Here is a 226,720-nt window from a genome sequence, read left to right on the forward strand (position 1 = left end):
GGCGTCAGCCGTGGTGAGTCGTGCCCGGGGATCCGGGCGTCAGCCGTGGTGAGTCGTGCCCGGGGATCCGGGCGTCAGCCGTGGTGAGTCGTGCCCGGGGATCCGGGCGTCAGCCGTGGTGAGTCGTGCCCAGGGATCCGGGCGTCACCCGTGGCGAGCCGTGTCCGGGGATCCGGGCGTCAGCCATGGTGAGCGGGCCCTTGCCCCCCGGCGCCCGCCCGCCCGAAGGCCCCCGGCGTCAGCCGCCCCCCAGCGTCACGCGAACGCGTTCACGCCCGTCAGCTCCGCCGACAGCGTCCACAGGCGCTCCGCCTGCTCCGGGTCGGTCGCCCACGCCCGGACGCCGCCGCTCTGGTCACCGTCGAGGGCGGGCTCGGCGATGTCGCAGTCCTCCAGGTAGACGCCGCCCATGCCGGCCAACTGGGGCGAGGTCGCCGCCCACACCTGCGTGGCCGCGCCCTGCTCGGGGCTCTTGAAGCCCGAGGGGTTGAGCACGTTGCCCCGTTCGTCGATCCAGCCGCGCTCCACCATCTCCGCCTTGGGGAGGTGGCGCTGCAACGGGGTGATGATGCCGCCCGGGTGGAGCGAGAAGGCCCGCACCCCGTGGTCGGCGCCGAGCTTGTCGAGGTGGACGGCGAACAGGACGTTCGCCGTCTTGGCCTGGCCGTAGGCCTGCCACTTGTCGTACCCGGTCCTCCAGTGGACGTCGTCCCAGCGCATGCCGGAGAAGTGGTGGGCGCGCGAGGACACCGAGACCACGCGGGCGCCGCCGGGCTCGATGGCCGGCCACAGCCGGTTGACCAGCGCGAAGTGACCGAGGTGGTTGGTCGCGAACTGCGCCTCCCAGCCCGGCCCGACCCGGGTCTCCGGGCAGGCCATGATCCCGGCGCTGTCGATGACGAAGTCGACCGTGCGGCCGGAGTCGAGGAAACGCTCGGCGAAGGCGCGCACGCTGTCCAGGTCACCGAGGTCGAGCTCGTCCAGCTCCACGCCCTCCAGGCCCGCCAGGGCCTTCCAGGCGGTGTCGGGACGCCGGGCCGGGACGACGACCCGGGCGCCCGCCTTCGTGAGGGCCCGGGTGGTCTCCAGGCCGAGCCCCGAGTAGCCGCCGGTGACGATCGCGAGCTTGCCGGACAGGTCGACGCCCGTGAGGACGTCGTCGGCCGTGCTGTGGGCGCCGAACCCCGAACCGATCTTGTGCTGTGCAGTGCTCATGACGGGAACGCTACGAATTGGAGTGCTCTCGAAGTCAAGCCCGGACCACCCGGTCGTCGCCGGGTCCGCACAAGAGGAAGCCCCGACCGGACGGGGGAATCACGGTCGGGGCGGTCAAAGGGTGGGTATGGATGGCGGTCGCCTCTCGGCGAAAGGCTCCACAGGGCTTCAGCCGAACGATCGTCCCTGTGGGCAAAAGGTGAGGCCCGGGGACACTGTCCCATCCATACCCACGGTCTGTTCAACGGGCAACGACCCTGTGGTGTTCCACCGTTCGGGGCGTTCTCGGGTGAGCTGCGTCACCCGTGCCGACCGGTCGGAACGGTCTCGCTCCACAGGTTCTCGGCCTGCAGCAGCAGGGTCCCCAGCACGGTCGTGCCCTCGGCGCCCTGTCCGGCGTGCTCCCGCAGTCCGTCCTGGAGCTGCCCGCGCAGCTCCCGCATCGCCGACTCGGCGTGGTCGTCCGGACGTGCCCCGCCCTTGGCCGCCGCCAGCCGGTCGGCCTCGGCGTGGCAGGCGTCGCCGATCAGCTGCAGGAGGTCGGCGTACGTGTCCAGTACCGGTCCGGGCGGCGGGGCGGGTGCCCGGTCGTCGTCGGCGGCCACGGTCAGGGTCCGGGTCAGCGCACGGATGTGCCCGGTGACACGGCTCCAGCGCTCGTCGTCCTGTTCCGGAGGGAGTGACGCGGGAGGCCGTCGTACGGCACGCAGTGGGGCGGCGGTCAGCCGCAGGCTCTCCCGGCTCCAGCCACGGGCGGACCGCAGCGCCGCCAGCCGGCGTTCCAGCCGGGCCGAGGCATGCGACCAGCCGTGGGTGTCCCACTCGCCGGCCCGCAGGTCACCGGCCACGGTGTGCAGGGTGTCGCCCGCCTCCCGGGCCAGCGCCGCGAGGTTCTCCCGTACGTCCCGCAGATGGATCGGCGGGAACACGGAGGCGTTGACGGCGAGACCGATGACCGCGCCGAGCGCGGCCTGGCCCACCCGGTGGCCGACGGCGGACGCCCCGGCGGCGCTGGTGCACAGGGTGAACAACGCGGTGGTGGGGCCGTAGATCCCCTGGTCACCGAAGCGTGGCCAGTTGGCGAGGAGCACCAGCAGCGGCATGGAGAGTGCCACGGCGCCCAGCGTGCTCCCGGTGACGGCCAGTGCTACAGAGGCCAGCACGGTCCCGCAGCAGATCGCCGCCAGCTGCCGCGCGGCCTGCACGAGTGAGCTGTACACCGTGGCCTGCATCAGGACCACCGCCACCCAGGGCGCCATCAGGGCCAACGGATCGCCCATCCACACTCCCGCCACGAGCCAGGCGAGGATCGCGGCGGCCGAGGCCTTGAGCGACTGCACGAGCAGGTCGCGCTCCCGCCCCGGTCCACGGCAGGCTGCGCGGGCGGCCTGGCCGACGGCACCGGCCTCCTGCCGCAGGGCATGCGTCGGACGGGGCTGTCGGAACAGAGCTTGTGTCACACCAGTCATCCGCTGTGGGTTCCGTGCGGTCGGGCAGGTCATGCCAGGGGACTGTCCGCAAGGGAGGCCAGCAGGTGGGCCGGATCGTCGTAGATGGCCTGCGCGCCCGCCTTCTCCAGGTCGGCGCGGGGGATGCCGCCGCACAGGACACCCACGCAGTGCACGCCCGCCCGGCTGCCTGCCTGCATGTCCCACACGGTGTCGCCGACGAAGAACGCCCGCTCGGCGGGCACCCCGGCCAGCTCCAGCGCGTGCTCGACGGGCTCGGGGGCGGGCTTGCCCTCCTCGACGTCGTCGGCGCTCGCGGTGGCCATGATCACGTCGTCCGCGTCGATCGCGCGGCGCAGCGCGGACAGCTCCGCGCCACCCGCGGAGGTGGCGAGCACGACCCGCCAGCCCTCGTGGTCGAGACGCCGCAGCAACCGGCCCGCGTCCTGGAGGGCGGGCAGCCGGTCGAAGTACTGCCCGTACAGGGCCTTGTGGGCGGCGCTGAGTTCGGCGTCCTGGTCCTTGTCACGGTCCTCGCCGAGCAGATGGGCGACGAGGTCGTCGGAGCCGAGCCCGATGGCCCGGTGGACGGCGTGCATCGGCACCCGGTGGCCCGCCTGTCGCAGCGCCTCCCACCAGGTCGTCACATGTAGGTGGTTGGTGTCGACCAGAGTGCCGTCGACATCGAACACTGCCGCCCGTTCCATGAACCGCTCCTTTCCTGTCGGATCGCACGAGTACCACGTCAGGCGCCCGCCACTCGGGCCGGTACCCGGCCTTCCCGGGACCAGGCCAGCAGTTCCTCCAGACGCCACGTGGTCACGATCCGTTCGGGCGGCACCCCGCACTCCTGCGCCCGCCCACACCCGAGGATCTGCCAGTCGAGCTGGCCGGGGGCGTGCGCGTCGGTGTCGACGGAGAACAGCACGCCCGCGTCGACCGCCTTGCGCAGCAGCCGACGCGGCGGGTCGAGGCGCTCGGGGCGGCTGTTGATCTCCACCGCCGTGCCCGACTCGGCGCACGCGGCGAACACCTCGTCGGCGTCGAACTCCGACTCGGGCCGCCCGCGCCCGGTCACCAGCCGTCCGGTGCAGTGCCCGAGGACGTTCGCGTGCGGATTCCGTACGGCGGCCACCATGCGCCGGGTCATCGAGCGGGCGTCCATGCGCAGCTTGGAGTGCACGGACACGACCACCACGTCCAGGCGGTCCAGGAGTTCGGGTTCCTGGTCCAGGGAGCCGTCGTCGAGGATGTCGCACTCGATGCCGGTGAGCAGCCGGAAGGGCGCCCAGGTCTCGTTCAGCGCCGCCACCACGTCCAACTGCTCCCGCAGCCGCTCCGGGGACAGACCCCGGGCCACGGTCAGCCGCGGCGAGTGGTCGGTCAGCACCGCCCACTCGTGACCGAGCGCCGCCGCGGTCCGCCCCATCTCCTCGATCGGGCTGCCGCCGTCCGACCAGTCGGAGTGCAGATGGCAGTCGCCGCGCAGGAGCGCCCGCAGGTTCTCGCCGGCCCCGTCCCGGGGCGCGGTGGACTCCGCCTCCAGCTTCTCCAGGTAACCGGGCACGCCTCCGCCGAGCGCCTCGCGCACCACCTGGGCCGTCTTCGGGCCGATGCCCTTGAGCGACTCCAGCGACCCGGACTGCGCGCGCTCGCGCACCTCGTCCGCCGGCAGTTCGGTCAGCACCCGGGCCGCCGTACGGAAGGCACGGACGCGGTACGTCGGTGCCAGGGACCGCTCCAGCAGGAAGGCGATCCGTTCCAGGGCCTCGACGGGATCCATGGCCACCTCCACCTCCAGAGTTCCCCAGGCGCCCGGGGGCCGCACGACGGGCGAGCGGTTGGCCGAGTCCGCCGCCGGGTACCGCGATGCCTCGTCGGACGTACCGCGGACGTACCGCGGACGCCGGGCGCGGTCGAGTCGGTGGTCCTCGCCCCGCTCGGCGGACGGCGCCCGCCTCTCCCTCCCGCGGGATGCGTTCTACGCTCGTTCCATGACCGAAATCGGGAGCCCGTACATCGCTCAGCCGCGGATCATCGTGCTCGGGGTCCAGCCGACCACACCGCCGTTCCGGATCGTGGAGATCGACGGGGAGGTGGTCGGCGAGGCGAGGGCCGTCACCGACGTCCTGGAGGCGGCCGCCGCCTTCGGCATCACGATCCATGACCTGGACGACCCCGACGTGGTCCGCTGGGTGGGCGGCGACAAGTTCACCTGGACCCGTCACTGACCGACCGGCTCAGCCGACCGTCCACTTCTGGTTGGCACCGCCCGTGCAGGTCCACAGCTGCAGCCGGGTGCCGTTGGCCGAGTTGTTGCCCGTCACGTCGAGGCACTTGTCCGCCTGCGGGTTGACGATGTCGCGCGCGCCGCTGACGGTCCACCGCTGGGCCCCGGAGCCGTTGCAGTCGTAGAGCTGGACCGCCGTCCCGTCCGCGGTGCCGCCGCCCGTCGCGTCCAGGCACTTGCCGAGCGCGCGGATCGTGCCGTCCGAGCCGACGGTCCACTGCTGGGCGGCGGTGCCGTTGCAGTCGTAGAGCTGTACGGCGGTTCCGTTCGCGGGGTTCGCCCCGGCCACGTCCACGCACTTGCCTGCCAGCCCCCGGATCGCCGCCCCGGCGGCCGTGTCGCCGGTGGTGACCGACACATGGTCCACCACGAGCTGCTGCGGGAAGGCGGTGGAGCCGTCCGGGTCACCGGGCCAGTAGCCGCCGACCGCGAGGTTCAGGATGAGGAAGAACGGCTTGTCGAACACCCAGGTGCGGCCGCCCAGGTCTGCGGGGGTGCGCCGCTGGTAGACGGTCCCGTCCACGGACCAGGTGATCGAGTCGGGCGCCCAGTCGACGGCGAAGGTGTGGAAGGCGTCCGCGAAGGCCTGGCCGTTCGGCAGGGAGTAGCCGGCGCCGATGCCGCCCGAGCCGGAGTAGCCGGGGCCGTGGATCGTGCCGTGCACCGTGGAGGGCTCGAAACCGACGTTCTCCATGACGTCGATCTCCCCCGAGTCCGGCCAGTTGACCGGCGTGCCGAGCATCCAGAACGCCGGCCACATGCCCTGCCCGCGCGGGATCTTCATCCGCGCCTCGACATGCCCGTACCGCGCGGTGAACTTCCCGGACGTGTTCAGCCGGGCCGAGGTGTACTGGCAGGTGCCGTACCAGCACTGGTAGTTCGCCGGGTTCTCCTTCCGTGCGGTGATCACCAGGTGGCCCTGGCCGTCGAGCGCGGCGTTCTTGTTGCCCGACGTGTAGTACTGCCGCTCGTGGTTGTTGACGTTGTCGCCGGTCTCGATCTGCCACTTCGAGGAGTCGGCCGCGGCTCCGGCGGGCCCGTCGAAGGTGTCGGAGAACGTCACCGCGGCGGCGGAGACGGCGACGGCGGCGGCGGCGGGCGGATCCGCGTGCGCGGTGCCGGAGGCGAGGAGAACGGACGACAGGGCGGCGAGGAGACATCCGCGCAGCAGGCGTGAGGCGGCCACGGCTCATCCTTCGAGGTGGGGGGTGAAGGTGTCGCCTCTTGATTTAAGGAGTGAGTTAAGGGCTCGTCAATACTTTGGTACAGACCAGAAGTCGACGGAAGGCCGGCCTTCTCAGGCCTTCTTCGCCGGCTTGTGGACGGCCCGGCTCAGCCGCCGCCCCAGCAGCAGATAGCCGATCAGGGCACCGGACGTGTTGAGGATGACGTCGTCGATGTCGAAGGCCCGTCCCTCCACCAGCGCACCCTGCGCGAACTCCACCAGCAGCATCACCACGGCCGTCAGCAGCAGGATCCGCAGCAGCCCACGGGTCTTCGGGGCGATGATCGGAACCAGGATGCCGAACGGGATGCCCAGCAGGATGTTCCCGCCGATCTGCTTGAAGGCGTCCCGCATCTCGGGCTGGTCCAGATAGGCCTTGAGGGAGTCGCCCGGGTGCAGGTTGGTGTGGGTCAGATCGACCGACGCGGGCGAGGGTTCGAGGGTCAGCCGGGCCAGGACGACGGCGAACGCCACCATGAACACGAACGCGAACACCATCGCCACGAAACGGACGACGAGGGAGAGGGGATCTCGCCGGGGGCGGGCGGGTTTCGCCGCCCGCTCGTTCTTGGGGGTGCCGGTTTCTGACCCCGCTCGCGAACGTGAGGGCGCCCAGGCCATTGGTCCTCCATTCTTGAACTTCCCTGTGTCGTAGGGCGCTTACCCCTGAACCTCCCGACGATGCCGCCGCACCCCGACCGCCCTCCGGTTTCCCTTCGTACGGTCGGGGCACTCCGGGCTGAGTACCACGCGCGTCGCCCCCGCACGCCCTCGGGCCGGTGTTTGGATGGCGCGCGACGGACCTTTCCCAGGCCGCGGTTGGCAGGAGGTGGCGCATGGACGGACGTTCGGCACGCCTCGCCACGGCCGAACTCCTCGGCTGGTGGGCCGCGCTCGCCGTGCTCTGGCTCGTCTTCATCAGCACCGTGGACACCCTGGAACTCGCGGTCGGCGCGGGTGCCGCCTTCCTCGGCGCACTCGCCGCCCGGGCCGCCCGACGGGCGGTGACCGGGCGGTGAACGGCTGGATCCTCGCGGCGGCCGTCACGCTCGGCGGGGGAGTGGGCGCCACCGTGTGGGGCGTCGCCACCGGGCCGCTCAGGCGCCGGGTCGTGGCCCAGAACCTGTGCACCGCGTTCGCCTGCCCCGCCCTCCTGCTGCTCTCGCAGGGCTACGACCGTCCCTCCTACGTCGATCTCGCCCTCGTCCTCGCCCTGCTGGGCCCCGTCGGCACCCTCGTCTTCGCCCGGCTGCTCGCCGACGACCTGGCCGACGACCCGCCGAGCGCCTGGGGCCTGACCTACGCGGCCGCCGCGGTCGGCGTGGTGGTCGTATCGGCGCTCTGCGTGGCCACCGGACCGAGCCGGGCGATGGCGAAGCTCCTGGTCGTCGGAGCCCTGCTGATCGGCGGGAACCTCCTCGCCTCACGCGCCCTGTCCGGCGCCTTCCCGGAGGTCCGCCGTGGCTGACGCGGTGATCGTTGTCGCACTGCTCCTGGTCGCCCTCTCCGCGACCGCGGCGGTGGCCGTCCGTGACCCCGTCCGCCAGGCCCTGGTCCTGTCCGTGCTCGGCGTGGTGCTCGCGGTCCTGTTCACCGTGCTCCAGGCCCCCGACGTGGCCCTGTCGCAGCTGGCCGTGGGCTCCGCCCTCACCCCACTGTTGCTGCTGCTCGCGGTCCACAAGGTCAGGCGGCGCGGGAAGAAGGAGCACCGCCGGTGAGCCGGCGCGCCCGGCTGTGGCTCGTGGCGGTGGGCGGCGCGGGGCTGGCCGCGCTCTTCGTGGCCGCCGCCCTCGACCTGCCCGCCTTCGGCGGCGACCGCCACCCCTACGGCGACCGGGCCGTCCACGCCTCGCTGGCCCGGCGCACCGCCAACGTCATCGCCTCCGTCAACTTCGACCAGCGCGCCTTCGACACCCTCGGCGAGATGACCATCCTCTTCGCGGCCGTCATCGGCTGCGTGATCCTGCTGCGCCAGACCCGCGACGAGCACCGCGACCGCCCCACCCCGGAGAAGGTCGCCCGCCCGGTCCGCCGCTACGCCCTCCTCGTGCTCCCCGTCGCCCTGCTCACCGGCCTCTACGTGATCGCCCACGGCCAGCTCAGCCCCGGCGGCGGGTTCCAGGGCGGGGTCGTCGCCGCGACCTCCCTGCACCTGCTCTACCTGGGCGCCGACTACCGCGCCCTGGAACGCGTCCGGCCCGTCGCCCTGTACGAGACCGGCGACGCGATCGCGACCTCCGCCTACGTCGTCACCGGCCTCGCCGGACTGATCGGCGGCTCGGCCTTCCTCGCCAACACCGTGCTGCCGTACGGCACCTTCAACACGCTGTCCTCCGGCGGCACCGTGCCCCTGCTGAACGCGGCCGTCGGCATGGAGGTGGCCTGCGCGGTCGTCGTCCTGCTCGCCCGCTTCCTGGACCAGACCGTCGAGATCGAGGAGGGGAACGGGAAGTGATGGACGTCTTTCCCTATCTGGTCGCCGGATGGGTCTTCCTGACCGGCTGCTACGGCCTGGCCACCAGCCGCAACCTGATCCACGCCGTCGGCTGCCTGTCCGTGTGCCAGGCCGGCACCTATGTCCTGCTGCTGGCCGTCGGCTACCGCGACGGCGCCACCGCCCCTGTCTTCTCCGACCTGAAACCCGGCTCGCGCCCGGTAGTCGACCCGGTCGTGCAGGCCCTCACGCTGACCGACGTCGTCGTCGGCGCCACCGTCACCGCCCTGCTGCTCGCCCTCGTCGTGCAGATCTCCAAACGGCACGGCACCGTCGACCCCGACGAACTCTCCGAGCTGCGCGGCTGATGGACGACCTGCTGCCGCTGCTGGTGGCCGTACCGCTGCTCGGCGCCGCCCTGCTCGTCGCCGGCGGCCGCCTGGTGCCCCGGGCCGTCGCCGAGACCGTCGGCTGCGCGGTCTCCGCGGGCACGGCCGCCCTCGCCCTCGTCCTCCTGCTGAACTCCTCCCCGCCCTTCCTGGAGTGGGCCGGCGGCTGGACCCCCGTGGAGGGACACGGCGTCGGCATCGTCCTGATCGGCGACGGCCCCGGCCTCGGCATGGCCGCGCTGGCCTCCCTGCTCACCCTGGCGTCACTGGCGTACTCCTGGCACTACTTCGACGAACCGCCCAGCGGCCACGCCGGGTCGTTCCCCGCGCTCCTGCTGCTGTTCCAGGGCGGCATGTGCGGGTTCGCGATCGCGGGCGACCTGTTCAACGCGTTCGTGTGGTTCGAGCTGATGAGCGTCGTGGCCTACGCCCTCACCGGCCACCGGGTCGAGGAGGCCAGGGCCGTCCAGGGCGCGCTGACCTTCGCGGTCGTCACCTCGCTCGGCGCCTACGCCATGCTCATGGGCATCGGCCTGCTGTACGCCCGCACCGGCGAGCTGGGGATGCACGCGATCGGCAGGGGACTGGACACGCACGGCCGCCCCGACGCCCTGGTCCTCGCCGCGTTCGTCCTGGTCATGACCGCACTGCTGGTCAAGGGGGCCGCCGTCCCCTTCCATTTCTGGCTGCCCGACGCGCACGCCGTCGCCCCGACGCCGGTGTGCATGCTGCTGTCGGGTGTCATGGTCGAACTCGGCACCTTCGGCGTCTGGCGCGTGTACGGCACGGTCTTCGCCGGACCCGGCGGTGTCCCGGCCCCGGAGTTCGAGCGGGCCCTTGTGGTGCTGGGCGCGCTGACGGCGGTGATCGGAGCGGTGATGTGCTGGTACCAGCGGCACATCAAACGGCTGCTGGCCTACTCGACGGTCGCCCACACCGGCCTCTTCCTCATCGGAATCGGCGTCCTGAAACCCGAGGCCGACGACGGGATCGCCCTGTACATCCTCGGCCACGCCGGAGTGAAGGCGGCCCTGTTCGCGTGCACCGGCATCCTCCTCGACCGCTACGGCAGCGTCGACGAGCACGCCCTGCACGGCAGGGCCCGCCAACTGAAGGGCGTCGCGGTGCTGTTCGTCCTCGGCGCCCTCGGCCTCGCGGGCCTGCCGCCCTTCGGCACGGCACTGGGCAAGTCCGTCACCGAGGAGGCGGTGGGCGGCCCGCTCACCGTGCTCTACGTGGCGGCGAGCGCGGTGACCGCCGCGGCGGTCCTGCGGGTCGCCGCCCGGGTGTTCTGGGGCCTGGGACCCAGGCCCGAGGCCGGTTCCGGGTACGAGACGACCGGCTCCGGCGAGCGGCCCGAGACCCGGCACCGGCTCAGCCGGATCCCGGACACCATGACCGCGGTGCCCGCCGTGCTGCTCGCCGGGGCCCTCACCGTCGGCGTGGCCCCCGGTTTCGCCGAGGCGGTCGCGCACTCCGTGAACGAGACCGGATCCGCCGGTGTGGTCACCTCTGTGCACTGGACCCCGGCCGGTGTCGTGCTGGGCCTGGTCTCGACCCTGCTGGCCGGGGTCCTCGCCTTCCTTGCCGTCGCCCGCCCGAAGGCGTTCGCCGCACCGGTCCGGACGCTGTGGCTGCGGCGCCTGCAGTCCGGACACGTCGGCGACTACGTGGCGTGGGTGCTGGTCGGCACCACCGTGCTCGGCGCCCTCACCCTGCCGGGCATGCTCGGCGGCTGATCAGCTGCCGTAGGTGACCTCGACCTTCTTGAAGCCGAGGGAGTTCAGCAAACCCTTGAGCATGTTGGTGGTGTTGGTCTCGGCCCGCTTGGTCAGCTCGCTCTCCTTCGCCGCCTCGGTGATGTGCTTCACCGCGAGTTTCTGCACGGCCTGTTCGCTGTTGGGGTTGTCGGAGAAGAAGTCGCCGAGCCGGTCGAGCAGACCGCGCTGCTTGGAGACCGCGTAGGAGCGGTCGGCGTCCAGCGTGGCCTTGCCGAGCTGGGCGTGCGGGAGGTGCAGGGTTGCGGCCGTGCGGTCCTCGTTGACCGTCACGTCGTTCTTGGCGACCTTGCCGAGGTCGACGTAGGCGTCGACGGCGCCCGCCCCCACGTACAGGGTGCGGGAGCCGCGGATCGCGTCGGGCAGGAACTTCGTGTCCTTCTCCAGATCCACGACGACCTGGAAATTGCCGGAGGCGGCGTCGTAACGGCTGATGTCCTGGATGGACTCCAGAAGTGCGGGACCCGTACGGTCGTGGGTCTCCGTGCCGAACAGGTCCTTGAGGCCAGGGAGCACACTGAACCGGATCCCGGCGAAGAACACCACGAGTACCACCACGACGGCGGTCAGTATCTTCGCCCAGCCGGGCATGCGCCTGGACACGCGCCTGATGGGAGTCGTCATGCGACGGCCCTCCTTCCTTCTTGCACGGATGCCCACGGATGACCCCCAAAAGCCCTGCGCGACCTTCTTGTTGGCTGATTGGGACACTGCCGGGACACAGCGGGGCGCACTAGCGTGGAGAACTCCGCGTACCGGCGTGTCTGGAGACCTGGATGAGCACGGACAGCACGTCCCGGACCCTTCGTCCCATGCACCGCATCCCCCTGCCCGAGAACGGGCCGCCCCGGCTCACCACCCTGGCCACCGGCACCCCGGTGTGGCTCGTCACCCGCTACCCCGACGTGCGCCAGGTGCTCATGGACCCCCGCTTCGACAGGAAGTCGCTCCGGGACGCGGACGCCCCGCCGCTGCTCCTGGTGCCGAACCTGCTGGACTCCCCGGACGGCCTCCTCAACCAGGACGGCCCGCCCCACCAACTGCTGCGGGGCACCGTGCAGCGGGCCTTCACCCCGCGCGCGATCGCCCGCTGGCGGCCCTGGACGGCCTCCGTCGTGGAGTCCCTCCTCGACGACCTGGCCCGGCAGCCGCGGCCCGCCGACATCGTCGAGGGGTTCACCCGTCGGCTGCCGGTCTCGGTGATCTCCCGGCTGATGGGGCTGGAGGACGCCGACTGGGAGCGCATCCGCCACTGGGCGGACCACGCCCTGTCCGGTGGCGCGCACACCGCCGAGGAGGTCGGCGCGGCCATGCGGGAGTTCGGCCACTTCTGCGCGGAACTGGTCGCCGAGCGGCGCAAGGACCCGGGTGACGACCTGGTGAGTGCCTTGGTCGTCGCCGGCGACGGCCTCGGGATCGAGGAGCCGCGCCTGGTGATCCTGGTCCTGGGCCTGGTCGTCGCCGGACACGAGACGACGATGACGGCCCTCGGCAACATCGTCGTCCACCTCCTCACCGACGGGCGGGAGGCCTGGCCGGGGCTCGCCGAGAGCCAGGAGGCGGCCGAGACCGCCGTCGAGCAGCTGCTGCGCACGATCCCGCTGAGCGAGGGCAGGGTGCTGCCCGGGCTGATCCGCCGGGCGGTCGAGGAGGTCGTGGTCGGCGGGGTGACGATTCCGGCCGGGGCGGTGGTCGCCGTCCAGACCAACGCGGCGAACAGGGACCCGGACGTCTTTCCGCAGCCCGACGAGACCGACCTCTTCGCGCCCCTCACCACCCCCAGCGTGGTCTTCGGCGCCGGACCCCACCACTGCCTGGGCGCGTGGCTGGCCCGCCTGGAGCTGGGGCTGGCGCTGCACCGGCTGGCGGTCCGGTTCCCGGGCCTGCGGGCCGAGTTCACGCCGGGGACGATCGAGTGGCGCACGGGGCAGCTGACACGGGGGCCGCGGCGGCTGCCGGTGTCCTGGTGAGCACTCCTAGCGGTGCTTGAGTTCACGGTCGCCCGAGGGCCTGGACCACCACACCCCCTCACCGTGGGTGAGCCCTGGCAGGCGCAGTTCCACCTCGCGTACCCGCCGGGCCGGGAGCTCACCGGTGATCACCCACACCGTGTCCCCGCCCGACGTACCCGTGAACTCCGCTCCTGACGAGGCGAGTTGAGCTGTGAAGGGAGCCAGCGCGTCCAGCGGCACCTCCGCCTCGAACGCGTGGTACGGCTCGAACAGCCGGGTCCCCGCCCGCTCCAGGGCCCGGCGCAGCACGATCTGCGTGAGCCCGCGGAAGTCGGCGGCGGTACTGAGGGGTCCGACGAATCCGGAGCGGACGAGAGTGACCTGGTAGTCGGTCACGGTCGCGCCGGTCAGTCCACAACGCATGCCGGCGTGGACCGTCTCCTCAATGGCCTGATGGAAAGCCCGGGGGAGCGCGCCGAGTTCGGTCTCGTAGGCGAACACCCCGCCGGAGCCGAGCTCGCCCGGCTCGACGCGCAGTCCGATCGTCGCCCAGTACCGGGTCCCGAGATGCCAGGGGTTCTCCTCGCCCGCTTCCCCGGTGCCGCGCGGACGCTCCAGGTACCGGACCCGGGCGGGCTGGAAGTCCGCCTCGACACCGAAGTCCTGGGCGAGGGCCGCGCCGAGCACCTCCATCTGGACCTCGCCGTAGAGGAGGAGGGTGGTGGCGCCTCCGGTCGTCGGACGTGCGTGGATCAGTGGGTCCTGGTCGGCGAGGGCGAGCAGCGCCGAGCGCAGCCGGGCCGCCTGTCCGGGGTGGCGGGCGGTGACCAGGGTCTCTAGGGTCGGGGGAGCGAACTGCGGCGCACGGTCGGTCAGTTCGCCGAGCCGGTCACCCACGCGCAGGCCGGAGGAGAACGTCACCGCGGCGATGTTCCCCGCGGTGAGGGGCTCGCTGAGGTGCGTGACCCGGCCGGACACCCGGGTGGTCGCGCCGTCGGCCTCGCGCCTGAGGAACGTCAGGCGCTGCCGCTCCACCACCTCACCGTCGTGGAGCCGTAGATACGCGGTGCGCTCGCCGCGGGCTGCGGACCGTACCGCGAAGACGGTGCCGCGCGGGTCACCCGCCGGTGTCGTCACGGCAGGGCGGGGGATCAGCCGGAGCAGCCCCCTGACCAGGTCCGGGACGCCCTGGCCGCCGAGGGCGGAGCCGAAGAACACCGGGTGGAAGGAGCCGTCCGCGGTGTGGGCGGCGAGTGCCCTGTGGAGGTCGTCCGGGGTGGGCTCGGGGCCGTCCACGACCGCGCTGAGGATGTCCGGGTCGACATCGGCGAGGGCCTCGGCCAGTCGCCGGTCGCCCTCCGCGAGGGCGGCCACCTCGGCGCCGGGCGTGCCGATGCCACTCACCTGCGCGAGCGGGGCGGCGTACGGCGTGAGCCGGCGCCGGACGTCGGCGAGCAGGCCCTCGTCGCGGGCGCCCGCCCGGTCGATCTTGTTGACGAAGACCAGTGTGGGCAGCCGCAGCCTGCGCAGGGTCCGCATCAGCACCCGGCTCTGTGCCTGTACGCCCTCCACGGCGGACAGCAGCAGTACCGCGCCGTCGAGGACCTCCAGGGCGCGCTCGACCTCGGCGATGAAGTCCGAGTGCCCGGGGGTGTCGATGAGGTTGATCCGGGTGTCGCCGACCGTGAACGAGGCGACCGCGGAGCGGATGGTGATGCCGCGCTGCCGTTCGATCGCGCCGTCGTCCGTGCGGGTGTCACCGGTGTCGACGCTGCCGAGCCGGTCGATCACGCCGTGGTCGAACAGCAGCCGCTCGGTGAGGCTGGTCTTACCGGCGTCGACGTGGGCCAGAATTCCGATGTTCAGGGTGTGCATACGGGGTCGAGTCCTCGAGAACCGTGGGCCGAAGGGGGCACTGGGTCGATTCGAGGAGTCGGCGCATGCGAGGGATCCTGACGTGAGGGAACTCGGACGTGGCCATGATGGCGTGCGCCGACCAGGGCACCGCAACCGAATTTGCGGCGGCCGGGCGGCCGACCCTCGGGCCAGTAGCATGAGCCGGGCAACCGAGATGATCATCCGAGGAGCAGGTCCGTGCGAGACATCGCCGTGTTCAGCGGTAGCGCCCACCCCGAGCTGGCGGCGGAGGTCTGCGCGCATCTGGGGGTGCCGCTCAGCCCTACCCGGGTCAGCCGGTTCGCCAACGACTGTCTGGAGGTACAGCTCCAGGCGAACTGCCGGGAACGGGACGTCTTCCTCGTCCAGCCGCTGGTCAAGCCGGTCCAGGAGCATCTGGTGGAGCTGCTGCTGATGTGCGACGCGGCCCGGGGTGCCTCCGCGCGCCGGATCACGGTCGTCATGCCGCACTACTCCTACGCCCGCTCCGACAAGAAGGACGCGCCCCGCATATCCCTCGGCGGACGCCTGGTCGCCGACCTGATGGTGTCGGCCGGCGCGAGCCGTGTCCTCGCCATGACCCTGCACTCCCCACAGGTGCACGGCTTCTTCTCGGTCCCCGTCGACCATCTGCACGCGCTGCGTGAGCTGGCCGCGCACTTCCGGCAGTACGACCTCTCCCGCACCACCGTGGTCTCCCCGGACCTGGGCAACGCCAAGGAGGCGGCCGCCTTCGCCCGGCTGATCGGCGCCCAGGTGGCCGCGGGCGCCAAGCAGCGTTTCGCCGACGACAGGGTCAGCATCAGCGACGTGATCGGCGAGGTCGCCGGGCGGGACGTCATCGTGCTGGACGACGAGATCGCCAAGGGCAGCACGGTCCTGGAACTGCTGGACCGGCTGAGGGAGTTGGGCCCGCGCTCCATCCGGGTCGCGTGCACGCACGGGCTGTTCGCCGACGGCGCCCTCAAGAGGATCGGGGAGCAGCCCGACGTGCTGGAGATCGTGTGCACCAACACCGTGCCGGTCCCCGCCGAGGAGCGCACCGAGAAGCTGCGGATCCTGTCCATCGCCCCCGCGCTCGCCGAGGCCGTACGGCGCATTCACAACGGTGAGTCCGTCAGCGCCCTGTTCGACGCACCCCACGGCGACGGGTCATGACGTCTCGCGACGGGTCATAACGTCTCGGACGTGGTCTCGGGCTGGCCCAGGGCCGCGTCCAGCGACGGCTGCGGAGGCAGCAGCCGGGCCAGGCCGGTCACCCGGATGATCCGCAGGGTGAGCGGGTGGGTGCAGACCAGGAGCAGCGTGCCGTTGTTTTCGAGCACGCGCGAGCGGGCCCGGTACAGCAGCCGCAGCCCGGAGCAGTCGAAGAACTCCACGGCACGGAGGTCGATCACCAGCCGTGCGTCCGGCTGCCCGGTGAACCGGTCCAGCTGGGGGAGGAGCTCGACGGTCGCGGCGATGTCGATCTCCCCGCGGAACTCCAGCACGGTGTGACCGCGGTCCTCGTGGACGCGCAGATGCCGGGACGGCGGCGCGGGTTCCTGCTGCACGACGACATCGCCTCCAACCGGCTCCTTGGGGGCATGGGGTGCGTCCAAATCACCGCCCCGCCCTGCAAGTTACCCTCGATGGAGTGAATTTGAGCATGTTCGATTGACATATGTCTTCGAATTGCGACCGTCGGTTCGCGCCGGGTTCACGCGGGGCTCGCGCCCCGCTCACGACAGGGCGTGCCAGGCCGTGGTCAGCGCTTGACGCAGCTGCTCGGTCTGGTGCGCGGTGAGGTCCCGCACCATCCGCTCCTCCAGCTCCCGCACCGGCCCCTCGTGCTGCGCGAGCAGCGCGCGCCCCTCCTCGGTGAGCAGGATCAGCAGCTCGCGGCGGTTCTTCGGATTGCGCTCCCGGCGTACCAGTCCGCGGGTCTCCAGGGAGCGCACGAGGTCGGCGATCGACTGGGCGGTGACGAAGGAGTCCCGGGCCAGCTGCGCGGCGGACAGTCCGTCGTGCCGCTCGAGGACCGTGAGGGCCGTGTACTGCAGGGCGGTGATCCCGGACGGCCTGACCAGCTCGTCCAGGTGGGAACGGACGACGAGCTCCACCTGTTTCACCATGTAGAGGAGTGACGGGGGCGCCTTGGTCACCTGTGTGTCGAGCATGGGTTCAGGCTAGAGCATTGACAGGAAACCTGTCTGTAAAGAGACTGCGAACCAACAGGAATCCTGTTTGTTGAAATCTTGGCGACGAAGCTGAGGAGCGGCGATGTCCTCCATCGAGATCGAACCCGGACGGCTGTTTGTGGGCGGCCAGTGGCGCGAGGCCGCCGACGGCGCGCGCACCGAGGTTCTCGACCCGTCCCGGGGCGCGGTCCTCACCACGGTCGCCGAGGCCGGCGCCACCGATGTGGACGACGCCGTCCGCGCCGCCCGGGAGGCCTTCGACAACGGCGCCTGGTCCGGCCTCAGCGGTCGCGAGCGGGGCCGGATCCTGCACCGGGTCGCCGAGCTGATCCGCGAGAACGCCGACGAACTGGCCCAGTTGGAGAGCCTGGACGTCGGCAAGCCGATCTCCCTCTGTCACGCCGTGGACGTGACCAACGCGGCCAACGACTACGAGCACTTCGCCGCCCTCGCCCACTCCCTGGACGGCTCGGTCCGCAACACGCCCATGAACGCCCTCGCGTACACCAAGCGCGAGCCGCTCGGCGTGGTCGCCGCGATCACCCCCTTCAACTTCCCGCTGATCCTCGCCGGTTCCAAGATCGGCCCCGCGCTCGCCGCCGGCAACACGGTCGTACACAAGCCGGCCGACGAGACCCCGCTCAGCGCCCTCTACATGGCCGGACTGCTCCAGCGGGCCGGCGTCCCGGACGGGGTCCTGAACGTGGTCACCGGCACCGGGCCGGTGGCCGGCGAGGCCCTGCTGCGCCACCGCGGGGTGAACAAGGTCGCCTTCACCGGCTCCACCGCGATCGGCCGGCACGTGGCGGCCACCGCGGGTGAGGCCCTCAAGCCCGTCACCATGGAACTCGGCGGCAACGCGGCCAACATCGTCTTCGAGGACGCCGACCTGGAGAAGGCGGTCGGCGCGATCATCAAGGCGTTCGTCTTCAACACCGGCCAGTTCTGCATGGGCGGCCCGCGCCTGCTCGTGGCCCGCTCGGTCCACAGCACCCTGCTCGGGATCCTCGCCGACGCCGTGCCCGGCGTCCCGGTCGGTGACCCGCGCGACCCCGGGACCGTCGTCGGCCCGATGGCGGGGGAGAAGCACCTGAAGAAGGTCGAGGAGTACATCGACCTGGCCCGCAAGGAGGGCGGCCGGATCGTCTGCGGCGGTGAGCGCCTCGACCTCGACGGCGGCTTCTACTACAAGCCCACCGTGATCGCCGACCTCTCCAACGACTCCCGGGTCGTGCAGGAGGAGATCTTCGGTCCGGTCCTGACCGTGCAGCCCTTCGACACCGAGGACGAGGCCGTCGCGCTCGCCAACTCCACGCCGTACGGCCTGGCTTCGGGCGTCCAGACGACCAACCTCGCCCGTGCGCACCGGGTCGCCGACCGCCTCCAGGCGGGCATCGTCTGGGTCAACGACTGGGCGATGCTCGACCCCGCGGTTCCCTTTGGCGGGGTCAAGGACTCCGGCTACGGCCGGGAGTACGGCCCCGAGGCGCTCGACGCCTACACCAAGGTCAAGTCCGTCGTCGTCTCGCTCGACTGAGCGTCTTCCAAGGAGTTCCCGCGATGTCCCTCACCACCCGTGCCGCGGTCGTCGAGTCCGGCGGCGCACCCTTCACGCTGTCCGACGTCACCCTCGACGAGCCCGGACCCCGCGAGGCGGTCGTCCGTATGGTCGCGACCGGCCTGTGCCACACCGACCTCGGCGTGGCGAGCGGCGGACTGCCCTTCCCGCTGCCCGGAGTCCTCGGGCACGAGGGCGCCGGAGTCGTCGAGGCCGTAGGGTCCGCCGTCACCGGCGTTGCTCCCGGCGACCACGTCGTACTGTCCTTCACCTCCTGCGGTGACTGCCGCAACTGCGACGGCGGTCACCCCGCCTACTGCGCCACCTGGCTGCCGCTGAACCTCATCGGCGGCCGGCGGGCCGACGGCACCAGCACCATCAGCCGGGACGGTGAGCCGCTCGGCGGCCACTTCTTCGGCCAGTCCTCCTTCGCCGAGCGCGCCCTGGTCGACGAGCGCAGCCTCGTCAAGGTCGATCCGGACGTGCCGCTGGAGTCCATCGCCCCGCTGGGCTGCGGTGTGCAGACCGGCGTCGGCGCCGTGTGGAACGTACTGAAGCCGGTCACCGGTGCCACGATCGTCGTCCTCGGCGCCGGAGCCGTCGGCCTGTCCGCGGTCATGGCCGCCGCCCTCACCCCGGCCACGACGATCGTCGCCGTCGACCGCGTGGGCGAACGCCTCGCACTGGCGAAGGAGTTGGGCGCCACCCACACCGTCGACGCCGGCGAGGAGGACCTCGGCGAGGCGCTCGCCGTGATCACCGGCGGGCAGGGCGCGGACGGCATCGTGGAGACCACGGGCAATGTGAGCGTCCTGCGCCAGGGCGTCGATGCGCTCGCCGCGCGCGGCACGCTGGTCGTCGTCGGCGCCCCGCCGTTCGGCACCGAGGTCTCCCTCGACGTCAACGGCCTCCTCGGCGGCAAGCGGGTCGTAGGCCTCACCCTCGGTGACGCCGAGACGCAGAGCTTCATCCCCGCCCTGGTCCGTCTGGTGAAGGACGGGCGGCTGCCGCTGCACCGCCTGATCAGCACCTATCCGTTCGCGGACATCGACCAGGCGGTACGGGACATGGGCGCGGGCAAGGCGATCAAGCCCGTGCTGACGTTCTGAGCGGTCAGTCGACCACCAGGACCAGCTTGCCTGCCGTGCGGCCGGTGTCGCCGAGCCTGTGAGCCTCGGCGGCATCGGCCAGCGGGAACGTCCCCGCGATCGTGGGCCGCAGCTCACCCTTCTCCACGAGGTCCGCGATCGCGTTCATCCCGGCGCGGTCCGCGTCCACGAGCATCCGCAGGGCCCTGACGCCGAGCCGCTCGGCCTCCTTGTCGAACTCGTCCGAGCCGACCGGCAGGATCGACACCACGATCCCGCCCGGCCGCAGCACCCGCAGCGACTTCACGGACGTCTCGCCGCCGAGCGTGTCCAGGACCACGTCGACGTCCTTCACCGCCTCGGTGAAGTCGGTCTCCCGGTAGTCGATCACCTCGTCCGCGCCCAGCTCGCGCAGGAAGTCGTGCTTGCCCGCGCTCGCGGTGCCGATCACGTACGCGCCCCGCGCCTTGGCGATCTGCACGGCCACATGACCCACCCCGCCGGCCGCCGCGTGGATCAACACCCGCTGTCCCGGCCGCAGTTCGGCGTTCTCGACCAGCGCCTGCCAGGCGGTCAGCGACACCAGGGGCAGCGCGCCCGCCTGGACGTGGTCGATCGACGCCGGCTTGTGCGTGAGAGCCCGCACCGGCGCGATGACGTACTCGGCGTGCGCACCGTGACCGTAGGGGTACGGCAGCATGCCGAACACCTCGTCACCGGGCTTGAAGGTGGCGACGCCGATACCGACCGCCTCGACCACGCCGGAGACGTCCCAGCCGAGGACGAACGGCGGCTCGCCGAGGAAGCCCCCGGTGGCGCGGTGCTTCCAGTCGGTCGGGTTCAGGCCGGCCGCCCGCACCCGGACCAGCACCTGGTTCGGTCGCGGCGCGGGACGCTCGACCTCGATCTCCTTGAGGACCTCGGGACCGCCGAGGGTGTCCTGGCTGATGGCTCGCATGGTGTTCACAGTGCTCATGGTCGTCCAGCCTGCCCGGCCCCGCCCCTCCGGGAAATGGCATGATTGCCAAGCTTCGATAGGATCGTGCCATGCGAGACGCGGATGAGACCGGGCGGGCCGAGCGGGTCGTGGTGCTGGCCCTGGACGGCGTGTACCCCTTCGAGCTGGGCATCCCCAGCCGGATCCTCGGCGCCGCCGACGGCCGGTACGAGGTACTGACCTGCAGCGTGGACGGGCGGCCGGTGAGCAGCAACGCCGACTTCACCATCGGTGTCGAGCACGGGCCCGAGATCCTCGCCACGGCCGACACCGTGGTGATCGCGCCCGTCTCGGCGGAGCGGATGACCCTCCAGCTCCCGGAGGAGGTGCGCACGGCACTCACGTTCATCCGCCCGGACGCCCGGATCGTCTCCATCTGCACCGGCGCCTTCGTCCTCGCCGCCGCCGGTCTCCTGGAAGGCGGCAGGGCGACCACCCACTGGCAGCTCGCGGACCTGTTCCGGATCACGTACCCGCACGTCGACCTCGACCCGGATGTGCTCTTCGTCGACGACGGCCGCATCCTCACCTCCGCCGGAGCCGCCTCCGGCGTGGACATCTGCCTGCACCTCGTCCGCAAGGACCACGGCAGCGAACTCGCCAACTCCGTCGCCCGCCGCTGTGTGGTCCCGCCGTTCCGGGACGGCGGCCAGGCCCAGTACATCGAGCAGCCGATCCCCGAACAGGGCGCCGCGAGCACGGCAGGGACCCGCGCCTGGGCGCTGGAACGCCTCGACGAGCCGCTGACCCTGGGCGACCTGGCCGCCCACGCCCGGATGAGCCTGCGCACCTTCGCCCGCCGCTTCAACGACGAGGTCGGCATGAGCCCCGGCCGCTGGCTGATCCAGCAGCGCGTGGCGCGGGCCCGGCACCTCCTGGAGTCCAGCGACCTGTCGGTCGACCAGATCGCGGGCCGGGTCGGCTTCGCCACGGGCGCGTCCCTGCGACAGCACCTGCACGCGGCGATCGGGGTGTCACCGCAGGTGTACCGGCGCACGTTCCAGACGGCGGCGCGCTGAACGTTCCCGGCCTGCGAGGCGTCGAAGGACCATGAGGGCGGACGGTGCACAGGGGGCGGGAATGCGCAGAGCGCTGTGGGCGGTGCTCGCGGCCGTGGCCATGACGGTCGTGGGGTGCGAGTCCGGGGAGGGCGTGGTCGTCGAGGGCACCGCACCGGCCACGGCCTACGACGGTCCGATGGACGTCCCCACGAAGGAGCTGGACGAGCACTCACCGCGGGCGCTGCGGCTCGTCTCGGGCGCTGCCGGCCGGGCCCTGGAGTGCGCCGGGGAGATCTCCAACGGCAACGGCCCCGACGGCTGGAGCGAGGACGACGGCGGGGACAGCCCGGAGGAGGGACTGGCGCTGTACTTCGACCTGTTCGACCCGGGCGACCCCCGCTCCGGCTACCGGGTGGAGCGCCGGGAGGCGGACCGCGTGCTGTACTCCTACGACGTCGACGGCCGGACCAAGGTGGCCGTCGTGGTCGCCAAGGACCAGAAGGGCAGGCCCGGTTGGGGCCCGGAGACCAGCGCGTCCTGCGACCCGTCCGAACTCCCGGCCCAGTGGACCGCCTCCCACGGCTACGAGATCTGGACCGACCGGGCGGGCGAGCGGGTCCCGACCACCGAGGTGAGCAGCGGCGCGGGGGACGACCACTGCGGCTGGGGCGAGGTGCGCTTCCTCGACCTCGGCGGGCGTACGTACGCCCGTGACCCGGAGGGCCTGCTCGAACCCGGCATGCTCACCACCGCGTACGACGGCTCGGTCGCCCTGCCGGCGACGGCGAACGACACCGGATACCGGTACGGGGACCAGGAGTTGTGGCTGACGGACGGCCGGCGCTCGGCGTACGTGCGCACCCGTGACGGCGTGGAGGCCTGGCCCCTGCTCAAGGGCCACATGGCCTGCACATGAGTGCGGTTCACCGGCTGGCGTGCAGGGCGACCAGCAACTGCCAGACCTGGTCGGCGATTTCGGCTGCGGTGGCGTCGAGGAGGCCGTGCAGCCAGTCGGCGAGGACACCGGCGAAGGTGGCGGCGACCGCGGAGGCGACCAGGGGGGCGTCGGCCGCACCCGCGAGCTCCCGCTCCCGCAGGCTGTAGGCCCGCAGATCCCGGTGCAGCACCCTGCCCAACGGCCCGCCGCCGCCCGGGCCGAGCAGGGACCGGTACAGGGCGGCGTGCGGGGTGAGCGAGGCGAAGAACTCCGCGAGCGCCGGCGGCGCGTGCACCGGGTCGGGCCGCCCGCGCCAGGCGTGCAGCGCCTCCACGGCGTCCCGTACGACGTCCGCGCAGGCGTCGACGGCGAGCGCCTCCAGGCCGTCGTAGTGCACGTAGAAGGTGGCGCGGCCGACCCCGGCCCGCCGCACCAGCGCGGCCACGCCGACGTCCTCCAGGGGCCGCTCGGCGCACTCCGCGAGCAGTGCCTCCCGCAGCCGCGCCCGGGTGCGCGCCGCCCGCGGGTCCTCGGGTGCGGGGCGGGTCACTGCGCCACGAGGACGGCGGCCAGGGCGAGCGCGCCGGGCAAGGCCTGCGCGGCGAGGATCCGGATGTTGGCGGTGACCGCGCCGTAGACACCGGCGACGATCACGCACACCAGGAAGAACACCTGCGCCCGGAACCCGGTCGGATCCCCCGCGACGAGCCCCCACACCAGCCCCGCCGCGAGGAACCCGTTGTACAGCCCCTGGTTCGCGGCCATCGGCGCGGTGGCCCGGGCCATCTCCCGGTCGAACCCGTGGAAGGACATCCCCGGCTTCTTCTGCCACAGGAACATCTCCATCACCAGGATGTACACATGTAGCGCCGCCACCAGGCCGACCAGCACGTTCGCCAGGATCTCCATCAGCTTCCCCACTTCTTGGACGTGTGTCCACTATAGCTGGACACACGTCCAGGAAGTCCACTGTCAGGCCGCCTGAGTACGGGGAACCACGGCCGCGGGACCGTGAAGTCGGCCGCGCTGGAGTTTTGGCCCAGGCCGAAAGGCCGACGTGGAAACGGGTCCGAACGGCCAGACTGATCCCGTCAGTCGATGATCCAGCAGGAGGACGCACGCCGATGGCCCCGCAGCCGCCCCGCACCGCCGAGCAGCGCACGCAGGACACCCTGCACCGACTGGAGCACGACGAGGACGTCTGGGTCGCCACGGCCCCGGACGACGGCTCGGGGGTGCCCTATCTCGTCCCGCTCTCGTTCCTCTGGGACGGCTCCACGATCCTCCTCGCCACCCCGGCCACCAGCCCCACCGGCCGGAACCTGAGGTCGACCGGCAGAGTCCGCCTCGGCCTCGGGCCCACCCGGGACGTCGTGATGATCGAGGGGAGCGTGGAGACCGTCACCCAGGCCGAGTTGAGTCAGGAGGAGGGCGACCGGTTCGCCTCCGTCACCGGCTTCGACCCTCGCGGACTCACCACGCCCTACCTGTACTTCCGCGTCAACCCGCAGCGCGTGCAGGCCTGGCGGGAGGAGAACGAACTCACGGGACGTGAGCTGATGCGGGACGGACGGTGGCTGGTCGCCGACTGAATCGGCCGTGCGGGGATATCCGCAAGGTACCGGGCCGCTGGGCGCCGACGCCCCCTGGCCGAACCCTTCGGAGGAGACATGGCACTGGTGAAAGCGGGGGTTGTGGTGCTCGACTGTGCCGAGCCCGAGAAACTCGCCGTGTTCTACAAGGAGTTGCTGGCGGCCGAGGAGACCGACGCGACCGCGAACCGCGTGGAGATCAGGGGAGCGGACGGCTTCCGGCTGGCGTTCCGCCGTGACGTGAACGCCACACCGCCGAGCTGGCCCCGTCCCGAGAACTCCCTCCAGGCCCACATCGACTTCGTGGTGGCGGACCTGGACGAGGTCGAGCGCAAGGTGGTGGAGCTCGGCGGGCGCCCACTGGAGACGAAGGACGCGGCGGGGCCGTTCGAGGAACGCGGGTACTCCGACCCCGCCGGACACTCCTTCACCCTTCGTCTGGTCACCCCGACCGCGCCCAAGCAGGGCTGAGTCAGTCGCGGCCGCCCTTCTCGTCGGACGGCCAGACTCCAGTGGAGCGTTCGATGGCTGTGGCGCCCGCGCGGTCCACCGCGCTGCGCACCACGGCGAAAATGGCGCCCTGGACCGCCGCGGCCAGCAGGATCTCTCCCCAGCCGCGGTCACGGTCCAGGGCGTCGGGCGCGTTGTCCTCGTGCCGGATCGCCTTCCAGGTCTTCTGGAAGGCCAGTCCCGCCACCGTTCCGCTCGTCCACCCCAGTACGAAGCCGAGGGGCTTGTAGGCGAGGGGCAGCTTCTTCTTCTTTGCCACGTCAGTCTCCTTGGTCAGTGGTGGGTCGGTGGTGCGCCGGGACCGCCTCGGCCGTCGGCACCGGCCCCGGCGGGGTCCCGTCGCCGAACGGACGGCCGCCGAGCTCCTCACGGTGATGCGGCGTCAGCCAGCCCGCCAGGTCGGGCCCGAGCGGCACGATGCCGGTCGGGTTGATGCCGGCGTGCACCTGGTAGTAGTGCCGCTTGATGTGGTCGAAGTCGACGGTGTCACCGAAGCCCGGCGTCTGATGGAGGTCGCGGGCGTACGCCCACAGCACCTCGTTCTCCGCCAGCTTCCAGCGGTTGCACTTGAAGTGACCGTGATAGACGGCGTCGAAACGCACCAGTGTGGTGAACAGCCGGATGTCCGCCTCGGTGAGGGTGTCCCCGACGAGATACCGCTGCCGGGCCAGCCGCGGGGTCAGCAGATCGAGTCGGCGGAACACACCCGCGCACGCCTCCTCGTACTCCTCCTGGCTCGCGGCGAAACCCGCCCGGTACACACCGTTGTTGACGTCCTCGTAGATGTCCGCCATCACGGTGTCGATCTCGTCGCGCAGCGCCCGCGGATACAGATCGGGCGCCCCGTCCCGGTGCAGAGCCGTCCACTCGGTGGCGAGGTCGAGGGTGAGCTGCTGGTAGTCGTTGGTGACGAGCTTCCCGCTCGGAACGTCCACGAGCGCGGGCACGCTCACCCCGCCCGGATAGTCGCGCTCCCGCTTGTCGTAGGCCTCGCTGAGGTAGCGGATGCCGAGCACCGGGTCGCGGCCGTCCGGGTCCAGGGTGAAGCGCCAGCTTCGGTCGTCCTGGATCGGGTCCGTGATCGCCATGGAGAGCGCGTCCTCCAGGCCGAGCAGCCGTCGCGAGATCACCGCCCGGCTCGCCCAGGGACACGCGCGGCTGACCACCAGGCGGTAGCGGCCGGCCTCCACCGGCCAGCCGTCCCGGCCGTCGGCGGTCACCCGGTCCGCGAAATGGCTCTTGGACCGCTTGAACGCCTTGTGGCCGAGCGCGCTGTTGCCGTCGTCGGCGCTGCCCATGGTTCCTCCTGTCTGACGACTGTCCTGGTGGACGCGTTCCCCGTTTTCGGGAATCGGCACGGTGTGAGTGCCCCGGAGACGGGCAGTCGGCGTGGGTGAGCGGGACATCGACGAACGACCAAGCGGACCGGAAAACACGCGTCACCGTACTGGTGGCACTAGCGGCGAACCTCGTGATCGCGGTCGCCAAGGCCGTCGGCGGCCTCCTCGCGGGCTCGCCCGCGCTGCTGTCGGAAGCGGCGCACTCCGTCGCGGACAGCCTCAACGAGGTCTTCCTGCTGGCCGCGCTGCGCCGCAGCCGCCGCCCTGCCGACCGGCGCCATCCTTTCGGCTACGGCAAGGAGCGGTTCTTCTGGTCGCTGATCGCGGCCGTCGGGATCTTCGTGATGGGCGGCTGCTTCTCCGTCTTCCAGGGGGTCGAGGCGCTCCGCAACGGCGCAGAGGAGGAGCTCAGCGGTTATGTGGCCGGCCTGATCGTGCTGGGCGTGGCCTTCCTCGCTGAGGGGATCTCGCTGCTGCGGGCGCTGCACCAGGTGCACAAGCAGGGCGGGGCGGCCCAGGGCATGCGCGACCCGGCCCTGCGCACGGTCGTCGCCGAGGACGGCACGGCGGTGCTCGGCGTGACCCTGGCCATGGTCGGCATGGCTCTGCACATGGTCACCGGGCAGGTGGTGTGGGAGGCGTCCGCCTCCCTGGCCATCGGTGTGCTGCTGGTCTACGTGGCCTACCGGCTGGGACGCGAGGCCAAGGGGCAGCTGATCGGCGAGGCCGCCGACCCGGAGTCCGACGCCAAGATCCGGGCAGTGCTGGACGCGCAGCCCGAGATCGACAGCGTGGAGGCGCTGTTCACCATGAAGATGGGGCTGGACTCGGTCCTGGTGGCCGCCCGGGTGGACCTGGTACCCGGCCTGGACAGCGAGCGGGTCGAGGAGGTCGCCGTACGCATCAAGCGGTCCGTCTCCCGGACCGTGGCCGAGGCGGACCAGATCTTCCTCGATGTGACCGACCGGCCGGCCGAGGAGGCACGAGAAAGCCCCGCCGCGACGGGGGAACGCGGCGGGGCCTGAGGCTCGGATGCCCGGCCGAAGTCGGTTCATGCGTCTTCGGCCGGGAGTTTTTTCCGAGGGTGTTCAGTCCCCGTCGACGGGCTCCAGGACGAAGACCGGGATCACTCGGTCGGTCTTCTTCTGGTAGTCGGCGTACGGCGGGTAGGCCGCGACAGCACGCTCCCACCACTCGTCCTTCTCCGCGCCGGTGATCTCGCGGGCGGTGAAGTCCCGCTTGACCGAGCCGTCCTGGAGCTCGACATGGGGGTCGGCCTTGACGTTGTGGTACCAGACCGGGTGCTTGGGGGCACCGCCCAGTGAGGCGACCACCGCGTAACGCCCGTCGTGCTCGACCCGCATCAACGGTGTCTTGCGGATGCTGCCGCTCTTCGCGCCACGGGTCGTCAGCACGATGACCGGCATCCCCGTGTCCATGAGCGTGTTCCCCTTGGTGCCGCCGGAGCTCTCGTACAACTCCACCTGCTCACGCACCCACTGGGTCGGGCTGGGCTCGTACTCGCCCTCAAGAGGCATGGTTTCCGTCTCCTCGCTGTCTGCTACCGGGCTCCCGCACGGACGTCAACACTGTCCTGAACGGGAATCATCCCGTCCGAGTTCCCCGGGCGGCACCCCGCAGACCGCCGCGGCCGAGGGACGGCGCCACCGCTCCAGGTTCGCCCTCCACCTGACCGTCGGGGACGGACGGATGACCCGTCACCGCGTGTAGGAGGACGGTTTCTCGGTATCCGCGCGTTCAGGCCGCCACCACCCCCGCACGGCCGACGCCGTGATCGTCGCGAGGCAGGCCTGCCTCCGGCCTCACGGCGACGGCTGAACCGCCCGATCACGGCCACCGGGGCGTACCCCGTCCGAGCGCGGCATGGCGGGATACCGAGGTGGGCCGACGGACCGCCGCAGCCGAGCTACCGAGGTACGGCCGCCCCGCCGCGAAGGGACGCCCTCCGCTTTCCCTCCCCACGGCGACGATCTCCGGCCAGATTGTCCCCGCCACCGATCTGGCCGAACTTCTCGTCGCCCTATAGATGCCCTGAGCATCTAATGAAGATCTGCACGACGCACCCTTCGTCTGCGAGGTCTTCCATGACGGAAACGGAACCCGTCGCCTTCCCCCAGGACCGGACCTGCCCCTACCACCCGCCCACCGGCTACGACCCCCTGCGCGCCGACCGCCCGCTGTCCAGGATCAGCCTCTTCGACGGTCGTCCGGCCTGGCTGGTCACCGGACACGGCACCGCTCGCGCCCTGCTCGCCGACCCCAGGCTGTCCACCGACCGCACCCGGGACGGCTTCCCCGCGCCCACGGCACGCTTCGCGGCAATCAAGAAGCGGAGGACGGCACTGCTGGGCGTCGACGACCCCGAACACCGTGTCCAGCGGCGCATGATGGTCCCCAGCTTCACACTCCGCCGGGCCGCCGAACTCCGCCCCCGCATCCAGGAGATCGTCGACGAACGCCTCGACGCGATGATCGCCCAGGGTCCGCCCGCCGAGCTGGTGAGCGCGTTCGCCCTGCCGGTCCCCTCGACCGTGATCTGCGTCCTGCTCGGCGTGCCCTACACCGACCACGACTTCTTCGAAGGACAGTCCCGGCGACTGCTGCGCGGCCCCACGGCCGACGACGTCGTGGACGCCCGCGACCAGCTCGAGGAGTACTTCGACGAACTGATCGACCGCAAAGAGAAGCAGCCGGAGCCCGGTGAGGGCGTACTCGACGAACTCGTCCACCGGCAGCTCCGGCACGGGGAGCTGGACCGTACGGAGCTCATCGCCCTGGCGATCATCCTGCTGGTCGCCGGCCACGAGACCACCGCCAACATGATCTCCCTCGGTACCTTCACCCTCCTCCGGCACCCCGACCGACTGGCCGAGTTGCGCACCGACCCCGCGCTGATCCCGGACGCGGTCGAGGAACTCATGCGCATGCTGTCCATCGCCGACGGACTGCTGCGGATGGCCCTGGAGGACATCGAGGTGGCCGGGACGACGATCCGTGCGGGCGAGGGGGTCGTCTTCTCGACCTCGGTCGTCAACCGCGACGAGGACGTCTACGCCGACCCGGACACCCTCGACTGGCACCGGCCCGCCCGGCACCACATCGCGTTCGGCTTCGGCATCCACCAGTGCCTGGGCCAGAACCTCGCCCGCGCCGAACTGGAGATCGCCCTGCGCACCCTCTTCGACCGGTTGCCCACCCTGCGCCTCGCCGCCCCCGCCGAGGAGATCCCCTTCAAACCCGGCGACACGATCCGGGGGATGCTGGAACTCCCCGTGACCTGGTAAGAGGCTCCGACGATGCACATGGACATCGACATCGACAAGGACGTCTGCATCGGGGCGGGACAGTGCGTCCTGGCCGCCCCGAGTGTCTTCACCCAGGACGACGACGGCTTCAGCACCCTCCTGCCCGGCAGGGAGGACGGCGGCGACCCCATGGTCCGGGAGGCCGCCCGGGCCTGTCCCGTCGCCGCCATCACCGTGTCGGAAACGGCGAGCTGACCCGGCGAGGCGACCCGAGCACCCGCCGCGACGGTTCCCGCTCGGCGACCGCGGTGTACGAAGTGATCCGATCCGTCCGCCCTCGACCCAGACGGTGAGCGCGAGCCCCGCCCGGGGCGACGGCGAGGCCGATGTCCCGGGGCGGCGAGGGCGACGACCGCGAAACTGGGCGCCTCGACCAAGACGGTGAGCGCGACCCCCGCCGGGGTCGACGGCGAGGCCGATGTCCCCGGCGGCCGGGGCGACGAGCGCGAACCGGGACCGTCCGCGCAGTGCCACGGTCGGTCCCCTCGGCCCCGGCCCGGGAGCCCCCGCAGCTCCACCGGCCCCGGGTGGCAGCACGGCCGGGTCGGTCCGCCGCGCGCGCCACCTCCGGCGCCAGTACGTCCAGCCCTCTGCTGCCCGGATCACCGCCCCGCCCCGCGGCCAGAAAGGCAGCCACCACCTGCCGATGCCGGGCTGCCGAGCTCACCCCGGCGGGTCTGGAGGAGACGGAGGGGGACTCGCGAAGGCCCGTGGCGAAGTCGTGCCGGTCGCCGCCGGCTCACCTCAGCGGGAGTCCAGCAGGAGCCGGGCCGCCTCGCGCGCCTCGGCGGCAGGGCGGGTGCTCCGCGTGATCCCCGCCGTCACCATGGCCCCCTCGGCGAGCAGGAAGAGCGAGCCGGCCAGCGCCGCGGGCCGCCCCGCCGCGGCCACGAGGGCGGCGAGGTAGTCCCCGAACGCCCTCTTGTGCGCCCGTACCTGGGCCGCCACCCGGTCCGAGGTCGCGCCCAGTTCGCCGTAGGAGTTGATCCACGCGCATCCGCGGAAGCCCTCCTCGCCGAACCATTCCCCCAGCCAGTCGAAGACCGCGAGGATCCGATCCTCGGGAGCCGACCGGAGTTCCACGAACTCGGCCAGCCGGCCCCGCCATCGCCCGTCCCGCCGCTCCAGGTATGCCTCCACCAGCTGCTCCTTGGCCGGGAACAGCTGGTAGAGCCGCTTGAGCGAGACCCCGGACGCGCCCCGTATCTCGTCCATGCCGACGGACTGGATGCCCCGCCCGTAGAACAGCTCCTCGGCGGCGTCCAGCACCCGGTCACGGGCCACTGCGCTGTCCATGGACGACCACTCCTTGACGTGAGAACGGGCGTTCTCCTACGTTAGCAGTCCCGCGGAGAACGCACGTTCTCCCGCCGCCGCCCCTGGAGGAAGCCATGACCGACCGCCCGCCCCTGCCGCCCTTCACCCGCGAGAGCGCCGCCCAGAAGGTGCAGGCCGCCGAGGACGCCTGGAACACCCGCGATCCGCAGCGCGTGGCCCTCGCCTACTCGGAGGACTCCGTGTGGCGCAACCGCGGCACCTTCGTCACCGGCCGCGCCGAGATCGTCGAGTTCCTCGCCGCGAAGTGGGCGCGCGAGCGGGAGTACGCGCTGCGCAAGGACCTGTGGGCGTTCGACGGCAACCGCATCGCGGTGCGTTTCCAGTACGAGTGCCAGGACGCCCAGGGGCAGTGGTGGCGCTCGTACGGCAACGAGCTGTGGGAGTTCGACGAGCACGGACTGATGACCCGGCGCGAGGCGAGCATCAACGACGTGCCCATCGAGGAGCAGAAGCGCCGGATCCACGGACCGCGGCCCGAGAGCGAACGGGGTCAGTCCTTCCCGCTTCAGTAGGGTTCCGGCGTGACCGAACAGGACGAGATACCGCCCTTCTTGTACGTCGTCGTCTGCGCCGCGGGCATCGCGGCGGGCGTCGGCAAGCTGATCACCGCCGCCCAGGAGCGGGAGTGGCACGTGGGCGTCATCGCCTCGCCGACCGCCATGAACGGCTTCTTCGACACGGCCGCCGTGGAGGCGCAGACCGGCTACCCGATCCGCTCCGCGTGGCGCCGCCCGGGAGACCCGCGGCCCCTCCCGGACCCGGACGCGGTCGTCGTCGCCCCGGCCACCTTCAACACGATCAACAAGTGGGCGGCCGGCATGGCCGACACCCTCGCCGTGGGCACGCTGTGCGAGGTGGTCGGCCGGGGCGTCCCGGTCGGTGTCCTGCCCTGTGTCTCCGACGACCTCGCCGCTCATCCCGCGTACCAGGACAGCCTGATCCGGCTGCGGGGGATGGGAGTGCGGTTCGGACACCCCTACGAGGGTGCCGAGGACGAGGAGTTCGGGTGGGAGCGGAGCGGGCGTTGGATCTGGTCGAGGCGAAGAGACTGTGAACGCGGGTCTCCGACTCGGGGACACCGGACGCACCTGAATCGTAGGCTCCCCTTCGGACCCCTCTCGAAGGCAGGAGCAGCAACGATGCAGTACGTGAAGCTCGGTTCGACGGGCCTGGACGTCTCGCGGATCTGTCTGGGCTGCATGTCCTACGGCCTGCCGGACCGCGGCGTGCACGAGTGGACCCTCGACGAGGAGGCGTCGCGGCCCCTGATACGGCAGGCGCTGGACGCCGGGATCAACTTCTTCGACACCGCGAACGTCTACTCCGACGGCACCAGTGAGGAGATCGTCGGCAAGGCCCTCGCGGACTTCGCGAACCGCGACGAGATCGTGCTCGCGACCAAGGTGCACGGCCGGATGCGCTCCGGGCAGAACGCCGCCGGGCTGTCCCGCAAGGCGATCATGACGGAGATCGACCACAGCCTCAGGCGCCTGGGCACCGACTACGTCGACCTGTACCAGATCCACCGCTTCGACCCGCACACCCCGGTCGAGGAGACGATGGAGGCGCTGCACGACCTGGTGAAGGCGGGCAAGGTGCGCTATCTCGGGGCCAGTTCGATGTACGCCTGGCAGTTCTCCAAGATGCAGTACACGGCCGAGCGGCACGGCTGGACCACGTTCGTGTCCATGCAGAACCACTACAACCTCCTCTACCGCGAGGAGGAGCGCGAGATGCTGCCGCTCTGCGCCGACCAGGGCGTCAGCGCCCTGCCGTGGAGCCCGCTGGCCCGCGGCCGCCTGACCCGGGACTGGGGCACGGTCACCGACCGCAGCTCCGCCGACGACTTCGGCAGCCGTCTGTACCAGGAGGGCGACCGCACCATCGTCGAGACCGTCACCCGCATCGCCGTCGAGCGGGGTGTTCCCCGCGCCCAGGTGGCCCTGGCCTGGCTGCTGGCGCAGGACACGGTGGCGGCCCCGATCGTGGGCGCGGGCAAGCCGCACCACATCGAGGACGCGGTGGCGGCGGTCGAACTGGAGCTCAGCGACAAGGAGATCGAGGAGCTGGAGGGGCCGTACACGGCCCGCCCCGTCGTCGGTCACAGCTGAGTTCGGTCACTGCCGGAACCGGGCCGACTAGTGCGGTCCGTGCGGTGCGAACTCCGTACCGCACGGACCCGCCCCCTCGCTCTCCGGCAACGGCACCCGCGCACCGCTCATCGACAGTGTCCGGTAGTAGTGCCCGATCCGCTCCGTGGAAGCCCCCACGTAGTGCCCGATGAACGACCGCCGGAACCGGTCGGCCGTACGGTTGGGCTGCGACCCGTGCACCAGGCTGCCGTTGAAGAACAGGACATCCCCCGGCGCCATGTCGACGGGAGTCGCGGCGAGCCCGGGCGGCGGTGCCACGTACTCCCGCGCGAACGACACCTCGGAGTCCGCGAGTTCGGGGCAGAACAGGTCCATCCGGTGCGTGCCGGGGACGACCTCGAGACCGCCGTTGTCCCGGTCGATCTCGTCGCAGGCCACCCAGGCCGCGACACAGGTGCCCGGCTCGACGCGCAGATAGAAGTTGTCCTGGTGCAGCGCCTGCCCCCGCGCCCCCGGCGGCTTGAAGTAGAACATGCTCTGCGCGGCCAGGACCTCCTCTCCGAGCAGGGTCTCCAGCACCTCCCGCAGTCGGGCGTCCAGCAGGAACCGCAGCGCGAGCTCGTTGATCTCGTGCGGCTGCATCACACGCGGATACCTGCGCAGCGGGTCCGTCGACTCGCTCGGCGCACCCGGTTCGAAGTGCCCCGGTACCGGCCCGCCCGCGTGCAGCGCCGTGAACTGCCCGCACAACGAGTCGATCTCGTCGCGTGCGAACAGTCCGCGGACGACCATGAAGCCGTCCTCCTGGAACTGCCGGACCCCTGTCTCGATACCCGTGACGGTCATACGGCCCCTCCCTGGTCGTCCCTGTTCCCATGTGTTCCACTCGTCACGCTAGGCCGCAGCCCGTGCGAGGAGGATGCCCGTGACCGCCGACGGATTGCCCGAGACCGCTGCGTCCGGTGACCCCGGACCGCCGCCGGGCCTCGTGGTCGTCGGCCGCTACGACGAACTCCCGGGCTACGCCGTCCATCGGCCGCGCGGCGCCGACAGCTGGCTGTTCACCTGGACCGTGGGCGGCCGGGGCAGCCTGAGCCAGGGACGGACCGAGACCGCCGCGAGCGCCGGGGACCTGGTGGTGCTCGCCCCCGGCGCCCCGCACCGCTACGGCGTCGAACGGGGCGCCGCGCGCTGGGAGTTCTGGTGGGCGCACTGCGGAGCCAGATCGTCCTGGGCCACCTGGCTGGGGCCGCACGGCAGGGGAGACGGCATGTACGTCGTCCCCGCGGACCCCGCAGGGGGCGGACCGCACGCCCGCGTCGAGGCGGCCTTTCGCCGGATGCTCGCCGACGCCCGCCGGCCCCGCACCGGCACCCCTCCCGAGGCTCCGCAGGACGACCGGGTCGCCGTCGCCGTGGCCCACGGCACCACCGCCCGTGAACTCGCCCTGTGCGCACTGGAGGAGGTCGTCCTGCTCACCGCCGGCACCGTACGCCGGGGCCGGGCCGGGACCGACGTGGACCCGCGAGTGCGGCGTGCCCGGGAGCTGATCGCGGCCGATCCCGGCGCCCCGCACACGGTCCGGTCGCTCGCCGCCGAGGTCTCGCTGTCACCGTCCCGGTTCGCCCACCTCTTCACCCAGCAGCTGGGCCACCCACCCATGAGGGCGCTGCGCGAGGCCCGGCTGCGGCACGCCGCCCGGCTCCTGGAGAGCACCGACCTGTCCGTGGAACGCGTCGCCGCCGCCTCCGGCTTCGCCAGCCCCTTCCACTTCAACCGTGTCTTCCGTGACCGCTACGGCACACCGCCCGGCGCCTACCGGGCCGCGGGCCCAATGGTTGGGACATGACATCATGGTGCCGCCCGGACGCGCTGTGTAGTGGAGGTTCAATGGTTTCCTGGATCCCTTCGCGGAGTTAACTGGATCCTGTTTCCAATTACGGAATGAGGAGAGCGGCATTCCCCGGAGTGTCGGTGTTGACGAATCGTCTATCTATACTGGGCGAACGGGATGCGGAAAACCGGGAGATCACTTGTTGGACGTCCCTGACCTGTGCAAAAGTGTGTCTTGTCGGCACACAGACAATGCACATTTCCCCTGTGTGCTCTTGACCCGCTCCGTACGCCCTTCATGCTTCAAAAGAGCTGTCCCAGGCGGACGCACCCATTGGTATGGACTTTAAGCAATGCAGCATGCCCTCGGGAGGAAATGCCGCCGTGAAAGACGCAGGCCTGTCGAATTCCCCGTCTCCCGTTCGCCCGTACGACGTCACGGACGAGCAGCTGAGCGCCGAGCTCAAGAAGTGGAGCGGCACGACGCCGGCCCTGCAGCCCGTCGGTGAACTCCTCGACCGGCACTGGGAAGCCGCCTTCGCCTACGCGCGGCTGTGCACCGACGGCCCCCGCCCCGCGGGCATGCTCACCACGGCCGCGTTCACCCGTCTCTTCGGCGAATCCCTGCGGCACACCGGGCCGACCTCCGCATGGCGGCCCCATCTGCTCGTCACCGTCCGCCGGATCGCGGCCGAGTGGGACGCCGACGGCCGCCGGGAGATGCTGCACCCCGCGCTGAGAAGCGAGGCGGGCGGCGACCGAGCCGCGGCCCGCCTGCTGCCCCCCGCCGAGCGGCGTCTGCTGTCCGGTGCCTTCCAGCGCCTGCAGCAGTCCGCCCGCTGCCTGCTGTGGCACACCGAGGTCGAGGCCGAGCCGATCGGCGTCCCCGCGGCCCTGCTCGGCCTGGACGAGGAGGACGCCCGCGTCGAACTCCGCCGGGCCCGCGAGCGGTTGCGCGAGGAGTGCCTCCAGGTCCACCGCGAACTCGCCCCCGAGCAGGAGTGCCGGCACTATCTGCGACTGCTCGACGTGACCTACCGGCGCGGCGGTGTCGAACTCGACCCCGATCTGCGCGAGCACCTGGAGCGGTGCCGGCACTGCATGCACACCGCCGACCAACTGCACCAGTTCAACGGCCAGCTCGGCCTGGCACTCGCCGAGGCCGTGCTCGGCTGGGGTGCCGCCGCCTATGTGCAGTCACGGCTGAGCGTCGACGACCCGGAAGCGGCACGCGAGGCCCAACAGCACGCGCCGGAACGGCCGTTCGTGGGTGAGGCATTCGGTGCTCCGATGCCCTTCACCGCCCCGGGCCAGGGCGCGCCCGCCGCTTCTGGACCCGCCGGCGCGGCGCCCGCGGCTCCCGGCTCCCGCGCCCGTACGCGCTCCGCCTCCCGCCGCTCGGCCCACAAAGCCGCCCGCCGCACCTCCCGCCGCAACCTCACCGCGGCTGTCCTGACCGTGAGCGGACTTGTTGTGCTTCCCCTGGTCATGTGGTCCTCGTTCCGCTCGGACGACAACGGCCCCGCCGGGGCCGCCCCCTCCGAGGCGCCCGGCACCGACACGGCCTCCTCGACCAGCGACCCGTCGTACTCCGGGTCGAACGAGGCGCGCCAGGGCGACCTGCGCGGTCGCCTGCACAACGTCGAGTCCGGACTGTGCGTCGGTGTCGTCGGCAAGAAGATCGCTGAGGGAGCCGAGACCGAACTCGCCAAGTGCTCCGGGGCCGAGGGCCAGCAGTGGACCTACGAGACCGACGGACTGCTGCGCAGCGCCGCCGACCCCGACCTGTGCCTGGACTCCCACCTCGGCTTCTCGGTGCGCCTGGCGACCTGCACGGGCGCCGCCGCGCCCGACGCCAAGAACGTCCGCTACGACTTCACCCTTCAGGGCACGCTCGTACCGCGCTGGAACCAGGACCTGGCTCTGACTCCCGCGGCCACCGACGGATCCGGCGCCCTGGTCCTGAAGAACCGCGACGACGGCCCCGCCCAGCGCTGGGTCTTCGACACCTCGAAGACCGACCCCCAGATGGAGGCGGTCAACTGGGACGCGGACAGCAGCCCCAAGCCGACCCCGAAGTCCGCCCCCGCGCCCTCCAGGACACCCGCACCGACCCCGAAGGCGTCCGCCACACCGATGCCCACGCCCACACCGCCGAGCAGCCCGTCTCCCGGCGACAACTGCTCCACCAACCCGTACTACTGCTCCTGGGGCGGCCAGAACGGCGGCGGATCCGGCGCCGGGTACGGCGGTGGCTACGGCGGCGGCTACGGGTACGGCGGTGGTTACGGCTACGGCGGCGGCTACGGAGGCGGTGGCTACGGCGGCGGGCGCTGACCCCGCTCAGGCCCCGACGAGCTGAAGCGAACCCCACAGGGCCACCACCGCGGCGGCGAGCGCGGCCGGTACGGTCAGCAGGCCGAGCCGGGTGAACTCCCCGAGCCCGACCTCGTGGTCGTGCCGGTGCAGGATGCGCCGCCACAGCAGCGTGGCCAGCGACCCGGCGTAAGTGAGGTTCGGGCCGATGTTCACCCCGAGCAGCACCGCGAGGACCGCGCCGGGCCCGGCCGCGGCGGTGAGCGGCAGCAGGACCAGGACCGCGGGCAGGTTGTTGATCAGGTTCGCCAGTACGGCGGCCAGCGCGGCGATCCCCAGCAGGGCGACGATCCCCGTCCCGCCGGGCAGGACGTGCCGCAGGGCGTCGGCGAGCCCGTTGTCGACGACCGCGCGCACCACGATGCCGAGGGCGAGCACGAACGCCAGGAAGGCCGGCGCCGCCGAGCGCACCACCGAGGCGGGGGTGGCCTTCTTCCGGACGAGCGCGCGGCCCGCCAGCACCAGCGCCCCCGCGCACGCGACCCAGGCCGGGTCGACGCCGAACGCGGAGGCCACCACGAACCCGGCCAGTGTGCAGCCGACGGTGACCAGTGCGAACAGCGGCAGCGCGGGCTCCTCAGCATGCTCCGGGGAGTGGTCGACGAGGGTGAGGTCGGCCTCGAAGAAGCGCCGGAACACCACGTACTCGACGGCGATCGCCGCCAGCCAGGGCAGCGTCATCAGCAGCGCGAACCTGGTGAAGCTCACCCCGCTCGCCTCGAAGGCCAGCAGGTTGGTGAGGTTCGACACCGGCAGCAGCAGCGAGGCCGTGTTCGACAGATGCGCGCACGCGTAGACGTGCGGCTTCGCACGGGCCCCCATCCGGGACGCGGTGACCAGCACCACCGGCGTCAGCAGCACCACGGTGGCGTCCAGACTGAGCACCGCCGTGATCACCGAGGCCAGCCCGAACACGCCGGTCAGCAGCCGCCCCGGGGAGCCGGCCGACCGCCGCGCCAGCCAGGCGCCGCAGGCCTGGAACAGCCCCTCGACGTCACAGAAGTGGGCGAGCACCAGCACCGCGGCCAGGAATCCGACCACCGGCCCCAGCCGCTCGGCCTCCGCCCACGCGTGTTCCGGGGAGATAGCCCCGGTCACGACCGCGAGCGCGGCAGCCGGGACCGCGACCACGGCCTCCGGCCAGCCGAAGGGGCGCAGGACCGCCCACACGAGAACGGCGACGAGCAGAGAGACGGACAGGGCTTCGGCGAGCGGGGTGTTCAGGGCGAATCCTTCGGGACGTGAGCAGGTCGTGCCCGGTCATGAAACCAGGCGGAAGTAAGAAACCTGCCTATACCCCGACCGCGACCGCTCAGGCCCCGGTGCCGGGGCTGAAGGGGATGAGCCGCACCGACGACTCGTTGCCGGACACCGGGACCTTTCCGGATTTCCACGCCACCTTCAGCGGGTCCTTCTCATCCGGCGGGGTCACCACAAGGGCGGCAGGAGTGGCCGTGGCCGCCCCGCTGACCTCGGGGTTCGCGAAGGACATCCCGGCCCACGCGCTCCGGCCGGGCGCCAGCTTCACGGTCTCGGGCCCGGTGGCGGAGCGCTGGGGGTCCGGGCCCAGCTGCTTGCCGGAGGCGTCCACGAAGGCGATGCCCGGATAGCCGTACAGGGTGCAGGTGCGGCTCGACCGGTTCGTCAGCACGACCGGGAAGTTCTCCTGCCCGGCGCCCGGGTCGTTACGGCCGACGGAGGCGCTCAGCTCGGAGGTGTGGCAGCGGGTGCCGCCGACCGGGGAGGGCGGGGCACTCGGGGTGAGGGAGTTGCTCACCGCGTCGGTCGGCACCCCACCGGCCGTGCCGGAGTCGGACGGTGTCGTGGTGACGGTCGTGGGAGCCGTCGTGCCGGACTCCGAGGGCGGGGCGCTCGCCGTGCCCTCGGAGCCGCCGTCGCCGCAGCCCGCCAGCAGGCCGAGCATCGCGACCGAACTCGCGAGCAGTACCGCCCGCCGCACACCCAGGAACCTGTTCGTCATGTCTCCACACTCCCGGAGATTCCACGCACGCGCGCGTACCGCGCATGCCCCGTCACAAAGCTCCGATGCGGAACGGCCCGGAAAGGTTCGCTCACTTCAAGCCGGTGCGAGGCTCTACTCCAGGTCGAGGAGCCCGATCTCCGCCCAGATCGTCTTGCCGTCGGCCGTGTGCCGGCTGCCCCAGCGCTGGGTGAGCTGCGCGACCAGGAGCAGCCCCCGGCCGCCCTCGTCCCAGGTCTTGGCGCGCCGCAGATGCGGGGCGGTGTGGCTGGTGTCGGAGACCTCGCAGATCAGCGTGGTCGCGTCATGGATGAGACGCAGCCGGATGGGGCGGGCGCCGTACCGGATGGCGTTGGTCACCAGCTCGCTCGTCACCAGCTCGGCCGTGAACGACGCCTCGCTCAGGTCCCAGCGGGCGAGCTGCTCCACGACCTGCTTGCGGATGGGCGCCACCAGCGCCGGGTCGGCGGGGATGTCCCAGGTCGCCACCTGGGAGGCGGGCAGCCCCAGGGTGCGGGCCAGCAGCAGGGCCACGTCGTCCGTGGAACCGCCGGGCGGGAGCAGCGCGTGCAGCACTCGGTCGCAGCTCTCCTCCAGGGAGTCGGCGGGCCCGGCCAGGGCCTCGCACAGCAGCGCGTGGCTGGTGTCCACGTCCCGCTCCCGGGACTCGATCAGTCCGTCCGTGAACAGGGACAGCACGGTCCCCTCGGGCAGCGCCAGCTCGGCGGACTCGAACGGCAGCCCGCCCAGGCCCAGCGGCGGCCCCGCGGGCAGGTCCACCTGGCGTGCCTCCCCGCGCGGCGTCAGCATCACGGGCGCCGGATGCCCCGCCCGGGCCAGCGTGCAGCGCCGCGACACCGGGTCGTACACCGCGTACAGACAGGTGGCCCCGACCTCACCGGGACTGCCCTCACCGCCGGCCTCCGCTGACAGCCGTACGACGAGGTCGTCGAGGTGGGTGAGCAGTTCGTCCGGGGCCAGGTCGATGTCGGCGAGGGTGCGGACGGCGGTGCGCAGCCGGCCCATCGTCGCCGAGGCCTGGATGCCGTGCCCGACCACGTCCCCGACGACCATCGCGACCCGCATCCCCGACAGCGGGATCACGTCGAACCAGTCGCCGCCCACCCCGGCCCGCGCGGCCGGGAGATAGCGGGAGGCCGCCTCCACGGCGGCCGTGCGCGGCAGGGAGCGGGGCAGCAGACTGCGCTGGAGGGCGAGGGCGGTCTCGCGCTCGCGGGAGAAGCGGCGGGCGTTGTCGATGCAGATCCCGGCGCGCGCGGTGATCTCCTCGGCCAGCAGCATGTCGTCCGGGGTGAAGGGGTCCGGCCGGCGGTACCGGGTGAGGACCGCGACCCCGAGGGTCTGGCCGCGGGCCTGGATGGGCACGGACATCGTGGAGTGGACGCCGTACTCCTTGACCCGCTCGGCGCGTGTCCTGTTCCAGTTGAGCCACTGGTCCAGGTGTCCGGAGGCGACCGTGGCGACGATGGTGCGGGCCGCCGTCAGCGAGTCGGCCTGCGGTGAGGTGGCGGGATACACCTCCGAGTGCCCCGGCTTGACCACCGCCAGCGGATTGCCCGGCTCCACCGACTGGTGGGCGGCGCGGCGCAGCTCGACCGGTGCGGCGATCCTCGCCGGTGGCTCGCCGTTCTCCTGCGGGTCCAGCAGGTCGATGCTGACGAAGTCGGCGAGTGCCGGAATGCACACGTCGGCCAGTTCCTGCGCCGTGCGCGTCACGTCGAGGGTGCTGCCGATGCGCACGCTCGCCTCGTTGACCAGCTGAAGCCGCTCCCGGGCGAGGAAGTGGTCGGTGAAGTCGTGGGCGGCCAGGCACACGCCGCGCACCCGGCCCGCCGGGTCGGTGACCGGTGCCATCCGGGCCAGCCAGGCGTGCGCGCTGTCCTCGCCGCCGGTCCGCATGTAGGTCTGCACGTCCTTGGCGTGGCCGGTGGTGAGCACGTGCAGCAGGTGCTCCTCCAACTCCTCGCTCTGCCGCTTGCCGCCGATCTCGGACAGTCTCAGCCCCTGGATGCGCTTCTCGGGCAGTCCGATCACCTCGGCCATGGCGTCGTTGATCCGGCGCAGCCGCAGCTGTTCGTCGTAGACGGCGACAGCGCAGGGCGACTGGGTCAGGGCGGCCGTGCTCAGCGGGTCGTCGGGGGAGTGGGGGCCGTCGGGGTCGAGGGGGGTCACCACGAGCCAGTGCCCCGGGCCACCGTCCGCCGAGTGCTGGTGGTGGGCGAGCAGCCAGGCCGAAACGGCCGTGCCGTCGCGGTGGCACAAGGTGAGGGTGCCGTCCCAGCGGGCGCTCACCGGCCCGTCGGGTACCTCCTCGCCCTCGCTGACGAGGAGGTTCATCGCCGGTCTGCCCACGACCTCGGCGGGCGCCCAGCCGAGCAGCCGCTGCGCACCGGCGTTCCACGCGACCAGCGTGCCGTCCTCACCGACGACAGCCCGAGCCGTCGCCGCGTCGTCGAACGGGTACACGAGGGTCATCGTCGCCACTCCATTGCGCGCACTCTCAGTGAACAAACAGGTCACTTGGGTTCCAAGCCTAGTGCGTCGCGCTCGCACGCGAACGGCGAACCCCGGTGCACGCCCTGCCCGTGACCGGTCCGCTGTCAAGAGGCAAATCCGGCCGCGGCGTCGCCCGGGTCACAAGCGGCTCACCGCACCCTTGACGACCACAAGTGGCTCACCGTCAGATTGTGGTTGTTCACGATCAGTTGTGAGTACCTCTGGGCCCGGATGAGGGAGAGCCGCCATGACGGTCACACGCAGATCGGTTTTGCTCGCTTCCACGGCCGCACCGGCCGCGGGCATGCTCCTGGCCACGCCCGCGGCGGGTGCGGCCGAGTCTGCTGGGAGCGCTCCCGGCCGCCGCACCGTCGCGCTGCGCGACGGCTGGCGTTTCGCGCTGGTCAACCCGGGCGGGATCACCGACCCCACGGGGGAGTACACGGACGCCGCCGCCCCTGGTTACGACGACTCCGGGTGGCGTGAGATCGCTGCCCCGCACGATTGGAGCATCGAACTCGCCCCGACGACACAGAACGGCACCACCAGCGGCACCGGCTTCTTCCCCGGCGGCCTGGGCTGGTACCGCCTCGCCTTCACCCTGCCGGCCGCTCTCGCCGGCCGGCGGATCTCGGTGGAGTTCGACGGCGTCTACATGGACTCGTACGTCTACTGCAACGGCACCGAGGTCGGCCGCCACCCCTACGGTTACACCGGCTTCGCCCTCGACCTGACCGACCTGCTCCACACCGACGGCACCACCGAGAACGTCATCGCGGTCAGGGTGCAGAACCAGCTCCCCAGCAGCCGCTGGTACTCCGGCAGCGGCATCTACCGCGAGGCACGCCTGGTCGTCACCGATCCGGTGCACGTGGAACGCCGGGGCACCCGCGTCACGACGCCGGAGGTCACCGGGAAGCGGGGCCTGGTCCGGGTGGCGACGTCCGTGGTGAACGCCTCCGGTACCGGTACCGACGTCGAGATCGTCACCCGGATCGTCGATCCCCGCGGCCGTTCGGTCGCCCGTACGTCCTCCACGGCCGCCGTCACCGACCGGACCACCGAGACCCATGAACTGACGGTGCCCGAGCCGAAGTTGTGGGACTTCGGGACACCGCACCACCGCTACACCGTGCGGACCGAACTGCGGGTCGGCCGCACCACGACGGACACGTACAGCACCTCCTTCGGCTTCCGCACCTTCCGCTTCGACCCCGACGAGGGCTTCCACCTCAACGGCACGTATCACAAGATCAAGGGCGTCGACCTCCACCACGATCTGGGCGCTCTGGGCGCGGCCGTCAGCGTCGACGCGATCCGCAGACAGATGACCATCATGAAGTCGATGGGCGTCAACGCCTTCCGCACCTCCCACAACCCACCCTCCCCGGAGATGATCCAGGTCTGCGAGGAACTGGGCATCGTGATGCTGGTGGAGGCCTTCGACTGCTGGAAGAGCCCCAAGACCCGCTACGACTACGGCCGTTTCTTCGACGAGTGGTGCGAGCGGGACGCGACCGAGATGGTCCTCGCGGCCCGCAACTCGCCCGCGGTGCTGATGTGGTCGATCGGCAACGAGATACCCGACTCCACATCCACCGCCGGACTCGCCATGGCCGACCGCATCATCACCGCGATCAAGGCCGTGGACGACACGCGCCCGCTGATCATCGGCTCCGACAAGTACCGCCGCCTGCCCGCCAAGGGGTCGGCGGCCGACCTGATGCTGGCCAAGCTGGACGGCCTCGGCCTGAACTACAACACGGCCAAGTCGGTGGACCAACTGCACGCCGCCTACCCGCACCTGTTCCTCTTCGAGTCCGAGTCCTCCTCGGAGACCTCGACGCGCGGCGCCTACCAGGAGCCCGAGCACCTCAACACCGGCGAGAACCACACCCCCGGCAGGCGGGAGACCTCGTCGTACGACAACAACCTCGCCTCCTGGACGATGAGTACGGCCACAAGAAGGACCGGGACCGCAAGTGGTTCACCGGGCAGTTCCTCTGGTCGGGCATCGACTACATCGGGGAGCCCACGCCGTACGACGTCTTCCCGGTGAAGGCGTCCTTCTTCGGCGCGGTCGACACGGCCGGCTTCCCGAAGGACATGTACCACCTCTTCCGCAGCCAGTGGGCCGACGAACCGATGGTCCATCTCGTTCCCATGACCTGGAACCACGAGAAGGGCGACACGGTCGAGGTGTGGGCTTACTCCAACGTCCCCGAGGTCGAGCTGTTCCTCAACGGCGAGTCCCTCGGCGTCCGGACCTTCGACACCAAGAGGACCACCGACGGCCGAACCTACCTGGAGACCACGGAAGCCACCGGCGACGACAAGACCTTCACCGACGGCCCCTACCCCGGCAGCTACACCAGCCCGAACGGCAGCGCGGGCAAGCTCCATCTGACGTGGAAAGTGCCGTACACGCCGGGCACGTTGAAGGCGGTGGCGAGGAGGAACGGCAAGAGCGTGGCCACCGACGTCCTGCGTACGGCCGGCCGCCCCCACGCGGTACGCCTCACCGCCGACCGCGCGTCGCTCGCCGCGGACGGCCGTTCACTGCTCTTCGTCACCGCGGACGTCGTCGACGCCCATGGGGTGATCGTGCCCGATGCCGAGCACCTGATCTCCTTCGCGGTCACCGGTGGCTCACTCGCAGGGCTCGACAACGGCCGCCAGGAGAGCGCCGAGCGCTACCAGGCCGGCACCCGGACCGCCTTCCACGGCAAGGCCCTCGCGATCGTGCGGGCCGGTACCGAGCCGGGAGTCCTGAAGGTGACGGCGAGCGCGGAGGGGGTGCGCGCGGGGACCGCGAAGGTGCGCACCATCCCGTCCCGCTCGGCCGCCCTCACCGAGCCGGCCGCCTTCACCTCCGATCACCCGGCCCCGCCGAACTACCCCGTGGCGGACGCCAGTTACTCCGGCCGCCCGGACACCCTCCCGGCCGCGATGCTCGACGGCGACCCCGCCACCGGCTGGTCCAACGCCTTCAGCAAGGCCGCCACCGCCCTGCTGCCCGCATTCAGCGGCGCGCGGGTCGAGGACTGGGTCTCGGTGGACTACGGACGGACCAGGACCTTCGACCGGGCGGAGATCTCCTTCACCCTGAGCGCGACCCACAGCCTGCCCGCCTCCGTCGAGGCCGCGGTATGGGACGGGACGCGGTACGTGCCGGTCGAGGGCGCCTCCGTCGCCTGGGCCGGCGCCTCCGACGAGCCGACGGTGATCACCTTCGACGCCGTTCGCGGCTCCCGGCTCCGGCTCACGCTGACCAGCGCGTATCCGGGCGAGACCCGGGGTGCGGTGCGCATCGGCAGGCTGGAGGTGCCGGGGAGCTGATCCGGTCACCGGCGGTCCGGACGGGAAATCAGTCCCGTCCGGACCGTTGACGGGGTGTCATGCCTGCAACAAGCATGGCCTGCGACCGTCGACTGGGAGCGCTCCCATGGTGGGCGCCCGTACCTCTCCCCGAGGAGCTCGGACGTGAACAGACGCAGAACCGCCCTGTTGACCCTGACCGCCCTGCTGGGAGCGGCACTTGTGGCCTCGCCGGCCTCCCCGGCCACGGCCGACGAGGTCGAGCAGCTCAAGAACGGCACCTTCGACACCACCACCGAGCCCTGGTGGACGACCAGCAACGTCACCGCGGGCCTGTCCGACGGACAGCTCTGCGCGGACGTGCCGGGCGGCACCGCCAACCGCTGGGACGCCGCCGTCGGCCAGAACGACGTCACCCTGGTGAAGGGCCAGTCGTACAAGTTCTCCTTCACCGCGAAGGGTTCGCCCGAAGGGCACGTCGTGCGGGCGATCGTGGGGCTGCAAGTGGCGCCCTACGACACCTACTTCGAGGTGAGCCCGCAGCTGAACGTCTCCGGCGACTCCTACTCCTACACCTTCACCTCGCCCGTCGACACCGCACAGGGCCAGGTCGGCTTCCAGCTCGGCGGCAGCGCCGACCCGTTCCACTTCTGCATGGACAACGCCTCCCTGCTGGGCGGGGTCCCGCCCGAGGTGTACGAGCCCGACACCGGACCGCGCGTGCGGGTCAACCAAGTCGCCTATCTGCCCGCCGGGCCGAAGAACGCCACCTTGGTCACCGACGCCGTCACGAAACTGCCCTGGCAGCTGAAGAGCGCCTCCGGTGCCGTCGTCGCCCACGGCTGGACCCTGCCGCGCGGCACCGACGCCTCCTCCGGGCAGAACGTCCACTCCATCGACTTCGGCGCCTACAAGAAGCGCGGCACGGGCCTCACCCTGGTCGCCGACGGCGAGACCAGCCGCCCCTTCGACATCGGCACGAGCGCCTACGAACAGCTCCGCCTCGACGCGGCGAAGTACTACTACACGCAGCGCAGCGGCATCGCGATCCGCGAGGACCTGCGCCCGGGCTACGGCCGCGCCGCCGGACACGTCGACGTGGCCCCCAACCAGGGCGACAAGAGAGTGCCCTGCCAGCCCGGCGTGTGCGACTACACCCTCGACGTCTCCGGCGGCTGGTACGACGCCGGCGACCACGGCAAGTACGTCGTCAACGGCGGCATCTCCACCTGGGAGGTGCTGAGCACCTACGAACGCGAACTGCTGGCCCGCACCGGACAGCCCGCCAAGCTCGGCGACGGCACCCTCGCCATCCCCGAGAGCGGCAACAAGGTGCCCGACATCCTTGACGAGGCCCGCTGGGAGCTGGAGTTCCTGCTGAAGATGCAGGTGCCGGACGGGCAGCCGCTGGCCGGGATGGCCCACCACAAGATCCACGACGAGCAGTGGACCGGTCTGCCGCTCCTGCCGAGCGACGACCCGCAGAAGCGTGAACTGCACCCGCCGTCCACCGCGGCGACCCTGAACCTAGCCGCTACCGCCGCACAGGCCGCCCGCCTGTACAAGCCGTACGACAGGGCGTTCGCGGCGACGGCCCTGGCGGCCGCCCGCAAGGCCTGGGCCGCGGCACTCGCCCATCCCGACCTGTACGCCTCGGAGAGCGACGGCACCGGAGGCGGCACCTACGCCGACAACAACGTCACCGACGAGTTCTACTGGGCGGCGGCCGAGCTCTACCTCACCACGGGGGAGAAGGCCTTCCAGGACCACGTGCTCGCCTCACCCGTGCACACCGCCGACATCTTCACCCCCGTCGGCTACGACTGGGCCCGCACGGCCGCGGCGGCCCGGCTGGACCTGGCGACCGTGCCGAGCAAGCTCCCCGGCCGTGACAAGGTGCGGCAGTCCGTCGTCAAGGGCGCCGACCGCTACCTGGCCACACTGAACGCCCACCCGTACGGCATGCCGTACGCCCCGGAAGGCAACCTCTACGACTGGGGCTCCAACCATCAGATCCTGCACAACGGGATCGTCATCGCCACCGCCTACGACATCACGGGCGCATCGAAGTACCGTGACGGCGCCCTCCAGGGCATCGACTACATCTTCGGGCGCAACGCGCTGAACATCTCGTACGTGACCGGCTACGGCGAGGTCAACTCCCACAACCAGCACGCCCGTTGGTACGCCCACCAGCTCGACCCGAACATGCCCAACCCGCCGAAGGGCACCCTGGCGGGCGGGGCGAACTCGGGCATCCAGGACCCCTACGCACAGAGCAAACTCCAAGGCTGCGTCGGCCAGTTCTGCTACATCGACGACATCCAGTCCTGGTCGACCAACGAGCACACGATCAACTGGAACTCCGCTCTGACCCGGATGGCGTCCTTCGTGGCGGATCAAGGCTGACCTGAGCATGCTCCACCAGCTCACCGGGCCGTTCGTGCGCGGTGAGCGTGTGGAGCCGGGCCTGATCGAGCGGCTGGTGCACCTCGACGTACTCACCGTGCGGCAGCCGCTTGATCACACCGGTCTCCCGGCCGTGCAACACCAGTTCGCGGTCCCGGAGTTGAAGGCCCAGGCAGATCCGCCGGGTGACGACGAAGACGAGCGCCGGGACCGCGAACATCCCGATCCGCACGGCCCAGGTCACCGTGTTGATCGACAGATGGAGCCGGGTCGCCACGATGTCGTTGCCGCCGCCCGCCAGCAGGATCAGGTACAGGCTGATCCAGGACGCGCCGATCGCCGTACGGAGGGGACGGTTGCGCGGGCGGTCCAGGAGGTGGTGCTCGCTCCTGTCCTTGGTGAACCGGGCTTCCAGGAACGGATAGACCCCGATGAAGACCAGGAGGAGCGGGAAGATCACGACCGGGATCAGGACCCCCAGGATCAGTGTGTGTCCCCACAGGTTCACCTCCCAGCCAGGCATCACCCGCACCAGGCCTTCCGCGAATCCCAGGTACCAGTCCGGCTGGGCGCCCGTGGAGACCTGATCGGCGCGGTAAGGGCCGTACGACCAGACCGGGTTGATGCTCGCCACGGCCGCGATGAGTGTGAGCGCCCCGAACACCAGGAAGAAGAAGCCGCCCGCCTTCGCCAGGTACACCGGGAAGAACGGTGTCCCGACCACGTTGCGTTCGGTCTTTCCGGGGCCCGCGAACTGGGTGTGCTTGTGGTACACGACCAGGATCAGGTGGGCCACCACGAGGGCGGCCATGATGCCGGGGATCACCAGGATGTGCAGCGAGTAGAAGCGGGCCACGATGTCGTGCCCCGGGAACTCGCCGCCGAACAGGAAGAGCGCGAGATACGTCCCCACGACGGGCACCGACAAGGTGGCGCCGTAGACGAACCTCAGGCCGGTGCCGGACAGCAGGTCGTCCGGCAGCGAGTAGCCGAACAGACCCTCGAAGAGGCCCAGGAACAACAGGGCCCAGCCGAACAGCCAGTTGACCTCGCGCGGCTTGCGGAACGAGCCCGTGAAGAAGTGCCGCATCATGTGCGTGAGCATGGCGGCGACGAAGATCAGCGCCGACCAGTGGTGCAGTTGCCGGATCAGCAGTCCGCCGCGCACGTCGAAGCTGATGTCCAGTGTCGAGGCGTACGCCTCCGACATGCGCACGCCGTTTAGCGGCGTGTAACTGCCGTGGTACGTCACCTCGTTCATCGACGGATGGAAGAACAGGGTGAGCCACACCCCGGTCAGGATCAGCACGACGAAGCTGTACAGGCAGATCTCGCCGAGCAGGAAGGACCAGTGGTCCGGGAAGACCTTGCGCAGGTACTTCGCGCCCAGTGTGCGGGTGCCGAGCCGTCCGTCGAGCCAGCCGGACAGCCGCTCGCCCTTCCCCGGCCGCGCCGGGCGTTCCGTGGCGGTCACGCCTCCTCCTTCTGCACATGCGTGAGCTTGTCGGGATTGGAGACGACGAACAGGGCCGAGACCCGGTCGCCCTCCGGGGTGAGGTCCAGGACGATCACCGCGTACGGCGCGTCGTCCTGGAACAGCACGGCCGCGTCGTCGCCGTTGACCCGGCGGTAGCGCAGCTCCAGACCGGGCGCCTGCGCCCCGCCCTGCCGCGCGCCCCGCCGCGCGTAACCGGTGAGCAGCCGTACGGCCTTGTCGCGGCCGTGCACCGGGCGCAGTGCCGAGGGTTTGCGGTTGCCGCCGCCGTCCGTCCACACCGTCACGTCCGGTGCGAGGATCTCCATCAGCTCGGCGATGTCCCCGCCGAGGGCGGCCCGCACGAAACGTTCCGTCGCCTCCCGGCGGACCCGGGGATGCGCCTCGTACAGCGGACGCCGGGCGTGCACATGGGCCCGTGCGCGGTGCGCCACCTGCCGTACGGCAGCGGGAGTGCGGTCCAGGATCTCCGCGATCTCGGTGTGGGCGTACCCGAACACCTCGTGCAGCACGAACACCGCGCGTTCCAGCGGGGACAGCGACTCCAGGACCACCAGCATCGCGAGCGACACGGACTCGGTGCGCAGCGCGGGATCGTCGGCGCCGTCCTCGTCGGCGACCAGGGGCTCGGGCAGCCACGGGCCGACGTACGTCTCGCGGCGGCGATTGACCACGGCCCGTCTCTGGAGCGCGTGGTTGACGGCGATCCGGACCAGATAGGCACGGGGGTTGTCGATCCCGGCGGCGCCCCGGCGGGACCATGACAGCCAGGTGTCCTGGAGCACGTCCTCGGTGTCGGCGACGCTGCCCAGCATGTTGTAGACGACGCCGAACAACAGCTCCCGGTGCTCGACGAAGACACCGGTCGCCGCCTCGGCGTCGGGAACGGGGATCTCGGACATCTCGCGTGGCCTCCCAGTAGCGCGCTCACTACTGCGAGGTCCCGCGGCTCCGGAATGTGACATCCAGCGTGGGAATGTGACCCACGCCTCATCTAGGACGCGTCGTGGAAGACGATCCCCAGCGCGTGCCGCCGGCCGGAGCGCACGACGCTCACCCCGTGCCGCATCGCCCCGGCGGACCACCCGCGCTTCGTGCGCACCGGCCGTTCGCGGGTCGTGAAGACCACACCGCGGCCCCGGGGGAGGACGGTCGCCGTACCCCGGGACTGGGCGCGGGGCCGCTGCTCGACCATCAGGAACTCGCCGCCGGTGTAGTCGGCGCCGTACTCGTCGAGGCCGACCACCACCTGGAGCGGGAAGACGAGGTCGCCGAACACGTCCCGGTGCAGCGCGTTCCAGTCGCCCTCGCCGTAGCGCAGCAGGATCTGCGCCGAGCGGTCCTGGCCGGCCGCGTGGCAGCGCTCCAGCCACTCCTCCAGGGAGTCCGGCCAGGGGGCCGGGCGACCGAGACGGGCCGCCCAGTCGCGGGCGACGGGCAGCAGGCGGGGATAGAGCGCGGCGCGCAGGGCGGCGACCGGGGCGGGCAGGTCGTGGGTGAAGTAGCCGTACTCGCCCGATCCGAAGCGGTGGCGTGCCATGTTCACGGTGGTCCGGAACAGCTCCGGCTTGTCCCACAGCCGCGTCAGGTCCCGGCACTCGGCCGGCGTCAGCAGGGGTGCCGTCGGCGCGCAGCCGTACAGGTCCAACTCGGCGCCGAGGGCGGCCCAGTCGGTTTCGGCGACCCGGGCGGCGGCCAGGCCGGGGGTGACTGCCATGTCGTTTCCTCCTCACCTTCGAGTGTGGGACGGCGGCCACCGCCCGTCCGGCGGGAATCGGACACCGTGCTCGTACCTGTCCGGTACCGCTTGGCAACCAGTTTGACCTGGGCTTATTTACGGTTGAGTACCCGCGCGGTACCGTGAGGGCATGCCAGCTCTCAACGTGGAGTTCAGCGATCGCGAGCTAGAGGACCTGCGGCAGATCGCCAAAGAGCGCGGTACGTCGATGAAGGCCCTCGTGCGGGAGGCCGCAGCGGCCGACATCGCCCGGCACCGGGCCCTGCAGGAAGGCGCGGAAGCGTTCCGGCGGTTCTTCTCCGCCCACGCGGACGAGTTCGCCGCCGCCTTTCCCGAGGACGAACCGGCCGCCAAGGGTGCGGGGCGGGTCGGCTGACCGATGGCTTCCGTGGTCCACATCGACGTGCCCTGGCTGCTCCAGCGGCACGAAGAGGTCCTGCCCGACCAGCCCACGATCAACGACTTCTCGGCCCTCGTCGCCGCCGTCGCCCGGCACCGCGTCGACCCGCCCCGCCTCGGCGTCGACTCCGACCCGGCCTGGCGCGCCGCCGCCCTGCTGCACACCCTGGCCCTGCTCAAGCCCTTACCCTCGGCCAACGCCCGCTTCGCCTGCGCCACCGCCGTGGCCTACATGTTCGTCAGCGGCGTCGGCATCGACCCGCCGTACGGCGCCCTCGTCGACCTCGCCCGCGACCTGATCTCAGGCAAGACCGACGTGTACGGCGCGGCGGACCGGCTGCGCTCCTGGCAGATCTGAGGCCGCACGGTCAGCCGAGCCGCGGCCGGACCCGGGTGCTCGGGCCGGACGCCGACCACCTCGGGCCGGACGCCGACCACCTCGCCCCCGGGGCCGCCGACCGAGGGCGGGAGGAACGGGGTCGGCGGCCGGGGTTTCGCGCGGGAGAGCCGCCATCCCGCGCGGGGCCTCCGAGAAGGGCCGTATCCAGTGGACTCCCGGTGACCCGTGCGGGGGGAGCGTGCGCGGCGCTCCGGCGCGTGCGCGGGTTTCACACGGGGCGCACGGAATGTCGAAAACTGGTGCGAGAGCACGCAGTTGCGAACCGCTCTGACTATCTTTCAATTGACGCAGATGTTGCCCAGGCGCCTTGTTGGCCGTGAGTGACTTGTGCAAGGGTGAACCACCTGTGTGGGGGGCAAGGGCCGGGTTGCATTCGTCCCGTGGGGAACCGGGGCGGAGGGGCGTCGGCGAATTCGTGCTTCCCACGCCCGCGCCCAAAGGGATGCCCCTTCGGCACTCCTTTTCGGCGGGAGAACTTCTGTGAGTCCCATGTCCGTGGGAAGGAAACCCGCTCAGTGCCAACCCCCCACCCACCGCTCCCTCCCTACCCGCCACCCGGCGGTGCCTCCGGAGAATCCGACGAGGATCTCGCCGCCCGGCTCAGGGGCCGTCCTGACAGCGAGGCCGCCCAGGCGATCGCGCTGCTCATGGCGCGTCACTGGAAGCCGGCGCACGATTACGCCGTCATCTGCCTCGCCTCCCCGTCCGAGACCGCGTCCATGGTGGCCGCGGCCGCTTTTCACCAGGTCCTGGACCGGCTCGCACTCGGCGAACCGGCCCTCGCGTTGCGCCCCAGAACCCTCGTGGCCGTGCGGGACACGGTCAAGGAATGGACGGCCGAGGACCGGACGACCGGTGTTCTGCCGGATCTGGTGAAACCGAACGGCGGCCGAGGTATGCGGGCCGCGAAGTCCATGACCCCCGAAAATCGCAAGCTCGCCGAACGGTCATTCCAGTCCCTTCCCGGACTCGCCCGCTGCCTGCTGTGGCACACCGAGGTGGAGGCGGAGTCGATAGCCGTGCCCGCCGCACTCCTCGGGATGGCTACCGACACGGCGTCGGCCGCCCTCGAACAGGCGCGTGAAAAATTCCGCGAGGGATGTGTACATGCCCATCGGGAACTCGCGCCGACGAAGGATTGCCGCTTCTACAACCGTCTCCTCGACGTTCCCATTCGCCGGGGCGGAGCCCTGCTGCCGGATGTCCAGCAGCATGTCGCGGAGTGCCGCTACTGCCGTTCCGCCGCGGAACAACTGAGCCATTTCGAGGGCGGCTTGGGCATACTGATCGCCGAGTCGGTGTTGGGCTGGGGGGCCGGCCGCTACCTCGAACTGCGCGCCGGGCGTACGCCCCGGACCGCGCCCCGCAGCCGGGGTGCCGGCCGGCACGGCGCGGCACGCCGCCGGATCCTCGCGCGCATCCCGGCTCCCGGCCGCCGCGCTCCCGGCGAGGGCGGCGGCCTGCGGTCCTCACGGACCCTGCTCACCGGAGTCGGCCTCACCTCAGCCGGCCTCCTCGCGGCCATGCTCGCCGCCGGCCTATGGTCGCACGACGGCGGCGCCGACCCGGCCGCCTCCACCAGCGCCACCGGCGCCGGCACGGCCCCGGGCGCCGGCACCCGGACGCCGGGCACCGCCCAACTGCCCACCGCACCCGCGGTGACCCGGCTGCGCAACGCCGCCGCCGACCTCTGCCTCGACATCCGGGGCACGGTCAAGGCGGGCGCGGGCACCGAACTCACGGCCTGCTCGACCGAGCGGACCCAGCAGTGGTCGTACGAGGAGGACGGCCTGCTGCGCAGCGAGGCGGACCCCGAGCTGTGCCTGGACTCGCACGTGGACGCGGGCGTGGTCATCCTCGGCACCTGCGCCGGCGAGAGGGCGAAGCGGGCCGAGGACGTGCGCTACGACCTCACCGTGCAGGGGGAGTTACTGCCCCGCTGGGACGAACAGCTCGCCCTCGCCCCCACCAGCGAGGACCCGGGCGCCGATGTCGTCGTCAAGGTCCGCGACCGCACGGACCAGCAGCGGTGGCTGACCGACGCGGCCGCCGGCGCCAGTGCCGGCTCGCTGTCGGTCACCGGGAGCGAGGCGCCGCAGGCCCGGCCCGCCGATCTCGCGGACCGGGTCTAGGAGTCCCTGGAGCGGACCCTCGCGGGGTCCGTCGACGGCAGGGGAGGCCCTCCCTTCGCGGAGGCCTCCCCTCAGGTACGGTCCTCCACGAGATCGTCGGGGCCGACCGTGGCCGGGCTCGCATGTCCCGAGAGGGCGAGCGTGAGGTCCAACTCCGCGAGCAGACAGCGGATCACGTGCTCGACGCCCGCCTGCCCGTCCAGGCCCAGGCCGTACACGTACGGCCGTCCGAGGAGCACCGCGCGGGCACCGAGCGCGAGGGCCTTGAACACGTCGTCGCCGGTGCGGACACCGCTGTCGAAGAGCACGGTCAGCCGGTCCCCGACCGCCTCCACCACCCGCGGCAGCGCGTCGGCCGCCGCGACGGCCCCGGCCACCTGACGGCCACCGTGGTTGGAGACCACGACACCGTCCATCCCGGCATCGGCGGCCAGGCGGGCGTCGTCCGGGTGCATGACGCCCTTGAGGACGATCGGCCCGTCCCAGTTCGCCCGCAGCAGAGCGAGGTCGGGCCAGGTCTTGGCGGGGTCCGCGAACATGCCGACGAAATGCAGCACGGCCGCGTTCGGGTCCTCGTGCACCGGCTTGGCCAGGCCTGCCTGGAAGGCCGGGTCGGAGAAGTAGTTGGCGGTGCCCACGCCGTGCAGGAACGGCAGAAACGCCTGGTCGAGATCGCGGGGCCGCCAGGACAGCAGCGGGGTGTCCAGGGTGACGACCAGGGCCGTGAACCCGGCGGCCTTGGCCCGGTTCAGGAAACTCAGGGCCACCTGCGGGTCCTTGGGCCAGTACAGCTGGAACCAGCGCTCGGCGTCCCCCATCGCCTCGGCGACCTGCTCCATCGGCGTGCTGGAGGCGGACGACAGGATGTACGGCACGCCCTGTGCCGCCGCTGCCCGGGCCGCCGCCGGTTCCGCGTCCGGGTGCATGATCGACAGGACGCCGACCGGTGCGAGGGCCAGCGGGGCGGGCAGGGAACGCCCCAACACCTCTACGGACAGGTCGCGTTGGTGGACGTCCCGCAGCATGCGCGGGACGATCCGGCGCCGCTTCAGTGCCGCCCGGTTCGCCCGCGCCGTACTGCCGTCGCCCGCACTGCCCGCCACATAGCCCACCGGGCCCGGACCGAGGCGCTGCTCGGTGAGCTCCTCCAGCCGGGTCAGGTCGGTGGGCAGCCGGGGCACCGTGCCCGACATCCCGCTCAGATAGATCTCGTACTGGAAGTCCGCCCAGTGCTTGGCCATCCGTCGCAGCCGCCTCTCGTCGTCGGGTGCGCCGACGATATCCGGGGGCTGGCTCCGGTCAGGAGGTGGCGCCCACCTCGGCGAGGACGCGGGCCAGTTCGACCGGCTGGGAGAACATCGGCCAGTGGCCGGTGTCCATCTCGACCAGCTCCCAGCACTCGCTCTTCAGCAACTCGGCCACGACGGGCATGGGCTCCTCGTCGTCGAGGAGGCACTTGATGTAGGTCGCCGGGAGCTCGCCCAGGGGACGGGTGAGGACGGCGGGTTCGGTGAGCGTCGCGCCCGGGTGGGGGGACGAGCGGTCGATGATCCGCGTTGTCTGCTCGTCCGTCAGCCCCTGATCGGCGTAGTGGTCGGCGCCCACCGGCGGCCAGAAGCCGTCGTTCTCCGCGATCTCCTTGCGGACATGGTCGCTCGGCCAGCCCGACAGGAACGACTCCCCGTCGACGGGCACGCTGGAGTCCACGAACACCACCCGCGCGAGCCGGTCACCGATCCGCTCGGCCGCCTGCCCCACGGGGATACCCGCGTAGCTGTGCCCGACCAGCACCACCTCGCCCAGGTCCAGGCGCTCGACCTCGTCGACGATGTCCCGTACATGGGTCTGCTGTCCCGCCGGGACGCCACGCCTCTCCGCGAGCCCGGACAGTGTCAGCGGATGGGGCTGGTGCCCGGCTGCGCGGAGTTCGGCCGCGACCTCGTCCCACGCCGACGCCCCGAGCCGCGCTCCTGCCACCAGTACGAAGTGAGTCATGCCCGCAACGTAGCCGACGTCAGTGACAGCACCTCGGGCCCGGTGATCGTTTCATCCGTCCTCCGGGTCCCCGCTGGAGGAGTCGGCCGTCTCCTCGGAGTCCGGCCCCCGCTCCCGTACCCGCTGGACGTGCTCCAGGGACTCCCGCAGCTCGGCGAGCCAGTCGTCGGTGTGCCGCTGGACCAGCCGGACGCACCAGGCGAGCGCGTCGCTGCGGCTGCGAGCGACCCCGCCGGCGATCAGGGTGTCCAGGACCTGGCGCTCGGGCTGACGCAGCCGGGTCATGACGGGAGCGGCCACGTGTGTGAACAGGGCACGTTCGCCGTCGCACTCCACGCCCCAGGACACCTTGCGGCGGAACTTGTGCTCGGCCTCGCGGGCGACCTCGACGCGATCCTCCCGGGTGCGCTCCCGGAACTCCTGGATGCGGCCCTGCACGGCCGCCTCCCGCTCCGCTGCCGAGACGTCCTCGGTGAGCCGGGGACCGGGGATGCGGCCGATCACGGTGATCTCCTCGCGGTCGACGACCACGTCGACCAGGGCCTCGAAGAGGTCGTCGGGCAAGCGGCCGGTGAACCAGCCCCGAAGCTTCTCTCGCTGTTCGTCGGTAATCATGTAATGACGATTACTCCATCGCTTCATGAACGCAAGGGGTCCGGACGAGGTGCGCCGACAGCTGAAGCGGAATGTTTCAGGCCTATTGCCGAGGCGGGGTAATCAGGCCATCCGGCCGGATCGGGCGATCAAGAACCGCGCGGTTGAGGGGCTCGACTGTTCGGATGATGTGACTTCGAGCCACTGATTCAACACGCAAGGTTACTGAAACCTGTGGGGTCGATGTGAAGTTCGGGCCAGGACTCGGCAGACTCGCGCTCGCCGCTCCGGCACCGACCGAGCCGGAGGGCACACCCTCGAACCAGCGGAAGGATGCACACAATGCGGAACACCGCGCGCTGGGCAGCGACCCTCGGCCTCACGGCCACCGCCGTCTGCGGACCCCTCACCGGGGCCGCCCTCGCCGAACCGGCCGCCGTCTCGGGCCTCTACGCCCCGTCGGCCCTCGTGCTCACCGTCGGCCACGGCGAGAGCGCCGACGCCGTCACCCCGGAACGTGCCGTGACCCTCACCTGTGCCCCGACCTCCTCGGGCACCCATCCGGCCGCGGCCCAGGCCTGTGCCGAACTGCGCGCCACCCAAGGGGACTTCGACGCGCTGGGGGCCGGATCCGACGTCCAGTGCACCAGGGAGTACCACCCCGTGGTGGTCACGATCGACGGAGTCTGGCGGGGCAAGCGGGTCTCCTACGAGCGCACCTTCGCCAACGAGTGCGTGAAGAGCTCCTACGGGTCGAGCGTCTTCGCGTTCTGAGAGACCGGGGTCGCGTGGTGCCCGTGACCTGCCCGAGGGGCCCGCAGTTGGGGAGTGCCGCCCCTCTCACGGAACCCCGTGATCCCGCACCGAGGGCCGGCGGACGGAGTGGGGCCGTCCGCCGGACCTTCGGGTCACCGCTTGTCCGGGAACACCGGTCTATGAACGGGTCCGCTCCCGGTGGCTGGTGTCGCACCACGGATAGCGACGGCTGCGCCGACAGGTGCACAGGGCCACCCGGAAGCGGTCGGAAGTGACCGTGGTGCCGTCCTCCAGCTCCACTTCCACGGGCCCCTCCACGAGCAGGGGGCCGCGGTGCTGGACCTGGATGCGGCACGGCCGGCCGGAGTCAGAGGGGGAGTTCGGCACGGACGACCACCAGCTCTTCCTTCTCGTCGCCTGCGGAGAGCAGACCGCGCTGACGCAGCCAGTGCTTCCGGGTATGCAGCACCGGTCCGAACGCGATGCGGTGACGGCGGGTCACGGCGGCTTTGAGACCGGCCTCGCGCAGATGCCCGACCGTGCGTCCGGAGTCGCTCAGTTCGGAGTGCACGATCAGCAGTACGCCGCCGGGGCGCAGCAGTGCGGGTGCCTCCCGACAGACGCGGTCCAGCACGAAGCGCCCGTCGTGGCCCGCGTCCCAGGCCCGTGCCCTGCCCCGCGGCGGCGGAGCGGCCGTCGGCGCCGGCACATAGGGCGGATTGGTCAGGATGAGGTCGAACGACTGGTCCCGCACGGGTTGGAAGAGGTTTCCGCGCCGGACCCGGACCGACGTGCCGGTCAGCCAGGCGTTCGCCCGGACCGTGCACACCGCCCGCCACGACACGTCGACAGCGGTCACCCGGCTGCCCCGGCGCGCTGCCTGGAGCGCGAGGGCGCCGGTCCCGGTCCCCACGTCCAGGACGTCCGCGCCCGGCGGCAGCGGTTCTTCGGACAGGGCTCCGGCCAGCAGTGCGGTGTCCTCCTGGGGTCTGTAGACACCGGGGAGGGCCAGTGGGGGAATCAGTGATCTCACCGTGCTCAAGTACCCCGACATTCAGGAAATATGGTGGATTTCGGAAAGCAGGGGTGCGCGCAGGGACGAGCGTCCGGCCGCCCAGTCGCGCAACAGGCGCTCGGCGAGCCGGTCCTCGACATGTCCGGTGACGTCGAGACCGAAGGCGACATCCGCGGCGAGGTGCGGTTCCTCGGCCAGCAGACCACCGATCACCTCATGGCGTACGACCTGTTCGTGTACGGCGTCCGCCTCGACGTGCTCGTCGTAGAAGTGCTCGGCGGCCGGTCCCGCGCCGGTGCGGCGCATCGCCTCGGCGAGTCGCCGGGAGCCGGGGGAGGAGGTGATCTCGACCGCCGCGAAGTGGCCCACGAGAGCTCCGCGCAGGCTTCGGTGCAGGCCCAGCAGGGACATGAGGTTCACCGTCGCGAGCATCTCCGCGCAGGCCGCGTCCAGGTAGTGCCCGTAGGTCGTGTCCAGACCCAGGTCGCTCATCAGGTTCGCGAAGAGGAGGGCGTGGACCCGGTCGGCGCGGCCGCCGCCGAACTCGTCGAACTCCACCGCCGCCATGCCCGCCTTGGCCCTGCCCCACAGCCGCGGCAGCACCCACGCGTGCGGGTCGGCCTCCTTGAGGTGGTAGAGCGAGCGCTGGGCCGCGTACTCACGCACCTGCCACAGTTCGCCCTCCTTGCTCAGGAAATGGCTGACTCCGGTGCCGTCGACCGGCTCCACGAGGAGCCCGGCGAGTGCGTCCTCGACACTGTCGTGGACCGGGGTGTCCGTGCGCAGGGCGGACAGGAAGCGATGCTCCAGCGCCGCCCTGGTGCGCAGCAGGTCCGGGTCCCACTCGTGGTCCGAGGAGACGCCCGCGAAACCGCGGTAGTGCAGTTCGTAACAGATGTAGAGAGCCAGCTGGAGGTCGTCGCCGTACACGTCCGCCCTCGCGACGGCCTCGTGGGACGGCAGTGGTCCGGCGCCGAGCAGATACTCCTGCACTGCGGCGGAGACCGGGCCCCGGGCCGGCGGCAGCTGTGGTTCGAGTGGGTCCTGAGCCATGGCCCCTGGGTACCCAGGCGGCGGCGGGTCACCCCCGCCCGCCTCCTGGGTACGCTCATCGGGGCTGGTCGCGTCCCCGGCCTCACCCCGCCCGCTGCTCGTTCAGGTGGTGGCCGCGATACGCAGGGGCACCGGCTCAGGGGGGACGGTGTGCTCCTCGTCGCGGCGGGACATCTCGGCCCACCAGGAGGGGCCGTCCTCGATGTGCCGCAGCAGGATCCCCTCGCGGATCGCCCAGGGGCAGATGGTGACGGTTCTGATCCCGGTGAGTTTCATGGCCGTGTGCCCCACCACCGCACCGGCCAGGCTCTGCGCGGCGCGCGGAGCGGAGATGCCGGGCAGCTCGGACCGCCGCGCGGCCGGGAGAGCGGCCAGACAGTCGATGGCCTCCCGCAGGTCGGCGCGGTGCATCCGGCGCTCCACGAACGGTCCGCGCCGCCCGGGCGGGGTCCCGCACAGCCGCCCCAGCTGCTCGAAGGTGCGCGAGGTGGCCACCGCGGTGCGCGGTCCCTCCCAGCGAATCCGTGAGGCCACGTCCCGCAGTTGGTGGCGGACCTTACGGCGCAGCGCCCGCACCGCCTCCGGGGGTGGCGCGTCCGGCCCCTCGAAGAACTCGTGGGTCAGCCGGCCCGCACCCAGTGGCAGCGAGGCCACATAGTCCGGCAGCCGGCCGCGCCCGAAGGCGACTTCCAGGGAGCCGCCGCCGATGTCGAACAGCGCGAGCGGCCCCGCGCGCCAGCCCATCCAGCGCCGCGCCCCGAGGAAGCTGAGCTCCGCCTCCACCTCGCCCGGCAGGGTGCACAGCCCGATGCCGGTCCGGGCGCGGACGGTGCGCAGCACCTCCTGGCGGTTCGGGGCGGAGCGTACGACGGCGGTGGCGAAGGCCAGCGGTCCGGCCGCGCCCCACCTGGCGGCGGTCCGGCCGGCCCCCTCCACCGCCTCCACCAGGCGTTCCACGGCCTCTTCGGGGACCGGGCCGCCGGGCCGCACATGATCGGCGAGTCTCAGCCGCCACTTGGCCGTGTGCACCGGCAGTGGCACCCCGTCCTCGGCATCCGCCACCACCAGCCGCACCGTGTTCGACCCCACATCCACCACGCTTGTCCGCATGGCCCTGTGGGTACCCAGGAAAAGTCCCTTTCAACGTTCGGCGTGCCGACAGGGCGTCGCTCTCGGCCACCGTCCGGGCACCGTCCGTCGACAGTGGTGGCGACGGGCAGCAAGCAGGGCCGCCGTCTCCCTGCTGACGGCGGCCCTGAGCAACAGCGGCTCCTGCTGCGGCGGTTACATGTGTACGACGGGTGCGGCGTCCGCGTCCTGCTCCGGCACCCCGCGCCGGAAGAGGAGGAAGGCGATCAGCGCGCCGACGGCGAAGAGGCCCGCCGACCACCAGAAGGCGGTGGTGTAGCTCTCGATCGTCGCCCGGGCCTGGACCAGCTTGTTCGTCGGGTCCTTGCCGGCCAGGTAGTCGGTGGCGGCGCTCGCGGCCAGCGTGTTCAGCAGCGCCGTACCGATCGAACCGCCCACCTGCTGCATGGCGTTGACGGTGGCGGAGGCGACTCCCGCGTCCTCGGCGGCGACCCCGCCGGTGGCCAGCTGCATGGCCGGCGGCATGACCAGGCCGAGGCCGAAGCCGGTCACGATCAGCTGCGGCAGTACGTGGGACATGTAGCTGGACCCGACGCCGATCCCGGTCAGCCAGGCCATGCCGACCGCGGCGACCGCGAAGCCGGCCGGGATGACCACCTTCGGCCCGATCCTCGGGACCAGCATCGTGGTGCTGAGCTGGGCCCCGACCATCAGTGCGGCGACCATCGGCAGGAACGCCAGACCCGTCTTGGTCGGGCTGAAGCCCAGGTTGAGCTGGAGGTAGTAGGTGAGGAAGAGGAAGACCCCGAACATGCCGCCGCCGGAGATCAGCACGGCCAGGAAGGAGGCCGCGCGGTTGCGGTCCAGCAGGATGCGCAGCGGCAGCAGCGGGTGTGCAGCGCGGGTCTGCCACCAGGCGAACGCGGCCAGCAGCAGGCCGCCCGCGATCAGGAAGCCCCAGGTCGCGGGGGAGTCCCAGTCGTGCGTCTCGGCGTTGGAGAAGCCGTACACCAGGGAGAAGAGACCGGCGGCGACCAGTACCGTGCCGGGCACGTCCAGCTTGGAGTTCGCGGCGTCACGGTGGTTGTGCAGCAGCAGCCAGCCGCCCGCGAAGGCGACGACGGCGATGGCGACGTTGACGTACAGCGTCCAGCGCCAGTCGAGCGCGTCGGTCAGGACACCGCCGAGCAGCAGGCCCACCGCGCCACCGGCGCCGGCTATCGCGCCGTACACGCTGAAGGCCCTGGCCCGCTCGCGGGCGTCGGTGAACGTCGTGTTGAGCAGGGAGAGCGCGGCGGGTGCGAGGAGCGCGCCGAAGGCGCCCTGCAGGGCACGGGCGGTGACCAGCATCTCGAAGTTGGTGGCGGCGCCGCCGAGCGCGGAGACGGCCGCGAAGCCGACGACCCCGACGAGGAAGGCCGTCTTGCGCCCGAAGAGGTCGGCGATCCGGCCGCCGAGCAGCAGCAGGGAGGCGAACGCGAGCGCGTAGGCCGTGACGATCCACTGCCGGTTGCCGTCGGAGAAGCCGAGGTCGGCCTGGGCCGAGGGGAGGGCGATGTTCACGATGGTGGCGTCGAGGACCACCATCAGCTGGGCGAGCGCGACGACGGCGAGAATCCACCACCGCTTGGCCGAGGCGTCGGCCGGTGCCTCGACGGCACTCTCCCGCCCGCTCTCGGTCAGAGTCTTCTGGGACATGGGAACAACTCCAGGGAAAGTCGGCCGGACGCAGCCGGTTCATAAACGAAACGGTTTCGTACACGTCGAGGCTAGCCCATGCCGAGCGAAACGGCAACGTTTCGCTAGTGGGCGACGTCAGCTCCTCTATTCCTTGACTGGCATATAACTGTCACGGCATATTGGACCCATGTCCGACGCCCTGCTCTGGACCGCCCTCGCCGACCCGCACCGGCGGGCCATCGTCGCGCTGCTCCTGGAGCGGCCCCGGCCCGTCGGGGAGATCGTGGAGGCGTGCGGACTGAGTCAGCCCGGCACGTCGAAGCATCTGAAGGTGCTCAGGGAAGCGGGCCTGGTCCGGGTACGGCAGGACGCGCAGCGGCGTGTCTACACCCTGGACCCGGGCCCGATCGCCGAGCTGGACGCCTGGCTGGCCCCCTACCGCAAGCTCTGGAACACGAGCCTGGACGCCCTCGGTGACCGCCTGGACGAGACGGCGCCGGACACCCCCGAGGAACCCGCCCCGAAGGACTGATCCACATGGCCGCAGACCTCACCGGCACGTACCTGACCCTGGACGACGGACGCCCCGCCGTCCGCTTCAGCCGCACCTACGACCACCCCGTCGCCCGCGTCTGGCAGCTCGTGACCGACGTCGACGAACTCGCCCACTGGTTCCCGTCCCGCGCCGAGATCGAGCTGCGACCCGGCGGGACCATCAAGTTCAGCGGTGATCCTCACATGGAGGACTCCACGGGCCGCGTCATCGCCGTGGACGAGCCCCGGCATCTGTCCTTCGAGTGGGGTGGCGACGAGCTGCGCTTCGACCTGGAGCCCCTCGACGAGAAGCGGACCCGCTTCACGCTGACCAACGTGCTGAGCGCCGCCGACACCGCGGCCCGCAACGGCGCCGGGTGGGAGGTGTGCCTGACCGGCCTCGACGCACGCGCCCGCGGCGAGCGCCGGGACGGGCGGCAGTGGCAGGAGCTCTACCAGGCGTACGTCGACGCGGGGGTGCCCTCGGGGGCGCCGGTCCCCGGCATGGACTGACCCCTCACGCCATCTGCCGCCGCACCAGCTCGTGCAGCCGCCCGCCCGTGTCCGCGAGGAGCTGCGCGGGCGGCCCCTGCTGGGCGACCTTGCCGTTCTCCATCACGATCACGCGGTCGGCGTCCAGCACCGTGGACAGCCGGTGGGCGATGACGATCCGGGTGGCGTTGAGGGCCTTGGTGGACTCGATGACCGTGCGCTGGGTGTCGTTGTCCAGGGCGCTGGTCGCCTCGTCGAAGAAGAGGATCCGCGGCCGCCGGATCAACGCCTGGGCGATCATCAGCCGTTGACGCTGGCCGCCGGAGATCGCCCCGCTGCCGGAGACGATGGTGTGCAGCCCCATCGGCATCCGCTGGATGTCCTCCGCGAGCCCGGCCATCGTGGCCGCCGCCATCGCCTCCTCGGGCGTGTAGGGCTCGGTGCCGCAGATGACGTCAAGGATGGAGCCGGTGAACGGCTGCGCGTGCTGGAGGACGACACCGCACTGCCGACGCACCGCCGACTGGTCGAGAGCGGCCAGGTCCTGGCCGTCGTACAGCACACTCCCGGAGACCGGGCGGTCGAAGCCGATCAGCAGCCTGAGCAGGGTCGACTTGCCGCAGCCGCTCGGGCCGACGATCGCCACGAACTCGCCCGGCCGGATCTCGAAGGACACGTCGTCCAGGATCAGCGGACCGTCGTCGGAGTAGCGGAAGGAGAGCCTGCGGGCCTCCATCGCGCCGGTGAGCGGCCCCGGCCGGGTGCTCGCGGTGCGCACCTCCGGCTGCGCCTCCAGGACCGGCTTGATCTCCTCGAACAGCGGGAGCGCGGCCACCGCCGAGACGAAGGCGCCGGTGAGTGAGGTGACCGCGGTCAGCAGCATCGTCACCGAGGTGTTGAAGGTGAGGAACTCCGCCGCCGACATCGAGCCGCGTGCCGGGCCCGCGAGCAGCATGAACATCAGCAGGGTGCACAGCGGGAGATAGACCGATCCCATCACGGAGGTGAGGTTCTTGATCCGGCCCACCTTCTGCTGGAGCTCGCGGCTGCGGGCGAACTCCGAGGCCCAGGCCGCGTAGGCGTAGTTCTCCGCCGCCGCCACCCGCAGCTTGGGCAGACCGCGCAGGGTCTGGAAGGCCTGGTTGTTCAGCTTGTTGCTGAGCACCACCAGCCGTCGCTGCCAGCGCACCTGCCACAGCCCGAGTCCCAGGAACCCGGCGGCGATGACGACGAGCATGCCGATCGCCGCCATGGCCATCGGGACGCTGTACCAGAACAGCAGGCCCAGGTTCATCGCGCCGACGGTCACCGACTGGGCGACCGTCGGGCCGATGCCCGCCATCATCCGGCGGATCGAGCTGATGCCCATCGCCTGGCTGGCGAGTTCGCCGGTCGAGCGCTCAGTGAAGAACTTCGTCGGCAGCCTCAGCAGCCGGTCCCACACCGCGGGTTGCAGGGTCGCCTCGATACGGCCCTCCAGGCGCAGCATGGTGAGGTTCTGCAGCAGCATGAACGCCGCCGTCACCACACCGCTGACCATCACGGCCAGACACACCTGCACGATCAGAGCGGTCTGCGCCTTGGGCACGAACTCGCCGAGCACCTTGCCGGTCGCAATCGGGACCAGCGCGCCGATCGCCACCGTGACCAGACCGCTGAGCAGCAGGTTCGTCACATCGCCGCCGGTGCCGCGCATGCTGAACCGCAACAGGCCGACGGGGCTCAGCTTCCGGTCGGGCAGCGGACGGTAGAACATCACCGCGCGCGGTTCGAACTCCTCCGCGTTGTCCTTCTCTATCGGTGTCTCGCGGCCCGTCGCCGGATGGACCGCCACATAGCCGCCGCGCCGCCACAGCAGCGCGACCGGCGCGCCCGACAGCGCCCGGTGGCCCACCAACGGGCCGATGTTGTCGCGCCACCAGCGACCGTCCAGGCGTACGGACCTGATGCGGACGCGGGACGCCAGGGCGATGCGCTCGACGGGGTCGAGGCGGTCGCTCTCGGTGCCGCTGTGCGCGTTCTCGGCGAGCGGGATGCCCGCCGCGTCGGCGACCAGCTTGCACGCCGCGTAGCTGGCGTCCGCGTCGGCGGCCGTCGCCCGCTGCTTCGACTTGCCGATGGACGCGAGCAGCGTCCGGTCGGCCTGGGCGCGCACCGCCTCACCGGCCTTGATGCCGGCGGCCGTCCGGGTCTCGTGGGTGCGCTCCAACTGCTCGATCCAGCGGTCCAGCGTGGTGAGCAGCCGGTACTGCTGGTCGACCATGGACTGCCAGACCGCAGGGTCCATCAGCAGGTCGGCGGCGGCCTCGGCGCCGTAGAGCGAGCCGTACTGCACGCTGCCCGGCGGCACCTGCATCCAGAACACGTCGTCGTCGGTCGGGGCGGCGGCCCGCTCGTCGGCCATCGGCGCCTGGAAGAGGATCGACAGGCTCCGGCCCACCCCGAGCGCCAGGGCGTACTCCAGCGGGCTCGTCGTCGGCGGCACGTACTGGGGGTTGCCGTACTCGTCGTACGACCACGTCTGGGTGTTCGCGGGCTCGTACAGTTCGCGCAGGCCGATGCGGTGGACGACGCAGTCCCGCAAGGGCCGTGCCACCAAGGTGTGTTGAGGGCCGGGTACCGGGCCGAGCAGCAGCGCGCCGGGCTCCAGGCGGCCCAGGTGGTGCCAGTGGCCCTGCTGTTCGGCGTCCACCGCGAACAGGTCCACCGCGCCCGACACGACCAGCCACAGCACCTGCGGGCCTTCGAGATCGATGCGGCTGAACCCGGCGCAGTCGATGCGCGTGCCCATCTGACCGAGGGCGGTGAGGACCACGTCCCCTTCGTGTGCGGTAGTCATCTCACCGTTCCTTGACCAGCGCCGCGTACGCGCCGCCGCGCGCGACCAGTTCCTCGTGCCGCCCGCGTTCCACGATCGTGCCGTGTTCGAGTACGACGATCTCGTCGCTGTCGCGCACGGTGCTGAGCCGGTGTGCGATCACCACACAGGCACAGCCGCGCTTGCGCAGGTTGTCCATGACGACCTGCTCGGTCTCCGCGTCCAGCGCGCTGGTCACCTCGTCGAGGACCAGGATGCTGGGGCGGCGCACCAACGCCCGAGCGATCTCCAGGCGTTGACGCTGGCCCCCGGAGAAGTTGCGGCCGTCCTGCTCGACCCTGCTGTGGATGCCGCCGGGCCGCCGCATCACCACGTCGTACAGGGCCGCGTCCCGCAGCGCGTCCACCACGGCGTCGTCCGGGATCGACGGGTCCCACAACGCCACGTTGTCGCGGACCGAGCCCTCGAAGAGGAAGACGTCCTGGTCCACGAAGGACACCGAGGAGGCGAGCGCGCCGCGCGGAATGTCGTCCAGGCGCTGTCCGTCGATGCGGATCACACCCTCCCAGGGCGCGTACAGCCCCGAGATCAGCCGGGAGACGGTCGACTTGCCGCTGCCGGAGCCGCCGACCAGCGCCACCTGGCGGCCCGGGCCCACGGTCAGGTCGAAGCCGGTGAGCAGCGGCTTGTCGAGCGGGTTGTAGCCGAAGGTGATGTTCTGCAGCTCGACATGGCCGTGCAGCCGGCGGGTCGAATCACCGGCGCCGGGACGGCCGTAGAGCGGATCGGCCTTGAAGTTCTCGACGTCCTTCAGCCGGGCCACGTCGGCCGCGAAGTCCTGGATGCGGCCCGCCACGCCGTTGAGACGGGTGATCGGCGCGGTGAAGCGGGTGACCAGGGCCTGGAAGGCGACCAGCAGACCGACCGAGATACCGCCCTCGATCGCGCGCATGCCGCCGATCCACAGGATGAGCGCGCTGTTGAAGGTCGCCAGCATCGGCGCGACCACACCCAGCCAGGCGCTCGGCACCCCGAGCCGCTGCTGCTCCTCCAACGTGGTGGCGTGCTGGCCCGCCCACTTGCGGAAGTAGCCGTCCTCACCGCCGGTCGCCTTCATCGTCTCGATCAACTGAAGACCGGTGTAAGCCGTGTTGGTGAGCCGGGCGCTGTCGGCACGCAGCTTCGCGGTACGGGTGGAGCGCAACCGGATCACTACCCGCATGGCCACCACGTTGAGCAGGGCCACACCGATGCCGACGTAGGTGAGCTGAGGGTCGTAGGTGTAGAGCAGGATCGCGTACAGGACGACGACCACCGCGTCGACGCCCGCCGCCGCGAGGTCGCGGGCCAGGGTCTCGGCGACCTGGTCGTTGGACTGGAGGCGCTGGACGAGGTCGGCCGGGCTGCGCTGGGAGAAGAACGTCACCGGCAGGCGGAGCAGATGGCGCAGGAAGCGGGCGCTGGAGAGGGTCGAGGAGATGATGCGGCCGTGCAGCAGGTTCGCCTGCTGGAGCCAGGTCAGGGCGAGGGTGAGGGCCACGCAGGCCCCCATCGACGTGAACAGCACGCCGAGCAGCGAGGTCTGGCCGCCGATCAGGAACATGTCGATGTAGGTGCGGCTCAGCGCGGGGGTGGCCGCGCCGACCAGCACCAGCAGCAGGCTCGCGAGGACCGCCGCCGGCATGGTGCCCGCGGTGCCGCGCAGCCGGGCCGGCATCGCACCGAGGACACCCGGCTTGCGGCCGCCCCGGGTGAAGCCCTCGCCGGGCTCCATCACCAGGACGACACCGGTGAAGCTGCCGTCGAAGTCCTCCATGGGGACGAAACGGCGGCCCTTGCCGGGGTCGTTGATGTAGACCCCGCGGCGGCCGAAGCGGCGGCCCATGCCGTCGTAGACGACGTAGTGGTTGAACTCCCAGAACAGCACGGCCGGCGTCTTCACCTCGGCGAGCGCGGCCGTGTCCATCTGCATGCCCTTGGCCGTCAGGCCGTAACTGCGGGCCGCCTTCAGAAGGTTGCTGGCGCGCGAGCCGTCGCGGGAGACACCGCAGGCGATCCGCAGCTCCTCCAGCGGGACGTGCTTGCCGTAGTGGCCGAGCACCATCGCGAGGGAGGCCGCGCCGCACTCCACGGCCTCCATCTGGAGGACGGTGGGCGTGCGGACCGTCTTCGCCTTCCCCGTGGGGACCGGGCGCTTGGGCGGGGCGGAGCGGCGTCTGCTCCGGGTGTCCTGTGCGGTGCTCACGGCAGTAGCCAATCGACGGGACGCTGATCGGCCAGCCGGATCGAACCCGAGGCCACGGTCATGGAGGTGAGGGTGAACGGCGGGCCCTCGGCCGAGGACCACTTGTAGCCGCTCTTGGTGCTCTTGGACCTGTCCAGCTTCACGAGTACGGCGACCGGCCGGCCGTCCTTGGTGAACTGCTCGCCGAGCTGGCTGTCCCCGAGGAACGCGGCGATCTGCTGCGCCGACTGGGCCGAGCGGTCCACCGACTTCACATGACCGCGCAGCACGCCGTACTCCTGGGTGGGCACCGAGGAGACGGTCAGGTCCACGGCGGCGTTCTCCGGAATGGCGGCCGCGTTCTCGGCGGGCACGTACACCGTGGCGTACATCGGATCGGAGGCGTGGGCGACCTTCTCCACGGCGGCGACGTTCGCGCCGGTCGAGATGATCTGCCCGATGGTGGCCGCCAGCGCGGTGAGCCGCCCCGCGGCGACCGTGCGGACGACGGTGTCGCCGTCGGACGTACGGACCTTCAGTACGGGGGAGTTCGCGGGCAGCTGGGTGCCCTCCTTGGCGATCACCTGGGTGACCTGGCCCGCGACCGGGCTCTGCAGGATGTAACTGCCCTGCCCGTGGGTGAGGATGGCGGGCGCGCTCACGGTGGAGGCCACCGAGCCTGTCACCGCCCACACGGACGCGGCGGCCATCACGACCACCGTCACGGACATCACCAGCCAGCCCTGGGGGCGGGCGAAGCGCACCGGAAGGTCGAGCTCCTCCGGTGACTGGAGCTTGGCGAGGGCCTGTTGGCGGAACTGCACGGGTCTTCCCTCACCTGCGAAAGCGTGCGAATTGCTACGCATGCTGCCAATGACAAAGGACCGACTCACCCGAGCCGGCCGGATTTACGGCACCCAAGAGTCCCGGAACCGCCGGTTTGCGGCTCCGGGACGGGTCGACCACAAAAGAGTGATCAGATCACAAAGTGTGATCAGAGGCCGGCGACCAGGCCGGTGACCGGGGCGGTGTTCAGGCCGGTCACACCCTCGACGGTGCCGACGGCCGTGTTGACCAGGCCGGAAACCGGGGCGACGCCGTCCACCAGGCTGGTGACGGTGCCAAGGGCGTTCAGCTGCAGGCCGCCGGAGACGTTGTCGAGGTCGGCGTCCGAGATCTCAACGGTCTCAACCTGGGGGGTGGAGTTCATGATGGAACTTCCCTTCGTATGGGTATTTCACAAGGGGGGAGCGGCCCCCTCTGGGGCAGATGACGGCCGCAATCGCATGGCGCCGGATCCCGTTTCCGGGAAACCCAACGGCCCTGCGGTGCGATGGATCAAAGCACGCTGCGGCTCCGCCCTTCCAATTAACCACCGGCCTCACCAGGGAACTTGAGGCACAGAAGCCTCGATCCGTGCAGGCTTGCGCACGCCTTGGTGCCGACTTCTTCACATGTGCGGGCGCCGCGGCGTGAAGTGGCCCTTGCCGTCGCCGTGGCGAAAGCGACACACCTCGCCAATGACACGGGCGCCGGTCCGCGCTTGTGCAGAACTCCCGCTCGCGGTGACTTGGTTGCGCATTCGATGTGCAGATTCGCTGGAGGGAGGATTCGGGGCGGTGTCCACAACGGACCGTTGCCGAGCGCTTGCTGAGCGTGTCAGCCCAGAAGTGCGTAGACGGTGCTCGCCCGGGCCGCGAGGTCACCCGTCGCGGAGTCGGTCATCGTGATGTCGGCGAAGGCCATGCGGCGGCCCAGTTTGGTGACGACCGCCTTGATCAGGACATCCGAACCGGACACCGCCCGCTGAAAGCTGGTGGACTGCTGCACCGTCGTCATCGGACCGTAGGCGCCCCGGATCGCAGAGACGGCGATCACGGTCGCGGTGTCGGCGGCGGCCATCAGAGCCTGGCCCGACAGCGCGCCACCCTCCCGGGCCAGCCGCTGTGACCAGGGAAGACGCAGGACCGCGTGGTCGTCGCCGAGTGTCTCGACCGTCAGGCCGAGGTCGAGGACCCAAGGGGCGAAGTTGTCGGCGAGGATCTTGTCGGCTTCGGCGGGCGTCATCGTCATATGGGGGATTGTTCCCGCCCGCGGGCCGCCCGGCACGGCCCGTGGCCGAATCGGCGTGGCAATCGGCGCGTAAAGAAACGGCATTGAACGCCCCGTGCGCACCGTGCGTACCCATGGCCATCCAGGCGCCCCGAACAACCGACTGCCGTACGGCGGTTACAGACTCCGGTCCCCCAGGAGGTCGAGAAGTTTGAGTCACAAGCGAATTCCGAAGCGCAAGGCCGCATTCGCGGCAGGCACCGTAGTGGCGCTCGGAGCCGCCGCGATTCTGCTGCCCCACGCCAACGCGTCCCAGGACGGCTCGTCGAACGACGCGGCAGCCATCGCGCCGAAGACTCTGAAGGCGACGGACGCCTCGGACCTCGCCTCGCAGCTCGAGAAGTTGCTGGGCGACGCCTTCGCCGGGTCCTACTACGACTCCGACAGCAAACAGCTCGTCGTGAACGTCATATCCGGCGACAACAACGTCGTCGTGCAGGCGAAGAAGGCCGGCGCGCAGGTCCGCCAGGTCGACAACAGCCTCACCGAACTTGCGGCCGGCGCGAAGACGTTGAAGGAGGAGGCGACCATCCCGGGCACCGCCTGGGCGGTCGACCCGCGCACCAACAAGATCCTCGTGACCGCCGACAGCACGGTCACCGGCGACAAGTGGAACACCCTCGAGTCGACCGTGAAGAGCCTCGGCTCCGACATGGCGACCGTGAAGAAGTCGGCGGGCACCTTCAAGACCTTCGTGTCCGGCGGTGACGCCATCTTCGGCGGCGGCGCCCGCTGCTCGCTCGGCTTCAACGTCACCGCGGGCGACGGCAGCCCCGCCTTCCTGACCGCCGGTCACTGCGGGGTGGCGGCCGAGCAGTGGTCGGACACCCAGGACGGCCAGCCGATCGCCACCGTCGACCAGGCCACCTTCCCCGGCGACGGCGACTTCGCCCTGGTCAAGTACGACGACCCGGCGACCCAGGCACCGAGTGAGGTCAACGTCGGCGGCGGCCAGACCGTCGCGATCAGCCAGGCCGCGGACGCCGAGGTCGGCCTCCAGGTCTTCCGGATGGGCAGCACCACGGGCCTCGCCGACGGCCAGGTCCTCGGACTCGACGCCACCGTGAACTACCCCGAGGGCACCGTCACCGGTCTTATCCAGACCGACGTCTGCGCCGAACCCGGCGACAGCGGCGGCTCGCTGTTCACCCAGGACGGATCGGCGATCGGTCTGACCTCCGGCGGCAGCGGCGACTGCACCGTCGGCGGCGAGACCTTCTTCCAGCCGGTGACCACGGCCCTTCAGGCGGTCGGTGCCACGCTCGGCGCGGGTGACGCGGCCGGCGGCGCGGGCGGCGACCAGGCCGGTGGCGACGCGGGTGCGGGTGCCGGTGACGAGGCGGGCGCCGGTGGTGACGCCGGCGCGGGCCAGGAGGCCGGTGCCGGTGGCGACGCCAGTGCGAGCCCCGGTGACGAGGCCGGTGCCGGTCAGGAAGTCGGCGGTGGTCAGGAAGTCGGTGGCGAGCAGCAGGCCGGCGGTGACGTGATCGGCGGCGAGGAGGCCGGCAACGGCCAGGAGACCGGCAACGGCCAGGAGACCGGCAACGGCACCGGCGATGCCGCGGGCCAGTCGCACAACTGACCGCTGCGGTCCGGCAGCACCACACCTTGAACCGGCCGCGTCGGCAGCGGTCCCCCCCACACCCTCCGCTGCCGACGCAGGCCCTATGACCACCTCCCGGCCACCCTGCGTTCCGGCCCGGGAGGTGCAACGGTCCGGCCCTCCGGCGGGAGGGCCGGACCGGCGTGAGTTCGCACCCGGCCGGACGTCGGCTCTCCGCCGTGTCAGCCGCTCGCCCGCAGCAACAGCAGTGCCACGTCGTCGATCCGCTCCCGCGCTGCCGCGCTGCGGCTGACGAGTTCGTCGGCCAGTTCGTCGAGCGGACGGTCACCGGCCTCGGCGAGTTGCCCTCCCAGCTCGGCGAGCGCGTCCTCGATGTCGACGCCGGGTGACTCCACCAGGCCGTCGGTGTACAGGGCGAGGATGGCACCGGGCGCGAGATCCACCTCCGTCGTCGGATAGACCGCCGAGCCGTCGATACCCAGCAGCGGGCCTCCGGCCAGGTCCAGTACCCGCACCCGGCCGTCCGGCCGCCGCAGCAGCGGCGGCGGATGCCCCGCCCGGGCCATGACCGCCCGCCCCCGCTCCGGGTCGAGCCGCAGATACAGGCAGCTCGCGAACAGGTCGGCTCCGAGGTCGATCAGCAGCCGGTTGGTCGAGCGCATGACCTCCTCCGGCCGCTGGCCGACGGTCGTGTACGCCCGTACCGCCGTCCGGATCTGCCCCATCAGCCCGGCCGCCGTCACGTTGTGTCCCTGCACGTCCCCGATCACGGCGGCCGCCAGCCCGTCCACCGGCACCAGGTCGTAGAAGTCGCCGCCGATGTCCATGCCCTGCGTGGCCGGCAGATAGCGGGCAGCCGCGTCGATGCCGGGCAGCGAGGGCAGGGTGTGCGGCAGCAGAGCCGCCTGCAGACCGTGCGCCAACTGGTGCTTGGCGTCGTACAGGACGGCCCGCTCCAGGGCCTGTGCGATCAGGCCGCCCAGACTCGTCAGCACCGCCCGTTCGTCCGCGGGGAAAGGGTGCCGCTCGGCGTAGGCCAGCACACAGGTGCCCACCGGGCGCCCGGAGGCGATCAGCGGCAGATAGGCCCAGGCCGCGAACCCGTCGGGGGTGGCGAGGCGCCTCGGGTACAGGCGCTCCAACTGTTCGCGGGACTCGAAGAACGCGGGCACCCCGGTGGTCAGGGCATGGGTGCCTGGCGTCGGTTCGGTCAGCGGCAGCCCGTCGAACCGCTCCACGACCCGCGCGTCGGGATAGCCGCGGTGCCCGAGCACATGCAGCCGTCCCGCCTGTGAACCGAGCACGGCCAGGGCCTGGCTCCCCACCGCCGGGGCGATCTCGTCCGCCACCAGCTGCACCACGTCCTGCACGCCGACCGCCTCGGTCAGGGCCCCGGCCAGGCTCAGCACCTGCGAGATCGTGACCAGCCGGGACGGTGAGTCGCCCGGCTGCGGACCGGCCCGGGTCAGCTCCGCCACCGCCCGGGCCCGGCTGATCCGGACGCTCAGCCCGGTCGTGCTCGGGTACAGCCGGAACGACAGCCAGTCCCCGGGCGGCCGCAGCGCCACGAAGGACGTGCTCTGCTGGCTGAGCAGCGCCGCCCGGTAACGGTCCTCGTAGACCGGGTCGTTGAGCCAGGGCACCGCGGCCCACAGCTGCGAGCCCAGCAACCGCGAGACCGGGGCGCCGATCAGCTCGGCCGCCGCGGCGTTGGCGAAGGAGATCCGGCCGTGCAGATCGAGCGAGCACAGCCCGTACGGCAGCCTCGCCACCATCCGCGCCGCCTCCACCGTGCCCAGCGTCCCGGCCGCGCTGGCGACGTGGGGCGCGGCCAGCAGATCCGGTTCGGCGTGCGGTGCCAGGCTGTCCTCCACCGCCCGCTCCAGCCGTACCGCGAGCCGTCCGCAGGCCGCGGTCAGATGGTCCCTCTCCCGGTCGGACAGGTCCGGCGGATGCGAACCGGGCCAGGTCACGAAGACCGCCCCGTACACCTTGGACGAGGTCGCCACCGGCACCGCGGCCAGCGCGAAAGGGTACGGCAGCACCACGGCGATCCGCGGAAAGCGGCGCGCCATCTCCTGCTCGCCGCCCACCCACACCAGCTGCCGCTCCCGCACCGCCTCCGCCACCGGGATCGGCGCGCTCAGCCCCACCCGCTCCCAGGGCGCCGCGAACGCCCGCGGCAGGCCCGCCATCACCGCCATCTCCAGTACGGGTTCGTCGGCGGCTCTGAGATACACCGCGCCGGAGTGGGCGTGCACCTCGTCCATCATCGACGCCAGAGCGAGGGAGAGGAGCGGCCGTCCCACCCGGGTCCGGGCACCCGTCGGCGACGGGGCGGACCTATGCCCGTCGGACACGCCGACCACCTCCTCGCACGGGCGCGTCCCGGAAGGAGCGCGGGCCGCTGTCGCGTGCCGCGCCCCAGGGATCAAATCTCCCCCCTCACGGCGCGTCCCGCACGGCGAACGTGGCCGTGTGCGGGCACACGGGTGCCCACGCGACGGCGAGGGCGGTCCAGTACCCCCTCGGCCCCGGACCATGCCCCCACAGTCGAAGCGCGCCACGGCACACGGGCGCCGTTCGTGCGCCCCCGCGCACCCTGATGGCCGATTCTTCGCGCCCGAGGGCGGTCCGGGACCCGAACAATGGGGCACGCGTTCATGCCACGGAAACAAGTAGGGCGAATCGAGGGGGACGAGCAGTGATCCGGGTGCTTCTGGTGCACGACGCGTGTCTGGTGAGATCGGCCCTGGCGGAGTGGCTCCGCCGGGAACCCGATTTCGGGGTGTTCGACACCCCGTGGCAGACCGCGCCCGGCCGTCTGCGCTCCGTACGTCCCGATGTCTGCGCGGCCGACCTCGAATGCTCGGACACGTACGGCATTCCGCCCCTGGGGGAGTTATCCCTGCGCGAGCCGGACCGGAGTCCGCCGCGCCTTCTCGTGATCGCCAGCGCCAACCGGCCGGGGCTGCTGAAGCGGGCCGTCGAGGCGGGAGCGCTCGGCTATGTCGACAAGGAGGGGGCGGCGCCGGAGCGGCTCGTGCGCGGGATCCGGCGGGTCGCCGAGGGGAAACGTTTCGTCGATGACTCGCTGGGCTTCGGCTTCCTCCAGGCCGCCGAGATGCCGCTGACCAGACGGGAGCTGAGCGTGTTATCCCTCGCGGCCGAGGGTGCCTCCATCGCGGAGATCGCGGGCAGCCTGTGCCTGTCCCACGGGACCGTGCGCAACTACATGGCCGCGATCACCCGCAAGACCGGGGCCCGCAACCGCATCGACGCGATCCGGATCTCGCAGGGCCAGGGCTGGCTCTGACCGCTCGGCGGCCGTGGCCGTCCAACCACCCACGAGTTCGCGGTACGCGGGTGAGTCGCGCACCAGCTCGTCGTGCGTGCCGTACGCCGTGCGCGGGCCGTCCATCAGCAGCACGCGGCCGGCGCGGCGGGCCGAGCTGATCCGGTGGGCGACGACCACCAACGTGGTGCCGGGCCGGTTCGCGAAGGCCCGCTCGGCACGTTCCTCGGCCCTGGGGTCCAGATGGCAGGTCGCCTCGTCGAGCAGGACGAGGGGGGCGTACGACAGATAGGCCCGGGTCAGCGCGACCAACTGCCGCTCACCGGCGGAGAGGGCGGCCGGATCCACGGCCGCCCGTGGCCCGCCGAGCGCTTCGAGGAGCGGGGTGAGCCCGACGGCCTCGGCCGCCGCGAGCAGCTCCGGCTCGGGCACCGGGTCCGGCCTTAGGTGCCCGAGGTTCTCGGCGAGCGTGCCGGTGTGGACGTACGCCTCCTGCGGAATGAGCACACGCAGCGCGGCCGCGTCGGGGGAGGGTACGGGGTGCCCGCACAGCCGGATGCCGCCACCGGTGGGCTGGAGGAGCCCCGCGATCAGGGCCGTGAGCGTGGACTTCCCGATCCCGCTGGGGCCTACGACGGCCAGGTGGGCGCCGGCCGGAAGGACGAGGTCGAGGTGGTCGACGACAGGTGTGGCGGCGGGGCCGTAGGCGAAGGAGACGGCAGTGAGGGAGAGGGCGGGGGCCGTGGGGTGCGTGGTGCCGGCCGGGATCGGGGTGTCGGGGCGGGTGTCGGGTTGCTCGGGAGCGGATGAGGCTGTGGCGACGCCGACGGGCTCGGGGTCGGGGCCGTCGCCGCCCGGACCGGGGGTGGCGATGCGGCTGGGCAGAGGAGGGCTGCCCTGTGCTCGGGTCCGTACGACCGACTCCCCTGCGGCTGCAGCAGGCGTGGGCTCGCGTACCAGTCGCCGTAGCACCACCACCAGTCGCGAGCCGCTCGTGCCCAGGCCGTGGACCAGATTGCGCAGGGCGGGGAGCAGGGACTGGGTGACATAAGCGAGGGCGCCGACCAGGGCGCCCGTGGTGACGCCTCGGGCCAGGAGCCACGGCGCGCAGGCGAGGAGGAGGACGATCGGGAACTGGCCGCCGAGGGCGAGGGAGGCCACGCGCAGGACGGACCAGCGGGCGAGGGAGTACGCGGCCCGCTGCTCGGTGTCGACAAGTCGGCCGGTACCGGCGGCGACCCGGTTCTCCGCACCGGACGCCGTGATGTCCCGCAGCCCCGGACAGATCCTGCCGAGGCCGTCTGCCAGCGCCTCGTCGGCGACCAGGAACTCCTCCTGGCGGCGGGCCAACGGCCGCAGAGTGACCGCGAACAGCCCCAGCCCTGCGGCCAGCGGCGGCCCCACGACCAGGAGCAGCAGCGGGTCGAGCGAGGCCAGTCCGACTGCGGCGCCCACGGCGGTGAACACGAACGACCGCGACACCATCACCAGCCCGGCGAACGTGTCCCGCGCGATCTCGACCTGCTGCGTCAGCCCGGACAGCGCCCCCGCGTCCGCCTCCCGCACCCCGCGCTCCACCACTCGCGCGACCAGGGCGTCCCGCAGCGGCTCGACCAGCGCGGCGACGGCGGCGTACACCCGCACCGTCCCCCACGCGCCGACGAGCACCCCGATCCCGGCCACCCCGAGCCACCCGAGTCCGACGCCGGGCCGCCCGGCCAGGAACCCCTCGTCCAGGGCACGGGCGGGCGCGTACCCGGTGAGGAAGGTCTGCCCGGTCTCCAGTACGGACCACCCGCCGAGCCGGACGAGAACCCGCCACCTGGCCCGCAGGAACCGCAGACCGCGCCCGTGGATCCCGTGCCGCCACGCCGAGCCGCCGCTCATGACAGCCCCCCGTCCGAGGCGTCGGCGCCCTCCGCCCCGCCCCCGAACACCGCCCGGTACTCCGCCGACCGCCACAGCTCCTCGTGCGGCCCCACCGCCCGTACTCGCCCCCCGTCCAGCCAGGCCACCGCGTCCGCGCGGGCCGCCGTGGCGGTGCGGTGGGCGACCAGCAGGCGGGTGCCTGCCGCCCCGCCGCTCACCAGGGCCTCGGCGATGCGCGACTCCGTGACCGTGTCGAGGCTGGAGAGGGCGTCGTCGAGGATGAGCAGACGGCCACCGTGGGCGAACGCCCGGGCGAGACCGAGCCGTTGGGACTCCCCGCCGGAGCGTGGGGCGTCGGCGACGAGCGTGTCGTAACCGTCGGGCAGCCGGCGCACGAAGTCGTCCGCGTGGGCCGTGCGGGCGGCTTCGCGGACGCGGGCGGGGGAGGGGGACGGGAGAGCGAGGCCGATCTCCTCCTCGACGGTGCCGCCGAGCAGGGCGGGGCGTTCGAAGGCGTAGCCGACCGAACGGCGCAGTTCGTCGTGGGTGAGCTCGCGCAGCGGTACGCCGTCGAGCAGGACCTCCCCGGCGTCCGGTTCGGCGAGTCGCCCGGCGACCGCGGCGAGCAGTGACTTGCCCGCCCCCGAGCGGCCCACCACCGCGAGCGTCGTCCCGCCCGGTACGACGAGGTCGACCCCGTCGAGCACAGCACGTGCGCCGCGCAGGGCGGTGACGCCCCGCAGTTCCAGGCGCCCCGGCCCCGGCGGCAGACTGCGCTCGCCGTGGACGACGGGCGGTTCCGCGAGGACCTCGTCCAGACGTCCGGTCGCCGCCCGGGCCCGGGCCAAACCGCCGAGCTGGCCCACCAGGACCCCGACGCCGGTCGCGAGGACCGCGTAGCGGGAGGCGGCGAGGACCTCGCCCACCGTGACGCGGTGCCGGGCGAGCAGGATCCCTGCCACGGCGACGACCCCCAACTGGAGCAGCGGGGCCACGGCGACGGACTGTCCCGAGGCCCGGCCCTGCACCTGCCACATGCGGTGACCGGCCTCGGACAGTTCGGCCAGCGGGCGCAGGATGCGGGCCGTCTCCCGGTCCTCCGTGCCCGCGGCCCGGATGGTGCGGTGTCCGCCGACGGCCTCCGCGAGGGCCTGCGCCATCCGGCCCTGCACCTCCTGGTAGCGCGTCACGCATTCCCGGGTGTCCCGGGCGAAGGCGCGCAACAGCAGGGCGAGCACCGGCGCTCCGGCGAGGAACACGGCCGCGAGCCAGGGGGAGATGAGGCCGAGGGCCACCACGGCGCCGACCGGTCCGGCGAGCGCGGCCAGCAGGGCGGCGCGGGCGGTCGGCGCGGTGCCGGCCTGTGCGGCGTTGCCGACGAGGCGGGCGACGAGGTCTCCGGGCCCGAAGCGGGCGGTGGCGCGCGGGCCGAGGGCCAGGACGTGCCGGGTGAGGCGGCGGCGCAGCCAGGCGGTGGTGCGGGCGTCGAGGGTGGCGCCGAGGACGGTCTCCGCCGCGTCGAGCAGGGCGATGAGGAGGACCAGTGCGCCGCAGCAGAGGACCCAGCGGGTCGCGGGTGCCTGCGCCAGCAGCAGATCGAGGGTGCGGCCGAGGGCCGCGGGCAGCAGCAGTCCGGCGCCGGTGGCCGCCGTGCTCACCAGGCACAGGGCCAGACAGCGGGCGGGAGCCGGACCCAGGAGGCCGTGCGTGGCCGGCGGCGAGGTACGAGTCGTCATACGGCGGCCTTCCCGAGGTGTGCAGAACCCCGGGCGGTCCCTCCCTCGCGGGAGTGGACCGCCCGGAGTCAAGGGCGCACGGTGCCTGTCAGAGACAGAGCGTGACGCTCGCGGCGCTGACGCAGGACAGCAGGCTCAGGGTGCTGTTGCCGCCGCCGCCGGTGTGCTCGTCGGACTCCATCGTCTGCAGGTCGAGAAGTGCCATCTCGGTTTCCTTTCCTCGGTGTCGTCCACCCGTGGGGACGGGGTTGGGTCACGGCTCCGTCAAGTCGCGGAACCGCGTATGGGGGGCCGCCCGAGGGGCGGCAGGAACGGCAGGTGCGCGGTGGTCGGGGCGCCGGGGGCCGCCTGGGCCGCGCCGAGCGCGAGCAGGCACCCTGCCGTTCCGGTGCCCAGGTCCATCGACAGCCGCATCATCTGGTGCCCTGGAAAGGCCAGTTGGCCCTGGTAGTCCATGGAGAACCAGCCGAGCCCGTCGATCTGTTCGGCGAGCCGCTCGCGGGTCGCACCGGGAGTGTCGGTGCGTGCGAGGTGCAGGATCATTCCGGCACGGCCCTGGAAGAGACCGGGCTGCACGTAGAAGCGGCTGGTGGCGGCGGTCAGCACACCGGCGCGCGCCCGTTCGAACTCGCCCTCGGTGTCGGCGCCCTGGGCGAGGTAGTCGTCCAGGACCATCCCGATGCCGGCGCTTCCCTCGCCGAGGTAGGGCAGCGTCCGCCAGCCCTCGTCCACCTCCATCGAGCCGCTCGGGTGCGTCACACAGCACTCCAGGTCCCTGCGCAACGCCACCTCGGCCGCCCTCAACAGCAGCGGCTCATGGGTGTGTTCGTACTGTCGCAGCAGGAACAGCGCGGGCCCGGTCCACCCCTTCAGCAGCCCGGCCCGGCGCCGCTTGGTGTCCGCGGGGGGCTGCGCGAGTCGCCGTACGAGGACGTCGGCGGCCTCGGCGGCGCGGTCCCGCAGCTCCGACTCGCCGGTGGTGCGGGCCAGTTCGCCGAGGACCAGACCGAGTCCGGCCAGGCCGCCGTGCAGGTCGGAGGAGAGGTTCTGCCAGCGTTCCGCGAGCACCCGCCCGACCAGGTCGAGGGCGCGCTGCCGGTGGCCGAGCCGGTCCAGGACGTGGGCGACGCCCGCGAGACCGTCGTAGAGACCGAGCGGTGTGCCTGTCGGCGGGGGCGCGGTGCGGGCCAGGAGCCAGCGCTCGCCCTCCTCGTACCGCTCGGCGGCGACCGCGTCCAGCGCGTACAGCACCCCGGCCGCGCCGTGCGCGAGTCCGAGACCCCCGCCGTCGTTGAACTGGGTGATGTCACCGGGGAAGAGCCGGTCCTCGCGCTCCGGGGTGGCCGACGCGAGGAGCGCCTTGACCATGGAGTCGCGGCTGTTGGGCCAGTCGCCGGGTTCGACGAAGGACGGCACCGCCTTCAGGGCCGTACGCGCGCCGCCGGTGTCCGTGGCGATGTCCCGGGTGATCTCCGCGACCGCCTCGTGGAGGAACTCCTTCGGCACGTCCGGGAACTGACGCAGAATCACCTCAGCCAGATGGGCCGCCTTCCCCCGGTCGACCACGAACAGCGTGGTGACGGGCAGGAACAGGGCGATCCGCAGACAGGCCAGGGCGTAGCGGTCGACGTCGATGCCCTTGCGGTCCGGTGGGGCGAAGAAGCCGGGGTGGGCGACCACCTGGCGGCCGTTCTCCTCGACCGGCGCCGCCGCCTCGAAGTCGAGCAGGGAGACCGACTCCTCGTCGGGGCCGACCATGATGTTGAAGACGTGCAGGTCGTTGAAGACGATCCCGCGTGCATGCACCGCCTCCACGGCCCGTTCCACCGCCCCGTGGATGCGCACCGCCCACGCCGTGTAGTCGGCGACGGCCCGCGGATCGGGGTCCGGAGTGAGCAGCGGGTGCCGCTCGGCGAAGAACGAGTTCAGCGGGCGCCCCTCCAGGAAGTCCATGACGAGGAACCGGTGGTCGCCGAGGGTGAACCAGTCCCGCACCTCGGGCACCACGCCCGTCCCCGCCACCTGCTCCAGGGCGTCCTTCTCCCGCTCCAGACGGGCGATCGCGTCCGCCCCGTCGGCGGCCAGGCCCGCGTGCGGCCGGCCCTCCTTCAGGACGACCTTGCGTCCGTCGCGGGTGTCGGTGCCCGTGTAGACCCCGCCGCCGTTGGAGAAGTGCAGCGCCTTCTCGATCCTGTACGGCAGCTCGCCGACCGTCGTGGTGTTGCGCGCCTCCAGATGCGGCTCCAGGAAGTCCGGCAGCGTCACCCAGTCGGGCACCTGGAAGGACGGCTCCCGCCGGTCCGGCACCAGCTTGCCCTCGCCGTCCCGCACCGCCGGCACCAGTGAGCCCCGGTCGTCGACGACGAAGGTGCGCGCGAACGCGCCGTAGCGGACGTAGAGCGGGCCCTCGTACCAGCGCAGATCGGTGAGGATGTACGGCCCCTCGAAGCCCTCCAGGAGCTTGCCCAGCTCCCGGAGCACCTCGTGCAGCTGCTCCTCGTCGGCCGGGTAGATCGTGACGAACTTGCCGCTGGTGTCGCGGGCCGCGTACTTGGTGTTGCGCAGGTGCAGCAGATGCGGGCCCGGCACGAACTTGAACGAGATGCGCCGGGGCACGCAGTAGTCCCACACGATCGCGGCGATCCGCTCCGCGTTCTCCCGGGTGGCCGAGGCGTGGATCTTCCAGCCCTGCGACGGACCCGGCGCCGGCTTCCCGTCCGCGCCGAGCGGCGTCAGTGTCAGCCAGTCACCGATGCGTGCCGCGTCCCACCCGTCCGGCACCGCGCGGCGCGCCGTCTCATAGACGGGCGCCTCGCCGGCAGAGATCCGGTCGGGCGTCTCGTAGAAGTGTCTGTCGGCGAGCGCGTACACCTCGTAGCGCTTGTCCATGCGTCCCCTCCTTGGCCCACCACAGAGCCTTCCAGCGGGGCGGTGGCCACGGACAGTCACGGCTGTCACGAGATCCCCGTGCGAAACGCATGCGTCAAGATTTGTTCGAGGGGTTTCGAGCGCGGCGGCCGCGGGCGCTCCACCGAAGGTTCACAGGGGCTGCGCACCTGCCGTATTAGCGCTGTAATGGCGAACGTGGTGAGTGAGGGCGCTGCGCGACGCAGAGGGGGAACGCTGCGTGCCGAAAATGCGCTGACCTCGCTCACGGAAAGTCCCCGATCGCCGGAACGGCTGCGCCGCGTCCTCGAACAGGCGCTCGTCTTCACCGGGGCGACCCTCGCCGCCGTGTACACGCCCGGTGAGGACGGGGACGTGCTGGGTCTCGTCGAGTCGGTGGGCGTCCCCCGGACGGTGTACGGGCTGCGCGACAGCTATCCCGGCTCCGGTGGCTCCCCGCCCGCCGAGGCGCACCGCTCGGGCCGGCCGGTCTTCCTCGGCCCGGAGGAGCTGGCCGCCTGCGCCGAGTCCCGCAGGGTGGCCCGGCGGGACTTCCACCTGGCCGTGCTGCCCGCGCACGGCGACGACGGCCGGGCCTGTCTCGTCGCCGTCGGTGAGGACCCGCACGGATTCGACGACGAGGACCGCAAGTGCCTCGAACTGATCGCCGACGCGATCGTCTGCCCCGTCCCCGTGGTCGCCCCCGAGGGCGCGGAACTGGGCTCCAACGCGTTCAGCCTCGCCATGGACACCGGCCGGGTCGAGGTCGGCGACGGGATCCTGGAACTGTTCGGCATGAGCCGGGCCGCCTTCGACGGAAAGATCGAGACCCTGCTCGGCATGACCGTCCCCGAGGACCTGCCCTCGCTGATGTCCCTGTTCGAGGCCGGTCACATGTCCATCGGCGACCGGGAACTGGAGTTCCGCATCCTCCAGCCCTCGGGGCCGCCCAAATGGCTCAGGCTGCGCGGCCGCATGCTGGCCGGCGGCGAGGGCAGTCCGGCCCGGCTCGTGGGCACCGTCGCCGACGCCTCCACCCTGCGCTCCGACGTCACCGACGTGGCCCGGGTCCAGCGCCTGGCCGCCGCCCTCTCCATGGCGGGCACCGTCCGCGACGTCAGCCAGGCCGTCGTCTCGGCCCTCCGTGCCCCGCTCAGGGCCGACCGCATCGCCCTCGCCGAGCTGGAGAACGACCGGCTCGTCGTCACCGTCCTCGACCCGCCCGAACCGGAATCATGGCCCGAGCTGTGGCGCCTGGAGTGGCGCAGCGAGTGGCCCGAGGCACCCGTACGGGCCATGCCCACCCTGGCCAGTGCCCTGCGGGAGGGCCGCGCCCAGATCTGGCCCGCCGGCACCGTCCTCGAACCCGCTCTCGCCGACGTCGGCCCCGGCGGCCTCGCCGTCCTGCCGTTGCCCGCGGCGGGCCGCATGGCCGGCGCCTGCGTCATCGGCTGGGACGCCCCCCACCACTTCGACCCCGACGAGCGCGCCCTGCTCACCGCCTCCGCCGGGCTCGCCGGGCAGGCCCTGATGCGCGCCCACGCCCTCGACGCCGAGCACGAACTCGTCGGCATGCTCCAGCGCCAGCTGCTGCCCCGCCGCCTGCCCACACTGCCCGGCGCGGTCGCCGTGGCCCGCTATCTGCCCAGCACCGCGGGCCTGGAACTCGGCGGCGACTGGTACGACGTGATCCCGCTGCCCGACAACCATGTGGCCCTGGTCATCGGCGACGTCCAGGGCCACAGCGCCGCCGCCGCGACCCTCATGGGCCAGATGCGTACCGCCCTGCGCGCCTACGCCGTCGAGGGCCACCCCCCGGACGTCGTGGTCGCCCACGCCAACCGGCTCCTCATGGACCTGGAGACCGACCTCTTCGCCACCTGCACCTATGTGGACCTCGACATGGAGGAGGGCACCGCCTGGTGTGTGCGCGCCGGACATCTGCCCCCGGTGCTGCGCCACCCCGACGGCACCACGGAGATCGCCGAGAGCGACGGCGGGCCCCCGCTCGGCGTGGTGGCCCAGGCCGACTTCCCGATGACCCCGCTCAGGCTGGGGCCCGGCACCGTGGTCGCCCTGACCACCGACGGGCTCGTCGAGTCCACCGAGGCCGACATCGACGAGGGCATGGACCGCTTCGCCCACGGGCTGGCCCTCGCCGACCCGGCCCACCTCGGTCTCGTCGCGGACGTCCTGCTCGGCGGCGCCCGCCGCAGCGACGACGTCGCCCTGCTCCTGCTGCGCTACGACGGCATGGCCACCCAGCCGCTCCGGGAGAGCTGGACCGTCTGGCGGGTCCCCGAGGCGGCCCGGCACGCCCGCCGCTTCACCCGGCGCACCCTGCGCGTCTGGGGCGTCCCCGAGGACGCCATGGACACCGCCCTGCTCGTCGTCTCCGAGCTCGTCACCAACGCCCTCGTGCACACCGCCGGCCAGGTCCGGCTCGACCTCACCCTCATCGGCACGCGGCTGCGGGTCTCCGTCGCCGACGCCTCACCCCGCACCCCGGTCAAGCCCACCAACATCGGCTGGGAGGCCACCGGAGGACGCGGCATCCTCCTCGTCGAGGCCGTGTCGGCGGCCTGGGGCAGCGTCCCGGTCAGCGGCGGCAAACAGGTGTGGAGCGAGATCACACTGGACGCCTGAGGAGGGGTACCCGGAGCGGACCATCCCAGCGGACAGAGAGGTACGTCATGACTCAGCACGTCAGCGACATCATGACCAGCGCGCCGGTCACCGTGGAACCGCAGACCTCTGTGACGGAGGTCGCCAGGATCATGCGCGACCAGGACCTCGGCGCCGTCCTGGTCACCGACGGCGACGACCTGCGCGGTCTGGTCACCGACCGCGACCTCGTCGTGCGCTCCCTCGCCGAGGGCGGCGACCCGGCACAGATCACCGTGGCCGGCGCATGCAGCGACGACCTGGTGACCGTCACGCCCGAGGACGACCTGGACCACGCGATCGAGCTCATGCGTGAGCACGCCGTGCGCCGGATCCCGGTCGTCGACCACGGCCACGCCGTCGGCATCGTCTCCCTCGGTGACACGGCCATGGAACGCGATCCCGGATCGGCCCTGGGCGACATCAGCGTGGCACGGCCCAACACCTGAGCGGGGCGGGCCGGTTCGGCCGTCCGTCAAGTTCCGGGGTCCCGAATGCTCGGCGAATGTGTGTGCGGGGGTGACGGGCTGACGGGCCGTGCGGTCCGTTTGGCCCGTGCCCTCCGGGGGACCCGGAGGCCACATGGAAGGACGGTGAACCGCCGTGACCCCGCAGACCGCCCAGAAACCCGTCGCACGCCGCCCCGAGACGGGCTGGTCCAGGGCCCGCCGCCTGCACGGCCAGGGAGACCTGCGGACCTGCCTGCCCGCGGTCGAGGACCGGATCGGACCCACCACGGCGCACACGGGAGAAGGCAACATCTTCCGCGGCGAGGACTGAGCACTCCGCGCGACCCTCCAGTCACCCTCTGCACAGCCCGGTTCCTCCGGATCCGGGCTATGGTGACGCAAATGAAGGCTCTCGTGCTGTCCGGCGGGGCCGGTACCCGGTCGCGGCCGAGCACGCACACCTCGGTCGGAAAACCGGTGCCCGTCGCCCTCAAGGCCGTCCTGTTCCACGGCCAGAAATCCACCGCCCAGGTCTGTCGGATCGTCGTCGGCACCGCCGCCAAGCTCCACGAGGCCATCGGTGACGGCCCCGCGCACGGCCTGGAGAGCACCTTCGCCCACGAGTTCCGCTGCAGCCCTCCCGGCGCCCGGGTGATCGGCCCGGGGGAGCAGCCCGCACGGCCCGGGAGAGGCCTCGCCCTCGTCGGCGTGGTCACCGGCCCTACGCGCGACCTGTCCGCGCCGGTGATCCATGACGCCGTACGCGCCCTCGAGCAGTGCCGCAGGGGCGAGTCGGAGACCACCCACGCCCCGCACCACCAGTGCGTGCCCCGCGTCGAGCCCGCGCACGTCGGCCGCCATGTCGAGGTGACCCCCGCTCCGGGTGTGTCCCGAGCCCACCGTCTCGTCCGCGGAGACCGCAGCAAGGTGCGGATCCATGTGCCCCGGGAACGGCCCGGGCACGGACCCGGCCGGGCGATGTTCCGGTACCTCGGCCGACCCGGTCAGGGTCGGCCCCACCCGCAGCGTGGCCTTCAAGGGGCCCGCACCACGCCCCGCCCACAGCGCCACAGGGCGCGACCGGTGGACGGAGGTCGCGCCGGCCTCGAACCGGGACCGGCGGTCCACCTGCACGAAGCACTGCCACACATCCGCAAGGAGATTTCCCAGTGAAACGTCACGAGTTCCTGCGGGGGCTCCACCAAGCCAGCGCGAACCGCAACTACCTGGAGATCGGCGTCAACGACGGCCGCAGCCTGACGTTCTCCCGGGTACCGAGCATCGCGATCGACCCGGCGTTCAAGGTGGTCTCGGAGATCCGCTGCGACGTCCATCTGGCGAAGGCCACCAGCGACGACTTCTTCGCGCGCGACAACCCCCTGCAGCACCTCAAGGGTGGCCGTCACCCACTGCGCAACATCGTCCGCAACCGCAGCCCGTTCGGCTACTGGAAGGACGTCACGCTCGACCTGGCGTTCATCGACGGCATGCACCTGTTCGAGTACGCGCTGCGCGACTTCATCAACGTCGAGAAGTACTCGGACTGGGCCAGCGTGATCGTCTTCGACGACATGCTCCCGCGCAACGTGGACGAGGCCGCCCGCGACCGGCACACCGACGCCTGGACCGGTGACGTCTACAAGATGATCGAGGTCCTGAACCGCCACCGTCCCGACCTGGTGGCGGTCCTGGTCGACACCGAGCCCACCGGGCAGCTCGTGGTCTTCGGCGCGGACCCGACCAACACGGTGCTCACGGACAAGTACGACGAGATCATCGCGGAGTACGTGGTCCCCGACCCGCAGAAGGTGCCCGAGACGGTCCTGGAGCGGACCGTGGCGATCAAGCCGGAGGCGCTGATCGACGCCGCCTTCTGGAAGCCGCTGGTGAACGCCCGCAACCGCGGCAGCAAGCGGGACCGCAGCTGGGAGCACCTGCGAACCAGCCTGAAGCAGCTCACCGACGCCGGTTGAGCGACGCGCAGTGAGCCGGGGAGGACGCGTTCCGCGTCCTCCCCGGCTCGGTTTACTACCTGCGGCTCTGTTTCTGTCTGCCGAGTGCCCTGAGCCGGCGGACCAGCCTCCCGACCAGCCGCCGCGCCCTGCGGACCAGTGGTTGTCCGGCCGCGGGCCGGGGGGCGCGCACGGTCACGACCTCGACCCGGCCCCCCTTCACCCGCAGTGCGAACGGCAGCGGATGCAAGCGCGGCTTCCCCGCCTCGGGTGCCGGGCTCAGCGTGACCCGCCAGTCCGCTCCGGCCAGGTCGTCGAGCGGCAGCACCGCCTCCAGGAGGGCCGCGGAGCCCTGGGGACGCAGCGTGCCGGGCACCTTCACGGGCGCGGCACCGGAACCACGGCTGAGTTCGAGGAGTACCGGCGTGTCACCGGGCACGTGGAACGGCACCGGCACCTCGATGCGGTCACCGGTCGCCGTGACCTCCCCGGGCGTGACCCGCCCGAGGCCCAGGCGCTCACTCGCCGTGTCGACGTCCAGGGCCAGGGTGCCCTGCTTCCCGGTCCAGTACGGCAGCACGACCCGGCCGCCCGCGACACCCGCGTCCGCGGCCCTGCACCCCTTGAGGGGAACCGGTCCCAGCCGGGACTCCTTGGTCCAACCGCCGAGCTTGACGCGGACGAACACGTCCCACAGCCCGGCGTCGAGCGGACCGCCGTCGGCCGCGGTGGCCGGATCCAGGACTACTGTGCCCCGCAGCACCAGCCGCACCCGGCCGTCCTGACCCGGCACGGTCTCCCGGGTGAACTCCACGGGCTGGAAGTACTGGGCGGAGCTGGCGCGCTTCCGCAGCAGCAGATCGACCGTGGCACGCTCGAAGCCGGCCACGGCGTGAGCGCCGACCCAGTCCACGGCTTCCTCGACGGAGGCCGGCGGCTTGGTGAGCGGGGTGGCGCCGCCCTCGGCGGGGAACGTCATCGGCATACCGCTGGACACGAGTTCGGCGGACAGGCCGACCCGCAACACACCCTCCTGCCACTCGACGCCGCCCGGCTCGGCCCTGGAGGTGACGGGGGCCTCCCACTCGGCGAACGCGACCAGGTCGTCGAGCCGGCCGTCGGCGATCAGCGCGGCGACGACCTGCTGGGTGGGCGGGAGGCCGGCCGCGACACCGGGCCCGAAGCGCTCGACGACCACTCCCCGGATCTCGGTGAAGAGCTCCTTGCGGTAGTCCTCGGGCGCGGCGAGCAGCCGTTTCCCGCGCATCCGCTCGACCATCTCGTTGCGCAGCCAGCGACGGAACAGCCGGTCGCGGCTCGGCCCCGGGTCGGTGTACTTCTCGACGACGTCGAGCGCCTCGCGCAGGTTCTGGAAGTAGCCCACCGGGTCGAAGCGCTGGAAGCCCGCGTTGGAGGCGTCGTCGCGCTTGAGGTGGTAGTAGCAGACGTAGTCGCTGAGCACGGAGACGTTGTCCGCGCGCAGGTACGCCTCCGTGACGAAGACGTGGTCCTCCAGCCGGCGCCTGCCCTCGGGGAAGCGCAGGCCGATCTGGTCGAGGAAGGCCCGCCGGAACATCTTGTGCGGGGTCAGGCTGTCGATCAGCGGGGCGCTGTCGACGGTGGCACGGGGGTGGTTGCGGCGGAACAGCTCCACCGGCACGCCCCGGCCCTTGCCTGCCATCTTGCCCACGACCACGTCGGCGCCGTTGGCGACCGCGTAGTCGTACATGCGCTCCAGCGCCTCGTCGCCGAGGTAGTCGTCGTTGTCGACGAACATGACGAACTCGCCCTGGGAGGCGGCGATCCCGACGTTGCGTGGCTTGCCGGACCAGCCCGAGGCCTCCTGGTGGATGACCGTGACGTTCGCGACCTCGGTGGCCAGCGCGTCGAGCCGGGCCGGTGTGCCGTCGGTCGAACCGTCGTCGACGAAGATCGCCTCGAACTCGTCCGGGGGCAGGGACTGCCTGCGCAGCGAGGCGATGCAGTCCTCGATGTAGGTCCCCGGGTTGTAGACGGGGATGACGACGCTGACCTTGACCGTCATCGGTGTCCGGTCTCCTTGGGTGGCTTGTGGCTTGCGTCACATATGACGCATTGTGCGCTGATGTTAACGACGTGTGACGAGAGTCCTGTCGCGGAGCCGCGGTGGTGAGGGGCTCCGGGCTCCGGGTCCTCCAGGCGGGTCCGATGCGGATGGCGGTGGCGTCGGGGGGGTGCTGGGGACACCGACGTTCCCGATTTGCCGAGCTCCGGCCGGGCACCGCCGGGACGAGGCGGCGTGCGGGGGTCGAAGCGCGTCCGTACCGTCCGCAGGCGGGCGACGCGGCCGACGGCCGCGACTTCGAGGCGCAAAAATCACCCGGACGGGAGCGTCAGGAAGTTGACGGGCGTGTGGAGGACGTCGAGAAACGGTCCTGCTGAAGAGTGCGTGCACAGGGGGCAGGGCGCGGTCGGGGACGGACGACGGCGAGGGGAGCGGTTGCCGGTGCACCCGACGGGCGGGACGGCGGCGGTCAACACCTCGGCGACCCACCCGGCGCGCGGCTCCTACGGCCTCGCCGGCGGCTCCATCCACAACGAACGATCCCGACGGACACGCGGGAGCCACACCCCCGCACCTACGCCGATGTCGCTCCCCGGCACGCCGTCCATGTGCTGCGGGGCCGGCCGCGGCCCCTCTAGGGTGATTCCGTGCGCCTGCTGCTGATGTCCGACACCCACCTTCCCAAGCGGGCCAAGCAGCTCCCCGCCCCGCTGCTCGCCGAACTCCCGCATGCCGACGTCGTGTTCCATGCCGGTGACTGGGTGGACACCGCCACCCTCGACCTGCTGGAGAGCCGCAGCGCACGGCTCGTCGCGGTCCACGGCAACAACGACGGACCCGAGCTGCGCGCGCGGTTGCCCGAGGTGGCGTACGCCGACCTCGGCGGCCTGCGCTTCGCCGTGGTCCACGAGACCGGTACGGCCCAGGGGCGCGAGGCCCGCTGTGCCGTCCGCTACCCCGACGCCGACGTCCTGGTCTTCGGCCACAGCCACATTCCCTGGGACACCACCGCCCCCGGCGGACTGCGGCTCCTCAACCCCGGCTCGCCGACCGACCGCCGCCGCCAGCCCCACTGCACCTACATGACGGCGACGGTGGCCGACGGCCGCCTCACGGACGTGACGCTGCACCGCCTGCCGCCGCGGTCAGTTTCGCCCTAGGGACCGCTCGGCCGTGCTCGCGGGCCTCACCGTCGTCCCTGTGTTCGCCCCGCTCGCGGGCATGGCTCCCGTCGGTGGTCGCGTCACCAGCAGGTTCGGCCCCGGCTGCCCGCGGTCGCGGGGCTGGTCGCCACGGGAGGGCTCGCGCTGCCGGCCCGTGCCGGGAACCAGTCGGGGCACGCCGACCTGCTGCCGGCGTTCCTGCTGTGGGGGATCGGCTGCGGGCTGCTGACCCACGCGGTCGTCGCGGCGGCCGTCGCCACGGTCCCCGCCGATCCCTCGGGCCTCGCCGCCGCGGTCGGCAACACCGCACGGCAGACAGGCGGCGCCATCGGCATCGCGGTGACCGGCGCCGTCGCGGGACAGCCCGAGGACCCTACGCGATTCCTGCGGGGCTTCCATGCCGTGGCGCTCGGCTCGGCCTGCGTCTACGCGGTTGCCGCGGCGCCGACTCTGCTGCCGGGCGTGGTGGGATCGAAGCGCCGGCACCCATAGATCCGGGCCGCTCCGAGTGCAGGGGAGACGGCCCGGACGCTGCGAGTGTGCGTTCTCACGGACCTCCTTCCCGATCGGAGGTGGGGTAGGGCTCGGACACCCTTTCCCGTAGTTCGCACCTTACTCCTTCGAGCGCGGTTCACACCTTCCGATTCCGCCCTCTTCCCGACCGACCGGCCGGTCACCGTGGGCGGTACGGGCAGGCCTCACGAGGGCGGGTGGATGGCCCCCGCCGTCGCCGTGAGCGGGGCACCGCTACCGCTCCAGCGCAGCGCGACGATCTCGGCGGCCACCGACACCGCGACCTCCTCCGGGGTACGGGCCCCGAGGTCGAGGCCGATCGGCGAGCGCAGCCGGGCCGACTCGGCCTCGGTCAGCCCCGATTCGGCGAGCCGCTTCATCCGGTCGTCGTGCGTACGGCGGCTGCCCATCGCCCCGATGTACGCCGCGGGCCGGCGCAGCGCCTCCTCCAGCAGGGGCACGTCGAACTTCGGGTCGTGGGTCAGGACGCAGATCACGGTGCGCTCGTCGGTGTCGGTGCCGCCGAGGTAGCGGTGCGGCCAGTCGACGACGACCTCCACGCCCTCGGGGAAGCGCTTCGGCGTCGCGAAGACCGGGCGGGCGTCGCAGACCGTGACCCGGTAGCCGAGGAAGGCGCCGATCCGGGCGACCGCGGCCGCGTAGTCGATCGCGCCGAAGACCAGCATGCGGGGCGGCGGAGCGAAGGAGTGCAGGAAGACGCCGACCGCGTCCTCGCGGCGCTCACCGTGCGGCCCGTAGTGCCGCAATCCCGTCGCGCCCAGGGCGAGTTCGCCGCGGGCGTCGGCGGTGACCGCCACGTCCAGGCCGGTGGTGCCCAGGGTGCCCGAGACGCGGTCCGGCCACACGGCGAGCGTGGCACCGCGGGGTGCGGGGCCGTCGGTCACCGTCGCCACGGTCACCGGGCGGCCCGCACCGACCGACTCCGCGATCTCACCGAACGCGGGATCGCCGGCGGCCGTCACGGGACGTACGAGAAGGGTGATCTCGCCGCCGCAGGTGAGACCCACCGCGAACGCGTGCTCGTCGCTGTACCCGAAGGTCTCCAGACGGGCCTCACCGCTCGCCACGACCTCCTGGGCCAGTTCGAAGACGGCGCCCTCGACACAGCCGCCGGACACACTGCCGACGACCTCGTCGTCCGGGCCCACGGCCATGGCCGCACCCGATTCGCGGGGTGCGCTGCGGCTCGTCGAGACGACCGTGGCCAGCCCGAACGGCACTCCGGCCGTGTACCAGCCGTGCAGCACCGGGAGGATGTCACGCATCGTCGGCTCCTTTCACCAGCGCCGCCGGGCATTTCGGTACGGCTCGGCCCGGATCACCCGGTGCGCCGGCCGGTGCAAGCCTCGCATCCGGGCCGCGAACGGCTCCGGACCGCCACACTCCCAGCCGTCCGGCAGGACCACCACGAACGCCCCGCGCGCCGCGGCCCGGCGGCTCGGGAGCTCCCGCAGCAGCTCACCGGGCCGGGTACCCCCGCCACCGAGCCTCTGACGTCCACGCGCAGGACGACCCGGCGGGGCCGCTCGCCCCGCTCGCGACGAGCATTAATCCGTTGCCGTCGAGCGCGCGCACCTGCTCCACTTCTCATGTCCTTGCCGTCGCACGATCCAGGAGCCGTCATGCGCACTGCGTCCATGTCCCACCCGGAAGGAATCTCCCTCTCTCCAAAGGACATGACGCTTCGTGCACCTGCTCAACCTCGGGATCCTGGCCCACGTCGACGCCGGTAAGACCAGCCTGACCGAGCGGCTGCTGCACTCGGTCGGAGTCATCGACGAGATCGGCAGTGTCGACGCCGGCAGCACACAGACCGACACCCTCGCGCTGGAGCGCCGGCGCGGCATCACCATCAAGTCCGCCGTCGTCTCCTTCGCGGTCGACGACGTCACCGTCAACCTCATCGACACCCCGGGCCACCCGGACTTCATCGCCGAGGTGGAGCGGGTCCTCGGTGTGCTCGACGGCGCCGTGCTCGTCGTCTCGGCCGTCGAGGGCGTCCAGGCGCAGACCCGCGTCCTGATGCGGACCCTCCAGCGGCTGCGCATCCCGACCCTGGTCTTCGTCAACAAGATCGACCGGCGGGGAGCCCGGCCCGACCAGGTCCTGCGAGCCGTCGCCGAGCGGCTCACCCCGGCGATCGTGCCCATGGGCACCGTGGACGCACCCGGCACGCGCGAGGCCCGCTTCCTCCCTGGGATCGGTGCCTACGACGTCCTCGCGGACCAGGACGACGACCTGCTGTCGGCCTATGTCGAGGAACGGGTCGGTGCGGATCTGCTGCGCGGGGCACTGGTCGCGCAGACCCGGCAGGCCCTGGTGCACCCGGTGTACTCCGGGTCCGCTGTCACAGGCGCGGGCGTGCCCGAACTGATCGCCGGAATCAAGGAGTTGCTGCCCGCCGCCGACGGCGACCCCGAAGGGCCCGTCTCGGGCACGGTGTTCAAGGTCGAGCGGGGCCCGGCGGGGGAGAAGATCGCGTACGCGCGCCTGTTCTCCGGCACGCTCGGCGTCCGCGACCGGGTGCCGTTCGGTGAGGCGCGCGTCGAGGGCCGTATCACCGCGATCAGCGTCTTCGACGGCGGCACCGAGACCCGCCGGGAAGCGGTCCCGGCCGGACGGATCGCCAAGCTCTGGGGCCTCAATGACATCCGCATCGGCGACGCACTCGGTGAACCCCGAAAGGCCCACGGTCACTTCTTCGCCCCGCCCTCCCTCGAAACGGTCGTCGTGCCGGGCCCGGACACGGACGCCCGGTCCCTCCACCTCGCCCTGACCCAGCTCGCCGAGCAGGACCCGCTGATCGACCTGCGCCACGACGAGGTCCGTCAGGAGACCTCCGTCTCGCTCTACGGCGAGGTCCAGAAGGAGGTCGTCCAGGCCACGCTCGCCGAGGAGTTCGGCCTCGACGTCACCTTCCGGGAGACCACGCCCCTGTGCATCGAGCGCCCGGCCGGGACCGGCGCGGCCGCCGAGTTCGTCAAGAAGGACGCCAACCCCTTCCTGGCCACCGTCGGCCTGCGCGTCGACCCGGCACCGGTCGGCTCCGGCGTGACCTTCCGGCTGGAGGTGGAGCTCGGCGCGATGCCGTACGCCTTCTTCAAGGCCGTCGAGGACAGCGTGCGCGAAACCCTCGGCCAGGGACTCGACGGCTGGCAGGTCACCGACTGCACGGTCACCATGACCCACAGCGGCTACTGCCCTCGGCAGAGCCACGCCCACCAGGGCTTCGACAAGAGCATGTCCAGCACCGGAGCCGATTTCCGGGGCCTGACCCCGCTCGTCCTCGTCGAGGCGCTGCGCCGGGCGGGCACCCAGGTGTACGAGCCGATGCACCGGTTCCGCATCGAGGCCCCGGCCGACACCCTCGGCGCCCTGCTGCCGGTGCTGGCCGCGCTGCGGGCCGTACCGCAGACGACGCGGACCCGGGGCGACCGGTGTGTCCTGGAGGGTGCGGTGCCGGCCGCCCGGGTGCACGGACTCGAGCAGCGGCTGCCCGGACTGACGCGCGGCGAGGGGGAGTTGGAGAGCGGCTTCGACCACTACGCGCCGGTCTCGCACGGAACCGTTCCGCGACGCCCACGCAGTGATCACAACCCCCTCAACCGCAAGGAGTATCTGTTGAACGTGACACGTCGAGTCGGCGGGTGAGGCGGCAGATGCGACGAAAGTGAAACTTACTCATCAGTCAGATGGTGTTGACGTTGTACCGAAATGGTCGGACTGTAATGGACATGCCGAATAAACGCGCACGTCTGCTCGTTGTTCTGGTTGTCCTCTGTGGATTCCTGACGTTCGCGGGCGCCCGGCCCGTCCCCGCCGACGCCCTCGCCAACTCCCTCTCCTTCGACGACACCCCCCTCACCGTCCAGAACGGACGGTTCGTCGACGGCAACGGCCGAGAGGTCGTGCTGCGTGGCTACAACGTCTCCGGCGAGACCAAGCTCGCCGAGAACAAGGGCCTGCCCTTCGCCTCCGTCGCCGACGCCAGGAAGTCGGCCACCGCGCTCAGAACCCTCGGCGGAGGCAACTCCGTGCGCTTCCTGCTCTCCTGGGCCTACGCGGAACCCGTGAAGGGGCAGGTCGACACCACGTACCTGGCGAACGCCACCGCGCAGATGCGGGCGTTCCTCGACGCGGGCATCCGGGTCTACCCGGACTTCCACCAGGACCTGTACTCCCGCTGGCTGTTCAACTCGGGCAGTTGGTACACCGGCGACGGCGCTCCCGCGTGGGCGGTCGCGCTCGGCAACTACTCCGCCGAGTCCTGCGGCATCTGTCTGGTGTGGGGTCAGAACATCACCCAGAACGGCGCGGTGAAGGCCGCCCAGTACGACTTCTGGCACAACAGGTACGGCCTCCAGGACTCCTTCCTGGCCACCGCCCAGAAGACCATGGCGTACCTCAAGGCGAACCTGGCCGCCGAGGAGTTCGCCGGAGTCGTCGGCTTCGACCCGTACAACGAGCCCTACGCCGGCACCTACGACTCCGGGCAGAACAGCCGCACCTGGGAACGCGACCTGCTGTGGCCCTTCTACGTGAAGTTCCGGGCCCGGATGGACGCGGCGGGCTGGACGGACAAGCCCGCGATGGTCGAGCCGAACCTCTTCTGGAACGGCAACGTCAGCAACGAGGAGGGCGGCCTACTCGACGTCGGCACGCTCGGCTCCCGGTATGTCTTCAACACCCACTTCTACGACCAGAAGGCCATCTCCGGCATCCTGATGTGGGGCAACGCGTCCGACGGCCAGTACGTCGGCGACTTCGGCACGGTCCGCGACCGTGCGGCGGCGGCCGGGACGACGGCCGTGGTCAGTGAGTTCGGGCACCCGCTGAACGGCTCGACCGCGGGCAAGACGCCCACCGTCCTCAAGGCCATGTACCAGGCCCTCGACTCCCGGGTGAAGGGCGCCAACTGGTGGTCCACGCCCGCCGGTTCGGGGCCGGTCCTCTCCGGCACGCAGTGGCAGTGGGACATCTACAACGGCCGCCACCACGAACTGATGAACGACAATCCGGACAAGGTCATGACCTCGGGCGACGCCTGGAACGACGAGGACCTGTCGGCCGTGAAGCTCGACGACTCGGGGACGGCGGTGCTCCGCCAGGACGCCCGCCTCCTCGACCGGGTCTACCCGAGCGCCACCTCCGGCACCTCGGTCGCCTTCACCTACGAGGACCGCTCACGGGACGGCTCCACCACCCTGACCTGGAACCCGGTGCCGAGCAGCCTGCCCAACGTGTCCTCACTGGTCGGGTCCGGCCAGTACTCGGTGCTGGTGTGGCGCTCGGGAAGCGGCTCGGCGCCCACGGAACTCCACCTGCCCGCCACTTTCCCGACCGCGACCACCACCGTCGTCTCCGACCTGGGCACGGTGTACGGCCCGCCCGCGTACAGCTCGTCCACCCCGGTCGGCGCGGCGCCGGAACCGGGCGGCACGGGCAGCCGCCGCCTGCTGCTCACCGACTCGGACTCCGGCGTCCTGCACTACGCGCTGGTGACCAACGGGCCCACCTCGCCCTCCGCGTCCGCGCTGAGCGCGGCCAAGGCCGAACTCGCCACGTGGGTCAGCCAGAAGCTGGGGTGATCACCACGGTGTGTGACAGCCGGGCCGGGTGTGTCTCCATGACGGGGCGTACCCGGCCCGACTCCGTCTCCATCGCAGCGGCTGCAGGCACCGCCGCTGACGACGCCCCGGCCCACGAGGCGACCAAGCCGTCGGTCTGGTGCCGGGGCGGTGTCGGCTCCGTCCGGAGTCGCAGGGTTCCTCCGGTTCGGGCTGGCGGGACAGGGTCGGTAGGGCATCCGGGGGGCGTGTCGGCTTCGCCCGGAGCCGAAGGTTCCCCGGTTCGCCCCGCCGGTAAGGGTCGCGCGGGCACCCCGGCGGTGGGGCTGCACGCCGGGGTGCCCGCGGTCTTCGGGCCGGTGACGGCGGACGTGTCCTACGAGGACGGGCTCGTCCAGTTCGCGGCCACGTGGCCCAGCCGCACCCGCTGCGGATGGTCGCCCACCGGCACGGACACCGTCTTCTGTCCGGTCGCGAAGTCGATCGCGGTGACCTGGTCGGCGCCGCTCTCGGACACGACACAGCTCTTGCCGTCGCCGCTGACGGTCGCCCAGTAGGGCTTCGAGGCGGGGACGAGCGGGCCCTCCTGGAGGGTGGTGCGGTTCACGACGGTCGCGTAGTCGTCCATGGTGCCCGCGACGCACAGCTTGCTGCCGTCCGGGCTCATCGAAAGACCGTGGTGGCGGGAGTCGTTGACCATGGTGGTGCGGTCGTCGCTGGTCGCCGGGTTCTTCGGCAGGGTCTTCGTGCGGGTGATCTTGTCGGTGGCGACGTCGTACTCGAAGAAGCCGTTGAAGAACGACACCTGGAAGTACAGCTTGGACTCGTCCGGCGAGAACACCGCGGGGCGGACGGCGTCGGAGTAGTCCGTGAGGCCGATCGCGTCCAGCTTGTCCCGCATGTCGATGGTCTTGACCTGCTTGTAGGTGGTCGCGTCCACCACCGTGATGTGCCGGTCGCCCTTCGTCCAGTCCAGCCAGGGCGCGTCGGAGTCGGTGTTCACGTCACCGATCGCCATGTTCCAGATGTACTTGCCGTCCCTGGTGAAGATGTTCTCGTGCGGCTTGTCCCCGGTGGCGAACGAGCCGAGCTGGTCACCGGTGTTGATGTTCAGCACGTGCACGGTGTTCGCGGTGGAGGCGGACACCGCGACCCGGGTGCCGTCGGGGGAGACCGCCATGTGGTCCGCCCGGTAACCCGAGACCTTGAAGCGCCAGTTGATCTTCCCGGTGGCCAGGTCGATCGACACCACGTCCGCGAAGCTCGGCCGTGAGACCACCACCGACCTGCCGTCCGGCGTGGAGTACATGTCGTCGACGAACTGGTCGTGCCCCTCGCCGACGCTGTTGCGGATCGCCATGAAGTAGATCCACTTGATCGGATCGGCGTTGATCTCCGCCATCCGCGCGTCCTTGTCGGGGACGACGTTGATCCGGCCGATCTTCGCCAGGTCGCCGGAGGACTTGATGACGTCGGCGGTGCCGTCCCAGTTGTTGCCCACGAACAGCACCTCGCGCAGGGCGGCGGTGTCCGCGGCGGAGGCGGCGGTGGCGGTGGCGGGGACGGTGGCGGTCAGGACGACGGCGGCGGCCATGGCACACAGGTGTCTGGGCTTGAGAACAGGCATGACGGGTCTCCCTCTGGGCGGCTCATGACGGGGGCATGCCAAGACGGCAAAACTGAAGACGCGTGCTTTCAGAGTTAACTTACTGCAAAGTAAGGAAGGGGGGCCCTTCTCCACAAGACTGCGTACACGACAAACTTGGCGCTCATACGGGAGGCCGGACACTCCGGCCCGGACAGGAGGTGCCGTGACGGGCAGGCTCAGGGCCCCGACCGGTCGCTACGGCGGCAAGACGGCCGCGGAGCGGCAGGCCGAGCGGCGCCGCCGTTTCCTGGACGCGGCACTCCAGCTCTTCGGGGACGCTCCCGGCTACCGCGCCACGACCGTCGCGGCCCTCAGCGAGGCCGCAGCCCTTTCCACACGCCAGTTCTACGAGGAGTTCCGCACCCTCGAGGACGTCCTGGCCGCGCTTCACCTCGAGGTCAACGACTGGGCGACGGCGGCCGTGGTGACCGCGGTGACCGACGCGGACCACCTGCCGCTCGCCGAGCGCGCGGCCGCGATCTTCCGCGCGTACGCGGCGAACGTCACGTCCGATCCCCGCCGGGTGCGGATCACGTTCGTGGAGATCATCGGCGTCAGCGCACGGCTGGAGGAGCAGCGGCTGGCCCGTCGGGCGCACTGGGTCGACCTGGTCTGCGCCGAGGCGAACCGGGCCGTCGCGCGGGGGGAGGCGGCCCAGCGGGACTACCGGCTCGCGGCGACCGGGTTCATCGGCAGCGTGAACGGGCTGCTGCACGACTGGAGCGCCGGGTGGGTGGACGCGACGCTGGACGAGGTCGTGGAGGAACTCGTGCGACAGCTGTTGGGGATCCTTCAGCCGACGGGGTGGCAGCCGGCCCGGGGATGAGCGCGGCGGCGGTCGCGTGCGGTGCCGCCGTTGCCGACCGTGCGGCTCGCAACGTTCGTGGGAGACCAGGGTGACCTCGGGCCGGCCCGAGCCGGGGCGTCCCCGACCTGCCCGCACGCCGGACCGTATGGCGCCGCAGGCGGCCGTCCCGCGCGAAAGGCCGTTGTTCTCAGGCCAGTTCACCCGTGTCGCATCCGTTGACTTCACCCTCCCGTGGCTCTAGCTTCAGCGCGCACGATGTTCGAATCACCGGTCCAGGTTCGATATATCGACCGGGCATTGGTGTTCCCCCCGCTGAAGGAGCCGCATGTACCCCCCGCCGCGAACGACCCGCAGAGGTCTCGCAGAACGCTTCCGAGCCGCGGCCGTCCGCGCTCTCGTCCTCGCCCTGACCGCCGCCGCCGCGCTGCTCTTCGCCCAGCCGGCCCCCGCGCAGGCGGCGACCGCTCGGCAGATACCGGTGCCCTCCGCGCCCATGGGCTGGGCCTCCTGGAACAGCTTCGCCGCGAAGATCGACTACGGCGTGATCAAGGCGCAGGTCGACGCGTTCGTCGCGTCCGGGCTCCCGGCGGCCGGGTACAAGTACATCAACATCGACGAGGGCTGGTGGCAGGGCACCCGCGACAGCGCCGGGAACATCACCGTCGACGAGTCCGAGTGGCCCGGCGGCATGAAGGCCATCGCCGACTACATCCACGGCAAGGGCCTCAAGGCCGGCATCTACACCGACGCGGGCAAGGACGGCTGCGGCTACTACTACCCGACGGGCCGCCCCGCCGCCCCCGGCTCCGGCAGCGAGGGCCACTACGACCAGGACATGCTCCAGTTCTCCCGGTGGGGCTTCGACTTCGTGAAGGTCGACTGGTGCGGCGGTGACGCGGAGGGACTCGACGCGAAGACGACGTACCAGTCGATCAGCGACGCGATCGCCAGGGCCACCGCGACCACGGGCCGCCCGATGACCCTGTCGCTGTGCAACTGGGGCCGGCAGAACCCGTGGAACTGGGCGCCTGGGCAGGGCGCGATGTGGCGGACCAACGACGACATCATCCTCTACGGCAACAAGCCGTCGATGACGAACCTGCTGACCAACTACGACCGCAACCTCCACCCGACCGCCCAGCACACCGGCTACTACAACGACCCGGACATGCTGATGGTCGGCATGGACGGCTTCACCGCCGCCCAGAACCGCACCCATATGAACCTGTGGGCCGTCTCCGGAGCCCCGCTCCTGGCCGGCAACAACCTGGCCACCATGACCACCGAGACCGCGAACATCCTCAAGAACCCCGAGGTCATCGGCGTCGACCAGGACCCGCGCGGCCTCCAGGGCGTCAAGGTCGCCGAGGACACCACCGGGCTCCAGGTCTACGGCAAGGTCCTGTCCGGCACCGGCAACCGCGCCGTCGTCCTCCTCAACCGCACCTCCGCCGCCCAGAACATCACCGTCCGCTGGTCCGACCTGGGCCTGACCAACGCCAACGCGACCGTCCGTGACCTGTGGGCGCGGGCCGACGTCGGCTCGTACGGCACGGGTTACACCACCAGCGTCCCGGCGGGCGGCTCGGTGATGCTCACGGTCACCGGCGGCACCGAGGCCGCGAGCAGCACCTACACCGGCACGTCGAGCTTCTCCGGTGTGGTCGCCGGGAACACCGGGATCAAGACTGTGGACATCGCCTACACCAACACCGCCTCCACGGCCCGCACCGCGACCCTCAAGGTCAACGGCCAGGGCGCGACCACCGTGTCCTTCCCGCCCACCGGCTCCTCCCAGGCCACCGTCTCGGTCCAGGTCGCCCTGTCCAAGGGCTCCTCGAACACGCTGACCTTCACGGGCGCCCCGACGCTCGCCGACATCACGGTCCGCCCGCTGCCCGGCACCAACAGCACCCTCGCCGTCGGCACCCAGTCCGGTCGCTGCCTGGACCTGTACGACAACACCATCGGCAACGGCACCCAGGCCGAGCTGTGGGACTGCAACGGCGGCCAGAACCAGCAGTGGACGTACACCTCCCGCAAGGAACTCGTGGTGTACGGCAACAAGTGCCTGGACGCCTACAACCTCGGCACGACCAACGGCACCAAGGTCGTGATCTGGGACTGCAACGGCCAGAACAACCAGAAGTGGAACGTCAACAGCGACGGCACGATCACCAACGTCAACGCCGGTCTCTGCCTGGACGCCTACGGTGCGGGCACGACCAACGGGACCCAGATGGTCCTGTGGTCGTGCGGCGGCCAGGCCAACCAGAAGTGGACGCTGAACTGATCTAGCCCTGCCGGGCGGCGGACACCGCCGCGTCGACGGTCTGCTCCAGCAGCGTGGCTATGGTCATCGGACCGACCCCGCCCGGCACCGGCGTGATCAGCGAGGCCCGCTCCACCGCGGAGTCGAAGTCGACGTCACCGACGTTCCCCGCGTTGTACCCGGCGTCGACGACGACCGCGCCGGGCTTGATGTCCTGGCCCCGGATCAACCGGGGCCGGCCCACCGCGGCGACCACGATGTCCGCCTCCCGTACGGCCGCCGACAGGTCCGCCGTACGGGAGTGGCAGTAGGTCACCGTGGCGTCCCGGGCGAGCAGCAGCATGCCGGCCGGCTTGCCGAGGATCGCGCTGCGGCCCACGACCACGGCCCGCTTGCCGGCCGGGTCGACGTCGTACTCGTCGAGCAGTCGCATGATGCCGCCGGGTGTGCACGACACGAAGCCCGGCAGTCCGAAACTCATCGTCGCGAAGGACGCGAAGGTGACGCCGTCGACGTCCTTCTCCGGAGCGATCGCCTCGAACGCCGCCCGCTCGTCGATGTGCGGGCCCATCGGGTGCTGGAGCAGGATGCCGTGTACGGTGGGGTCGGCCGACAACTCCCGCAGCGTGCCGACGAGTTCCTCGGTGGTCGTGGCCGCGGGCAGCTCCACGTGCCGCGACTCGATACCCGCCTTGCGGCAGCGGTTGCGCTTCATACGGACGTAGGTGACGGAGGCGGGGTCCTCACCGACCAGCACCGTCGCGAGACAGGGCGCCCGTCCGGTGCGCTCGGTGAGGTCGGCCGCCCGCTTGGCGGTCTCCTCGAGGATGCGCCCGGCGAGTGCGGTGCCGTCGATGAGCCGTGCCTGAGACATGATCCACTCCTGAGCCGATCAAAGAAATCGCCCAGGCGCACGGCATCGAGTGTGCGGACCGCTCCCCGGTGGTGCTCCACCTCAGCGCCAGTCACGGTCCGTACCTCAGACTAGCCGACGCGCTCCGGCGGTCATGCCCCGCTCTCCTGCGGCGGAGCCGTCGGATCGGCCCCCGCGAGGAAGTCGGCCGCCTGGGCGTGGACGTGGTCGGCGCCGATCGCCCCGGCCCAGCGGGCGATCTCCCGTGCCAGCGCGGTCGCCCCTGCCTCGTCACCCGTGTCGCGGGCGAGGACCGCGAGGAGCATCTGCTGAGTGAGCACACCTGGGACCATCCCGGCCCGAGCGCCCAGGGCGGTGGCCCGCCGCCAGCGCTCCAGGGCGCCGTCGTGATCGCCGGCGTCGTGGTCGTGGTCGCCGAGATGCCGCAGTGCCTCCCGGACCAGCAGATCGTCGCCGCCCGACTCACCGGCGCCCAGGGCGGCCTCGTAGTGGGCGGGGGCGGCCGTACGCTCGGCGAAGAGGTTGTCGGCGATCAGCCCCAGGTACATCGAGGCCCAACCGCGCCGCACCTCGTCCGGGGCCTCCTCGCGCAGGTCGTGCGCGTCGCGCCGGAGGCCGGCGAGTGCCTCGGGATCCTTGCCCTCGGGGCCGGGCCGGAAGATGCCCTCGCTGCGCAGCAGCCGGAAGTAGGCGTGCCGCAGCCGGACGAAGGCGAGATCCCAGTCGGCGCCCGTCGACTCCTTCTCCGCGTGCTCGGCACGGCCGGCGGTGAGGTCCGTACCGCCGAACCAGTCGCTCTGAAGGGCGACCTCGGCCGCCGCGAGAGCGAGCCGGGCGCGGTCCCCGGCGGTGTCACAGGTCGTTGCGTCCAAGAGGCGCAGTGCCCGGTCCCACCGTCCCGCCAGCGACAACTCGCGTGCGGAGGCGAGGAGTTCGTTGAACTCGACGGTTGTGCCCGTGGTGTTCGTCATGACAGGGGAAGGTAGTCAGACGAAAAACCATCCACAAGAAAACCATTGCAGGGGGCGGGTAATGCGGGACTCGGTCGACCGGCACGTCGAGGTGTGGGCGAAGGAACTCGACTGGATGGACCCCGTCAAGGAGGCGATCTTCGCGCGGCTGGCCATCCTGGCCCGGTACGCGTCCCAGGCCCGCCGCGACACCCTCGACTCCGACGGACTGCGCAACTGGCAGTACAAGGTGCTGCTGACCCTGCGCCGGCTCGGCCCGCCGTACACCGGGAGCCCCTCGCTCCTCGCCGACCACCTCGGACTGACCCGGGGAGCCCTGTCGGCCCGGCTGGCGCCGCTGGAGGACGCCGGGCTGATCGTCCGGACGCACGAGGACGACGACCGGCGACGGGTGCGGGTCCGGCTCACCGAGGCCGGGCATGCCGCGTTCGAACAGCAGGTCACCTCTGAGGAAGCGGGTGAGCTCGCGCTGCTCTCCGCACTCACCCCGGCAGAGCGGCGAACACTCGCGGACCTGCTGCGGAAACTGGTCGTGGCCGCCGAGTCAGCCCCGGACGACCCGAGAAGGCCCAGGTCAGCAGCGATGTGACGGGGCCCTCCCGGCTCTGACTGCTACTCGTCCCATGCCTCGATGATGATCTGCTCGGAGATCTTGCCGTCGCGCAGGGTGACCATCGACTCCGACAGAACGCGCATGCCGTCCGAGTACTGGCAGGACTCGCTGTAGGCCGCGCGATCGCCCTGGACCACGCACCCCTCCAGCTTGTGGGTCATGTCGCGGCTGTAGACGTCGCTCAGCATCTCGCCGATCTCGTCACGGCCGTGCAGGACCTTGGGGTTGCTGGGTGTGGCGTTCCGGTTGACGAGGCGTATTTGCGCGTCGTCCGCGTACAGAGACAGAAGCGTCTCCGGGGTGTGCCCTTCGATGCCTTGGCGCAGGATGTCGGTGTCGAAGCCGGGTCGTGCCGCGGTGCCCATGATGACCTCCTTCGAAGGCCCCGGCCGACAAGGAGCGGGCCGTAGGGCCTCTTTCTTCGAGACTCCTCCGCCCCGGCGGCCACGGCAAGCGCAGACCGGGCACTCCGCCCGACGGGTGAGGGGCATCGCCCGGCCGTGTCCGGGCGAGGCCCGCCCGCGTTGCTGGGAGCATGATCTCAACTCGACGTATCGTTGCCGCCGTCGGTCTCGCCGTCGGCGTCACCGGCCTCACCGCCCCCCTCGCGAACGCGGCCGACGCGGCCACCCCGGACGGCGGGCAGCTCAACCCGATCGCCGTGATCGACTCGCTCGCGACGAGCCGCATCCCCGCGGAGCGCAAGGACGAGATCCCGCCGGTCTCCGAGCAGCTGGCCGGTCTCAACCGGCTCGACGACCTGAACCAGCTGGGCCAGGTCACCGGCCTCGTCGCCCCCGTCATGGGGCTGGTGCCGGGCGTCCGCTGAGCCTCCCGCCCGCGGAGCGAGGGCCGCCCGGATCACCGGGCGGCCCTCGCCGCATGTCCACACTCGCGCCCGGGAGGTGGAACCCGGGCGGGGTGCGTCAGGAAGTCGTCCGCGAGACGTCTCGACCAGCGGTCGCCAGGAACTGCGTGGCGGCCAGCTCCGCGTACAACGGATCTCCCGCGACCAGTTCCCCGTGCGTCCCCACCGCGCGCACCCGCCCCGCGTCCATGACCACGATCCGGTCGGCCATCGTCACCGTGGACAACCGGTGCGCGACGACCAGCACCGTGGTCGTACGCGCCACGTCAGCCACCGTGTCCCGCAGGGCCGCCTCGTTCACGGCGTCCAGCTGGGACGTGGCCTCGTCCAGCAGCAACAGCCGGGGCCGCCGCAGCAACGCACGGGCGATCGCCACCCGCTGGCGCTCCCCACCCGACAGCTTGGTCCCCCGATGCCCGACGAGCGTCTCCAGCCCAGCGGGCAGCTTGGCCACCAGACCGTCGAGCCGGGTCGTCTTCAGCACGCGGGCCACCGCGTCCTCGTCCGCGTCCGGATTCCCGAGCAGCAGGTTCTCCCGCAGCGACCCCGACAGGACGGGCGCGTCCTGCTCGACGTACCCGATCGCGGACCGGAGCAAGGGCAGGTCCCACTCCGCGAGGTCCCGCCCGTCCAGCGTCACGACCCCGGCCTCGGGGTCGTAGAACCGCTCGATCAACGAGAACACCGTCGTCTTCCCCGCCCCCGACGGCCCGACGAACGCCGTCATCCCCCGCGCGGGCACATCGAACGTCACCCCGTGATGGACGTACGGCAGATCGTCGGCATACCGGAACCGGACGTCCGTGAAGGCGACCGAAGCCGGCGCGGCCCCGTCGGCCGGCAACGGGGCGGGCAGAGCGGCCGGTTCGGCGGGCAGCCGTAGCGCCTCCTGGATGCGGGCGAGGGCCGCGGCTCCCGTCTGGTACTGCGTGATCGCCCCGACGACCTGCTGGATCGGCGACATCAGGTAGAAGACGTACAGCAGGAACGCGACCAGCGTGCCGACGTCGATGGCGCCCGTGGCGACCCGCGCGCCGCCCACCGCGAGCACCGTGATGAACGCGATCTGCATCGCGAGCCCCGCCGTGTTGCCCGCCGCCGCCGACCACTTGGCGGCCCGCACACTCTGCCGCCACGACTCCTCGGCCGCCGCGTGCAGCGTCCGCTCCTCCCGGTGTTCGGCGCCGGACGCCTTGACCGTGCGCAGCGCGCCGAGGATGCGCTCCAGTGAGGCGCCCATCACACCGACCGCGTCCTGCGCCTGCCGGCTCGCCCGGTTGATGCGCGGCACGATCACCCCGAGGACCGTGCCCGCGACCAGGATCACCGCCAGAGTGACGCCCAGCAGCACCGGATCGACCAGACCCATCATCACCACGGTCGCCACCAGCGTCAGCCCGCCGGTCCCGAGGCCCACCAGCGAGTCGGTGGTGACCTCGCGCAACAGGGTGGTGTCCGAGGTGATCCGGGCCATCAGATCGCCGGGTTCGGTGCGGTCCACGGCCGTGATGCGCAGGCGCAGCAGATACGACGACAGGGCGCGCCGCGCACCGAGCACCACCGACTCAGCGGTGCGCCGCAGCACGTATGAACCGAGCGCGCCCAGCGCCGCGTTGGCGATCACCAGCCCGGACATGACGAACAACGCGCCGGTGATCGTGCGGTCGTGGGACAGGTCGTCGATCAACTCCCGGGCCACCAGCGGCAACAGCAGACCGGTGACCCCCGTCAGGAGCGAGAGCACGGCGCCCGCGAGCAGGGTCCACCGGTGCGGCCGTACGTATCCGAGGAGCAGCCGCCAGGTCGGCGGCGCGGTCTCGGTCTCGGTACTGCTCACGGCGCTCCTCGGGTCCCGACGGCGTGCGGAGCCTTCAGGCTACGTCGGCGCTCCCGCGCGCGGCTTGCCGGTTCCGGGCGCCGTCGGGGTCAGCGGTGGGCGAGCGCGGCCAGGGTCGTGTCGAGATCGGCGGCCCGCGGCCGGTTGTGCGGCAGCTTGCCCAACAGAACGGCCATGCCGCAGGTGTTGGTCAGCGCGGAGAAGACCAGTCCGCCCGCGATGGCCGCGGAGAGCAACTGCCAGGCGGGGTGCAGCAGTCCGAGCCCGAGCCCGACGAGGACCACGGTGCCCGCGGTGAAGCGGACCTGGCGTTCCATGGCCCAGACGGTACGGTCCCTCGTCGCCGGCCGGTCGAGCCGCTGCCCGGATGCCGCCCAGCCCTGTGTACCGCCGGTCAGGGTGAGGGCCCGTATGCCGTGCTCGGCGAGAAGCCCGCACGCGTTCAGTGAGCGCGCGCCGGAGGCGCAGACGACGAGCAGTTCGCCACGAACGTCCCGCAGTGCGGGCAGGGCACGACGGAGCTGGTCCAGGGGGATGTTGAGCGCGCCGGGCAGATGTCCGCAGGCGTACTCGCCGGGGGTCCGGACGTCGACGACCGTCAGTTCGTCGAGGCGGGCGTCTGCCTGCGAGGCGTCGAGAGCGGTGGGGGTCATGTCGTACGCGATCCTTCCTGAGAGGCTGGTGACAGCCGGTGGTGACCCCGAGGAGGTAAAATACCCCCAAGGGTATGTAGAGGAGTGATGGTGGAGCTTCAGTTCGAGGGCGATGAGCTCAAGTCCGTGCTGAACCGGCTGCGCCGGGCGCAGGGGCAGATCTCCGGAGTGATCAAGATGATCGAGGAGGGCCGGGACTGCGAGGACGTGGTCACCCAGCTCGCCGCGGCCTCCCGCGCCCTCGACCGGGCCGGTTTCGCGATCATCGCGACGGGGCTTCAGCAGTGTCTGACGGATCCCGAGGGGAACCGGGTCGACGGCGAGACGACGGAGCAGATGAAAGCCCGGCTGGAGAAGCTGTTCCTGTCCCTGGCGTGACCGTCACAGGACGGCGTCCGCGAGCATGAACGCGGCCACGGCCAGGAGTGCCACGGCGAACGTCCGCTGGAGTGCGCCTGCCGACACCTTGCCGGCCAGGCGCCGGCCGTCCCAGGCGCCGAGCACCGCGGTCCCCGCGAACGGGGCGACGACGGCCCAGTCGATGTCCACGGTCGTGCCCGCGCGGGTCGCCAGTGCGGCCAGGGAGTTGACGGTGATGACCAGGAGACTGGTTCCGACAGCGGCCCGCATGCGCAGTCCGACGACGTTCACCAGGGCCGGTACGGCGAGAAACCCGCCGCCCACCCCCAGCACACCGGTCACCGCGCCGAGCCCCGCCCCGGTCCGGGCGACATGACTCGTACGCACCGGCACGTCGTCCGGCCGTACGGATGCCGAGGGCCGGAGCATACGGGCGGCGGCGAGGGCGGCGACCACGGCGAACGCTCCCGTGAGCACTCCGGAGGGCAGCCACCCGGACACCGCCCCGCCGATCGCCGCGGGCAGGAGTCCCGCCGCCGCGAACAGGGCACCCTCACGCCAGCGCACCGCGCCCTCACGGGCGTGGCTGACCAGCGCCGTCACGGAGGTGAGGGTGACCACCACGAGTCCGGCGGTGGTGGCCGCGGCCGGGCTGAATCCGAGCAGATAGATCAACGCGGGTACGGCGAGCATGCTGCCGCCACCGCCGAGCGCGCCGAGCGCAAGACCGGTGAGACCCCCGGCGAGCAGGGCGAGAACGAGGGCGCTCACGTGCGGTGAGCGGCGGTGTCGATCGCCGCTTCGGCGACCGGGCTGCCGTGTGCCGCGGGGTCCGGCGTGGGGGAGGCGCAGTCGGCGGCCGAGGAGGCGTTGGCCGCAGTGCGGGCGTCGGACCTGCCCGGCGAACCGTCGTCCGCCGCGTCGAGCGCGCCGGAGGCACCGTCGGCGGCAGACGAACCGCCCACCGCGATCTCCCCGCGCGACGAACCCCCCACCACCGCGAGCCCCGCCGCCTCCCAGGCCCCCATCCCGCCCAGGACGTCCACCGCGTCAGCTCCCCGCGCCGTCAGCAGCTCGGCCGCCTGCCGGGACCGCTTGCCCGAGCGGCAGATCGTGACCACCGGGCGGCTCTCCGCAGCCTCGGGAAGCCGACCGCCCGCCAACAGCTCGGACAGCGGGGCGTGCACAGCCCCGGGCGCATGCCCCGCGGCCCACTCCTCCTGCTCACGGACGTCCAGGAGTACGGCCGCCGTCTCGGCCCCCGTCCGCTCGTGAGCCTCCTGCGCCGTGATCCTCGCCATCGGGAGCCCGGCCGCGGCCGCCGAGGCGAACCCGTCGTCGACGGCGACCACGTCACGCCCCGCGGCGTCGAGGATCGAAGCGCCCACGCCCGCGCGCATTCCGCCCGCGCAGTGCACCCACACCGTGCCGTCCGGTATCTCCGACAGCCGGTCCCGCAGCCGGTGCAACGGGATGTGCACCGAGCCCCTGATGTGACCGCCGGCCCGCTCCGAGTCCCTCCGCACGTCCAGCACCACGACTCGGTGGGAGTCCTGGGCGGCCAGGTCGGCGAACGTGGCACGCGGGAAAGAGCGCGGCGTGTCCCCCTCCCGTATCCACTCGGCCGGAGAACCGGTCGCCGCCGCGGCGGGCCGGTCGATGCCGACGCGGACCAGTTCGCGCTGGGCTTCGGCGAGTTGGGCGGCCGTGGCGGCCAGCAGCGTGACCGGCTTGCCCCAGGGCATCAGCCAGGCCAGGTAAGTAGCGAGCTGCCCCTCGGCCTCGAAGTTGAACGACCCGGCCACATGTCCCTCGGCGAACGCGCGCCGGTTCCGCAGATCCACCACCCACTCGCCGGCCGCCAGCCGCGCCGCGATCTCCTCGCCGTCCGCACGGCGGGGCGGGGTCAGATCCACCGGCCCGGGGTCCTGCGCGTTCACCGGTCCCATGTGCGCGTAGTACGCGGGCACGTCGTCCAGCCCGGCGAGCAGTTCGGCGACGAATGTGTCGACATCCTTCACCAGCGCCTCGTTCGAGCCGCGCTCGTGCCCGATGGTCGTCGTCGCCCCGCCCTGCGCCTGCCCGGCGGAGCAGAAACTGCCGAAGCCGTGTGTGGGCAGCACCTCGGTCTCGTCGGGCAGCTCCGCGGCCAGCCGGTGCGCCGAGTCGTACTGCTCCCGCGCCAGCCGCCCGGTCAGCCCCGGTTCCACGAGATCGGGCCGCCCGACCGTGCCGATCAGCAGCGAGCCGCCGGTGAAGACGGCCGCCGCCCGCCCGGCCTCCTCCAGGACGTACGAGGTGTGATGCGGGGTGTGGCCCGGTGTGGCCAGCGCCCGCAGAGTCAGGTCGTCCTCGATCCGGGCCACGTCCCCGTCGGCGACCGGTGTCCGCTCGAACGCGACCCGCGCCCCGGCCGGCACCAGATAAGCGGCCCCCGTGATCCGGGCCAGCTGCAGGCCGCCGGTCACGTAGTCGTTGTGGACGTGCGTCTCGACGACGTGGGTGATCCGCACCCCGCGCCGGGCCGCGACCGCGATCACCCGGTCCACGTCCCGCGGCGGATCCACCACCACGGCGCTGCGGGCACCGCCCACCAGGTAGCCGCGGTTGCCCAGCCCCGGCACCTCGATGGTGTCGACGAAGTACACGACAGCACTCCTCTCCTCACGATAACCCGGGGTGGAGTACCCCCTGGGGTATGCGTTCCACGGTAGCAGAGGTACCCCGGGGGGTATTTTTTCGCCCGGATCCGGTGCCGTTACTGATCAGTCACGCGTAGGGTCGGAGGGACGTGCACCGGGCGACAGAAGGGGTCAGGACCATGGCGCAGGAGGTACGCGGAGTGATCGCACCCGGCAAGGACGAGCCGGTGCGGGTGGAGACGATCGTGGTGCCGGATCCAGGACCGGGGGAGGCGGTCGTCCAGGTGCAGGCCTGCGGGGTCTGCCACACCGATCTGCACTACAAGCAGGGCGGGATCAACGACGAGTTCCCGTTCCTCCTCGGCCACGAGGCCGCCGGTGTCGTGGAGTCGGTCGGCGAGGGGGTGACCGAAGTCGCGCCCGGCGACTTCGTGATCCTCAACTGGCGTGCCGTGTGCGGCAATTGCCGGGCCTGTCTGCGCGGTCGGCCCTGGTACTGCTTCAACACCCACAACGCGAAGCAGAAGATGACCCTGACCGACGGCACCGAGCTCTCGCCCGCCCTGGGCATCGGCGCCTTCGCCGAGAAGACGCTGGTCGCCGCGGGACAGTGCACCAAGGTCGACCCCTCGGTCTCGGCCGCGGTGGCGGGGCTCCTGGGCTGTGGCGTGATGGCCGGCATCGGCGCCGCGATCAATACGGGCAACGTCGGCCGGGGTGACACCGTCGCCGTCATCGGCTGCGGTGGCGTCGGTGACGCGGCGATCGCGGGCTCGAACCTCGCGGGCGCGGCGAAGATCATCGCCGTGGACATCGACGACCGGAAGCTGGAGAAGGCCCGCACGATGGGCGCGACCCACACCGTGAACTCGAAGGACGCCGACCCGGTCGAGGCGATCCGCGAACTGACCGGCGGCTTCGGCGCCGACGTCGTCATCGAGGCGGTCGGCCGCCCGGAGACGTACAAGCAGGCGTTCTACGCCCGCGACCTCGCCGGCACGGTCGTCCTGGTCGGCGTGCCCACCCCCGAGATGAAGTTGGAGCTGCCGCTCCTCGACGTCTTCGGGCGCGGCGGGTCGCTCAAGTCGTCCTGGTACGGCGACTGTCTGCCCTCCCGTGACTTCCCCATGCTGATCGACCTGCATCTGCAAGGCCGCCTGGACCTGGAGGCGTTCGTGACCGAGACCATTCAGCTCGACGAGGTGGAGAAGGCGTTCGAGCGCATGCACCACGGCGACGTCCTGCGCTCGGTGGTGGTGTTCTGATGGCCGTCCGCATCGAACGCCTCGTCACCTCCGGGCAGTTCAGCCTCGACGGCGGCACCTGGGACGTCGACAACAACGTCTGGATCGTCGGCGACGACCACGAGGTCATCGTCATCGACGCCGCCCACGACGCCGACGCCATCCTCGAGGCCGTCGGCGACCGCAGGCTGACCGCGATCGTCTGCACCCACGCCCACAACGACCACATCGACGCCGCGCCCGCCCTCGCCGACCGCACCGGCGCCACCATCTGGCTGCACCCCGACGACCTGCCGCTGTGGAAGCAGACCCACCCCGACCGCGACCCCGACGCCCATCTGCGCGACGGCCAGGTCATCGAGGCCGCGGGCGCCGACCTCCAGGTGCTGCACACCCCCGGGCACGCCCCGGGCGCGGTCTGCCTCTACGACCCGGGCCTCGGCACCGTCTTCACCGGCGACACCCTCTTCCAGGGCGGCCCCGGCGCCACCGGCCGCTCCTGGTCCCACTTCCCGACGATCATCGACTCGATCCGCGAGCGGCTGCTGGCCCTGCCGCCCGAGACGAAGGTCCTCACCGGCCACGGCGACCCCACGACGATCGGCGCCGAGGCCCCGCATCTGCAGGAATGGATCGACCGTGGCCACTGACGACGTCGTGCACCTGAACGGTGTCAACGTCCTGCACTGCGCGCCCGACGGACCACCGCTGGACGGCGAACGGTCGGCCCTCGACCTGATCGGCGACGCCATGGGCCGCGACGCCCAGGTGGTCGCCGTACCCGTGGCACGGGTCGCCGAGGAGTTCTTCCGGCTGCGGTCCGGTGTCGCGGGCGCGGTGATGCAGAAGTTCGTGACCTACCGGGTCCGGCTGGCGGTCGTCGGTGACGTCGGCCGCCACCTCGACGACAGCACGGCCCTCAGGGACTTCGTCCACGAGACGAACCAGGGCGGCCACATCTGGTTCCTGCCGGATCTGGACACCCTGGACGAGAAACTGCGCGCGGTCGGGTGACTCTCCCGTAAATCACGACAGAGGTTGTCTGGTTTCCCGGCCATGCTCGAAGAGACATCGGACACAACGGGAGGTCGGGCATGTCACAGCCGCTGGAAGGCAAGGTCGCCCTGGTCGCCGGGGCGACACGCGGAGCCGGGCGCGGGATCGCCGTGGAGCTCGGGGCGGCGGGCGCCACCGTCTACGTCACCGGACGCAGCACCCGCGCCCGCCGTTCCGAGTACGACCGCCCCGAGACCGTCGAGGACACCGCCGACCTCGTCACCGCCGCCTGCGGCCACGGCATCGCGGTCCCCACCGACCACCTGGACTCCACGCAGGTTCGCACGCTCGTCGTCCGCGTCGCCGACGAGCAGGGCCGCCTCGACGTCCTCGTCAACGACATCTGGGGCGGCGAGAAGCTCTTCGAGTGGGACAGTCCAGTCTGGGAGCACGACCTCGACAACGGTCTGCGGCTGCTCCGGCTCGCGATCGACACCCACGCGATCACCAACCACCACGCCCTGCCCCTGCTGCTGCGCCGGCCCGGCGGCCTGGTCGTCGAGATGACCGACGGGACCGACGCCTACAACCGCGAGAACTACCGCGTCTCCTTCTTCTACGACCTCGCGAAGACGTCCGTCATCCGCATGGCCTTCGCCCTCGGACACGAGCTGGGCCCGCGCGGCGCCACCGCCGTCGCGCTCACCCCGGGCTGGCTGCGCTCGGAGATGATGCTCGACACCTTCGGCGTGCGGGAGGACAACTGGCGCGACGCCCTCGACCGCGTCCCCCACTTCGCCATCTCGGAGACCCCGCACTATGTGGGCCGCGCCGTCGCCGCGCTGGCCGCCGACCTTGATGTGGCCCGCTGGAACGGTCAGTCCCTCGACAGCGGCTCGCTCGCGCGGACGTACGGCTTCACGGACCTCGACGGCAGCCGTCCGGACGCCTGGCGCTATCTGGTCGAGGTCCAGGACGCGGACAAGCCGGCGGACACCACGGGCTACCGCTGAGGCGGCGGGCCGCTCGACGTCAGGGCCCAGCGCGCCGAGTGGCCCGGCGGCAGCGCGAGATCCTTCCGTACGGCCCGGTAGTACCCCTCGCGTCCGATGCGCGCCGGTCCATCAGTGCCCCCACGCGGCCGGGCCGCGCGTCTGCGCGCGCAGGAGGGCCTCCATCCCCATCGCGGTGACGACCCAGGTCCGGGCCCGCTCCACCACCGTGGGACTGCCGAGCAGGATCAGCGTCTCCCCGGCAGGGACCCGCCGAAGCGGGCGGCGACCCGGTACGTCAGCGTGACGGACTTCTTCAGCGGGCCGCCTGCTCCCGCTGGAAGCGCGCGCGATCGCTGCGCACGACCGCCACATACGAACCGAAGGCGCCGCCGCGGCGAGGGGCTATCTTCGGCCCATGACCCACACCGAGCGGTTCGAGGGACACGCGGCACTGGTCACCGGCGCCGCTCGCGGTATCGGCGCGGCCGTGGCCCGCCGACTCGCCGAGGAAGGGGCGCGGGTACTGCTGACCGACCGCGACGGACCGGTGGTCGAGGAGACGGCCGCGCGCCTGCGTGCAGCGGGTCTTCCCGCACAGGCCCTGGAGTGCGACGTGGCGGACCGTACGGCCGTCGAGGCGGCGGTCGCCCACGCCGTCGACGCGTTCGGCTCGCTGGACGTCCTGGTCAACTGCGCCGCCCGGTGCACCCCGGAGACCGCGCTCTTCGAGGACGACCTCGACGACGAGTGGGCGCGTGACCTGGACGTCACCCTCAGCGGTCCGTACCGCTGCTCGCGCGCCGCGCTGCCGCACCTGGTCGCCTCCGGCCGGGGAGCGATCGTCAACATCGGTTCCGTCAACGGTCTCCAGGACTTCGGCAACCACGCCTACAGCGCCGCCAAGGCAGGCCTCGGCTCGCTGACCCGTACCCTCGCCGGACACGCGGCCGCCCGCGGTGTACGCGTCAACCTGGTCGTCCCGGGCACGGTCCGCACCTCCGCCTGGGAAGGGCGCGAGGACGAGCTCACCGAGATGCGGCGGCTGTACCCCCTTGGCCGGGTCGGTGAGCCCGAGGACATCGCCGCCGCGGTCGCCTTCCTCGCCTCCCGCGACGCCGCGTGGATCACCGGCACCACGCTCGTCGTCGACGGAGGCCTCACCGCGGTCAACACCGGCTTCCACGCGACGGTCCATCCGGACCGCGGGGCTTCGTCGTGAACATTGTCACCGTTCCGTCCCAGCGCGCCCTGCGGTACAACGAAGTGGCTCGAAGTCCTGTCTAGAGGTATGAGATCGCAGGACCTATGAAGGACCTATGAAGGGGACAGGGCCATGGGGGACATACGCAGACGAGGTGCCGTCGCACTCGGCATCACCGGACTCGTCGCACCGCTGACCATCGCGCTGGGCGCCGCGCCCGCGCAGGCCGCGAGCTGCACCACGCAGGCGGGGCCGTACCAGAAGAAGGTCGAGAAGTTCCTCGGCCGCCCGGTCGACGGCAGGCAGTCCACCGCCGACTGCAAGGCGATCAGGGCCTTCCAGACCAAGCACGGCATCACACCGAACATCGGCTACGCGGGATCCGTCACCTGGGGCGTGATGGACCTGATGAACAAGCAGAAGGCCGTCGGCGGCAACCCCAACAGGGACGGCAAGTGCCCGACCAACAAGGGCCGCATCGCCTGCGTGAACCTCACCCTCCAGCTGAGCTGGATCCAGGACGGCAGCAGGCTCGTCTACGGCCCGGTTCCGGTCCGCACCGGCCGCAACGGCTACGAGACCCGCACCGGCCTGAAGAAGATCTACTGGCGCGACATCGACCACGTCTCGTCGATCTACAACGTGCCGATGCCCTACAGCCAGTTCTTCGACGGCGGCCAGGCCTTCCACTCGGTGAATCTCAGCATGTGGAACCCGCCCGGCTCCCACGGCTGCACCAACATGACCCCCAAGGACGCCAAGAAGTACTGGTCCCTGCTGAAGACCGGTGACGACGTCTTCGTGTACGGCCGCAAGCCGGGCACCTGAGCCACCAGGCGCCCGGCGCGACGACACGGTCATGCCTCGGGCGCGTCCCCGAAGTCCGGGATCTCCAGCCTCGCCCCACCCTGCCGCGCCGAGTCGTGCGCGACGATGCCCGGCAGGGTGTAGCGGGCCGCCACCCAGGCGTTCACCGACGGCAGGGTGCGGGTGTTCACCGCGGTCACGAAGTCGTCCACCAGGAAGTGGTGGCTGCCCTCGTGGCCGTTGTGCAGGTTGTCGAACTCACGCGGCAGCCGCGCCCGGTCGTGCACCGGTGCCGACCCGGACGTGAACGCGGCCCGCAGGTCCGGCGCGATGTGCTGGAGTGACGGGTCGTCAGGAGCCATGGTGGGCTTGGGCTCAAGGAGCTCGCTGATGTCCTGCACGCCCTTCTTGTCCTGCCACAGCGCGACCGTGGCGAGCTGCTCCATGCTCGCTTCGGTCCCGAAGAAGCGGAAACGCGACTCCCGGATGTGGGAGGGGTAGCCCACCCGCCGGAACTCGTTCGTACGGAACGAGCCGCCGCCCGCCACCTCGAACAGCGCGGTCGCGTTGGAGAAGTCGTTGCCGAACTGGCTGACCTCCTTGTCGAACACACCGTCCCCGCGGTCGTCGACCACACCGATCGCCGACACGCTCACCGCGTGCGTCTGCCAGGCCCCCAGCACCCCGCCCACCGAGTGGGTGGGGTAGAGCAGCGGGGGATAGCTGGCGGTCTCCTTCCACTTCTCGCCGCCGCTGTACTGGTACGCCTCGTAGAACCCGAGGTCCATGTCGTGGACGTAGTCGCCCTCGGCGTAGAAGAGCCGCCCGAAGGCGCCCTCGGCGATCTGGTTGCGGGCGTGCACGGTCGCCGGGTTGTACTGGCTGGTCTCGCCCATCATGTACGTCAGCCCGGTCGCCCGGACCGCGTCGATGATCGCCGAGATCTCCTCGGTGGTGATGGCCATGGGCACCGCGGAGTACACGTGCTTGCCCGCGTTCAGGCCCTGGAGCACCAGGGGGCCGTGCGTCCAGCGCTGGGTGAAGATCGCGACCGCGTCGACCTCCTTCGACTCCAGCATGGCCTCGTACGTGGGGAAGGTGCCGGCCAGCCCCTGCGCCGAGGCGAGCTGCTCGGCCCGTTCGGGCAGCAGATCGGTGACGTACACGTCGCCGACACCGGGGTGGGCCTGGAACAGCGTCGCGAACTGGCCGGAGAACTGGCCGGCACCGACGATGCCGAGGGAGAACGTCATACGGGGTGTTTCCTTCACTGGTCGCGGGATCACTGCGAGAGGATCAGGTTGATCTGGTCGTTGGTCCGGTCGAGGCCGGTCACGGACTTGCCGTTGCCGAAGATGTCCTGCATGGCGGGGTGCATCAACGCGAACACGTCCGCCGCGTAGTTGGTGATCGGATAGGAGAAGGTCGTGAAGTCCCTCTTGTCGGCGACCGGCTTCGTGAAGGCCGTGACGTCGATGCCCTTCTTCCGGTAGGCGGCCACGGCGGCGGCGGTACCGTCAGGAGTGGCGGGGAAGACGATGCCGTAACCCCCCACCGTCTTCTGGCACTCGTCGGAGGACAGGTACTTCACCCACTTGCGGGCGCCTTCCTTGTTGCGGGCGTTCTTGGTGATGGAGTCGGCGAGGCCGTTCATCATGGTGGCCCGCTTGCCGGTGGGGCCCTCCGGAGTGACGGCGGTGCGCATGTCGAGGCCCTTGAAGCCGGCGTACGTCGAGATCATCCAGGCCCCGTCGAAGGCGGTCGCCGCCTTGCCCGCCGCGACCTGGGTGTTGGCCTGGTTGGACTGGGAGTTGTAGTCGGTGAAGGGCGCCATGTAGCCCTTCTTCGCCAGTCCGAAGTACCATTTGATGGTCGACTGGAAGGCAGGGCTGTCGTACCGGTACTTCGTGCCCCACCGCTTCTTGTCGGTGTAGCTCCAGCCGGCGGAGGCGGTGAAGTTGCTCCACTGGGTCTGGCCGTCGCCGTCGCCGCCGCCGTTGGTGGCCAGGCCGTACACCTTGACATTGTTCCTGTCGAAGCCGGGCTCGTCGCCCCGCTTGCCGTTCTTGTCGACGGTGAGGTGCGCGATGGCCTTCTCGAAGCTTCCGCCGTCCTCGGGGTTCCAGGCGAGGTCGCCCAGCTGCGCCGCCGTGAGCCCGGCCGCGTCGGTCATCTTCTTGTTGTAGAAGAGGGCGACGGTGTCCCAGTCCTTGGGGGCGCCGTAGCGGTGGCCGTCCTGGCCCATCCAGTTGGCCGCGAGCCCGGGCTGGTAGGCGGACTCGTCGACGCCCAGGTCGTCGAGGGGTTCGAGGACCTTCAGGTCGGCGAACTGGCCGAACTTCTGGATGTGGTCGGTGAACACGTCGGGCTCGGTGCCCGCGATGAAGCTCGCGGTGAGCTTGGTCCAGTAGTCGTCCCAGCCCAACTGGGTGATCTTCACGTGCAGTCCGGGGTTCTGCCGCTCGAAATCCTCGGCGCAGGCCTGGTAGGCGGGCTGCTGGTTGGAGTCCCACAGCCAGTACGTCACCGTGTTCGAGGAGGACCCGGCGGAGCCGCCGCGCGCACAACCCGTCAGGCACAGGGCCAGTGCGCCGGCCAGTGCGGTCAGCGTACGAAGTCGCATCACGAGTCCCTCACTTGATCCCGGTGAAGCTGATGGTGGACACGATGCGGCGGGCGAAGAAGCCGAACAGCAGCAGCATCGGCAGCGCGGCGATGAGCGTCGCCGCCATGAGGCCCGACCAGTCGACCCCGGTCTGCGGGGTCTGGGCGCGGAAGATGGCCAGCGCGACCGGCAGCACCCGTGAGCTGTCGCTGTAGGACACCATCAGCGGCCAGAAGTAGTCGTTCCAGGACGTGATGTACGTCAGCACGGCCAGGGTGAGGACCGGCGCGGACGCCATCGGCAGCAGCACCCGGAAGAAGATCCGCACCTTTCCGGCACCGTCCAGCAGGGCCGCCTCCTCGACCTCGCGGGGCACGTTCATGAAGAACTGCCTCAGGAAGAACACCGCGAACGGCGTCATGAACATCGTCGGCAGCGCGATGCCCAACAGGTTGTCGATCAGGCCGAGTTCCTTGATGAGTACGAAGTTGGGCAGCAGCGTGAAGATGGTCGGCACCATCAGCCCGGCCAGGAACAGGGCGAACACCTTGTCGCGGCCCCGCCAGCGCAGCCGGGCGAAGGCGTAGGCGGCCATCGCGGAGAAGAAGATCTGGCAGACGGTCACCAGGGTCGACACGATCACCGAGTTGAGCAGATAGCGCCAGAACTTCAGCCCGCCGCCCGCGCCGCCCTGCGCGATCGCGTCCTTCGTGGACTCCAGGCCCAGGGCGCGGGCGAATCCGGTGCCGGTCGGGTCCACCGGCAGCGGGTCGGAGGCATGGGCGGCGAGCCCGGAGTTGGTGGACAGCGCGGTGCGCAGGATCCAGTAGAACGGCAGGAGGGTCACGAGCACGATCGCGCCCATCGCCGTCCAGGCCAGGACCCGGCCGGGGGAGAGGGAACGGCGCCCGGTGGGCCGTATGCGTGTGGTTGTGGTGGTGGTCACGGCAGCCATGTCGACTCCTTCCGGTTCAGCCGAGGTCTGTCTGGCCGGCTCGGGTGAGCCGGTACTGCAGGACGGTGATCGCGCTCAGCACGACCAGGAGCGCGACCGACATCGCCGACGCGTAGCCGAACTGGAAGCGGCCGAAGGCCGATTGGTAGATGTAGAACTGGAGCACGTTGGTCGCGTTCGCGGGACCGCCCGCCGTGGTCACGGCGACGGTGTCGAACACCTGGAACGAACCGATCACCGTCATGATCAGAACGACGGCCAGGACGGGCCTGAGCAGCGGCATGGTGATCCGCCAGAACATCCGCCACTCGCTCGCGCCGTCCACCTTCGCCGCCTCGTACATGTCGTTCGGGATGGCCATGAGCCCCGCGAACAGCAGCAGCGCGGTGTAGCCGACGTGCCGCCACACGTTGATCAGGGCGATCGTCGGGATCGCCCAGGTCTCGTCCGCCAGGAAGGGGACGCGGTCGAACCCGAGCCCGGCGATGATCTCGTTGCCGATGCCGAGCTGGTTGTCGAGGATCCACAGCCAGACCAGGCCCGCGACGACGTTCGACATCAGATACGGCGTCAGCACGATCCCGCGCAGCAGCGGGGACTGGGTCAGGCGCTGCAGGAGCACGGCGATGGCGAGGGCGGACACCGTCTGGACGCCGATGTTGATGACCACGTACTCCACGGTGACCTTCAGCGACTCCCAGAAGATGGGGTCGTGGACCATCCGGTCGTAGTTGGCGAACCCGACCCACTCCGCCGGGGTCAGCAGATTGAAGCGGGTGAAGCTCAGATAGATGCCCCGCAGCGTCGGCCAGAGCAGGAAGACCACGAAGCCGATCAGGGCCGGGGCGATGAACACCGCGGCCAGGCGCCCGTCGCCCCCGCTCGCCCCGCCGGAGCCCCGGTCGGTGCCCGGTTCGGTCCGTGCCTCCTCGGAGCCGCTGAGCGGCAGCCGTGAAGGAGGGCTGCTGGAGGCGATCGTCATCGGGAGACTCCCTCGTCTGCGGTGGCTCGTCCTCGGCGCCACTTACTTTTGTCGCGAAAGAATCCACCCGTCAAGAGGTCGGTGAACATCTTTTCCGGACCGCCTTGGCCGCCGTAATCTGGGCACGTTGTTTTTACAGCGAAAGAAATCTTGTGGGAGTCTGACCTTCATGACCGCAGTTGCCGCCAGCTGGCTACCGCTGAGCGCCGGTGAGCGCTCGGTGGCGATCGAGGTGCTCGTCCACGGCCCGCTGTCGCGCACCGAACTCGCCCGCCGGCTCGACCTCTCCGCGGGCAGCCTCACCCGGCTGACCAAACCGCTCATCGAGTCGGGCCTGCTGATCGAGGTTCCCGAGGCGGGCGCCCCGGGAGAGGTGCGTCAGGGGCGCCCCTCGCAGCCCCTCGACGTGGTCGTCGAGTCCCGGTCCTTCATCGGCTTCAAGATCACCGAGGACATGGTCTACGGCGTCGTCACCACCCTCCGGAGCGAGATCGTCGCCCGCCATGACCGGCCCCTCGTCAGCCACGACCCCGCCGAAGTCGCCGATCTGCTCGCGGAGATGACGCGCGAACTGGCCCGCGCGTACCCGCGGCTCGCCGGCATCGGCATCGGCGTCGGCGGTTTCGTCCAGGAACGTGCCGTGGTCGGCGAGTCCCCGTTCCTGCACTGGCGGGACGTCCCCCTCGGGGAACTCGTCGAGGAACGCACGGGGTTGCCGGTGGTCGTCGAGAACGACGTCGCCGCCCTCGTCGAGGCCGAGACCTGGTTCGGGGCGGGACGCGGCCTCGACCGATTCGTCGTCCTCACCATCGGCGCCGGCATCGGCTACGGCCTGGTCCTCGGCGGCCGGCGCGTCCCCTACGCCGAGGAGGACCGGGGCTTCGGGCGGCACTGGATCATCGATCCCAACGGGCCCCTCACACCCGACGGCAACCGCGGCAGCGCCGTCTCCCTGCTCACCATCCCCAACATCCGCTATCAGGTGCACGCCGCCACCGGCCGCGACCACTCCTACGAGGAGATCCTCGCCCTCGCCGCGGCAGGCGACCCCATGCCCGCCCGCGTCATCGACGAGGCCGGGCGCGCCCTCGGTGTCCTGGTCGCCCAGATCGCCAACTTCGCCATGCCGCAGAAGATCATGCTCGCCGGAGAAGGCGTCGGCCTGATGGATGTGGCGGGCAAGACCGTCGAGGACGCGATCCGCTCCCACCGCCATCCCCTGGCCACCCCGATCGACCTGGAGACCAGGGTGTCCGACTTCCATGACTGGGCCCGTGGGGCCGCCGTGCTGGCGATCCAGGTGCTGGTCCTGGGTGTGGCCGAAGTGTGAAGCCGGTCATGCCTCTTGACAGATGGACGTGATCAGTAACACGGTCCGGTATGCCCTTTTCTGGCACGATTACTCACGGCGCCTTCACTTCCGTGGCCGTATGCTTCACACCATGTCCACCACCGTTGAACCCGTGACCGATCGATCGGCCGACGAGGTCAACGAGGAGATCCGGGCCCTGTGGCGCCGGGCGGGCGGGACACTGAGCGGCGAGCAGCGCGAGGAGTATCAGCGCCTCGTCCTGGAGTGGGCCGCCGCCGCTCCGCAGCCGGTCCGAGCGGCCTGACCCCGCGGACCCCCGCGGGGCATCACCGCCCCGTCCCTGGGCACCCCTGACGGGATGGGCCCTCTCCTCGCACTGACCTCGGCGGTCTGCTACGGCATCGTCGACTTCACCGGCGGCCTGCTCTCCCGCCGCTGCCACTTCGCCGCCGTCACCTTCCTGGGCCAGATCGGCGGTCTCCTTCTCGCGACCACCGCCGCGCTGCTCCTTCCCGCCGACGCCGTACATCCCGTCGACCTCCTGTGGGGCGCGCTGTCCGGTGTCGGAAGCGGCGCCGCCATGCACTTCCTCAACCGCGGCCTCAGTCACGGCGCGATGAGCGTGGTCGTGCCTGTGAGCGCCGTCACCGGGGTCGCCCTCTCCGTGGTGTGCGGAGTGATCCTCGGCGACCGGCCGACCGCCGTGGCCTGGCTGGGGATCGTCCTCTCCGCGCCCGCGCTCTGGATGGTCTGCGGCGGCGGCAAGGACGGCGGCGGGGGCGTCCCCGACGGACTGCTGGCGAGTGCGGGCGTCGCGCTCCAGTACATCGCCCTCGCCCAGGCCGATGCCTCCAGCGGACTGTGGCCGGTGGCCGCGGGACGGGTGGCCGCCGTACTCGTGCTGCTGCCCATGGCGGCACGGCACCCTCGGCGCCTGCGCCTGCCGCCCGCGCGAGCCGGTCAGGCGGTGCTCGTCGGTGCGGGCGCCGCCCTCGCGCTCGTCCTTTATCTGCTCGCCGCCCAGCGGCAGTTGCTGGCCGTCGCCGTCGTCCTGGCCTCCCTCTACCCGGCCCTCCCCGTGATCCTCGGACTCGCCCTGCTGCACGAACGGCTGAACCGGAGGCAGGTGGTGGGCCTGGTGGGGGCGGGGGTGGCGACGGTCCTGCTCAGCCTGGGATGAGAAGCCCTTGATGTCAGCCCCAGGTCGCCGAGTAGTACCGCTGGTACGCCTTGCGGTCCTGTTCCGAGCGGATGTACCGCGTGGCCACCAGCGCGATCAGACTCCCCCCGAGAACCAGCAGACCCGGTCCGACGTTGCGCGTGTCCGTGAGCCGGCTCAGCAGGGGCGTGCCCTGTGCGCCCTGCACCGCCGCCGACGAACCGGGAGATGCGGCACCAGGGGCGATCGAGCCCTGTGCGGAAGTGGCAGACGGTGCGGGAGAGGCCCCGCCGGCGGCGGCCGGGTTCGACACGATCAACCGCATGCCGAGCGCCGTCAGCGCCTTTGTCACGGGCTGGAAGAACGTCGTACCGCCCTGGGTACAGTCACCGCTGCCGCCCGAGGTGATGCCGAGCGCGATCCCCTCGGAGAACATCGGACCGCCGCTGTCCCCGGGTTCGGCGCACACGTTCGTCTCGATCAGCCCGGTGACCGTGCCCTCCGGGTAGTTCACCGTCGAGTTGAGCCCCGTCACCTGACCGTCGCGCAGACCGCTGGTGCTGCCGCTGCGGAACACCCGCTGCCCGATCGACGGATCGCCCGCGCCGGTGATCTGCACGCCCTTGCCGTTGCCGATGAACACGACCCCGGCGCCGTCGCCGGCCTTCCCGTCGGCGTACTGCACCAGCGAGAAGTCATTGCCCGGGAAGCTCTGGGTGACCGTCCTGCCGAGCTGGTTGGTGCCCCCGGTGTCCGCGAACCAGGTCGAACCGGTGGGGCCGCAGTGCCCGGCCGTGAGGATGAAGTCGCTCTGGCCGTTGGTGACGTTGAAGCCGGCCGAGCAGCGTCCGCCCGTCGACAGGATGGGCTGCGCCCCGTTCAGGCGGGGAGTGAAGGTGCCCTCGGTGCGTTCCATGCGGACGAAGCCGCCGATGCCGTCCGCGACCTTCGTCATCGCGGCCCAGTCGGACGCCGAGACGGTGCTGTCGCCCTGCACCACCACCTCGTTGGTCCGGTAGTCCATGGACCAGGCGGTCCCGGCGACCCGGGGGGCGGAACGCAGCGTCTTCGCCGCCGACTTGAGCTCGTCCATGCTGTGCCCGACGACCTTCGCCCTGGCGCCCGCCGCACGCACCTCGGCCGCCGCCTGCTCGTCGGTGACCGCGACGACCGGTTTGCCGTCGGTGCCGATCCACGTGCCGGCCGTACGGGAGTTGCCGAGCCGCGACACGAGCTCCGCCCCCGTCCGGCCTGCCTTCATGGCGTAGGTGTGCGGCACGGCGGTGGTCGCGGGAGGCTCGCTCGCCACGGCCCGCGTGACCATCACCCCTCCCAGGAGGAGTCCGCCGACTGCCGCCAGCCGTGTCACTCGCCGGACGACCCGTCGTCGTGCGTGCCTCATGCATGGCTCCCGAACCAGAACAAGCGGTGTCTGCACCGCGGGGCCCTCCGGTCGTTGAGTGCCCTCCTTGCATACGCGGCCCGGGCCGGGCGCGTTCACGACAGCGGGCGTTCGTGTGCGGTGGGATCCTGATGAGGCGTCTCAATCAGCCACGCGTGAAGGCGTGTTGGCCGGATCCCCGTACATGCGGGCCCAGCTCGGCGCGTCGCCCTGCACACATTCACGCTCGGTGGTGAGCCTGTGCCGACGCGACCGCTCGGTCCACCGGAGGCGACCCTGCGGACGCGGTCGGCAGGGACGCAGGCCGATCGATCCCGCACCCCCAGCCCGGCCTCGACACGGCCTCGCCCACCAGGCCGAACCGACTCCGCGACCCCTCCGCTCCGGCCGCACTCGGCGCCGGTGAGTCGTCCGCAGGCTGCCCGAAGGTTGCCGGCCCAGGTCTACGGCGATGTACGCGGCGCAGCCCGTCGACCCCACGGAAGAACACCTTTGCGATCCACGACGGAGGACGCCTTGCCGACGAGGCGAACGGGGAAATGCCCGATGACCCGGCCGGACCCGGACTGCTCCCGTCGCAGCCACACCAGCACGGACCGGTGTCACCGCGGCTTTCGACGCGCACCGCACCCGCGCCCGTCGAACATGTCCGCCTACACTTCCGTCATGGACGACACGCCGCTGGAGCGGCTTGGCGCGGGCAAATACCTGCTGCTCACCAGCTATCGCAAGAACGGCACCCCGGTGGCCACCCCCGTGTGGGTGGTCCGCGACGGGGAGGCGCTCGGCGTGTGGTCGGCCGCCGACGCCTGGAAGGTGAAGCGGATCAGGGCTCGCGGGGACGTCCTCGTCGGCCCGTGCGACCTGCGGGGCAACCCGACCGGCGACCAGATGCCGGCCACGGCGGAGATCTGCGACGCGGCCACCACCGCCCGCTACCGGCAGCTCCTGGCCCGCAAGTACGGCCTCTTCGGCCGGCTCACTCTGCTCGGCAGCCGACTGCGCAGGGGGCTGGACGGCACGGTCGGGATCCGCGTGACCTTGTGACGAACGGGGCCCGGTCGGACCGGGCCCCGCACAAAGGGTCAGCGCGAACTGCCGTACGGCAGAGTGCTCACGGCCGGTCGAGCACCGTTCCCGTCAGCACCGGCCGGTCGGGCAGCGGCTCGGCGTTGCGGTCGGTCAGCGCGACGCGCATCGACTCGGTCGGCTCCGCCACCTGGTCCTGGACCGTCGGCACCACGAAGTCCACGCTGGTGCTTCCGATCGGGATGTTCAGCCACACCCACAGGTTCGCGTCGGACAGCGGCCGCTCGGGGTCGGGCACGTCACCCGACCAGTCCTTCAGCCACTGAGGGTCCACGTCCTTGGTGGACAGTTCGGTGCCCTCGGTGACCGGAAGCACCCGGACCGGCTGCCAGATGTCCACCGTCACGGGCGCGTCGATGGACAGTCGCCAGGTCAGCGTCTCCCCCTCGGTCACCCGGTCCGCGACCGGCGACAGGGTGATCACCGGCTCGGGGTCGTCGTTCTCGACGGTGACCCCGCCCCGGTGCTTGCCGACGACGGAGTTGTGCACGGCCTTGACGGCGATGTCGTGCTCCACGTCCTCACCGTAGTTCGTGTCGCCCTTCACCACGACCGGCACGTCGATCGCGTGGCTGCCCGGCCGTACCGTCACCAGCCTGCTCTCGGACCGGCCGCTGTCGGGGGCGAGGACGTACACGCGGACCTGACCGCTGCCGTGCCCCGAGATCTTCACCGGGATGCGGTAGGTACGGGTGCCCGAGTCGCCCTCCTTGACGATCGTGCGGCCCACGTCGACGCGCGGGAGTGCGGCCGCCTTGACCGCGGGAGTGCCCGGCGCCCAGCCCCAGGCGTCCATCAGCCAGGCCCGCCCGGACCGAGAACGGGGCGTCACCTCAAGAGACTTGACGTGCCGCAGATCGAGCCCGGCCCGGGTCGCCGCAGTCAGCGGGACACGCAGCTCCTGCGCCCAGTAGGACGCGGTGTTCGCGGAGCCCGGCAGGCCCGCCACCTCGACCCGGCCCAGCGTCGCCCGGCGGTTCGAGGAGTCGGTGACGGCCACGTCGAACTTCGTGCCGGTCGTGTTCGGCGGTACGAAGACCCGCAGCGCGAGCTTCTGCGAACCGTGGAGCGAGAGCGGCTTGGCCGGAGTGACACGCGCGGCCGTGCCCGGCCTGGACCACTTCAGGTCCACCGCGCTGCGGCCGGTCTCCTTCTCGGTCTCCCACCACGCGAAGTGCGGGGACGAGCCGGGGGTCTCCGGGTCCAGACAGGCCACGGCCGGGCTCGGGTCGATCGCCGAGCACAGCCGGGCGCCCGTCACCTTGGGCCCGGCGTCCGGCAGGAAGCCGCCGCTGCGGCGACCGCCGACCGCGTGGGTCAGCACCCGCGCCGGGTCGGCGGACGGGGCCCGCTTGCCGGAACCGTCGAGGAGCGGCAGTACCCGGTCGTCCCCGGCGAGGAAGAGCCGGGCCGCAGCGGCGATGTACGTGGAACCCGCCTTGTGCTGCTGGGTGGCGGTCAGCCGGGTCGCGGCGCCCGGAGAGCACACGGGGTCCGGCTGTTCGGGGTCGGTCCAGAAGTCGTCCTGGGCCGGCGCCTCGGCCTGGCCCGGGGTCCACTCACTGTTGAAGAAGTTGTGGTTGGCGCCGACCACGTAGACCGCGCTGTGCAGCGCGGCGCCCTTGCTGACGCCGCGGGTGCCGTCGACGAAGTCCTCGCCCTGCAGGTCCGACACATCGCCGTCGCAGCCCGGCAGCAGGGTCACGGACGGCACGTCGGCGACCGGATTCTGGCCGAAGATCGTCGGTCCGATCAGCACGGTCCCGCGTATCTTCCAGCGCACCGGCCCCCGGTAACCGTCCTCGGCGGACGGCGGCGGATACAGGCTGTCCATGGCGGCCCGGTTGACGCCCTCGCCGCCGCGCGAGTGGCCGACGAGCAGGACCCCGGAGAGGTCGGCCTTCGGCGCCTGGCGTACGGCGGCCGGGGCGGTGGAGCGGTGGGCGGCCCAGTCGGCCCAGCGGGCGAGGTGCTGCCGTACCAGCGAGGAACGCGCCTGCGCGCCGGCGTCCTCGGCCGCCCAGTCCTGGGCGTTGATGCCGTTCGCCGAGATGGAGACCGTCACATAGCCCTGGGAGGCCAGCAGTTTCTGGTCGCGCAGATAGCCCTTGTCGCTGGGGATCGGCTTGTAGCCGTCCGCGCAGGGCCAGTCGATGGTCGTGTCGTCCTCGCTGCCCGGCTTGTAGCAGGTGGAGTGGCGGCCGTGCAGGAACAGCGCGAGGGGCCTGCTGCCGGTGGCCCCCTTCGGCGCCACCACCTGGGCGCGCATCTCCACCGGGGTGGCGAAGCCCGGCAGGCGCACGGGGGCGAGATCGTACGAGCCGGTGACCGTGCGGTACGAGCCGGGCTTCCCGGGGTCGACACCGTTTGCCGGTGCCTGCGCGGGGAGCCGCGCCCCCCGTGCGTCGGAACGGTCCGGTTCCTCGGCGGCGGCGTCCAACCGGCGTCCCGCGGCGGTGACTTGCAGGTCCGTCAGTCCGGTGGGTGCGGCTTCGTCGAGGGCGAGCCGGAAGGTCCGCCCGTCCTTCGCCGGCTTCGGCACCCCGAGCAGCCGGTCGCCGGTACGGAACTCGACGCGCGCGTCCCCCACGGGAACGGACTTCGGCGCGCGCCAGACCAGCGCACGCGCCCCGCGGTCCCCGTCGATCCGCCACCCCGGCGGAAGTCCGTTGTCGTTCGTCGCGCTCAACGATCCCGCGTGGGACGGCTGTTGAGCCTGTGCCAGTCCGGGCGATCCCGCCAGGGCCGCCAGTACCGCCACGGCGGTCACACATATTCGCCGGGCAGGGTTCAATGGTCTCTCCTCAAAACCCCGTGCGCAGACGTCCCGTCGGTCCCGGGCGCCTCTCGCGTCACGTAGGACGGGGGAGGGGTGGCTGTGGGTTGTCTGTGTGGAGCAGCGGTTCGCGGGCGAGTGATGCGATCAAGCCAGAGAGGTCGCGGGGACTAGCGGATCACCGGACGGGGGAAGCGCTTTCCATGAGCCGAACTCCCCACCTCCGCGCAGCCGTCGTCGGCACCGGCCACCGCGCCCAGCTGTTCACCCGGGCCCTCGCCGCACGCCCCGGCCACCGGGTCGCGGCCTTGTGCGATCCCAGCCCCACCCGCATGGCCTTCCACAACCGTCTGCTCGCCGAGGCCGGTGAACCCGCCGCCACCCAGTGGGATCCCGAACACTTCGCCGAGCTGCTCGCCGAGCAGGACATCGACGAGGTCGTCGTCACCACCGTCGACGCCGAGCACGACCGCTACATCGTCCCCGCGCTCCAGGCCGGCTGCCGGGTGGTCACCGAGAAGCCGATGACCGTCGACGCGGACCGCTGCGTCCGCATCCTGGACACGGTCGAGGCCACCGGCAACTCCCTCACCGTCGCCTTCAACTACCGCTTCAACCCCGTGCACGAGAAGGTCCGCGCCCTGCTCGCCGACGGCGCGATCGGCGAGATCCTCTCCGTGCACTTCGAGTGGCTCCTCGACACCCGGCACGGAGCCGACTACTTCCGCCGCTGGCACCGCGAGAAGCGGCACAGCGGCGGCCTGATGGTCCACAAGGCGAGCCACCACTTCGACCTGGTCAACTGGTGGCTCGCCGACGAGCCGCAGGATGTCTTCGGCTACGGGCGGCTCGGGTTCTACGGCCGTGAGGCGGGCGAACGCCACGGTCTGCGCCGCGACTACACCCGGGCCCACGAGGCCGACCCGGCAGCCGAGGACCCCTTCGCCCTCGACCTCGCGGCCGACGACACCCTGCGCGCCCTGTACCTCGACGCGGAACAGGACGACGGATACCTGCGCGACCGCAATGTCTTCGACGGGCCCGTCACCATCGAGGACGACATGGCACTCGTGGCCCGCCACGTCCGGGGCGCGACGATGACGTACCACCTCACCGCCTACTCCCCGTGGGAGGGCTACCGGGTCATGTTCAACGGCAGCGCGGGCCGGCTGGAACTGGAGGTCGAGGAGAGCCGCTGGCAGGCGCCCCGGACCAGGATCACCTCGGCGAGCGGCGCGTTGCACGGGGACACCGCGGCCGACCACGCAGGCGGCGCGCGTCTCACCCTGCGGCCCCTGTGGCGGCCCCCGGTCGAGGTGCCGCTCGTCACCGCCCACGAGGCGCACGGCGGGGGAGACCCGCGCATGCTCGACGCGCTCTTCGGGCCCGTGGACCCCGGTTCCGGGATCGTGAGCGGGGACCCCGGTGCCACGACGCATCCGACGGCCACCGAACGGGACGGTGCCCTGGCGCTGGGCGTCGGCATCGCCGCCAACCTGTGCTTCGCGACGGGGCAGCCGGTGCGGGTGCGTGATCTGATTCCCGGGGCGTGGTGAGGTCCGAAGGCCCCTGACACCACCTCGGTTGACGAAGGGTCAGCTCCAGGCGCGGTAGGGCTCGTCCAGCAGCTGGAAGACCGGCTCGCCACGGACGGGGTCCTTGGTGGTCGACATCCGTACCCGGTCTCCGCTGTGGATCGCGGCGGGCGGGCCCATGACCCGGCCCCGGACGACGAATCCCTCGGCCAGCTCGATCAGCGACACATTGCGGGCCGCGGGGGTGTTGCGGTGGACCACGGTGGAGTGGCGGACCGTGCCCACGCCCTCGCTGCGTTCCGTGCGCAGGTCGCCGCCCTGGCAGACCGGACACAGCAGGCGGTGGTACATCGCCGTACCGCACCATGTGCAGCGCTGGAAGAGGATCGCGTCCGTGGCCGGGGCGGCGGGTTCGAGTACGCCCGTGCCGAAGCCGGCTGCCTGACGAGCAAAGCCTGAGTGGTGGTACACGCTGGTCAACTCCCTGCGCTCGGCCGGAATCCCACGTGCTCGGGTAACCGTGCACGGATGTGCGCGGCTCCCTGTGCCACCGTGCACATCGTCAGCGTATGGCACTGAGTGTCGGCCGTAAAGGTACTCGGTACCCTCATCTTTCGGTGAACGTCTCCTGCGAGGCGTTCGTCCGTGTCGTCGAGGGTGTGCGGGTCCGTGAAGGCCGGGATTCGCGTCCATGCCGGCGTCGGCGGGGCCGCCCGGAGCGGGTGGTCCACCGCCGGTACGGCGCGGTTCCAGAGCTGAGCGGCCACCGAGCGGGCGGCGGGGTCCGCTCCGCCGTACGGGCCCGCGGCTCAGTCCGTGTCGAGCGTGGACTCGATCTCCTGGACCACCCTCCACAGCGGGGCGCCGCGGCGGGAGACGATCACGACCACGTCCTCGGGCGGCTCGTCGGCGGGTGGCGCGCCGGGCGCCCCGAAGGCGGCCTGCACATAGCCGAGCGCGTGCTCCACCGCCTGCTCGGCGTCGCCGTGCCCGTCCGAGCGCAGCCAGGAGCGCAGGGCGTTGTTGTGTGCCGCGGCCACGGCGGCGGCGATCACGTCGGCCCGGAGCGTCCCGTCGTGCAGCCCCTTCAGGCGCCCGCGCAGATACTCGGCGAAGGAGCGCTCGTAGCGCCACACCACGGACAGCTCGTAGGCGCGCAGACCGGGCACCTGCTTGGTGAGGCGGTAGCGCTGCACCGAGAAGGTCGGATTCTCGGTGTACATGCGCAGCACCAGCCGCACCGCCTCGCAGACCCGTTCCAGCGGGTCGCACCCGGGGTCGCTCGCGGCCAGGAAGGCCGTCATGTCGGTCAGGCAGCGCTCGTGGTCGGGGAAGACCACGTCCTCCTTGGACGGGAAGTACCGGAAGAACGAGCGGCGTCCGACGCCGGCGAGCGCGACGATGTCGTCGACGGTGGTCTGCTCGTAACCCCGTTCCAGGAAGAGCTGGAAGGCGGCCGCGACCAGCGCGTCCCGCATGGCGGGCTTGGTGGAGCTCATGGTCGCGAACGTAGCACCTGAACCGCTCGCATGGCACTCGGTGCAGCGTCAGCAGGGAACTGAGTGCTGTTCTTGTTCGCATACGAGGTCCTCTCGCCGGGACGCCCAGGACGACGGGGCAGCTCCCGGGAACGGGGCGGAAGCGCTGAACTCCCGGGCCCGTGGCGCCGTATCACTCCCCGGGGGACGGCGCAGACCTGTGTGCGCGAGACGGAAGGAGACCAGGATGCCGACACCGTCCGACCGAGGGGTGCCGCAGGGCGGGCCGCCCATCGAACCCATACGGGTGCTGCGTCCGCGACGCACCGACGCGCTCGCGGAACTGATGAAGGACATGCCGCCCCGAGCGGCCGTGCGGTACGAGTCGTTCGCGCTGCCCGGCCCGTCGTCGGCGGCCGAGGACGCGACCGAGGAACTGCCGCCCGTCAGGGACGACCGCTCCCGGCGGCCCCGTGACATCCCCAGCGGGCGGGTACCAGGACTGCGCCGCACGGTGATCGCGGCGGCCGTGACCGCGGCCGCGGTGATCGGTTTCGGCTGCGCGCTCCTGCTCGCCGGCCGCGGGGAGAGCACCGCCGCGGCGGCCCCGCAGCCCACCGCGACCGCCTCCGCGACCCCCACCCCGACAGCCTCCGGCGCCACCGACCCCGACGGTTCCGGCACCCTGCGCCAGGGAGACAGCGGCCCCGAGGTGAGTGACCTGCAGGAACGCCTGCGACGCATCCCGAACGTCTACGACAACGGCTCCACCGACGGCACCTACGACACCACCCTGACCGCCGCCGTGGCCCGCTTCCAGCTCTGGTACGGCATCCGCGGCGACGAGGACGGCGTCTACGGCGACGACACACGGCGTGACCTGGAGTCTCGCACCGGCGGCGGCTGATCGAAGAGGATGGCGGGCATGGACGCCTTCATCGACCGGCTCGACCCCGACATGTGCGTCGTGACCGCCGCTGCGGACGGCGACCGCGCGGGCTGTCTCGTCGGATTCGCCTCACAGTGCTCGATCGAACCCGTGCGGTACGTGGTCTGGCTGTCGAAGGCCAACCGCACCTACCGGGTGGCGCGCACCGCGCACCGCCTCGCCGTCCATCTGCTCACCCGCGAACAGCGTGGCCTCGCCGAGCTGTTCGGCGGGGAGACGGGCGACCGGACGGACAAGTTCGCCCGGGTCCGCCATCGGGAGGAGGCGGGCGGTGCCGTCGTACTGGAGGAGGCGGCGGCCTGGTTCGTGGGGACGGTCGTGCAGCGCGTCGAGGGGGGTGACCACGAGGGGTTCGTCCTGGAACCGGAGGCGTGGGGGGCGCGCGAGGACACCGAGGGTGCGAGGTTGCTGCGGCTGTCCGACGCGACCTCCATCTCGCCCGGCCACCCGGCGGACTGAGCCCGGACGCCCGTACCGCGGATGTCCCGGCGGCTCACTCCGGCCCGGACGGGACCCGGATGTCGACGACACAGACGTCGTCGCGCCGCTCGTCGTCCAGCACCGAGGCCAGCAGCGGGGCCAGGGAGCCGGGCTCGTCCGAGTGGTGGGTCGCGACGGCCTCGGCGAGCCGTTCCAGGCCGTGGTCGATGCCCTCCGAGGGCCTCTCGACCAGGCCGTCGGTGTAGAGCAGGATGCGGTCACCCGGCTCCAGCAGGCAGTGCGCCTCCTGGAAGTCCGGATCGGAGCAGGCCCCGAGCAGCATGCCGAACGGGCGGTCCAGATAGCGCACCTGTCCGTCGCGCACCAGCAGCGGTGGCGGATGGCCGGCCTGGGCCCACACCAGGCAGCGCTCGCCGGGGTCGTAGCGGGCCAGGACCATGGTCGCGGTGCCGTGGGAGTCCCGCGAGTGCAGCAGCAGGGTGTTGAGACGGGCCAGTGCTCCGGTCAGCGACGAGCCCGTGATGACCATGCCCTTGGCGGTGAAGCGCAGTTGGGCCATCGTGGCCACGGCGTCGATGCCGTGCCCGGCGACGTCACCGACCACGAACAGGGCGTCGCCGTCGGGCAGTTCGATGGCGCTGAACCAGTCCCCGCCGACGTGGATGCCCGACTGGGCGGGCAGGTAGGCCACTTCGACCCGCAGCCCGGCGAGGCTGACCGGCCGGGTGGGCAGGGGCAGCAGGGCGTGCTGGAGGCGGGCGGCCAGGGTCCGCTCGGCGTGCAGCACCCCATGCTGGGTCACGATCGCCTGCTCGCTCTCGACGAGGGCCAGTTCGGCGCTGCGCTGCGCGGTGAGGTCCTGGACGAAGCCGTGCACCTCGACGGGTTCGTCCTCGGTGTCCGTCACCACTTCGGCGACCATCCGCAGATGGCGCACCTCTTCCCCGGCCCGGATCCGGAACGGGACGTCGAACTGGCGCCCCGAGCGCACGAGTTCCCGCACGGCGTGGGCCAGTACCGGTGCGTCCTCGGGCAGCGCGAGCCCCGAAAGATCGGCGAGCCGGACCGGTCCGAGCACCGGGTCCCGGTTCATGACCTGGAAGGTCTGGGAGGACCAGCTGCCCTCGCCGGTGACCAGGTTCCAGTTGGCCCAGCCCAGGTTCCCCAGCCGCTGTACGTCCGCCAGGCGCTGTTCCTGCCGGTCGGAGGAGTCATGGCGGACCCAGGTGACGACCAGGGCGCCGCCGAGACGGGCCGCGTGCACCGCGTACGTGGACAGTTCGGGGGTGCCGTCCACGACCTCCTGGTAGGCGAACGGCTCGCCCTCGAACGGCACGCCGGTGGTCAGCGTGCGCAGACAGCCGTGCCACACCGCCTCGCCCGCGATGCTCGGGAAGCACTCCAGGATCCGCCGGCCGAGCAGCTGCCTGCCGGTGCGGCCCGCGACGTCGACCGTCTGCTCGGTGGCGGCGTCGATGCGGTAGTCCTCGACCTCACCGGAGGGGCCGCGCAGCGGCGTGAGCAGCATGGCCGGGCCGGGCAGGGAGTCGAACAGGGGCTGGGCGACGGCCGAGGCGGCGGCCCTGCGCTGCGTACGGGCGCCGAAGGACCGCAGCCAGCCGGCACACAGCCGGACGACGGACCGCAGGATCTGCCGGTCCTGCGGTGAGAACGGCCCGCTCCGCGCGCGCAGGATCCCGACGCAGACCTCGGCCCCGTCGCCGGCCGGCACCGGCAGCCAGGCGCGGGACAACCAGCGATCCGGCGGGTCCCCTATGAGCAGGTGCCGCTCCCGGTCCGTCGCGAAGTCCTCCAGCCAGCGGGGCTCCCGCGCCCGGAGCGCTTCGAGCGCGGCGATGCCGTCCAGCGGGGGAACCCGCGCCCACTGGGCGGCCAGGGTGGCGTCGATCCCGGCATGGCCGATCAGTTCGAGCCCTCCGGCCGGCAGTGAGCGGAAGAGCAGCAGAGCGTCGGCGTCGACGTCCGCCGTGAGCTCCTCCAGAAGACACCCGGCCAGGTCCTGGGGCGTGGCCACATGGACGAGGGCCTTGCCGAGGCGGCCGAGCGCCGCGAAACCGTCGTCCAGGTCGTAGGTGTCCCGGCCGCCGGGTTCGGTGGTACCGGGCCGGACGGACCGCGGCCCGGCGGGCCCGGGAATCGCGGACAAGGGTGCGCCGGGAACGGCGTCGCCGACGCGGGACTCCGTGGCGGCGCCGAGCGGAGGCAGGGAGCCGAGGGCGATCCAGCACTCCTCCAGCAGCGTGCGGTTGCCTGCCTTGGCGCGCTGGAGCAGCGCATCGCCGGCCGCGTCCGGGGTGCATCCGGTCAGCGCCATGATCGCGCCCTTGGCCCGCTCCAGCACCGCCGAGGTGGCCGCCTGGTCCCGCAACCGGTCCATCTCGGCGCGTTGTCTGGCCACGACCTTGGCCAGCGCGGCCATGTCGGGTGCGGTACCGGCGTGTGGGGGGCCGGTCGACTCGCTCGTCACGCGTTGAGCATCGCACATGCGCCATGTGCCGATCGCGCGCTTGTCGACACGCATCCCACACACCGGTGACACCGCGGGTTGACGAAACCGGCCGGGCCCCCGGTTCGTGACGGGTCAGTGGTCCGGCGGCGGGTACAGCCACCTTCGCAGCATCCGGCTCAGCACCGGCATCACCAGATACGTGAGCACCGGCAGCAGTACCACCGGGAACACGGCGGCCCGCAGCGGCAGGGGCCAGGCGGCCGTGCGGGGCGCCACCAGCCACTGGATCAGCAGGGTGCACGGGAAGGCGCCGAGGAATGTGGTCAGCACCATCTTCCAGCGGACCGGAGGCCGCACGGTGGTGCCGGGCAGACTGAACCAGGTCTCGAGCCCGGTCGTCGACTGCCGTTCGCTGCCGAGCTCGGTGGCGATGCCGTCGATCCGCGCATGCCAGGCCGCCCGCTCGTCGGACGCCAGCCAGGCCGTGAGCCGGTGCGCGTCGGACCAGCGCAGCACCGCGTGGAAGCGGTGGCCGTCCTCGGGACGCAGCCAGGAGACGCCCTCGTTACCGGGGAACCGTCTGGCGCAGCGGGTGATGCCCCGCGTCCACCGCTCGAAGTCCCGCTCCCGGCCGGGACGCACCTCCCACGTGAGGACCGTGGTGACCGGATCGCCGCGCCGTACTTCTGTGGTGCTCATGCTCACCACGGGTCCCACATACGGCGTGGGTCATGCCCCTCAGGGAGGGTCAGCGTCCGTGGTGGGCGACCAGGGCCCGGGTGACCGCGCGGATGCTGCGGGCGATGTGCTGGAGCTGGAGCACCTCGGCCGCGTACAGCTTGATGGTGTGCTCGATGACCGACTCCGGCAGGCCGAGCGCCGGCAGGTCCGCCCGGGCGGTCTGCAGCGCGGTGCGGGCGACCCGGATCTCCTGCTGGACCTGGATCTGCGCGTGCCGGGCGAGGAGCACGGTGTGCCGCATCAGGACCGGATAGCTCGCGTACCGCGCCGGCACCAGCTCACGCAGCCACTTGGCCGCAGATCGCTCCCAGTCGTAGCTGCCGGGCGTCTTGACCTGGCAGGGCCAGTCCGGGCCGGTACGGGTGGTGGTCCGCGTGGTCATCAGGGACATGGTGAATCGCTTCCGGGTGTGCGGCGTCGTGCGGGTGGTCCGACGGGTTGGGCGGCCCCGGTCTAGGGGATGACCGGGGCCGCCACGGGCTCGCGTGCAGGCGAGGCCCTACCGAACACCCCGGGCGCCGACGCGGGTAGGTGACGACGGCTCGGGATGTCCGCAAAGGAGCCCTCTCGGGCGGTGTGGGGGGTGGGGACGGGGACAGGGGTGCGGATGGTCCCGGAGTTGTCCCGGGGTGATCCGTGAGCAGTATTTATATATGCCGTCCGCTTGGCAAGGCGTATGAAAACATTCATGCTCGATTTATTGCGGATGGCCCCGTTGTGAAGGCGTATGACCGGGGTGCGAGAGGTCAGTCCCTGAGGAAGAACTGGTGCTGGTCGGAGATCTGCTCGTACTCCTCCAGCCGCGCCTGGGTGCGCTCCGGGTCGGCGTCCGTCATGGCCTGGAGCAGGGCGGCGGCGATCACGCCGGGTGCGGCGTAGGAGTCGAAGACCAGCCGGGATCCCGTGCCGGTGGAGAAGAGGACGTCCGCCTCGTCGGCCACGTGCCCGAGCGCCAGGTCCGTGACCAGGGCGATCTTCAGTCCGGCGCTGCGGGCGACCCGCAGGGCGGTGAGGGTCTCCTGGGCGTGCCGCGGCATCGAGAACGCCAGTACCCAGGTGCCGCCCGCCTCACGTGACTGAAGGAGGGCGTCGTAGGCGACGCTGCCGCCGCGGGTGACCAGCCGTACGTCGGGATGGATACGGCGTGCCGCGTAGGCGAAGTACTCGGCCAGGGACGCCGAGATGCGCAGGCCGAGGAGGGTCAGGGGGGTCGACTCGGAGAGCTTGCGGCCGAGTTCGATCACCTGGTCGGGGTCGGCGAAGTCGCGGCGCAGGTTCTCCAGGTTCTCGATCTCCGCGTCGACCGCGGCCTGGAGTTCGTTGCCGCGCGACTCGTCGTCGGCGACCGGTCCGCCGGCGAGGGTGCCGAGCGCGATGGACTGGAGCTTCTCCCGAAGGGCGGGGTAGCCGCTGAAGCCCACCGCGGCGGCGAAGCGGGTCACCGAGGGCTGGCTCACGCCCACGCGCTCGGCGAGATCGGTGATGGAGAGGAACGCCGCCTCGGTGATGTGCTCGATCAGGTACTGCGCGATGCGCCGCTGTCCGGGGGAGAGCCGGGGCCTGTCGAAGAGCGTCCTGAGCTGGGAGGCCGGGGCCGCCTCCGTCTCCGGTGCGGTCTTGCCCGAGGTGATCGCGGATGCCTGTGCGCGTGCCTGCTGCGGCGATGACACCGGGGCGCCTCCTTCGTCTGCCACGGGGAGTCAACATAACCCCCCCGGTGACCAGGGCCTGTACGAAAGCGTTGGGCTACCGCCCAGAAGGACGGATACGTGGCCGCCGTACGGGAACCCGCTCCGGCGCCCCCCTTCGACGACATCCGAGGAGCAGCCCCGTATGACCGTCCCCGAAAAGGACCGGCCCGAGCCGCGGACCGACGCGGACACGTCCGAGACCCCCGGAGGCAGCGGACGCACCTTGCGTGAGGCGTTCGAGGAAGCGCGGGTGGGACCCGAGGACTTCGCCCAGGAGTGACGCCGCACGCGAAACCGGAGCTATCGGCAGGAGAGACACATGGGTGCGCTGAGCGCGCTGGAACAGGCAATGGAGCACGGGTGGGAGGCACTGTGGGCGCGGGTCGTCGACCGGGAGCCCGTCGAACTCCTCGACGCCCTGCGGCGCGAGTGCGACAGCAACGTGGTCGTGTGCAGTGAGAACAGGGTGGTGGTCCCGAACGCGTACGACGTCGAGCTCGCGCACTTCGTCTACGACGAACTGGTGCGCCGGGGCAGCAGTGTGGGCCAGGTGCTCACGGACAGCCTGGCCCGGCACGGCGAGCGGCAGGGCTACGAATGGGCGGGCCCGCTCACCGTGCACATCACGAGGTCCGACCAGGTGCCCAACGGCCGTTACCGCGTGACGAGCGGGGCGATGCAGCATGTGAGTGCCGAGGGATTCCAGCAGGCGGTCCGCTGAGCGGACCCGGGTCACCCTCGCGGCGGTGGTCATCGACGGTAGATCGTGATCGAGTGACCGACCTCGTCGACCGGACGGCTGCTGTCGATCAACTCGGCCAGCCGGCCCTTCGCCTTGGCGACCGACGAGTCCGACACCACCAGCAGTCCGTGCACGTCGTCCACCGGCACCTCGCGCGGATCGGACGCCTCGATGCCGTAGGCGGACGGCACCCCGCTGCCCTTGTAGACGAGCCAGATCCGCTCGTCCGGGTAGCGCTCGCGCAGCCGGTCGGCGAGTCGGCCGAGGTCCTGGCCCCAGTCGACGTTGGAGTCGTGCAACCGCAGATGGGTGCGGGCCGGTCCGCCGAACGCCTCGTTGGAGTAGGGCAGATAGAAGGGAGAGGCCAGCAGTGAGCTGACCGCTACGAACAGCACGAGCGCCCCGGTCACGACCGTGGCCCAACGCCGGTGTACCGCGAGGACACAGCCGGCGGCCACCGACAGGAACATGGGCAGAAAGAGCACGTAGCGGGTGCCGAAGTCGCGTGAGCCCGTCATGGCCGAGGCGAGCAGCACCCCGGCGGGCACCAGCAGATACGGCGCGGCGGGCCTCAGCCGCCGTACCGCCACCAGCACGACGGCACCCGCGGCCCACAGTGCGAGCAGCCCCAGCGGGGTCTTCACCAGGAGCGCGGCGGGCAGGTAGTACCAGAGGTGCCCGGTGTACACCCGCCCGAACAGGAAGCCCTCCCACGGGTAGTTCTCGAAGTGGAACTGGATACGCATCCCGTCCGCGTAGGCCTGCGGGAACGGCAGCAGATCGACGAGGGTTCCCCGCAGCCCGTGCACCACCGGCACCTGGTCCTGGGACGTCCACCGCAGCCGCGGATCGACCGCGAGATACGACGCCCATACGACGGCGACGGCGGCCAGGGTCAGGACCGCGGCCCCGGCCGACACGTGCAGCAGCCGCCGGCGCGTCCCGTCACCGCGACCCGCGGTCCACACCGAGAGGGCGGCCAGCCCGAGCAGGACCGGCACAGCCGGCAGCGCGCTCATCTTCGTCGCCAGCGCCGCCCCCAGGGCCAGGCCGGCGAGCGGGACGTACAGCCGTGGCCGTGCTCGGGCCCGCCACAGCAGCCACACCGAGGTGAGCAGGAAACCCGCCATCGGCACGTCGAGCGTGGCCAGCGAGCCGTGGGCGACGACGTCGGGGGAGAAAGCGTACAGGGCGAGTGCCGCGAGCCCCGCCGCCCGTCCGGCCAGTTCCCGGGCGAAGGCGAACACGACCAGCCCGAACAGCAGCGTCAGCACGATCACAGGGAGCCGGGCCCAGAACATCAGCCGCCAGGGGTCGTTGCCCGACTCGTACAGCAGGTGGGGGCCCAGGTCGATCTGGGGCCCGTCGAACGCCGTGTCCACGTGCGGGTCGGCGATCGCCACCCCGGCGGCGATCACCAGTTTGCCGAGCGGCGGGTGCTCGGGGTTGTAGCGGATGCCCTGACCGTGCAGGTACTCCGCGGCCGTGGCCACGTAGACCGGTTCGTCGATCGTGGGGGTCTGCTGCACCGCGGTCGTCACCATGACGGCGGCCATCTGCGCGAGCAGCACGACGACGAGCAGCGGCACCAGCCACCGCCGGACCGGTCGCGGCTGTCGCACCTCGTCGTCGTGGGCCCCGGACCCGGGGACCGGGGCCAGGACCGTCTGCTGCTCGCTCGCCATCATCCGCCCCGCGGTGAGTCCGGCCGGGCGGTGGCGGGAGCGATCCGGAGCCACCTCATGAGGGCCACTCTCGCATCAGCTCCCGCCTCCGCGGCGGTCACCGCTTCAGGAGTCGTACCGACAGACCTTCCGCCGTGTAGACGGGTACGGCCCGCAGCGTGTCGGAGTTCAGTTCGACGCGGTCGAACTGGCCGCGCAGTCCTTGGCAGCCGAGGACCCGGACCGTGCGCCCGGCCGTCGGCGGCTTGTCCGCGTCCAGCTTCAGTGACAGGACGCTGCCCGCCCCGAGCACCGCGCGCCGCGTCACCTCCAGGACCGGCTCCTGGCCCGAGCGCAGGGTCAGCTCCAGCGCGCCGGACTCCTGGCTGTACGTGCCGTGGACCTGGAGCGACTTGCCGCCCAGCGTCAGCTTCCCGCCCTGCACCCGCACATCGCCGTGGCCGAGCGCGTGGGCCGAACCCGCGACCAGCACACCCTCCTTCAGCACGGTCCCGCCGGTGTACCGGTTGTGTCCGGTCAGGGTGAGCGTGCCGCTGCCACGCTTGGTCAGACCGCCACAGCCGTCGATGTCGTTGCGCCAGGCGTCGGCCGCGTGGAAGCCGCCCGAGGCCGCGTCCAGCGTGACGGTGACGTCGGCGTCGAAGGAGCCGTAACCGTCCGCCGCGGCGAACAGGTTGATCCGGCCCCACTGCTCGAAGCCGTCCAGCAGGACATAGCCCGAGGGCAGCCCGGTGGTCCGCAGCACCTCACGGCGCTGTCCCGCGTCCAGGTAGGGCAGCCGCGTCTCCAGCAGCACCTCGGCGCCCTTGGGCACGGTGAACGGCTCGTTGCCGCCGTCCCGGTGCAGTACGTAGGTCAAGCGGGGCTTGACGGAGCGGGCGTTGGCGTCCCGGTCCGCGTACGCGTCGGCGGCGTCGGAGTGGGCGTAGGCGAAGAGGGTGTCGGCCGTGGTGCCGGTCTGCTCGGTGAAGTACTTCAGCGCCTGCGCCCGTGCCGCGGCCTTGAGGTCGGCGTTCGCGGAGTCGGCCAGCGTGGCGGCGGCCAGGGCGGTGGCCATGATGCGGCCGCCCATGACGTCGACCGTCGAGTGCATGCCGGACATGATCCGGGTGTGGCTCAGCTCGAAGGCGCGGGTGACCAGTTCCTGGAAGCGCTCGGGCACGGCGTACGCGAACGCCAGGCCCGCCAGGTGGAAGGCGTTGGTGTGGCCGCTGGGGAAGCCGCCGTCGTCCACCGGGGAGGTGTTGCGCTGACGCAGCAGCTGCGGGGCGACGATCACCTCGGAGTCGTAGACCGGGAAGCCGAGTGCGTCCTTGGCGCCCGTGTCGACGACCTGGCTGTCCTCGTTCATGCGCCACGGGCGCGGGTACTGGAAGGCGTACTTGCCGGGGTTGCCGGAGGCGTACGGGCCGCGCACGGTGTCGACCAGCTTGGCCACCAGGCCGAGCGAGGAGTCGTAGGAGCCCGCGCCGAGTGCGGAACCCGCGGGGGCGTCGGCCGGTACGGCGTCGCTGATCGTGGTCGCCGGGGTGCTGTCGGGCGCGCTGGTGATCGAGGTGACCGCCTTGGCGCCGGACCGGTAGAGGCCGGCGAGCGGGCCGAGGCCGCCGATCATGGCGTAGCTCTGGTGCTGGCGGTCGTAGAGGAAGGCGTCCTTCGCCTCCGCCTGGGTGCGCGCCTTGGTGACGCGGGCGCAGTAACGCATGTTGGCGCGCAGTATCTCGGGCCGCAGCGGGGTGCCGGTGTTCCAGGCGCCGCCGGTCTTCCACACCCGGGCGAAGCCGCCGAGGGCCCGCACCACCGCGTTGGTCTCGGGCGTCAGGTTCGCCATGACGTTGGACTTGTAGTCGTCCACGAACGCGAGAGGGGCGGTGGCGGCCTTGGCGTCCGCGGCGCCCAGCCAGGAGGCGAAGGTGGGCGCGGCCAGGACGCCGGCCGAGGCACCCAGGGACGTCTTGAGGAACCCCCTTCGCCTCATGGCGCGTTCGGTGAGCGGCGCGGGGGAGTGCTGCCCGGCGGATGACGGCATGGGTCTGCCTCTCTCTGCAGTTCTGCGGCCGTACGGCCGGGGAGGTGGTGCGGATGCGACTCATGATGCGCTGGACGGCCTGTGCGGCGAATGCGCTTTCTGAAGTCGTACGAGCGAAGATCTACGGGCGAGTCATGTCGGACCGGAGGAGACTCGGCGTCCGGCGGATGTCACAGAAGTGAACGGGCCATCGCCACCGCGCCGTCCACCGGCGGTGCCCGCAGGGGGCGCGGCCGTGCCGACGGCACACCGTCGGCCAGCGCGGACGCGAAGGCGTCGTACAGCGACGGCTGGGCGAGGACGGTACTGCCCGCCACCACGACGTCGTCGACCACCACCCCGCGCGCGGCGAGCCGTTCGACGAGCGCGGCCAGGGCGCGGCCCGCCTCGGCGATCACGGTGCGGGCGAGCGGGGATCCGGCCTCGGCGGCGGCGAAGACGGCCGGGGCGTGTCGGCCCCAGTCGGCGGAGGCGGCCGTGGCGTGCTCCAGGGCGGCGCCGAGCGCGGGTACTTCGGGGACGTCGAACCCGGACAGCAGGCCGAGCGCGAGCGGATCGGGTTCTTCGCCGCGGTCGTGCGCCGCCCAGACGGCTCGTACGGCCTCGCGGACGAGGCCGGCGGCTCCGCCCTCGTCGCCGAGGAGCGCGCCCCAGCCGCCGACCTGGACCGGTGTGCCGTCGGCGAACCGGCCCACGGCCACGGATCCGGTGCCGGCGACCAGGCCGACGCCCTTGTCCAGTCCCGCCGCCGGGACGAGGAGTTCGGCGTCGCCCACGACCAGCGCGGGCGCGTCGAAGTGCAGTTGGAGAGCGGTGCGGATCTGCGCGCACTGGCGCGGGGTCTCGCAGGCGTGCCCGCCGACGGCGAGGGCGGACGGGCGGGTGCCCTCGGGAAGCGCGTCGGCGGCCAGCGCGGCCAGCCACCCGGCGGCGGCCACCGGGTCGTGGGGCCGCCAGCCGCTGCTGGAGCGGACGTGGTCGGCGACAAGGGTGTCGCCCGCGAACGCGCGGAACTGTGTCTTGGTGCCGCCCACGTCGATGCCGACAACCAGGGGTGCGGTGTCCTGCACGGAACCTCTTTCGTCGTTGCGCTGTGTGCTGCGACGGTGGGCGAACCGTGCCTGAGAGCAAGGCAGTTGAAGAACTAGGGAAGCCCCGGGACGGGCCTCTGACGGACCACGGCAGGCGAGTACCGTGACGTTCGTTAGGAAGTTAACTAACGAAGTACAGTGCGTGTCAATAGGCGTCACGCACCCGACTTCCCGGGCCCCCCGCCCCGGGCGGGAACGCATGACGCCGGAGCAACCCATCGCTGCCTCCCGCCGAGCCGATCGGCCCGGGAGAGCGGCCTGTGACCTGGGGGAAGTGTGGAACACGACGTGGCGAGAGCCCCCCGTCTGACCGAGAGCGCCGGCGCGGTATTCGCCGTGCTGGCCCAGGCCGGCACCGCGACCCGGCCGCAGCTGGCGAGCCTCGCGCGGCTGTCCAAGCCGACGGTCTCCTCCGCCGTCGCCGAACTGGAGGGTGTGCATCTCGCGGCCCACTCCGGCACCTCCTCCGGCGCCACGGGCCGCAGCGCCGCCGTCTACCGCCTCGGCCCGGCCGCGGGCGCCGTCCTCGCCGTCGACCTCGGCCCCGCCCTCACCCGGGTCCGCGGCTGCGCCCTGGACGGCACCCTGCTCGCCGAGGCCACCGGCCCCCGGGACGAGGCCGCCGACGTGGTGCGCGACGCCCTGTCCGCGCTGCCCGCCGACGCCCCGCTGCGCACCATCGTCGTGGCCGTCGGTGACGTCACCGCCCCGCAGCGGATGCGTCCCGCCACGGCCAAGGCCGGACCCGTCTTCGACGCGGTGACCGTCGCGCTGCCACCCGGGGTGCCCGTCCACCTGGAGAACAACGTCAACTGCGCCGCCCTCGCCGAACTGCACGAGGGTGCGGCGCGCGGCCGGCACACCTTCGGCTACCTGCGCATCGGCGTCGGTATCGGTCTCGGCATCGTCGTGGGAGGCCATGTGCTGGCCGGGGCCAACGGCGCCGCCGGAGAGCTCGCCAGGCTGCCCTACCCCTGGGACGATGACCTGGAGCCCCGCCACGAGGCCCTGGAGGAGTACATCGGGTCGCGCTCCCTGCTGCGCAGGGCCGCGGCGGCCTGGCCGGAATCCGACGGCGCCTGCCCGCGCAGCGCCGAGCAGCTCTTCGCCCTCGCCGGACAGGGCAGCACCGCGGCCCGCGCGGTCGTCGACAGACACGCCGTGGACGTGGGCCGGCTGGCCGCCGCCGTGACCGCCGTACTGGACCCGGGACTGCTCGTACTGGGCGGCAGCACCGGTGCGTTTCCGCAGCTCCTGCCCGGTGTGCGGGCCGAGCTGGAGCGGCTCAGTTGGCCCACCGAGGTGGTCAGCAGCCAGGTCGGTGATCTCGGTACGGTCGTGGGTGCCGCCCGGCTCGCGGTCGCAAGAGGAGTCCAAACCGTGACCCAGGCGGCGCGGACGAAGGATTGACGGTTTCGGACTCGGTCTGCCAATGTCCGGACAAGCGCTTTCTAAGTCGGCCGGGACGCCGGCTTGGGCGAGCGTCCCGCCCGTACTCGACGTACGGCAACCGCACGAGGGCGTGCCCGTGCGGTGGCGGCCACAGCGGCCGGGGACCCTCGCCCGTCAGGATGACGCGGCCGGGCGAGGCCGCGCCCTCGGAAAGCAGCCCTTCCTGCAAAATGCACCCGTGCCGCCTCGGTCGGCGCCGTGCTCCGTCCCCTACGACGAAAAAAAGGGATCGAAGATGACCACTGTGGGTGTGCGGCGCTCTAGCCGTCTCGGCCGCGGCGGCACGCGCCGCCTGGTTTCCCTCGCTGCCGCTCTCACGGCAGGTGCCCTGACGCTCACCGCCTGTGGCGGGGACTCCGGCTCCGGCGGCACGTCCAAGTCGCTGACGTTCTGGATCTCCACGGTTCCGGGGCAGGACGCGGGCTGGAAGAAGATGGTGGCGCAGTACAAGAAGGAAACCGGCGTCAACCTCAAGCTCGTCAACATTCCCTACGACGGCTACACCACGAAGCTGCACAACGCCGCGCAGGCGAACTCCCTGCCCGACGTGGCGGCCGTCCCGGCGCTGGACCCGATCTGGTCGAGCAAGCTGCTCGACCTCAGCTCCATCGCCGACAAGAAGAGCAACAACATCAACGCCAACTTCCTGGCGAAGGACTCGTCCGGGAAGGTGCTGTCCATCCCCTCGGACGTCACCGCGTCCGGACTGTTCATCAACAAGTCGCTGTTCGAGAAGGCCGGCGTCTCCTTCCCGACCGAGCCGTCGAAGACCTGGACCTGGACCGACTTCATCGCCGCGGCCAACAAGGTCCGCGAGAAGACCGGCGCCAAGTACTCCCTGACCTTCGACCAGTCGCCCTCCCGGCTGCGCGCCATGGTGTACGAGATGGGCGGCAAGTACGTCCACGCCGACGACTCCGGCAAGTTCTCGGTGGACGCGGCGACCAAGAAGGCCGTGAACACCTTCGTCGGCTGGAACGACGACAAGACCATGCCGAAGTCGGTGTGGACCAGCGGCGCCGACCCGTCCGCGATGTTCCAGAGCGGTGACGTGGTCGCGTACTGGTCCGGCGTGTGGCAGGTCGCCTCCTTCGCGGACAGCATCAAGAAGTTCGAGTGGGCGAGCGTCCCGACCCCCGCCCAGCCGGTGCAGGCCAGTGACGTCAACAGCGGCGGCATGGTGGTGGGCTTCAACAACAACGGTGACGCGTCCAAGGCCGCGACGAAGTTCCTGTCCTGGCTGTACGAGCCGGCCCACTACAAGGCCCTGTGCGAGGCGTCCGGCTTCCTGCCGGTCGAGAGCGGTCTGAACCCGACGTACCCCTTCAAGTCCGAGGCGGCGCAGGCGGCGTTCAAGCTCTACAACCAGGAGATCCCGCTCTACGCCCCGATCTCCGGCTACTTCAACGGTGCGCAGACGAACTGGGTGCTGAAGGGCAAGAGCCTGACCGAGGACCCGACCAAGACGGAACTCGGCAAGGCGATCAACGGCCAGCAGTCGGCCGACAAGGCCCTGCAGAACATCGTGGACGGCTACAACCAGCAGGTCGGCGGCTGATCATAGGCCGCAAGCACCCGGGCGGCGGAGTACCGACCCCGCCGCCCGGCCCCGGCCGCCCACGTGATGCCGGGCTCATGGCCTGAGCCCATCGCAATCCCTTCCACCAGCACGGAGTCAGGAAGATGACAAAACGCGCCTCGGACGTGTCCGCGAGCCCGCCCAGGAGACGCAGTAAGTACACCCTTGCGCCGCTCGTCCTGATCGCGGCCAACGTCGTGCTCTTCGCTCTGTTCTTCGTCTGGCCGGCGGTGATCGGGCTCGTCTACTCCTTCACGAACTACACGGGTGTGGGGGTGTTCCAGTGGGTCGGGCTGGACAACTACCACAACCTGTTCGGGGACTCCACCTTCTACGACGCGCTGTCCCGGACCCTGCTGTACACCGTCCTCTTCGTCCCGCTGAACTTCGTGGTCTCGCTGCTCGCCGCCAACCTGGTGGTGAGCAAGCACGCCAAGGGCGGCTCGGTCGCCCGCGTCCTCTTCTTCATCCCGTGGCTGCTGTCGCCCATCGTCGTGGGTGTCCTGTGGCGGTGGATGTTCGGCGAGAACTTCGGACTGGTCAACTACGTCATCGAGAAGTTCGGCGGAGACGCCGTTCCGTGGCAGTCGAACGCGGACCTCTCGTTGCTCGTGGTGGTGATGGCCGCGGCCTGGGCCTGGACGGGTTTCACGATGCTGCTGTTCATCGCGGCGATCAAGAACGTCCCGGTGTCGTACTACGAGGCCGCCTCGCTCGACGGCGCCGGCCCCTGGCGCCAGTTCTTCAGCATCACCCTGCCGAGCATCGCGCCCACCTCGTTCATCGTCATCCTGCTCAACACGATCAACGCGATGAAGGAGTACCCGGTGTTCGTCGCCCTCAACAACGGCGGACCCGGCACGTCGAACAACCTGCTCGTCCAGTACATCTACGAGACCGGCTTCAAACGGGGCCAGATCGGCTACGCGAGCGCCGCGTCGTTCGTGCTCATGCTCATCCTGATGGCCGTCGCGGTCGTCCAGCTGATGGTCAACCGGCGGGTGGAGAACCGATGACAACCACAGACATCCCGCGCCCGGCCGACGTCGACTCCGGACGGCGGGGCTCCAGGAAGCGCCCCCGCAAGACGGCCACCGGAGGGCTCCGGCAGGCGGTGTCCGCGACGACACTGCTGTGGATCATGGCCTGCCTGTACGGGTTTCCGGTGCTGTGGTTCGTCCTCAGCGCCCTCAAGCCGGCCAGCGACCTGTTCTCCTATCCGCTGACGCTGGTTCCCCACAACCCCACCCTGTCGGGTTTCAAGGCCGCGTGGGAGAGCGCCAACTTCTCCCAGTACTTCATCAACACGGCCATCGTGTGCGTGATCACGACGATCCTCACGGTGGGTGTCAGCTGCTGCACGGGGTACGCGCTGGCCAAGTACGACAACAGATGGCTCAAGGCGTTCTTCATCTGCATCCTCGCCACCACGATGCTGCCGAGCGAGGTCATGCTCGCCCCGGAGTTCCTGGTGGTCCGAAACCTCGGCCTCTACAACTCGTTCGCCGGCATCATCCTCCCGGCCGTGCTCACGGCGACCGGATGCTTCATGTTCCGCCAGTTCTTCCTGACGGTTCCCGACGAACTGGTGGAAGCCGCACGCATCGACGGCGCCCGCGAGCTGTCGATCTTCCTGCGGATCATGGTGCCGCTCTCCCGGCCCATCATGCTGACCCTCGCCATCCTGTCCTTCCAGTGGCGGTGGAACGACTACATCTGGCCGCTCCTGATGCTCAACGACCCCAACAAGTTCACCGTGCAGATCGGCATCCAGAGCATCGTCGGCGCGCAGAACATCAACTGGTCGGTACTGCTCGGAGCCTCGGTCATCTCGATGATCCCGCTGATCGCCATCTTCCTGGTCTTCCAGCGCTACGTCATGGGCGCCGACATCAACGCCGGACTGAAGGACTGACCTTGGCCGCCCCGCTCGACCACGAGTTCGTCCGGTCGGCGGCCCGCGCCGCCGACCGGCTGGCCGCCCCCCTGGTGGACGGCCCGGACGAGGACCCCGCCGGTGTGACCCATCGCGTTCTGGCGCGGCGGGTGAAGACCCTGGTCGCCGCGTACCGTTCCCCGGACTCGGCCCTGCACGGCAGCTGGCGGGCCGTCGCCGCCGCGCTGACCCACCTCCGTGCCCTGCTGGCCGCGCAGACCACCACCGGTCTCTTCGCCGGCGGCGACAACGTGCAGTCCCCGCCGGACTCCGCGTTCACCGTCAACGACGTGTGCGACGCCCACGTCCTCGCCGCCGCGGCGGGGCCGGAACTGCGCGAGGTCACGGCCGCGCTCGCCGAGATCGCCGGCGCCGCCACCACAAGTCTCCTGACCGGTGGGGTGCACACCCCGAACCACCGCTGGGAGCTGTCCGCGGCGCTGGCCCGGCTGCACCGCTCGTTCCCCGACGACCGTCTCCTCGACCGCGCCGAGGAATGGCTCGCGGAGGGCGTCGACATCGACGCGGAGGGCCTGTACTCGGAACGCAGCGCCGTCTACGCGTCCCTCGTGACCAACCCGTCGCTGCTGTTGCTGGCCGAGGTGCTCGGGCGTACCGACCTGCGGGACGCCGTCGAACGCAACCTCGCCACGACCCTGGACCTGATCAGGCCGGACGGCACGGTGGAGACCGTCCACTCGCGCCGCCAGGACCAGAAGCTTACGTTCCCGCTGTGGCCCTATCTGCCGCACTACCGGCTGCTCGCGATCCGCACCGGCCGGGGCGACTTCGCCCGCGCGGCCCGCCTGGCGGCCGCCGGCGGCATCGACGACCCCGACCTGCTCGCCCAGACCCTCCTCACCCCGGATCTGTGCCGCCCCCTGCCGGCCCCGGACGCGGAGAAGCTCCCGCGCGACCGGTACCTCCCCACCGCACGTCTCGCCGCACACGTCTCGGCCACCGCGCACACCGTGGTGTACGGCGGCTCCGACGTGCCCGAGCACCGGCGCATCCGCTCGGGCCTCGCCTGCAACCCCACCTTCCTGCGCCTGTTCGCCGGTGCCGCAGTCCTCGACGCGGTCCGGCTCTCGCGGGGGTTCTTCGACCTGGGCCCGTTCCGCGCCGCCGACATGGAACAGCTCGCCGACAACCGGTACCGGCTCACCGAAACCCTCACAGCCGCCTACTACCAGCCGCTCCCGAAGGACCGGAGGCGCGACGACGGCGCCTACCGCCTGGTGGACGAGGGCCGCTTCTCAGCGGCGATGGCCTTCCCCGACCGCCCTCGGGACGAGGTCTCCCACACGACCCGAGTAGAGGTCGGCCTGCGGGAGGACGGGGCCGACCTGCGGATCGACATCAGCGGCCCACCGGTGCCCTGGGCCCTCGAACTGACCTTCCGGCCGGGCGGCGAGCCACAGGGCGCCGTACCGCTCGGCGACGGAAGCTGGTGTCTGACGACCGAGCCGTTGATCTACCGCGTCGGCGACGACGAGATCCGGGTCGAGGCCGCCGTCGAGACGGGCGGACCGCTCGCCGGACCGGACCGGAGCGACGTACTGCGCTACGACCCGGGGCAGGACCACACCGTGGTCGGCGGCACCGACGCGACGACCGGGAACCGCGTCTACCTCGGTGGGCACGGACCGCAGGCACTGACCCTCACACTGCGCGCCACATCTCAGGCATGAAGGGCTGATCTCCTTGCACCTCCCACGCCAGCTCGGGCCGCTGCACGACCTGCCGGACACCCCAGAGGCGTACGACGCCGTCCTCGCCGACGTCACCGAGCAGGCCCTCGCGCGCCTCACGCCCGAGGGCAGCCTGGAACACCCCGACTGTGTCGACGACATCGGCGACACCTCGCTCGGCATCACCTCCCTGCTCGCGTTCGCCTGGCGGCGCGGCAAGGACCCGAGGCTGCCGGAGGCGGTCGGCCGCAGCCTCGCCTTCCATCTGCGCGAGCGCGTGTACACCGACGACAACCCGGGCTACCCCAACCTGAAGGTGCGCAACTCCGGTCTGCCGTACGCCCGTTACACCCTGGCGGCGGGCGCCCACCCCATCGGCGACTGGCCCAGCACGGTGTGGGCGCTGCTCCAGGCGGTGAACGTCCTCGACGCCGCGGACGGTCTGGTCGACGACGGACAGCGGGCCGAACTCCTCGACGTGGCCCGCGGATACTGGCGCTGGCTGACCGAGGCTACCTTCTTCAACCCGCAGGAGGCAGGCAACCAGGCGATCGGCTGTGTGGTCGGCGGCCTGATGCTGGCCGCCCATCTGCCCGGGGCAGAAGGGGAGTCGGTCCGCGCGCGGGCGCTCCAGCTGTACCGCGAGGAGATCCGCGCCCACCGCGTCACCGACCGCGGCGCGGCCCTGCCCCCCGAGCACGGCGGGGCCTACGACAACAACTACGGCCCGATCTCCCTGTCCTTCCTCGCCCAGGCCCACCGGATCAGCGGCGAGGCGATGTTCGCCGAGGACGGCGACACCCTGGCCCGCTACCTCGACGCCCGCCTGACCAACGGCGGCTTCGACAACGGCGGCCCGCGCTACAGCGAGCAGCACTCCGCCTTCGAGTCGGTCCTCGGCCTGCGCTACTTCGGCGCCCGCATCGGCGCTGACCTCGGCCGCTACCGGGGCGACAGCCGCTGGGCCCGCCACGCGGTCAAGGAGGACGGCGGGGTGGACGGCCACTTCGCCTGGATGCTGGTCTGGCAGATCCAGGACACCTCACGCTGGCACCGGCAGCCGTCCACCACGACCGCCCGCCACCAACTGCGGGCGGGCACGGTCTCCGTCGCCTTCGACTCCAGGATGACCCCGGCGGTCGTGGAGGCCGCGGGCACCTACTACCTGCCCGCGGCCGTCAACCGCCAGCACGGCTTCGGCCCGGTCGTCGACGGCTTCCTGCTGTGCCGTCCCATGGGCGAGGTGCGGGTCCGTGACGTGCGCACCGACGGACTCGCGGCCAAGCTGGTCACCAAACCGGTCGTCGGCCGCGACCACGTGCTGCGGCACCTGCAGTCCCTGTACGTCACCGACGGCACCAGCCTGTGGACCACGGTCACCGTGGAACGCCTCCCCGGCACGCCTTACCTGCTGGCCGGGCTGCCGTACGCCGAGGACGACGGCGACAAGGTGCGCCGGACGGCCGAGGGCGAGGTGACCGCGGTGGGCGCCCTGCGGCTGACACATCCTGACGCGGAGGGCATCGACCACTTCGACGCCCGCTCGGACACGACCCAGGAGCAGGCCGCCTTCGCGCTGGCCGCCGACCCCCGCGGCTACGGCAACCCCGACGAGGGCTGGCACCATCTCGTCAGCTCCACGGCCCTGGAGGCGGGCCCCGCCCCGGACGCCCCGGACGACCTGCACGCCTTCGCCGTGCGCTACGGCCCCGGAGGCACGGTCACGGCCGCCTTCGCACGCGACGGCGCCGGCCTGACCGTACGCACCGAGGCGTTCACAGCAAGGATCGGCGACCCGGCGGGCGACGCCCACGGCGAGCCGGAGCTGACGCTGTCCGCCTGCTGAGGCACGACGGAGTGGGTCACGCGTCCACGCGCGACAGCGCCGACACCGGCACCACCAGGTCGGCCCGGTCCCGGGTGGCCGCGACCAGCTCCGCGTTGCGCTGGTCCGAGCGCCGCACCCACGCCACCGCCTCCTCGTGGCTCTTACCGAACCGCTCGTGCCGGGCGACCAGTCGGCGCATCCGCTCGTCCTCGTCCAGTTCGCAGAACCACACCTCGTCCAACTGCGGCCGGACCCCGGGCCACACCAGCAGATAGTTGCCCTCCGTCACGATCAGGCGGGCGGTCGGCATGACCGGGATCGCCCCGGCGATCGGCTGCTCCAGGACCCGCTCGAAGCCCGGCGCGTACACGACGTCGTCCCTCTCCTCGCGCAGCCTTCGCAGCAGCGCCGCGTACCCGGCCGCGTCGAAGGTCTCCGGCGCCCCCTTGCGGTCGCGCAGCCCGAGCCGGTCCAGCTCCACGTCGGCCAGGTGGAAGCCGTCCATCGGGACGTGCGCCACCCAGGGTTCGCCCGGGCCGTTCAGCGTCCGCACCAGCCGCTCGGCGAGGGTCGTCTTGCCCGCGCCGGGCGAGCCGGCGATACCGAGAACGGCTCGCCCCTCGGGCTCGGCGAGGGAACGGGCACGGGTCACGAGGTCGTCGAAGGTCAGCGGCACACGCCGAGTGTGTCATTCGAGGACTTCAGGTCGGCCAGGCACCCTGGATGTGGAAGGGGGAGAAAGGAGGGCACGCCGTGCTCCACGACTCCGACGCGTCCGACGAGGCCCGGATCCGCGCCCTCATCACCGGGTGGGCCGCGGCCGTCCATCGCGGTGACCTCGCGGGCGTGCTAGCCGACCACGCCCAGGACATCGTGATGTTCGACGTGGCGTCGCCCCACCACGGCATCCGGGGCCTCGCCGCCTACCGTGCGGCCTGGCCGCCCTTCTTCGCCTGGCAGGCCCAGGGCGCCTGCTTCGACATCGAGTCCCTCCACGTCACCGCGGGTACGGACGTCGCGTACGCCCACGCCCTGGTGCGCTGCGCCACCCCGGAGGAACTCGCCGCCGACCCCGGTTTCCGGCTCAGGCTCACCGTCGGTCTGCGCAAGGAACGCGGCCGCTGGCTGGTGGTGCACGAGCACCACTCCTTCCCGCACGACTGAATCCGCCTGTTGACGAAGCGAAAGGCTGGGAACCGTGTCCTGTATGACGGAGCTCGGTCTGCCAGAAGAGATCAAGGCGTGCCTGTTCGACCTCGACGGGGTCGTCACCAGGACGGCTGTCGTGCACGCGGCCGCCTGGAAGGAGATGTTCGACGCGTTCCTCCGCGAACGCGAGGGCGAACACTTCCGGCCGTTCGACGACCACGACTACGACGAGTACGTCGACGGCCTGCCGCGGGCCGACGGCGTGCGCGCCTTCCTCGCCTCCCGCGGCATCGAACTCCCGGACGGCGATCCCGACGATCCACCGGGCGCGGAGACGGTCCACGGCCTCGGCAACCGCAAGAACGCCCTCGTCCTGGAGAAGATCCGCACCGAAGGCGTGGAGGCCTACGACGACACCCTCACCTACATCAGGGCGGCCCGCGCCCAGGGTCTGCGCACCGCGATCGTCTCCTCCAGCGCCAACTGCCGTGACGTACTGCGCGCGATCGACGCCGAGGACCTCTTCGACGTACGCATCGACGGCGTGGTCGCGGCCGAGCGCCGGCTGCCCGGCAAGCCGCACCCCGACACCTTCCTCGCCGCCGCCCACGACTTGGGTCTGGACGCACCCCGGTCCGCCGTCTTCGAGGACGCCCTCGCCGGCATGGACGCGGGCCGCGCCGGAGGCTTCGGATACGTCGTCGGCCTCGACCGCGTCGGACAGACCGACGCCCTGTACGAGCACGGCGCGCACATCGTCGTGAAGGGCCTCGCAGAGCTGGGAGGAGACGCGTGATCACCCACCGCTCCTACACCGTCGAGCCCTGGGCCGTCCGCGAGACCTCCCTGAACCTCGACGTCCTCGCCCAGAGCGAGTCCGTGTTCGCCCTGTCCAACGGCCATGTCGGCTGGCGCGGCAACCTCGACGAGGGCGAACCGCACGGCCTGCCCGGCTCCTACCTCAACGGCGTCCACGAACTGCACCCGCTGCCGTACGCCGAGGCCGGTTACGGCTATCCGGAGTCCGGTCAGACCGTCATCGACGTCACCAACGGCAAGATCGTGCGGCTCCTCGTCGACGACGAGCCCTTCGACCTGCGCTACGGCCGTCTCGTGGCCCACGAACGCTGCCTCGACCTGCGCCGGGGCGTCCTGGAGCGGTCCTGCGAGTGGATCTCACCGGCGGGCTCGCGGATACGGGTGCGCTCGACCCGCCTCGTCTCGCTGACCCAGCGGGCGGTGGCCGCCGTGGCCTACGAGGTGGAACCCGTCGACAGCCGTACCCGCGTGGTGATCCAGTCCGAACTCGTCACCAACGAGAGCCTGCCCGGGGCGAACGGCGACCCGCGCGCCGCCAAGGCCCTGAAGTCGCCGCTGGAGCACGAGGAGGGCTTCGCCGACGGCACCCGGCTGCGCCTTGTGCATCGCACCCGGCACAGCGGTCTGCGGGTCGCCGTGGCCGCCGACCACGTGATCGAAGGGCCGGAGCGCACCACCACGAGCAGCGAGGAGACGGTGGACCTGGCCCGGCTGACCGTCACCTCCGTCCTGGAGCCGGGGCAGCGGCTGCGGGTGGAGAAGCTGGTCGCCCACGGCTGGTCCGGCGCCCGCTCCCGGCCCGCGATGAGCGACCAGGTCGACGCAGCCCTGGCGGCCGCCGCCCACAGCGGCTGGGACGGACTCCTGGACGAACAGCGCGGCTACCTCGACGACTTCTGGGCCCGCGCCGACGTCGAGGTCGACGGCGACGAGGAGATCCAGCAGGCGGTCCGCTTCGCCCTCTTCCATGTGCTGCAGGCGGGCGCCCGCGCGGAGCAACGGGCCATTCCCGCAAAGGGACTGACCGGGTCCGGGTATGACGGGCACGCCTTCTGGGACACCGAGACCTTCGTGCTGCCCCTGCTCACCTACACCGAGCCGCGGGCGGTGGCCGAGGCCCTGCGCTGGCGGCAGAAGACGCTGCCGGCGGCCCGGGAGCGGGCCGTGCAACTCGGCCTGAACGGCGCCGCGTTCCCGTGGCGGACCATCGAGGGCTCCGAGGGATCGGCGTACTGGCCCGCCGGCACCGCCGCCTTCCATGTCAACGCCGCCGTCGCGGACGCCGTGGTGCGCTACACCGAGGCCACCGGCGACATCGACTTCGAACGTGACACCGGCGTCGAACTGCTGGTGGAGACGGCCCGGTTGTGGCGCTCGCTGGGCCACCACGACCACCATGGCGTCTTCCACATCGACGGTGTCACGGGCCCCGACGAGTACAGCGCGGTCGCCGACGACAACACGTACACCAACCTCATGGCCCGCGCGAACCTCCTCGCGGCCGCCGACGCCTGCGCCCGCCATCCGGAACGGTCCGCCGCGCTCGGCGTCGACGACGAGGAGAGCGCCGCCTGGCGGGACGCCGCCGAGGCCGTGCACATCCCGTACAACGACGAACTCGGCGTGCACGAACAGCACGCGGGCTTCACCCGCTACCAGCGCTGGGACTTCGACAGCACCCGCGCCGACCAGTACCCCCTGATGCTGCACTTCCCCTACTTCGACATCTATCGCAAACAGGTCGTCAAGCAGGCCGACCTGGTGCTGGCGATGTATCTGTGCAGCGGCTGGTTCGAGGAGTTCCACGACGAGGAGCAGATCGCCCGCAACTTCGCCTACTACGAACCCCTGACCGTACGGGACTCCTCCCTGTCGGCCTGCGTCCAGGCGGTCGTAGCCGCCCGCGCGGGACACCTGTCCCTCGCCTACGCCTACACGGCCGAGGCGGCGCTGATGGACCTCGCCGACCTGGAGAACAACACCCGCGACGGACTCCACATCGCCTCCCTCGCGGGCACCTGGACGGCCCTGGTCGCCGGCTTCGGCGGTCTGCGCCGCGACGGCGACTCCCTGCGCTTCGCGCCCCGGCTGCCCGAGCGGTTCAGCCGTCTCGCCTTCAACCTCCAGCTCCTGGGCCGCTGTCTGCGGGTGGAGATCGGCCCGGACAAGGCGACGTACACCCTGATGGCGGGCGCGCCCCTGACGATCAGCCACCACGGCACCGCCCTGACCGTCAACGGCGACGGCCCCGTCGTCCGGCCCGTCCCGCCGCCGGAGGACCGCGCGGCCCCGGACCAGCCCGCGCACCGCGCCCCGCACGCCCGCTGACCCGGACGGGCGATCCGGCCGGACGCCGCTTGGCCGAACTCCGCCCTGCACTCCTCCGGCCCCGGGTTAGGTTGTCCATGCCTTTGAGGATGTGACCAGTCCCGCGGCATACGGGGTGAGGGGTGGATGATGGCGCACGGCGACAGTGCTCTGCTCGTCGGAGGCAATCGGCGTACACCGTCGGTTGCCTCCGACGCGTTACGGCGGGCCAGAGGCTCCTGGCAGCTCGCGGCGGTGGCCGCCGCCTTCACCCTGGCCCAACTCGTCCTCGTCCGCCCCGGCATGGGCCTCGGCTGGGACGAGGCCGTCTACGTCAGCCAGGTCGGCGTCCAGGCGCCGGCCTCCTTCTTCAGCGCTCCGCGCGCCCGAGGTGTCTCGCTGCTGGTCGCGCCGATCGCGAGCTGGTCGACCTCGACGGAGCTCCTGCGCGTCTACCTCGCCGTGCTGTCCGGTCTCGGCCTCTACCTGGCCCTGCGCGCCTGGCGCGGCCTCTTCCCGGTCCGTGTCCTCGCCGTCGGCGGCGCCCTGTTCGCCACCCTGTGGATCACTCTGTTCTACGGCCCCCAGGCCATGCCCAACTACTGGGTCGCCGTCGGCGCACTGGGCGCGGTCGGCTGCTTCCTGCGGGTCCCGGAGAACCCGAAAGTGCTGTGGGGGGTCGTGGCGGGCGCCTGCCTCATGGCATGGATGCGGCCCACCGACGCCGTCTACGTCACCCTGCCGCTGTTCGTCGTGGCCGCCGTCGCCCGCCACTGGCGCCTCGTCGCCGGACTGGTGGCCGGACTGGTGGCGGGGGGCGCGCAGTGGGTCGTCGAGGCGTACACCAGCTACGGCGGCCTGGCCGAGCGGCTGCACGAGGGCTCCCGCATCCAGGGCGGCCTCGGTCTGTACTTCGCCGTCGACGACCAGCTGCGCAGCCTGAGCGGCCGCAGCCTGTGCCGTCCGTGTACCGGCTCCCTGCCCAACCCCGTGGTCATGGGCTGGTGGTTCGTCCTCCCGTTGCTGGCCGGCGTCGGCCTCGTCGTCGCGGTCCGGGCCCGCCGTACCGGGCGCACCCTGCTCGCCCTGTCCTGCGCCACGACCGTCGCTGTGCCCTACCTGTTCATGATCGGATACGCGGCCCCCCGGTTCCTGCTGCCCGCCTACGCGCTGCTCGCGATCCCGGTCGCCGACGCGCTGTTCCACCTCGCGACCGACGGCGCCGGCCGGTGGCGCCCGATCGCGGCGACGCTGATCGCGCTCGGCCTGGCGGGACATCTGTCGGTGCAGTACGTGGTGCTGGAACGCGCGGTGCGCCGCACGACGGACCACCACCGTGACTGGGCCGACACCGCGGCCGAGCTGCACCGCCTCGGGGTGCGCCCGCCCTGCGCGCTCACCGGTCATCTGTCGATCCCCGTCGCCTACTACGCCGGGTGCTCGTCGCTGGCGGCGACCGGTCCCAACGCCAACAGCAGCGTGGCCGCGATCCTGCGCACGTCCCGTCGCCTCCCGGTCGCCGTCCTCACCCGGCCCGGTGGCACACCCCCCGCCTACGCGCGCGACTGGCGGGCCTTCCCCGCCGCCGGGATGGACATCCGTGTCGCGCCGGACGCGACGGGCTGACAGGGCACTTTCCCCAGTCGTGGGAAAGACCTGTCACGGGCTTTACTGCACATGACTTGCAAGTACCGCAGGATGGCATCAGGCTGCTGATCGTGGCCGTACCCCCTGCAGAAGGATCCTCCGCCCGATGACGGCCACCCCTGACTCCGCTCCGCCCCTCCTCCCCGCCACCGTCCCCGCGAGGGGCTCGGTATGGCACCGCGTCCGTGGCTCCATGACGCGGCAGGAGTGGGTCAGGGCGGGCGGCATGGCCGCCGTCGTGGTGGCGCTGCACGTCATCGGCTGGGTCACCCTCGTGGCGATCGTCGCCCCGCACCACTACAGCGTCGGCGAGAAGTCCTTCGGCATCGGCATCGGTGTGACCGCCTACACGCTCGGGATGCGGCACGCCTTCGACGCCGACCACATCGCCGCCATCGACAACACCACCCGCAAGCTGATGGGGGAGGGGCAGCGGCCGCTGTCGGTCGGATTCTGGTTCTCGCTCGGCCACTCCAGCGTCGTCTTCGTCCTGGCGCTGCTGCTCTCGCTCGGCGTGAAGGCTCTCGCGGGACCGGTGCGCGACGACGACTCCCACCTCCACGACGTGACCGCGCTGATCGGTACGACCGTCTCGGGTGCGTTCCTCTATCTGATCGCCGCGGTCAACCTGGTCGTCCTGGTGGGCATCTGGAAGGTGTTCCGGCGGATGCGCTCCGGCCGCTACGACGAGGCCGCGCTGGAGGAGCAGTTGAACAACCGCGGCTTCATGAACCGCCTGCTCGGCCGTGTCATGAAGTCGATCACCAGGCCCTGGCAGATGTACCCCCTCGGCCTCCTCTTCGGCCTGGGCTTCGACACGGCGACGGAGATCGCGCTGCTGGTCCTGGCCGGGTCGGGCGCGGCCTCCGGGCTGCCCTGGTACGCGATCCTCACCCTGCCCGTCCTCTTCGCCGCCGGTATGTCCCTCCTCGACACGATCGACGGCTCCTTCATGAACTTCGCCTACGGCTGGGCGTTCTCCAAGCCGGTCCGCAAGGTCTACTACAACCTCACGATCACCGGCCTTTCCGTCGCCGTCGCCCTCCTCATCGGCACGGTCGAGCTCCTGGGTCTGCTGGCCGACAGACTGCACCTCCGCGGCCCCTTCTGGACCTGGATCAGCGGCCTCGACCTCAACCTCCTGGGCTTCGTCATCGTGGGCCTGTTCTTCGTCACGTGGATCGTCGCCCTGGTGGTGTGGAAGGTCGGCCGGATCGAGGAGAAGTGGACGGAGGGGCTGGCGGGCGGCGCGCCGACGGAGCAGGCGAGTACGCCCTGACGATGTCGGTCACGGCCGCTCAGGCCCGCACCCTGAACTCCTTGCGCCACTTGCTGAACTGCTGCTCCGGATCGCCTGTGTACGACCACGGTGTGCGGGTGCCCCGGCGGTCCAGCATGCGCAGGAGCGGGACGGCGACCTCCGGCAGGCCCGCGTGGCAGGCCGCGTGGGCCAGGTAGTTGAGGTCGCGCAGCTCGCCGGGGGCCACCGTGTGGTCGGCGCGGCCCACGATCCAGCGCTGCCAGGTGCGCCGTACGTCACTGATGGCCCCGTCGTTCTTCCAGTGCTGGCCGAGCCCCACGGACGTCCGCCTGTCCTCGGCGGCGTCCGTCGCGCTGCGGTACTCCTCGACCCGCGCGTACTGCACCAGCACCGGCAGCGCGCAACCCTGCGGGGCCACGCCGGCCGCGTCGCGGGCGAAGTCGTACATCAGGCCGTTCGACCCGTGCCAGCGGGACGAGTAGTAGTGCAGCACCTGGAGATGGCCCTCGACGCTGTACGGATCCCGCGCGTGCAACTCGTCCCACCAGCGCCCCAGTTCCTGCCGCCGTACACCGGCCGGGTACAGCCTGGCCACCGAGATCAGGGAGATCCATGGCGTCGGGTCGTCCACGAACGCCTCGGACGCCTGCAGACAGGCCATCACCGCGGCGTCGACACGGCGGTGGTCGATCGGCACCCCCCGGCCCGCGGCGATGGCCAGGTTGAACGCCCTGGCGGTCTCGGTGGCCGCCCGCAGCACCAGCGCGTCGCCGTTGTGCGGCTCGGCCGCGAGCCACGACTCCACCGTCGAACTGCCCGCGCAGGCCTGGGCGAGCATCCGCACCCGGTGGCCCCGCGAGAGCCAGTCGGGCCCGGTGGCGCGCAGCAGTTCACGCAGACCCTGCCAGCGGCCGATGACGATGTCCTGGCGGGCGCTGGTGAGCGGGAAATCCCCGCAGTCGGGATCGAATTCGGGGGCGAAACGGTCTCTCGCCATCGCACAACCCCTCAGAAGTCGGTGGGGAAACCCTCATGGACGAGTGAGGGCCCGGCCGTCGCGCCGTCGGGCAGGTAGTCCGTCTCGACGGTACGGCTCGCGTCAAGCCGTGCCGGCCGGTAGTAGTCGCTGCCCCGCCGCCAGTACCAGAGCATCGGGACCAGCCCCACGGCCAGCCCGCCCACGCCGATCGTGATCGCGGCGGTGCTCAGCTCGCCCAGCGACTCGACGAAGATCCAGAACATGAACAGGGCGCCCAGCAGCGGCCACAGCCCGCCGAGCAGGAAGTCGGCCGGAGACTTCAGCAGCATCTTGCGGTACGCCACGACGACCGCGAGGCCGCTGAGGCCGTAGTAGACGGCGATCTGCAGACCGATCGCCGAGATCGCGTCGGAGAGGATCTCGCCCACCGAGCCCAGGGCGTTGGAGGCGATGAACATCAGCAGCGCCACCGCGCCGACCACCACGATCGCCACCCACGGGGTGTTCCACCGGCGGTGCACCCGGCCCAGCGCGGACGGCATGGTGCGGTCCCGGCCCATCGCGAACAGCGAGCGCGTGACCTGGATCAGGGTGGTCTCCAGCGTGGCGATGGTCGACAGCATCACCGCGACGATCAGCAGCTTGCCGCCCCAGCCCGGCCAGACCTCCTCGCCGAGCACGGCCAGCACGTTGGCGTCGTTGTCCTCGATCTGCTTCGAGGTGAGGATGACGTTCACCGCGATGGTGAACACCTCGAACAGCAGGAAGACGATGCCGACTCCGATGAGCCCCGCGAGTCCCGTCGTACGGCGGCTGTTGCGGGTCTCCTCGCTCAGGTTGCTGGTGACGTCCCAGCCCCAGTAGTAGAACGCGGCGATCAGCGCGCCGGAGGCGAACCCGGCCATGCCGTCGAAGTGGCCGAAGCCCAGCCAGGACCACTCGAAGGAGCGCGCGTTGCCGGTGTGGAAGAAGGCGAGCACCGCGAACAGGGCCAGTATCGCCAGCTCCACACCCGACATGACGAGCTGGGCGCGCACGGTGAGCCGGGCACCGCCGAGCACCACGAGCAGCATCAGCACGAACCAGGCCGCGCCCACGACGGTCGACAGCGCGGTGTCGTCCGCGAGGTCCTGGTCGAAGAGGGCCAGCGTCATCGAACCCGCGGGCAGCGAGCCGGCCACCATGAAGATGGTCGCCGAGATCACCAGCGCCCAGCCGGAGACGAAGCCCAGAAAGGGATGGAGCGTACGGCCCACCCACGAGTAACTGGCCCCGGCGTTCACGTCGATACGGCCGAGATAGCTGAACGCGAGGGCGATACCGAGCATGGGTATCGCGCAGTACAGCAGAGCCGCCGGACTGGCCAGGCCCACCGAGCCGACCAGGACCGCGGTGGTCGCGGCGATCGAGTACGCCGGCGCGCTGCCCGCGACGGCCATCACCACGGTGTCGAAGGTACCGAGGGCGTTGGCCTGTAGCCCTCTGCCCCTGTTGATGCTCATGGTTGTGCTGCTTTCCGTCGGGCACGCCGCACGGCGGAGGGGACCGTACGGCGCAGAAGGGGTGGGGGGTGGCGCCGCCCCGTACCCCGAGAGGGATGGCCTCGGGCAGGGGCGGTGACGGGAGGGACCAAGGGGGTGCGGAAGACCGTGCGGCCGCTGCGTGGACGACCGGTCACTCCATGTGTGCGAGTGATGATATCCCCATTCCTTGAGCCTTCAAGATTAACTGGGGGGTAACCTTCCGCTGTGGAATGCCTTACTCCAACAGCCTTTTGAGGTTGGAGAGCGCATACGGGGAAACGCGGATCGGGACACCGCATCGAACCGTACGCGACGCGCGAGGGAGGCAGCCCATGGGCACCGAACCGACACCTGCCGAGCCGATGGCCGACGACGCCTACCAGCCCACCGGGACCAACGAGGAGCAGGAGGACGCGGCCCCGCTCGACCTCCAGGACGCCCTCGGCGAACGGACCTACGACGACACCCTCGACGAGGGCTACTCGCCACCGGAGAAGCCCCTCGGCGTCACCCGGCACGGCACCACGGCGGCCGAACAGCACGACGGGGAGAGCCTCGACGAACGCCTCGCCCAGGAGGTCCCCGAGGCGACCGCGCCGCTCGGCGACGAGATCGGCGACCTGCCCGGCGGGGAGGGCGAGCCGGTCGATCCGCAGGCCGGCACCGACCGCGCCGGACGCCTGGTCGCCCCCGACGAGGGCGCCCACACCACCACCACGAAGGACGAGGTCGCCACCGACGTGGGCATCGACGCGGGCGCGGCGGGCGCGGAGGAGGCCGCCGTGCACATCGTCGAGGACCCCGCCGAGGAACCCTGACGGAGGTTCAGTCCCCGATCCGGTCGATCTGCCGGAGTTTGTTGGTGGCGTCCAGGGCCGCGACCTTGTAGGACTCGGCGAGCGTCGGGTAGTTGAACACCGCGTCGACCAGGTAGTCGACCGTGCCGCCGCAGCCCATCACGGTCTGCCCGATGTGGATCAGTTCGGTGGCCCCGGTGCCGAAGCAGTGCACGCCCAGCAGGGTGCGGTCCTCGGGGGAGACCAGCAGTTTCAGCATGCCGTGGGAGTCCCCGATGATCTGGCCGCGGGCGAGCTCGCGGTAACGCGAGATGCCGACCTCGAAGGGCACGCTGTCCTCGGTGAGTTGGTCCTCGGTGCGCCCGACGAAGCTGATCTCCGGGATGGTGTAGATGCCGATGGGCTGGAGGTGGTGCATCTGCCCGACCGGCTCGCCGAAGGCGTGGTAGGCGGCCGACCTGCCCTGCTCCATGGACGTCGCCGCCAGCGCCGGGAAACCGATCACGTCTCCCACGGCGTAGATGTGCGGCACCTCGGTGCGGTAGTGCTCGTCGACCGTGATCCGGCCGCGCCGGTCGGCGCTCAACCCGGCCTTGTCCAGGTCGAGTTCGTCGGTCAGGCCCTGCCGGCCCGCCGAGTACATCACGGCGTCGGCAGGGATCTTCTTGCCGCTCTCCAGGATGGTGAGCGTGCCGCGGGGGTGACGCTCGACCGCGGCGACGGTCTCACCGAACCGGAACGTCACGGCGAGGTCGCGCAGGTGGTACTTCAGCGCCTCGATGACCTCGATGTCGCAGATGTCGAGCATTCCGGGCCGTTTCTCGACGACCGTCACCTTGCTGCCGAGCGCGGCGAACATGGAGGCGTACTCCATCCCGATGACCCCGGCGCCGACGATGACCATGGAGCGCGGGACGCGTTCGAGCGCGAGGACGTTGTCGGAGTCCATGATCGTGCGGCCGTCGAACTCGACGGTGTCCGGCCGTGCCGGGCGGGTGCCGGTGGCGATGACGATGTTCTCCGCGCTGAGCAGCCGTTCGTGACCGGTGACCTCGCGCAGGGCGACGGTGTGCGGGTCGACGAAACGGCCGGTGCCGCCGAAGAGCGAGATGTGGTTGCGGGAGAGCTGACTGCGGATCACGTCGACCTCGCGGCCGACCACGTGCTGGGTGCGCGCGGTCAGGTCGGCGACGGTGATGTCCTCCTTCAGCCGGTAGCTCTGGCCGTACAGGTCGCGCTGGGTGAGGCCGGTCAGGTACAGCACCGCCTCGCGCAGGGTCTTGGAGGGGATGGTGCCGGTGTGGATGGAGACCCCGCCGACCATGTCGGGGCGGTCGACGACGGCGACCCGGCGGCCCAGCTTGGCCGCGGCGATGGCGGCCTTCTGGCCACCCGGACCGGATCCGATGACAAGCATGTCGAAGTCGGGCACCCTCGGAAGTCTGGCAGCCGCGGGGCCTCTTCGGAAAGGGTGAGCGGCAAACCGGACCGTCCGCGAATCGCCGCAGCTTGCGGGGAGTTGCCGCGGGAGTGCCGGGAACGTGCCGTAGACCGCGGCAGCTCCGGCGGACCACGGGCCGTGGGGCCACTGGCCGCCGACTCGCCGACGCCGAGGTGCACCAGCCGCTGAACCGGCCCTGGAACCGGGGCGGCTCGGCCGGCAACCTGCCGTGGGGCCGGGCGGGCGGGTCCGGCTGCCTCGGGACAGCCGGACACCCGGTCGCGGCTAGGGCAGCAGCTTGTCGAGCGCTGCCGGGCCCTCCGCCGCCAGCTTGCGCCGGGCCCATTCGAGACTGTGCGGGGTGATGTCCTTGCCCGAGGCGAGGACGAGGTCCTCCGGCGACACCTCGGTGCCGGTGCGGGCGTGGAGCAGGTCGTCCGGGGTGGCGCGGTCCTCGGACGACCGGGACGCGTCGGGCTGTGACGTCGGCATGATCTCTGCTCCTCGGATCCGGATCGCTGTGCGGTCCCGGTGCTGTCAACGGGTCCGATATCACCATTCAACGCCTGGGCCGACCTTGCATCCGGAAGCGGCCCCGCACCCCGGAGCCTCCGGATGCCCCGATGACCCGACAGGCGTGTAATGGGGATATCGATCTCTTGGGGGCCCGGCAGAGAGACGACACCATGACCACCACACGAAACCGCCCGAAGGGCGCCCTGCGCCGACTGGGGGAGTGGTGCGCCCGGCATTTCGTGATCGTCCTGGTGGCCTGGCTCGTGGCATTGGTCGCCCTCCAGATGCTGAACCGTTCCTTCGGCGGGGATTACTCCGACAACTTCTCCCTGCCCGGAGTCCAGTCGCAAAAGGGCCTGGACGTCCTGAAGCAGCACGATCCGGCGGCCGGCGGGTACGGCAGCCAGATCGTGCTGCACGACGGTGACAAGTCGCTCTCCTCGCTCGACTCGCAGATGTCCACGACCGTCACCGATCTCCAGAAGCTGCCGCACGTCCTGTCGGCGCAGAACCCGCTGTCCACGCCCGCCTCCAAGGTCGGCCCGCTGTCCTCGGACGGCAAGACGGCGTACATCACGGTCCGCTTCGACGTCCAGCCCTCGACCCTGGGCGACGGCTACCTCACCGGCGTCGACCACGCCGTACAGCCCCTCAGGGCGGCGGGCGCGGACGTCGAGTACGGCGGTCCGCTCGGTGAACTCGCGCGGCCCGCCGCCGACGACCGGGTGAGCGAACTGATCGGGTTCGGCGTGGCGATCATCGTCCTGCTCGTCGGCTTCGGCAGTGTGATCGCCGCCGGAATTCCCCTGGTCACCGCATTGATCAGTGTGATCGGGGGCCTCGCCTGCCTGGGGCTGCTGGCGTCGGCGTTCACCTTCGCGACCGTTTCGCCGACCCTGGCCACGATGATCGGACTCGGCGTCGGGATCGACTACGCGCTCTTCCAGATCACCCGCCACCGGCAGAGCCTGATGGACGGGAAGGACCCGGTGCGCGCGGCGGGCGGGGCCACCGCCACCAGTGGGCGGGCCGTCCTGGTCTCCGGCTGCACGGTGATCATCGCCCTGGCCGGGCTGTATGCGTCCGGGGTGTCCTTCATCGGGAAACTCGGGCTCGCCGCCGCCGTCACCGTCGTCTCCGCCGTCCTGGGTGCCCTGACGCTCGTTCCTGCCCTGCTGGGCCTGATCGGCAACCGGATCGACCGCTACCGGGTCCGTCGGCCGGTCGCCGAGACCGACGCCGTCGAGGGCGAGACGCCGCAGGGGACCTGGCACCGGTACGCGCAGCGGGTGGAACGCCGGCCGTGGCGTTATCTGGCCGCGGGCGTGACGGTCGTCGTCGTCCTCGCCATCCCGGTGTTCTCCATCCAGCTGGGCCACATCGGGGACGGCGCCGACCCCACCTCCTTCACCGACCGGCGGGCCTACGACCTGATGACCGACGCCTTCGGCCCCGGCTCCAACGGCCCGCTCACCGTCGTCATCGACCAGACGTCCGTACCGTCCTCCCAGCGCTCGGACCTGTCCTCCCAGGCGCAGAAGACCCTCAACGGCGTGTCCGGTGCCGCCGCGGTCACCTCGCTCACCCCGACCCAGGACGGCGACGTCCTGCTCGCCACGGTCTACTCCAAGCAGTCCCCGCAGAGCGCCACCACCACGGACCTCACCAACCGCCTCGTGGACTCCACCCTGCCCGCCGCGGTCTCCGGCACGGACGCCAAGGGATACGTCACCGGCACGACCGCCGCCCAGGTCGACTTCCGCGACATCGTCTCCAGCAGACTGCCGCTGATCATCGGCGTGGTCGTGGCCCTGGCCTTCCTGATCATCCTCGCGGTCTTCCGCGGACTGCTCGTCGCCGTGAAGGCCGCCGTCCTCAACGTCCTGTCGATCGCCGCCTCCTACGGCGTCGTCGTCGCCGTCTTCCAGTGGGGCTGGGGAGGGCCCGCCCTCGGCGTCTCCGGCAAGGTGCCCATCGAGAGCTATGTGCCGATGATGATGTTCGCGATCATCTTCGGGCTGAGCATGGACTACGAGATCTTCCTGCTCTCCCGGGTCCACGAGGCCTGGCTGCGCACCGGGGACGCCAAGGCGTCCGTCGCCCACGCGCTGGAGATCACCGCCCGGGTCATCACCTGCGCGGCACTGATCATGGTGAGCGTCTTCGCCGCGTTCGTCGTCAGCGACAACATCGTGGTCAAGATGCTCGGACTGGGCCTCGCGGTGAGCGTGCTGATCGACGCGACCGTCGTACGGCTGCTGATGGTCCCCGCCGTCATGACCCTCCTGGGACCGCACGCCTGGTGGACACCCCGCTGGCTGGACCGGATACTCCCGCACATCGACGCCGAGGGGGAGCAGGAGCCGGACGGGACGGTCAGCGGGGCTCCGGGGTCGCGGGCGCGAGAACGAGCATCGTGACATCGTCCTGGAGCGCGGGGGCGTAGCGGACGAGGTCGTCCCAGACCCGCTCGACGAGTTCCGGGAGGTCGCCCGCGAACCCGGCGAGCCGGTCGAGCAAGGGGTAGAACACCCCGGCGGCGTCACGCGCCTCCCAGACGCCGTCCGAGGCCAGGAAGAGCCGGTCGCCGGGCCGCAGCGCGACCGTGACCCCGGTCGGCGGCGAGCTGTCGGACAGACCCAGGCCGAGCGGGGTACCCACCGGCACGTCGAGTTCCACGGCCCGTCCGTCACGCAGCAGGACCGGTCCGGCCTGCCCGCACGCCACGATCCGTACGGCTGTCGCGCCGGCGCCGAACTCCAGCACCACGGCCGTCGCGAACAGCTCCGAGTGCCGTACGGCCGCGGAGTCCACCACCAGCCTGCGGTCCAGCCGAGCGGCCACCGACTCGGGATCGGGCCGGTCCAGCACCGCCTCCCGGAAGGCCCCCAGCAGGGAGGCGACGGTGGCGACGGCCGAGAGTCCGTGCCCCTGCACATCGCCCATCACCGCCCGCACCCCGCAGGGCCCCTCCCGCACATCGAAGAAGTCACCCCCGACCAGCGTTCCGTCCTGCGCGGCCCGGTACAGCCCCGCACACCGCACGCCCGCCACCCGCTCCGGCAACGGCGGCACCACGGCCCGTTGCGCGGCCTCCGCGACCGCCCGCTCGGTCACCAGCTGGGCGTCACGCCGGCTGCGGACGAACGACACGACCACACTGAGCGCCGCGACGAAGCCGACGGTCAGCAGATCCGTGCTGCCCGGATCGTTCAGCCGGAAGGCCGGAACGTTCAGCACGACCAGGACGAGCGCACCGAGCACGGCCGTCGCCAGCGGTCCGTACGACAGCACGGCCAGCGGCGGGATGGCGCCCAGCAGGAACCCGATGTCGAGGGGATCCGGGCTCACGAGGGTCGCCACGCACACCCCCGTCAGCATGACGGCGGGCAGCACCCGCACCCAGCCGGGCGGCGGCGCGCCCCGCAGCCAGCTCCGCCGGTCCCGGTCGCGCAGTCCGCTCACACCACTACGCTGCTACGACCCGCCCGGCCCCGCACGCCGAGCGGTTCGACCTCTCGCGAGCAGAACGGCGTGAGCGTCAGGCAGGCACGCGTGTGTCGAAAACCGATGGACGCGGCCTCGGAAGATCCCGTAGCGTCAGCCACCACGCCCCGGAACCAGCGGAAGGAGGCGAGTGCCGTGCAGTTCACCGCCCTTCAGCGCTCCCTCTCCGCCGCCCCGGCGTGCCTCGTCTGACCGGGAGCGCTCCCCGCAGTTCGCATCCCGGAGGAATCCACCCATGACCGAACTGGTCATCCGCGCGCTCGACGAGCGCACAGCCCATCTCTTCGACGCCCTTCCCGACCCTCTCGGCGCCCGCGAGTCCCACCGGCTCACCCGGCACCGCCCCGACTTCAAGCGCGTCGCCCTGCGCGACGGCAAGGTCGTGGCTCGCGGCGCCTGGTGGGGCGGCCCCGACGACGCGGCACCCCTCAACATCAACTGGTTCGACGTGGCCGACGGGGAGGAGGAGGCCGGCGCGGAACTCCTGCGCACCGCCCCCTGGCAGGTCGAGCTCGAGATGAACCTGCCCGCGGGCTGGCGCGAGGACCCCGAGCTGCGGGCCGCCGCCGAGGCCCGCTTCACCGCCGTACAGCAGGCCGGATACGAGCTCCTGGTCGAACGGTTCCTGTACCGGTGGACGCCGGAGCACGGGCTGCCCGCGCGGCCCGGACGCCTGGAGTTCCGGCCCGAACCGGACGACGGGGTCTTCTTCGACCTGCTGCGCCGCGTCCACCACGCCACGCTGGACGCGCACGCCCTCAAAGCCGTCGAGGAGGGTGGACTCGACCGGGCCGCCCAGGAGGAACTCGACTTCTTCCACTGGTGCCCCTCGCCACGTGAGTGGTGGCAGCTCGCCCACACCCCGCAGGGCGACATCGCGGGGATCCACATTCCGGTCCACAATCCGTCGGGGCCCAGCGTCGGGTTCATCGGGGTCGTGCCGGAACAGCGCGGCCACGGCTACGCCTACGACCTGCTGGCCGAGTGCACCCATTATCTGGTCGAGCGGGGCGCCGAGTTCGTCACCGCTGCGACAGACCGGGGGAACTTCCCCATGGCCGCGAACTTCGCCAAGGCGGGCTATCCCGTCGTACGGGAGCGTCTGAACTACCTGTTCCCGCGCACCGACTGAGCCCTGGACCGGGACGCCATGCCGCCAGTCCGGCAGGCGGGTGCAGCATCCGGCACCCGCGTTGGCCGGTGCCTACGCCCGGGGCGTCCCGGTCCCGCCGCTCAGCAGGATCTCCGCCTCGACGAGGATCTCGGTGACCCGCAGGCCGAACGCGGCGTCGCACGGGTGGGGCCGACCGGTGCGGGCGGCGGCCAGCAGTCCGTCGGCGGCCCGGGTCACCGCCGGCACAACGCCCTCGGACGAGTCCGGTAGTTGCACCACTCCGCCCGCGCCCCGCAGTTCGACCCCGGCGCCCGCGGCCGCGGGCGGAGCCGTGAGACTCAGTGTCAGGGTGCTCGACGCGCCGCCGGTGTGCCTCAGGACCAGATGGACGGTGTCCCCGGGACCGTGCGCGGCAGCCGCCACCTCACGGACCTCACCCAGCACCGGCAGCAGCACCGACAGGGCATGCGGGCCCACGTCCCACAGGGCGCCCTTCTCCTGCCGCCACGGTGATTCCGCGAAGGGGCTCTCGCTGGTGAACACCGACCCCAGCCACTCGGCCCGCCCCGTGAACCAGCCCTCCACGCCCGCCTGTTCGCCGATCCACATCTCGGTCTCGACGAGGAAACGCGAGGTGAAGAACACCACCGAGGCGACGCCGGTCTCCCGGACGGCCGCTACGACCGCCCGCCCCTGCTCGACCGTCGTCGCAAGGGGCTTGTCCAGCAGCAGATGGCACCCCGCCCGCGCGGCCCGCGCCGCGAGGTCCGCCTGCACGCTCGGCGGCAGGGCGATGGCGACGGCGTCCACGTCGGCGAGGAGCGCGTCGACATCGTCGTAGGCGCGCGTGCCGTGCTCGGCGGCCAACTCCTCGGCTGCCTCCTTACGGCGGCCCCACACCCCGGCGAAGTCCAGCTCCGGATGCGCGCCGAGCGCGGGGGCGTGGGCCATCCTGGCCCAGGGACCGGTGCCGAGCAGTCCGATGCGCATGCCGCTGCCTCTCTCGCCGTACTGCCGAACCTCACGACGACCGGACTGGATCATCCGCCGGTCGAGGCGAGGGTGCCACACGGACACCGCGGACACGCAAGCCCGTCTCGCCACCCGGTCGACCCGAGGGCGGCGCGGCCGGCATTCAGCACTCCCGTCGCTGAATGCGTTCTCGTTCTTCTATTGGACCTCGGTGTGTGCGGCGGCCAGGCTGAAGAGAAACCAGATCCGCGTGACAGGCGAAAGAGGTCCAAGGTCATGCACACCCGCCGCATCGGTGATGTCGAAGTGAGCTCGATCGGTCTGGGCGGCATGCCCATGTCCATCGAGGGACGGCCGGACGAGGAACGCTCCATCGCCACCATCCACGCCGCGCTCGACGCGGGCGTGACCCTGATCGACACCGCCGACGCCTACCACCGGGACGCCGACGAGGTCGGTCACAACGAGACCCTGATCGCCAAGGCCCTCGCCTCCCACGACCGGGGCGGTGCCGTCCTCGTCGCCACGAAGGGCGGGCATCTGCGTCCCGGGGACGGCAGCTGGACGCTCGACGGCAGCCCCCGGCACCTCAAGGAGGCCTGCGAGGCCTCGCTGGGCCGACTGGGGGTCGAGGCGATCGGGCTCTACCAGTTCCACCGCCCCGACCCGCGGATCCCCTACGAGGAGTCCGTCGGCGCCGTGCGCGACCTCCTCGACGAGGGCAAGATCCTCCAGGCGGGCATCTCCAACGCGAATCCCGACCAGATCCGGCTGGCCAATGAGATCCTCGGCGGCCGACTGGTCTCCGTGCAGAACCAGTTCTCCCCGGCCTTCCGCTCCAGCGAGCCGGAACTGCGCCTGTGCGACGAACTCGGCGTCGCCTTCCTGCCCTGGAGCCCCCTCGGCGGCATCTCCCGGGCGGGTGAACTGGGTTCGGCGCACGCGCCGTTCGCGCGGATCGCCGAGAAGTACGGGGTGAGCCCGCAGCAGGTCTGCCTGGCCTGGATGCTCGCCAAGTCGCCGGTGGTAGTGCCCATCCCGGGCGCGAGCCGCCCCGAGACGATCCGCGACTCGCTCGCCGCGGCCGATCTCGTCCTCGACCCGGCGGAACTCGCGGAGCTGGACGCCACCTGAACCCTCGGCAGGTGCCGGCCGGGGGCGCCGGAACTGCGCGGACTGGCACCGGTGTTCGTGGTGTCTCTAGGATGGACTCCCTGTCCTGCCAGGCCAGTTGGCGGAACAAGCTGGGGGAAAGATGAGCACCGGTAAGAACCTGACCACGTCGATCGACGCCTCGGTACCCACGGCCGCGCGCATGTACGACCACTACCTCGGCGGCAAGGACAACTACGCGGCCGACCGGGCCGCCTGCGAACAGCTCGACAAGGTCGTCCCGAGCACCCGCAGGCTCGCCGTGAACAACCGGCACTTCCTCCAGCGGGTGGTGCGCACCCTCTCCGCGGAGCACGGCATCCGGCAGTACCTGGACCACGGCTCAGGTCTGCCCACCCAGGACAACGTCCATCAGGTCGCCCAGCGCATCGACCCCACCACGCACGTCGTCTACGTCGACAACGACCCGATGGTCCTGGTGCACGGCCGGGCGCTGCTGGAGCAGGACGAGCGGACCGCCGTCATCCACGCGGACATGCGGGAGACCGAGGCGATCTTCGCCCACGAGGACACCCAGCGGCTGATCGACTTCTCGCAGCCCGTGGCCGTGCTGTTCAACTCGGTCATGCACTGCATCCCGGACAGCGAGACCGACGGGCCGGCCGCCCTGGCCCGCCGTGTACGCGAGCGGCTCGCACCCGGAAGCTTCATGGTGATGTGCCAGCTCGTCAGCGAGGACCCCGAGGTTCGCGACTTCGTCACCGACTTCATGGACCAGGCGACCCAGGGCCACTGGGGCCGGGTCCGCCAGGAGAAGGACGTCGCCGAGTGGTTCGAGGGCCTGGAAGTCCTCCCCCCGGGCCTCGTGGAGGTCTCCACCTGGCGCCCCGACACCGAGGTGGCTCCCCGCCAGCTCACCCACGAGTGGATCGAGTTCGGCGGCGTGGCCCGAATCGTCTGACTCGGCCACAGGACGCCCCCTGGCGCGACCGCGCAGGTCCCGCGCCGGGGGCGTACACATGTCGGCGCAGCCCGATCCTCGGCCCGTGCGCGGGTCGGCCCTACGATTCACTCCAACGAGAGGGGTGCGAGTGGACCGCACGATACGCACGGTGGAGGACGTACTCCGCCTCCTCGACACCCTGTTCGATTCTCAGGCCGATCGCTGGACGTCGGACGCCGGTTCCTGGTGGGACGGCTTCTACGGGGACCGCTCCAAGCCGGTCCCCTTCTTCGTGGCGAAGCCGGACGAAAACCTGGTGTCGTACGTCGACCGAGGCCTGGTCACCGTCGGCCGCGCCCTCGATCTGGGCTGCGGGCCGGGCCGCAACGCGCTGTACCTCGCCTCCCTCGGCTTCGACGTCGACGCCGTCGATCTCTCACCGGCCGCGATCGCCTGGGCAGGCGAGCGTGCGCACGAGTCCGCGGCCGACGTCCGCTTCGTGTGCGGCGACGCCTTCTCGCTGTCGGGCACCGAACTCAGCGGCACCTACGACCTCATCTATGACTCGGGCTGCTTCCACCATCTGCCGCCGCACCGCCGGGTCAGCTATCTGGCGCTCCTCGAACGGCACCTCGCGCCCGCCGGCCGCTTCGGCCTCGCCTGTTTCGCCGACGGGGCCGTGGGATCGGACCTGCCGGACACGGAGTTCTATCGGCAGGGCCGACTGGAGGGCGGTCTCGCCTACACGGCCGAGTCCCTGCGCCGGATCTTCTGCGACCTGACCGAGATCGAACTGCGGCGCATGCGCGACGAACCGCCCGAGTCCGCGTGCTTCGGCGAACCCTTCCTGTGGGCGGGCCTGTTCGGGCGCGACGACTGACAGGGGTGCTCAGCCGCCGTAGCGCTGCTCGATCGTCTGCTCCAGCAGCCGCAGCGATTCCCGGGGTTCGAGCGCGTCGTCCGCCAGCCGGTCCAGGGCGAGCCGGTACTCCTCCGTCTCGTCCCGGTCCTCCAGGAAGTTCGCGCTCTTGATGTGCTCCAGATAGACGACGTCCGGCAGGTCGAGGCCGCCGAAGCGCAGGTAGGTGATCGGGATGGCCGGGGCGGAGGCGTTCGTCACGTCCAGCGGGATGATCTGCAATGTCACATTGGGTCGCCGGGCCATCTCGACGAGGTGCTCGAGCTGCGCCCGCATGACCTCCCGGCTGCCCAGCACCCGCAGCAGCACCGACTCGTCGATCACCGCCCACAGCTGCGGGGCATCCGGACGCAGCAGCAACTTGGCGCGCTGCATGCGCAGTTCGACGCGCCGGTCCACCTCGCTCGCGGCGGCGGCCGGCAGACCGCGCTCGACCACCGCGCGTGTGTAGTCCGGGGTCTGCAGCAGGCCGGGGACGTACTGGATCTCGAAGGTGCGGATGGCCGCGGCCGCCTCCTGGAGCCCGACCAGCCGGTCGAACCACTCGGGCATCAGCCGCTTGTCGTACCGCTGCCACCAGCCCGGGTCGCCGGCGCGCTGGAGCAGCTTGAGGAGCACCGAGGACTCGTAGTCCTCGGTTCCGTACAGCTCCAGGAGGGCACGGACATCGCTTTCCGACGGGGGCTTGCGGCCCTTGCCGGACTCGATGCGGGACAGCTTGGCGGGGCTGAACCCGAGGGCCCGCGCCGCCTGGTCCTGGGCGAGTCCGGCATCCTCGCGGAATCCCGCCAACTGGACGCCTACCAGCATCTTCAGCAGGGTGGGAGCCGGTTCGGACCGGTCCAGGTACGGTTCCAGGCGGGAGATGCGGTGGGACGCGGCAGACATCCTGACTCCCAGTAAACCGGCACAGAGACGACTCACACTATCGCACGCAGCGTGGCCGTATCGCACCATTCCGTAGGTGCCGGTATCGGCACGGGAGTTGGGGCCCGCCACACCTCGGGCCCCGGCTCCTCACAGCAGGTGGTCGAACTCCCCGTCCTTCGCGCCGGCCAGGAACGCCGCGACCTCGGACGGTGTGTAGACCAGCGCGGGGCCGTCGGGGTCACGGGAGTTGCGCAGCGCGACGCCGCCGTCGACCAGTGAGGCCACTTCGACGCAGTTGCCCTCGGCGTTGCTGTGACGGCTCTTGACCCAGCGGGCGTCGAGCGAACTCGCCCGCACTCCGTTCTGCACTGCTGGCACTGCAGTCTCCTTGCTGTTCCGTTCTGTGCCGGGCGCTGTGCCCGGCCGTGCGGGGCGGGACAGAGGTGCGCAACTGCAACCTCGGTGACCCCACCCGTCGTTCGCGCAATTTCTCGTGCAATTGCACGCGGGCGCCTTCAGCGTGGATAATAGCTCCAGCGTCAACCCCCGCGGTTGCGCCCCGTCTTGACGTCGCATCAAGGAGATGCCGTGTCGTCACCTGCGAACCACGTGCTCCGGCCGCCGAGCCAGGCTGTGCCGGAGGTGGGTGATGCGGGCCCGGCCGGTGCCACCGTGCGGCGTCCGGGCCCCGCCGGCCTGGAGCGGCGACCGCCGGAGGCCGGCCCCCTCGTCACCGCCGCGCTGCTCGTCAGCTGCAGCGCGGAGGGGTTCGCCCGGGCCCGTGCCTTCACCCGTAAGACGCTGAGCTGCTGGTCCCTGGACCACCGCAGCGACGACGCCACCCTCGTGATCACCGAACTCGCGGCCAACGCCGTGGCCCACGCGGTGCTCCGGCCCGCGGCGGGAGGTGCCGACGAGGTGTGGCTGGGGTTGTCGTTCGACCCCGCTCATCTGCTGGTGACCGTCTCCGACCCCGGTGACGAGCCGCCCGCGTACACACCCCGTGACGTCACCGCCCTGCGGGAGCACGGCCGGGGCCTGTACATCGTCGACGCCTTGGCGGAGGAGTGGGGCTGGACCTCGCGGCCCCCGGCCGGCAAGACCGTCTGGGCCAAGCTGTCGACCACCCCTCCTCCTTGACATGACCGCCGCGGAAAGGTTTCACGCCATGCGCACCGCTTCGGACCAGCCGAGCAACGAGCGCACCAGCTGCCCCGTGCCCACGACCGGGGTGGCGCGAACCACGCCTCTCGCGGCGCTGAGCCGCGTGCCCTGGGGCGAGATCCAGGACTCCACCGGCTGCGCCGCGGCCATCCCCCTGCTCCTCAGCAGCGTGGCCTGGGGGGACCCCGAGACCGCGAGCAGCGCACTCGGCGACCTGCGCAGGCGCATCTGCCAGTACGGCTTCGTCGTGGAGCAGGCCACCGCCGCCACGGTCCCCTTCCTGTGGGAGCTCGCCCAACTGCCCCAGGTGACCTGCCGGGCGGAGATCATCCAGCTGCTCAGGAGCATCGCCGGCGCCCGCCAGTGGGAGAGCACGGCGGCCGTGTACCCCAAGCTGCTCAACCACCGCGAGAACCCCGTGGTGTGGGAGCGGCGGGCCCGTCAGGCCGTCGCCGCCAAGAGCGGTGTCCTCAGCAGGCTGATGGCCGACGACGACAGCGAGATCGCCCACGCCACCACGGAGCTCGCCCGCACACTGGACGAGTAGGAGTGCTCGCCGTCACCTGGTGTACTCCTTGCCGGCGAGGGGGAGAAAGCGCTTGCCCTCGACTCGGCAACCGGAAGGACCACCGACGATGGCATCGTCGCCGGCAAGACCACTCGACCATCGCTACCGGGGCGAACACCCGATCCGCACGCTCGCCTACCTGTTGCGCGCCGACCGCCGCGATCTGGCCGTGGCCGTCGCGGTGTTCACCGTCAAGCACAGCCCGATCTGGCTGCTGCCCCTGATCACCGCGTCCATCATCGACACCGTCGTCCAGCACCAGCCCATCACCCGACTCTGGACGAGCACCGGCGTCATCCTGTTCATCCTGCTGGTCAACTACCCCCTGCACCTCCTCTACGTCCGCCTCCTGTACGGCAGTGTCCGCCGCATGGGCACCACCCTGCGCTCCGCCCTGTGCACCCGCATGCAGCAGCTGTCCATCGGCTACCACTCCCGGGTCAGCGCCGGGGTGCTCCAGGCCAAGGTCGTGCGGGACGTCGAGACGGTCGAGCAGATGGTGCAGCAGACCGCCGAGACCGGCCTCGGCGCCACCACGGTGCTCATCGGCGGACTGGCCATCATCGCCGTGCGGACACCGGAGTTCGTGCCCGTCTTCGTCGTCGTCGTGCCCGCGGCGGCCCTCGTCGTGGCCCGCCTCAGGGCCCGGCTGCGCACCCACAACGAGCACTTCCGGCACGAGGTCGAGACCCTCTCGTCCCGGGTCACCGAGATGACCCGCCTCATCCCGGTCACCCGCGCCCACGGCCTGGAGGGCAAGGCGCTGCGCCGCATGGACGGCACCCTGCGCCGGCTGCTGACCTCCGGGATGCGCCTCGACCTCGTCAACGGCCGCTTCGGTTCGCTGGCCTGGGTCGTGCTCAACGTGGTCGGCGTGCTGGTCCTCGCCGGGGCCGCGCTGGTGTCGTACTACGGCGTCTGGGGCGTCACCCCCGGCGATGTCGTGATGCTCAGCGCGTTCCTGACCACGCTCACCAACTCCACGACAACGTTGGCGGGGCTCGCCCCGGTCATCACCAAGGGCCTGGAGTCCGTCCGTTCCGTCGGCGAGGTGCTCCAGGCGCCCGAACTGGAGGACAACGAGGGCAAGACCGAGGTCGACTTGGTGCGCGGTTCCGTCGAGTTCCAGGGAGTCGGCCACGCGTACGACCATGGACGGCCCGCCGTACGGGACTTCACCCTCCGCGTCACCCCCGGCGAGACCGTCGCCCTCGTCGGAGCGTCCGGCGCGGGCAAGTCCACCGTCCTCAACCTCGTCATCGGCTTCATCCGGCCCACCTCGGGGCGGCTGTTGCTCGACGGGACCGACATGAACACCCTCGACCTGCGCACCTATCGGCGCTTCCTGTCCGTCGTCCCGCAGGAGTCCATCCTGTTCGACGGCACGATCCGCGACAACGTCGCCTACGGCATGGACGACGCCGACGAGCAGACGGTGCGCGCGGCGCTGCGGGACGCGAACGCACTGGAGTTCGTCGACCGGCTGCCGCAGGGCCTGGACACCCTCGTCGGCGAACGGGGCGCCCGGCTGTCGGGCGGGCAGCGCCAGCGCCTGGCCATCGCCCGGGCCCTGATTCGCGACCCGCGGGTGCTGGTCCTCGACGAGGCGACCTCGGCCCTGGACACCCGCTCCGAGGCGCTCGTGCAGCAGGCGCTCGCCCGGCTGCTGCGCGGACGGACGACCTTCGTGGTCGCGCACCGGCTGTCGACCGTGCGGGGCGCCGACCGGATCGTGGTGCTGGGGGAGGGCCGGATCCTGGAGACCGGCACCCACGAGGAACTCCTGCGCCGCGGCGGGGCGTACACCGCGCTGCACGCCGGACAGGTGGCCTGAGCGCGGTCCCCGTGCCGGGCGTCACGCCGCGCTGCTGCGCGGCACCCGGCGGGGGCACGCCGAGTCGTGGTCGGTGCCGCAGCTCGTCCACCAGCGTTCGCAGCACGCCGTGTCGAGTTCGGCGCGGACGACGTCGTCGGCAGCCCTCGCGCCGGGCCTGTCGGGGCCCGCGGCCCGCCCGAGCATTTCGGCCAGAGCGCGCCGCTGGTCGCCCAGCACGCTCTCGCGCACGACCGCGATGACCGGGACCAGACTCGCGGCGGCCAGCAGACACGCCGCCCACGGGGGGTCGTGGCGCAGCGCGTGGACCGCGGTCCAGGCGAGTCCGGTGCTCGTCGCGAGATAGAGGGCGCTGAGGAGACCTGCGGAGCGGTTCATGGGCGTATACCGTTCATGGTGCGAGGGATGCCCCTTGTTCAACGGTTTGCGGCCCTTCGGGAAGCGGGTCCGCCCGCACGGTATTGCGCCAAACGCGTGCCGGGGAGCGGCGGATGGGATTGGGCCGGCGCACAGGGGGCATACGCAGCGAAAAATTCGAGAGAGGGGCGCTTCGTGCTCGTTCCGGACCCTAAGGCCGTCAGAACCCTGCTGACCCGCTACGCGTCACTGAGGATCGCCCAGGCGGAGAGGGAGAGACCGGCGACGGCTCGCGAGCTGGAGGACGTCAGTTACACACTGTGCGTGATGATGGGCACCACCGATGTCCGCGAGGCGGTCGCGAGGGCCGACGCCCTGCTGCCGGCCGCCGGATGTGCGGACCCGGAGGGCGAGAACAGCCTGCCGCTGGCCGGGTGACACCGGGCCGGACCCGGCGGGCGGTCAGGAGCGCGCCCCCGCCGGGACGGTCTCTTTCGCGTGAAAGGCCGCGCGGTACGCCTGCGGAGTGGTGCCGACGACCCGGCGGAAGCGTTCCCGGAACGCCGTGGGGGAGCCGAACCCCGCCTGCCGCGCGATCCGTTCCACCGGGTGAGCGGTGTTCTCCAGCAGGTACTGGGCGCGTCGCACCCGCGCCCGCAGCAGCCATTGCAGAGGCGTGCTGCCCGTCTGCTCCCGGAAGCGGCGGCTGAAGGTGCGTTCACTCATCCCCGAACGGGTCGCCATCGCCCCGAGGGTGATCTCGTGGGCCAGGTTGTCCTCGACCCACTCCAGAACCGGCTCCAGCGTCGAACCCCGGGGCACCGGCGGGTGGTCGTACACGATGAACTGGGCCTGTCCGCCCTCCCGTTCGAGCGGCATCACCGACATCCTTGCGGCATGCGCGGCGACCGCCGAGCCCAGGTCCCGGCGGATCATGTGCAGACACATGTCGAGGGCCGCGGCCGCGCCCGCGGAGGTCAGGATCTGACCGTTGTCGACGTACAGGACGTCCGGCTGGACCTCGACGGCGGGGAAGCGCCGGGCCAGGTCGTCCGCGGCCACCCAGTGCGTGGTGGCGCGCAGCCCGTCCAGGAGTCCGGCCTCCGCCAGCACGAACGCGCCCACGCACACGGACGCGATCCGGGTGCCGGCCGCCGCGGCCTCCCGCAGCGCCGCCAGGACGCGTGGCGAGGGCGGTCCGGCCACCGGGGAGCGCCCCGGCACGACGATCGTGTCCGCCTCCGTGAGGGCCTCGAGGCCGTGCTCGACCCGGAGGGTGAAACCGCCGTCCGCGCGGACCTCCGGCGCCTCGGCGCACAGCCGGACCCGGTAGGCGGGGCGGCCGTCGGGCAGCCGCGTCCAGTCGAACACCTGCATGGGCGCCGCCATGTCGAACGGCACCACATCGTCGAGAGCCAGGATCGCCACGGAGTGCATGACCGCCACGATAGGCGGATTCCCGCCACGGCTACGACCATGAGATCAGTCAGAACACCCTGTCGGAGGCTTTGGCGAGAATCCGTTGGAAGCTGTCGTTTCAGCCCCTGTGTGATCGCTTCGGCGGGTTCCTAGGGTGGCCGGGCACCACCGACCGCACCGGAGAAGGACACGCCACCCCATGACCAAGTTCCTGCTGGCCCTGCACGTCCTCGTCGCCATCGTCGCCGTGGGGCCGGTGACCGTCGCGGCCAGCATGTTCCCGCCCGCGGCCCGCCGGGCCCACTCGGAGGAGGCCGGCGTCGGCACGGTACGGCTGCTGCACCGCATCTGCCGGGCCTACGCGGGCATCGGCATCGCGGTCCCCGTCCTCGGCGTGGCCACCGGGGCCGCGATGGGTGTCCTGGGTGACGCGTGGCTGACCGCGTCCATGGCCCTGACGGCGGCCGCCGCCGGTGTCCTCGCCGCCTTCGTCCTGCCCCGGCAGAGCGAACTGCTCGAGGAGTTGACCGGACACAGGAGCGTCGAACGCCGCGCAACCGTCCAACTGGCCATGTTCACAGGCATTTTCAACCTTCTGTGGGCGACCGTGACCGTCCTGATGATCGTCCGCCCGGGGTCCACCACCGGCGCATGACCGCCCCCGAGCAGTCAAGCCCGACGCCGGAATTCGCACGTCGGTGCGTGGAGGCGCCTAGACTCGTCAGCCGTGCCCATGCGCGTGGGCCGCGAAAACGAAAGGCGCGTTGACGGGTGTTCCAGGATTCCCCCATCTACGACCGACTCGTCGCCGAGCGCGGCGACGTCCCCGCTCTGACCCGCAGGGAGGCCGAGCGCGTACGCAGGGAACTGGAGTACGTCATGCGGCCGCTGCAGTCCCTCATGCCTCAGCCCGTCCCCGACCGCCCGGCCTCGCCCGGGCAGGGCTGGGTGCCCGCCCTGCCGCCGGCCGGCCCGCGGCCCTACTGAATTCGGCCTCAGGACACCGCGGTGTTCGCGCCGTCGGCGCGGGAGCGCGGGTCCGGACCGGGCCGGGCCAGCCATTCGGCGATGCTCCGCGCGATCGGCTGGCCCGTGTCCACCTCCACGAAGCCGAACTGCCCTGACTGGTTGCACTCCAGGAACCACCAGGTCCCGTCCCCGTCCTCCGCGAAGTCGAAGGCCCCATAAGCCAGTTCGGCCGCCCGGAGATAGTCCCGGACGGCGGCGGCCACCCGGGGCGGGACATCGGTGGGCTGCCAGAAGGAGGTGGGCGGAGCGAAGCGGACGTCCACCTCGTCGTCCGTCCCGGAGACCTTCCGGGCGGCCAGCATCGTCTCGCCCACGACGGTCAGGCGGATGTCGGCCCGTTTCGCCACCCGCCGTTGCAGCAGGGTCGGGCCGAACGCCACCGCCGCGAAATCGGTGTCCGGCGCGACCCGGCTGGTCGGCACCGCCCGCGGCGGGTCCTGCGGATGCGCCCCGGAGACCGGTTTGACCACCAGGTCCGGATACCGCTCGGCGAACTCGCGAGCGGCCTGCGGAAACGTTGTCACGATGGTCGCCGGGACGGGCAGGCCGCAGCGCTGTGCGAGCCGTAGCTGCCAGGGCTTGTGACGGGCCCGGCGGGCCGCGTCGGGATGGTTCATCCAGCGGGCGTCGCTGCCCCGGAGCATGCCGTACAGCGCCTGGGCGGACTCCTCGGTCAGCCACTCGGATGGCGCGGCCGCACGCGCCGCCGGGGTTCCCGGGCGGCGGACCCAGACCGAGCGCAGCCCGGAGATGCCCACCAGACGGCCGCCGACCGACAGATGGCCGCGGAAGGCGCCGTGCACGTACTCCCCGGACAGCGCGACACCGTCGGTCAGGTCGGCCGGATCGAGCCGGACCACCGGTACCCCCGTGGCGTTGAGGTGCACGACGACCATGTCGGCCGTCACGTCCTCTTCGCAGGTAAGAATCAACACGGTCATCGGTCGTCGGCCGTGTTCAGTCGTCGAAGTGAGTCTTGGAGCCCGCGGTGCTCGTGGTGGTCCCCAGTTCCCTCATCAGCGCGTGGTCGCGGGCCGCGACCCGGCCGTCCATGAGCACGTTCAACTGCAGCCCGGAGTCGTAGACGTACGGAGTGGTCGCCTCCAACGTCGCTGCCGGACGTGCGTAGTTGAGCGCGAACGGTTGCATCGTCTCTCCCTCGCCGTTACTGCCTCTCGCAGACGGCCGTCACCCCACGACGCCGTCAGGTCAGCCGACTTCCTTCGGCTTCCAGAGACTTATACGAATCGAACGAGTGATTGGTTTCCTTACACTGCGTAATCACGGTCGGCGGGACGTCTCCCGGTCCCGTCCGTCGAGCCGCAGCGCCGCCCGGTCGGCGGCGGAGCCGCGCAGGGTGCGCAGGGCGAGCAGCAGGACACCGATGTCGTCGAGGTACACCGGGTCGGGCACCAGATCGGTGGGCAGCACGAAGTACAACAGGGCGCCCCAGAAGACCCAGCGGGGCCCGGTGGGCAGTCCCGCCCGTCGCAGACCGCGCCGGGTTCTCACGAGCCGTACCAGCAGTCCGACGGCCACCGCCAGCGCCAGCGCCGCGAGTACCACGGCGACGACGATCAGTGCTGTGGTCGAATCCACGGGCCGACCTCCTCCTCAGGGCGCCGAACGGCGCGCTGTCTGACGGATTCCCGCATCCGGCTCCGCTATGGCTCACCGAAGGGCCGCACTCACACCCGTGGCTCATCCGAGTGGCACGCCGTCGGGTACCCGCTTACGAATGGGTCATCTCTATCTCGCGGTCGCACGACGGGGGCGCGTAGGAGCGACCGCACTCTTTGTCTGGAGCAGAGCATGACCACCGGCCCGACAGCAGCTCACCCGAACGAACCCGCCATACCGATGGACCGGTCGTACGGCGATCCCGTCGGCGACCTGGTGCGTGCCGCCGTGGCCGATCGTCCCCTGGAGGACGTCGTCCACCTGATCACACTGCTGGAACAGTCACCCGAGTACGCGCTGGCCACGGTCGCGGCCCTGCGTGCGGTCGGCGTGGACCGGTCCGTGGAGGACGTCACCCGGCTCGTGTCCCTGCTGACCCGGCCGCCACGGGACGCGGACAGCGCCGACGAGGCGATCCGGGCCGCCGCCGAGTCCCGTCCGATAGAGGACGTGACCCGTCTGGTAGCCCTGTTGAACCGGTCCGAACTGCAACCTCACTGCGCGCAGGAGGCGGTGCGCGCGGCAGCGACCGGCAGACCCGTGGAGGAACTCGTCGAGCTCATCGGCCGCCTGGCGACGGAACCGCCCCCGCAGCCGTCGTACGAGGCGCACGAGCCCCCGTACGACGAGGAGTGGCGGCCCGGAGCGGAGATGCCGGGGACGGGCGTCTTCCCGGCCCCGCCCGCCCATCCGCCCGCGTCGGGGCGGACCCGGTGGGTACCGGCCTGGCCCAGCAGGATCGCCGCCCTGGCCCTGATGGTCTGCGGTGCCCTGTGCTTCCCGGCAGACCGGGACGGGGCGCCCGTGCAGGTGTACGGGTTCGCGCTGGGGGTGTCGCTCCTGTGTGTCCTGCTCGCCCTGCTGATGATCCGGCCGGTCCTTCCGGTCCTGGCCCTCGCGGTCGTCGTGCCGGCCGGGGTGGCCGCGGGCCAACTGCTCGACGGACGGTTCCGCTCGGCCGGGCTCGCCTGGGCCCTGGAACTTCCGCTGGCGCCGGCCTGGCTCACGGGGACGGTGGCCGTGTGCGCGTCACTGGCCGCACTGACCGCCCTCGTGGTGCAGCTCGCGTCGCCACCCCCGCTGGAACGCGTGCTGGCGGAACGGCGGACGGCGGAGGCCATCCGCGCGGCGGCCGACGCCCCGGTGGCGCCCCGGCCGACGCACTCCCCGGGGACCTGAGAACCTCTCGAAGCCTAGGAACCGCCCCTCGCACGGAGGCCGCTCAGCACGCGGTCCGGTGTGAGGGGCAGCTCGCGCATGCGCACGCCGGTGGCGTGGAAGACGGCGTTGCCGATCGCCGCCGCGGAACCCACGATGCCGATCTCGCCGATGCCCTTGCTGCCCATGGGGTTGAGGTGGGAGTCGTCCTCGTCGATCCAGTGCGCCTCGATGTCGGGCACGTCGGCGTGTGTGGGCACGTGGTACGCGGCCAGGTCGGACTCGGTGAAGTCGCCGAACGCGGCGTCCATCGTGCTGCCCTCGGTCAGGGCCATACCGAGCCCCATGGTCATGCCGCCGACGAACTGGGAGCGCGCGGTACGGGAGTTGAGGATGTGCCCGGCGGCGTACACCCCCAGCAGCCTTCGGACCCGGGTCTCGCCGGTGACCGTGTCGACGGCGACCTCCGCGAAGTGGGCGCCGAAGGCGTGCCGGGCGAAGGGGCTGTCGGCGTCCGCCCGGCCGGCGGTGTCGGCACGAACCTCGATCCCCTCCGCGGGCAGCGGCTCCTCGGCCAGGCGCTCCGCGAGCCGGGTGCACGCCTCGTGCACCGCCCAGCCCCAGGACGCGGTGCCCGACGAGCCGCCGGCCAGTGACGCGGCGGGCAGGTCGCTGCTGCCCACCTCGGTCCGCACGCGGGCGACGGGCACGGCGAGCGCGCCCGCGGCGATCTGCGCGAGCACGGTCCGGGCGCCCGTGCCGATGTCGGTGGCGTTGATCCGCACGAGGAAGGTCCCGTCGGCCTGCGCCCGTGCCGCCGCCGTGGACGGATGCACCAGAACGGGATACGTGGCGGCCGCCACCCCCGACCCCACCAGCAGCGGGCCCTCGGCGCGGGAGCGCGGCCGTGGGTCCCGCTCGGCCCAGCGAAAGCGCCGGGCGCCCTCGCGCAGACACTCGATCAGGTGCCTGCTGCTGAAGGGCTTGCCGCTGTCGGGCTCGGTGCCCGGTTCGTTGACGATCCTCAACTCCACCGGATCCATGCCGAGTCCGGTGGCCAGTTCGTCCATGGCCGACTCCAGGGCGTACATGCCGGGAGCCTCGCCGGGGGCCCGCATCCAGGACGGGCTGGGCACGTCGAGGGGCACAACGCGGTGCGCCGTACGGGAGTCGGGGGCGGCGTACATCACCCGTGCGGGTACGGCGGCCTGCTCCACGAACTCCTTGATCCGCGAGGTGTGGGTGGTGACTTCGTGGATCAGGGACGTGAGCCGTCCGTCGGGGTGGGCTCCAAGACGCAGTCGGTGCAGGGTGGGGGCCCGGTGTCCGACGACGGCGGGCATGAAGCGGCGGGGAAGCGCCAGGGTGACCGGCCGTCCGGTGTGCAAGGCCGCCATGGCGGCGAGCACCACGTCCGGGCGGGGGGTGCCCTTGGACCCGAAACCGCCGCCCACGTGCTCGGCGTGCACGGTGACGTGTTCCTCCGGGAGCCCGAACAGGCCGGCCAGGGTGGCGCGTACGAGCGTGGAGCCCTGTGTGGAGTTGTGCACCGTGAGCCGGCCGTCGTGCCATTCGGCCGTCGTCGCGTGCGGTTCCATCGGGTGGTTGTGCAGCGGCGGCACCCGGTAGTCGGCGTCGATCCGGACCGGGGCGGACGCGAACGCGCCCTCGGGGTCGCCGTGTTCGCGGGTCCCGGGGTATCCGTCGTTGGCCTGCTCGGGAGCGTACGCGTCCGGGTGCGTGGCGGTGAGGGTGACGTCGTGGTCCTCCACGGCGTAGTCGACATGCACTGCGGCGGCACCGGCGCGGGCGGCCTCCAGGGTCTCGCCCACCACCAGGGCGACGAACCAACCTCGGTGCGGGACACGGGAGTCGCGCAGGACGGCGAGTGTGGGGTCGTCCGGCTCGGACAGTTTCGGCGCGTTCTGGTGGGTGAGCACGGCCAGGACCCCGGGCACCTCCAGGGCGGCCGCGGTGTCGATGCCGGTGATCCGGCCCCGCGCGATCGAGGCGGGCACGGGCCAGGCGTGCGCGCGGCCGGGACGGGGCTGTTCGGCGGCGTAACGGGCGGTGCCGGTGACCTTCTCCCGGCCTTCGCGGCGCTCGACGGGAGAGCCCAGGGCGGTCGCGGCCCGGGTGGTGGCGTCCATGCGTCCTCCTCAGGTCCTGGCGGTCGCGGTGAGCCGGGTCAGGACGTCCAGGGCGAGCGAGCGCGCCAGGGGGAGCTTGTAGGCGTTGTCCCGCAACGGCTCGGCGGCGGAGAGCTCCAGGTCGACCGCGTGCTCGAACGCGGCCGCCGTGGGCGCGGCGCCCACCAGCGCCTGCTCGGCCCGCCGCGCCCGCCACGGCCGGTGCGCCAGCGCGCCGAAGGCGATCCCGGCGTGGTCGACCACCCCGTCCGTCACCCGCACCACGGCGGCCACCGAGGCGAGGGCGAAGGCGTACGACGCCCGGTCCCTGGCCTTGCGATAGGCGGACGGCAGCCCGGCCGGGGCCGCAGGCAGCAGCACTCCGGTGATGAGCTCGCCGGGGAGGATCTCGGTGTCCCGCTCCGGATGGTCCCCCGGCAGGCGGTGGAAGTCGGCCACGGAAACGCTTCGGGCGCCCTCGGTGCCGTACAGCTCGACGCGGGCGTCCAGCGCGGCGAGCGCGACGGCCATGTCCGAGGGGTGGGTGGCGATGCAGTGCGGGGAGTGCCCGAGCACCGCGTGGTCCCGGTGCACGCCCTCGCGTGCGCCGCAACCGCTGCCCGGCGCCCGCTTGTTGCAGGGTTTGGAGACGTCCTGGAAGTAGGGGCAGCGGGTGCGCTGGAGCAGGTTGCCGCCCGTGGTGGCCGCGTTGCGCAGCTGGCCCGAGGCGCCCGCGAGCAGGGCCTGGGAGAGCGCGGGGTAGTGGGCTCGGACGGACGGATGGGCCGCCAGGTCGCTGTTGCGGACCGTCGCGCCGACCCGCAGTGAGCCGTCCGGGAGCTCCTCGACCTCGTCCAGGGGGAGCCGGCTGACGTCGACGAGCACGTCCGGCCGTTCCACGCCGAGCTTCATCAGGTCGACCAGGTTGGTGCCGCCGCCGAGGTAGTGGGCGCCGGGCCGGGCGGCGAAGACTTCCGCCGCCTCCTCGGGGCTGGTGGCCCGTACGTAGTCGAAGGTCTTCACCGGATCACGTCCTCGACCGCGTCGACGATGCGTGGATAGGCGCCGCAGCGGCACAGGTTGCCGTTGAGCCGCTCGCGGATCTCGTCCCGGTCCAGCGGTACGGGACGGCCGGCCGGCGTCTCGCCGGTGACGCGCGAGGGGTGGCCCGCCGCGGCCTCGTCGAGCATGCCGAGCGCGGAGCAGAGCTGGCCGGGGGTGCAGTAGCCGCACTGGAAGGCGTCGCGGTCGAGGAAGGCCTGCTGCAGGGGATGCAGTTTCTCCCCGTCGCCGCCGAGACCCTCGACGGTGCGGACCTCGCTGCCGTCCAGGGCGACCGCGAGCAGCAGACAGCTGTTGACCCGGCGCCCGTCCACCAGGACCGTGCAGGCCCCGCACTGCCCGTGGTCGCAGCCCTTCCTGGCACCCCACAGGTCCAGGTCCTCGCGCAGCAAGTCGAGCAGGACGCGTCGGTGGTCCACGAGCAGGGTGTGGGGTTTGCCGTTGACCGTGAGTGTCGTCTCCGAGCAGATGGCGCTGTCGCTGTTCTCGCCGCTCATGACGGTGACCTTCCGGACGGACCGAGGCGCTGTCCCCTTCGCGTATCCACAGTGGGCCCCCCGACACCTCCTGTCACCCCGGGAAGGAGCCCCGCCCAGGCCGACGCCATGAACGCCGACGTCCTGCGCGCCGCCTACGAGGCCTTCGCGGCCGTCGTACGCCCTCTCGGGGACGAGGAGTCCTGGCGGCCCACCGGCTGCGTGGGCTGGGCCGTGCGCGACCTGGTCTTCCACTGTGCCGGTGACGCCCAGCGGGCCCTGGTCGCCCTGCACACGCCCGCTGCGGAGCCGGCCGACCGGGACACGGTGACCTAGGCGGGACTGGACGCCGGACCCCGTCCGCGCGGCGAACGGCCGGCGCTAGAACCGGGTGAGCGCCGGCATGCTCCTCGACTTCCGCCAGCTGCGCGAGCTGTACCTGGAGACCGCCGCGGCCACCGTGAACGCCGTCGCGGACACCGCGTCGGAGCTGCCGGTCTCCACTCAGGGCCATGTGCTGACGGCCGGGGACCTCATGCTCACGCTCGCCGTGGAGGCCACCGTCCACCACCTCCACCTCGTCGTCGACCTGCCGGAGGCCGCGGGACCGTCCTCGGCGGGCCTGGCCGCGGTGCGAGCCACCCTGGACGGGCTCCTCGGGCGGCCCGTTCCGCTCGACTGGAGCGACGAGCACTACGCCCGCGCCGCCACCGGACGCACGCCGCTCACGGACGCCGAACGCCTTGCGCTCGGCGCGGACGCGGACCGTTTCCCGCTCTTCAGCTGATCTGCCGGTCCGGGTCCTCGTCGCGGGTCGCGGGCCGCAGAGTACCCTTCCAGCGCCCGAACGTCTTCGAGAGCTGCTGCAACGGCGAGGCGGCCTCCGGGTCCGCCCGGGGCTCCGGTGCCGGGGCGTTCTCGCGGTAGATCGCCAGCGCCTCGTTCGCCCGTTCGGCGGCCTCCCGGTACAGGTCCCGGGACTTCGTCATGGCCTCCAGCGCGTCGGCGTACATCGTCACGAGAGCGCGCTCGCGTTCGAGTTCCTCCCGCAGAGTCAGCAGCTGCCACTGCTCCCGCAGAGCGGTCACGGCCGCCTCGCCGCCCTCCGGCAGCGGCTTGGGCATCGCGGCGTAGCGCGTCACCGTCGCGAGCAGCTCGGTGGGCTCCGAGCCGTCGAGGAAGACACTGCGTACGGAGAAGTCCTGGCCGTCGTACCCGGGCGGCACCGGCGTCCCGGGCAGCACCACGGCTCCGCCGCGCGGCACCTCCACGCCGAACTCCTTCACGGCCCAGTTCAGAACCCGCAGCTGGTGGGGCTGGGCCCGGTGCTCGACGACCCGGTGGCGCAGGCTCGGCGGCAGCATGTCCGCCAGCGGGCGGCGGCCCCGCTGGTCGGTGGTCATGGCCTCGTGGACGACGACATGCACGGCCCAACTGCCGCGTACGGCCTGTCGGAGCACCCGCCGTACGTCCTTGTCCTCCTCGGGCAGCACGCTCAGGTCCCTGAGCCGCAACCCCGTGGCGGCGTCACGGTCCCAGAAGACGTCCTCGCTGTCGGGCCAGAACATGGTCGCGGGAGACGGCCACCGCAGATCCCACGGCTGCTCCGCCTCGGCCGCCAGCACCCACTCCTGTCCGCCGCTGGACACGGCGGCGAGCGAGAGCCGGGCCCGGACGGTCACCTCGTCGGCGACCCGCCAGCGGGCCTCGAAGATCCGCTCCGGGGCGTCCTCGGTGTCGGACGGCTCCTGGAAGTCGTCGAGGGTCGCGCTCTCCTTCAGTAGCTCCAGGTTTCGGCGCAGGACGTCGGCCGCGTCGGATCCGAGATGGCGGCCGCGGGCCAGCCAGACGGTGGAAGGTGCGGTGGGGTCTGCCGTGGGAGTGCTTGACATGGGTCCATCTGTGAGAAGGAGTGGTGCGTGCCAGGGCCAAGTATCGTCGCCCCCGGCCCGTGCGGACCAGGCGGGGTCCGGCAGGCGGACCCGCCCGGCGTGCGGCGCCCGCCGGTCCGGGACCTTCCCGGAGACCTGCCCGGCGCACACGGGGCGCACACGTTCCGCACAGAGCAACCGCGGTTCACTCGTGCCCGGTTCGCGGCCCGGCACGCCAAAATGACCTCTCGAACAGGGCCCGCCCACCATCCGCATTGGGGCGGGCCCTGTTCGCCGTTCCTGCCCGATCATGCGTTTCGGCTGGCTGAATATATCGGGAGCCGATATATTCGTGTTCATGGCACCGAGGAACATGACACAGGCGGCGTTCTTCGTTCTGACCGCCCTCGCCGACCAGCCGCGGCACGGCTACGGCATTCTGCGCGAGGTCGAGGAACTCTCCGAGGGCGCCGTGCAGATGCGCGTCGGCACCCTCTACGGCGTACTGGACCGGCTCACCGCCGACGCACTGATCGTGCTGGACCGCGAGGAGGTGCAGCAGGGCCGGCTCCGGCGCTACTACCGCCTCACCGACGAGGGCACCGCGGCGCTGGACGCCGAGGCGGAGCGGCTGGCCGCCGGAGCGAGCGCGGCGAAGAAGCGGATCGCCGAGGGGCGTCGGGGCCCCGGAATCACCGACGTGCCCGCCACCGGGCCCGGACTCGCCGGAGGTCTGGCATGACGACCCTGCTGGAGACGCGCTACCGCGCCGTGCTGCGCCTGCTGCCCGCCTACTACCGGCGCGAGCGCGAGGAGGAGATGGTCGAGACCTACCTCTGGGACGTCGACCAGGAGACCCAGGACCAGAGCCGGCCCACCCTCGGCGAGGTGGCGAGCATCGTCGCCCTGGCCGTGCGCAGCAGGCTCGGCGCGGGCGGCGCACCCCGCCGGTACGCCGTGCTCGGCTCGGCCGTCCGGCTCTTCGCGCTCTTCACCGTCCTGCTTCAGGCGGCGTCCGCCGTGGTCGACCGGGTCCTGGGGCTGACCTGGGCGTCGACCCGTGGCGGGAGCCAATGGGACCTGTTCACGGACGGCTTCACCGGCCACGGGATGTGGGCCGGTGCCGACGCGGTCGCCCAGTGGTTCCTGCCGCTGCTGTGGACGGTCTCCTACTTCGCCCTGCTGCGCGACCGTCGCCGTCTCGCGCAGGTCTCCGCGCTCGTCGCGGCCGTGCCGACCCTCTGGCCGCTGGTCGATCTGTGGGCCCGTGACTTCGCGCCCTCGGACTCCGCCTATGTCGTGGCGGTCGCCGTGCTGGCCTGGTCGTCGGCGCTGGCACTGTGCGCGGCCCACCACCGCGACGCGCCCCCGGCGGCTCTGCCCGCGGGCGCGCCCGGCCTGGTCTTCGCCGCCTGCTGTGTGCTGATGGGCGGCTCCGTCGTGGCACTGCCCGGCGGGGTCGACACCGTCTGGGCGCTCGTCACGTGCTACCTGGTGACGGCCCTCGTCTGGCTGCTGTACCGCGCCCGGAGCGAGGACCGCCTCCCTGCCGCGGAGGCCGCCGCCCTCGCGGCTGTGGGTCTGCTCCTCCTGGCGGTCCGGATCACCGCGGTCTATCCGTGGCTCGACGTCCTGCCCGGGGCGCTGCGCGTCGGTGTCCTGACCCAGGCGGCGGCTCTGGTCGCGCTGACCGCCGCGCTGACCGTCGTGAGCGGACGCGGTCTGCTCAGCCGTGGTACGTGATGTACCCGTTGCCGTCCCGGTCGTCGGCGCTCTTGGTGTACGCGTGGGTGTCGGCGTGCGCGCCCGAGGACTTGTAGAGGTAGATCGTGTCCTTGTCGTTGTTCCAGATGAAGTTGCAGTTGTTGCGGTAGACGACATTGCTCGCGTCGGAGTCGGTGCCGTGGCCGCCGCGCAGCTTCACGTAGTCGCCCGGCTGGAGCGTGTGGTTCTTCGTGAACGTGAACTTGTTGCCGGTGGCGTCCTTGACGACGTACCCCTTGAGGTTCACCGTCGCGGTCCTCGAGTAGTTCTTGATCGTCAGGTACTCCTCGTCGGTGTTGCCGGTGGCGCAGCTGTTGGAGTCCCGGCCCGGCGCGTCGTACTGGACGCCCTTGATCTTCAGCGCCGACGAGTACTCGGCGGCGTGTGCCGGGACCGCGGCCAGCACGGTCAGCGCGCTCGCGGCCGTGACAACGGCTATGTGTCCTCTGCGCATGGAAAAGCCCCCCTGTGAAGGTCTGGTGAAGAAGACCTGGAGCGTATGCAAACGCGGAGCGTCAGGGGGGCTTTTCGGTTGAATCAGTAACCGACTCGGAATGATCAGTAACCGACTCGGAACGTGGCGTCCTGCTTCTCCGTGGTCGTGGCGACCGGGTCGATGCGCAGGACGTAGTCGGAGTGCCGGATGTAGCGCGTGGGGTTGTTGTAGGAGCGGAACGAGGCCCAGCTCGCGTCCGCGAGGCCCGCCGTGCGGTAGAAGGTCGCGTCACCGGCGAAGGTCGACGTGCCGTCGTTGACGTCCAGTCGGAGCTGGTAGTTGTAGTGCCGCAGATAGCGGTCGGGGTAGTTGACCGACCGGAAGGACACACCGGAGCTGTCGGCGAGACCCGGCACGAGGGTCCACAGGGAGTCCTTGTACGGCTCGACCGGGTACTCGTCGATGCGGCCCACGTAGTCGGAGTGGCGCACGTAACGGGCCGGGTAGTTGTAGGACTTGAGCCGGTTCCAGGCGGGCGCGCCCCACTTCGCGAGCAGGTTGTTGTACTCGGCCGTGGTGATCGTGGCGATGCCGCAGTGCTTGGAGTTGACCGGCTGGGTGTACGTCTTCTGGTCCAGGGCGGTCCAGGTGCCGGACGCGGGGCTGCTGGACTGCCAGGCGTAGAAGACGCCGTTGGGGGTGTAGGTGTCGCCCCACAGCCACCAGGTGCCGGAGGTGAGGGACTTGACCACGGTGGGGGCCTCGGTGCCGCCGTGGGCCACACCCGCGCTGTACTCGGTGAAGCTGCCCGGATTCAGGGTGGTGGATCTGGCGCTCACCAGGGTCTGGTTCTTCTTGAAGAAGAGGTAGTTGTAGCCGTTCACCCCCACCGCCATGTCACCGTCGATGACGTCGTAGCCGGGGTCGAAGAACACCTGCGGGGCCGAGGCGGTGACGAAGTCGCTGGTGTAGTTGACCATGATCACGTTGTGGCCGCTGGAGTTGACCGAGGAGTAGATGACCGCGTACTGGCCCCGGCCCGCGTCCCAGAACGCCTCGGGCGCCCAGCTGTGGGTGGACATGTCGTGCAGCTTCAGGCGCCGGTAGCCGGTGAAGGTGCGCAGGTCGGTGGAGTCCCAGACGTGGATGTACTGGCTGTTGTAGTTCCAGTCGGTGCCCTTGAGGTCGGTGGCGAGGACCACGAAGGTGCCGTCCTGCTTGCGCATCAGGAACGGGTCGCGCAGGCCGAGGGCGCCGGCGGTGGGGGTGACCAGGGGGTTGTTCTGGTTGAGCGGCGTCCAGTTGAGCCCGTCGGGGCTCACGGCCAGGTGGAGGCCGTAGTCGGTGCCGTCGCCGAGGTTGGTCGACTCGGTGAAGTAGACCATCGCGTACGCCGAGTCGGCGGCCTGCGCGGTGCCGGCGCCGAGCGTCAGGGCGAGCGGCACGGCGGCCGTCAGGCCCAGGAGGCCACGACGGGACAGGTGGGGGTTTGCGCTCATCTTGCTCTCCAAGGTGGCGTGCGGGGGCACTGTGGGGCAGCGCAATTGATCGGTATTTCGAACGGAGTTCGGGAAATCGATCAGAAAGTAGGGCCTGGCCATGGGCGCGTCAATCGTCCTGTCACGCTTTTGTGATTCCTGTGCAACCCGGGGCGCTCGGGAGCGCCCCGGGGCAGGTGGGTCAGCGCTGGGTGTAGATGAAGCCGACCTTGTCGACCTCGTCGCCGCCGCGGCCGTGGAATCCGGCGATCTGCCGACCGGTCGGGGCGGTGCGGGTCACGCAGTCGGAGGTGGTGGTGCCGCCGGCCAGCGTGCGGCCGAGGTTGGTCGTGAACTTGGCGTAGAAGATCCGCGTGTGGCCGCTGTACTCGCCCTGGCAGAGCTGGGCCGTGGTCACGTACTCCCCGCTGCCCAGGGTCAGCGAGGACGCGGTGCCGCCGGTGCCGCCGTGGGTGAGCGTGGTGCCGTTCGCCAGGGTGAGGCTCAGCTGGTCGACGCGGGAGCCGCTGCGCAGCCCGATGGTGGTGGCGCCGGCGCCGGCGGGGACACTGGTGATGTCGTTGTAGTAGTCGCCGTGCGGCCCGCCGAACTGGTCGCTGAGCTGGTACGCGGAGTTGCGCGACCAGGTGAAGCCGACCGTGATCGGGTCGTGGTCGGAGAGCATCAGATTGTCGCTGGTGAGGAACTTGGCGTGCTCGTTGTTGTACGACGTGGCGTTCAGCGAGACCAGTTTGCTGCTGCGGTAGAGGACCTTGTCGACGACCTCGCAGGTGTTGGGCACGGTGGTGCCGCTCTGGTCGCAGACCAGGGCGTCGCTCCCCTTGGCGGGCGGGGTGCCGCCGCGGATCAGCTGGACCCAGGGGTCGGCCAGGCCGTTGGCCGCGGCGAACTCGGCGATGGTGTCGCCGGAGCGGGTGTAGCGGGTGTTGGTGTCGCCCATGACCACGACCGCGTTGCCTGCGGAGTGGGTCTTGATGAAGGCCGTGAGCTGGTTGAGGTTGTCCGCGCGGGAGGCGAGGTCCCCGTCGTTGGTGCCCGCGTTGGTGTGCAGGTTGTAGAAGTCGACGTACACGCCCTCGGCGAGGCGCTCGCGCATGAAGGTGAAGCCCTTGGGAGTCAGGCAGTCACCCGAGTCCACCTGGCACGAGTTCCAGTGCACCCGCTCGAAGTCGTCCGTGTCGTAGGGGATCTTGGACAGGGTGTTCAGGCCGCTGCCGATGCCGGCGCCGCCGCTGGTGGGGGTGCGGTAGGCGTGGTTCGTGTCGGCCGCGTAGAGGTAGGCGTGGTAGTTGAAGTCCTCCTCCACGTGGACGATGTCGTACGGCGCGATCCGCTGGCCGATCGTCGTGGTGCTCGACTCGCGGGGCGTCGACGCGCTGGAGATGGCCGAGGGCAGGCCGGCCACGTTGTAGCTGAGGACGCTGAAGGTGCCCGAGTCGGCTGCCGTGGCGGACGGGGCGGCCGCGGTGAGCCCGCCGAGGACGGCGGTGGTCGTCGCCAGGGCGGCGAGGAGTCTGCGCATGGGGAGTGTCTCCTGAGGGAGTGGCGCGGGTGAAGGGGCGGGGCGGGACAGAAGTTACCGCTGGTTACCCCTTGTTGTCGCGGTCCTGAGCGCTCCCCGGCCGTCAAGTCCCCTGCGCCTGACCGGGTGTTGGGACCCCGGGCCCGTCGCCGTTCATCTCTCTTTCACCCGAGGTGGCTCAATCTCGGCCCCGCGGACGCCGTGGCTCCAGATCGATAAGGCTTGTGGAATTTCTGCACGGCATATCTGTCTACGATATGAAGATCGTAGGGAGAGGGAACGCGCGTGAGTGAACCACCAGTCCTCGTCTGCCCGGAGTGCGGGGCGCCCAGGGCGGCGGACGGCACTCCCTCCTGCACCTGCGCGCACCGCGCCTCGGAGGCCCACCTGGAGTCCCGTACGGCAGAGGCGGCGGCCGCGGAGGACTTCGACCCGGTGCGGATCCGGCCCTTCGTGGAGGTCGGCGAGGAACCGGCGGACCCCGCGGGGGAGCCTGAACGGGTGGGCCTCGCAGGGGACTTGAGCGAGGTCCCCGTGGCCGGGGCGGACGCCGGACATGCACCCCTCGGCGAGCCGCCCGTGGAGCTCCCGGCCGACGCTGCACCGTCCGGTCGCACGCGGCGGACGATGGTCCTCGCCGGGGCGGGAGCGGTCGTCGCCGTCCTGGTCGCCGGCGGATTCGCCGGCGGGCTCTTCACCTACGACGGACCTTCACGGGACGGTTCCGTGGCCGGCGGTGTACGCGCGGGCATCCCGGAGGCGCCGCCGTCGTCGAGCGGCCCGTCCGTCACGGCTACCTCCCCTACGGCGACCTCGACGCGGTCGTCCGCACCGCCCTCCCCCTCGCCGAGCGCGCAGTCCAGCGACAGCGCCTCCCCGACGGGCACCGCCACCCCGAGCCAGGCGCCGTCGAGCGCCGCCGCCACCGCCACGGTGGCCCCTCGTCCGACGGTGTCGAACGGTCAGCCTCCCGTGCTCGCCCTCGGTGACCGGGGGCCCGAGGTCGTCGAACTCCAGCTCCGGCTCCGGCAGGTCGGTATGTACGACGGGGAGGCCGACGGCGACTTCGACCCGCAGGTCCAGAGTGCCGTGCGCAGCTACCAGGTGACCCGCTTCGTCCTTCAGGACGAGTCCGGCGTCTACGGCAAGGCGACGCGCGCCTCGCTCGAGTCCGAGACCTCGGAGCCGTGACGGCGCAGGTTCATTTCCGGTGCCCGTCGGAAGGGTGGGCCCGGTCGTAGGGGCGGGGGTAACCGGTCGGGGAGTAGGGGAGATAGCGGGCCGGGGACGTCGGATCGGCCTCGGTGGCACGGGAGTTGAGCGCGGCGGGATCACTTCCCGCCCAGTGGCCGCTCGTGATCCGGTCCTCCAGGGCGTGCAGGGCGGCGATCTGCTCACCGGGGCTGAACGTGCAGTGGCCCGCGTTGTCGACATATCGCTGCCGTAGCAGTGCGGCCGAGCCCGCCGCCGTGGCGGCCCGACGGTAGGCGCTCTCGGACTGCACCGGGATCAGCGCGTCGCCGGTGGTGTGGATGTTCAGTTGGGGCTTGGTGAGGCGCCCGGTGAAGGAGCTCGTACGGCTCATCCAGTCGACGGCGTTCCTGTCGGCGCGGGTGCGGGGGGCCTTGTCGAGGGCGTTGAGATCGGACCTCAGGGAGAGGCCGGCCTTCGCGTACAACTCCTCGACCTCCTTGAGGTAGGGGGAGTTGCGCAGCATCGCGTGGTAGTCGACTCCGGTGTTCCATGACATGTTGCCGCCCGCCCGGGACTCGGCCTCCTGACGCCAGACGAACGCGGGGAACTTCACCAGTCCGACGACGGCCTGGTACTGATTCGACTCCTGCGCGTCCCGGTCGGTGGGCGTGGGCCGGGGCTGTGAGGGGGCGTTCCAGCCGGGGATGTTGTGCAGGGCCGCGGCGAGCGCGATGCGGGCCCGGCCGTCGGCGGTCCGCTGGGCCCCGGCGAGAACGGCCGTCATGGCGTCGGAGGCCTGGGTCGCGGCGGCCGGGCTCTGCAGCCCGGTCAACGGGATGCCGGAGCCGGGTGCGAGGAGCGTCTTCAGCGCGAAGACCGGGTCCAGCGTGCTGTTCCAGTTGGCGACACCGCCCTGGACCAGCCCGCACATCGACAGCGAACCGGCGAGGCGGGAGGCGTGGCGCTCCGCGAGAGCGGTGGTGACGAGGCCGCCGTAGGACGTGCCCCAGGCGATGGTCCGTCCGGCGTGCCCGAAGCGGGCGGTGAAGGTGTCGAGGGTGGCGAGCTGGTCGGGTACGGCCTCGGTGACGGCCCAGCCGGTCGTGGCGTACGAGGACCCGATCAGCGCGTAACCCTGCTTCAGGAGCAGGGACTTGGTGGTGTCGTCAGGGGCGTTGCGGGCCGGGTTGGGGACGCCGGGCGGTGTGTAGCCGTGGCTGTAGAGGAGGACCGTGCCGTTCCAGTCGGCCGGTACGTCCATGAGGTAGGCCGCGCCGGACTGCAGCCGGCCCTCGACATGGACGTCCTCGGCGGCCTGGGCGGCCGGTGTGAAGGGGGCGGCGAGCAGCAGCGCGGCGACGGTGACGAGCGTACGGGTGCGGATGCGGTGCATCACGAGACGTGGGCTCCTTGGGCGCAGTCCGTTTTTTCCTGCGGTCGGGGGGACTGACACCGGCGAAAGTAGGCGTGTACATTGCGGGCGTCAATGATGTGCACAACATCAGTGGACGGGTCGTGAGGCGATCTGCCGCCTCGTCAGGAGGGCCCCATGCAAAGGCGCGTGCTCGGACTTGCCGTTGCGGTGGTGACCCTCGCGGGCGCCGCCGGGTGCGGGTCGTCGGACTCCGGGAGCGGCGGCACGTCGTCCGCGAGCGGAGGAAAGAAGACGCAGGTCACGGTCGGTGTCATCCCCATCGTCGACGTGGCGCCCCTCTACCTCGGGCAGAAGAAGGGGTTCTTCGCCCGGCGGGGGATCGAGCTGAGGATGGTGACCGCGCAGGGCGGCGCGGCGATCATCCCCGGAGTGGTGAGCGGTCAGTTCCAGTTCGGCTTCAGCAACACCACCTCCCTGATGCTCGCTCAGACCAAGGGCGTCCCCGTGAAGTCCGTGGTCAACGGGGCTGCTTCCAACGGCAAGGTGGGGGCCGACGTCACCGGCGTCCTAGTGAAGAAGGACAGCCCGGTGAAGTCCGCGAAGGACCTCGCCGGACGCTCGGTCGCCGTGAACACCCTCCAGAACATCGGGGACACCACGGTCCGCGAGTCGGTGCGCGAGGACGGTGGCGACCCGGCGAAGGTGAAGTTCGTGGAGATCCCCTTCGACCAGATGCCGGCCGCGCTGGACGGCGGTCGTGTGGATGCCGCGTGGATGGGCGAGCCGGCCCAGACGGTCGCCAAGGCGCAGGGCGCCCGGGTCGTCGCCTCGCCCTTCGCCGAGACCGACCCGAAGCTCACCGTCGCGACCTGGTTCACCTCGACGAAGATCGCGCAGCAGAACCCGGAGCTGGTGAAGAAGTTCACTGAGGCCATGACCGAGTCACTGGAGTACGCCACCGGCCACCCGGACGAGGCCCGGCAGATCCTCACCGCCTACACCAAGATCAGCGGCGATGTGCTGGCCAAGCTCATCCTCCCGAGCTGGCCGACCCAGGTCGACACGGCCTCGCTGGAGAAGCTCGCCGCCCTCGGTGAGGAGGACGGCATCTTCGGCGGGAAGAAGCCGGACATCCAGGCGCTGTTCTCCTGACGGGGTCGGTTCAGGGGCGCGGGTTCGGGCCGGCTGTCACGAAGGCGTGGCGGATCGGGAAGCCGCCGGGCTTTTCTTCTGGAGGGGATGCCGCTCGGTCCAGAGGTCCGTGCGCCACTCCAGGAGCCGGGCGAGGTCCTCGTCGGAGGGGCGGGAGGCGGCCGTGGGGGTGTGGGTGCCCCGGGAGATGTTGCCGCTGACGGTGATGTTGTGCTCCACGCGAGGGCGGCGGAGCGTCTCGTAGAGGGCGAGCGCGGCGTCCGTATCCGGGGCGTCCCGCAGGGATTTGGCGAGGACGACCGCGTCCTCCAGCGCCATCGACGCACCCTGGCCGGTCGCTGGGGAGGCCGCGTGGGCGGCATCCCCGATGAGCAGGGTCCGTCCGGAGCGCCACGGGGTGCCGGTGGGGATCTCGGTGGCGTTGGTGACCATGAGGTCGTCGCTAGTGGCCGCGACCAGGTCCGCGGCCGGCGTGGGCTCCCCCCGCAACAGCGGCAGCAACAGGTCCCGCCAGTGCTCGGGGGTGCCCTGCGCCAACTCCTCGGCGGTCAGCGGGTCGCCGCTCACCCGGGCGAACCAGTACGCCTCCCCGTCGGGCGACACCGCATAGCCGAAGGCGGCCCCGCTACCGCGGACCATGGTGATGCACGCGTCCGGTCCGGGGTCGGACGCGGCGCGCGTGTAGCCGTAGAAGACGTGCTGGCCGGCGTGGAACGGCTGCGTCCCGGGTGAGATCGACCGGCGTACGGTGGAGTTCAGGCCGTCGGCGCCGATCAGCAGGTCGCCGGTCTCGGTGGTGCCGTCGGAGAAGCGCGCGGTGACCCCGTCGGGACCGTCCTCGACGGAGGCGAGCCGGACGCCGTGCCGGACGGGGATGCCCCGGCGCCGGGCCTCCGCCTGGAGCGCGGTGTTGAGGTCGCCGCGGCGCAGGCACCGGTAGTGGAGGAGTGGGTCGGAGGTCTCGCCCATGGGCGTGTGCGCCAGCTCGGTGCCCGTGCCGTCCATGACCCGGAGTGAGGTCAGCGGGAAGCCGATCGCCGTGACCGCCGCGGAGGCGTCCAACTGGGCCAGGGCGCGCATGCCGTTGCTCGCCAGGGTGAGGAACGCGCCGATGTCCTCGGCCGAGTCGGGATGGGCCTCGTGCACGACGGCCTCGAAGCCCGCCTTGTGCAGCGCCAGAGCCGCCGCCGTACCGGCGATACCGCCGCCGATGACGAGTACGCGTGCCACACCCACCCCGTTCGTCCCGCGTGCGCCCGCACGGTCGTGCGGACACGGTGAGGAACGACCGGACGGCGGCGAGGGTTCCGTGAACAGCACGACGCCGGTCGTGCCCGCCCCGAAAGGCAGCGGCACGACCGGCGTCGCGTGTGGATCAGGCGCCGCTCTCGCGCAGCATGTCCTCGCGCTCGACGAGCTTCACACGCTCGCGGCCCTGGGGCTCGCCCAGTGCCTTCTCGGCGGCGTCCAACTTGTACCAGCCCTCCCAGGTGGTGAAGCGGACGTCGCGCTCGGCGAGGAACGCGTCCACGGCCTCCGGCTCGGGTGAACCGGGGGTCTGGAGGCGGCCGCCCGCGAAGTCGTCCAGCAGGTTCGACACCGTCTCGTTGGCGTCGCCCTTGGTGTGGCCGATGAGGCCGACCGGGCCGCGCCGGATCCAGCCGGTGACGTACGTCGACTGAAGGTGCTCGCCGCTCTCCTGTATGACCCGGCCGCCCTGGTCGGGGACCGTGCCCGAGTCGATGTCCCAGGGCAGCTTGGGGAGTTTGTCGGAGAGGTAACCGACCGCGCGGTAGACCGCGGTGACGTCCCAGTCCTTGAACTCGCCGGTGCCCTTGACGTTGCCGGTGCCGTCCAGCGCGGTGCGCTCGGTGCGCAGGCCCACGACCTTGCCGTCCTCGCCGAGGATCTCGGTGGGCGACTCGAAGAAGTGCAGGAACAGTTTGTGCGGGCGGTCGCCGACATCGCGGATCGCCCAGTTCTCCAGGGTCTTGGCGACCATGTCGGCCTGCTTGTTGCCGCGCCGGGTCTCGATCGAGCCCTCGTCGTAGTCGATGTCCTCGGGGTCGACGATGACCTCGATGTTGGGGGAGTGGTCCAGCTCGCGCAGCTCCATCGGGGAGAACTTCGCCTGCGCCGGGCCACGGCGGCCGAAGACGTGGACCTCCAGCGCCTTGTTGGCCTTAAGGCCCTCGTGGACGTTCGGCGGGATCTCAGTCGGGAGCAGCTCGTCGGCCGTCTTGGCGAGGATGCGCGCCACGTCCAGCGCGACGTTGCCGACACCGAGCACGGCGACCTTCTCGGCCTCCAGCGGCCAGGTGCGTGGCACGTCCGGGTGGCCGTCGTACCAGGAGACGAAGTCGGCGGCGCCGTACGAGCCGTCGAGCTCGATGCCCGGTATGCGCAGCTCGCGGTCGGCCGTCGCGCCCGTGGAGAAGATCACGGCGTCGTAGAAGGCGCGCAGGTCGTCCAGGCTGATGTCGGTCGGGTAGTCGACGTTGCCGAAGAGACGGATCTGCGGCTTGTCGAGCACCTGGTGCAGGGCCGTGATGATGCCCTTGATCCGGGGGTGGTCCGGAGCCACGCCGTAGCGGATCAGTCCGAACGGGGCCGGCATCCGCTCGAAGAGGTCGATGGAGACACCGGGTTCGGCGGCCACATCTGACTTGAGCAGCGCGTCGGCGGCGTAGATCCCGGCGGGGCCGGCTCCGACGATGGCTACCCGCAGGGGGCGGGGCATGATCAGGTTCCCTTCGAGCGGTGACAGATCAACTCGGGGGAAGCCTAAGCTAAGGCAAGCCTAAGTCGGTACGTGGGTCCATTCTATGAGCTCATAAGATCACCTTATGAGTGACGAAAGGCCCCAAATCCCGCAAAACGGGTCATGGGAGCGGCTGTTCCGCCCAGATGACCTTGCCCTCCGGGGTGTACCGGGTGCCCCAGCGCTCGCTGAGCTGGGCGACGAGGAACAGTCCACGGCCGCCCTCGTCGGTCATGGCCGCGTACCGCAGATGCGGTGAGGTGCTGCTGGCGTCGAACACCTCGCAGATCAGGGTGCGGTCGAACAGCATGCGGACGTGGATGGAGTCGCCCCCGTAACGGATCGCGTTGGTGACGAGCTCGCTCAGGATCAGCTCCGTGGTGAACGCGAGGTCGTCCAGGTCCCAGCGGGCGAGCTGCCGGGACACCGCCGCCCGCACGTCGGAGACGGCCGCCGGGTCGGCGGGGACCTGCCACTCGGCGATCCGGTCGGCGGCCAGCGCCCGGGTGCGGGCCACGATCAGGGCGATGTCGTCGGTGGCCCGGGACGGCGGCCGCGCGTCCAGTACGGCCCGGCAGGTGTCCTCGGGCGAGGGTCCCGCCTGCCCCAGGGCGGTGCGGAGCAACTCCAGACCCACGTCGATGTCGCGCTCGCGGTCCTCCACGAGCCCGTCCGTGTAGAGCACCAGACGGCTGCCCTCGGCGAGTTCCAGGTCCGCCGTCTCGAACGGCAGCCCGCCGAGGCCGAGCGGCGGACCGGCGGGCACGTCGGGGTACTCCACGCTGCCGTCGGGGTGGATGAGGGCGGGCGGCGGATGGCCGGCGCGGGCGATCGTGCACAGCCGGGCGACCGGGTCGTAGACGGCGTACAGGCAGGTCGCACCCGTGACGGGGGCGTTGCCGCTCTCCTCCGCCTCGTCCTGGTCGATCCTGGCCACCAACTCGTCGAGCAGCCCGAGCAGTTCATCAGGGGGCAGATCGAGCGCGGAGAAGTTGTGCACCGCCGTGCGCAGCCTGCCCATCGTGGCCGCGGCGTGCAGACCGTGGCCCACGACGTCGCCCACCACGAGCGCGACCCGCGCCCCGGACAGCGGCAGTACGTCGAACCAGTCGCCGCCCACCCCGGCCTGCGCGGGCAGGTACTTGTAGGCGATGTCCAGGGCGTCCTGCTCGGGCAGCCGGCGCGGTAGCAGACTGCGCTGGAGCGTCACCGCCATGGTGTGCTCGCGGGTGTAGCGGCGGGCGTTGTCGATGGAGACCGCGGCCCGGGTGACGAGCTCCTCGGCGAGGGTGACCTCTTCGGTGTCGAAGGGCTGCGGCTTGTCCGAGCGCCAGAAGCTGACGGTCCCGAGGACGAGATTGCCGGCCCGCAGCGGGACGGCGATCAACGAGTGGATGCCGTACTCGATGACCTGGGCGGAGCGCTCCCTGTCCTGCGCCCGCCACCCGGTGGCCTCGGCGAGACGCGCCTCCAGGACGGCCCGGCCGCTGCTGATGCCACGCGCCTGGGGAGCGGAGTCGAGCAGGGGGATGCGTTCGCCGACCTTGTGCAGCGGGGCGTCCTCACGGATGCCGCTGAGCGCGACGCGGCGCACGGTGGTCGCCGCCTCCGGCTGGCCCCCGCTGAGCACCGCGTCGAAGAGGTCGACGGTGGCGAAGTCCGCGAACCTCGGTACGGCGAGCTCGGCCAGCTCCTCGGCGGTGCGTGTCACGTCCAGGCTCGTGCCGATGCCCACCGTGGCGTCGTACAGCATGTCGAGGCGCTCGCGGGCCACCTCGGCGCGCCCGGACAGGGCCCGCAGTTCGGTCGAGTCGCGCAGGGTGGCGACGCTGCCCGGCGGGCCGCCCTGGATGTCGGTGGGCCGCTGGTTGACCGCGAGCAGGCGGTCCTTGACCCGGTGCACCTCGTCGGTGGCGACCCGCCCGGAGGCCAGCAGCCCGGCGGTGTCGGCGGGCAGCGCGAGGTCGAGGACGTGCCGGCCCTCGGCATCGGCGGGCAGGTCGAGCAGGCGGTGGGCCTCGTCGTTGGCGAGCAGCAGCCGGCCCTCGCCGCTGACGATCAGCACCCCCTCGCGCACGGCGTGCAGGACCGCGTCGTGGTGCTCGTACATGCGGGTCATCTCGTGCGGGCCCAGGCCGTGTGTCTGGCGCAGCAGCCGTCTGCTGACCAGCGCCGTGCCCCCCATGGCGAGGGCCAGTCCCACGGCGGCGGCCGTCAGGAGCAGCGGCAGCTGCTGGTCGGCGGTGCCGCCCACCTTGGCGGTGGTGATTCCGGCCGACACCAGGCCCACGACCTTGCCGTCCGACTTGATCGGGACGACGGCCTGCACGAGCGGTCCGATGGTGCCCGTGATGTCCTCGGTCACTACGCGTCCGGCCAGTGCGGGGGCGATGTTCCCGACGAACTTCTTGCCGATGCGGTCCGGCTTGGGGTGCGTGTACCGGATGCCGTCGGTGTCCATGACGACGATGAAGTCCACGTCGGTCGCCCGGCGGGCGGCCTCGGCGCGCGGCTGGAGCACCGCCGAGGGATCGGGACTGTTGAGGGCCTCCACGGTGCCGGGGGCGTTGGCGAAGGCCTGGGCGACGGCCACCGAACGGTTGCGGGCCTCGATGGTGCTGTCGTGCCGCACCTGGAGCACCAGGGCCACCACCGCGGCCACGACCAGCAGCAGGACGATCACGACCTGGAGCACGAACACCTGTCCGGCCACACTGCGTCCGCCGACCACTGCCCGCAGGGCTCCCGGCCGTCGCGTCCGGGCTCCGTCGCGCTCCGCCCGCGTGGGCGAACTGCCTCTCAACGGGCCCTCGTGCCGGTCGTGAGCGTGGTCGGGTGTCTGCGGTGGGCGGGAACCGCCGGGGCGACGGGCCGACCCGCCCCCGGAGCGGCCCAGGAGTCGGACCATGTGCCCATGTCTACACTGCCGCGCCCCAGGAGGCGAGGGGCGTCACACGGTGTGACAGACCCTCCAGACCCTCCTCACAGTGATCCCGACGGCGTCGTGCGCCGGGTGGCGAGCAGCAGTGCGATGTCGTCGGGGCGGTCCTGGGCGTGCCGGGCGCTCGCCGTGAGTCGGTCCGCAATGCCCGCCAGGGACCGGCCGCCGGTTCGGGCGGCCGGAGCGCCGGCCTTCGCGAGGGCCACCCGCAGTGCGGTGATCCCCTCGTCGATGTCGCTGCCGGGCCGTTCCACCAGTCCGTCGGTGTAGAGCGCCAGGATCGCGCCGGGCTCCATCTGGAGTTCGGTCACCGGATAGCGGGCCCGCGGGGCCACCCCGAGGACCACCCCGCCGGGCAGGTCCAGGACCCGGGTGCGGCCGTCGGGGCTGCGAAGCAGGGGCGGCGGATGTCCGGCGCGGGCCGCTCTGGCCCGTCCGGTGGCGGGGTCGAGCCGGATGTAGCAGCAGCTGGCGAACAGGCCGGGATCGAGGTCGATGAGGAGATGGTTGGTGCTGCTCATGACCTCGTCCGGTGGCCGGTCGTCGAGCGCGAACGCCCTGACCGCGCTGCGCAGCTGGCCCATGGTGGCCGCCGCCTGCACGCCGTGCCCCTGGACGTCCCCGATGACCAGGGCCAGCCCGTCACCGGATTCGACGACGTCGTACCAGTCACCGCCGACGTCCATCCCCGCGGTGCCCGGCAGATAGCGCCCGGCGGTCTCCAGCTGCGGGTGCGCCGAGAGACGGCGGGGGAGGAGCGCCTGCTGGAGCCCACGGGCGAGCACCGTCTCCGACTCGTAGCGCTGTGCCTTCTCCATGGCGTGGGCGATGAGTCCGGCCAGCGCGGTGAGCACCGTGCGCTCCTCGGTGCTGAAGCTGCGCCGCCGGTCGAAGCCGAGGATGCAGGAGCCGACCGGGCGCCCGGAGGCGATCAGCGGCAGGAAGGCCCGGGCGCCCTCGGTGGCGTCCAGGGCGATACCGGGATAGGCGGCCGCCAGCTGTTCCATCGAGTCGAAGAACAGCGGCCGGCCGGTGGTGAGGGTCTCCACGCCGGGCAGGCGCGTGCCCAGGTCCACGCCGTCGAAGGGCGCGAGGAAGCCCTGGGGGAAGCCGGTCTCCCACTCCAGGTACAGGTGCCGTTCCTGCAGCAGGTAGATCGCGAGCCGACGGCCGCCGAACGCGGGCAGCAGCTCCCGCACCACGACCGCGGACACCTGCCGGGCGGTGACCGCCTCGGTCAGGGCGATGGCCAGCGCGATCGGCCGGTACAGAGGCGCCAGTGGGCTCGCGCCCGTCTCGGGCGACACCGCGGGCTCCTGTCCCGCGGGACCGGCCGACACCCGGCTAGTGGGCCGGATCGTGCAGGTCAGCCGGTCCGGTCCGGGATACACGGACAGGGCGAGCCAGTCGCCTTCGTACGGCTGCGGGGCGGACGCGGCGTCTTGAGCGGGCGGCGGTGACCCGGTGTGCTGGGCGGGTTGCGGTGGGCCGGGGTTCCGGGCGGATCGTGGTGACTTGGTGTGCGGAGCGGAACGTGGTGGGCCGGTGTGCGGAGCGGGTGATGGTGGCTCGGGACCCGTAGCGGACCTCGGTGACCGGGAGGCGGGAGTGGACTGCGAGGGGCCGTTGTGCGGAGCGGGTGGTGGGCCTGCGTGCGGAGCGGATTGCGCGGACTCGGTGCCCTGAGCGGGCTGTGGCGGCCCGGCGTTCGAGGCGGATTGCGGTGACTCGGTCTGCGGAGCGGGTGGTGGCGGCCCGGCGTTCGGGGCGGATTGCGGTGACTCGGTGTCCGGAGCGGGTGATGGTGACCCGGTCTGCGGAGCGGGACGCGGTGACCCGGTGTTCTCAATGGGCGGCCGTGGCTCGGGCTCCTCCGCGGACGGCCGTGCCAGATGGAAATGGACCGGGTCCGGGGTGAGGAGGGCCGCTCGCAGATGGTCCTCGAACTCGGGGCGGGCCAGCCACGGCACCGCCTGCCATAGGTCACGGCCGACGAGCTCGGTACGGGGGCGGCCCAGGAGCTGGGCGGCGCGCGGATTGGCGTAGACGACCAGGCCCAGCCGGTCCACACAGAACACGCCGTCGGGCAGCAGGTCGGCCGCCGAGTCCGCGGTGGGGGCGGGGCCCGGGGCCACGACGACGCCACGGACCGCGGGTGCGGCGGGCGGGTCGTAGGCGTTCCACAGGTCCAGCAGGCGCAGTTCGCCGTCCTGGTCACGCAGGTAGAGCGGCAGAGCGGGAGGACGGCCCGCGGCGGTGTCCCGCAGGGAGGCCAGGATGCGGTGCGCGTCGCTGGGGGCCACGGCCTCGGCGAACGCTTCGACCGTCCCCCCGAACTCGCTGGGCGGCACGCCCAGGAGGGTGTGCAGGTCCTCGTCCAGGGTGATGTCGGCCGTCTGGGGGTCCCAGGAGAAGCGTCCGACACGCCCCACGGACATGGAGGCGGTCGGGGGCCGCAGGCACAGGGGCTCGCCCTCCCAGGCGACCTGGTCCGGGTCTTCGTCCTCCAGGCCCCGCAGCGCCTCGCCCAGCTCCTGGGCGAGGCGCACCACACGGTCGCGGCCGGACAGCACCTCGGCGGCGTCGCTGACGGCGGGGCGCAGCACGGTCAGCACACCGAAGGTCGTGGAACCGCCGACGACGGGCACGTAGAGCGAGCCGAACTGGAACGGCAGTCCGGCGGCGAACTGCGGGTAGCGGCGCATCGTCTCGGTGGCGTTCGGCAGGACCACCTGGACGCCGAGCCGATAAGCGTCGGCGACGGGGAAGGGGCGGTCGGCGTGCAGCCGCCACCAGGGGCGGAACAGCGGCCCTGGCAGTCCCGACAGGACGGCGAGCCGTAGCAGTCCGGGCGTGCGGGAGCGCAGATAGACCCCTCCGGCGTGGCCGCCGGCCGCACTGACCGCCTCAGTCGAAGCGTCGATCAGCAGCGCTGCCAACCGCCCGGCCGTCGGGTCTGCGTCCTCGACGCTCCCAGTCATCGGCCCTACCTAGTCCGTGCACCGTCCCGCGGGCGACACAGCAAGAATGCGCCACAAGGACACCGGCCGCACCCGGGCGGCCCATATGTACATCTCCCTCGCCCTGCTGGACAACCGCTGGTCGGACTTTTGGGCTGAATATCCAGATCTGGACAATCAGTCCATTCGAGTCCAGGGGCGGAGCACCGTTGAAGGACATCGTCGACTTCCCGGGCCTGCGCGGGGTGGTGCTGCCCGACCTGCCCGACTTGCCCGACCTGCGGGACCCGCGGCACGCGAGCCGGGTGCCGGGGAACGCCGAGCACGGGCTGTCGCGCCACCACGTTCTGGAGGTCGGCACCACGAACGCCTACCGGACCGCCGCGGCCCACGCCCTCGCCGTCGACCTGCCGGCCCGTCCGGGCGCCACCACCTTGGCGGTCTTCGGTACCTGCCACCAGGCGGCCCACGAGGTACGGGACGCGGCCCGTACCTGATGCGGGCTGTCGGCCGGGGGCGGGCCTGTCAGTGAGGTCCTGGTGGTCGGACGCACGGCCGAGCGGGCCGAGCGGACCGCGGCGGCACTGGCCGCACAAGGCCACCAGGCCCGTGCCGCGGGCGCCGAGGAAGCCTGCGCCCGGGCCGACTCCCCGCCGCTGTTCGAAGTCTCCTGGGTCCGTCCCGGCACGCACCTGTCCTGCATGGTCGCCACGCCCCCGGCAACGTCCACAAGGTCCGGCGTCACCTTGCGGTCCCATGTGACGACGGCCAAGAGCCTCGACGTCGCCGTCCTCCTGCACGAAGGCGGCCGTCCCTGCCCGGTCGCGGTGTCCACCCTGGCCGAGGCGAAGGCGTTCGACGCCGGCGGTTACACCGGCATCACCTGTGCCACCGGTATCAACCCCCACAAACTCCCGCGTGTCGTAGCCCTGTTGAGGAGAGCGAGATCGACTGTTACGGTCACCGCGGTGGCCGCGGGCCCGAAGCGCCCGCTCTCCCAGAGATCGGCCGCGTCCTGCACGAAGCGGGCTGCCTGGACGGCGTGTTGACCCACGCGATGACCCACGCGGGCGAGTCCTGTATCGCCTGGACCGCCGAGGGCCGGCGCCGGACTGCGAGGAACGAGCGCGCCGCGGATCAGGTCGGCCAACCCGCCATGGCCGACACGCCGAGGCCGTGACCGATGCCGCTCCGACGCGCGGGCGTAAAGTGCCGTGTGGGAGGGGAATCACCCTTGTGCAGATCGTGGCTTGTGGTATTGGAGAGGCCGTTTAAAGGGTAACTACCACCACGCGCCGGAGTTCAATCGTGGTGATGATCATGATGTGATCAGGGGGCACCTCGGACTACGTTGCCGCTGTGATCACCTCTCAACTCCCCGTAACGACACCCTCGCTGACCGAGACGGCCGCGATCCGGCACCTCCTCTTCGGTGCGCAGGCCGAGACCCACGAACCCTGGCGCCGCCTGTTCAGCTCCGACGTGTTCGCCTACCACGAGGGGCTGACCCACCAGGAGCGCACGGAACTGTCCTATCAACGCCTACGCACGGTGAACGCGGCGGTGCCCGATCCCCAGGCCCTGGCGCGGGACCCGGTCGCCCTGAGTGCCCTGCACGAGTGGGCCGGGGTGGTGGACGCCGGCATGACGACGATCGCCAGCATCCACTACAACCTGTTCCTCGGCAGTCTGCTCGAACACGACCACGAGGGGCGGGACTTGGGCCCCTACCTGCGGATGGAGCGCATCGGCACCTTCTTGTGCACCGAGCAGGCGCACGGCAACGACGCCCCGCAGTTGGAGACCACCGCGACCCTGGACCGGGACACGGGCGGGTTCGTGCTCACCACCCCGACGCGGGGGGCACGCAAATGGATGCCCAACACCTCCGTGGCCGGTGGCCCCAAGGACGCCCTGGTCGCGGCCCGTCTGGTGATCGACGGCAAGGACCAGGGCGTCTTTCTCTTCCTGACCTCGCTGACCGACACGAACGGTCGTCATCTGCCCGGCGTGGAGGTGGAGTTGCTGCCCCAGACGGCCAGCAGCCCGGTCGACCACTGCGCCACCTCCTTCCACGGGGTGCGGCTGCCGCGGACGGCCATGCTCCAGGGGGAGCACGGTCGGCTGACGGACGAGGGTGAACTCGTCTCCTGCCTGGGGAGTCCGCGCAAACGGTTCCTGCGCTCCATCGGCCGCGTCACCATGGGCAAGCTGTGCATGAGTGCGTACAGCCTCGGGGTGACGCGGCACGCCCTGGCCGTCGCCGTGCGCCACGCCCATCAGCGGGTCACCTCGGGCATGACCAGTGGGCAGCGGGTACCGCTGTTCAGTCATCGCACCCACCACGCTCCGCTCGTGGAGGCACTCGCCACCACCTACGCCGCCACCTTGCTGCAGCGTGCGGTCGTACGGCGATGGGTGCAGGCGGCGGAGGACGAGCGCGAGGACGCCGAGCGGCTGGTGGCCGTCGCCAAGGGCTGGATCACCTGGCAGGCCCGCGCCGTGATGACCGAGTGCCGCGAACGCTGCGGCGCACAGGGCCTGTTGCTCTCCAACGGCATCGCGGGACAGCTCGCGGCCAACGAGGGCACGATCACCGCGGAGGGCGACAACACCGTCATCTGGGTCAAGGCGGCCGGCGAGATGCTGCTGGGCGGCTTCACCCCGAGGCCGCCCAGTGAGGTACCCCCGGCCACCCGGAGCCTGCACGATCCGGCCCACCTGCACGACCTGATGGGGGACCTGGAGCGAATACGTCACGAGCGGGCCCGGGTGCGACTGCGCGCGAAACGGGCCGGCTCGCCGCTCGACCGCTGGAACGGCGCCTCCGGAGCGGCGCTGTCCCTGGTCGACGCCCACGTCCACCGGCTGGCCGCACAGGAACTCCTCGCGGCGGCGGGGCAGGCCGCCGACCCGCAGGTGGCTCTCCTGCTGGATCATCTCCACCGGCTGTTCGCCCTGCGCTATGTGTCCGCGCACAGCGGGGAGCTGCTCGCACACGAGCGGCTGACCGCCGAGCAGGTCCGGTATCTGCCGGAGGTGCTGGAGGCCACCGTCGCCGCGCTGGTGCCGCACGCCCTGACGCTCACCGAGGCCTTCGCCGTGCCGGACGAGGTCGCCGCGCGCCATCCCATGCTGGGATCCGAGGTGGTACCGGCGTGACCGTCCCCACCACGTCCTGAAGCACCGGCAAGGGCCGGGGCCGCGGAGAGACTCCGTGGCCCCGGCCTCTTTCTTAAGCCCTGGCTTATATAAGCGATGGATGGCATAGTGGATCGCGTGCACGCGTTCGACGTACTCGGGGATCCGGTCAGGCGCCGGATATTGGAACTGCTCGCCGCAGGGGAGCAGGCGTCGGGCGAGGTCAGTGCCGTGATCCGGGACGAGTTCGGGATCTCCCAGCCGGCCGTCTCCCAGCATCTGAAAGTGCTGCGGGACAGTGGCTTCGCCTCGGTGCGCGCCGACGGCAACCGGCGGCTGTACGCCGTCGAGGCCGCCCCGCTGCGGGAGGTCGATGCCTGGCTGGAACGCTTCCGGGGCTTCTGGGACCAGCGGCTCGACGCGCTCGGAACGGAGCTCGCGCGAGGCGAGCGCGAGCGCAGGCTGCGAGGAGAGGTGAGCGAGCATGAGTGAGATCGCTGACGCGATCAACCGTATGCACCGCCGGGTCGGCACCCGGCAGGTCGAGGCCGGCGAGGCCCGGACGGTCCTGCTGCGCCGTACGTACGACGCGGAGATCGCCGACGTGTGGGACGCGGTGACCTCTCCCGAGCGGATCGCGCGCTGGTTCATGCCGGTCAGCGGCGAGCTCAAGGTCGGCGGCCGCTACCAGCTGGAGGGCAACGCCGGCGGCGAGATCCTGGACTGCGTGGAACCCGAGCGGTTGCGGGTGAGCTGGCTGTACGGCCCCGACCCCGGCTTCAGCGAGGTCGAGGTGCGCCTCACACCCGAAGACGGGGAGCGCACGGTCCTCGAGCTCGAGCACGTGGCCGTCGTACCGGACGACTTCTGGGACCAGTTCGGGCCCGGTGCCGTCGGAGTCGGCTGGGACCTGGGGCTCTACGGACTCGCCCTGCACCTCGCGGGCGGTGGCCTCAGCAAGGAGGAGGCCGCGACCTGGCACACCACGCCGGAGGGCAGCGCCTTCATCACCGGCTCGGGCGAGGGATGGGGCCGGGCGTACGCCGCGTCCGGCGCGGACCAGGAGACCGCGGCGAGGACGGCGGCCGCGACCATCGCGTTCTACACGGGGACGGAGGCCTGACACCGCTGCCCGGCTCAGGCGGTGCGTCCCCCTCTATTCGCTGGTGCCACCCGAAGCAGTCAGGTTGAGTGGCGGGAACGACGAATCGTGCAGCGATGGGGGAAGCGTTGTTGACCTTCGACGAGTATTGCGACGCGATCGTCGCCCAGACGGATCTGCTCGCCCAGCACATCGAGGGCGCCGACGCGAGTGCTCCGGTCCCCACCTGCCCCGGCTGGCACCTCGGACGGCTGCTGCGGCACGTGGGCGGTGACCACCGGTGGGTGCAGGACATCGTCGGGACCCGGGCCACCGAGCCGATCGACGACGACATGGTCAACGACCCGGCCGCCTACACCCACCTCGACGACTCCGTGCTCGGCGGCTGGCTCGTCGAGGGCGCCACGAGACTGGCCGACATCCTGCGTGCGGCCGGACCCGACCTCCCGGTGTGGACCCCCGCCGACGAGCAACTCGTCCAGCAGTCCGCGATGTTCTGGGCCCGGCGCATGACGTACGAGACCCTGCTGCACCGGGCCGACGCTGCCCTCGTGACCGGGGTGGAGTTCGTGGTCGAGGAGTCTCTCGCGGTGGACGCCGTGGAGGAGTGGCTGGAGTTCTCCACCGTGCCGGAAGCCTACGAGCCGCTGCCGGGTGTGCCGGAGCTGCTCGGGCACGGGCGGACCCTGGGCTTCGACGTCGGAGCGGCGGGGGAGTGGCTGCTCGACCTGGGCGGAGAGCGGCCGGTGTGGCGGCACGGGACCGGCCCGGCCTCCGTGCGCGTGCGCGGGCCGGTGACAGACCTGCTCCGGTTCCTCTACGCCCGCCCGGCGCCCGGTGTCGAGACGCGAGGGGACTCGGAGCTGCTGGATCTGTGGCTGAAGCGCACCCGGTTCTGGCTGGAGGCGTAGCCGGGCGAGGGGGCCGGTGTGGCCGAAGCCACGTGCCGGGTGCGACCGGAGCCATGTCGTCCTGGTGGAGCCGCGGGCTACCGTTCGCGCAGTCCTCTCTCCCACCAGCACCTCGGGCGGCCCGCAGTGCAAACAGATCTCTCCCCGGTCATCGCGGCGACCGCTCACTGGATGATCCGCGCCTATCCGCCGACGGGCGGTGCGCTGGCCGCCGCGCTGTGCGAGGTGCAGGCGCGGCAGGCCGTGACGGTGGCCGCGTGGCTGCGCTATCCGACGGCGATGGACGCCGCGCTCGTGGGCATGGCCGGTCCGGGCGGCTCCGCCCGTCTCGACTGGGTCACCGGCGCGGACGCCACTGCCGAGCGGGACGCCGAGGAGCATGCCTGGCGTACCTGGGTGGACGAGGTCGTGGCCAGCTGGGCGGCCTGTCTGCTCGGCGACCCCGTACTCGCCGAGCGGGCCGTGGCCGACATCGCGCGGGGCGAGCACACGACGGGCTCACCGGCCGCGTTCCGCCGTCTGCTCGCCCCGGACGCCACGGACCGCGATGCCGCCGCCCTGCTCCGCCACCCCGACCTGCTCGCCTCGGTGGCCGGGCTGCACCGGGGCGAACTACTGGACCGGCTGGGGTCCGACGAGGCGCTCGCCGCCTGACGGGCGTTCCAGAAGGGTGGCGTGGAACGCGTAGGACGTTCCACGCCACCCTTCTGATCGAACGCAACGATGACGGTCGAGCGCACACGCTCACGGGGCAGGCCATGTTCGTGCCGTCGAAGGTCGATCGTCGAAGGCCGCCCGTCAGCCGTCGCCCGTTGACCTTCGACGACACCGAGGTCGGCTACGCCCTGCCGGAGCCCCCGGCCGCCTCCCCGGAAATCACTCAGTCCTGCTTGCCCCGACCCGAGAGCGCGTCCCGCAGCCGGTCGACCAATCCGGCCCCCGGAGCGAGCAGCTTGTTCGCCGGAGGAGTGTCCGGGGCCGACGGGTGCGGGCGGGTCGGCGCCATCTTCTTGGCGCGGCGCACCTTGTCGCCCAGTTCGTCCAGCTCCTTCTCCGAGCATGCGACACGCAGCTGCGGGAAGAGGGTCTCCTCCTCCTCGGCGATGTGCGAGCGGACCTCGCTCATCAGCTCACCGATGAGCCGGTCGAACTCTGGATCGTCCGCCTCACAGCTCTCCAGGTCCTTCATGAGCTGCTCGGCCTTGGAGTGGTCCTCGATCTCCCGGTCCGCCATGGTGTTCCCGTTGACCAGGTGCTCCCGGACCGCCGGGTAGAGGTACTCCTCCTCCGCGACGGAGTGCCGGATCAGCTCCATGGTGGCCTGGTCGGCGTAGACCTTCCGGTTCTTGTCACCGGGCGCCAGCGCCTCGATCTTCCCGAACAGCTCCTCGACCTCGTGGTGATCGGTCACCAGCTCGTCGATGACGTTTCCTCCGTGTCCCATGTTCTTCCACCTCCGCCCCCCGGGTGCCCTCAGCTGCACCCCCTATGCCTGGTCACAGGCTTGTCAGGGCTTGTGGGGACAATCGTTTTGATCAACGTGTCGTCCAGTACCTCTGGTGCAGCGTCCGCGGGTGGCAGGCCGGCGCCGACTCCGGCAGCCGCCAGGTTGGGCCCCGGAGCGGCAACGGTGCCCGGGTGTAAGTCGGCCCGCTCGAAGGAACCCGCACCAGGACACAGCCGTACGACGCTCTGGGAGGCATTTGTGACCGACGCCGTGGACGAGGTGCTCGCGCGAGTGCGCGGAGAGGTGGCCGCACGGGCGGATCGGCTGTGGGACATGGCGCGGATGCTGCACTCCGACCCGGAGTACGCCTTCGAGGAGCACCGGGCGGCCGCGCTGCTGTGCGGCGAACTCGAATGGGCGGGATTCAAGGTGCAGCGGGATGTCGCCGGACTCCCCACCGCCTTCACGGCCCGCTCCGGCACCAGGGCGCGCCCCGCGGTGGCCCTGATGCTGGAGTACGACGCCCTGCCCGGCCTCGGCCATGCCTGCGGCCACAATCTGATCGCCGCGGCGGGCCTGGGCGCGGCGCTGGCCGCCCGGGCGGTGCTCGACCGGGACGCGGGCACCGTGTGGGCCATCGGCACGCCCGCGGAGGAGGGCGGCGGAGGCAAGGTCGCCGAGACCGACGCCGGGGTGTTCGACGACGTCGACGCGGCGCTGATGTTCCACCCCGGCGTGCACAGCTGGCAGTGGGCGCCGCTGACCGCGCAGGCCCAGTACCGCGTCGGGTTCCGGGGGCGTGCCGCCCACCCGACCGGGAATCCCACGGAGGGCATCGACGCGCTCGCCGCACTCATCCAGCTGTTCAACACGCTGGCCGTGATCGGGCGCAGGCTGCCCGAGGGCTCGCATGTGCAGGGGATCGTCACGGACGGCGGCAAGGCCACCAACATCGTCCCGGAGTACGCGGAGGGCCTCTTCGGTCTGCGCGCGCTGACCACGGCCGCTCTGGAGGACCTGGCCGGGGAGCTGCTGACCTGCGCCCAGGGGGTGGCACGGGCGACGGGCACGACGGTCACGGTGGAACGGGCGACTCCGCGCTACGAGCACTTCCGGGACAGCACGGTGCTGTCGGCCCGGTTCGCCCGGCACCTGGCGGGGACGGGCATCGAGATGACACCGCCCGCGCCGGGCGTCTACCTGGGCTCCTCCGACGTGGGCAACGTCAGTGGACGGGTGCCCGCCATCCACCCCTTCGTGGCGATCATGGAGGAGGACGGTTCGGACCACACGCCCGAGTTCGCCGTCGCGGCCGGTTCCGAACGCGGCCGACAGGTGATGCTGGCGGCGGCGGAGGCGCTGGCCTGCACCGCGGTGGAGGTCCTGCTGCGGCCGGAGCTGCGGGACGCGGCGTGGGAGGGCCACGATCGGGCTTCGGCCCGCAGCTGAGGAACCGTCAGTCGGCGTGCAGGTGGTACACGTTGAACGCCCGCCGGATCACGGGCTGGGCCACGTTCCGCACCCGCACGCCGCCGGCCGTCATCCCGTGCTCGGTGCCCGCGTGGGCGTGTCCGTGCACGCTCAGGTCGGCGCCCGCGGTGTCGATCGCCTCGGCCAGCAGATAGCTGCCCAGGAACGGGTAGATCTCCGGCGGCTCACCGGCCAGTGTGTCGGCGACGGGGGAGAAGTGGGTGAGCGCGACCCGGGTCCCGCAGCCCTGCCGCTCCAGGTCCTCCAACGCGGTGCGCAGTCCGTCCGCGCAGCGCCGTGAGTACCGTACGAACTCCTTCATCAGGGGCTCGCCGAACTCCCCGGCGCTGCGGCCCACGAACCCCCCGCCGAACCCCTTGGTGCCGGCGATGCCCACGCGCGTGTCGCCGCACTCGACGACCGTCCCCTCGCCCTCCAGAACCCGGACACCGGCGTCCTCCAGGAGGGCCGCGACCTTCTCGGGCTGTTCGTCGTGGTGGTCGTGGTTGCCGAGGACCGCCACGACCGGCACCGGAAGGTCCCGTACCTCCTGGGCCACCACCCGGGCCTCCTCCGGCGTGCCGTGCCGGGTGAGATCCCCGGCCAGCAGGAGCAGGTCGGCGCAGTCGGGCAGGGTCTCGAAGGCGGGACGCAGCACGCCTTGGCTCTCCAGGCCCATGTGGATGTCCCCCACGGCGGCGACGCGGATCACGGCAGCTCCTCCGCATGGTCGGGCGTGACGGTCTCCGCGACCACCACGTCGGTGTGCACGGACAGCCCGGCCAGTTCCTCGCGGACGGTCCGCAGTACGGTCTCCCGGCACTGCGCGGACGGCACGGTGCCGGTGACCACGACGGCCCCGGCCCGCACCTCGGCGCGGACCCCCAGCTCGCCGAGTTCCTCTGCGGCGAGCCGGTCGCGCAGGTGGGCGACGCGGTACTCGACGTTCTCCTGCGGGTGCTCGGTGTGTTCCTCCAGGGGCCTGTTCATGGCCGTTCCTCCTTCGTGCGCGGCTCGATGACCTCCAGCCGTTCCAGGAAGTAGAAGAACGCGTCCGGCATCGGTGCGTCCCCGCAGCCCCGGCGTACGGCGTCCCAGTCGACCTTCTCCCGCAGTGCGCGGGCGATCGGGAGGACGGCCCCGAAGTCGCAGTGGTGCTCGGAGAACGCGGACAGCAGGCTGTGCAGCAGGTCGGTCGGGGACAGCACGGGCATGAACACCGAGTCCACCGAGAGTTCGTCGGTCCGCGCCAGCAGCTCCCTGGTGACCGGCTGGTGGGCCAGCTCGAAGATCAGGTCGACCTGCTGGCCCATGCAGTCGGCCTTCAGCAGCCAGTCCTCCGGGGGTGTCCGCACCTCCAGACCTGCCTCACGGAGGGTCTCGGCCACGTTCGGAGCGTCCTCGGGGAGGATGGCGAAGTCGACGTCGTGCTGAAGATTCTGGGCGCCGCCATGCGCGTACACGGCGACACTGCCCGCGAGCGCGAACGGATGCCCTTCCCGTTTCAAAATCGCGCCGACCTGCTTGGCCGCCTCCAGGATCGCCTGGTTGCGGTCGACGGGCAGACTCGAGGCGAGCGCGGCGGCGCCCCCGGTCGCTCCGGTCGCCAGTCGCAGTCCGGCGACGCCCCCGTGGCGGTCGACGTCATCGTCGGCGTGCTGCGTCATCAGTGCCCCCTTCCTGGCCGGCCCGCACCCGAGGGGCCGTGACGGGAGCCCCGGGTACCCGGGGGGACGGCTTCGACACGGCGGCACGTCGGGTTCGGGGCGGGCGGGGCTCGGGCTTCGGGAGGTGAGCTGCGGTGAGGGGGTGGGTCAGCTATGGGCCGGTCGTGGCCTCGGCCTTCGGCCGGTGGGCGCGTTGGCCTGCGGACAGGGGGCGGGCTGGGTTCCGTAAGTGGTCGCGTCGGGTTCCGGCGGGGTGACTGGTTCGGCCTTCAGCCGGTTGGAGCATCGGTGGCGGAAGCCCGCGGCCCCGGCCAGGCGGGCCCGCAGCTCTGGCGCGGTGTACACCTCGGTCGAGCAGCCTCCGGGCTCGCAGTAGCGGCCGGTGATCGTGGTGTCGTAGATCATCGTCGTCATCGGGATCCGCTCCAGCGCCGTGAGCGCCCGGACTTTCTGAAGGAGGCTCCAGGCCACGGGGACGAGACTGAGTTCTGCAGACGAGAAGGCGGCCGGACCGGATGATCTGCTGCGGCCACGACGAGGGTGCCGTCGTCCGACTCGGTGACGTGCTCCCTCATTCCGAGGGCCACCCGCCCCGCCCCGCCAGATGCAGCACGAGGGCCGCGATGTTCCACGCGTCGTCCTCGCCGCGATGATGCCGTCCTTCGAGGGGCAGCCCGGCGATCCCGAGGGCCTGCGCCATGCCGGGGCGCTTGCGCAGGCCGTGCGCCTCGGTGAAGACCGCCTTGGCGTTGGTGTGGCGGCTACCGAAGGGATACGGCGTCCTCGTGGCCCCGCACTGCCGGGTGAACTGATGACGGTCGTAGTCACCCCAACTCGCCCACGGGCGCGCACCGGAGGCATGCTCGGCGGCGAGCAGGCGGCAGGCCTCCCCGAACGACAGCCCCCCGTCGACCTCGTCCTGGGTGAGGCCGGTCAACTCCGTGCAGAAGGCGCTGACTTCGGACCGGGCGGGACGCACCAGGATCCGGTGTCGTTCGACCCGCTCGGCGGTCGACAGGTCGACCACCGTCAGCCCGATCTCGATGATCTCGCCGACCGCGCCCGGGGGAGGGGAGCCGGGCCAGCAAGTGGCTTCGACGTCCACGACGTTCAGGGGGCGCCCGGTGCCCGTGCTGTTCATGACGAGAACCGTAGGGGTGCAGATGTGTGCGAGTCACCTCGTTTTCCCTGCACAGAGGTTCGGGAGAGGGTGATGGAACCCGGAGTTCCGTATGAGAGTGCTGTGAATTTCCGAGGTGCTTGAACACGAGGGGCCCGCCGTCCGTATGGGGCGGGGGATTTGCATGCCCGGAGAGCCGACACGCGCAGGAGTACTTCCGTGGGACGCAGCAATCGCAGACGACCGACCGGCGCACGACGTGCGACCTTCGCCGCAGTGGCCCTGATGCTCGGGGGTGGTGGCTTGGTCGCGGCGAATGTGTACGCCTCCGCCACGGAGAGCGGCACACCGCAACAGACGTCATGGGGAGCCGTGACGATCGACTGCCCGGACGTCGGGGACGCGCTCACCAGCGTCCCGGACGGGGCGAGGGCGGACGTCGACAAGGAACTCGGCCTGCTGGACCAGCAGATAGCCGAGGCCTACCAGCAGCTCCAGGACCCGTCGGTGCAGGACCGCGAGTCCGCTCAGAGTCGTATCGTCGACCCGCTCCAGGAGAACCGCGCCGCCACGATCCAACGCATCAGCGCCGCGCTCGAACGCACGGGAGAGCAGCCGGACGGCCTCGGTGACATGGCCGACTGCACCCTGCGCGAGACCGAGAACGAGAACGGCGACGGTCAGGACCAGCAGCAGGGCGACGGCCAGGGCGACGGTCAGGATCAGGGAGACCAGCAGGGCAACGGCCAGGACCAGGCGGGTCAGCAGGGCGACGGTCAGGACCAGGGCGGTCAGCAGGGCAACGGCGGGCAGGCGGGCAACGGCCCCGTCGCCGCGGACTACGCCGACATCAACAGCGCTCCGCCCGCCGCACAGGCGCCGCCGGCTCAGGGCGACGCCTCCCGCGGCACCTTCGTCACCAGCTGCGGTGTGAACGCGAACGGTCTGTTCAACTCGGACAACGTCATCGTCGCCCCGGGTGTCTCCAACGGTGCCCACCACTTCCACGACTACGTCGGAAACCAGTCCAACACCGCTTTCGCGAGCGACCAGGACCTGGCGAACGCCCAGACGAGCTGTGCCGACCAGGGCGACAAGTCCACGTACTACTGGCCTGTGATCCGGCTCCAGAACGGAACGCAGGAACAGGACGCCGACAAGCCCGGCGGCGGCATCGAGGGCAACGCCGGCAAGATCGTCACGCCGAAGGAGGTGACGCTGACGTTCGTGGGCAACCCCCGCAGCAAGGTCACCGCGATGCCGCGGCTGCTGCGCATCATCACCGGCGACGCCAAGGCCTTCGTCAACGGCACCGCCAACGCCAACGCGTCCTGGAGTTGCACCGGGTTCGAGGACCGGCAGCTGAAGGACAAGTACCCGCTGTGCCCGCAGGGCAGTGACGTGGTGCGCACCTTCAAGTTCCAGAGCTGTTGGGACGGGCGCAACATCGACAGCGCCAACCACCGCACCCACGTGGCGTTCGCCCGGAACGACGGCACCTGCCCGGACGGCTTCGAGGCCATTCCGCAGCTGGTCCAGCGGATCGTCTACGACGTCGACGCGCCGAGCCTGAACGACGGCGGCCGTACGACTCCGCTGTTCGCGGTCGACTCGTTCCCGGAGCAGCTCCACAAGCCCGTCACGGACCACGGCGACTTCATCAACGTCTTCGACGAGAACCTGATGAACGAGATGGTCGGCTGCATCAACGACGGCCGTAAGTGCGGCGCGGGCACGGGCCAGGACGACCCGGGCAACGGCGGCGGCAACGACAACGGCAACGGCAACGGCAACGGCGACAACGGTGGCGGCGACAACGGCAACGGTGGCGGATCCGCCCCGGACCCCGGCGCCGGCCAGGACCCGGGTAACGGCAACGGCAACGGCTCCGAGGACACCCCCGGCAACGGCAACGGCAACGGCAACGGCAACGAGCCGCAGCCGACGCAGACCGCCGAAGCACCCGCAGGCGACCAGACCACCGCCCCCGCCGACAACGAGCCCAAGACCTACAGCTCACCCACCATCCGCAGCACGACCGCCTCTTCGGCCGAGGCCGGGAACGCCAACGGCAACGGCAACGGAAGCGACAACGACCAGGCAACTCAGCCCAGTCCCTCGGACGACACCGCCACCGACGTCCCCGGTGCCGTCGCCCAACCCCCGGTCGCCGCACAGCCCGAACCGCAGGGCAACCAGGGCAGTCTCGCCGAGACCGGCGCCCAGCTGTGGCCCGCCGCACTCGGTGCGCTCCTTCTGATCTCCGGCTTCGTTCTCCTACGACGCACCAGCCGCCGCTCGATGTGACACCGGCGGCACGAGCGAGAAGCAGGGGTGGCTGTCCGCCGCACGGCTCCACCGGCGGACAGCCATGTGGCCGACATGCCACCTCGACATCGACGTGGTCATTCTGGATCCGGGAAACCGAATTCGGACCGTACCCTCGGCGGCCGTCTCGGGAGATGCCGTTGTACGTGGAAACCGAGCTGAACAACGGCGACCGCTGACCCCGGCGGGGCGAATTCACGGTACCGCTGCGTGGCCCTGCCACCGGTACGTGGACAGCAGCACGGGAAGCGGGGGACCGTGGGCGCGGTGACGCTCGACCGGCCATGGCGTCCGCACCCCTGCCTCACGGCACCGTCCCCGACGACGGCCGGGGCGGTGGCCCTCACCCTGGTCGACCACCGTGCCCTGGGCCTGGACGCCACGGTGGGCAAACGACTTCCCAACACCCTGACATATGGCTATCGGTGACGCTCCGTCATCTCATCGACCACACGAGTGGTCTGCCGGACCACTCCCGGAGCGACGGGTTCATCAACGAGCTGCGGGCCGACCCCCACGCCGTACGACGACCTTCTGCGCCGTCCTCCGGTACGAGACCCGACGGCCACCGTTCACCGGCCTTCTCGGTCACCGCCCCGATCACCCGTTCCGCCGACGCGGAAGGGCTCCGGAAATTGCGTGCCGTTCAGGAGAAATTCGTCTGCGCATTGCTGAGCGGCAGGAATTGACACTGGTCTCCGAAGCCCATTGAGAATTCAACTCACCACGATTTCCCAGGTGTCCACGGCGTAATGCACCGACATTCCGTGGCGCGCGTACAACGCGGGGGCCCCGGTGGCGTTCTCGGTGTCCACGCCGAGCCCCACGGTGTCCCGGCCCCGGGCCGTGAACGCCGCGAAGGCCTGACGCAGCAACAGCCCTCCGAGGCCCCGGCCGCGGGCCTCGCGGACGACTCCGACGCTGCGGATCCACCCCATGGCCTCGCGGTCGTCGCGGGCGATCAGGAATCCGACGTCCCCGAGGTCCTCGGTGGAGACCAGCCATACCAGGGACCAGTCGAGCCGGTCGGCGTGGATGTCGTGCAGCCACTGCTCGGACGGGCGCGGCTGGAAGTCGAAGTGCTCGGCGAAGGAGGCCTGGTAGAGGGCGTGCGTCTGCTTCCGGTCCGCTTCGTCGGCGCATGCCCGCACCCGCACGCCTGCGGGCGGCACCGGGGCCAGGTCCTCGGTGGCCCGCAGCGCCCGCTCCAGCACGTGGTAGCGGCGTACGACCGACCAGCCGCGCGCCCGTATCAGCGCGAGGTCGGTTGTGGGCGCCGAGTTGAGGTGCAGATGGAGTACGGCCTTCGAGGCGCCGTTCGCCCGGGCCTTCTCCAGGGCCCTGGACTCGGCCGCCTCCAGGAGGAGTTCACCGGCCTCCTGGTGGTCGGGCAGCACGTAGTGGTCGGCGTCGATGCGCTCACCCTTCGAGTCGTCCCACACCAGTGCGTACGCCACCAGGCGCGGTCCGTCGAAGGCCAGCCAGGAGTCGCGGTCGAGGTCGGTCTCGGGGTTCTCGAGGTCGGACTCCACCGTGTGCAGATCGGTCTCGGGCTGCCCGATCTCGATCCGGTCGATCTCGTTGAGCAACTCGGTGACGGCCGGCGCGTCGGTGGGCGCGGCAGCGCGCAGGAGATAGGGCATGGGGGCAAGGGTCCGGGGCGGGGTGCGGCGGTCGCAAACGAGTTTTCCGCGAGCGGGGAGGAAGCGTTCTCCCGGCCTTGGTAGGGTGCGCCTGTTGATCATGGACGAGGGGCCGGAACCGGGCATCCCCGTGCGGACACCACCGCGACGTCCATCGCCCTTGCGTGCCTGCCGGCCGGCGTCGCCCTGTCGGCCTCGGACCCGTATCCGGTGTGGGCGTGGACCGCTGACCGGTGCCGATGAGGCCTTTGCGGGATCTTTGTGGAGAGTCGTCAAGTGTGGCGCCTGGTAAGCCTGTTGACTATGGGGCTACTGATAAGATCATTACACTTTTCAGTAGGCTGATGACGCGTCATACGCGCGTACGGGGGACAGCCAAAACGGCCCCATCGTGAAGGAGTGACGGTTGGTCCGCCGGTAACGTCCGCGCCGCACAGTGGCGGGCATTTCCGGGGGCCCATGCATGGTCAGTCTCCCGACGCGAGGCGACTTGAAGAGAGTCTCATGACGTCATTGTTCGAAGATCCACTCCTGTGGGTCCTGCTCGTGGTACTCATCGCTGCGGTTTTCGCAGTGATGCGCGCACGGAGAACCAACATCCAGCTCCGCGCGAACAACAACAAACTGCACGGCGACATGGCGAGTGTGCGAGGTCAGCTCGCCGAGCTCCAGACGACCTACTCGTCGGTGAGCGCCCGGCACGCCGCGGATCTGGAAGAGGTGCGCAAGGACGCCGAGTCGGCGACCAAGGCGACGCTGAAGTCGGCCGTCGGTACCCTGGCCACCCTCGCAGAGGAGCAGCTGTCCCTGCTCGACGGACTCCAGCAGAAGTACGGCGACGACCACGCGGTCCTCGCCGACCTGATGCTGGTCGACCACACCGGCAGCCAGTTCAGCCGCCGTACCAAGGGCATCTCGGTGCTCTGCGGCGGCTGGCTCGGCCGACGTGACCGGGACGCCTCGGTCTACGACGTCGCCCGCAGCGCCCAGGGGCGGATCCGCGACTTCGAGCGGGTCAAGGTCCACTCGCAGGCGAGCGTCGCGATCACCAGCCGGGCGGTCGAACCGGTCGCCATGGTCCTGGCCGAACTGCTGGACAACGCCACCAAGTACAGCGCCCCCGGCACCCCCGTCGAGATCAACATCCAGGCCGTCCCCACCGGGATCTGCCTGATCGTCGACGACGCCGGTCTCGGTATGGACCAGGAGACCAAGGCCCGCGCCGCGTCCCTGCTGACCAGCGGCGGTTCCGTGGACATCACGAGCCTCGGCGACCCGCCCAAGTTCGGCTTCGCCCTCTCCGGGAAGCTCGCCGCCCACTACGGATTCCACGTCTCGGTCGACGCGGTCTCCCCCTACGGAGGCGTGCGTGCCGTGATCCGGGTGCCCGAGAACCTCCTGACGGCGGACGTGCCCGCACCCGCGCCCATCGAACTCGACGAGCACGAGGGCGAGCCCGCGGCGGCGAAACCGACCCCGGTCGCCTCCCTCGTCGTCGGACAGACGGCCGGAGGCCTGCCCAAGCGCCGTCGCCGCCGCAACGGCGCCGTGTCCGTGGTCGCCTCGCCCAGCGCGGACGTCCCCGACCTGGACGCGGCCGGCGAGGAGACCGCCTCACGGCTCAAGGCATTCGCTCGCGGAACCCTGCTCGGGCGGGACTCAGACAACACGGAAGGACCTCAGAACCAGTGAATCCCGACCTGTCGTGGGTGCTGAACGACGTGCTCGAGGTACGCGGAGCCCGGCACGCCATCCTCGTCTCGGCGGACGGCCTGCTGATGCAGCGGTCCGACGGCATCGTCCGTGACGACGCGGAGCGGAACGCCGCCGCGATGAGCTCCCTGCAGTCCCTGTGCCGCAGCGTCGCCCCCTTCGTGGGCGGCGGCAAGGGTCTCTGGAAGCAGACACTGATCGAGTTCGACGGCGGATGGATCTTCCTCATCGCCGGGGGCAGCGGTTCCTACCTCGCCGTCTCGACCGCCCTGGACGTCGACATGGAGGCCATGTCGATCCGGATGCAGAAGACCGTGGGCGCGCTGACCAAGGCGATGAGCGCCACGCCGCGCCAGCACACCGGCGTAGACGCATGACCTGGCCAGGCGAGGACGCTCCGGTAACCAGCGACTTCGTCCGCTCCTACGTCATCACGGGCGGCCGTCGTCTCCCCTCCGACGACGACCTGGCCCTGCACACCCTGGTGTGCCTGGCCCCCGACCGGACCCTGCCCCTCGGGGCCGGACCCGAGGTACGGGCCATCTGGGAGCTGTGTTCGGGCGGCTACCTGTCGGTCGCCGAGGTCGCCGGGCATCTGGGACTGCCCGTCGGCGTGGCCCGACTTCTGCTGTCCGATTTATTCGAGCAGGGGCACCTCCTGCGCCGCGCTGAACCGGCCCCCGCCCAGCACGTTCCCCGAGCGATACTCGAGAAGGTTCTGCATGGACTCGAAACCCTCAACATCGGCTGACCCCGGGGCGAACGGCTCCATCTACGTCTCCGCCGACGTGACCACCGCCGCGAAGATCCTGGTGGTCGGACACTTCGCCGTGGGCAAGACGACCTTCATCGGGTCCTTGTCGGAGATCACTCCTCTGCGCACCGAGGAGAAGATGACCCAGGCGTCCATGCACGTCGACGACCTGCGCGGGGCACCGGAGAAGGCGACCACCACCGTGGCGCTGGACTTCGGCCGGCTGACCCTGAGCGACGAGCTGGTGCTGTACCTGTTCGGCACCCCCGGACAGCAGCGCTTCATGCAGTTGTGGGAGGACATGGCCCGCGGCGCACTCGGCGCCCTGCTCCTGGTCGACCCCTCCCGGCTGGAGGAGACCTTCCCGGTCATCGACCTGATCGACGAGTACGGCCTCGAGTACGCCATCGCCGTCAACACCTTCTCGCAGACCAGCCACTTCGAGGAGGACGAGATCCGCGAAGCCCTCGACCTGCTTCCGGACACCCCCGTCATCTACTGCGACGCCCGCGACCAGCGTTCCTCCGCCCGGGCCCTGATCGCCCTCGTGCGTCACCTCCTCGACCGCGCCGCCTGAACCACCACCCCCCGCCCGGGCCGCACGGTCCGGGCCACCAAAGGACACAGACATGGACGTTCACGACACGGCCGCCACCGGTGCGGCCAGATGCCCCATGTACGACGGCTCCTTCGCGGCCGACCCGCAGAAGGTCTACGAATACCTCCGCGCGCACGGCCCCGCAGGCCCGGTCGAACTGGCCCCCGGGGTCGACGCCACCCTGGTCGTGGGTCACGAGACGGCCCTGCGCGTGCTCCAGAACCCGAACCTCTTCGCGCGCGACGGCCGCCGCTGGACCGCCCTCAACGACGGCCGGGTCCCCCTCGACAGCCCCGTCCTGCCGATGATGGCCTACCGGCCCAACTGCCTGTTCACCGACGGCGCCCAGCACCTCAGGCTGCGCAAGGCGGTCACCGAGAGCCTCGACCGCCTCAACGTCACCCGCATCCGCCGTGACGTCGAGCCGATCGCCGCCTACCTCATCGACCAGTTCAGCGAGCGGGGCCGCGCGGACCTGATCAACGACTACGCCAAGCTGCTGCCGCTGCTGATGATCAACAAGCTCTTCGGCTGTCCCGCCGCCATCGGCGACCGGGTCACCAGCGCGATGGCGGACATGTTCGACGGCAAGGACGCGCTGAAGGCGAGCGACGAACTCACCGCCTGCTTCATGGAGCTGGTCTCTCTCAAGCGCCGCGAACCCGGTGACGACATCACCTCCTGGCTGGTCCAGCACCCCGCCGGTCTCAGCGACGAGGAGCTCAAGGACCAGCTGGTGATGCTGATCGGCGCCGGCGTGGAGCCCGAGCGCAACCTCATCGCCAACTCCCTGCTCCTGCTCCTGGACCGGGACGGCGGGGACGGGCCGAGCATGCAGATCGAGGACGCCCTCGACCACGTCCTGCTCAACAACCCGCCCATCGCCAACTACGCGACGCACTTCCCGCTCCAGGACGTCGACCTCGGCGGAGTGGTGGTTCAGGCGAACTCCCCCCTGGTCATCAGCTTCGCCGGAGCCAACAGCGACCCCGCGCTCGCCTCGTCGGGCCAGGCCCACAGCCGCGGCGCCCATCTGGCCTGGGGCGCGGGCCCGCACGCCTGCCCGGCCAAGAGCCCGGCCCAGGTCATCGCGGTCACCGCCATCGAGCTGATCCTCAACGCGCTGCCCGACCTGGTCCTGAGCGTCCCGGCCCAGGAACTGCAGTGGCGTCCCGGCCCGTTCCACCGTGCCCTGGCCACCCTCCCCGTCCAGTTCAGCCCCACCCCGGCCACCCGGATGGCCTCGGCGTACGGCGTGCCCACCGCGCCCCGCCCGACCGTCGTCCAGCAGCCCCAGCAGGCGGCGCGCGTCCCCGCCCCCACCCCGGCAGCGCAGAGGCCGGCCAAGAAGGGCTTCTGGAGCAGCTTCCTCGAGATCTTCCGTGTGTGACGGCTTAGCGCCGCCGGGCCGGTGCCGGAGAGAGGACTGACGGCTCCACAAGTCCCCTCTCCGGCACCGGTGTTCGTTCCGGGAAGATTCGCCTGGTGTGGACGGGCGCTGTGCAGGCTTCGTCAACTGGGCGTACAGAAAGGGAAGTTGCGTGGGAAATCCGGGTCAATTCATCGCGGACGCCTATGGGCTCGGCGCAGGAGACTGGACGATGACGCCCGTCACCCGCGGCGCCCTGGGACAGATCTGGAAGCTGTCCGGGAACGGCACGCCGTGGGCGGTGAAGGAACTGCTCTTCGAGCAGGAGGAGCCGGACGTCGGCGTCGAGTACGCGCTGCTCGACGCGGCTAGGACGCTGGGCATCCGCGCGCCCCGTCTCATGCCCGACCGCACCGGCGCCCATGTCGTACGGCTCCCCGAAGGGTCCTGGGTGAAGCTGTACGACTGGGTCGACGGTACCGCGGCCGATCCGTCGGACCCGGAGATCCAGAGCTGGTGCGGCCGTACGCTCGCCCTCCTGCACAAGGCGGGGGAGGGCGCGAGCGGGACACCGAACGGCTGGTACGAACGCTGCAACCCGGCCTCCGACTGGGCCGAACTGCTCGGAAAGGTGGAGCGGGCCGGCCTGCCCTGGGCGGGGGAGCTGGGCCGGTTCGTCGCCACGACGGCCGTCGACCTGGCCCGGCATGTCTCGCCGTCGGCTCCCGATGACGTGGTGACCTCCCATCTCGACATGCGGCCCCAGAACGTCCTGGTCGACCCGGAAGGACCGGTCCTGCTCGACTGGGACAACGCCGGGCCGGTCTCGGCGGAGCGTGAACTGGCCCGTGCTGTCTACGTGTGGTCGGGTGGCAACGACTTCGACCCCGATGCGGCACGGCGCGTGGTACGTGCCTACCGGGACGCCGGCGGCCGCGCGGTGGTCAAGGGTTTGGACCCCTTCTCGATGCTCTTCGCGACGGACCTCAACTACGTGTACGTGCAGGCCGGTTGCGCGGTCGATCCGACGGTGACCGCCGAGCAGCGCGCGTTCGGCAGTCGTGAGGCCGTGGCCAAGCTGCGCGGCCTGCCCGAGCTCGCCGCCGTCTCGCGGCTGACGGAGGCGCTGGAGGGCGAGTGGTGACTCGAGGGCTTCGGTGGAACTGTCCGGGGCCCCACCTGGCACTAGTCTCCTCGGCATGAGCGAAAACTCCGCGCGGTCCGTCACCGTCGAGCGCACCAGCACCGGCCACTTCGTCGCCACCAACACCCGGGGCGGCACGATCAGCTTCGGCACCGGCTCCGACAGCGACTTCACCCCGGTCGAACTGCTCCTCGCCGCGCTCGGCGGCTGCACGGCGGTGGACGTCGACCTCGCCACCACCCGCCACGCCGAGCCCGACTCCTTCTCGGTCGAGGTGAGCGGCAACAAGATCAACGACGAACTCGGCAACCGGCTGACCGACCTCGCCGTGACCTTCACCGTCACCTTCCCGGACGGCGAGGGCGCGGACCGGGCCCGCACCATCCTGCCCCGCGCGGTGAAGACCTCCCACGACCGCCTGTGCACGGTCAGCCGTACGGTCGAGATCGGCACGCCCGTCGCCGCGACCGTCGAGGACGCCTGACCTCTGCGTAGCCTGTCCCCGTGTCAGCCTCCCGCCTTCGCCGTGTCGCCGTTCTCGTCCTCGAAGGCGCGAAACCCCTGGACGTCGGCATCCCCGCACAGGTGTTCACCACGCGCGCGAGCATGCCGTACGAGGTGCGGCTGTGCGGCGGGGCACCCGGGCTCGTGAGCGGTGGGGACGGGCTGTCGTACCACGTCGCCCATGGTCTGGAGGCGCTGGCGTGGGCGGATCTCGTCTTCATCCCGGGCTACCGGTTCCCGGACCGTGAGGATCCACCGCCGGCCGTCGTCGAGGCGCTGGTCGCCGCCCACGGCAGGGGCGCGCGGCTGGCCGCCATCTCGACGGGCGCCTTCGCGCTGGCCGCGACCGGTCTGCTCGACGGCCGGCGCGCCACGACCCACTGGCACTACACGAGGGCGCTCGCGGCGAAGCACCCTCTCGTCCGCGTCGACGAGAACGTGCTGTTCGTCGACGAGGGCAGCGTGCTGACCTCGGCCGGCGCCGCCTCCGGCATCGACCTGTGCCTGCACGTCCTGCGCGGCGACCTCGGCGTGGCCGCCTCCAACCATGCGGCCCGGCGCCTGGTCGCGGCCCCCTACCGCAGCGGCGGTCAGGCACAGTACGTGCCGCGCAGCGTGCCCGAGCCGCTCGGCGAGCGCTTCGCCGCCACCCGGGAATGGGCCCTGCGCCGACTCGGTGAACCCCTCACCCTCGACCTCCTCGCGCGGCAGGCCGCGGTCTCGCCGCGCACGTTCTCACGCCGCTTCGTCGAGGAGACCGGCTACACGCCGATGCAGTGGGTCATGCGCGCCCGTATCGACATGGCACGCGAGCTGCTGGAGCGTTCCGAGCGGAGCGTCGAGCAGATCGCCGCCGACGTCGGACTCGGGACGGGCGCGAATCTGCGGACGCACTTCCAGCGGATCCTCGGGACGACGCCGAGCGAGTACCGGCGCACGTTCACCCGGGGCGAGTAGTCCCTCCCCTCGGGCAGGTGCCTTCCGGGCTTGGCGCGATCCTTTTGAACCGTGGCGATCGCGCCACTGTCAGCGGGGGAGACCGCGCGCGAGCCTGGTGGGCATAGGGAAGGGACACCATTCATGACTCGCATCGCCATCAACGGATTCGGCCGTATCGGACGCAATGTGCTGCGCGCGCTCCTCGAACGCGACAGCGCCCTGGAGGTCGTCGCCGTCAATGACCTCACCGAACCCGCCACTCTCGCCAGGCTGCTCGCCTACGACAGCACGGCCGGCCGCCTCGGCCGCCCGGTGAGCGTCGACGGGAACACCCTGGTCGTCGACGGCCGTCGCATCACCGTGCTCGCCGAGCGCGAACCGGCCCAGCTCCCCTGGGCCGAACTCGGCGTCGACATCGTGCTGGAGGCCACCGGGCGGTTCACCTCCGCCAAGGCCGCCCGCGCCCACCTCGACGCGGGCGCGAAGAAGGTCCTCGTCAGCGCGCCCTCGGACGGCGCCGACGTCACGCTCGCGTACGGGGTCAACACCGACGCCTACGACCCGGACCTGCACACGATCGTCTCCAACGCCTCCTGCACGACCAACGCGCTCGCGCCCCTCGCCTCGGTGCTCGACGAGCTCGCCGGGATCGAGCACGGCTTCATGACGACCGTGCACGCCTACACGCAGGAGCAGAACCTCCAGGACGGTCCGCACCGCGACGCCCGCCGCGCCCGCGCCGCCGGCGTCAACATCGTGCCCACCACGACCGGCGCCGCCAAGGCGATCGGCCTCGTGCTGCCCAACCTGGACGGCAAGCTGTCCGGCGACTCGATCCGTGTCCCGGTTCCGGTCGGCTCCATCGTCGAGCTGAACACGACCGTCTCCCGTGAGGTGACCCGCGAGGACGTGCTGGCGGCGTATCGCACCGCGGCCGAAGGGCACCTGGCAGGTGTCCTGGAGTA

Annotated in this window: 206 protein-coding genes, 6 pseudogenes and 1 riboswitch (1 of these 213 only partly in view); of the genes and pseudogenes, 110 read left to right on the forward strand and 102 right to left on the reverse strand. The window is 71.3% G+C overall.

Features of this window, described 5'->3' with window-relative positions:
• Positions 1-255 precede the first annotated feature (255 nt).
• The 4 genes from ABZT93_RS10165 to ABZT93_RS10180 form a co-directional block, all read right to left on the reverse strand.
• Positions 256-1,215, reverse strand: a complete 960-nt coding sequence (locus ABZT93_RS10165; RefSeq protein WP_356101645.1) for an SDR family NAD(P)-dependent oxidoreductase — start codon at positions 1,213-1,215, stop codon at positions 256-258.
• A gap of 299 nt (positions 1,216-1,514) precedes the next feature.
• Entirely contained in the window at positions 1,515-2,684 is a 1,170-nt protein-coding gene (locus tag ABZT93_RS10170) for an FUSC family protein (protein WP_356101648.1), read from the reverse strand.
• Between the two features lie 29 nt (positions 2,685-2,713).
• On the reverse strand, positions 2,714-3,370 hold the full coding sequence (locus ABZT93_RS10175; RefSeq protein WP_356101651.1) for an HAD family hydrolase: 657 nt from the start codon (positions 3,368-3,370) through the stop codon (positions 2,714-2,716).
• Between the two features lie 38 nt (positions 3,371-3,408).
• Positions 3,409-4,446, reverse strand: coding sequence for a PHP domain-containing protein (locus ABZT93_RS10180; protein WP_356101654.1), 1,038 nt, complete (start codon positions 4,444-4,446; stop codon positions 3,409-3,411).
• A gap of 211 nt (positions 4,447-4,657) precedes the next feature.
• Here ABZT93_RS10180 and ABZT93_RS10185 point away from each other — a divergent pair, with 211 nt between their 5' ends.
• A complete protein-coding gene (locus tag ABZT93_RS10185) occupies positions 4,658-4,894 on the forward strand; it encodes a hypothetical protein (RefSeq protein ID WP_356101657.1) in 237 nt (78 codons plus the stop codon).
• 9 nt (positions 4,895-4,903) lie between these two features.
• Here the strand turns inward: ABZT93_RS10185 and ABZT93_RS10190 are convergent, their stop codons facing one another.
• Both ABZT93_RS10190 and ABZT93_RS10195 read right to left on the reverse strand, forming a co-directional pair.
• Positions 4,904-6,139 (reverse strand): family 16 glycosylhydrolase, encoded by a 1,236-nt coding sequence (locus tag ABZT93_RS10190; protein WP_356101660.1) that lies wholly within the window; start codon positions 6,137-6,139, stop codon positions 4,904-4,906.
• 111 nt (positions 6,140-6,250) lie between these two features.
• Positions 6,251-6,799 (reverse strand): VanZ family protein, encoded by a 549-nt coding sequence (locus tag ABZT93_RS10195; RefSeq protein WP_356101663.1) that lies wholly within the window; start codon positions 6,797-6,799, stop codon positions 6,251-6,253.
• A gap of 215 nt (positions 6,800-7,014) precedes the next feature.
• On the opposite strand from ABZT93_RS10195, the gene ABZT93_RS10200 reads away from it, so the two are divergent.
• Genes ABZT93_RS10200 through ABZT93_RS10225 form a run of 6 tightly spaced genes read left to right on the forward strand, consistent with a single transcriptional unit; the run spans position 7,015 to position 10,740 of the window.
• Positions 7,015-7,197 (forward strand): hypothetical protein, encoded by a 183-nt coding sequence (locus ABZT93_RS10200; RefSeq protein WP_356101666.1) that lies wholly within the window; start codon positions 7,015-7,017, stop codon positions 7,195-7,197.
• Entirely contained in the window at positions 7,194-7,646 is a 453-nt protein-coding gene (locus ABZT93_RS10205) for a monovalent cation/H+ antiporter complex subunit F (RefSeq protein WP_356101669.1), read from the forward strand. Before ABZT93_RS10200 ends, ABZT93_RS10205 begins: the two co-directional genes overlap by 4 nt.
• Complete coding sequence (locus tag ABZT93_RS10210) at positions 7,639-7,896, forward strand: hydrogenase subunit MbhD domain-containing protein (protein ID WP_356101672.1); 258 nt, start codon at positions 7,639-7,641, stop codon at positions 7,894-7,896. The genes ABZT93_RS10205 and ABZT93_RS10210 overlap by 8 nt, the downstream gene beginning before the upstream one ends.
• The gene (locus ABZT93_RS10215; protein WP_356101675.1) at positions 7,893-8,633 is read left to right on the forward strand and encodes an MnhB domain-containing protein; all 741 of its coding nucleotides are present in this window, start codon (positions 7,893-7,895) and stop codon (positions 8,631-8,633) included. Before ABZT93_RS10210 ends, ABZT93_RS10215 begins: the two co-directional genes overlap by 4 nt.
• Positions 8,633-8,980: a sodium:proton antiporter gene (locus ABZT93_RS10220; protein WP_020117110.1), complete on the forward strand. Its 348-nt coding sequence runs from the start codon at positions 8,633-8,635 to the stop codon at positions 8,978-8,980. The genes ABZT93_RS10215 and ABZT93_RS10220 overlap by 1 nt, the downstream gene beginning before the upstream one ends.
• Positions 8,980-10,740, forward strand: coding sequence for a complex I subunit 5 family protein (locus tag ABZT93_RS10225; RefSeq protein ID WP_356101679.1), 1,761 nt, complete (start codon positions 8,980-8,982; stop codon positions 10,738-10,740). Before ABZT93_RS10220 ends, ABZT93_RS10225 begins: the two co-directional genes overlap by 1 nt.
• Here ABZT93_RS10225 and ABZT93_RS10230 read toward each other — a convergent pair whose 3' ends face one another.
• A complete protein-coding gene (locus ABZT93_RS10230; RefSeq protein ID WP_328642558.1) occupies positions 10,741-11,403 on the reverse strand; it encodes a DUF4230 domain-containing protein in 663 nt (220 codons plus the stop codon). It lies immediately after the preceding gene.
• A 152-nt stretch (positions 11,404-11,555) separates the two neighbouring features.
• Between ABZT93_RS10230 and ABZT93_RS10235 the strand changes: the two genes are divergently transcribed.
• On the forward strand, positions 11,556-12,749 hold the full coding sequence (locus ABZT93_RS10235; protein WP_356101682.1) for a cytochrome P450: 1,194 nt from the start codon (positions 11,556-11,558) through the stop codon (positions 12,747-12,749).
• 6 nt (positions 12,750-12,755) lie between these two features.
• Here the strand turns inward: ABZT93_RS10235 and otr(A) are convergent, their stop codons facing one another.
• Positions 12,756-14,606 carry a tetracycline resistance ribosomal protection protein Otr(A) gene (gene otr(A) / locus ABZT93_RS10240; protein ID WP_356101685.1) on the reverse strand — a complete coding sequence of 617 codons (1,851 nt, stop codon included), beginning with the start codon at positions 14,604-14,606 and terminating at the stop codon, positions 12,756-12,758.
• 219 nt (positions 14,607-14,825) lie between these two features.
• Here otr(A) and ABZT93_RS10245 point away from each other — a divergent pair, with 219 nt between their 5' ends.
• Positions 14,826-15,785 carry a ribose-phosphate pyrophosphokinase gene (locus tag ABZT93_RS10245; RefSeq protein ID WP_356101688.1) on the forward strand — a complete coding sequence of 320 codons (960 nt, stop codon included), beginning with the start codon at positions 14,826-14,828 and terminating at the stop codon, positions 15,783-15,785.
• Positions 15,786-15,799: 14 nt separating this feature from the next.
• Here the strand turns inward: ABZT93_RS10245 and ABZT93_RS10250 are convergent, their stop codons facing one another.
• Both ABZT93_RS10250 and ABZT93_RS10255 read right to left on the reverse strand, forming a co-directional pair.
• The gene (locus ABZT93_RS10250) at positions 15,800-16,180 is read right to left on the reverse strand and encodes an anti-sigma factor antagonist (protein WP_356101691.1); all 381 of its coding nucleotides are present in this window, start codon (positions 16,178-16,180) and stop codon (positions 15,800-15,802) included.
• 168 nt (positions 16,181-16,348) lie between these two features.
• Positions 16,349-16,786, reverse strand: coding sequence for a MarR family transcriptional regulator (locus ABZT93_RS10255; RefSeq protein ID WP_356101693.1), 438 nt, complete (start codon positions 16,784-16,786; stop codon positions 16,349-16,351).
• A gap of 103 nt (positions 16,787-16,889) precedes the next feature.
• Between ABZT93_RS10255 and ABZT93_RS10260 the strand changes: the two genes are divergently transcribed.
• Positions 16,890-18,344: an aldehyde dehydrogenase family protein gene (locus ABZT93_RS10260; RefSeq protein WP_356101696.1), complete on the forward strand. Its 1,455-nt coding sequence runs from the start codon at positions 16,890-16,892 to the stop codon at positions 18,342-18,344.
• Positions 18,345-18,367: 23 nt separating this feature from the next.
• Positions 18,368-19,474, forward strand: coding sequence for an NAD(P)-dependent alcohol dehydrogenase (locus ABZT93_RS10265; RefSeq protein ID WP_356101699.1), 1,107 nt, complete (start codon positions 18,368-18,370; stop codon positions 19,472-19,474).
• 4 nt (positions 19,475-19,478) lie between these two features.
• Here ABZT93_RS10265 and ABZT93_RS10270 read toward each other — a convergent pair whose 3' ends face one another.
• Positions 19,479-20,429, reverse strand: coding sequence for an NADP-dependent oxidoreductase (locus ABZT93_RS10270; protein ID WP_356101702.1), 951 nt, complete (start codon positions 20,427-20,429; stop codon positions 19,479-19,481).
• A gap of 71 nt (positions 20,430-20,500) precedes the next feature.
• Between ABZT93_RS10270 and ABZT93_RS10275 the strand changes: the two genes are divergently transcribed.
• Together ABZT93_RS10275 and ABZT93_RS10280 are read left to right on the forward strand one after the other, a co-directional pair.
• A complete protein-coding gene (locus ABZT93_RS10275) occupies positions 20,501-21,469 on the forward strand; it encodes a helix-turn-helix domain-containing protein (protein ID WP_356101706.1) in 969 nt (322 codons plus the stop codon).
• Positions 21,470-21,530: 61 nt separating this feature from the next.
• Positions 21,531-22,367: a hypothetical protein gene (locus ABZT93_RS10280; protein WP_356101709.1), complete on the forward strand. Its 837-nt coding sequence runs from the start codon at positions 21,531-21,533 to the stop codon at positions 22,365-22,367.
• Between the two features lie 7 nt (positions 22,368-22,374).
• Here ABZT93_RS10280 and ABZT93_RS10285 read toward each other — a convergent pair whose 3' ends face one another.
• The gene (locus ABZT93_RS10285; RefSeq protein WP_356101711.1) at positions 22,375-22,938 is read right to left on the reverse strand and encodes a TetR/AcrR family transcriptional regulator; all 564 of its coding nucleotides are present in this window, start codon (positions 22,936-22,938) and stop codon (positions 22,375-22,377) included.
• Positions 22,935-23,297 (reverse strand): DUF1304 domain-containing protein, encoded by a 363-nt coding sequence (locus tag ABZT93_RS10290; RefSeq protein ID WP_356101714.1) that lies wholly within the window; start codon positions 23,295-23,297, stop codon positions 22,935-22,937. The genes ABZT93_RS10285 and ABZT93_RS10290 overlap by 4 nt, the downstream gene beginning before the upstream one ends.
• Positions 23,298-23,512: 215 nt before the next feature.
• Between ABZT93_RS10290 and ABZT93_RS10295 the strand changes: the two genes are divergently transcribed.
• Together ABZT93_RS10295 and ABZT93_RS10300 are read left to right on the forward strand one after the other, a co-directional pair.
• Positions 23,513-23,980, forward strand: coding sequence for a pyridoxamine 5'-phosphate oxidase family protein (locus ABZT93_RS10295; RefSeq protein ID WP_356101717.1), 468 nt, complete (start codon positions 23,513-23,515; stop codon positions 23,978-23,980).
• 78 nt (positions 23,981-24,058) lie between these two features.
• Positions 24,059-24,451, forward strand: a complete 393-nt coding sequence (locus ABZT93_RS10300; protein WP_356101720.1) for a VOC family protein — start codon at positions 24,059-24,061, stop codon at positions 24,449-24,451.
• 1 nt (position 24,452) lies between these two features.
• Here ABZT93_RS10300 and ABZT93_RS10305 read toward each other — a convergent pair whose 3' ends face one another.
• Positions 24,453-24,749: a DUF4235 domain-containing protein gene (locus tag ABZT93_RS10305; protein ID WP_356101723.1), complete on the reverse strand. Its 297-nt coding sequence runs from the start codon at positions 24,747-24,749 to the stop codon at positions 24,453-24,455.
• 1 nt (position 24,750) lies between these two features.
• Complete coding sequence (locus ABZT93_RS10310; RefSeq protein ID WP_356101726.1) at positions 24,751-25,788, reverse strand: glutathione S-transferase C-terminal domain-containing protein; 1,038 nt, start codon at positions 25,786-25,788, stop codon at positions 24,751-24,753.
• Positions 25,789-25,883: 95 nt separating this feature from the next.
• Between ABZT93_RS10310 and ABZT93_RS10315 the strand changes: the two genes are divergently transcribed.
• The gene (locus ABZT93_RS10315) at positions 25,884-26,855 is read left to right on the forward strand and encodes a cation diffusion facilitator family transporter (RefSeq protein ID WP_356101729.1); all 972 of its coding nucleotides are present in this window, start codon (positions 25,884-25,886) and stop codon (positions 26,853-26,855) included.
• 63 nt (positions 26,856-26,918) lie between these two features.
• On the opposite strand, the gene ABZT93_RS10320 is transcribed toward ABZT93_RS10315, so the two are convergent.
• Positions 26,919-27,368, reverse strand: a complete 450-nt coding sequence (locus ABZT93_RS10320; protein ID WP_356101732.1) for a nitroreductase family deazaflavin-dependent oxidoreductase — start codon at positions 27,366-27,368, stop codon at positions 26,919-26,921.
• Positions 27,369-27,935: 567 nt separating this feature from the next.
• Between ABZT93_RS10320 and ABZT93_RS10325 the strand changes: the two genes are divergently transcribed.
• Both ABZT93_RS10325 and ABZT93_RS10330 read left to right on the forward strand, forming a co-directional pair.
• Positions 27,936-29,135, forward strand: coding sequence for a cytochrome P450 (locus tag ABZT93_RS10325; protein ID WP_356101734.1), 1,200 nt, complete (start codon positions 27,936-27,938; stop codon positions 29,133-29,135).
• Between the two features lie 18 nt (positions 29,136-29,153).
• Positions 29,154-29,351: a ferredoxin gene (locus ABZT93_RS10330; RefSeq protein ID WP_356102207.1), complete on the forward strand. Its 198-nt coding sequence runs from the start codon at positions 29,154-29,156 to the stop codon at positions 29,349-29,351.
• A gap of 549 nt (positions 29,352-29,900) precedes the next feature.
• On the opposite strand, the gene ABZT93_RS10335 is transcribed toward ABZT93_RS10330, so the two are convergent.
• Positions 29,901-30,452: a TetR/AcrR family transcriptional regulator gene (locus tag ABZT93_RS10335; RefSeq protein WP_356101738.1), complete on the reverse strand. Its 552-nt coding sequence runs from the start codon at positions 30,450-30,452 to the stop codon at positions 29,901-29,903.
• Positions 30,453-30,547: 95 nt separating this feature from the next.
• Between ABZT93_RS10335 and ABZT93_RS10340 the strand changes: the two genes are divergently transcribed.
• The 3 genes and pseudogenes from ABZT93_RS10340 to ABZT93_RS10350 all read left to right on the forward strand — a co-directional run bounded on the left by ABZT93_RS10340 (position 30,548) and on the right by ABZT93_RS10350 (position 32,605).
• Complete coding sequence (locus tag ABZT93_RS10340; protein ID WP_356101741.1) at positions 30,548-31,006, forward strand: nuclear transport factor 2 family protein; 459 nt, start codon at positions 30,548-30,550, stop codon at positions 31,004-31,006.
• A gap of 9 nt (positions 31,007-31,015) precedes the next feature.
• Positions 31,016-31,513: pseudogene (locus ABZT93_RS10345) on the forward strand (flavoprotein); the annotation flags it as partial.
• 120 nt (positions 31,514-31,633) lie between these two features.
• Positions 31,634-32,605, forward strand: coding sequence for an aldo/keto reductase (locus ABZT93_RS10350; RefSeq protein ID WP_356102210.1), 972 nt, complete (start codon positions 31,634-31,636; stop codon positions 32,603-32,605).
• Between the two features lie 27 nt (positions 32,606-32,632).
• Here the strand turns inward: ABZT93_RS10350 and ABZT93_RS10355 are convergent, their stop codons facing one another.
• Complete coding sequence (locus tag ABZT93_RS10355) at positions 32,633-33,433, reverse strand: phytanoyl-CoA dioxygenase family protein (protein WP_356101744.1); 801 nt, start codon at positions 33,431-33,433, stop codon at positions 32,633-32,635.
• 79 nt (positions 33,434-33,512) lie between these two features.
• Between ABZT93_RS10355 and ABZT93_RS10360 the strand changes: the two genes are divergently transcribed.
• Both ABZT93_RS10360 and ABZT93_RS10365 read left to right on the forward strand, forming a co-directional pair.
• Entirely contained in the window at positions 33,513-34,436 is a 924-nt protein-coding gene (locus ABZT93_RS10360) for a helix-turn-helix domain-containing protein (protein ID WP_356101745.1), read from the forward strand.
• Positions 34,437-34,804: 368 nt separating this feature from the next.
• Positions 34,805-36,757 (forward strand): RICIN domain-containing protein, encoded by a 1,953-nt coding sequence (locus ABZT93_RS10365; protein ID WP_356101748.1) that lies wholly within the window; start codon positions 34,805-34,807, stop codon positions 36,755-36,757.
• Between the two features lie 6 nt (positions 36,758-36,763).
• On the opposite strand, the gene ABZT93_RS10370 is transcribed toward ABZT93_RS10365, so the two are convergent.
• The 3 genes from ABZT93_RS10370 to ABZT93_RS10380 form a co-directional block, all read right to left on the reverse strand.
• Positions 36,764-38,020, reverse strand: a complete 1,257-nt coding sequence (locus ABZT93_RS10370) for an SLC13 family permease (protein WP_356102213.1) — start codon at positions 38,018-38,020, stop codon at positions 36,764-36,766.
• 88 nt (positions 38,021-38,108) lie between these two features.
• Positions 38,109-38,777, reverse strand: a complete 669-nt coding sequence (locus ABZT93_RS10375) for a DUF4232 domain-containing protein (protein WP_356101752.1) — start codon at positions 38,775-38,777, stop codon at positions 38,109-38,111.
• Positions 38,778-38,891: 114 nt separating this feature from the next.
• Positions 38,892-41,273, reverse strand: a complete 2,382-nt coding sequence (locus tag ABZT93_RS10380; RefSeq protein WP_356101755.1) for a SpoIIE family protein phosphatase — start codon at positions 41,271-41,273, stop codon at positions 38,892-38,894.
• A 268-nt stretch (positions 41,274-41,541) separates the two neighbouring features.
• Here ABZT93_RS10380 and ABZT93_RS10385 point away from each other — a divergent pair.
• Together ABZT93_RS10385 and ABZT93_RS10390 are read left to right on the forward strand one after the other, a co-directional pair.
• Positions 41,542-44,633 (forward strand): annotated as a pseudogene (locus ABZT93_RS10385) (glycoside hydrolase family 2 TIM barrel-domain containing protein).
• A gap of 144 nt (positions 44,634-44,777) precedes the next feature.
• Complete coding sequence (locus ABZT93_RS10390; RefSeq protein ID WP_356101758.1) at positions 44,778-47,021, forward strand: glycoside hydrolase family 9 protein; 2,244 nt, start codon at positions 44,778-44,780, stop codon at positions 47,019-47,021.
• Here ABZT93_RS10390 and ABZT93_RS10395 read toward each other — a convergent pair.
• The 3 genes from ABZT93_RS10395 to ABZT93_RS10405 all read right to left on the reverse strand — a co-directional run bounded on the left by ABZT93_RS10395 (position 46,966) and on the right by ABZT93_RS10405 (position 50,233).
• Entirely contained in the window at positions 46,966-48,495 is a 1,530-nt protein-coding gene (locus ABZT93_RS10395) for a cytochrome bc complex cytochrome b subunit (protein ID WP_356101760.1), read from the reverse strand. The two genes, ABZT93_RS10390 and ABZT93_RS10395, sit on opposite strands and share 56 nt — an antisense overlap.
• Positions 48,492-49,418 carry an RNA polymerase sigma factor SigJ gene (sigJ, locus tag ABZT93_RS10400; RefSeq protein ID WP_356101763.1) on the reverse strand — a complete coding sequence of 309 codons (927 nt, stop codon included), beginning with the start codon at positions 49,416-49,418 and terminating at the stop codon, positions 48,492-48,494. The genes ABZT93_RS10395 and sigJ overlap by 4 nt, the downstream gene beginning before the upstream one ends.
• Before the next feature lie 92 nt (positions 49,419-49,510).
• The gene (locus tag ABZT93_RS10405) at positions 49,511-50,233 is read right to left on the reverse strand and encodes a 2OG-Fe(II) oxygenase (protein WP_356101765.1); all 723 of its coding nucleotides are present in this window, start codon (positions 50,231-50,233) and stop codon (positions 49,511-49,513) included.
• 151 nt (positions 50,234-50,384) lie between these two features.
• Here ABZT93_RS10405 and ABZT93_RS10410 point away from each other — a divergent pair, with 151 nt between their 5' ends.
• From ABZT93_RS10410 to ABZT93_RS10420, 3 genes are all read left to right on the forward strand, one after another.
• The gene (locus tag ABZT93_RS10410; RefSeq protein ID WP_007386605.1) at positions 50,385-50,630 is read left to right on the forward strand and encodes a hypothetical protein; all 246 of its coding nucleotides are present in this window, start codon (positions 50,385-50,387) and stop codon (positions 50,628-50,630) included.
• A 3-nt stretch (positions 50,631-50,633) separates the two neighbouring features.
• The gene (locus ABZT93_RS10415) at positions 50,634-51,011 is read left to right on the forward strand and encodes a hypothetical protein (protein ID WP_007386606.1); all 378 of its coding nucleotides are present in this window, start codon (positions 50,634-50,636) and stop codon (positions 51,009-51,011) included.
• A gap of 557 nt (positions 51,012-51,568) precedes the next feature.
• The gene (locus ABZT93_RS10420) at positions 51,569-53,185 is read left to right on the forward strand and encodes an RICIN domain-containing protein (protein WP_356101768.1); all 1,617 of its coding nucleotides are present in this window, start codon (positions 51,569-51,571) and stop codon (positions 53,183-53,185) included.
• A gap of 71 nt (positions 53,186-53,256) precedes the next feature.
• On the opposite strand, the gene ABZT93_RS10425 is transcribed toward ABZT93_RS10420, so the two are convergent.
• From ABZT93_RS10425 to ABZT93_RS10435, 3 genes are read right to left on the reverse strand one after another with little or no spacing between them, the layout of a single operon-like run.
• A complete protein-coding gene (locus ABZT93_RS10425; protein ID WP_356101771.1) occupies positions 53,257-54,426 on the reverse strand; it encodes a lactate 2-monooxygenase in 1,170 nt (389 codons plus the stop codon).
• A 58-nt stretch (positions 54,427-54,484) separates the two neighbouring features.
• Positions 54,485-55,180 (reverse strand): alpha/beta fold hydrolase, encoded by a 696-nt coding sequence (locus ABZT93_RS10430; protein ID WP_356101773.1) that lies wholly within the window; start codon positions 55,178-55,180, stop codon positions 54,485-54,487.
• 51 nt (positions 55,181-55,231) lie between these two features.
• Positions 55,232-55,795 (reverse strand): hypothetical protein, encoded by a 564-nt coding sequence (locus ABZT93_RS10435; RefSeq protein ID WP_356101776.1) that lies wholly within the window; start codon positions 55,793-55,795, stop codon positions 55,232-55,234.
• Positions 55,796-56,116: 321 nt separating this feature from the next.
• Here ABZT93_RS10435 and ABZT93_RS10440 point away from each other — a divergent pair, with 321 nt between their 5' ends.
• Positions 56,117-56,548, forward strand: a complete 432-nt coding sequence (locus tag ABZT93_RS10440; RefSeq protein WP_356101777.1) for a protease inhibitor — start codon at positions 56,117-56,119, stop codon at positions 56,546-56,548.
• Between the two features lie 159 nt (positions 56,549-56,707).
• Here ABZT93_RS10440 and ABZT93_RS10445 read toward each other — a convergent pair whose 3' ends face one another.
• From ABZT93_RS10445 to ABZT93_RS10465, 5 genes are all read right to left on the reverse strand, one after another.
• Positions 56,708-56,917, reverse strand: coding sequence for a CDGSH iron-sulfur domain-containing protein (locus tag ABZT93_RS10445; protein WP_356101780.1), 210 nt, complete (start codon positions 56,915-56,917; stop codon positions 56,708-56,710).
• A complete protein-coding gene (locus tag ABZT93_RS10450; protein WP_356101782.1) occupies positions 56,898-57,584 on the reverse strand; it encodes a HemK2/MTQ2 family protein methyltransferase in 687 nt (228 codons plus the stop codon). Before ABZT93_RS10450 ends, ABZT93_RS10445 begins: the two co-directional genes overlap by 20 nt.
• Positions 57,585-58,598 (reverse strand): iron-containing redox enzyme family protein, encoded by a 1,014-nt coding sequence (locus ABZT93_RS10455; protein ID WP_356101786.1) that lies wholly within the window; start codon positions 58,596-58,598, stop codon positions 57,585-57,587.
• 102 nt (positions 58,599-58,700) lie between these two features.
• A complete protein-coding gene (locus ABZT93_RS10460; RefSeq protein ID WP_356101789.1) occupies positions 58,701-59,708 on the reverse strand; it encodes a Ppx/GppA family phosphatase in 1,008 nt (335 codons plus the stop codon).
• A gap of 174 nt (positions 59,709-59,882) precedes the next feature.
• Positions 59,883-61,385: an MFS transporter gene (locus ABZT93_RS10465; RefSeq protein WP_356101791.1), complete on the reverse strand. Its 1,503-nt coding sequence runs from the start codon at positions 61,383-61,385 to the stop codon at positions 59,883-59,885.
• Positions 61,386-61,554: 169 nt separating this feature from the next.
• Between ABZT93_RS10465 and ABZT93_RS10470 the strand changes: the two genes are divergently transcribed.
• Both ABZT93_RS10470 and ABZT93_RS10475 read left to right on the forward strand, forming a co-directional pair.
• Positions 61,555-61,899, forward strand: a complete 345-nt coding sequence (locus tag ABZT93_RS10470; protein WP_356101794.1) for a metalloregulator ArsR/SmtB family transcription factor — start codon at positions 61,555-61,557, stop codon at positions 61,897-61,899.
• Positions 61,900-61,904: 5 nt separating this feature from the next.
• Entirely contained in the window at positions 61,905-62,414 is a 510-nt protein-coding gene (locus ABZT93_RS10475) for an SRPBCC family protein (RefSeq protein WP_356101796.1), read from the forward strand.
• 4 nt (positions 62,415-62,418) lie between these two features.
• On the opposite strand, the gene ABZT93_RS10480 is transcribed toward ABZT93_RS10475, so the two are convergent.
• From ABZT93_RS10480 to ABZT93_RS10500, 5 genes are all read right to left on the reverse strand, one after another.
• Positions 62,419-65,232 (reverse strand): NHLP bacteriocin export ABC transporter permease/ATPase subunit, encoded by a 2,814-nt coding sequence (locus ABZT93_RS10480; RefSeq protein ID WP_356101799.1) that lies wholly within the window; start codon positions 65,230-65,232, stop codon positions 62,419-62,421.
• Position 65,233: 1 nt separating this feature from the next.
• Positions 65,234-67,456, reverse strand: a complete 2,223-nt coding sequence (locus ABZT93_RS10485; protein ID WP_356101802.1) for an NHLP family bacteriocin export ABC transporter peptidase/permease/ATPase subunit — start codon at positions 67,454-67,456, stop codon at positions 65,234-65,236.
• Positions 67,453-68,259: an HlyD family efflux transporter periplasmic adaptor subunit gene (locus ABZT93_RS10490; RefSeq protein ID WP_356101804.1), complete on the reverse strand. Its 807-nt coding sequence runs from the start codon at positions 68,257-68,259 to the stop codon at positions 67,453-67,455. Before ABZT93_RS10490 ends, ABZT93_RS10485 begins: the two co-directional genes overlap by 4 nt.
• A 170-nt stretch (positions 68,260-68,429) precedes the next feature.
• The gene (locus ABZT93_RS10495; protein ID WP_020134776.1) at positions 68,430-68,645 is read right to left on the reverse strand and encodes a hypothetical protein; all 216 of its coding nucleotides are present in this window, start codon (positions 68,643-68,645) and stop codon (positions 68,430-68,432) included.
• Between the two features lie 449 nt (positions 68,646-69,094).
• Positions 69,095-69,508, reverse strand: a complete 414-nt coding sequence (locus ABZT93_RS10500) for a PaaI family thioesterase (RefSeq protein ID WP_356101807.1) — start codon at positions 69,506-69,508, stop codon at positions 69,095-69,097.
• A 190-nt stretch (positions 69,509-69,698) separates the two neighbouring features.
• Between ABZT93_RS10500 and ABZT93_RS10505 the strand changes: the two genes are divergently transcribed.
• Positions 69,699-71,129, forward strand: coding sequence for a S1 family peptidase (locus ABZT93_RS10505; RefSeq protein WP_356101809.1), 1,431 nt, complete (start codon positions 69,699-69,701; stop codon positions 71,127-71,129).
• Positions 71,130-71,332: 203 nt separating this feature from the next.
• Here ABZT93_RS10505 and ABZT93_RS10510 read toward each other — a convergent pair whose 3' ends face one another.
• On the reverse strand, positions 71,333-73,480 hold the full coding sequence (locus tag ABZT93_RS10510; RefSeq protein WP_356101812.1) for a SpoIIE family protein phosphatase: 2,148 nt from the start codon (positions 73,478-73,480) through the stop codon (positions 71,333-71,335).
• Between the two features lie 236 nt (positions 73,481-73,716).
• On the opposite strand from ABZT93_RS10510, the pseudogene ABZT93_RS10515 reads away from it, so the two are divergent.
• Positions 73,717-74,343 (forward strand): annotated as a pseudogene (locus ABZT93_RS10515) (response regulator transcription factor); the annotation flags it as partial.
• Here the strand turns inward: ABZT93_RS10515 and ABZT93_RS10520 are convergent.
• From ABZT93_RS10520 to lanKC, 4 genes are all read right to left on the reverse strand, one after another.
• On the reverse strand, positions 74,266-76,293 hold the full coding sequence (locus tag ABZT93_RS10520; protein ID WP_356101815.1) for an ABC transporter ATP-binding protein: 2,028 nt from the start codon (positions 76,291-76,293) through the stop codon (positions 74,266-74,268). The pseudogene ABZT93_RS10515 and the gene ABZT93_RS10520 sit on opposite strands and share 78 nt — an antisense overlap.
• Positions 76,290-78,011 (reverse strand): ABC transporter ATP-binding protein, encoded by a 1,722-nt coding sequence (locus ABZT93_RS10525; protein ID WP_356101817.1) that lies wholly within the window; start codon positions 78,009-78,011, stop codon positions 76,290-76,292. The genes ABZT93_RS10520 and ABZT93_RS10525 overlap by 4 nt, the downstream gene beginning before the upstream one ends.
• An 88-nt stretch (positions 78,012-78,099) precedes the next feature.
• On the reverse strand, positions 78,100-78,216 hold the full coding sequence (locus tag ABZT93_RS10530) for a SapB/AmfS family lanthipeptide (protein WP_020117173.1): 117 nt from the start codon (positions 78,214-78,216) through the stop codon (positions 78,100-78,102).
• A gap of 59 nt (positions 78,217-78,275) precedes the next feature.
• Positions 78,276-80,900, reverse strand: coding sequence for a class III lanthionine synthetase LanKC (lanKC, locus tag ABZT93_RS10535; RefSeq protein WP_356101821.1), 2,625 nt, complete (start codon positions 80,898-80,900; stop codon positions 78,276-78,278).
• 195 nt (positions 80,901-81,095) lie between these two features.
• Here lanKC and ABZT93_RS10540 point away from each other — a divergent pair, with 195 nt between their 5' ends.
• The 5 genes and pseudogenes from ABZT93_RS10540 to ABZT93_RS10560 all read left to right on the forward strand — a co-directional run bounded on the left by ABZT93_RS10540 (position 81,096) and on the right by ABZT93_RS10560 (position 85,983).
• Complete coding sequence (locus ABZT93_RS10540) at positions 81,096-83,543, forward strand: SpoIIE family protein phosphatase (RefSeq protein WP_356102216.1); 2,448 nt, start codon at positions 81,096-81,098, stop codon at positions 83,541-83,543.
• 47 nt (positions 83,544-83,590) lie between these two features.
• Complete coding sequence (locus tag ABZT93_RS10545) at positions 83,591-84,010, forward strand: CBS domain-containing protein (RefSeq protein WP_356101823.1); 420 nt, start codon at positions 83,591-83,593, stop codon at positions 84,008-84,010.
• Positions 84,011-84,164: 154 nt separating this feature from the next.
• Complete coding sequence (locus ABZT93_RS10550; RefSeq protein WP_356101825.1) at positions 84,165-84,341, forward strand: hypothetical protein; 177 nt, start codon at positions 84,165-84,167, stop codon at positions 84,339-84,341.
• Between the two features lie 71 nt (positions 84,342-84,412).
• A pseudogene (locus ABZT93_RS10555) lies at positions 84,413-84,946 on the forward strand (hypothetical protein); the annotation flags it as partial.
• A 233-nt stretch (positions 84,947-85,179) separates the two neighbouring features.
• Entirely contained in the window at positions 85,180-85,983 is an 804-nt protein-coding gene (locus tag ABZT93_RS10560; RefSeq protein WP_356101827.1) for a class I SAM-dependent methyltransferase, read from the forward strand.
• 55 nt (positions 85,984-86,038) lie between these two features.
• Here the strand turns inward: ABZT93_RS10560 and ABZT93_RS10565 are convergent, their stop codons facing one another.
• Positions 86,039-88,006 (reverse strand): glycosyltransferase family A protein, encoded by a 1,968-nt coding sequence (locus tag ABZT93_RS10565; protein WP_356101829.1) that lies wholly within the window; start codon positions 88,004-88,006, stop codon positions 86,039-86,041.
• A gap of 647 nt (positions 88,007-88,653) precedes the next feature.
• Between ABZT93_RS10565 and ABZT93_RS10570 the strand changes: the two genes are divergently transcribed.
• A complete protein-coding gene (locus tag ABZT93_RS10570) occupies positions 88,654-89,166 on the forward strand; it encodes a metallophosphoesterase (RefSeq protein WP_356101831.1) in 513 nt (170 codons plus the stop codon).
• Positions 89,167-89,867: 701 nt separating this feature from the next.
• Here ABZT93_RS10570 and ABZT93_RS10575 read toward each other — a convergent pair.
• A complete protein-coding gene (locus ABZT93_RS10575; RefSeq protein WP_356101833.1) occupies positions 89,868-90,968 on the reverse strand; it encodes an XdhC/CoxI family protein in 1,101 nt (366 codons plus the stop codon).
• Between the two features lie 12 nt (positions 90,969-90,980).
• Positions 90,981-91,160, reverse strand: a complete 180-nt coding sequence (locus tag ABZT93_RS10580; protein ID WP_356102218.1) for a VWA domain-containing protein — start codon at positions 91,158-91,160, stop codon at positions 90,981-90,983.
• Between the two features lie 229 nt (positions 91,161-91,389).
• Here ABZT93_RS10580 and ABZT93_RS10585 point away from each other — a divergent pair, with 229 nt between their 5' ends.
• Positions 91,390-93,354 (forward strand): translation factor GTPase family protein, encoded by a 1,965-nt coding sequence (locus ABZT93_RS10585; RefSeq protein WP_356101835.1) that lies wholly within the window; start codon positions 91,390-91,392, stop codon positions 93,352-93,354.
• Positions 93,355-93,431: 77 nt separating this feature from the next.
• Positions 93,432-95,291, forward strand: a complete 1,860-nt coding sequence (locus ABZT93_RS10590; protein ID WP_356101837.1) for a cellulase family glycosylhydrolase — start codon at positions 93,432-93,434, stop codon at positions 95,289-95,291.
• Between the two features lie 355 nt (positions 95,292-95,646).
• Here the strand turns inward: ABZT93_RS10590 and ABZT93_RS10595 are convergent, their stop codons facing one another.
• A complete protein-coding gene (locus ABZT93_RS10595; RefSeq protein WP_356101840.1) occupies positions 95,647-96,897 on the reverse strand; it encodes a YncE family protein in 1,251 nt (416 codons plus the stop codon).
• A gap of 184 nt (positions 96,898-97,081) precedes the next feature.
• Here ABZT93_RS10595 and ABZT93_RS10600 point away from each other — a divergent pair, with 184 nt between their 5' ends.
• Positions 97,082-97,744, forward strand: a complete 663-nt coding sequence (locus tag ABZT93_RS10600) for a TetR family transcriptional regulator (protein ID WP_356101842.1) — start codon at positions 97,082-97,084, stop codon at positions 97,742-97,744.
• A gap of 307 nt (positions 97,745-98,051) precedes the next feature.
• Positions 98,052-100,019, forward strand: coding sequence for an RICIN domain-containing protein (locus ABZT93_RS10605; RefSeq protein ID WP_356101844.1), 1,968 nt, complete (start codon positions 98,052-98,054; stop codon positions 100,017-100,019).
• 1 nt (position 100,020) lies between these two features.
• Here the strand turns inward: ABZT93_RS10605 and ABZT93_RS10610 are convergent, their stop codons facing one another.
• Entirely contained in the window at positions 100,021-100,872 is an 852-nt protein-coding gene (locus ABZT93_RS10610) for a bifunctional 5,10-methylenetetrahydrofolate dehydrogenase/5,10-methenyltetrahydrofolate cyclohydrolase (protein WP_356101846.1), read from the reverse strand.
• A 22-nt stretch (positions 100,873-100,894) separates the two neighbouring features.
• Positions 100,895-100,977, reverse strand: a riboswitch (ZMP/ZTP riboswitch).
• Between the two features lie 26 nt (positions 100,978-101,003).
• Positions 101,004-101,843 carry a hypothetical protein gene (locus ABZT93_RS10615; protein WP_356101848.1) on the reverse strand — a complete coding sequence of 280 codons (840 nt, stop codon included), beginning with the start codon at positions 101,841-101,843 and terminating at the stop codon, positions 101,004-101,006.
• Positions 101,844-101,904: 61 nt separating this feature from the next.
• On the opposite strand from ABZT93_RS10615, the gene ABZT93_RS10620 reads away from it, so the two are divergent.
• Positions 101,905-102,432 carry a MarR family winged helix-turn-helix transcriptional regulator gene (locus ABZT93_RS10620; protein ID WP_356101851.1) on the forward strand — a complete coding sequence of 176 codons (528 nt, stop codon included), beginning with the start codon at positions 101,905-101,907 and terminating at the stop codon, positions 102,430-102,432.
• A gap of 23 nt (positions 102,433-102,455) precedes the next feature.
• On the opposite strand, the gene ABZT93_RS10625 is transcribed toward ABZT93_RS10620, so the two are convergent.
• Positions 102,456-102,821, reverse strand: a complete 366-nt coding sequence (locus tag ABZT93_RS10625; RefSeq protein WP_356101853.1) for a nuclear transport factor 2 family protein — start codon at positions 102,819-102,821, stop codon at positions 102,456-102,458.
• Between the two features lie 170 nt (positions 102,822-102,991).
• On the opposite strand from ABZT93_RS10625, the gene ABZT93_RS10630 reads away from it, so the two are divergent.
• Positions 102,992-103,285 (forward strand): hypothetical protein, encoded by a 294-nt coding sequence (locus ABZT93_RS10630; protein WP_356101855.1) that lies wholly within the window; start codon positions 102,992-102,994, stop codon positions 103,283-103,285.
• Between the two features lie 97 nt (positions 103,286-103,382).
• Here the strand turns inward: ABZT93_RS10630 and ABZT93_RS10635 are convergent, their stop codons facing one another.
• The gene (locus ABZT93_RS10635; RefSeq protein WP_356101856.1) at positions 103,383-105,161 is read right to left on the reverse strand and encodes an ABC transporter ATP-binding protein; all 1,779 of its coding nucleotides are present in this window, start codon (positions 105,159-105,161) and stop codon (positions 103,383-103,385) included.
• Between the two features lie 89 nt (positions 105,162-105,250).
• Positions 105,251-105,814 (reverse strand): rhodanese-like domain-containing protein, encoded by a 564-nt coding sequence (locus ABZT93_RS10640; protein ID WP_356101858.1) that lies wholly within the window; start codon positions 105,812-105,814, stop codon positions 105,251-105,253.
• Positions 105,815-105,904: 90 nt separating this feature from the next.
• Between ABZT93_RS10640 and ABZT93_RS10645 the strand changes: the two genes are divergently transcribed.
• Positions 105,905-106,192 carry a metal-sensitive transcriptional regulator gene (locus tag ABZT93_RS10645; protein WP_028807630.1) on the forward strand — a complete coding sequence of 96 codons (288 nt, stop codon included), beginning with the start codon at positions 105,905-105,907 and terminating at the stop codon, positions 106,190-106,192.
• 3 nt (positions 106,193-106,195) lie between these two features.
• Here the strand turns inward: ABZT93_RS10645 and ABZT93_RS10650 are convergent, their stop codons facing one another.
• Positions 106,196-106,945, reverse strand: coding sequence for a sulfite exporter TauE/SafE family protein (locus tag ABZT93_RS10650; protein WP_356101860.1), 750 nt, complete (start codon positions 106,943-106,945; stop codon positions 106,196-106,198).
• On the reverse strand, positions 106,942-108,822 hold the full coding sequence (locus ABZT93_RS10655) for an MBL fold metallo-hydrolase (RefSeq protein ID WP_356101863.1): 1,881 nt from the start codon (positions 108,820-108,822) through the stop codon (positions 106,942-106,944). Before ABZT93_RS10655 ends, ABZT93_RS10650 begins: the two co-directional genes overlap by 4 nt.
• 173 nt (positions 108,823-108,995) lie before the next feature.
• On the opposite strand from ABZT93_RS10655, the gene ABZT93_RS10660 reads away from it, so the two are divergent.
• From ABZT93_RS10660 to ABZT93_RS10675, 4 genes are all read left to right on the forward strand, one after another.
• A complete protein-coding gene (locus tag ABZT93_RS10660) occupies positions 108,996-110,081 on the forward strand; it encodes an S-(hydroxymethyl)mycothiol dehydrogenase (protein WP_356101865.1) in 1,086 nt (361 codons plus the stop codon).
• Entirely contained in the window at positions 110,081-110,710 is a 630-nt protein-coding gene (locus ABZT93_RS10665) for an MBL fold metallo-hydrolase (RefSeq protein ID WP_356101867.1), read from the forward strand. Before ABZT93_RS10660 ends, ABZT93_RS10665 begins: the two co-directional genes overlap by 1 nt.
• The gene (locus ABZT93_RS10670) at positions 110,700-111,074 is read left to right on the forward strand and encodes a DUF4180 domain-containing protein (protein WP_356101870.1); all 375 of its coding nucleotides are present in this window, start codon (positions 110,700-110,702) and stop codon (positions 111,072-111,074) included. Before ABZT93_RS10665 ends, ABZT93_RS10670 begins: the two co-directional genes overlap by 11 nt.
• Positions 111,075-111,154: 80 nt before the next feature.
• On the forward strand, positions 111,155-112,069 hold the full coding sequence (locus ABZT93_RS10675; protein WP_356101872.1) for an SDR family oxidoreductase: 915 nt from the start codon (positions 111,155-111,157) through the stop codon (positions 112,067-112,069).
• On the opposite strand, the pseudogene ABZT93_RS10680 reads toward ABZT93_RS10675, so the two are convergent.
• Positions 112,060-112,475 (reverse strand): annotated as a pseudogene (locus ABZT93_RS10680) (hypothetical protein). The gene ABZT93_RS10675 and the pseudogene ABZT93_RS10680 overlap by 10 nt on opposite strands.
• Between ABZT93_RS10680 and ABZT93_RS10685 the strand changes: the two are divergent.
• Together ABZT93_RS10685 and ABZT93_RS10690 are read left to right on the forward strand one after the other, a co-directional pair.
• Positions 112,467-113,270, forward strand: a complete 804-nt coding sequence (locus ABZT93_RS10685) for an SDR family NAD(P)-dependent oxidoreductase (RefSeq protein WP_356101874.1) — start codon at positions 112,467-112,469, stop codon at positions 113,268-113,270. The pseudogene ABZT93_RS10680 and the gene ABZT93_RS10685 overlap by 9 nt on opposite strands.
• Positions 113,271-113,384: 114 nt before the next feature.
• Positions 113,385-114,080 (forward strand): L,D-transpeptidase family protein, encoded by a 696-nt coding sequence (locus ABZT93_RS10690; protein ID WP_356101876.1) that lies wholly within the window; start codon positions 113,385-113,387, stop codon positions 114,078-114,080.
• Between the two features lie 29 nt (positions 114,081-114,109).
• Here ABZT93_RS10690 and ABZT93_RS10695 read toward each other — a convergent pair whose 3' ends face one another.
• Genes ABZT93_RS10695 through ABZT93_RS10710 form a run of 4 tightly spaced genes read right to left on the reverse strand, consistent with a single transcriptional unit; the run spans position 114,110 to position 118,601 of the window.
• On the reverse strand, positions 114,110-115,312 hold the full coding sequence (locus tag ABZT93_RS10695) for a Gfo/Idh/MocA family oxidoreductase (RefSeq protein ID WP_356101878.1): 1,203 nt from the start codon (positions 115,310-115,312) through the stop codon (positions 114,110-114,112).
• A gap of 29 nt (positions 115,313-115,341) precedes the next feature.
• Positions 115,342-116,682, reverse strand: a complete 1,341-nt coding sequence (locus ABZT93_RS10700) for a sugar ABC transporter substrate-binding protein (protein ID WP_356101880.1) — start codon at positions 116,680-116,682, stop codon at positions 115,342-115,344.
• 10 nt (positions 116,683-116,692) lie between these two features.
• Complete coding sequence (locus tag ABZT93_RS10705; protein ID WP_356101882.1) at positions 116,693-117,619, reverse strand: carbohydrate ABC transporter permease; 927 nt, start codon at positions 117,617-117,619, stop codon at positions 116,693-116,695.
• Between the two features lie 16 nt (positions 117,620-117,635).
• Positions 117,636-118,601 (reverse strand): sugar ABC transporter permease, encoded by a 966-nt coding sequence (locus tag ABZT93_RS10710; protein ID WP_356101884.1) that lies wholly within the window; start codon positions 118,599-118,601, stop codon positions 117,636-117,638.
• A gap of 169 nt (positions 118,602-118,770) precedes the next feature.
• Between ABZT93_RS10710 and ABZT93_RS10715 the strand changes: the two genes are divergently transcribed.
• The 3 genes from ABZT93_RS10715 to ABZT93_RS10725 all read left to right on the forward strand — a co-directional run bounded on the left by ABZT93_RS10715 (position 118,771) and on the right by ABZT93_RS10725 (position 121,093).
• Positions 118,771-119,931 carry an ROK family transcriptional regulator gene (locus ABZT93_RS10715; RefSeq protein WP_356101886.1) on the forward strand — a complete coding sequence of 387 codons (1,161 nt, stop codon included), beginning with the start codon at positions 118,771-118,773 and terminating at the stop codon, positions 119,929-119,931.
• A gap of 100 nt (positions 119,932-120,031) precedes the next feature.
• Positions 120,032-120,217 carry a hypothetical protein gene (locus tag ABZT93_RS10720; protein ID WP_007386663.1) on the forward strand — a complete coding sequence of 62 codons (186 nt, stop codon included), beginning with the start codon at positions 120,032-120,034 and terminating at the stop codon, positions 120,215-120,217.
• Positions 120,218-120,271: 54 nt separating this feature from the next.
• Positions 120,272-121,093 (forward strand): EamA family transporter, encoded by an 822-nt coding sequence (locus tag ABZT93_RS10725; RefSeq protein ID WP_356101888.1) that lies wholly within the window; start codon positions 120,272-120,274, stop codon positions 121,091-121,093.
• Positions 121,094-121,106: 13 nt separating this feature from the next.
• Here ABZT93_RS10725 and ABZT93_RS10730 read toward each other — a convergent pair whose 3' ends face one another.
• A complete protein-coding gene (locus ABZT93_RS10730) occupies positions 121,107-122,474 on the reverse strand; it encodes a S1 family peptidase (RefSeq protein ID WP_356101890.1) in 1,368 nt (455 codons plus the stop codon).
• A 666-nt stretch (positions 122,475-123,140) separates the two neighbouring features.
• Here ABZT93_RS10730 and ABZT93_RS10735 point away from each other — a divergent pair.
• The gene (locus ABZT93_RS10735; RefSeq protein WP_356101892.1) at positions 123,141-123,521 is read left to right on the forward strand and encodes a PPOX class F420-dependent oxidoreductase; all 381 of its coding nucleotides are present in this window, start codon (positions 123,141-123,143) and stop codon (positions 123,519-123,521) included.
• 67 nt (positions 123,522-123,588) lie between these two features.
• Here the strand turns inward: ABZT93_RS10735 and ABZT93_RS10740 are convergent, their stop codons facing one another.
• A complete protein-coding gene (locus ABZT93_RS10740) occupies positions 123,589-126,333 on the reverse strand; it encodes a hypothetical protein (protein WP_356101894.1) in 2,745 nt (914 codons plus the stop codon).
• Between the two features lie 209 nt (positions 126,334-126,542).
• Between ABZT93_RS10740 and ABZT93_RS10745 the strand changes: the two genes are divergently transcribed.
• Positions 126,543-127,895, forward strand: coding sequence for a Gfo/Idh/MocA family oxidoreductase (locus ABZT93_RS10745; protein ID WP_356101896.1), 1,353 nt, complete (start codon positions 126,543-126,545; stop codon positions 127,893-127,895).
• A 39-nt stretch (positions 127,896-127,934) separates the two neighbouring features.
• Here the strand turns inward: ABZT93_RS10745 and ABZT93_RS10750 are convergent, their stop codons facing one another.
• Together ABZT93_RS10750 and ABZT93_RS10755 are read right to left on the reverse strand one after the other, a co-directional pair.
• A complete protein-coding gene (locus tag ABZT93_RS10750) occupies positions 127,935-128,345 on the reverse strand; it encodes an OB-fold domain-containing protein (RefSeq protein WP_356101899.1) in 411 nt (136 codons plus the stop codon).
• Between the two features lie 338 nt (positions 128,346-128,683).
• Positions 128,684-129,373 carry a TetR family transcriptional regulator gene (locus ABZT93_RS10755; RefSeq protein ID WP_356101901.1) on the reverse strand — a complete coding sequence of 230 codons (690 nt, stop codon included), beginning with the start codon at positions 129,371-129,373 and terminating at the stop codon, positions 128,684-128,686.
• A gap of 226 nt (positions 129,374-129,599) precedes the next feature.
• Between ABZT93_RS10755 and ABZT93_RS10760 the strand changes: the two genes are divergently transcribed.
• Together ABZT93_RS10760 and ABZT93_RS10765 are read left to right on the forward strand one after the other, a co-directional pair.
• The gene (locus ABZT93_RS10760; protein ID WP_356101903.1) at positions 129,600-130,259 is read left to right on the forward strand and encodes a peptidoglycan-binding domain-containing protein; all 660 of its coding nucleotides are present in this window, start codon (positions 129,600-129,602) and stop codon (positions 130,257-130,259) included.
• Positions 130,260-130,268: 9 nt separating this feature from the next.
• Entirely contained in the window at positions 130,269-130,760 is a 492-nt protein-coding gene (locus ABZT93_RS10765; RefSeq protein ID WP_356101904.1) for a flavin reductase family protein, read from the forward strand.
• A 34-nt stretch (positions 130,761-130,794) separates the two neighbouring features.
• Here ABZT93_RS10765 and ABZT93_RS10770 read toward each other — a convergent pair whose 3' ends face one another.
• The 4 genes from ABZT93_RS10770 to ABZT93_RS10785 all read right to left on the reverse strand — a co-directional run bounded on the left by ABZT93_RS10770 (position 130,795) and on the right by ABZT93_RS10785 (position 135,623).
• A complete protein-coding gene (locus ABZT93_RS10770) occupies positions 130,795-133,182 on the reverse strand; it encodes a SpoIIE family protein phosphatase (RefSeq protein WP_356102222.1) in 2,388 nt (795 codons plus the stop codon).
• 162 nt (positions 133,183-133,344) lie between these two features.
• A complete protein-coding gene (locus ABZT93_RS10775; RefSeq protein ID WP_356101906.1) occupies positions 133,345-133,911 on the reverse strand; it encodes an antibiotic biosynthesis monooxygenase in 567 nt (188 codons plus the stop codon).
• 49 nt (positions 133,912-133,960) lie between these two features.
• Positions 133,961-134,344: a hypothetical protein gene (locus ABZT93_RS10780; protein ID WP_356101908.1), complete on the reverse strand. Its 384-nt coding sequence runs from the start codon at positions 134,342-134,344 to the stop codon at positions 133,961-133,963.
• Positions 134,345-134,699: 355 nt separating this feature from the next.
• Positions 134,700-135,623: a MurR/RpiR family transcriptional regulator gene (locus ABZT93_RS10785; RefSeq protein ID WP_356101910.1), complete on the reverse strand. Its 924-nt coding sequence runs from the start codon at positions 135,621-135,623 to the stop codon at positions 134,700-134,702.
• 163 nt (positions 135,624-135,786) lie between these two features.
• Between ABZT93_RS10785 and ABZT93_RS10790 the strand changes: the two genes are divergently transcribed.
• Together ABZT93_RS10790 and ABZT93_RS10795 are read left to right on the forward strand one after the other, a co-directional pair.
• Entirely contained in the window at positions 135,787-135,924 is a 138-nt protein-coding gene (locus ABZT93_RS10790; RefSeq protein WP_356101912.1) for a hypothetical protein, read from the forward strand.
• Positions 135,925-135,963: 39 nt separating this feature from the next.
• A complete protein-coding gene (locus tag ABZT93_RS10795) occupies positions 135,964-136,365 on the forward strand; it encodes a DUF3662 domain-containing protein (RefSeq protein WP_356101915.1) in 402 nt (133 codons plus the stop codon).
• Positions 136,366-136,394: 29 nt separating this feature from the next.
• Here ABZT93_RS10795 and ABZT93_RS10800 read toward each other — a convergent pair whose 3' ends face one another.
• From ABZT93_RS10800 to ABZT93_RS10810, 3 genes are all read right to left on the reverse strand, one after another.
• A complete protein-coding gene (locus ABZT93_RS10800) occupies positions 136,395-138,074 on the reverse strand; it encodes a phospholipid carrier-dependent glycosyltransferase (RefSeq protein ID WP_356102225.1) in 1,680 nt (559 codons plus the stop codon).
• Between the two features lie 94 nt (positions 138,075-138,168).
• The gene (locus ABZT93_RS10805; protein ID WP_356101918.1) at positions 138,169-140,100 is read right to left on the reverse strand and encodes a phosphatase PAP2 family protein; all 1,932 of its coding nucleotides are present in this window, start codon (positions 140,098-140,100) and stop codon (positions 138,169-138,171) included.
• Positions 140,101-140,270: 170 nt separating this feature from the next.
• Positions 140,271-141,170: a BadF/BadG/BcrA/BcrD ATPase family protein gene (locus tag ABZT93_RS10810; RefSeq protein ID WP_356101921.1), complete on the reverse strand. Its 900-nt coding sequence runs from the start codon at positions 141,168-141,170 to the stop codon at positions 140,271-140,273.
• 309 nt (positions 141,171-141,479) lie between these two features.
• On the opposite strand from ABZT93_RS10810, the gene ABZT93_RS10815 reads away from it, so the two are divergent.
• The 6 genes from ABZT93_RS10815 (at position 141,480) to ABZT93_RS10840 (ending at position 149,695) form a co-directional block, all read left to right on the forward strand.
• Positions 141,480-142,601 (forward strand): ROK family protein, encoded by a 1,122-nt coding sequence (locus ABZT93_RS10815; protein ID WP_356101924.1) that lies wholly within the window; start codon positions 141,480-141,482, stop codon positions 142,599-142,601.
• A gap of 277 nt (positions 142,602-142,878) precedes the next feature.
• Positions 142,879-144,201 (forward strand): sugar ABC transporter substrate-binding protein, encoded by a 1,323-nt coding sequence (locus ABZT93_RS10820; RefSeq protein WP_356101927.1) that lies wholly within the window; start codon positions 142,879-142,881, stop codon positions 144,199-144,201.
• Positions 144,202-144,326: 125 nt separating this feature from the next.
• Positions 144,327-145,238 carry a sugar ABC transporter permease gene (locus ABZT93_RS10825; protein WP_356101930.1) on the forward strand — a complete coding sequence of 304 codons (912 nt, stop codon included), beginning with the start codon at positions 144,327-144,329 and terminating at the stop codon, positions 145,236-145,238.
• On the forward strand, positions 145,235-146,137 hold the full coding sequence (locus tag ABZT93_RS10830; RefSeq protein ID WP_356101933.1) for a carbohydrate ABC transporter permease: 903 nt from the start codon (positions 145,235-145,237) through the stop codon (positions 146,135-146,137). Before ABZT93_RS10825 ends, ABZT93_RS10830 begins: the two co-directional genes overlap by 4 nt.
• Before the next feature lie 2 nt (positions 146,138-146,139).
• A complete protein-coding gene (locus ABZT93_RS10835) occupies positions 146,140-147,849 on the forward strand; it encodes a hypothetical protein (RefSeq protein WP_356101935.1) in 1,710 nt (569 codons plus the stop codon).
• Between the two features lie 13 nt (positions 147,850-147,862).
• On the forward strand, positions 147,863-149,695 hold the full coding sequence (locus ABZT93_RS10840) for a hypothetical protein (RefSeq protein WP_356101938.1): 1,833 nt from the start codon (positions 147,863-147,865) through the stop codon (positions 149,693-149,695).
• Positions 149,696-149,711: 16 nt separating this feature from the next.
• Here ABZT93_RS10840 and ABZT93_RS10845 read toward each other — a convergent pair whose 3' ends face one another.
• Positions 149,712-150,353, reverse strand: coding sequence for a nucleoside/nucleotide kinase family protein (locus ABZT93_RS10845; protein WP_356101941.1), 642 nt, complete (start codon positions 150,351-150,353; stop codon positions 149,712-149,714).
• Positions 150,354-150,430: 77 nt separating this feature from the next.
• Here ABZT93_RS10845 and ABZT93_RS10850 point away from each other — a divergent pair, with 77 nt between their 5' ends.
• The 5 genes from ABZT93_RS10850 (at position 150,431) to ABZT93_RS10870 (ending at position 156,878) form a co-directional block, all read left to right on the forward strand.
• Positions 150,431-150,841: an SgcJ/EcaC family oxidoreductase gene (locus tag ABZT93_RS10850; RefSeq protein WP_356101945.1), complete on the forward strand. Its 411-nt coding sequence runs from the start codon at positions 150,431-150,433 to the stop codon at positions 150,839-150,841.
• A 43-nt stretch (positions 150,842-150,884) separates the two neighbouring features.
• Positions 150,885-151,622 (forward strand): beta-phosphoglucomutase family hydrolase, encoded by a 738-nt coding sequence (locus ABZT93_RS10855; protein ID WP_356101948.1) that lies wholly within the window; start codon positions 150,885-150,887, stop codon positions 151,620-151,622.
• Positions 151,619-153,973, forward strand: coding sequence for a glycosyl hydrolase family 65 protein (locus ABZT93_RS10860; RefSeq protein WP_356101951.1), 2,355 nt, complete (start codon positions 151,619-151,621; stop codon positions 153,971-153,973). The genes ABZT93_RS10855 and ABZT93_RS10860 overlap by 4 nt, the downstream gene beginning before the upstream one ends.
• Positions 153,974-154,102: 129 nt before the next feature.
• Positions 154,103-155,578, forward strand: a complete 1,476-nt coding sequence (locus tag ABZT93_RS10865; protein WP_356101954.1) for a hypothetical protein — start codon at positions 154,103-154,105, stop codon at positions 155,576-155,578.
• Positions 155,579-155,705: 127 nt separating this feature from the next.
• On the forward strand, positions 155,706-156,878 hold the full coding sequence (locus tag ABZT93_RS10870; RefSeq protein WP_356101956.1) for a HoxN/HupN/NixA family nickel/cobalt transporter: 1,173 nt from the start codon (positions 155,706-155,708) through the stop codon (positions 156,876-156,878).
• Between the two features lie 19 nt (positions 156,879-156,897).
• Here ABZT93_RS10870 and ABZT93_RS10875 read toward each other — a convergent pair whose 3' ends face one another.
• Together ABZT93_RS10875 and ABZT93_RS10880 are read right to left on the reverse strand one after the other, a co-directional pair.
• Positions 156,898-157,857 carry a hypothetical protein gene (locus tag ABZT93_RS10875; RefSeq protein WP_356101960.1) on the reverse strand — a complete coding sequence of 320 codons (960 nt, stop codon included), beginning with the start codon at positions 157,855-157,857 and terminating at the stop codon, positions 156,898-156,900.
• Between the two features lie 11 nt (positions 157,858-157,868).
• The gene (locus ABZT93_RS10880) at positions 157,869-159,341 is read right to left on the reverse strand and encodes an APC family permease (protein WP_356101963.1); all 1,473 of its coding nucleotides are present in this window, start codon (positions 159,339-159,341) and stop codon (positions 157,869-157,871) included.
• Positions 159,342-159,694: 353 nt separating this feature from the next.
• On the opposite strand from ABZT93_RS10880, the gene ABZT93_RS10885 reads away from it, so the two are divergent.
• Positions 159,695-160,180, forward strand: a complete 486-nt coding sequence (locus ABZT93_RS10885; protein WP_356101965.1) for a DUF5709 domain-containing protein — start codon at positions 159,695-159,697, stop codon at positions 160,178-160,180.
• Positions 160,181-160,187: 7 nt separating this feature from the next.
• Here the strand turns inward: ABZT93_RS10885 and sthA are convergent, their stop codons facing one another.
• Positions 160,188-161,591: a Si-specific NAD(P)(+) transhydrogenase gene (sthA, locus tag ABZT93_RS10890; protein ID WP_356101968.1), complete on the reverse strand. Its 1,404-nt coding sequence runs from the start codon at positions 161,589-161,591 to the stop codon at positions 160,188-160,190.
• A 294-nt stretch (positions 161,592-161,885) separates the two neighbouring features.
• Positions 161,886-162,092 carry a hypothetical protein gene (locus tag ABZT93_RS10895; RefSeq protein WP_356019132.1) on the reverse strand — a complete coding sequence of 69 codons (207 nt, stop codon included), beginning with the start codon at positions 162,090-162,092 and terminating at the stop codon, positions 161,886-161,888.
• A 194-nt stretch (positions 162,093-162,286) separates the two neighbouring features.
• Here ABZT93_RS10895 and ABZT93_RS10900 point away from each other — a divergent pair, with 194 nt between their 5' ends.
• Complete coding sequence (locus tag ABZT93_RS10900) at positions 162,287-164,536, forward strand: MMPL family transporter (protein ID WP_356101971.1); 2,250 nt, start codon at positions 162,287-162,289, stop codon at positions 164,534-164,536.
• On the opposite strand, the gene ABZT93_RS10905 is transcribed toward ABZT93_RS10900, so the two are convergent.
• Positions 164,493-165,572, reverse strand: a complete 1,080-nt coding sequence (locus ABZT93_RS10905) for a PP2C family protein-serine/threonine phosphatase (RefSeq protein WP_356102228.1) — start codon at positions 165,570-165,572, stop codon at positions 164,493-164,495. The genes ABZT93_RS10900 and ABZT93_RS10905 overlap by 44 nt on opposite strands.
• Positions 165,573-165,858: 286 nt before the next feature.
• Here ABZT93_RS10905 and ABZT93_RS10910 point away from each other — a divergent pair, with 286 nt between their 5' ends.
• Positions 165,859-166,755 carry a GNAT family N-acetyltransferase gene (locus ABZT93_RS10910; RefSeq protein ID WP_356101973.1) on the forward strand — a complete coding sequence of 299 codons (897 nt, stop codon included), beginning with the start codon at positions 165,859-165,861 and terminating at the stop codon, positions 166,753-166,755.
• Positions 166,756-166,827: 72 nt separating this feature from the next.
• Here the strand turns inward: ABZT93_RS10910 and ABZT93_RS10915 are convergent, their stop codons facing one another.
• On the reverse strand, positions 166,828-167,727 hold the full coding sequence (locus tag ABZT93_RS10915; RefSeq protein ID WP_356101976.1) for a Gfo/Idh/MocA family oxidoreductase: 900 nt from the start codon (positions 167,725-167,727) through the stop codon (positions 166,828-166,830).
• Positions 167,728-167,985: 258 nt separating this feature from the next.
• Here ABZT93_RS10915 and ABZT93_RS10920 point away from each other — a divergent pair, with 258 nt between their 5' ends.
• From ABZT93_RS10920 to ABZT93_RS10930, 3 genes are all read left to right on the forward strand, one after another.
• On the forward strand, positions 167,986-168,843 hold the full coding sequence (locus ABZT93_RS10920; protein ID WP_356101979.1) for an aldo/keto reductase: 858 nt from the start codon (positions 167,986-167,988) through the stop codon (positions 168,841-168,843).
• A 121-nt stretch (positions 168,844-168,964) separates the two neighbouring features.
• On the forward strand, positions 168,965-169,783 hold the full coding sequence (locus tag ABZT93_RS10925) for an SAM-dependent methyltransferase (protein WP_356101982.1): 819 nt from the start codon (positions 168,965-168,967) through the stop codon (positions 169,781-169,783).
• A gap of 130 nt (positions 169,784-169,913) precedes the next feature.
• Complete coding sequence (locus ABZT93_RS10930) at positions 169,914-170,645, forward strand: methyltransferase domain-containing protein (protein WP_356101984.1); 732 nt, start codon at positions 169,914-169,916, stop codon at positions 170,643-170,645.
• A gap of 9 nt (positions 170,646-170,654) precedes the next feature.
• On the opposite strand, the gene ABZT93_RS10935 is transcribed toward ABZT93_RS10930, so the two are convergent.
• Together ABZT93_RS10935 and ABZT93_RS10940 are read right to left on the reverse strand one after the other, a co-directional pair.
• The gene (locus tag ABZT93_RS10935; RefSeq protein WP_356101987.1) at positions 170,655-171,572 is read right to left on the reverse strand and encodes a helix-turn-helix transcriptional regulator; all 918 of its coding nucleotides are present in this window, start codon (positions 171,570-171,572) and stop codon (positions 170,655-170,657) included.
• Between the two features lie 129 nt (positions 171,573-171,701).
• Positions 171,702-171,932, reverse strand: coding sequence for a DUF397 domain-containing protein (locus ABZT93_RS10940; RefSeq protein WP_356101990.1), 231 nt, complete (start codon positions 171,930-171,932; stop codon positions 171,702-171,704).
• Between the two features lie 210 nt (positions 171,933-172,142).
• On the opposite strand from ABZT93_RS10940, the gene ABZT93_RS10945 reads away from it, so the two are divergent.
• The 3 genes from ABZT93_RS10945 (at position 172,143) to ABZT93_RS10955 (ending at position 175,120) form a co-directional block, all read left to right on the forward strand.
• On the forward strand, positions 172,143-172,694 hold the full coding sequence (locus ABZT93_RS10945; RefSeq protein WP_356101992.1) for an ATP-binding protein: 552 nt from the start codon (positions 172,143-172,145) through the stop codon (positions 172,692-172,694).
• A 28-nt stretch (positions 172,695-172,722) separates the two neighbouring features.
• A complete protein-coding gene (locus ABZT93_RS10950; RefSeq protein ID WP_356101995.1) occupies positions 172,723-173,265 on the forward strand; it encodes a hypothetical protein in 543 nt (180 codons plus the stop codon).
• A gap of 88 nt (positions 173,266-173,353) precedes the next feature.
• Entirely contained in the window at positions 173,354-175,120 is a 1,767-nt protein-coding gene (locus ABZT93_RS10955) for an ABC transporter ATP-binding protein (RefSeq protein WP_356101998.1), read from the forward strand.
• Positions 175,121-175,141: 21 nt separating this feature from the next.
• Here ABZT93_RS10955 and ABZT93_RS10960 read toward each other — a convergent pair whose 3' ends face one another.
• A complete protein-coding gene (locus tag ABZT93_RS10960) occupies positions 175,142-175,498 on the reverse strand; it encodes a hypothetical protein (RefSeq protein ID WP_356102001.1) in 357 nt (118 codons plus the stop codon).
• 174 nt (positions 175,499-175,672) lie between these two features.
• On the opposite strand from ABZT93_RS10960, the gene ABZT93_RS10965 reads away from it, so the two are divergent.
• Positions 175,673-175,915 carry a DUF5133 domain-containing protein gene (locus tag ABZT93_RS10965; RefSeq protein ID WP_356102004.1) on the forward strand — a complete coding sequence of 81 codons (243 nt, stop codon included), beginning with the start codon at positions 175,673-175,675 and terminating at the stop codon, positions 175,913-175,915.
• 24 nt (positions 175,916-175,939) lie between these two features.
• On the opposite strand, the gene ABZT93_RS10970 is transcribed toward ABZT93_RS10965, so the two are convergent.
• Positions 175,940-176,914 carry a helix-turn-helix domain-containing protein gene (locus tag ABZT93_RS10970; protein WP_356102007.1) on the reverse strand — a complete coding sequence of 325 codons (975 nt, stop codon included), beginning with the start codon at positions 176,912-176,914 and terminating at the stop codon, positions 175,940-175,942.
• Positions 176,915-177,095: 181 nt separating this feature from the next.
• On the opposite strand from ABZT93_RS10970, the gene ABZT93_RS10975 reads away from it, so the two are divergent.
• Both ABZT93_RS10975 and ABZT93_RS10980 read left to right on the forward strand, forming a co-directional pair.
• The gene (locus ABZT93_RS10975) at positions 177,096-177,551 is read left to right on the forward strand and encodes a hypothetical protein (RefSeq protein ID WP_356102010.1); all 456 of its coding nucleotides are present in this window, start codon (positions 177,096-177,098) and stop codon (positions 177,549-177,551) included.
• A 116-nt stretch (positions 177,552-177,667) separates the two neighbouring features.
• A complete protein-coding gene (locus tag ABZT93_RS10980) occupies positions 177,668-177,883 on the forward strand; it encodes a hypothetical protein (RefSeq protein WP_356102013.1) in 216 nt (71 codons plus the stop codon).
• Positions 177,884-177,891: 8 nt separating this feature from the next.
• Here ABZT93_RS10980 and tgmB read toward each other — a convergent pair whose 3' ends face one another.
• The 3 genes from tgmB to ABZT93_RS10995 all read right to left on the reverse strand — a co-directional run bounded on the left by tgmB (position 177,892) and on the right by ABZT93_RS10995 (position 179,524).
• Positions 177,892-178,866 (reverse strand): ATP-grasp ribosomal peptide maturase, encoded by a 975-nt coding sequence (gene tgmB, locus ABZT93_RS10985; protein WP_356102016.1) that lies wholly within the window; start codon positions 178,864-178,866, stop codon positions 177,892-177,894.
• A gap of 16 nt (positions 178,867-178,882) precedes the next feature.
• Positions 178,883-179,074 carry a putative ATP-grasp-modified RiPP gene (gene tgmA / locus ABZT93_RS10990; RefSeq protein ID WP_031037338.1) on the reverse strand — a complete coding sequence of 64 codons (192 nt, stop codon included), beginning with the start codon at positions 179,072-179,074 and terminating at the stop codon, positions 178,883-178,885.
• Positions 179,075-179,206: 132 nt separating this feature from the next.
• On the reverse strand, positions 179,207-179,524 hold the full coding sequence (locus ABZT93_RS10995) for a YkvA family protein (protein WP_356102018.1): 318 nt from the start codon (positions 179,522-179,524) through the stop codon (positions 179,207-179,209).
• 213 nt (positions 179,525-179,737) lie between these two features.
• On the opposite strand from ABZT93_RS10995, the gene ABZT93_RS11000 reads away from it, so the two are divergent.
• Complete coding sequence (locus ABZT93_RS11000; RefSeq protein WP_356102021.1) at positions 179,738-180,784, forward strand: hypothetical protein; 1,047 nt, start codon at positions 179,738-179,740, stop codon at positions 180,782-180,784.
• A 14-nt stretch (positions 180,785-180,798) separates the two neighbouring features.
• Here the strand turns inward: ABZT93_RS11000 and ABZT93_RS11005 are convergent, their stop codons facing one another.
• The 3 genes from ABZT93_RS11005 to ABZT93_RS11015 are packed head-to-tail and all read right to left on the reverse strand — an operon-like array spanning position 180,799 to position 184,451.
• Positions 180,799-182,913: a xanthine dehydrogenase family protein molybdopterin-binding subunit gene (locus tag ABZT93_RS11005; RefSeq protein WP_356102024.1), complete on the reverse strand. Its 2,115-nt coding sequence runs from the start codon at positions 182,911-182,913 to the stop codon at positions 180,799-180,801.
• A gap of 9 nt (positions 182,914-182,922) precedes the next feature.
• Positions 182,923-183,915: a xanthine dehydrogenase family protein subunit M gene (locus tag ABZT93_RS11010; protein WP_356102026.1), complete on the reverse strand. Its 993-nt coding sequence runs from the start codon at positions 183,913-183,915 to the stop codon at positions 182,923-182,925.
• Positions 183,912-184,451 carry a 2Fe-2S iron-sulfur cluster-binding protein gene (locus ABZT93_RS11015; RefSeq protein WP_356102029.1) on the reverse strand — a complete coding sequence of 180 codons (540 nt, stop codon included), beginning with the start codon at positions 184,449-184,451 and terminating at the stop codon, positions 183,912-183,914. Before ABZT93_RS11015 ends, ABZT93_RS11010 begins: the two co-directional genes overlap by 4 nt.
• 108 nt (positions 184,452-184,559) lie before the next feature.
• On the opposite strand from ABZT93_RS11015, the gene ABZT93_RS11020 reads away from it, so the two are divergent.
• Together ABZT93_RS11020 and ABZT93_RS11025 are read left to right on the forward strand one after the other, a co-directional pair.
• A complete protein-coding gene (locus ABZT93_RS11020) occupies positions 184,560-184,766 on the forward strand; it encodes a maleylpyruvate isomerase N-terminal domain-containing protein (protein WP_356102031.1) in 207 nt (68 codons plus the stop codon).
• Positions 184,767-184,833: 67 nt separating this feature from the next.
• The gene (locus ABZT93_RS11025; RefSeq protein WP_356102034.1) at positions 184,834-185,217 is read left to right on the forward strand and encodes a hypothetical protein; all 384 of its coding nucleotides are present in this window, start codon (positions 184,834-184,836) and stop codon (positions 185,215-185,217) included.
• Here the strand turns inward: ABZT93_RS11025 and ABZT93_RS11030 are convergent.
• Positions 185,210-186,322, reverse strand: coding sequence for a hypothetical protein (locus tag ABZT93_RS11030; protein WP_356102037.1), 1,113 nt, complete (start codon positions 186,320-186,322; stop codon positions 185,210-185,212). The two genes, ABZT93_RS11025 and ABZT93_RS11030, sit on opposite strands and share 8 nt — an antisense overlap.
• A gap of 352 nt (positions 186,323-186,674) precedes the next feature.
• Between ABZT93_RS11030 and ABZT93_RS11035 the strand changes: the two genes are divergently transcribed.
• Both ABZT93_RS11035 and ABZT93_RS11040 read left to right on the forward strand, forming a co-directional pair.
• Complete coding sequence (locus ABZT93_RS11035; RefSeq protein ID WP_356102230.1) at positions 186,675-187,043, forward strand: PadR family transcriptional regulator; 369 nt, start codon at positions 186,675-186,677, stop codon at positions 187,041-187,043.
• Positions 187,040-188,044, forward strand: coding sequence for a hypothetical protein (locus ABZT93_RS11040; protein WP_356102040.1), 1,005 nt, complete (start codon positions 187,040-187,042; stop codon positions 188,042-188,044). Before ABZT93_RS11035 ends, ABZT93_RS11040 begins: the two co-directional genes overlap by 4 nt.
• Here the strand turns inward: ABZT93_RS11040 and ABZT93_RS11045 are convergent.
• The 3 genes from ABZT93_RS11045 to ABZT93_RS11055 form a co-directional block, all read right to left on the reverse strand.
• Positions 188,028-188,519 carry a lamin tail domain-containing protein gene (locus ABZT93_RS11045; protein ID WP_356102042.1) on the reverse strand — a complete coding sequence of 164 codons (492 nt, stop codon included), beginning with the start codon at positions 188,517-188,519 and terminating at the stop codon, positions 188,028-188,030. The genes ABZT93_RS11040 and ABZT93_RS11045 overlap by 17 nt on opposite strands.
• A gap of 104 nt (positions 188,520-188,623) precedes the next feature.
• Complete coding sequence (locus ABZT93_RS11050) at positions 188,624-190,000, reverse strand: glycoside hydrolase family 43 protein (RefSeq protein ID WP_356102045.1); 1,377 nt, start codon at positions 189,998-190,000, stop codon at positions 188,624-188,626.
• 181 nt (positions 190,001-190,181) lie between these two features.
• On the reverse strand, positions 190,182-191,522 hold the full coding sequence (locus ABZT93_RS11055) for a jacalin-like lectin (protein ID WP_356102048.1): 1,341 nt from the start codon (positions 191,520-191,522) through the stop codon (positions 190,182-190,184).
• A 285-nt stretch (positions 191,523-191,807) separates the two neighbouring features.
• On the opposite strand from ABZT93_RS11055, the gene ABZT93_RS11060 reads away from it, so the two are divergent.
• Positions 191,808-192,713: a peptidoglycan-binding domain-containing protein gene (locus tag ABZT93_RS11060; protein ID WP_356102050.1), complete on the forward strand. Its 906-nt coding sequence runs from the start codon at positions 191,808-191,810 to the stop codon at positions 192,711-192,713.
• Between the two features lie 10 nt (positions 192,714-192,723).
• On the opposite strand, the gene ABZT93_RS11065 is transcribed toward ABZT93_RS11060, so the two are convergent.
• Positions 192,724-194,109 carry a hypothetical protein gene (locus tag ABZT93_RS11065; protein WP_356102233.1) on the reverse strand — a complete coding sequence of 462 codons (1,386 nt, stop codon included), beginning with the start codon at positions 194,107-194,109 and terminating at the stop codon, positions 192,724-192,726.
• 156 nt (positions 194,110-194,265) lie between these two features.
• Between ABZT93_RS11065 and ABZT93_RS11070 the strand changes: the two genes are divergently transcribed.
• The gene (locus tag ABZT93_RS11070) at positions 194,266-195,243 is read left to right on the forward strand and encodes an ABC transporter substrate-binding protein (RefSeq protein WP_356102053.1); all 978 of its coding nucleotides are present in this window, start codon (positions 194,266-194,268) and stop codon (positions 195,241-195,243) included.
• 36 nt (positions 195,244-195,279) lie between these two features.
• On the opposite strand, the gene ABZT93_RS11075 is transcribed toward ABZT93_RS11070, so the two are convergent.
• The 4 genes from ABZT93_RS11075 to ABZT93_RS11090 form a co-directional block, all read right to left on the reverse strand.
• Positions 195,280-196,473, reverse strand: a complete 1,194-nt coding sequence (locus ABZT93_RS11075) for an NAD(P)/FAD-dependent oxidoreductase (RefSeq protein ID WP_356102056.1) — start codon at positions 196,471-196,473, stop codon at positions 195,280-195,282.
• 145 nt (positions 196,474-196,618) lie between these two features.
• Entirely contained in the window at positions 196,619-197,983 is a 1,365-nt protein-coding gene (locus ABZT93_RS11080) for an FAD-dependent oxidoreductase (RefSeq protein ID WP_356102059.1), read from the reverse strand.
• A 142-nt stretch (positions 197,984-198,125) separates the two neighbouring features.
• On the reverse strand, positions 198,126-200,912 hold the full coding sequence (locus ABZT93_RS11085) for a SpoIIE family protein phosphatase (protein ID WP_356102061.1): 2,787 nt from the start codon (positions 200,910-200,912) through the stop codon (positions 198,126-198,128).
• Positions 200,913-200,986: 74 nt separating this feature from the next.
• Complete coding sequence (locus ABZT93_RS11090) at positions 200,987-203,926, reverse strand: SpoIIE family protein phosphatase (RefSeq protein ID WP_356102064.1); 2,940 nt, start codon at positions 203,924-203,926, stop codon at positions 200,987-200,989.
• Positions 203,927-204,114: 188 nt separating this feature from the next.
• Between ABZT93_RS11090 and ABZT93_RS11095 the strand changes: the two genes are divergently transcribed.
• The 7 genes and pseudogenes from ABZT93_RS11095 (at position 204,115) to ABZT93_RS11125 (ending at position 209,713) form a co-directional block, all read left to right on the forward strand.
• Complete coding sequence (locus ABZT93_RS11095) at positions 204,115-204,402, forward strand: hypothetical protein (RefSeq protein ID WP_356102067.1); 288 nt, start codon at positions 204,115-204,117, stop codon at positions 204,400-204,402.
• 228 nt (positions 204,403-204,630) lie between these two features.
• Positions 204,631-205,034 (forward strand): annotated as a pseudogene (locus tag ABZT93_RS11100) (DSD1 family PLP-dependent enzyme); the annotation flags it as partial.
• A 230-nt stretch (positions 205,035-205,264) separates the two neighbouring features.
• Positions 205,265-207,067, forward strand: coding sequence for an acyl-CoA dehydrogenase (locus ABZT93_RS11105; RefSeq protein ID WP_356102070.1), 1,803 nt, complete (start codon positions 205,265-205,267; stop codon positions 207,065-207,067).
• A gap of 108 nt (positions 207,068-207,175) precedes the next feature.
• A complete protein-coding gene (locus ABZT93_RS11110; RefSeq protein WP_356102073.1) occupies positions 207,176-207,538 on the forward strand; it encodes a metalloregulator ArsR/SmtB family transcription factor in 363 nt (120 codons plus the stop codon).
• Positions 207,531-208,169: an SRPBCC family protein gene (locus ABZT93_RS11115; protein ID WP_356102076.1), complete on the forward strand. Its 639-nt coding sequence runs from the start codon at positions 207,531-207,533 to the stop codon at positions 208,167-208,169. The genes ABZT93_RS11110 and ABZT93_RS11115 overlap by 8 nt, the downstream gene beginning before the upstream one ends.
• Before the next feature lie 95 nt (positions 208,170-208,264).
• Positions 208,265-209,059: a maleylpyruvate isomerase family mycothiol-dependent enzyme gene (locus ABZT93_RS11120; protein WP_356102079.1), complete on the forward strand. Its 795-nt coding sequence runs from the start codon at positions 208,265-208,267 to the stop codon at positions 209,057-209,059.
• Positions 209,060-209,185: 126 nt separating this feature from the next.
• A complete protein-coding gene (locus ABZT93_RS11125) occupies positions 209,186-209,713 on the forward strand; it encodes a hypothetical protein (RefSeq protein WP_356102082.1) in 528 nt (175 codons plus the stop codon).
• 226 nt (positions 209,714-209,939) lie between these two features.
• Here the strand turns inward: ABZT93_RS11125 and ABZT93_RS11130 are convergent, their stop codons facing one another.
• The gene (locus ABZT93_RS11130; protein ID WP_356102085.1) at positions 209,940-210,503 is read right to left on the reverse strand and encodes a hemerythrin domain-containing protein; all 564 of its coding nucleotides are present in this window, start codon (positions 210,501-210,503) and stop codon (positions 209,940-209,942) included.
• A gap of 261 nt (positions 210,504-210,764) precedes the next feature.
• Here ABZT93_RS11130 and ABZT93_RS11135 point away from each other — a divergent pair, with 261 nt between their 5' ends.
• Complete coding sequence (locus ABZT93_RS11135; protein WP_356102087.1) at positions 210,765-211,955, forward strand: amidohydrolase; 1,191 nt, start codon at positions 210,765-210,767, stop codon at positions 211,953-211,955.
• A gap of 7 nt (positions 211,956-211,962) precedes the next feature.
• Here the strand turns inward: ABZT93_RS11135 and ABZT93_RS11140 are convergent, their stop codons facing one another.
• The 5 genes from ABZT93_RS11140 to ABZT93_RS11160 form a co-directional block, all read right to left on the reverse strand.
• Positions 211,963-212,688 (reverse strand): metallophosphoesterase, encoded by a 726-nt coding sequence (locus tag ABZT93_RS11140; RefSeq protein WP_356102091.1) that lies wholly within the window; start codon positions 212,686-212,688, stop codon positions 211,963-211,965.
• Positions 212,685-212,966, reverse strand: coding sequence for a BON domain-containing protein (locus tag ABZT93_RS11145; RefSeq protein WP_356102094.1), 282 nt, complete (start codon positions 212,964-212,966; stop codon positions 212,685-212,687). Before ABZT93_RS11145 ends, ABZT93_RS11140 begins: the two co-directional genes overlap by 4 nt.
• Positions 212,963-213,643, reverse strand: coding sequence for a hypothetical protein (locus ABZT93_RS11150; protein ID WP_356102097.1), 681 nt, complete (start codon positions 213,641-213,643; stop codon positions 212,963-212,965). Before ABZT93_RS11150 ends, ABZT93_RS11145 begins: the two co-directional genes overlap by 4 nt.
• A gap of 147 nt (positions 213,644-213,790) precedes the next feature.
• The gene (locus tag ABZT93_RS11155; RefSeq protein ID WP_356102100.1) at positions 213,791-214,114 is read right to left on the reverse strand and encodes a hypothetical protein; all 324 of its coding nucleotides are present in this window, start codon (positions 214,112-214,114) and stop codon (positions 213,791-213,793) included.
• Between the two features lie 100 nt (positions 214,115-214,214).
• Positions 214,215-214,784 (reverse strand): 3'-5' exonuclease, encoded by a 570-nt coding sequence (locus ABZT93_RS11160; protein ID WP_356102103.1) that lies wholly within the window; start codon positions 214,782-214,784, stop codon positions 214,215-214,217.
• Between the two features lie 264 nt (positions 214,785-215,048).
• Here ABZT93_RS11160 and ABZT93_RS11165 point away from each other — a divergent pair, with 264 nt between their 5' ends.
• On the forward strand, positions 215,049-217,070 hold the full coding sequence (locus tag ABZT93_RS11165) for a DUF1996 domain-containing protein (RefSeq protein ID WP_356102236.1): 2,022 nt from the start codon (positions 215,049-215,051) through the stop codon (positions 217,068-217,070).
• Positions 217,071-217,301: 231 nt separating this feature from the next.
• The gene (locus ABZT93_RS11170) at positions 217,302-217,520 is read left to right on the forward strand and encodes a hypothetical protein (protein WP_356102104.1); all 219 of its coding nucleotides are present in this window, start codon (positions 217,302-217,304) and stop codon (positions 217,518-217,520) included.
• A gap of 287 nt (positions 217,521-217,807) precedes the next feature.
• Here the strand turns inward: ABZT93_RS11170 and ABZT93_RS11175 are convergent, their stop codons facing one another.
• Entirely contained in the window at positions 217,808-218,734 is a 927-nt protein-coding gene (locus ABZT93_RS11175; RefSeq protein WP_356102106.1) for a GNAT family N-acetyltransferase, read from the reverse strand.
• Positions 218,735-219,238: 504 nt separating this feature from the next.
• Here ABZT93_RS11175 and ABZT93_RS11180 point away from each other — a divergent pair.
• The 9 genes from ABZT93_RS11180 to gap form a co-directional block, all read left to right on the forward strand.
• A complete protein-coding gene (locus ABZT93_RS11180) occupies positions 219,239-220,426 on the forward strand; it encodes an ATP-binding protein (RefSeq protein WP_356102109.1) in 1,188 nt (395 codons plus the stop codon).
• Positions 220,423-220,824 (forward strand): roadblock/LC7 domain-containing protein, encoded by a 402-nt coding sequence (locus ABZT93_RS11185; RefSeq protein WP_053853026.1) that lies wholly within the window; start codon positions 220,423-220,425, stop codon positions 220,822-220,824. The genes ABZT93_RS11180 and ABZT93_RS11185 overlap by 4 nt, the downstream gene beginning before the upstream one ends.
• A complete protein-coding gene (locus ABZT93_RS11190) occupies positions 220,821-221,198 on the forward strand; it encodes a DUF742 domain-containing protein (RefSeq protein ID WP_007386762.1) in 378 nt (125 codons plus the stop codon). Before ABZT93_RS11185 ends, ABZT93_RS11190 begins: the two co-directional genes overlap by 4 nt.
• A complete protein-coding gene (locus ABZT93_RS11195) occupies positions 221,170-221,778 on the forward strand; it encodes an ATP/GTP-binding protein (RefSeq protein ID WP_007386763.1) in 609 nt (202 codons plus the stop codon). Before ABZT93_RS11190 ends, ABZT93_RS11195 begins: the two co-directional genes overlap by 29 nt.
• Before the next feature lie 52 nt (positions 221,779-221,830).
• The gene (locus ABZT93_RS11200) at positions 221,831-223,189 is read left to right on the forward strand and encodes a cytochrome P450 (protein ID WP_356102112.1); all 1,359 of its coding nucleotides are present in this window, start codon (positions 221,831-221,833) and stop codon (positions 223,187-223,189) included.
• Between the two features lie 211 nt (positions 223,190-223,400).
• Positions 223,401-224,312 carry a phosphotransferase gene (locus ABZT93_RS11205; RefSeq protein WP_356102115.1) on the forward strand — a complete coding sequence of 304 codons (912 nt, stop codon included), beginning with the start codon at positions 223,401-223,403 and terminating at the stop codon, positions 224,310-224,312.
• A gap of 55 nt (positions 224,313-224,367) precedes the next feature.
• The gene (locus tag ABZT93_RS11210; protein WP_356102118.1) at positions 224,368-224,796 is read left to right on the forward strand and encodes an OsmC family protein; all 429 of its coding nucleotides are present in this window, start codon (positions 224,368-224,370) and stop codon (positions 224,794-224,796) included.
• 20 nt (positions 224,797-224,816) lie between these two features.
• Positions 224,817-225,773, forward strand: a complete 957-nt coding sequence (locus ABZT93_RS11215) for a helix-turn-helix domain-containing protein (protein WP_356102121.1) — start codon at positions 224,817-224,819, stop codon at positions 225,771-225,773.
• A 123-nt stretch (positions 225,774-225,896) separates the two neighbouring features.
• On the forward strand, positions 225,897-226,720 hold the 5' portion of the coding sequence (gene gap, locus ABZT93_RS11220) for a type I glyceraldehyde-3-phosphate dehydrogenase (protein WP_356102124.1). Its footprint extends 175 nt past the window's final position; 824 of the gene's 999 nt are visible here — the first part of the coding sequence; it begins with the start codon at positions 225,897-225,899; its stop codon lies beyond the right edge, outside the window.

This window comes from Streptomyces sp. NPDC005303 (assembly GCF_040607335.1).
Classification (GTDB): Bacteria; Actinomycetota; Actinomycetes; order Streptomycetales; family Streptomycetaceae; genus Streptomyces.

Bases quoted from the DNA above. Each gene is read 5' to 3' on its own strand.
- ABZT93_RS10975 (WP_356102010.1), top strand. From the start codon at position 177,096: ATGACCAAGTTCCTGCTGGCCCTGCACGTCCTCGTCGCCATCGTCGCC.
- ABZT93_RS10590 (WP_356101837.1), top strand. From the start codon at position 93,432: ATGGACATGCCGAATAAACGCGCACGTCTGCTCGTTGTTCTGGTTGTC.
- ABZT93_RS11050 (WP_356102045.1), bottom strand. From the start codon at position 190,000: ATGAGCGCAAACCCCCACCTGTCCCGTCGTGGCCTCCTGGGCCTGACG.
- ABZT93_RS10605 (WP_356101844.1), top strand. From the start codon at position 98,052: ATGTACCCCCCGCCGCGAACGACCCGCAGAGGTCTCGCAGAACGCTTC.
- ABZT93_RS10705 (WP_356101882.1), bottom strand. From the start codon at position 117,619: ATGGCTGCCGTGACCACCACCACAACCACACGCATACGGCCCACCGGG.
- ABZT93_RS10340 (WP_356101741.1), top strand. From the start codon at position 30,548: ATGACCGACCGCCCGCCCCTGCCGCCCTTCACCCGCGAGAGCGCCGCC.
- ABZT93_RS10725 (WP_356101888.1), top strand. From the start codon at position 120,272: ATGGGCCCTCTCCTCGCACTGACCTCGGCGGTCTGCTACGGCATCGTC.
- ABZT93_RS10695 (WP_356101878.1), bottom strand. From the start codon at position 115,312: ATGACGTTCTCCCTCGGCATCGTCGGTGCCGGCCAGTTCTCCGGCCAG.
- ABZT93_RS10470 (WP_356101794.1), top strand. From the start codon at position 61,555: ATGTCCGACGCCCTGCTCTGGACCGCCCTCGCCGACCCGCACCGGCGG.
- ABZT93_RS10530 (WP_020117173.1), bottom strand. From the start codon at position 78,216: ATGGCACTTCTCGACCTGCAGACGATGGAGTCCGACGAGCACACCGGC.
- ABZT93_RS10730 (WP_356101890.1), bottom strand. From the start codon at position 122,474: ATGAGGCACGCACGACGACGGGTCGTCCGGCGAGTGACACGGCTGGCG.
- ABZT93_RS10480 (WP_356101799.1), bottom strand. From the start codon at position 65,232: ATGACTACCGCACACGAAGGGGACGTGGTCCTCACCGCCCTCGGTCAG.
- ABZT93_RS10875 (WP_356101960.1), bottom strand. From the start codon at position 157,857: ATGGCGAGAGACCGTTTCGCCCCCGAATTCGATCCCGACTGCGGGGAT.
- ABZT93_RS10220 (WP_020117110.1), top strand. From the start codon at position 8,633: ATGGACGTCTTTCCCTATCTGGTCGCCGGATGGGTCTTCCTGACCGGC.
- ABZT93_RS10320 (WP_356101732.1), bottom strand. From the start codon at position 27,368: ATGCCTCTTGAGGGCGAGTACGAGCCCAGCCCGACCCAGTGGGTGCGT.
- ABZT93_RS10425 (WP_356101771.1), bottom strand. From the start codon at position 54,426: ATGGCCAAGCACTGGGCGGACTTCCAGTACGAGATCTATCTGAGCGGG.
- ABZT93_RS10800 (WP_356102225.1), bottom strand. From the start codon at position 138,074: ATGATGGCGAGCGAGCAGCAGACGGTCCTGGCCCCGGTCCCCGGGTCC.
- ABZT93_RS10825 (WP_356101930.1), top strand. From the start codon at position 144,327: ATGACAAAACGCGCCTCGGACGTGTCCGCGAGCCCGCCCAGGAGACGC.
- ABZT93_RS10615 (WP_356101848.1), bottom strand. From the start codon at position 101,843: ATGACGAACACCACGGGCACAACCGTCGAGTTCAACGAACTCCTCGCC.
- ABZT93_RS10920 (WP_356101979.1), top strand. From the start codon at position 167,986: ATGCACACCCGCCGCATCGGTGATGTCGAAGTGAGCTCGATCGGTCTG.
- ABZT93_RS10880 (WP_356101963.1), bottom strand. From the start codon at position 159,341: ATGAGCATCAACAGGGGCAGAGGGCTACAGGCCAACGCCCTCGGTACC.
- ABZT93_RS10745 (WP_356101896.1), top strand. From the start codon at position 126,543: ATGAGCCGAACTCCCCACCTCCGCGCAGCCGTCGTCGGCACCGGCCAC.
- ABZT93_RS11030 (WP_356102037.1), bottom strand. From the start codon at position 186,322: ATGTCAAGCACTCCCACGGCAGACCCCACCGCACCTTCCACCGTCTGG.
- ABZT93_RS11040 (WP_356102040.1), top strand. From the start codon at position 187,040: ATGACGACCCTGCTGGAGACGCGCTACCGCGCCGTGCTGCGCCTGCTG.
- ABZT93_RS11160 (WP_356102103.1), bottom strand. From the start codon at position 214,784: ATGAACAGCACGGGCACCGGGCGCCCCCTGAACGTCGTGGACGTCGAA.
- ABZT93_RS10455 (WP_356101786.1), bottom strand. From the start codon at position 58,598: ATGGCTCAGGACCCACTCGAACCACAGCTGCCGCCGGCCCGGGGCCCG.
- ABZT93_RS10970 (WP_356102007.1), bottom strand. From the start codon at position 176,914: ATGCACTCCGTGGCGATCCTGGCTCTCGACGATGTGGTGCCGTTCGAC.
- ABZT93_RS10300 (WP_356101720.1), top strand. From the start codon at position 24,059: ATGGCACTGGTGAAAGCGGGGGTTGTGGTGCTCGACTGTGCCGAGCCC.
- ABZT93_RS10865 (WP_356101954.1), top strand. From the start codon at position 154,103: ATGGCGCACGGCGACAGTGCTCTGCTCGTCGGAGGCAATCGGCGTACA.
- ABZT93_RS10520 (WP_356101815.1), bottom strand. From the start codon at position 76,293: ATGAGCGGCGGCTCGGCGTGGCGGCACGGGATCCACGGGCGCGGTCTG.
- ABZT93_RS10500 (WP_356101807.1), bottom strand. From the start codon at position 69,508: ATGACGATGACGCCCGCCGAAGCCGACAAGATCCTCGCCGACAACTTC.
- ABZT93_RS10180 (WP_356101654.1), bottom strand. From the start codon at position 4,446: ATGGATCCCGTCGAGGCCCTGGAACGGATCGCCTTCCTGCTGGAGCGG.
- ABZT93_RS10235 (WP_356101682.1), top strand. From the start codon at position 11,556: ATGAGCACGGACAGCACGTCCCGGACCCTTCGTCCCATGCACCGCATC.
- ABZT93_RS10405 (WP_356101765.1), bottom strand. From the start codon at position 50,233: ATGGCAGTCACCCCCGGCCTGGCCGCCGCCCGGGTCGCCGAAACCGAC.
- ABZT93_RS10185 (WP_356101657.1), top strand. From the start codon at position 4,658: ATGACCGAAATCGGGAGCCCGTACATCGCTCAGCCGCGGATCATCGTG.
- ABZT93_RS11045 (WP_356102042.1), bottom strand. From the start codon at position 188,519: ATGCGCAGAGGACACATAGCCGTTGTCACGGCCGCGAGCGCGCTGACC.
- ABZT93_RS11210 (WP_356102118.1), top strand. From the start codon at position 224,368: ATGAGCGAAAACTCCGCGCGGTCCGTCACCGTCGAGCGCACCAGCACC.
- ABZT93_RS10265 (WP_356101699.1), top strand. From the start codon at position 18,368: ATGTCCCTCACCACCCGTGCCGCGGTCGTCGAGTCCGGCGGCGCACCC.
- ABZT93_RS10430 (WP_356101773.1), bottom strand. From the start codon at position 55,180: ATGACTCACTTCGTACTGGTGGCAGGAGCGCGGCTCGGGGCGTCGGCG.
- ABZT93_RS10610 (WP_356101846.1), bottom strand. From the start codon at position 100,872: ATGTCTCAGGCACGGCTCATCGACGGCACCGCACTCGCCGGGCGCATC.
- ABZT93_RS11130 (WP_356102085.1), bottom strand. From the start codon at position 210,503: ATGGGACACGGAGGAAACGTCATCGACGAGCTGGTGACCGATCACCAC.
- ABZT93_RS10620 (WP_356101851.1), top strand. From the start codon at position 101,905: ATGCGGGACTCGGTCGACCGGCACGTCGAGGTGTGGGCGAAGGAACTC.
- ABZT93_RS10175 (WP_356101651.1), bottom strand. From the start codon at position 3,370: ATGGAACGGGCGGCAGTGTTCGATGTCGACGGCACTCTGGTCGACACC.
- ABZT93_RS10735 (WP_356101892.1), top strand. From the start codon at position 123,141: ATGGACGACACGCCGCTGGAGCGGCTTGGCGCGGGCAAATACCTGCTG.
- ABZT93_RS10575 (WP_356101833.1), bottom strand. From the start codon at position 90,968: ATGCGTGACATCCTCCCGGTGCTGCACGGCTGGTACACGGCCGGAGTG.
- ABZT93_RS10335 (WP_356101738.1), bottom strand. From the start codon at position 30,452: ATGGACAGCGCAGTGGCCCGTGACCGGGTGCTGGACGCCGCCGAGGAG.
- ABZT93_RS10925 (WP_356101982.1), top strand. From the start codon at position 168,965: ATGAGCACCGGTAAGAACCTGACCACGTCGATCGACGCCTCGGTACCC.
- ABZT93_RS11025 (WP_356102034.1), top strand. From the start codon at position 184,834: ATGCTCCTCGACTTCCGCCAGCTGCGCGAGCTGTACCTGGAGACCGCC.
- ABZT93_RS10660 (WP_356101865.1), top strand. From the start codon at position 108,996: ATGGCGCAGGAGGTACGCGGAGTGATCGCACCCGGCAAGGACGAGCCG.
- ABZT93_RS10950 (WP_356101995.1), top strand. From the start codon at position 172,723: ATGCGCACCGCTTCGGACCAGCCGAGCAACGAGCGCACCAGCTGCCCC.
- ABZT93_RS11000 (WP_356102021.1), top strand. From the start codon at position 179,738: ATGACCACCGGCCCGACAGCAGCTCACCCGAACGAACCCGCCATACCG.
- ABZT93_RS10870 (WP_356101956.1), top strand. From the start codon at position 155,706: ATGACGGCCACCCCTGACTCCGCTCCGCCCCTCCTCCCCGCCACCGTC.
- ABZT93_RS10475 (WP_356101796.1), top strand. From the start codon at position 61,905: ATGGCCGCAGACCTCACCGGCACGTACCTGACCCTGGACGACGGACGC.
- ABZT93_RS10885 (WP_356101965.1), top strand. From the start codon at position 159,695: ATGGGCACCGAACCGACACCTGCCGAGCCGATGGCCGACGACGCCTAC.
- ABZT93_RS10415 (WP_007386606.1), top strand. From the start codon at position 50,634: ATGGCTTCCGTGGTCCACATCGACGTGCCCTGGCTGCTCCAGCGGCAC.
- ABZT93_RS11015 (WP_356102029.1), bottom strand. From the start codon at position 184,451: ATGAGCGGCGAGAACAGCGACAGCGCCATCTGCTCGGAGACGACACTC.
- ABZT93_RS10900 (WP_356101971.1), top strand. From the start codon at position 162,287: ATGACCACCACACGAAACCGCCCGAAGGGCGCCCTGCGCCGACTGGGG.
- ABZT93_RS11145 (WP_356102094.1), bottom strand. From the start codon at position 212,966: ATGAACAGGCCCCTGGAGGAACACACCGAGCACCCGCAGGAGAACGTC.
- ABZT93_RS10795 (WP_356101915.1), top strand. From the start codon at position 135,964: ATGGGTGCGCTGAGCGCGCTGGAACAGGCAATGGAGCACGGGTGGGAG.
- ABZT93_RS10260 (WP_356101696.1), top strand. From the start codon at position 16,890: ATGTCCTCCATCGAGATCGAACCCGGACGGCTGTTTGTGGGCGGCCAG.
- ABZT93_RS10665 (WP_356101867.1), top strand. From the start codon at position 110,081: ATGGCCGTCCGCATCGAACGCCTCGTCACCTCCGGGCAGTTCAGCCTC.
- ABZT93_RS10275 (WP_356101706.1), top strand. From the start codon at position 20,501: ATGCGAGACGCGGATGAGACCGGGCGGGCCGAGCGGGTCGTGGTGCTG.
- ABZT93_RS10780 (WP_356101908.1), bottom strand. From the start codon at position 134,344: ATGTCCCTGATGACCACGCGGACCACCACCCGTACCGGCCCGGACTGG.
- ABZT93_RS10410 (WP_007386605.1), top strand. From the start codon at position 50,385: ATGCCAGCTCTCAACGTGGAGTTCAGCGATCGCGAGCTAGAGGACCTG.
- ABZT93_RS10565 (WP_356101829.1), bottom strand. From the start codon at position 88,006: ATGACGGTCAAGGTCAGCGTCGTCATCCCCGTCTACAACCCGGGGACC.
- ABZT93_RS11195 (WP_007386763.1), top strand. From the start codon at position 221,170: ATGGACTCGAAACCCTCAACATCGGCTGACCCCGGGGCGAACGGCTCC.
- ABZT93_RS10760 (WP_356101903.1), top strand. From the start codon at position 129,600: ATGCCGACACCGTCCGACCGAGGGGTGCCGCAGGGCGGGCCGCCCATC.
- ABZT93_RS10165 (WP_356101645.1), bottom strand. From the start codon at position 1,215: ATGAGCACTGCACAGCACAAGATCGGTTCGGGGTTCGGCGCCCACAGC.
- ABZT93_RS10700 (WP_356101880.1), bottom strand. From the start codon at position 116,682: ATGCGACTTCGTACGCTGACCGCACTGGCCGGCGCACTGGCCCTGTGC.
- ABZT93_RS10495 (WP_020134776.1), bottom strand. From the start codon at position 68,645: ATGAACTCCACCCCCCAGGTTGAGACCGTTGAGATCTCGGACGCCGAC.
- ABZT93_RS10685 (WP_356101874.1), top strand. From the start codon at position 112,467: ATGACCCACACCGAGCGGTTCGAGGGACACGCGGCACTGGTCACCGGC.
- ABZT93_RS10225 (WP_356101679.1), top strand. From the start codon at position 8,980: ATGGACGACCTGCTGCCGCTGCTGGTGGCCGTACCGCTGCTCGGCGCC.
- ABZT93_RS10310 (WP_356101726.1), bottom strand. From the start codon at position 25,788: ATGGGCAGCGCCGACGACGGCAACAGCGCGCTCGGCCACAAGGCGTTC.
- ABZT93_RS11200 (WP_356102112.1), top strand. From the start codon at position 221,831: ATGGACGTTCACGACACGGCCGCCACCGGTGCGGCCAGATGCCCCATG.
- ABZT93_RS10690 (WP_356101876.1), top strand. From the start codon at position 113,385: ATGGGGGACATACGCAGACGAGGTGCCGTCGCACTCGGCATCACCGGA.
- ABZT93_RS10910 (WP_356101973.1), top strand. From the start codon at position 165,859: ATGACCGAACTGGTCATCCGCGCGCTCGACGAGCGCACAGCCCATCTC.
- ABZT93_RS11175 (WP_356102106.1), bottom strand. From the start codon at position 218,734: ATGCCCTATCTCCTGCGCGCTGCCGCGCCCACCGACGCGCCGGCCGTC.
- lanKC (WP_356101821.1), bottom strand. From the start codon at position 80,900: ATGGACAAGCGCTACGAGGTGTACGCGCTCGCCGACAGACACTTCTAC.
- ABZT93_RS10895 (WP_356019132.1), bottom strand. From the start codon at position 162,092: ATGCCGACGTCACAGCCCGACGCGTCCCGGTCGTCCGAGGACCGCGCC.
- ABZT93_RS10450 (WP_356101782.1), bottom strand. From the start codon at position 57,584: ATGTCGGGGTACTTGAGCACGGTGAGATCACTGATTCCCCCACTGGCC.
- ABZT93_RS11070 (WP_356102053.1), top strand. From the start codon at position 194,266: ATGCAAAGGCGCGTGCTCGGACTTGCCGTTGCGGTGGTGACCCTCGCG.
- ABZT93_RS11120 (WP_356102079.1), top strand. From the start codon at position 208,265: ATGGGGGAAGCGTTGTTGACCTTCGACGAGTATTGCGACGCGATCGTC.
- ABZT93_RS10715 (WP_356101886.1), top strand. From the start codon at position 118,771: ATGACCGCAGTTGCCGCCAGCTGGCTACCGCTGAGCGCCGGTGAGCGC.
- ABZT93_RS11190 (WP_007386762.1), top strand. From the start codon at position 220,821: ATGACCTGGCCAGGCGAGGACGCTCCGGTAACCAGCGACTTCGTCCGC.
- ABZT93_RS11115 (WP_356102076.1), top strand. From the start codon at position 207,531: ATGAGTGAGATCGCTGACGCGATCAACCGTATGCACCGCCGGGTCGGC.
- ABZT93_RS10775 (WP_356101906.1), bottom strand. From the start codon at position 133,911: ATGAGCACCACAGAAGTACGGCGCGGCGATCCGGTCACCACGGTCCTC.
- ABZT93_RS10915 (WP_356101976.1), bottom strand. From the start codon at position 167,727: ATGCGCATCGGACTGCTCGGCACCGGTCCCTGGGCCAGGATGGCCCAC.
- ABZT93_RS10755 (WP_356101901.1), bottom strand. From the start codon at position 129,373: ATGAGCTCCACCAAGCCCGCCATGCGGGACGCGCTGGTCGCGGCCGCC.
- ABZT93_RS10545 (WP_356101823.1), top strand. From the start codon at position 83,591: ATGACTCAGCACGTCAGCGACATCATGACCAGCGCGCCGGTCACCGTG.
- ABZT93_RS10440 (WP_356101777.1), top strand. From the start codon at position 56,117: ATGCGGAACACCGCGCGCTGGGCAGCGACCCTCGGCCTCACGGCCACC.
- ABZT93_RS11080 (WP_356102059.1), bottom strand. From the start codon at position 197,983: ATGCCCCGCCCCCTGCGGGTAGCCATCGTCGGAGCCGGCCCCGCCGGG.
- ABZT93_RS11205 (WP_356102115.1), top strand. From the start codon at position 223,401: ATGACGCCCGTCACCCGCGGCGCCCTGGGACAGATCTGGAAGCTGTCC.
- ABZT93_RS11055 (WP_356102048.1), bottom strand. From the start codon at position 191,522: ATGCGCAGACTCCTCGCCGCCCTGGCGACGACCACCGCCGTCCTCGGC.
- ABZT93_RS10790 (WP_356101912.1), top strand. From the start codon at position 135,787: ATGACCGTCCCCGAAAAGGACCGGCCCGAGCCGCGGACCGACGCGGAC.
- ABZT93_RS10675 (WP_356101872.1), top strand. From the start codon at position 111,155: ATGTCACAGCCGCTGGAAGGCAAGGTCGCCCTGGTCGCCGGGGCGACA.
- tgmB (WP_356102016.1), bottom strand. From the start codon at position 178,866: ATGACCGTGTTGATTCTTACCTGCGAAGAGGACGTGACGGCCGACATG.
- sigJ (WP_356101763.1), bottom strand. From the start codon at position 49,418: ATGTCCGAGATCCCCGTTCCCGACGCCGAGGCGGCGACCGGTGTCTTC.
- ABZT93_RS10200 (WP_356101666.1), top strand. From the start codon at position 7,015: ATGGACGGACGTTCGGCACGCCTCGCCACGGCCGAACTCCTCGGCTGG.
- ABZT93_RS10330 (WP_356102207.1), top strand. From the start codon at position 29,154: ATGGACATCGACATCGACAAGGACGTCTGCATCGGGGCGGGACAGTGC.
- ABZT93_RS11090 (WP_356102064.1), bottom strand. From the start codon at position 203,926: ATGACTGGGAGCGTCGAGGACGCAGACCCGACGGCCGGGCGGTTGGCA.
- ABZT93_RS10935 (WP_356101987.1), bottom strand. From the start codon at position 171,572: ATGTCTGCCGCGTCCCACCGCATCTCCCGCCTGGAACCGTACCTGGAC.
- ABZT93_RS10640 (WP_356101858.1), bottom strand. From the start codon at position 105,814: ATGACCCCCACCGCTCTCGACGCCTCGCAGGCAGACGCCCGCCTCGAC.
- ABZT93_RS11065 (WP_356102233.1), bottom strand. From the start codon at position 194,109: ATGCACCGCATCCGCACCCGTACGCTCGTCACCGTCGCCGCGCTGCTG.
- ABZT93_RS10955 (WP_356101998.1), top strand. From the start codon at position 173,354: ATGGCATCGTCGCCGGCAAGACCACTCGACCATCGCTACCGGGGCGAA.
- ABZT93_RS11165 (WP_356102236.1), top strand. From the start codon at position 215,049: ATGCTCGGGGGTGGTGGCTTGGTCGCGGCGAATGTGTACGCCTCCGCC.
- ABZT93_RS10380 (WP_356101755.1), bottom strand. From the start codon at position 41,273: ATGACCCTCGTGTACCCGTTCGACGACGCGGCGACGGCTCGGGCTGTC.
- ABZT93_RS11005 (WP_356102024.1), bottom strand. From the start codon at position 182,913: ATGGACGCCACCACCCGGGCCGCGACCGCCCTGGGCTCTCCCGTCGAG.
- ABZT93_RS10230 (WP_328642558.1), bottom strand. From the start codon at position 11,403: ATGACGACTCCCATCAGGCGCGTGTCCAGGCGCATGCCCGGCTGGGCG.
- ABZT93_RS11150 (WP_356102097.1), bottom strand. From the start codon at position 213,643: ATGACGCAGCACGCCGACGATGACGTCGACCGCCACGGGGGCGTCGCC.
- ABZT93_RS10630 (WP_356101855.1), top strand. From the start codon at position 102,992: ATGATCTCAACTCGACGTATCGTTGCCGCCGTCGGTCTCGCCGTCGGC.
- ABZT93_RS10525 (WP_356101817.1), bottom strand. From the start codon at position 78,011: ATGACGACTCGTACCTCGCCGCCGGCCACGCACGGCCTCCTGGGTCCG.
- ABZT93_RS10595 (WP_356101840.1), bottom strand. From the start codon at position 96,897: ATGCCTGTTCTCAAGCCCAGACACCTGTGTGCCATGGCCGCCGCCGTC.
- ABZT93_RS10820 (WP_356101927.1), top strand. From the start codon at position 142,879: ATGACCACTGTGGGTGTGCGGCGCTCTAGCCGTCTCGGCCGCGGCGGC.
- ABZT93_RS11035 (WP_356102230.1), top strand. From the start codon at position 186,675: ATGACACAGGCGGCGTTCTTCGTTCTGACCGCCCTCGCCGACCAGCCG.
- ABZT93_RS10280 (WP_356101709.1), top strand. From the start codon at position 21,531: ATGCGCAGAGCGCTGTGGGCGGTGCTCGCGGCCGTGGCCATGACGGTC.
- ABZT93_RS10830 (WP_356101933.1), top strand. From the start codon at position 145,235: ATGACAACCACAGACATCCCGCGCCCGGCCGACGTCGACTCCGGACGG.
- ABZT93_RS10710 (WP_356101884.1), bottom strand. From the start codon at position 118,601: ATGACGATCGCCTCCAGCAGCCCTCCTTCACGGCTGCCGCTCAGCGGC.
- ABZT93_RS10770 (WP_356102222.1), bottom strand. From the start codon at position 133,182: ATGGCCGCGCTGGCCAAGGTCGTGGCCAGACAACGCGCCGAGATGGAC.
- ABZT93_RS10765 (WP_356101904.1), top strand. From the start codon at position 130,269: ATGGCGGGCATGGACGCCTTCATCGACCGGCTCGACCCCGACATGTGC.
- ABZT93_RS11085 (WP_356102061.1), bottom strand. From the start codon at position 200,912: ATGGTCCGACTCCTGGGCCGCTCCGGGGGCGGGTCGGCCCGTCGCCCC.
- ABZT93_RS10355 (WP_356101744.1), bottom strand. From the start codon at position 33,433: ATGACCGTCACGGGTATCGAGACAGGGGTCCGGCAGTTCCAGGAGGAC.
- ABZT93_RS10465 (WP_356101791.1), bottom strand. From the start codon at position 61,385: ATGTCCCAGAAGACTCTGACCGAGAGCGGGCGGGAGAGTGCCGTCGAG.
- ABZT93_RS10325 (WP_356101734.1), top strand. From the start codon at position 27,936: ATGACGGAAACGGAACCCGTCGCCTTCCCCCAGGACCGGACCTGCCCC.
- ABZT93_RS10290 (WP_356101714.1), bottom strand. From the start codon at position 23,297: ATGGAGATCCTGGCGAACGTGCTGGTCGGCCTGGTGGCGGCGCTACAT.
- ABZT93_RS10805 (WP_356101918.1), bottom strand. From the start codon at position 140,100: ATGCCGTCATCCGCCGGGCAGCACTCCCCCGCGCCGCTCACCGAACGC.
- ABZT93_RS10460 (WP_356101789.1), bottom strand. From the start codon at position 59,708: ATGCGGACAAGCGTGGTGGATGTGGGGTCGAACACGGTGCGGCTGGTG.
- ABZT93_RS10170 (WP_356101648.1), bottom strand. From the start codon at position 2,684: ATGACTGGTGTGACACAAGCTCTGTTCCGACAGCCCCGTCCGACGCAT.
- ABZT93_RS11180 (WP_356102109.1), top strand. From the start codon at position 219,239: ATGACGTCATTGTTCGAAGATCCACTCCTGTGGGTCCTGCTCGTGGTA.
- ABZT93_RS10195 (WP_356101663.1), bottom strand. From the start codon at position 6,799: ATGGCCTGGGCGCCCTCACGTTCGCGAGCGGGGTCAGAAACCGGCACC.
- ABZT93_RS10375 (WP_356101752.1), bottom strand. From the start codon at position 38,777: ATGACGAACAGGTTCCTGGGTGTGCGGCGGGCGGTACTGCTCGCGAGT.
- ABZT93_RS10350 (WP_356102210.1), top strand. From the start codon at position 31,634: ATGCAGTACGTGAAGCTCGGTTCGACGGGCCTGGACGTCTCGCGGATC.
- ABZT93_RS10295 (WP_356101717.1), top strand. From the start codon at position 23,513: ATGGCCCCGCAGCCGCCCCGCACCGCCGAGCAGCGCACGCAGGACACC.
- ABZT93_RS11020 (WP_356102031.1), top strand. From the start codon at position 184,560: ATGAACGCCGACGTCCTGCGCGCCGCCTACGAGGCCTTCGCGGCCGTC.
- ABZT93_RS10435 (WP_356101776.1), bottom strand. From the start codon at position 55,795: ATGATTACCGACGAACAGCGAGAGAAGCTTCGGGGCTGGTTCACCGGC.
- ABZT93_RS10255 (WP_356101693.1), bottom strand. From the start codon at position 16,786: ATGCTCGACACACAGGTGACCAAGGCGCCCCCGTCACTCCTCTACATG.
- ABZT93_RS10960 (WP_356102001.1), bottom strand. From the start codon at position 175,498: ATGAACCGCTCCGCAGGTCTCCTCAGCGCCCTCTATCTCGCGACGAGC.
- tgmA (WP_031037338.1), bottom strand. From the start codon at position 179,074: ATGCAACCGTTCGCGCTCAACTACGCACGTCCGGCAGCGACGTTGGAG.
- ABZT93_RS10625 (WP_356101853.1), bottom strand. From the start codon at position 102,821: ATGGGCACCGCGGCACGACCCGGCTTCGACACCGACATCCTGCGCCAA.
- ABZT93_RS10855 (WP_356101948.1), top strand. From the start codon at position 150,885: ATGACGGAGCTCGGTCTGCCAGAAGAGATCAAGGCGTGCCTGTTCGAC.
- ABZT93_RS10720 (WP_007386663.1), top strand. From the start codon at position 120,032: ATGCTTCACACCATGTCCACCACCGTTGAACCCGTGACCGATCGATCG.
- ABZT93_RS10270 (WP_356101702.1), bottom strand. From the start codon at position 20,429: ATGAGCACTGTGAACACCATGCGAGCCATCAGCCAGGACACCCTCGGC.